205 protein-coding genes, 4 tRNA genes and 2 riboswitches (2 of these 211 cut by a window edge) are annotated in these 230,686 nt (G+C 66.5%); of the genes, 97 read left to right on the plus strand and 112 right to left on the minus strand.

Features of this window, described 5'->3' with window-relative positions; translation table 11 throughout:
• Positions 1–42, minus strand: partial view of a LytR/AlgR family response regulator transcription factor gene (locus AC59JP_RS07495; RefSeq protein ID WP_497325106.1) — the start only. The gene continues 744 nt to the left of window position 1, outside the view; only the first 42 of its 786 coding nucleotides appear in the window; the start codon lies at positions 40–42; its stop codon lies beyond the left edge, outside the window.
• Between the two features lie 61 nt (positions 43–103).
• Here AC59JP_RS07495 and AC59JP_RS07500 point away from each other — a divergent pair, with 61 nt between their 5' ends.
• Together AC59JP_RS07500 and map are read left to right on the plus strand one after the other, a co-directional pair.
• Positions 104–1,165 (plus strand): lipase family protein, encoded by a 1,062-nt coding sequence (locus tag AC59JP_RS07500; protein ID WP_497325107.1) that lies wholly within the window; start codon positions 104–106, stop codon positions 1,163–1,165.
• A 47-nt stretch (positions 1,166–1,212) separates the two neighbouring features.
• A complete protein-coding gene (map, locus tag AC59JP_RS07505; RefSeq protein ID WP_497325108.1) occupies positions 1,213–1,977 on the plus strand; it encodes a type I methionyl aminopeptidase in 765 nt (254 codons plus the stop codon).
• 36 nt (positions 1,978–2,013) lie between these two features.
• Here the strand turns inward: map and AC59JP_RS07510 are convergent, their stop codons facing one another.
• The 7 genes from AC59JP_RS07510 to AC59JP_RS07540 form a co-directional block, all read right to left on the minus strand.
• Entirely contained in the window at positions 2,014–3,186 is a 1,173-nt protein-coding gene (locus tag AC59JP_RS07510) for a sensor histidine kinase (protein ID WP_497325109.1), read from the minus strand.
• Complete coding sequence (locus tag AC59JP_RS07515) at positions 3,183–4,403, minus strand: lipase family protein (RefSeq protein ID WP_497325110.1); 1,221 nt, start codon at positions 4,401–4,403, stop codon at positions 3,183–3,185. The genes AC59JP_RS07510 and AC59JP_RS07515 overlap by 4 nt, the downstream gene beginning before the upstream one ends.
• A complete protein-coding gene (locus AC59JP_RS07520; RefSeq protein WP_497325111.1) occupies positions 4,403–6,025 on the minus strand; it encodes a Na+/H+ antiporter in 1,623 nt (540 codons plus the stop codon). The genes AC59JP_RS07515 and AC59JP_RS07520 overlap by 1 nt, the downstream gene beginning before the upstream one ends.
• A 40-nt stretch (positions 6,026–6,065) precedes the next feature.
• A complete protein-coding gene (locus tag AC59JP_RS07525; RefSeq protein WP_497325112.1) occupies positions 6,066–6,287 on the minus strand; it encodes an antitoxin in 222 nt (73 codons plus the stop codon).
• Positions 6,288–6,318: 31 nt separating this feature from the next.
• The gene (locus AC59JP_RS07530) at positions 6,319–8,706 is read right to left on the minus strand and encodes an HAD-IC family P-type ATPase (RefSeq protein ID WP_497325113.1); all 2,388 of its coding nucleotides are present in this window, start codon (positions 8,704–8,706) and stop codon (positions 6,319–6,321) included.
• Between the two features lie 27 nt (positions 8,707–8,733).
• Positions 8,734–9,840, minus strand: coding sequence for an MBL fold metallo-hydrolase (locus AC59JP_RS07535; protein ID WP_497325114.1), 1,107 nt, complete (start codon positions 9,838–9,840; stop codon positions 8,734–8,736).
• A 74-nt stretch (positions 9,841–9,914) separates the two neighbouring features.
• The gene (locus AC59JP_RS07540; RefSeq protein ID WP_497325115.1) at positions 9,915–11,594 is read right to left on the minus strand and encodes a purine-cytosine permease family protein; all 1,680 of its coding nucleotides are present in this window, start codon (positions 11,592–11,594) and stop codon (positions 9,915–9,917) included.
• 198 nt (positions 11,595–11,792) lie between these two features.
• Here AC59JP_RS07540 and AC59JP_RS07545 point away from each other — a divergent pair, with 198 nt between their 5' ends.
• Positions 11,793–12,773: an iron-siderophore ABC transporter substrate-binding protein gene (locus AC59JP_RS07545; RefSeq protein WP_497325116.1), complete on the plus strand. Its 981-nt coding sequence runs from the start codon at positions 11,793–11,795 to the stop codon at positions 12,771–12,773.
• On the opposite strand, the gene AC59JP_RS07550 is transcribed toward AC59JP_RS07545, so the two are convergent.
• Complete coding sequence (locus AC59JP_RS07550) at positions 12,770–13,504, minus strand: enoyl-CoA hydratase (protein ID WP_497325117.1); 735 nt, start codon at positions 13,502–13,504, stop codon at positions 12,770–12,772. The two genes, AC59JP_RS07545 and AC59JP_RS07550, sit on opposite strands and share 4 nt — an antisense overlap.
• 49 nt (positions 13,505–13,553) lie before the next feature.
• Between AC59JP_RS07550 and AC59JP_RS07555 the strand changes: the two genes are divergently transcribed.
• From AC59JP_RS07555 to AC59JP_RS07605, 11 genes are all read left to right on the plus strand, one after another.
• A complete protein-coding gene (locus AC59JP_RS07555; RefSeq protein ID WP_497325118.1) occupies positions 13,554–14,615 on the plus strand; it encodes a flavin-containing monooxygenase in 1,062 nt (353 codons plus the stop codon).
• A 16-nt stretch (positions 14,616–14,631) separates the two neighbouring features.
• The gene (locus AC59JP_RS07560; protein ID WP_497325119.1) at positions 14,632–16,269 is read left to right on the plus strand and encodes an ABC-F family ATP-binding cassette domain-containing protein; all 1,638 of its coding nucleotides are present in this window, start codon (positions 14,632–14,634) and stop codon (positions 16,267–16,269) included.
• Between the two features lie 340 nt (positions 16,270–16,609).
• On the plus strand, positions 16,610–16,891 hold the full coding sequence (locus AC59JP_RS07565; protein WP_497325120.1) for a helix-turn-helix transcriptional regulator: 282 nt from the start codon (positions 16,610–16,612) through the stop codon (positions 16,889–16,891).
• Positions 16,888–17,430 carry a hypothetical protein gene (locus tag AC59JP_RS07570; protein ID WP_497325122.1) on the plus strand — a complete coding sequence of 181 codons (543 nt, stop codon included), beginning with the start codon at positions 16,888–16,890 and terminating at the stop codon, positions 17,428–17,430. The genes AC59JP_RS07565 and AC59JP_RS07570 overlap by 4 nt, the downstream gene beginning before the upstream one ends.
• Positions 17,431–17,456: 26 nt before the next feature.
• Positions 17,457–18,347, plus strand: a complete 891-nt coding sequence (locus AC59JP_RS07575) for an ABC transporter ATP-binding protein (protein WP_497325123.1) — start codon at positions 17,457–17,459, stop codon at positions 18,345–18,347.
• On the plus strand, positions 18,344–19,528 hold the full coding sequence (locus AC59JP_RS07580) for an ABC transporter permease (protein ID WP_497325124.1): 1,185 nt from the start codon (positions 18,344–18,346) through the stop codon (positions 19,526–19,528). The genes AC59JP_RS07575 and AC59JP_RS07580 overlap by 4 nt, the downstream gene beginning before the upstream one ends.
• Positions 19,529–19,550: 22 nt before the next feature.
• Positions 19,551–21,053 (plus strand): carboxyl transferase domain-containing protein, encoded by a 1,503-nt coding sequence (locus AC59JP_RS07585; protein WP_497325125.1) that lies wholly within the window; start codon positions 19,551–19,553, stop codon positions 21,051–21,053.
• A 44-nt stretch (positions 21,054–21,097) separates the two neighbouring features.
• Positions 21,098–21,913: an ABC transporter ATP-binding protein gene (locus AC59JP_RS07590; RefSeq protein WP_497325126.1), complete on the plus strand. Its 816-nt coding sequence runs from the start codon at positions 21,098–21,100 to the stop codon at positions 21,911–21,913.
• The gene (locus tag AC59JP_RS07595; RefSeq protein ID WP_497325127.1) at positions 21,910–22,713 is read left to right on the plus strand and encodes an ABC transporter permease; all 804 of its coding nucleotides are present in this window, start codon (positions 21,910–21,912) and stop codon (positions 22,711–22,713) included. The genes AC59JP_RS07590 and AC59JP_RS07595 overlap by 4 nt, the downstream gene beginning before the upstream one ends.
• Positions 22,714–22,802: 89 nt before the next feature.
• Positions 22,803–23,543 (plus strand): ABC transporter permease, encoded by a 741-nt coding sequence (locus tag AC59JP_RS07600; protein WP_497325722.1) that lies wholly within the window; start codon positions 22,803–22,805, stop codon positions 23,541–23,543.
• A gap of 67 nt (positions 23,544–23,610) precedes the next feature.
• Positions 23,611–24,681 carry an ABC transporter substrate-binding protein gene (locus AC59JP_RS07605; RefSeq protein WP_497325128.1) on the plus strand — a complete coding sequence of 357 codons (1,071 nt, stop codon included), beginning with the start codon at positions 23,611–23,613 and terminating at the stop codon, positions 24,679–24,681.
• 3 nt (positions 24,682–24,684) lie between these two features.
• Here the strand turns inward: AC59JP_RS07605 and AC59JP_RS07610 are convergent, their stop codons facing one another.
• A complete protein-coding gene (locus tag AC59JP_RS07610; protein WP_497325129.1) occupies positions 24,685–25,362 on the minus strand; it encodes a GOLPH3/VPS74 family protein in 678 nt (225 codons plus the stop codon).
• On the opposite strand from AC59JP_RS07610, the gene AC59JP_RS07615 reads away from it, so the two are divergent.
• Positions 25,361–27,274, plus strand: coding sequence for a propionyl-CoA synthetase (locus tag AC59JP_RS07615; RefSeq protein ID WP_497325130.1), 1,914 nt, complete (start codon positions 25,361–25,363; stop codon positions 27,272–27,274). The two genes, AC59JP_RS07610 and AC59JP_RS07615, sit on opposite strands and share 2 nt — an antisense overlap.
• Before the next feature lie 5 nt (positions 27,275–27,279).
• On the opposite strand, the gene AC59JP_RS07620 is transcribed toward AC59JP_RS07615, so the two are convergent.
• Both AC59JP_RS07620 and AC59JP_RS07625 read right to left on the minus strand, forming a co-directional pair.
• Positions 27,280–28,623 carry a cryptochrome/photolyase family protein gene (locus tag AC59JP_RS07620; protein WP_497325131.1) on the minus strand — a complete coding sequence of 448 codons (1,344 nt, stop codon included), beginning with the start codon at positions 28,621–28,623 and terminating at the stop codon, positions 27,280–27,282.
• Positions 28,624–28,692: 69 nt separating this feature from the next.
• Complete coding sequence (locus AC59JP_RS07625) at positions 28,693–30,870, minus strand: glutamine synthetase III family protein (RefSeq protein WP_497325132.1); 2,178 nt, start codon at positions 30,868–30,870, stop codon at positions 28,693–28,695.
• Between the two features lie 115 nt (positions 30,871–30,985).
• Here AC59JP_RS07625 and AC59JP_RS07630 point away from each other — a divergent pair, with 115 nt between their 5' ends.
• From AC59JP_RS07630 to AC59JP_RS07640, 3 genes are read left to right on the plus strand one after another with little or no spacing between them, the layout of a single operon-like run.
• Entirely contained in the window at positions 30,986–31,702 is a 717-nt protein-coding gene (locus tag AC59JP_RS07630) for a response regulator transcription factor (RefSeq protein ID WP_497325723.1), read from the plus strand.
• Positions 31,699–33,039 carry a sensor histidine kinase gene (locus AC59JP_RS07635; protein ID WP_497325133.1) on the plus strand — a complete coding sequence of 447 codons (1,341 nt, stop codon included), beginning with the start codon at positions 31,699–31,701 and terminating at the stop codon, positions 33,037–33,039. The genes AC59JP_RS07630 and AC59JP_RS07635 overlap by 4 nt, the downstream gene beginning before the upstream one ends.
• Positions 33,040–33,062: 23 nt before the next feature.
• Positions 33,063–34,076, plus strand: a complete 1,014-nt coding sequence (locus AC59JP_RS07640; protein ID WP_497325134.1) for an isopenicillin N synthase family dioxygenase — start codon at positions 33,063–33,065, stop codon at positions 34,074–34,076.
• Between the two features lie 3 nt (positions 34,077–34,079).
• On the opposite strand, the gene AC59JP_RS07645 is transcribed toward AC59JP_RS07640, so the two are convergent.
• Positions 34,080–34,439 carry an FKBP-type peptidyl-prolyl cis-trans isomerase gene (locus tag AC59JP_RS07645; RefSeq protein WP_497325135.1) on the minus strand — a complete coding sequence of 120 codons (360 nt, stop codon included), beginning with the start codon at positions 34,437–34,439 and terminating at the stop codon, positions 34,080–34,082.
• 55 nt (positions 34,440–34,494) lie between these two features.
• Positions 34,495–35,178 carry a DUF2848 domain-containing protein gene (locus AC59JP_RS07650; RefSeq protein ID WP_497325136.1) on the minus strand — a complete coding sequence of 228 codons (684 nt, stop codon included), beginning with the start codon at positions 35,176–35,178 and terminating at the stop codon, positions 34,495–34,497.
• Positions 35,179–35,340: 162 nt separating this feature from the next.
• Between AC59JP_RS07650 and AC59JP_RS07655 the strand changes: the two genes are divergently transcribed.
• Positions 35,341–36,693: an MFS transporter gene (locus AC59JP_RS07655; RefSeq protein ID WP_497325137.1), complete on the plus strand. Its 1,353-nt coding sequence runs from the start codon at positions 35,341–35,343 to the stop codon at positions 36,691–36,693.
• Here AC59JP_RS07655 and AC59JP_RS07660 read toward each other — a convergent pair.
• Complete coding sequence (locus tag AC59JP_RS07660) at positions 36,665–37,300, minus strand: GntR family transcriptional regulator (protein ID WP_497325138.1); 636 nt, start codon at positions 37,298–37,300, stop codon at positions 36,665–36,667. The two genes, AC59JP_RS07655 and AC59JP_RS07660, sit on opposite strands and share 29 nt — an antisense overlap.
• Before the next feature lie 32 nt (positions 37,301–37,332).
• On the opposite strand from AC59JP_RS07660, the gene AC59JP_RS07665 reads away from it, so the two are divergent.
• Positions 37,333–38,124: a carbon-nitrogen hydrolase family protein gene (locus tag AC59JP_RS07665; RefSeq protein WP_497325139.1), complete on the plus strand. Its 792-nt coding sequence runs from the start codon at positions 37,333–37,335 to the stop codon at positions 38,122–38,124.
• A 96-nt stretch (positions 38,125–38,220) separates the two neighbouring features.
• Here AC59JP_RS07665 and AC59JP_RS07670 read toward each other — a convergent pair whose 3' ends face one another.
• The 3 genes from AC59JP_RS07670 to AC59JP_RS07680 all read right to left on the minus strand — a co-directional run bounded on the left by AC59JP_RS07670 (position 38,221) and on the right by AC59JP_RS07680 (position 41,479).
• On the minus strand, positions 38,221–39,528 hold the full coding sequence (locus AC59JP_RS07670) for a citrate synthase (RefSeq protein ID WP_497325140.1): 1,308 nt from the start codon (positions 39,526–39,528) through the stop codon (positions 38,221–38,223).
• Positions 39,529–39,596: 68 nt separating this feature from the next.
• Positions 39,597–40,517 carry a carbohydrate kinase family protein gene (locus AC59JP_RS07675; protein WP_497325141.1) on the minus strand — a complete coding sequence of 307 codons (921 nt, stop codon included), beginning with the start codon at positions 40,515–40,517 and terminating at the stop codon, positions 39,597–39,599.
• Positions 40,514–41,479, minus strand: a complete 966-nt coding sequence (locus AC59JP_RS07680) for an aldose 1-epimerase family protein (RefSeq protein WP_497325142.1) — start codon at positions 41,477–41,479, stop codon at positions 40,514–40,516. Before AC59JP_RS07680 ends, AC59JP_RS07675 begins: the two co-directional genes overlap by 4 nt.
• A 71-nt stretch (positions 41,480–41,550) precedes the next feature.
• On the opposite strand from AC59JP_RS07680, the gene AC59JP_RS07685 reads away from it, so the two are divergent.
• Positions 41,551–42,252: a CPBP family intramembrane glutamic endopeptidase gene (locus tag AC59JP_RS07685; RefSeq protein WP_497325143.1), complete on the plus strand. Its 702-nt coding sequence runs from the start codon at positions 41,551–41,553 to the stop codon at positions 42,250–42,252.
• Positions 42,253–42,256: 4 nt separating this feature from the next.
• On the opposite strand, the gene AC59JP_RS07690 is transcribed toward AC59JP_RS07685, so the two are convergent.
• Positions 42,257–42,946 carry a TetR/AcrR family transcriptional regulator gene (locus tag AC59JP_RS07690; protein ID WP_497325144.1) on the minus strand — a complete coding sequence of 230 codons (690 nt, stop codon included), beginning with the start codon at positions 42,944–42,946 and terminating at the stop codon, positions 42,257–42,259.
• A 109-nt stretch (positions 42,947–43,055) separates the two neighbouring features.
• Here AC59JP_RS07690 and AC59JP_RS07695 point away from each other — a divergent pair, with 109 nt between their 5' ends.
• Positions 43,056–43,973: an NAD-dependent epimerase/dehydratase family protein gene (locus tag AC59JP_RS07695; protein WP_497325145.1), complete on the plus strand. Its 918-nt coding sequence runs from the start codon at positions 43,056–43,058 to the stop codon at positions 43,971–43,973.
• A gap of 1 nt (position 43,974) precedes the next feature.
• On the opposite strand, the gene AC59JP_RS07700 is transcribed toward AC59JP_RS07695, so the two are convergent.
• Entirely contained in the window at positions 43,975–45,240 is a 1,266-nt protein-coding gene (locus AC59JP_RS07700; protein WP_497325146.1) for an MFS transporter, read from the minus strand.
• Positions 45,237–45,866: a pyridoxamine 5'-phosphate oxidase gene (gene pdxH / locus AC59JP_RS07705; RefSeq protein ID WP_497325724.1), complete on the minus strand. Its 630-nt coding sequence runs from the start codon at positions 45,864–45,866 to the stop codon at positions 45,237–45,239. The genes AC59JP_RS07700 and pdxH overlap by 4 nt, the downstream gene beginning before the upstream one ends.
• Before the next feature lie 161 nt (positions 45,867–46,027).
• Here pdxH and AC59JP_RS07710 point away from each other — a divergent pair, with 161 nt between their 5' ends.
• A complete protein-coding gene (locus AC59JP_RS07710; RefSeq protein ID WP_497325147.1) occupies positions 46,028–47,161 on the plus strand; it encodes a citrate synthase 2 in 1,134 nt (377 codons plus the stop codon).
• A gap of 213 nt (positions 47,162–47,374) precedes the next feature.
• On the opposite strand, the gene AC59JP_RS07715 is transcribed toward AC59JP_RS07710, so the two are convergent.
• A complete protein-coding gene (locus AC59JP_RS07715) occupies positions 47,375–47,614 on the minus strand; it encodes a hypothetical protein (protein ID WP_497325148.1) in 240 nt (79 codons plus the stop codon).
• A gap of 1,216 nt (positions 47,615–48,830) precedes the next feature.
• Here AC59JP_RS07715 and serC point away from each other — a divergent pair.
• The 3 genes from serC (at position 48,831) to AC59JP_RS07730 (ending at position 51,670) form a co-directional block, all read left to right on the plus strand.
• Positions 48,831–49,952, plus strand: coding sequence for a phosphoserine transaminase (gene serC / locus AC59JP_RS07720; protein ID WP_497325149.1), 1,122 nt, complete (start codon positions 48,831–48,833; stop codon positions 49,950–49,952).
• An 88-nt stretch (positions 49,953–50,040) separates the two neighbouring features.
• Positions 50,041–50,904 (plus strand): septation protein SepH, encoded by an 864-nt coding sequence (sepH, locus tag AC59JP_RS07725; protein WP_497325150.1) that lies wholly within the window; start codon positions 50,041–50,043, stop codon positions 50,902–50,904.
• A gap of 46 nt (positions 50,905–50,950) precedes the next feature.
• Complete coding sequence (locus tag AC59JP_RS07730) at positions 50,951–51,670, plus strand: DUF6928 family protein (protein ID WP_497325151.1); 720 nt, start codon at positions 50,951–50,953, stop codon at positions 51,668–51,670.
• Here the strand turns inward: AC59JP_RS07730 and AC59JP_RS07735 are convergent.
• Both AC59JP_RS07735 and AC59JP_RS07740 read right to left on the minus strand, forming a co-directional pair.
• Entirely contained in the window at positions 51,667–51,936 is a 270-nt protein-coding gene (locus AC59JP_RS07735; protein ID WP_497325152.1) for a DUF2537 domain-containing protein, read from the minus strand. The two genes, AC59JP_RS07730 and AC59JP_RS07735, sit on opposite strands and share 4 nt — an antisense overlap.
• Positions 51,937–52,737: a TrmH family RNA methyltransferase gene (locus tag AC59JP_RS07740; RefSeq protein WP_497325153.1), complete on the minus strand. Its 801-nt coding sequence runs from the start codon at positions 52,735–52,737 to the stop codon at positions 51,937–51,939. It abuts the gene before it with no gap.
• A 44-nt stretch (positions 52,738–52,781) separates the two neighbouring features.
• Here AC59JP_RS07740 and AC59JP_RS07745 point away from each other — a divergent pair, with 44 nt between their 5' ends.
• On the plus strand, positions 52,782–53,996 hold the full coding sequence (locus AC59JP_RS07745) for a GNAT family N-acetyltransferase (RefSeq protein WP_497325154.1): 1,215 nt from the start codon (positions 52,782–52,784) through the stop codon (positions 53,994–53,996).
• Here AC59JP_RS07745 and AC59JP_RS07750 read toward each other — a convergent pair.
• Together AC59JP_RS07750 and AC59JP_RS07755 are read right to left on the minus strand one after the other, a co-directional pair.
• Positions 53,993–55,234 (minus strand): MFS transporter, encoded by a 1,242-nt coding sequence (locus AC59JP_RS07750; protein ID WP_497325155.1) that lies wholly within the window; start codon positions 55,232–55,234, stop codon positions 53,993–53,995. The two genes, AC59JP_RS07745 and AC59JP_RS07750, sit on opposite strands and share 4 nt — an antisense overlap.
• Before the next feature lie 33 nt (positions 55,235–55,267).
• The gene (locus AC59JP_RS07755) at positions 55,268–55,699 is read right to left on the minus strand and encodes an Rv0880 family HTH-type transcriptional regulator (RefSeq protein ID WP_497325156.1); all 432 of its coding nucleotides are present in this window, start codon (positions 55,697–55,699) and stop codon (positions 55,268–55,270) included.
• 118 nt (positions 55,700–55,817) lie between these two features.
• Between AC59JP_RS07755 and AC59JP_RS07760 the strand changes: the two genes are divergently transcribed.
• Positions 55,818–56,075 carry a DUF2530 domain-containing protein gene (locus AC59JP_RS07760; RefSeq protein ID WP_497325157.1) on the plus strand — a complete coding sequence of 86 codons (258 nt, stop codon included), beginning with the start codon at positions 55,818–55,820 and terminating at the stop codon, positions 56,073–56,075.
• Positions 56,076–56,184: 109 nt separating this feature from the next.
• The gene (locus AC59JP_RS07765; protein ID WP_497325158.1) at positions 56,185–56,319 is read left to right on the plus strand and encodes a hypothetical protein; all 135 of its coding nucleotides are present in this window, start codon (positions 56,185–56,187) and stop codon (positions 56,317–56,319) included.
• Here AC59JP_RS07765 and AC59JP_RS07770 read toward each other — a convergent pair.
• From AC59JP_RS07770 to AC59JP_RS07780, 3 genes are all read right to left on the minus strand, one after another.
• On the minus strand, positions 56,297–56,863 hold the full coding sequence (locus AC59JP_RS07770) for a phosphatase PAP2 family protein (protein ID WP_497325159.1): 567 nt from the start codon (positions 56,861–56,863) through the stop codon (positions 56,297–56,299). The genes AC59JP_RS07765 and AC59JP_RS07770 overlap by 23 nt on opposite strands.
• A gap of 30 nt (positions 56,864–56,893) precedes the next feature.
• Positions 56,894–59,473: a sacsin N-terminal ATP-binding-like domain-containing protein gene (locus tag AC59JP_RS07775; protein WP_497325160.1), complete on the minus strand. Its 2,580-nt coding sequence runs from the start codon at positions 59,471–59,473 to the stop codon at positions 56,894–56,896.
• Between the two features lie 125 nt (positions 59,474–59,598).
• Positions 59,599–60,450 carry a DUF3027 domain-containing protein gene (locus tag AC59JP_RS07780; protein WP_497325161.1) on the minus strand — a complete coding sequence of 284 codons (852 nt, stop codon included), beginning with the start codon at positions 60,448–60,450 and terminating at the stop codon, positions 59,599–59,601.
• A gap of 61 nt (positions 60,451–60,511) precedes the next feature.
• Between AC59JP_RS07780 and AC59JP_RS07785 the strand changes: the two genes are divergently transcribed.
• From AC59JP_RS07785 to AC59JP_RS07795, 3 genes are all read left to right on the plus strand, one after another.
• Positions 60,512–61,312 carry a glutaminyl-peptide cyclotransferase gene (locus AC59JP_RS07785; RefSeq protein ID WP_497325162.1) on the plus strand — a complete coding sequence of 267 codons (801 nt, stop codon included), beginning with the start codon at positions 60,512–60,514 and terminating at the stop codon, positions 61,310–61,312.
• 70 nt (positions 61,313–61,382) lie between these two features.
• Positions 61,383–63,005 carry an MFS transporter gene (locus tag AC59JP_RS07790; RefSeq protein ID WP_497325163.1) on the plus strand — a complete coding sequence of 541 codons (1,623 nt, stop codon included), beginning with the start codon at positions 61,383–61,385 and terminating at the stop codon, positions 63,003–63,005.
• The gene (locus AC59JP_RS07795; protein WP_497325164.1) at positions 63,002–63,499 is read left to right on the plus strand and encodes a DUF2771 family protein; all 498 of its coding nucleotides are present in this window, start codon (positions 63,002–63,004) and stop codon (positions 63,497–63,499) included. The genes AC59JP_RS07790 and AC59JP_RS07795 overlap by 4 nt, the downstream gene beginning before the upstream one ends.
• Before the next feature lie 143 nt (positions 63,500–63,642).
• Here AC59JP_RS07795 and AC59JP_RS07800 read toward each other — a convergent pair whose 3' ends face one another.
• On the minus strand, positions 63,643–64,059 hold the full coding sequence (locus tag AC59JP_RS07800) for a cold-shock protein (protein WP_497325165.1): 417 nt from the start codon (positions 64,057–64,059) through the stop codon (positions 63,643–63,645).
• A gap of 184 nt (positions 64,060–64,243) precedes the next feature.
• Between AC59JP_RS07800 and AC59JP_RS07805 the strand changes: the two genes are divergently transcribed.
• The 3 genes from AC59JP_RS07805 (at position 64,244) to AC59JP_RS07815 (ending at position 66,865) form a co-directional block, all read left to right on the plus strand.
• A complete protein-coding gene (locus AC59JP_RS07805; RefSeq protein WP_497325166.1) occupies positions 64,244–64,459 on the plus strand; it encodes a hypothetical protein in 216 nt (71 codons plus the stop codon).
• Between the two features lie 105 nt (positions 64,460–64,564).
• Positions 64,565–65,980, plus strand: a complete 1,416-nt coding sequence (locus AC59JP_RS07810) for a glycosyltransferase 87 family protein (protein ID WP_497325167.1) — start codon at positions 64,565–64,567, stop codon at positions 65,978–65,980.
• 72 nt (positions 65,981–66,052) lie between these two features.
• Positions 66,053–66,239: riboswitch (cyclic di-AMP (ydaO/yuaA leader) on the plus strand.
• Between the two features lie 8 nt (positions 66,240–66,247).
• Positions 66,248–66,865 (plus strand): transglycosylase family protein, encoded by a 618-nt coding sequence (locus AC59JP_RS07815; RefSeq protein WP_497325168.1) that lies wholly within the window; start codon positions 66,248–66,250, stop codon positions 66,863–66,865.
• Positions 66,866–66,933: 68 nt separating this feature from the next.
• On the opposite strand, the gene AC59JP_RS07820 is transcribed toward AC59JP_RS07815, so the two are convergent.
• Positions 66,934–67,125, minus strand: coding sequence for a hypothetical protein (locus AC59JP_RS07820; protein WP_497325169.1), 192 nt, complete (start codon positions 67,123–67,125; stop codon positions 66,934–66,936).
• Positions 67,126–67,185: 60 nt separating this feature from the next.
• Here AC59JP_RS07820 and AC59JP_RS07825 point away from each other — a divergent pair, with 60 nt between their 5' ends.
• The 3 genes from AC59JP_RS07825 to AC59JP_RS07835 all read left to right on the plus strand — a co-directional run bounded on the left by AC59JP_RS07825 (position 67,186) and on the right by AC59JP_RS07835 (position 72,017).
• Positions 67,186–69,489, plus strand: a complete 2,304-nt coding sequence (locus AC59JP_RS07825) for a helicase-associated domain-containing protein (protein ID WP_497325170.1) — start codon at positions 67,186–67,188, stop codon at positions 69,487–69,489.
• A 171-nt stretch (positions 69,490–69,660) separates the two neighbouring features.
• Positions 69,661–71,316: a DNA repair helicase XPB gene (locus AC59JP_RS07830; protein WP_497325171.1), complete on the plus strand. Its 1,656-nt coding sequence runs from the start codon at positions 69,661–69,663 to the stop codon at positions 71,314–71,316.
• A gap of 2 nt (positions 71,317–71,318) precedes the next feature.
• Positions 71,319–72,017 carry a DUF3239 domain-containing protein gene (locus tag AC59JP_RS07835; protein WP_497325172.1) on the plus strand — a complete coding sequence of 233 codons (699 nt, stop codon included), beginning with the start codon at positions 71,319–71,321 and terminating at the stop codon, positions 72,015–72,017.
• On the opposite strand, the gene AC59JP_RS07840 is transcribed toward AC59JP_RS07835, so the two are convergent.
• Positions 72,014–73,000, minus strand: coding sequence for an LLM class F420-dependent oxidoreductase (locus AC59JP_RS07840; protein ID WP_497325173.1), 987 nt, complete (start codon positions 72,998–73,000; stop codon positions 72,014–72,016). The genes AC59JP_RS07835 and AC59JP_RS07840 overlap by 4 nt on opposite strands.
• 67 nt (positions 73,001–73,067) lie before the next feature.
• Between AC59JP_RS07840 and AC59JP_RS07845 the strand changes: the two genes are divergently transcribed.
• Together AC59JP_RS07845 and AC59JP_RS07850 are read left to right on the plus strand one after the other, a co-directional pair.
• On the plus strand, positions 73,068–74,252 hold the full coding sequence (locus AC59JP_RS07845; RefSeq protein ID WP_497325174.1) for a pyridoxal phosphate-dependent aminotransferase: 1,185 nt from the start codon (positions 73,068–73,070) through the stop codon (positions 74,250–74,252).
• A gap of 6 nt (positions 74,253–74,258) precedes the next feature.
• A complete protein-coding gene (locus AC59JP_RS07850) occupies positions 74,259–75,299 on the plus strand; it encodes an AraC family transcriptional regulator (RefSeq protein ID WP_497325175.1) in 1,041 nt (346 codons plus the stop codon).
• Between the two features lie 18 nt (positions 75,300–75,317).
• Here the strand turns inward: AC59JP_RS07850 and AC59JP_RS07855 are convergent, their stop codons facing one another.
• The 3 genes from AC59JP_RS07855 to AC59JP_RS07865 all read right to left on the minus strand — a co-directional run bounded on the left by AC59JP_RS07855 (position 75,318) and on the right by AC59JP_RS07865 (position 79,156).
• Positions 75,318–75,743, minus strand: coding sequence for a VOC family protein (locus AC59JP_RS07855; protein ID WP_497325176.1), 426 nt, complete (start codon positions 75,741–75,743; stop codon positions 75,318–75,320).
• Between the two features lie 76 nt (positions 75,744–75,819).
• Entirely contained in the window at positions 75,820–77,421 is a 1,602-nt protein-coding gene (locus AC59JP_RS07860; protein ID WP_497325177.1) for a GMC family oxidoreductase, read from the minus strand.
• A gap of 4 nt (positions 77,422–77,425) precedes the next feature.
• Complete coding sequence (locus AC59JP_RS07865; protein ID WP_497325178.1) at positions 77,426–79,156, minus strand: aldehyde dehydrogenase family protein; 1,731 nt, start codon at positions 79,154–79,156, stop codon at positions 77,426–77,428.
• Positions 79,157–79,286: 130 nt separating this feature from the next.
• On the opposite strand from AC59JP_RS07865, the gene AC59JP_RS07870 reads away from it, so the two are divergent.
• Both AC59JP_RS07870 and AC59JP_RS07875 read left to right on the plus strand, forming a co-directional pair.
• On the plus strand, positions 79,287–80,480 hold the full coding sequence (locus AC59JP_RS07870; RefSeq protein WP_497325180.1) for a PucR family transcriptional regulator: 1,194 nt from the start codon (positions 79,287–79,289) through the stop codon (positions 80,478–80,480).
• A gap of 36 nt (positions 80,481–80,516) precedes the next feature.
• Positions 80,517–81,182: an alpha-ketoglutarate-dependent dioxygenase AlkB gene (locus AC59JP_RS07875; protein WP_497325182.1), complete on the plus strand. Its 666-nt coding sequence runs from the start codon at positions 80,517–80,519 to the stop codon at positions 81,180–81,182.
• Here AC59JP_RS07875 and AC59JP_RS07880 read toward each other — a convergent pair.
• Positions 81,160–82,218, minus strand: coding sequence for a 3-deoxy-7-phosphoheptulonate synthase (locus tag AC59JP_RS07880; RefSeq protein WP_497325184.1), 1,059 nt, complete (start codon positions 82,216–82,218; stop codon positions 81,160–81,162). The genes AC59JP_RS07875 and AC59JP_RS07880 overlap by 23 nt on opposite strands.
• 203 nt (positions 82,219–82,421) lie before the next feature.
• Here AC59JP_RS07880 and AC59JP_RS07885 point away from each other — a divergent pair, with 203 nt between their 5' ends.
• From AC59JP_RS07885 to AC59JP_RS07910, 6 genes are all read left to right on the plus strand, one after another.
• The gene (locus tag AC59JP_RS07885; protein WP_497325186.1) at positions 82,422–83,216 is read left to right on the plus strand and encodes a DUF1206 domain-containing protein; all 795 of its coding nucleotides are present in this window, start codon (positions 82,422–82,424) and stop codon (positions 83,214–83,216) included.
• A gap of 37 nt (positions 83,217–83,253) precedes the next feature.
• On the plus strand, positions 83,254–83,712 hold the full coding sequence (locus AC59JP_RS07890; protein ID WP_497325187.1) for a MarR family winged helix-turn-helix transcriptional regulator: 459 nt from the start codon (positions 83,254–83,256) through the stop codon (positions 83,710–83,712).
• Positions 83,709–84,131, plus strand: a complete 423-nt coding sequence (locus AC59JP_RS07895) for an organic hydroperoxide resistance protein (protein ID WP_497325188.1) — start codon at positions 83,709–83,711, stop codon at positions 84,129–84,131. Before AC59JP_RS07890 ends, AC59JP_RS07895 begins: the two co-directional genes overlap by 4 nt.
• Positions 84,132–84,148: 17 nt before the next feature.
• Positions 84,149–85,045, plus strand: coding sequence for a pseudouridine synthase (locus tag AC59JP_RS07900; protein ID WP_497325189.1), 897 nt, complete (start codon positions 84,149–84,151; stop codon positions 85,043–85,045).
• 74 nt (positions 85,046–85,119) lie between these two features.
• Positions 85,120–85,581, plus strand: coding sequence for a hypothetical protein (locus AC59JP_RS07905; protein ID WP_497325191.1), 462 nt, complete (start codon positions 85,120–85,122; stop codon positions 85,579–85,581).
• Between the two features lie 134 nt (positions 85,582–85,715).
• Positions 85,716–87,428, plus strand: a complete 1,713-nt coding sequence (locus AC59JP_RS07910; protein ID WP_497325192.1) for a cutinase family protein — start codon at positions 85,716–85,718, stop codon at positions 87,426–87,428.
• Here the strand turns inward: AC59JP_RS07910 and AC59JP_RS07915 are convergent.
• Genes AC59JP_RS07915 through AC59JP_RS07925 form a run of 3 tightly spaced genes read right to left on the minus strand, consistent with a single transcriptional unit; the run spans position 87,425 to position 90,623 of the window.
• Positions 87,425–88,246, minus strand: coding sequence for an alpha/beta fold hydrolase (locus AC59JP_RS07915; RefSeq protein WP_497325193.1), 822 nt, complete (start codon positions 88,244–88,246; stop codon positions 87,425–87,427). The genes AC59JP_RS07910 and AC59JP_RS07915 overlap by 4 nt on opposite strands.
• The gene (locus AC59JP_RS07920) at positions 88,243–88,848 is read right to left on the minus strand and encodes a TetR/AcrR family transcriptional regulator (protein ID WP_497325195.1); all 606 of its coding nucleotides are present in this window, start codon (positions 88,846–88,848) and stop codon (positions 88,243–88,245) included. The genes AC59JP_RS07915 and AC59JP_RS07920 overlap by 4 nt, the downstream gene beginning before the upstream one ends.
• On the minus strand, positions 88,845–90,623 hold the full coding sequence (locus tag AC59JP_RS07925) for an N-acyl-D-amino-acid deacylase family protein (RefSeq protein WP_497325196.1): 1,779 nt from the start codon (positions 90,621–90,623) through the stop codon (positions 88,845–88,847). The genes AC59JP_RS07920 and AC59JP_RS07925 overlap by 4 nt, the downstream gene beginning before the upstream one ends.
• 97 nt (positions 90,624–90,720) lie before the next feature.
• Here AC59JP_RS07925 and AC59JP_RS07930 point away from each other — a divergent pair, with 97 nt between their 5' ends.
• Both AC59JP_RS07930 and AC59JP_RS07935 read left to right on the plus strand, forming a co-directional pair.
• Entirely contained in the window at positions 90,721–91,848 is a 1,128-nt protein-coding gene (locus AC59JP_RS07930; RefSeq protein WP_497325197.1) for a M4 family metallopeptidase, read from the plus strand.
• A gap of 5 nt (positions 91,849–91,853) precedes the next feature.
• Positions 91,854–92,135 (plus strand): protealysin inhibitor emfourin, encoded by a 282-nt coding sequence (locus AC59JP_RS07935; protein WP_497325198.1) that lies wholly within the window; start codon positions 91,854–91,856, stop codon positions 92,133–92,135.
• Here the strand turns inward: AC59JP_RS07935 and AC59JP_RS07940 are convergent.
• The 3 genes from AC59JP_RS07940 to AC59JP_RS07950 form a co-directional block, all read right to left on the minus strand.
• Positions 92,132–93,574: a DUF4153 domain-containing protein gene (locus AC59JP_RS07940; RefSeq protein WP_497325199.1), complete on the minus strand. Its 1,443-nt coding sequence runs from the start codon at positions 93,572–93,574 to the stop codon at positions 92,132–92,134. The genes AC59JP_RS07935 and AC59JP_RS07940 overlap by 4 nt on opposite strands.
• An 88-nt stretch (positions 93,575–93,662) precedes the next feature.
• A complete protein-coding gene (locus AC59JP_RS07945; protein WP_497325200.1) occupies positions 93,663–94,706 on the minus strand; it encodes a HAMP domain-containing sensor histidine kinase in 1,044 nt (347 codons plus the stop codon).
• Positions 94,703–95,404, minus strand: a complete 702-nt coding sequence (locus AC59JP_RS07950; RefSeq protein ID WP_497325201.1) for a response regulator transcription factor — start codon at positions 95,402–95,404, stop codon at positions 94,703–94,705. Before AC59JP_RS07950 ends, AC59JP_RS07945 begins: the two co-directional genes overlap by 4 nt.
• A gap of 183 nt (positions 95,405–95,587) precedes the next feature.
• On the opposite strand from AC59JP_RS07950, the gene AC59JP_RS07955 reads away from it, so the two are divergent.
• Both AC59JP_RS07955 and AC59JP_RS07960 read left to right on the plus strand, forming a co-directional pair.
• Positions 95,588–97,822 carry an NADP-dependent isocitrate dehydrogenase gene (locus tag AC59JP_RS07955; protein WP_497325202.1) on the plus strand — a complete coding sequence of 745 codons (2,235 nt, stop codon included), beginning with the start codon at positions 95,588–95,590 and terminating at the stop codon, positions 97,820–97,822.
• 55 nt (positions 97,823–97,877) lie between these two features.
• Entirely contained in the window at positions 97,878–99,383 is a 1,506-nt protein-coding gene (locus AC59JP_RS07960) for a phytoene desaturase family protein (RefSeq protein ID WP_497325203.1), read from the plus strand.
• Here AC59JP_RS07960 and AC59JP_RS07965 read toward each other — a convergent pair.
• From AC59JP_RS07965 to AC59JP_RS07975, 3 genes are all read right to left on the minus strand, one after another.
• Positions 99,368–99,736, minus strand: coding sequence for a VOC family protein (locus AC59JP_RS07965; RefSeq protein ID WP_497325204.1), 369 nt, complete (start codon positions 99,734–99,736; stop codon positions 99,368–99,370). The two genes, AC59JP_RS07960 and AC59JP_RS07965, sit on opposite strands and share 16 nt — an antisense overlap.
• Complete coding sequence (locus AC59JP_RS07970; protein ID WP_497325205.1) at positions 99,733–100,554, minus strand: alpha/beta fold hydrolase; 822 nt, start codon at positions 100,552–100,554, stop codon at positions 99,733–99,735. Before AC59JP_RS07970 ends, AC59JP_RS07965 begins: the two co-directional genes overlap by 4 nt.
• Before the next feature lie 86 nt (positions 100,555–100,640).
• Positions 100,641–102,374 (minus strand): ATP-binding protein, encoded by a 1,734-nt coding sequence (locus AC59JP_RS07975; RefSeq protein WP_497325206.1) that lies wholly within the window; start codon positions 102,372–102,374, stop codon positions 100,641–100,643.
• Between the two features lie 177 nt (positions 102,375–102,551).
• Between AC59JP_RS07975 and AC59JP_RS07980 the strand changes: the two genes are divergently transcribed.
• Positions 102,552–102,923, plus strand: a complete 372-nt coding sequence (locus AC59JP_RS07980; RefSeq protein ID WP_497325207.1) for a response regulator — start codon at positions 102,552–102,554, stop codon at positions 102,921–102,923.
• On the opposite strand, the gene AC59JP_RS07985 is transcribed toward AC59JP_RS07980, so the two are convergent.
• The 3 genes from AC59JP_RS07985 to AC59JP_RS07995 all read right to left on the minus strand — a co-directional run bounded on the left by AC59JP_RS07985 (position 102,924) and on the right by AC59JP_RS07995 (position 105,255).
• Complete coding sequence (locus AC59JP_RS07985; protein WP_497325725.1) at positions 102,924–103,580, minus strand: response regulator; 657 nt, start codon at positions 103,578–103,580, stop codon at positions 102,924–102,926.
• 90 nt (positions 103,581–103,670) lie between these two features.
• A complete protein-coding gene (locus AC59JP_RS07990; protein ID WP_497325726.1) occupies positions 103,671–104,528 on the minus strand; it encodes an SDR family oxidoreductase in 858 nt (285 codons plus the stop codon).
• A gap of 139 nt (positions 104,529–104,667) precedes the next feature.
• The gene (locus AC59JP_RS07995; protein ID WP_497325208.1) at positions 104,668–105,255 is read right to left on the minus strand and encodes a TetR/AcrR family transcriptional regulator; all 588 of its coding nucleotides are present in this window, start codon (positions 105,253–105,255) and stop codon (positions 104,668–104,670) included.
• 121 nt (positions 105,256–105,376) lie between these two features.
• Here AC59JP_RS07995 and AC59JP_RS08000 point away from each other — a divergent pair, with 121 nt between their 5' ends.
• Together AC59JP_RS08000 and AC59JP_RS08005 are read left to right on the plus strand one after the other, a co-directional pair.
• Entirely contained in the window at positions 105,377–106,027 is a 651-nt protein-coding gene (locus AC59JP_RS08000) for an SDR family oxidoreductase (protein WP_497325209.1), read from the plus strand.
• A 64-nt stretch (positions 106,028–106,091) separates the two neighbouring features.
• On the plus strand, positions 106,092–107,090 hold the full coding sequence (locus AC59JP_RS08005) for an NADP-dependent oxidoreductase (RefSeq protein WP_497325210.1): 999 nt from the start codon (positions 106,092–106,094) through the stop codon (positions 107,088–107,090).
• A gap of 19 nt (positions 107,091–107,109) precedes the next feature.
• Here AC59JP_RS08005 and AC59JP_RS08010 read toward each other — a convergent pair.
• The 4 genes from AC59JP_RS08010 to AC59JP_RS08025 all read right to left on the minus strand — a co-directional run bounded on the left by AC59JP_RS08010 (position 107,110) and on the right by AC59JP_RS08025 (position 108,193).
• A tRNA-Phe gene (locus tag AC59JP_RS08010) sits at positions 107,110–107,186 on the minus strand.
• 41 nt (positions 107,187–107,227) lie between these two features.
• Positions 107,228–107,301: transfer RNA gene (locus AC59JP_RS08015), tRNA-Asp, on the minus strand.
• A 72-nt stretch (positions 107,302–107,373) separates the two neighbouring features.
• A tRNA-Glu gene (locus AC59JP_RS08020) sits at positions 107,374–107,446 on the minus strand.
• Between the two features lie 99 nt (positions 107,447–107,545).
• A complete protein-coding gene (locus AC59JP_RS08025; RefSeq protein ID WP_497325211.1) occupies positions 107,546–108,193 on the minus strand; it encodes a TetR family transcriptional regulator in 648 nt (215 codons plus the stop codon).
• A gap of 563 nt (positions 108,194–108,756) precedes the next feature.
• Here AC59JP_RS08025 and AC59JP_RS08030 point away from each other — a divergent pair.
• Positions 108,757–108,832: transfer RNA gene (locus AC59JP_RS08030), tRNA-Lys, on the plus strand.
• Between the two features lie 20 nt (positions 108,833–108,852).
• Here AC59JP_RS08030 and AC59JP_RS08035 read toward each other — a convergent pair.
• From AC59JP_RS08035 to AC59JP_RS08050, 4 genes are read right to left on the minus strand one after another with little or no spacing between them, the layout of a single operon-like run.
• Entirely contained in the window at positions 108,853–109,605 is a 753-nt protein-coding gene (locus tag AC59JP_RS08035; RefSeq protein WP_497325212.1) for an AIM24 family protein, read from the minus strand.
• 12 nt (positions 109,606–109,617) lie between these two features.
• Positions 109,618–110,295: an AIM24 family protein gene (locus AC59JP_RS08040; protein WP_497325213.1), complete on the minus strand. Its 678-nt coding sequence runs from the start codon at positions 110,293–110,295 to the stop codon at positions 109,618–109,620.
• A gap of 1 nt (position 110,296) precedes the next feature.
• Positions 110,297–110,905 (minus strand): AIM24 family protein, encoded by a 609-nt coding sequence (locus AC59JP_RS08045; protein ID WP_497325727.1) that lies wholly within the window; start codon positions 110,903–110,905, stop codon positions 110,297–110,299.
• Between the two features lie 54 nt (positions 110,906–110,959).
• A complete protein-coding gene (locus AC59JP_RS08050; protein ID WP_497325214.1) occupies positions 110,960–112,201 on the minus strand; it encodes an MFS transporter in 1,242 nt (413 codons plus the stop codon).
• Positions 112,202–112,272: 71 nt separating this feature from the next.
• Between AC59JP_RS08050 and AC59JP_RS08055 the strand changes: the two genes are divergently transcribed.
• The 5 genes from AC59JP_RS08055 to phoU all read left to right on the plus strand — a co-directional run bounded on the left by AC59JP_RS08055 (position 112,273) and on the right by phoU (position 118,447).
• On the plus strand, positions 112,273–113,181 hold the full coding sequence (locus tag AC59JP_RS08055) for a LysR family transcriptional regulator (RefSeq protein ID WP_497325215.1): 909 nt from the start codon (positions 112,273–112,275) through the stop codon (positions 113,179–113,181).
• A gap of 156 nt (positions 113,182–113,337) precedes the next feature.
• Positions 113,338–114,303 (plus strand): acyl-ACP desaturase, encoded by a 966-nt coding sequence (locus AC59JP_RS08060; RefSeq protein ID WP_497325216.1) that lies wholly within the window; start codon positions 113,338–113,340, stop codon positions 114,301–114,303.
• Between the two features lie 54 nt (positions 114,304–114,357).
• Positions 114,358–115,497 (plus strand): tRNA dihydrouridine synthase DusB, encoded by a 1,140-nt coding sequence (dusB, locus tag AC59JP_RS08065; RefSeq protein ID WP_497325728.1) that lies wholly within the window; start codon positions 114,358–114,360, stop codon positions 115,495–115,497.
• Between the two features lie 147 nt (positions 115,498–115,644).
• The gene (locus tag AC59JP_RS08070; protein WP_497325729.1) at positions 115,645–117,636 is read left to right on the plus strand and encodes an LCP family protein; all 1,992 of its coding nucleotides are present in this window, start codon (positions 115,645–115,647) and stop codon (positions 117,634–117,636) included.
• 142 nt (positions 117,637–117,778) lie between these two features.
• Positions 117,779–118,447: a phosphate signaling complex protein PhoU gene (gene phoU / locus AC59JP_RS08075; RefSeq protein WP_497325217.1), complete on the plus strand. Its 669-nt coding sequence runs from the start codon at positions 117,779–117,781 to the stop codon at positions 118,445–118,447.
• A 151-nt stretch (positions 118,448–118,598) separates the two neighbouring features.
• On the opposite strand, the gene pstB is transcribed toward phoU, so the two are convergent.
• The 6 genes from pstB to AC59JP_RS08105 form a co-directional block, all read right to left on the minus strand.
• Complete coding sequence (pstB, locus tag AC59JP_RS08080; RefSeq protein ID WP_497325218.1) at positions 118,599–119,375, minus strand: phosphate ABC transporter ATP-binding protein PstB; 777 nt, start codon at positions 119,373–119,375, stop codon at positions 118,599–118,601.
• Positions 119,376–119,386: 11 nt separating this feature from the next.
• A complete protein-coding gene (pstA, locus tag AC59JP_RS08085) occupies positions 119,387–120,292 on the minus strand; it encodes a phosphate ABC transporter permease PstA (protein ID WP_497325219.1) in 906 nt (301 codons plus the stop codon).
• Between the two features lie 4 nt (positions 120,293–120,296).
• Positions 120,297–121,346 (minus strand): phosphate ABC transporter permease subunit PstC, encoded by a 1,050-nt coding sequence (pstC, locus tag AC59JP_RS08090; protein ID WP_497325220.1) that lies wholly within the window; start codon positions 121,344–121,346, stop codon positions 120,297–120,299.
• A 117-nt stretch (positions 121,347–121,463) separates the two neighbouring features.
• Positions 121,464–122,555 carry a phosphate ABC transporter substrate-binding protein PstS gene (gene pstS, locus AC59JP_RS08095; protein ID WP_497325221.1) on the minus strand — a complete coding sequence of 364 codons (1,092 nt, stop codon included), beginning with the start codon at positions 122,553–122,555 and terminating at the stop codon, positions 121,464–121,466.
• Between the two features lie 217 nt (positions 122,556–122,772).
• The gene (gene mshD, locus AC59JP_RS08100) at positions 122,773–123,663 is read right to left on the minus strand and encodes a mycothiol synthase (protein WP_497325222.1); all 891 of its coding nucleotides are present in this window, start codon (positions 123,661–123,663) and stop codon (positions 122,773–122,775) included.
• Positions 123,664–123,682: 19 nt separating this feature from the next.
• Positions 123,683–124,456: a winged helix-turn-helix transcriptional regulator gene (locus AC59JP_RS08105; RefSeq protein ID WP_497325223.1), complete on the minus strand. Its 774-nt coding sequence runs from the start codon at positions 124,454–124,456 to the stop codon at positions 123,683–123,685.
• A gap of 150 nt (positions 124,457–124,606) precedes the next feature.
• Here AC59JP_RS08105 and AC59JP_RS08110 point away from each other — a divergent pair, with 150 nt between their 5' ends.
• The 5 genes from AC59JP_RS08110 to AC59JP_RS08130 all read left to right on the plus strand — a co-directional run bounded on the left by AC59JP_RS08110 (position 124,607) and on the right by AC59JP_RS08130 (position 127,706).
• Positions 124,607–125,386, plus strand: coding sequence for an LmeA family phospholipid-binding protein (locus AC59JP_RS08110; protein WP_497325224.1), 780 nt, complete (start codon positions 124,607–124,609; stop codon positions 125,384–125,386).
• Complete coding sequence (locus AC59JP_RS08115; protein WP_497325225.1) at positions 125,383–125,817, plus strand: thioredoxin family protein; 435 nt, start codon at positions 125,383–125,385, stop codon at positions 125,815–125,817. Before AC59JP_RS08110 ends, AC59JP_RS08115 begins: the two co-directional genes overlap by 4 nt.
• Positions 125,818–126,049: 232 nt before the next feature.
• Positions 126,050–126,520 carry a DUF4395 domain-containing protein gene (locus AC59JP_RS08120; RefSeq protein ID WP_497325227.1) on the plus strand — a complete coding sequence of 157 codons (471 nt, stop codon included), beginning with the start codon at positions 126,050–126,052 and terminating at the stop codon, positions 126,518–126,520.
• 43 nt (positions 126,521–126,563) lie between these two features.
• The gene (locus AC59JP_RS08125; RefSeq protein WP_497325228.1) at positions 126,564–127,397 is read left to right on the plus strand and encodes a sulfurtransferase; all 834 of its coding nucleotides are present in this window, start codon (positions 126,564–126,566) and stop codon (positions 127,395–127,397) included.
• 3 nt (positions 127,398–127,400) lie between these two features.
• A complete protein-coding gene (locus AC59JP_RS08130) occupies positions 127,401–127,706 on the plus strand; it encodes a DUF1416 domain-containing protein (protein ID WP_497325229.1) in 306 nt (101 codons plus the stop codon).
• 85 nt (positions 127,707–127,791) lie between these two features.
• Here AC59JP_RS08130 and AC59JP_RS08135 read toward each other — a convergent pair whose 3' ends face one another.
• Positions 127,792–129,276, minus strand: a complete 1,485-nt coding sequence (locus AC59JP_RS08135) for a cutinase family protein (protein ID WP_497325230.1) — start codon at positions 129,274–129,276, stop codon at positions 127,792–127,794.
• A 304-nt stretch (positions 129,277–129,580) separates the two neighbouring features.
• On the opposite strand from AC59JP_RS08135, the gene AC59JP_RS08140 reads away from it, so the two are divergent.
• Positions 129,581–130,261, plus strand: coding sequence for a heme-binding beta-barrel domain-containing protein (locus AC59JP_RS08140; protein WP_497325231.1), 681 nt, complete (start codon positions 129,581–129,583; stop codon positions 130,259–130,261).
• Positions 130,262–130,579: 318 nt separating this feature from the next.
• Here the strand turns inward: AC59JP_RS08140 and AC59JP_RS08145 are convergent, their stop codons facing one another.
• Positions 130,580–131,428, minus strand: coding sequence for an aminodeoxychorismate lyase (locus AC59JP_RS08145; RefSeq protein ID WP_497325233.1), 849 nt, complete (start codon positions 131,426–131,428; stop codon positions 130,580–130,582).
• Positions 131,429–131,466: 38 nt separating this feature from the next.
• Between AC59JP_RS08145 and ygfZ the strand changes: the two genes are divergently transcribed.
• The 4 genes from ygfZ (at position 131,467) to AC59JP_RS08165 (ending at position 134,611) form a co-directional block, all read left to right on the plus strand.
• Positions 131,467–132,603: a CAF17-like 4Fe-4S cluster assembly/insertion protein YgfZ gene (ygfZ, locus tag AC59JP_RS08150; RefSeq protein ID WP_497325235.1), complete on the plus strand. Its 1,137-nt coding sequence runs from the start codon at positions 131,467–131,469 to the stop codon at positions 132,601–132,603.
• Between the two features lie 2 nt (positions 132,604–132,605).
• A complete protein-coding gene (locus tag AC59JP_RS08155; protein ID WP_497325236.1) occupies positions 132,606–133,244 on the plus strand; it encodes an MOSC domain-containing protein in 639 nt (212 codons plus the stop codon).
• On the plus strand, positions 133,241–134,203 hold the full coding sequence (locus AC59JP_RS08160) for an asparaginase (RefSeq protein ID WP_497325238.1): 963 nt from the start codon (positions 133,241–133,243) through the stop codon (positions 134,201–134,203). Before AC59JP_RS08155 ends, AC59JP_RS08160 begins: the two co-directional genes overlap by 4 nt.
• A 222-nt stretch (positions 134,204–134,425) precedes the next feature.
• Positions 134,426–134,611, plus strand: a complete 186-nt coding sequence (locus AC59JP_RS08165) for a DUF3073 domain-containing protein (RefSeq protein ID WP_497325239.1) — start codon at positions 134,426–134,428, stop codon at positions 134,609–134,611.
• A gap of 107 nt (positions 134,612–134,718) precedes the next feature.
• Here AC59JP_RS08165 and purM read toward each other — a convergent pair whose 3' ends face one another.
• The 6 genes from purM to purF form a co-directional block, all read right to left on the minus strand.
• On the minus strand, positions 134,719–135,789 hold the full coding sequence (purM, locus tag AC59JP_RS08170; protein ID WP_497325240.1) for a phosphoribosylformylglycinamidine cyclo-ligase: 1,071 nt from the start codon (positions 135,787–135,789) through the stop codon (positions 134,719–134,721).
• Positions 135,790–135,811: 22 nt separating this feature from the next.
• Positions 135,812–137,431 carry an ABC transporter ATP-binding protein gene (locus tag AC59JP_RS08175; protein ID WP_497325242.1) on the minus strand — a complete coding sequence of 540 codons (1,620 nt, stop codon included), beginning with the start codon at positions 137,429–137,431 and terminating at the stop codon, positions 135,812–135,814.
• Positions 137,428–138,393 carry an ABC transporter permease gene (locus tag AC59JP_RS08180; protein WP_497325243.1) on the minus strand — a complete coding sequence of 322 codons (966 nt, stop codon included), beginning with the start codon at positions 138,391–138,393 and terminating at the stop codon, positions 137,428–137,430. Before AC59JP_RS08180 ends, AC59JP_RS08175 begins: the two co-directional genes overlap by 4 nt.
• Positions 138,393–139,481: an ABC transporter permease gene (locus AC59JP_RS08185; protein WP_497325245.1), complete on the minus strand. Its 1,089-nt coding sequence runs from the start codon at positions 139,479–139,481 to the stop codon at positions 138,393–138,395. The genes AC59JP_RS08180 and AC59JP_RS08185 overlap by 1 nt, the downstream gene beginning before the upstream one ends.
• A gap of 2 nt (positions 139,482–139,483) precedes the next feature.
• Entirely contained in the window at positions 139,484–141,100 is a 1,617-nt protein-coding gene (locus tag AC59JP_RS08190) for an ABC transporter substrate-binding protein (protein ID WP_497325247.1), read from the minus strand.
• Between the two features lie 292 nt (positions 141,101–141,392).
• Positions 141,393–142,931: an amidophosphoribosyltransferase gene (gene purF, locus AC59JP_RS08195; RefSeq protein ID WP_497325248.1), complete on the minus strand. Its 1,539-nt coding sequence runs from the start codon at positions 142,929–142,931 to the stop codon at positions 141,393–141,395.
• Positions 142,932–143,100: 169 nt separating this feature from the next.
• On the opposite strand from purF, the gene AC59JP_RS08200 reads away from it, so the two are divergent.
• Positions 143,101–143,616 (plus strand): DUF427 domain-containing protein, encoded by a 516-nt coding sequence (locus AC59JP_RS08200; protein ID WP_497325249.1) that lies wholly within the window; start codon positions 143,101–143,103, stop codon positions 143,614–143,616.
• A gap of 20 nt (positions 143,617–143,636) precedes the next feature.
• On the opposite strand, the gene AC59JP_RS08205 is transcribed toward AC59JP_RS08200, so the two are convergent.
• The gene (locus tag AC59JP_RS08205; protein ID WP_497325250.1) at positions 143,637–147,698 is read right to left on the minus strand and encodes a bifunctional nitrate reductase/sulfite reductase flavoprotein subunit alpha; all 4,062 of its coding nucleotides are present in this window, start codon (positions 147,696–147,698) and stop codon (positions 143,637–143,639) included.
• A gap of 110 nt (positions 147,699–147,808) precedes the next feature.
• On the opposite strand from AC59JP_RS08205, the gene AC59JP_RS08210 reads away from it, so the two are divergent.
• Complete coding sequence (locus AC59JP_RS08210) at positions 147,809–148,132, plus strand: hypothetical protein (RefSeq protein ID WP_497325251.1); 324 nt, start codon at positions 147,809–147,811, stop codon at positions 148,130–148,132.
• On the opposite strand, the gene AC59JP_RS08215 is transcribed toward AC59JP_RS08210, so the two are convergent.
• The 5 genes from AC59JP_RS08215 to AC59JP_RS08235 all read right to left on the minus strand — a co-directional run bounded on the left by AC59JP_RS08215 (position 148,129) and on the right by AC59JP_RS08235 (position 154,512).
• Entirely contained in the window at positions 148,129–148,509 is a 381-nt protein-coding gene (locus AC59JP_RS08215) for a sterol carrier family protein (RefSeq protein ID WP_497325252.1), read from the minus strand. The genes AC59JP_RS08210 and AC59JP_RS08215 overlap by 4 nt on opposite strands.
• Positions 148,496–149,101, minus strand: coding sequence for a CPBP family intramembrane glutamic endopeptidase (locus AC59JP_RS08220; RefSeq protein ID WP_497325253.1), 606 nt, complete (start codon positions 149,099–149,101; stop codon positions 148,496–148,498). Before AC59JP_RS08220 ends, AC59JP_RS08215 begins: the two co-directional genes overlap by 14 nt.
• Positions 149,098–150,885 (minus strand): alpha/beta hydrolase, encoded by a 1,788-nt coding sequence (locus AC59JP_RS08225; protein ID WP_497325254.1) that lies wholly within the window; start codon positions 150,883–150,885, stop codon positions 149,098–149,100. Before AC59JP_RS08225 ends, AC59JP_RS08220 begins: the two co-directional genes overlap by 4 nt.
• Positions 150,886–150,889: 4 nt before the next feature.
• Positions 150,890–153,157, minus strand: a complete 2,268-nt coding sequence (gene purL, locus AC59JP_RS08230) for a phosphoribosylformylglycinamidine synthase subunit PurL (protein ID WP_497325255.1) — start codon at positions 153,155–153,157, stop codon at positions 150,890–150,892.
• An 80-nt stretch (positions 153,158–153,237) separates the two neighbouring features.
• A complete protein-coding gene (locus tag AC59JP_RS08235) occupies positions 153,238–154,512 on the minus strand; it encodes a M18 family aminopeptidase (protein ID WP_497325256.1) in 1,275 nt (424 codons plus the stop codon).
• A gap of 32 nt (positions 154,513–154,544) precedes the next feature.
• Between AC59JP_RS08235 and AC59JP_RS08240 the strand changes: the two genes are divergently transcribed.
• Positions 154,545–155,513, plus strand: coding sequence for an aldo/keto reductase (locus AC59JP_RS08240; RefSeq protein ID WP_497325257.1), 969 nt, complete (start codon positions 154,545–154,547; stop codon positions 155,511–155,513).
• Between the two features lie 48 nt (positions 155,514–155,561).
• Here AC59JP_RS08240 and AC59JP_RS08245 read toward each other — a convergent pair whose 3' ends face one another.
• Genes AC59JP_RS08245 through AC59JP_RS08260 form a run of 4 tightly spaced genes read right to left on the minus strand, consistent with a single transcriptional unit; the run spans position 155,562 to position 159,873 of the window.
• Positions 155,562–156,857, minus strand: coding sequence for an amidohydrolase family protein (locus tag AC59JP_RS08245; protein WP_497325258.1), 1,296 nt, complete (start codon positions 156,855–156,857; stop codon positions 155,562–155,564).
• Positions 156,850–157,830 carry an isopenicillin N synthase family dioxygenase gene (locus AC59JP_RS08250; protein WP_497325259.1) on the minus strand — a complete coding sequence of 327 codons (981 nt, stop codon included), beginning with the start codon at positions 157,828–157,830 and terminating at the stop codon, positions 156,850–156,852. Before AC59JP_RS08250 ends, AC59JP_RS08245 begins: the two co-directional genes overlap by 8 nt.
• Positions 157,827–159,182, minus strand: coding sequence for a nucleobase:cation symporter-2 family protein (locus AC59JP_RS08255; protein ID WP_497325260.1), 1,356 nt, complete (start codon positions 159,180–159,182; stop codon positions 157,827–157,829). The genes AC59JP_RS08250 and AC59JP_RS08255 overlap by 4 nt, the downstream gene beginning before the upstream one ends.
• A 34-nt stretch (positions 159,183–159,216) precedes the next feature.
• Positions 159,217–159,873, minus strand: coding sequence for a GntR family transcriptional regulator (locus tag AC59JP_RS08260; protein WP_497325261.1), 657 nt, complete (start codon positions 159,871–159,873; stop codon positions 159,217–159,219).
• Positions 159,874–160,123: 250 nt separating this feature from the next.
• Here AC59JP_RS08260 and AC59JP_RS08265 point away from each other — a divergent pair, with 250 nt between their 5' ends.
• Positions 160,124–161,353, plus strand: coding sequence for an alpha-amylase family glycosyl hydrolase (locus AC59JP_RS08265; protein ID WP_497325262.1), 1,230 nt, complete (start codon positions 160,124–160,126; stop codon positions 161,351–161,353).
• A 1-nt stretch (position 161,354) separates the two neighbouring features.
• On the opposite strand, the gene AC59JP_RS08270 is transcribed toward AC59JP_RS08265, so the two are convergent.
• Positions 161,355–162,221: a glycosyltransferase family 2 protein gene (locus AC59JP_RS08270; protein ID WP_497325263.1), complete on the minus strand. Its 867-nt coding sequence runs from the start codon at positions 162,219–162,221 to the stop codon at positions 161,355–161,357.
• Positions 162,218–179,308: an amino acid adenylation domain-containing protein gene (locus AC59JP_RS08275; RefSeq protein ID WP_497325264.1), complete on the minus strand. Its 17,091-nt coding sequence runs from the start codon at positions 179,306–179,308 to the stop codon at positions 162,218–162,220. The genes AC59JP_RS08270 and AC59JP_RS08275 overlap by 4 nt, the downstream gene beginning before the upstream one ends.
• Positions 179,309–179,518: 210 nt before the next feature.
• On the opposite strand from AC59JP_RS08275, the gene AC59JP_RS08280 reads away from it, so the two are divergent.
• Genes AC59JP_RS08280 through AC59JP_RS08290 form a run of 3 tightly spaced genes read left to right on the plus strand, consistent with a single transcriptional unit; the run spans position 179,519 to position 182,108 of the window.
• On the plus strand, positions 179,519–180,484 hold the full coding sequence (locus AC59JP_RS08280; RefSeq protein WP_497325265.1) for an ATP-binding cassette domain-containing protein: 966 nt from the start codon (positions 179,519–179,521) through the stop codon (positions 180,482–180,484).
• A complete protein-coding gene (locus AC59JP_RS08285; protein ID WP_497325266.1) occupies positions 180,481–181,299 on the plus strand; it encodes an ABC transporter permease in 819 nt (272 codons plus the stop codon). Before AC59JP_RS08280 ends, AC59JP_RS08285 begins: the two co-directional genes overlap by 4 nt.
• Complete coding sequence (locus tag AC59JP_RS08290; RefSeq protein WP_497325268.1) at positions 181,296–182,108, plus strand: ABC transporter permease; 813 nt, start codon at positions 181,296–181,298, stop codon at positions 182,106–182,108. Before AC59JP_RS08285 ends, AC59JP_RS08290 begins: the two co-directional genes overlap by 4 nt.
• A gap of 3 nt (positions 182,109–182,111) precedes the next feature.
• On the opposite strand, the gene AC59JP_RS08295 is transcribed toward AC59JP_RS08290, so the two are convergent.
• The 5 genes from AC59JP_RS08295 to purS all read right to left on the minus strand — a co-directional run bounded on the left by AC59JP_RS08295 (position 182,112) and on the right by purS (position 185,898).
• Positions 182,112–182,981, minus strand: a complete 870-nt coding sequence (locus AC59JP_RS08295; RefSeq protein ID WP_497325269.1) for a glycosyltransferase family 2 protein — start codon at positions 182,979–182,981, stop codon at positions 182,112–182,114.
• On the minus strand, positions 182,978–183,904 hold the full coding sequence (locus AC59JP_RS08300) for a glycosyltransferase (RefSeq protein ID WP_497325270.1): 927 nt from the start codon (positions 183,902–183,904) through the stop codon (positions 182,978–182,980). Before AC59JP_RS08300 ends, AC59JP_RS08295 begins: the two co-directional genes overlap by 4 nt.
• Entirely contained in the window at positions 183,901–184,893 is a 993-nt protein-coding gene (locus AC59JP_RS08305) for an alpha/beta hydrolase (protein ID WP_497325271.1), read from the minus strand. Before AC59JP_RS08305 ends, AC59JP_RS08300 begins: the two co-directional genes overlap by 4 nt.
• A 94-nt stretch (positions 184,894–184,987) precedes the next feature.
• Positions 184,988–185,668: a phosphoribosylformylglycinamidine synthase subunit PurQ gene (purQ, locus tag AC59JP_RS08310; RefSeq protein ID WP_497325272.1), complete on the minus strand. Its 681-nt coding sequence runs from the start codon at positions 185,666–185,668 to the stop codon at positions 184,988–184,990.
• Positions 185,665–185,898: a phosphoribosylformylglycinamidine synthase subunit PurS gene (gene purS / locus AC59JP_RS08315; protein WP_497325273.1), complete on the minus strand. Its 234-nt coding sequence runs from the start codon at positions 185,896–185,898 to the stop codon at positions 185,665–185,667. Before purS ends, purQ begins: the two co-directional genes overlap by 4 nt.
• A gap of 68 nt (positions 185,899–185,966) precedes the next feature.
• On the opposite strand from purS, the gene AC59JP_RS08320 reads away from it, so the two are divergent.
• Entirely contained in the window at positions 185,967–186,611 is a 645-nt protein-coding gene (locus AC59JP_RS08320) for an MBL fold metallo-hydrolase (protein WP_497325275.1), read from the plus strand.
• 64 nt (positions 186,612–186,675) lie between these two features.
• On the opposite strand, the gene AC59JP_RS08325 is transcribed toward AC59JP_RS08320, so the two are convergent.
• A complete protein-coding gene (locus AC59JP_RS08325) occupies positions 186,676–188,319 on the minus strand; it encodes an FAD-binding dehydrogenase (RefSeq protein ID WP_497325276.1) in 1,644 nt (547 codons plus the stop codon).
• A gap of 78 nt (positions 188,320–188,397) precedes the next feature.
• Here AC59JP_RS08325 and hglS point away from each other — a divergent pair, with 78 nt between their 5' ends.
• A complete protein-coding gene (gene hglS / locus AC59JP_RS08330; protein WP_497325277.1) occupies positions 188,398–189,690 on the plus strand; it encodes a 2-oxoadipate dioxygenase/decarboxylase in 1,293 nt (430 codons plus the stop codon).
• Here hglS and AC59JP_RS08335 read toward each other — a convergent pair.
• From AC59JP_RS08335 to AC59JP_RS08345, 3 genes are all read right to left on the minus strand, one after another.
• Positions 189,648–190,388, minus strand: a complete 741-nt coding sequence (locus AC59JP_RS08335) for a DUF2334 domain-containing protein (protein WP_497325278.1) — start codon at positions 190,386–190,388, stop codon at positions 189,648–189,650. The two genes, hglS and AC59JP_RS08335, sit on opposite strands and share 43 nt — an antisense overlap.
• Before the next feature lie 61 nt (positions 190,389–190,449).
• Positions 190,450–190,950 (minus strand): glutathione peroxidase, encoded by a 501-nt coding sequence (locus AC59JP_RS08340; protein ID WP_497325279.1) that lies wholly within the window; start codon positions 190,948–190,950, stop codon positions 190,450–190,452.
• 111 nt (positions 190,951–191,061) lie between these two features.
• Positions 191,062–192,441 carry a cation:dicarboxylate symporter family transporter gene (locus AC59JP_RS08345; RefSeq protein WP_497325280.1) on the minus strand — a complete coding sequence of 460 codons (1,380 nt, stop codon included), beginning with the start codon at positions 192,439–192,441 and terminating at the stop codon, positions 191,062–191,064.
• A 136-nt stretch (positions 192,442–192,577) separates the two neighbouring features.
• Here AC59JP_RS08345 and AC59JP_RS08350 point away from each other — a divergent pair, with 136 nt between their 5' ends.
• Positions 192,578–194,128: a sensor histidine kinase gene (locus AC59JP_RS08350; RefSeq protein WP_497325281.1), complete on the plus strand. Its 1,551-nt coding sequence runs from the start codon at positions 192,578–192,580 to the stop codon at positions 194,126–194,128.
• Positions 194,125–194,832, plus strand: coding sequence for a response regulator (locus AC59JP_RS08355; protein ID WP_497325282.1), 708 nt, complete (start codon positions 194,125–194,127; stop codon positions 194,830–194,832). Before AC59JP_RS08350 ends, AC59JP_RS08355 begins: the two co-directional genes overlap by 4 nt.
• Before the next feature lie 12 nt (positions 194,833–194,844).
• Here AC59JP_RS08355 and AC59JP_RS08360 read toward each other — a convergent pair whose 3' ends face one another.
• Both AC59JP_RS08360 and AC59JP_RS08365 read right to left on the minus strand, forming a co-directional pair.
• A complete protein-coding gene (locus tag AC59JP_RS08360; RefSeq protein WP_497325283.1) occupies positions 194,845–196,962 on the minus strand; it encodes a S9 family peptidase in 2,118 nt (705 codons plus the stop codon).
• Positions 196,959–197,843 (minus strand): phosphoribosylaminoimidazolesuccinocarboxamide synthase, encoded by an 885-nt coding sequence (locus AC59JP_RS08365; protein WP_497325285.1) that lies wholly within the window; start codon positions 197,841–197,843, stop codon positions 196,959–196,961. The genes AC59JP_RS08360 and AC59JP_RS08365 overlap by 4 nt, the downstream gene beginning before the upstream one ends.
• Positions 197,844–197,902: 59 nt before the next feature.
• Between AC59JP_RS08365 and AC59JP_RS08370 the strand changes: the two genes are divergently transcribed.
• A complete protein-coding gene (locus tag AC59JP_RS08370; RefSeq protein WP_497325286.1) occupies positions 197,903–199,315 on the plus strand; it encodes an MDR family MFS transporter in 1,413 nt (470 codons plus the stop codon).
• A gap of 22 nt (positions 199,316–199,337) precedes the next feature.
• Here the strand turns inward: AC59JP_RS08370 and AC59JP_RS08375 are convergent, their stop codons facing one another.
• The 3 genes from AC59JP_RS08375 to AC59JP_RS08385 are packed head-to-tail and all read right to left on the minus strand — an operon-like array spanning position 199,338 to position 202,295.
• Complete coding sequence (locus tag AC59JP_RS08375) at positions 199,338–200,189, minus strand: DUF559 domain-containing protein (protein WP_497325287.1); 852 nt, start codon at positions 200,187–200,189, stop codon at positions 199,338–199,340.
• A gap of 52 nt (positions 200,190–200,241) precedes the next feature.
• A complete protein-coding gene (purB, locus tag AC59JP_RS08380) occupies positions 200,242–201,663 on the minus strand; it encodes an adenylosuccinate lyase (RefSeq protein ID WP_497325288.1) in 1,422 nt (473 codons plus the stop codon).
• 11 nt (positions 201,664–201,674) lie between these two features.
• On the minus strand, positions 201,675–202,295 hold the full coding sequence (locus AC59JP_RS08385) for a TetR/AcrR family transcriptional regulator (protein WP_497325289.1): 621 nt from the start codon (positions 202,293–202,295) through the stop codon (positions 201,675–201,677).
• A 51-nt stretch (positions 202,296–202,346) separates the two neighbouring features.
• Between AC59JP_RS08385 and AC59JP_RS08390 the strand changes: the two genes are divergently transcribed.
• Positions 202,347–203,360 (plus strand): threonine aldolase family protein, encoded by a 1,014-nt coding sequence (locus AC59JP_RS08390; RefSeq protein ID WP_497325290.1) that lies wholly within the window; start codon positions 202,347–202,349, stop codon positions 203,358–203,360.
• Here the strand turns inward: AC59JP_RS08390 and AC59JP_RS08395 are convergent.
• Both AC59JP_RS08395 and purD read right to left on the minus strand, forming a co-directional pair.
• Positions 203,351–204,514 carry a pyridoxal phosphate-dependent aminotransferase gene (locus AC59JP_RS08395; protein WP_497325291.1) on the minus strand — a complete coding sequence of 388 codons (1,164 nt, stop codon included), beginning with the start codon at positions 204,512–204,514 and terminating at the stop codon, positions 203,351–203,353. The genes AC59JP_RS08390 and AC59JP_RS08395 overlap by 10 nt on opposite strands.
• On the minus strand, positions 204,511–205,770 hold the full coding sequence (purD, locus tag AC59JP_RS08400; RefSeq protein ID WP_497325292.1) for a phosphoribosylamine--glycine ligase: 1,260 nt from the start codon (positions 205,768–205,770) through the stop codon (positions 204,511–204,513). Before purD ends, AC59JP_RS08395 begins: the two co-directional genes overlap by 4 nt.
• Before the next feature lie 88 nt (positions 205,771–205,858).
• Here purD and AC59JP_RS08405 point away from each other — a divergent pair, with 88 nt between their 5' ends.
• From AC59JP_RS08405 to AC59JP_RS08415, 3 genes are read left to right on the plus strand one after another with little or no spacing between them, the layout of a single operon-like run.
• On the plus strand, positions 205,859–206,944 hold the full coding sequence (locus AC59JP_RS08405) for a serine hydrolase (RefSeq protein WP_497325293.1): 1,086 nt from the start codon (positions 205,859–205,861) through the stop codon (positions 206,942–206,944).
• On the plus strand, positions 206,941–207,411 hold the full coding sequence (locus AC59JP_RS08410) for an ArsR/SmtB family transcription factor (RefSeq protein WP_497325294.1): 471 nt from the start codon (positions 206,941–206,943) through the stop codon (positions 207,409–207,411). The genes AC59JP_RS08405 and AC59JP_RS08410 overlap by 4 nt, the downstream gene beginning before the upstream one ends.
• On the plus strand, positions 207,404–208,549 hold the full coding sequence (locus tag AC59JP_RS08415; RefSeq protein WP_497325295.1) for an MFS transporter: 1,146 nt from the start codon (positions 207,404–207,406) through the stop codon (positions 208,547–208,549). Before AC59JP_RS08410 ends, AC59JP_RS08415 begins: the two co-directional genes overlap by 8 nt.
• A gap of 12 nt (positions 208,550–208,561) precedes the next feature.
• On the opposite strand, the gene AC59JP_RS08420 is transcribed toward AC59JP_RS08415, so the two are convergent.
• Positions 208,562–210,550 carry a glycosyltransferase family 39 protein gene (locus tag AC59JP_RS08420; RefSeq protein WP_497325297.1) on the minus strand — a complete coding sequence of 663 codons (1,989 nt, stop codon included), beginning with the start codon at positions 210,548–210,550 and terminating at the stop codon, positions 208,562–208,564.
• Complete coding sequence (locus AC59JP_RS08425; RefSeq protein ID WP_497325299.1) at positions 210,547–211,788, minus strand: bifunctional glycosyltransferase family 2/GtrA family protein; 1,242 nt, start codon at positions 211,786–211,788, stop codon at positions 210,547–210,549. The genes AC59JP_RS08420 and AC59JP_RS08425 overlap by 4 nt, the downstream gene beginning before the upstream one ends.
• 174 nt (positions 211,789–211,962) lie before the next feature.
• Between AC59JP_RS08425 and AC59JP_RS08430 the strand changes: the two genes are divergently transcribed.
• Positions 211,963–212,388, plus strand: coding sequence for an HIT family protein (locus AC59JP_RS08430; RefSeq protein ID WP_497325301.1), 426 nt, complete (start codon positions 211,963–211,965; stop codon positions 212,386–212,388).
• Between the two features lies 1 nt (position 212,389).
• On the opposite strand, the gene AC59JP_RS08435 is transcribed toward AC59JP_RS08430, so the two are convergent.
• The gene (locus tag AC59JP_RS08435) at positions 212,390–213,040 is read right to left on the minus strand and encodes a hemerythrin domain-containing protein (protein ID WP_497325302.1); all 651 of its coding nucleotides are present in this window, start codon (positions 213,038–213,040) and stop codon (positions 212,390–212,392) included.
• Positions 213,041–213,164: 124 nt separating this feature from the next.
• Complete coding sequence (locus AC59JP_RS08440) at positions 213,165–214,034, minus strand: LysR family transcriptional regulator ArgP (protein ID WP_497325303.1); 870 nt, start codon at positions 214,032–214,034, stop codon at positions 213,165–213,167.
• Positions 214,035–214,110: 76 nt separating this feature from the next.
• Here AC59JP_RS08440 and AC59JP_RS08445 point away from each other — a divergent pair, with 76 nt between their 5' ends.
• Positions 214,111–214,731 (plus strand): LysE/ArgO family amino acid transporter, encoded by a 621-nt coding sequence (locus AC59JP_RS08445; RefSeq protein ID WP_497325304.1) that lies wholly within the window; start codon positions 214,111–214,113, stop codon positions 214,729–214,731.
• On the opposite strand, the gene AC59JP_RS08450 is transcribed toward AC59JP_RS08445, so the two are convergent.
• Positions 214,614–216,068, minus strand: a complete 1,455-nt coding sequence (locus AC59JP_RS08450) for a sensor histidine kinase (protein ID WP_497325730.1) — start codon at positions 216,066–216,068, stop codon at positions 214,614–214,616. The two genes, AC59JP_RS08445 and AC59JP_RS08450, sit on opposite strands and share 118 nt — an antisense overlap.
• 71 nt (positions 216,069–216,139) lie before the next feature.
• Positions 216,140–216,868 (minus strand): response regulator transcription factor, encoded by a 729-nt coding sequence (locus AC59JP_RS08455; RefSeq protein WP_497325305.1) that lies wholly within the window; start codon positions 216,866–216,868, stop codon positions 216,140–216,142.
• A gap of 102 nt (positions 216,869–216,970) precedes the next feature.
• Positions 216,971–217,037: riboswitch (guanidine-III (ykkC-III) riboswitch) on the plus strand.
• 14 nt (positions 217,038–217,051) lie between these two features.
• Here AC59JP_RS08455 and AC59JP_RS08460 point away from each other — a divergent pair.
• A complete protein-coding gene (locus AC59JP_RS08460) occupies positions 217,052–217,366 on the plus strand; it encodes a DMT family transporter (protein WP_497325306.1) in 315 nt (104 codons plus the stop codon).
• 49 nt (positions 217,367–217,415) lie between these two features.
• The gene (locus AC59JP_RS08465; protein WP_497325307.1) at positions 217,416–218,300 is read left to right on the plus strand and encodes an ABC transporter; all 885 of its coding nucleotides are present in this window, start codon (positions 217,416–217,418) and stop codon (positions 218,298–218,300) included.
• Positions 218,301–218,310: 10 nt separating this feature from the next.
• Here AC59JP_RS08465 and AC59JP_RS08470 read toward each other — a convergent pair whose 3' ends face one another.
• From AC59JP_RS08470 to ald, 3 genes are read right to left on the minus strand one after another with little or no spacing between them, the layout of a single operon-like run.
• Positions 218,311–219,012 carry a dienelactone hydrolase family protein gene (locus AC59JP_RS08470; protein ID WP_497325308.1) on the minus strand — a complete coding sequence of 234 codons (702 nt, stop codon included), beginning with the start codon at positions 219,010–219,012 and terminating at the stop codon, positions 218,311–218,313.
• 17 nt (positions 219,013–219,029) lie between these two features.
• Positions 219,030–219,686, minus strand: a complete 657-nt coding sequence (locus AC59JP_RS08475; RefSeq protein ID WP_497325309.1) for a nitroreductase — start codon at positions 219,684–219,686, stop codon at positions 219,030–219,032.
• 31 nt (positions 219,687–219,717) lie between these two features.
• Complete coding sequence (gene ald / locus AC59JP_RS08480; RefSeq protein WP_497325310.1) at positions 219,718–220,803, minus strand: alanine dehydrogenase; 1,086 nt, start codon at positions 220,801–220,803, stop codon at positions 219,718–219,720.
• 95 nt (positions 220,804–220,898) lie between these two features.
• On the opposite strand from ald, the gene AC59JP_RS08485 reads away from it, so the two are divergent.
• The 3 genes from AC59JP_RS08485 (at position 220,899) to AC59JP_RS08495 (ending at position 222,597) form a co-directional block, all read left to right on the plus strand.
• The gene (locus AC59JP_RS08485; protein ID WP_497325311.1) at positions 220,899–221,411 is read left to right on the plus strand and encodes an Lrp/AsnC family transcriptional regulator; all 513 of its coding nucleotides are present in this window, start codon (positions 220,899–220,901) and stop codon (positions 221,409–221,411) included.
• 142 nt (positions 221,412–221,553) lie between these two features.
• Positions 221,554–222,309 (plus strand): anti-sigma factor, encoded by a 756-nt coding sequence (locus tag AC59JP_RS08490; RefSeq protein WP_497325312.1) that lies wholly within the window; start codon positions 221,554–221,556, stop codon positions 222,307–222,309.
• A 45-nt stretch (positions 222,310–222,354) separates the two neighbouring features.
• Positions 222,355–222,597, plus strand: coding sequence for a hypothetical protein (locus AC59JP_RS08495; RefSeq protein WP_497325313.1), 243 nt, complete (start codon positions 222,355–222,357; stop codon positions 222,595–222,597).
• 10 nt (positions 222,598–222,607) lie between these two features.
• On the opposite strand, the gene AC59JP_RS08500 is transcribed toward AC59JP_RS08495, so the two are convergent.
• Both AC59JP_RS08500 and pruA read right to left on the minus strand, forming a co-directional pair.
• Positions 222,608–223,546 (minus strand): proline dehydrogenase family protein, encoded by a 939-nt coding sequence (locus tag AC59JP_RS08500; RefSeq protein ID WP_497325314.1) that lies wholly within the window; start codon positions 223,544–223,546, stop codon positions 222,608–222,610.
• 5 nt (positions 223,547–223,551) lie between these two features.
• On the minus strand, positions 223,552–225,180 hold the full coding sequence (gene pruA / locus AC59JP_RS08505) for an L-glutamate gamma-semialdehyde dehydrogenase (protein WP_497325315.1): 1,629 nt from the start codon (positions 225,178–225,180) through the stop codon (positions 223,552–223,554).
• Between the two features lie 128 nt (positions 225,181–225,308).
• Here pruA and AC59JP_RS08510 point away from each other — a divergent pair, with 128 nt between their 5' ends.
• Both AC59JP_RS08510 and AC59JP_RS08515 read left to right on the plus strand, forming a co-directional pair.
• Positions 225,309–226,835: a PucR family transcriptional regulator gene (locus AC59JP_RS08510; RefSeq protein ID WP_497325316.1), complete on the plus strand. Its 1,527-nt coding sequence runs from the start codon at positions 225,309–225,311 to the stop codon at positions 226,833–226,835.
• Between the two features lie 57 nt (positions 226,836–226,892).
• A complete protein-coding gene (locus tag AC59JP_RS08515; RefSeq protein ID WP_497325317.1) occupies positions 226,893–227,315 on the plus strand; it encodes a DUF6069 family protein in 423 nt (140 codons plus the stop codon).
• A gap of 15 nt (positions 227,316–227,330) precedes the next feature.
• Here AC59JP_RS08515 and AC59JP_RS08520 read toward each other — a convergent pair whose 3' ends face one another.
• Positions 227,331–228,152 (minus strand): alpha/beta fold hydrolase, encoded by an 822-nt coding sequence (locus tag AC59JP_RS08520; protein ID WP_497325318.1) that lies wholly within the window; start codon positions 228,150–228,152, stop codon positions 227,331–227,333.
• Between the two features lie 57 nt (positions 228,153–228,209).
• Here AC59JP_RS08520 and AC59JP_RS08525 point away from each other — a divergent pair, with 57 nt between their 5' ends.
• Positions 228,210–228,656 carry a MarR family winged helix-turn-helix transcriptional regulator gene (locus AC59JP_RS08525; RefSeq protein ID WP_497325319.1) on the plus strand — a complete coding sequence of 149 codons (447 nt, stop codon included), beginning with the start codon at positions 228,210–228,212 and terminating at the stop codon, positions 228,654–228,656.
• 28 nt (positions 228,657–228,684) lie between these two features.
• Here the strand turns inward: AC59JP_RS08525 and AC59JP_RS08530 are convergent, their stop codons facing one another.
• Positions 228,685–230,238, minus strand: a complete 1,554-nt coding sequence (locus AC59JP_RS08530; protein ID WP_497325320.1) for an HNH endonuclease signature motif containing protein — start codon at positions 230,236–230,238, stop codon at positions 228,685–228,687.
• 55 nt (positions 230,239–230,293) lie between these two features.
• A protein-coding gene (locus tag AC59JP_RS08535; protein ID WP_497325321.1) for a dienelactone hydrolase family protein crosses the window boundary here: on the minus strand, positions 230,294–230,686 show its 3' portion. Its footprint extends 507 nt past the window's final position; the window shows 393 of its 900 coding nt (coding positions 508–900); its start codon lies off the right edge, out of view; the stop codon is at positions 230,294–230,296.

Raw genomic sequence — 230,686 nt, forward strand, 5'->3', positions numbered from 1 at the left:
GTCGACAGCCAGCAGGCGCAATCCGGTGTGGTCGTTCGTCACAATGTATCGATCGTCCCACGCCCGCCTGCGATGCGGGCACGGACCGGCATAGTGTTCGCTCATGAGCCGCGCGGGAGACCTCCTGTCCGCCGCACCGCTTCCGATGAGATGGTGTGGCAGTCCCGGAGTGTCGACGCTCGCGTATCTGACGGAGGGCTCGGACGGAACACCCACCGCGGCAGCCGGTCTGATGTTCCTGCCGTCCGGTGCGCCGCCGGCGCAGGGATGGCCGGTCGTCTCCTGGGCACACGGGACGTCGGGAATCGGCCGATACTGCGGACTGACGGCGTCTCGCGGAGCACCGCACGACGCGCCGTTCCTGGCGGAGCTGGCCCGCGCCGGATACGCCGTGGTGGCCACGGATTACCTCGGTCTGACGCCCTCCGCGACCCAGTCTCATCCGTACCTCGACATCCGTACCGAGGCAACGTCGACCATCGACATCGTCCGCGCTGCCCGGCAGGCCGATTCGCGGTTGTCCGCACGTTGGGCGAGCTTCGGGGTGTCGCAGGGCGGTCACGCCGCACTGGGAGTCGGCAGCATCACCGCGACGTACGCCCCCGAACTCGACTATCGCGGCACGGCGGTCATCGCCCCGGCCTCCCATGTCGAGACGCTTCTGCCGATGGCGGGTCCGCACGCACCGAGAATCCCCGAACTGACCGGGCTGGTGGCCGTGGCCGGCGCAATCCTGTCGGGAATGTCGTTGCGTCCGAACGTCTTCGACATTCAGCCGTACCTGACCGACGAGGGCCGGCGCGTCGTCTCCGCGTTGGCCGACGTGTGCGTCGACAAGTGGGACGACGTCGTCGACGGGGTGACATTGAATTCCATGCTGACGACGCCGCTGTCGGAACCGGCGTTCGTTCGAGCGCTCGGCGAGTACATGCGCGTTCCCACCTACGGGTACACCCGACCGGTCTTCGTCGCTCAGGGCACCAGGGACACGATGGTCCCCCTCTCGCTCACGATGCGATTGCTGGCCGAGTTCGACGGCACGGGAACGGAATACGAGCTCGAGACCTTCGACTCGGATCACGATTCGATCGCCGAGGAGGGCGGCTTCGACGCCGGACTCGCCTTCGTCCGGCGCGTGCTCCCCGTGGCGAATCGGACCGGCTGACGGCCGACGCCTCGACCCGGCGGGCGGAGAGTGGAACACTCGACGACATGATCGAACTGAAGTCACCCGCCGAGATCGAGAAGATGCACGTCACAGGGCGGTTCGTCGCCGACACGCTGACAGAGCTTGGTGAGCTGGCCGGCGTCGGCGTCAACCTTCTCGACATCGAGAACCGCGCGCGCGAACTGGTCACCGAACGCGGCGCTACGTCCTGCTACTGGGACTACTCCCCCTCGTTCGGCGAGGGCCCGTTCCGGAACGTCATCTGCCTGTCGGTGAACGACGCTGTGCTGCACGGGTTACCGTTCGACTACACACTCGCCGACGGCGACGTGCTCTCCATGGATTTCGCCGTCGAGATCGACGGATGGGTGGCCGATTCCGCTCGCACCGTCATCGTCGGAACTCCCGCGCCCGAGGACGCACGCGTGGTCGAGGCCACGGAAGTGGCGCTGGCCGCCGCCATCGACGCCGCGCAGGCCGGCAACAAGCTCGGAGACATCTCCGCCGCCATCTTCGAGGTGGCCGACCGGTACGGATACCCGGTCAACACCGAGTTCGGCGGGCACGGCCTCGGGCGCACGATGCACGAGGACCCGCACGTCGCCAACAAGGGTCGGGCCGGACGCGGACTGACGCTGAAGCCCGGCCTGACCATCGCCCTCGAACCGTGGCTCGCCATCGGCACCGACCGCATCGTCTACGACCCCGACGGGTGGACCATCCGCTCCGCCGACGGGTCGCGGACGGCGCATTCCGAGCACACGATCGCGATCACGCAGGACGGCCCGCTGGTGCTGACTGCGCGGTAGCTCTGGGCCCGTGGTGACTCCAGGGCCCGCGTGACTCTAAGCCCTGATGCCATGGCGAAACTTCGGGATACGCATGCTCACCTTCGTACCCGCCTCCGGCGCCGTCTCGACCACCAGGCCGTAGTCGTTGCCGAACGTCGCGCGCAACCGGTCGTCGACGTTCGCGAGACCGACGTGCATTCCCTCGTCCGAATCGATCGACCCGGACCGGAGCAACTCGGGGTCCATGCCGACGCCGTCGTCCTCCACGCTGATCACGGCGTCGGTGCCTTCGTCGGCCGCGATGATGGTGATCCGGCCGCTTCCCCGCCCTGCGACCCCGTGCCGAACGGCGTTCTCCACCAACGGTTGCAGCGCCAGGAACGGCACCACCACGTTCAGCACCTCCGGCGCGATCTGCAGTGTGACGTCGAGTGCATCGCCGAACCGTGCACGTTCCAACGTCAGGTACCGATCGATGTTGCGCAGTTCGTCGGACAGGACAGTGTACTCGCCGGAGTTACGGAAGGAGTACCGGGTGAAGTCGGCGAACTCGAGCACCAGTTCGCGGGCGCGATCGGGGTCGGTTCGGACGAACGACGCCACGGTGGTCAGGGAGTTGTACACGAAGTGGGGGCTGATCTGTGCGCGGAGCGCCCGCACTTCGGCGCGGTCCAGACGTCCACGCGCAGCGTCGAGTTCGGCCAACTCGATCTGCTCGCCCACATAGCGGGCCACTTCGGTGCACGCGCCGATCATGCCCGGGCTCGGCTCCGCGTCGGTGACCGCGCCGAGCACGCAACTGACCCCGGCGCCGTCCGTGACCACCGGTTGCACGATCAGCGCACGAGCCGGAGTGTCACCGGATGCGGGCAGCCGCACCAGGACTCGACGCTCACCGTCGATCGCGCGGCGTGACGCCTCGCCGAATTCGGCTGCCAGATCGCCGTCGCCGGCGGTGTTCGCGAGAATGTGGCCCTCGGCGTCGGCGACGATCATCGCTTCGGCACCGATCAACGAGCGAAGGTGCGGCGCAGCTTCCGCAGCCGAGGTCTCGTCCAATCCTCGGCGCAGGGGTCGCGCGGCGCGCGACGCGGTGTGCAGCGTCGCGTGTACGGCACGCTCGGTCGGTGTGGTCAGGGGCTGACTGCTGCGCCGCGTGATCACGAAGAGCGCGGCCATCACCACCATCGCGATGGCGACGATCGCGACGGCAGCGGTCGCGGTCACGGCACCGACCCGCAGGTGTTCGCTGCGGGGACCCCGCCGAACCGGTCGAAGATCCATGCGATCGCTTCGCCGACCGCGGCCCCGTCGGCGTGTCCCTGGTCCGGTCGCAACCTGAAATCGATGGTGTCGCCGAGTGCGCACGCTCGCCTGGTCGCGTCCTCTGTCCAGGCGGGAAGCACAAGATTGTCGCGTCCGCCGACCAGAACCATCATGGGTGCTGCGGCAACGGATTTGGGGAGCGCGATGTCCACGAGCCATTGCCGGAGGCGTTCGAGAGCCTCCGGTGACGTCGGGGACACGTCGTCCGGTTCGATCTGCCCGGCCGCGAGAAACTTCTGCGAGGCCAGATCGCCCGTGCAGGAAAGCAATACGTCCTTGTTGGCGGCGAGCCCGCCGCGAATGTAGTCGCTGTCCTGCACGTCGGGGTACCGGGCCTCGAACCCCTCCAGCACGAACGGCATCAGAAACTGTTGCGGCACAGTCAGATCGAACGACCCGTTCACGACGACATTCGACAGATCGGCAGCCGGCGACAGGTTCGCGGATCCGAGGAACTCGAGCCCGTCACCGTACTGCGACGCCATCTCCGCCGCGGCCCAGGACGCCTGCCCACCCTGCGAGGTGCCGACGGCGGCCCAGCGGGTGCCCGCCGACGGTACGACGTTGCGCGCGGCCCGCACGGCGTCGATCATGTCGTACCCGGCGGACATCGGGTCGAGGTAGGGATGGGGGCCCTCGGTGCCGAGCCCCTGATAGTCGGTCGCCACCACGACCGCGCCACGAGCGAGAGCGGGCGCCACGGTGGTGATGTTGCCGAGCAGGTTCGGATACAACGAGGGAGCACATTCGTCGGTGACTCCGGTGGTGCCGTGACCGACGGTCACCACGGGCCATCCATCCGCGGGTGCTGCCCCCGCGGGGACGAACACCGTTCCCGAGACCACGACTCCCCCACCGTCCAATCCGGACGTCGACCGGTAGGTGATGCGGTATTCGCTCGCGCCGAGCGAGCTGATGCTCTGATCGACCTGACCGAGAAGGTCGCTGGTCACGATCTGCCCGCGCTCGTCCCCCGTGGGCGCCGGAGTCGCCGGTGCCGTACTCGTGGAGGCCGAGCTGGTGGACGGGGAGGCTGGGGGCCGCGGTGCCGGATCGGCGCTGCACCCGGCCAGCAGGGCCAGGATGGCGACACCGGCTGCTGTTCGCCGCACGTGCATCAGTCTCCGCTCAGCCTCTCGATGCGGCGCTCGGCCGCCGCTTGCTCGATATCGAGTCCCTCCAACACCGTACGCAACACTTCGTCGTCCAGGTCGCCCGAATCGCGCGCGGTCAGCAGTGCGTCACGCTGCGCTCGCAGAACGTTGCGGCGCACACGGTCGAACACCACACCCGTGCGTTTCGCAGCCGCCACCCGTTCCTGGTTCTCCTCGGTTTCGTCGGCCTGCATGCGGGCCAGAACGGACCGGCGCACACGCATCACCACTTCGTTCTTCTGCTCGACGGTCATGGTGTCGGGCATCCTGTCGGCCGCCTCGCGCAGGTACTTCTGCGCCGCCTGCCGTGAGATGGCGCGGGCCTTGCGGGTCTGTGCGTCCCACCACTCGGCTTCGTCCGGGTCTGCGACGTCGAGCCGCCGCACCAACAGCGGCAGCGTCAGTCCTTGCAGAAGCAACGTGCCCACCGCGACGGTGAAGGCGATCGCCTGGATCACTCCACGTCCGGGAAAGTTGTTGCCCGCCAACGTCGTCAAGGGAACACCGGTCGCCGCCGCCAGCGTCACCACACCGCGCATACCCGCCCACGAGAGCACCAGGTTCTGCCGCCAGCCGAGCCCCGAGTCCGCCTTCGCGGGCAGGAACCGCTCGACTCCCATGCCCGCGAATATCCAGAGCGGCCGCACCGCGATCACGAGGACCAGAATCAGCAGCGCATAGGCGACGATGTGGTGCACGGGAAGGCCTTCGGCCCGAACGTCGTCGACGACGAACTTGAGCTGTAGACCCATGTACGCGAATACGAACGTTTCGAGCAGCAGGTCGACTGTGGACCACACCTGCCGCTCCTGATTGCGGGTGCGAATGGTGTCGCGGGCGCTCGCGGCACCGAGCACGAAGCCGGCGGTCACCACGGCCAGGACCCCGGAGGCGTGGATCTTCTCGGCCGCGAGGTACGCCGTGAACGGAACGAGGATGCCCAGAACGGTCGCGAGCGCGGAGTCGGTGATTCGCGTCCGCACGAACCGGACCAGCCGAGAGAGCACGAGGCCGACACCGATTCCGCCGACCACCTCGTAGACGAAGTACAACACGGGCGAGTCGATACCCGTACGGCTCCCCGTCACCGCTGCCGTCGTCAGAGTGAACAACGTCAGCGCGGCTGCGTCGTTGACCAGAGATTCACCGGTCAGAATGGACATCACGCGATTGGACAGCCCCAGCTTGCGGCCGACCGCAACCGCCGCGACCGCGTCGGGTGGGGCCACGACGGCGCCGAGGACGAGTGCTGCGCCCAGGGTCAGTTCGGGAACCAACCAGAAGGCGAAGGCGCCGACCGCCGCGGTGGTCACCACGACCAGTCCGACACCGAGGCGCACGATGGTGCCGAAGCTGCGCCGGAAGCTGGCGAAGGAGAAGTCGAGAGCCGCCGAGTACAGCAGCGGCGGGAGCACCGCACCGAGGATCAGGTCGGGCTCGAGTTCGAGCCGCGGCAGGCCCGGGATGAAGGACGCGGCGGATCCGACGGCGACCAGCACCAGCGGAACCTGCAGGTCGAGCCGTTTCGCGAACCCGGCAATCGCCACCGCGCCGATCACCACCAACAGAAAAAGGGAACCGTCCACACCGAACAGTGTGGCGGTTCCCTCTGACTATCGCGGACGGTCAGGCGACGGGCGGGCGGCCTCCGGCCCCTCCGCTGTTGTTGCGGTTGGCCTTCTTGGCTGCGTCCTGCACCTTGTCGACCTTGTCGGCGTACTTGCCCTGCGTCTTCTTGTCGATCATGTCGCCGGCCTTGTCCACGGCCTTGTCGATCTTGTCCGAGTTCTGAGCGGCGGCGTTCTTGCCCTTGCCGATCAGTCCCTTGAGTGTGTCGGCAAAACCCATGACAGCTCCCTTGTCGATGTGGACAGGTCCCTCACGAGTGAACCAGGGACCCGCTGGGTGCAGATTCTACCTTCCTGCGGCTCGCCAGCCGATGGGCGATCTCCACCCCGACCGCTCCCGCGAGCCCGAGCAGCAGCGCCGTCGTGGTGGCCCCGACGTTCGACGGATCGAGCTCGAAGAAGCGACGCAACACGGGCACCGAGAACAGGATCAAGTATCCGGCGGCCGAGCCGACGAGAAGCACGATCTTCCACCACACGTACGGACGGGCCACGACGGCCAGAACCCACAGCGCGATCGTGATGAGAGTGATCAATGCGGTGGTGCCGGCCTGAGTCCGTTGCGCTGCCGTGGCGTCGGGGCCCGCGTACGCGATCAGGTAGGACACGAACGTCAACGTCCCGACGATCAGTCCCGACGGAACAGCGAGCCGTACGACACGTCCCACGAATCCCGAACGCGCGCACTCGTTGTTGGGCGCGAGCGAGAGCAGAAAGGCCGGAATGCCGATCGTGAACCACGCCGCGATCGTCACGTGTCGAGGAAGAAAGGGGTAGGGCAACGGGTCGAAGCCGAACAGCTGCGACAGTGGACCGGAGACGCCGACGAGGAATGCCAGCATCACCGAGTAGACCGTCTTGGTCAGGAACAGATTCGAGACGCGCTCGATGTTGCCGATCACGCGCCGCCCCTCCGCCACGACATGGGGAAGAGTGGCGAACTTGTTGTCCAGCAACACGATCTGCGCGACCGCGCGGGTGGCGGGGCTTCCCGATCCCATGGCGACACCGATGTCGGCATCCTTGAGCGCGAGCACGTCGTTGACGCCGTCACCGGTCATGGCCACCGTGTGCCCGCGTGACTGCAGTGCGGCCACCATGTCGCGCTTCTGGTCCGGGCGCACCCGTCCGAACGTCGTCGACTGCTCCAGAACACCGGCGAGTGCGTCGCGGTCGGCGGGCAGAGTGCGACCGTCCACCGCCTGCCCGCCGACGTCCAGGCCGAGCGAGCCGGCGACGGCGCCGACGGACGCCGCGTTGTCTCCCGAGATGACCTTGACCGCGACACCTTGAGACCCGAAGTACTCGAGTGTGTCTCGCGCATCGGGCCGCACCTTCTGCTCGAGCACGACGAGCGCCCGTGCGGTCACTCGGCCGGGCGCCGACGGAGCGTCGACCCGGTCGTCGGACGTGGCGAGAAGCAGAACACGCAGACCCGTCGACCCGAGTGTCTCTGCCGTGCGGGCGACCTCGTGGGCCGGATCGAGGAGGACATCCGGCGCTCCGAGAACCCAGTTTCCGTTCTCTCCGAACGAATATCCGCTCCACTTCTTGGCCGACGAAAAGGGCGCGACGGCCGTCTCGGTCCAGGCCGGGAGCTCGCCGAACGCCTCCGCGATCGCAGCGACGCTGGCGTTGGGCCGCGGATCCGCCGCGGCCGACGCAGCGAGTGCGAGAGGTACCTCGGACTCGTCGCCGGCCAGGACCCGAACGTCGGCGACCCGCATTCCGTTCGCGGTGAGGGTGCCGGTCTTGTCGGCACACACCGTGTCGACCCGTGCCAGACCTTCGATGGCCGGAAGTTCCTGCACCAGAGCATTTCTCTTGCCGAGCCGCACGACACCGACCGCGAAGGCAATGGACGTCAGCAGCACCAGTCCCTCGGGGACCATCGGAACCAGCGCCGCCACCATCCCGTTCAGCGCGGGCCGAATGCTCTCACCGCTGGCGAAGAGCTGGTTGTAGACGATGAGCAGGCCCGCCGGAACCATCAGGTAGGTGATGATCGTCAGAATGCGATCGATGCCGTTGCGCAGTTCGGACGCCACCAGGGTGAACTTGCTGGCCTCCTCGGCGAGTTTGGCCGCGTAGGCCTCGCCGCCGACTTTCGTCGCACGGTAGGCGCCGCCCCCGGACACGACGAAGCTGCCGGAAAGGAGTTGGTGCCCTTCCGTTTTGTGGACTGCGTCCGCTTCGCCCGTCAACAGGGATTCGTCGACCTCGAGGGCAGACGCCTCGATCACGTCACCGTCGACGACGATCTGATCGCCCGGCCCTAGCTCGATGACGTCGTCCTGAACCACCTCGTTCGGGGCGAGCTCGGACACCTGCCCGTCCCGTCGGACCGAGGGCTTGGCCGCGCTGACGATGGCCAGGGCGTCGAGCGTTCGTTTGGCGCGGATCTCCTGCACGATCCCGATGCCGCTGTTGGCGACGATCAGCAGCCCGAACATGCCGTCGACGATCGACCCGGTGGACAGGACGATCACGAGAAGGACGGTCAGGATCGCGTTGATGCGGGTGAAAACGTTGGCGCGCACGATGTCCGAGACACTGCGTCCGGCCCGATCAGGGACGTCGTTGGAGCGGCCGTCCCGTCGCCGCTCGGCCACTTCGGCGGACGTCAGGCCTCTCGACATACGGGACAGGCTCGCATATCGGACATGTCAGTTCAATTCCCACCACGGCTGCCGGTCGGAGCCGCGCGTGATGTCGACCCGCTGCCCCGGCATGGGGACGGTGACGTGGACCCCGCGAATCGTCGCCGCGTGGATCAACCGCTCGATGGGCTCCGCCCACGGGTGGAACGCGAGATTGAAGGTGGCCCAGTGCACCGGGATCACGATGCCTCGGCCGGCGTCGGTACCTTGCAGGTCCACGTGCGCCTGCACGGCCTCTTCGGGATTCATGTGGATGTCGCGCCACTGCTCGTTGTAGGCACCGACGGGAAGCAGCGTGACGTCGAACGGACCGTAGGACTCGCCGATCGTCGAAAATTGCGGCGTGTATCCCGTGTCGCCGCCGAAGAAGGCTCGGTGGTCGGGACCCGCGATGGACCACGACGCCCACTGCGTGGTGTCACGCACCAACCCGCGTCCGGAGAAGTGGCGCGCTTCCGTGCAGGTGAGGGTGAGGCCCGCGACGTCGGTGGCCTGATCCCAATCCAGTTCGACGATGCGGTTGTCGGGGACGTTCCACCGGCGCAGGTGCGAGCCGACCCCGAGCGGGACCACGAACGGCGCCGTCTGCGTGTCGAGAAGGATCTTGATGGTGTCACGGTCGAGATGGTCGTAATGGTCGTGCGAGATCAGAACGGCGTCGATCGGCGGGAGAGCTTCCGCCGCAACAGGAACCGGGTGCAGGCGCGCGGGACCCACCAGCGGCGACGGCGATACGCGGTTGCTCCACACCGGATCGGTGAGAACGCGTCGGCCGTCGATCTCGATCAGAACGGACGAGTGGCCGAACCAGGTGACGGCGATGTCGCCGGCCTCGGCGGGCGCGAGCGGGGTGGCGAGCGGGATCGGCCGCGGCGGACGGCCGTTGCGGCCCTGCGTGATCAGGTCCCGAAGAATCGTCGGGTCCGGTGTCGCCGCGGACGAGGGAAGCGAGTTCACGAACTTGCGGTTGCGATAGTGCGGCGACGCCGCGGCGTACGGCTGAATTCGGTTTCGCGAGGCACCGATCGCGGTCGGCAGGCCCCACGCGGCGCGCACCAGCCATGCGAGCCCGGCCGCGGCGAGAACAGTCGAGACGACGTTGCGTGGCTTCACACGGACCAGTTTAGAGGCGAACGCACCGAGTGCGCCCGGGCCACGTCAGGCCCGGGCGCACTCGACGGCGGAGACTACTGCTGAGCGGGCAGGATGTGCTCACCCGTCTTGTCTGTACTCAGCGACAGCGAACTGATGTACTGCTTCTCCCCGTTCGGTCCGGGGACGTTGGACAGCATCATGTCCGGGCGTTCGAACTCGACTCCGGACACCGCGCACATCAGCGTCGCGTCGGAGGGGTTTCCGTGCTCGTCGAACATCGGAAGGTCGATGCCGTCGTCGGTGCGCCGCAGGTAGTACTTGCCCTTGGTCGCCACGGCCAGGATCGGCGGCAGGACGATCGCCAGCACGAGGGCCACGATCGGCGAGTACGGCTTGATGGCCGAACCGAACACGCCGAAGAAGACGAGGATCGACAGGATTGCCGACGCGGCCATCGACCCGAAGCCCACCGGATTCACGTTGTAGAGCATGCCCCGACGGAACTCGGGAACCTTGGGCGAGAGCTTCAGGATGTACTTGTTGAACACGATGTCCGACGCCACCACGGCGATCCACGCGATACCGCAGTTGGCGTAGAACCCGAGGATGTTGTTCAGGAAGTCGAACATGTTGGCTTCCATCAGGATCAAGGCGATGGCCAGGTTGAACAGCACGAAGACCATCCGGCCCGGGTACGTCTTGGTGACGCGCGTGTAGGAGTTGGTCCACGCGAGCGACCCGGAGTAGGCGTTGGTCACGTTGATCTTGATCTGGCTGATCACTACGAGGATGACGGCGAGCGTCATGGCCAGCCATCCGGGCATGAAGTTCTCGTAGATCTCGAGGAACTGGTGCACCGGCTCGTTGGCGATGGAGGAGCCGTCGACCACGTTGGCGATCAGGTACACGGCGAGGAACAGGCCGACGACCTGCTTGAGAGCACCGAAGATGACCCACCCCGGTCCGGCGAGGAGCACTGCGGTCCACCATCGACGCTTGTTCTCGGGCGTCTTCGGGGGCATGAAGCGCAGGTAGTCGATCTGCTCGGCGATCTGCGCGATCAGCGAGAGGCACACGCCGGCGGCCAACATGACGGAGCCGAGGTTGACGCCCTTGCCCGCTTCTCCGTCCGCGCCGCCGTAGGCGAAGAACTGACCGACCGAATCCGGATTGCTGACGACCAGATAGACGAAGGGAAGCACCATCAGTATCAGCCACAGCGGCGTGGTCCAGACCTGCAGCTTGGCAAGAGCTTTCATGCCGTAGATGACCAGCGGGATGACCATCAGCGTCGATACCGCGTACCCGATGGGCAACGGAATGTTGAGGCCGAGTTCGAGACCCTGCGCCATGATCGAACCTTCGAGCGCGAAGAAGATGAAGGTGAACGTGGCGAAGATGACGTTGGTGACCACCGAGCCGTAGTACCCGAATCCGCTTCCGCGCGTGATCAAGTCGAGGTCGATGTTGTACCGGGCGGCGTAGTAGGCCAGCGGCAGACCGGTCAGGAAGATGACGACGGCGAAGACGAGAATTCCCCACAGCGCGTTGCCGGTGCCGTAGGAGATGCCGATGTTCGCACCGATAGCGAAGTCGGCGAGGTAGGCGATGCCACCGAGGGCCGACGTGGCGACGACACCGGTACCCCACTTGCGATAACTGCGGGGCGCGAAACGAAGCGTGTAATCTTCGAGGGTCTCCTTGAGTGCGGTGTGTTCACTCGCGGTCAACGGCTTTGCCGCACCGGAGGTCCCGTCGTCCACTGCTGTCATATGAGTGCGGTCCTTGTCTCTACGCGATGCGCTGTGCGCATGGGCGGTCCTGTGATGCACGACGACGCTAGAGACGGTGTGTTTCGACCTTGTGGTCCGTTTGTGTCGAGCGAGTAACGAACACCACAGGCGGAGCGCCGCGTTCGACCTTCTTCTATGTAGGTTAGGCTTGCCTCTCCACACGACGTAGAGGTGACAATGAAGAGACGTACGGCCGCCCTGTGCGCAGTCCTGACCACAGCGGCACTCCTGACCGCCTGTGGCTCCGGCGACGAGGCTTCCGCTCCCGGCGCGGACGCGTCGTCGGGCGCGTTCCCCGTGACCATCGAGAACACCTTCGGCTCGACGACCATCGAGACCAAGCCACAGCGGATCGTGACCCTCGGCGGCGAGGACGCGGTGTACGCGCTCGGCGAGAAGCCCGTCGGCCAACTGCGCATCACCTACGGCAACACCGAGGCTGGCGTATACCCCTGGAACGAAAGCTATTTCGACCCGTCGGTGACCACACTTCTCGACAACACGACCTCGCTCCCCTACGAGGCCATCGCCGCGCTCGATCCCGACGTGATTCTTGCTCCGTATCAGGGCTTCGACGAAACCGCGTACAACACACTCAGTGCCATCGCGCCGACCGTCGCCTACCCCGACAAGCCGTGGCAGACCACGTGGCAGGACCAGACGTTGATCGTCGGTCAGGCCCTCGGCAAGACCGACGAAGCGAAGGCGGCCGTGGCGCAGTCGCAGAAGGCCATAACCGACACGGCCGCAGCACATCCCGAATTCGCCGGCAAGAGCGCCAGCGTCGTCTCCTTCTACGGTGGAGCGCTCGCTGCATATCTACCGGGCGACCCGCGCGTGAAACTGATCGAGGAACTTGGTTTCACGACGCCGCCCGGGATCGACGAACTGGCGGCCACCAAGGACGACTTCTACATCGACGTGGCACCGGAACTCATCGGCAAGGTCGACGCCGACGTGATCCTGGCCTACGATGACGGCACCACCTACGCATCGACTCCGTCCGTCGCGGGACTCGGTGCGGTACAACGCGGCTCGGTGGCGAAGCTGGACGACACCCAGTTGATCGCCGGTCTCGGACTGCCGACGGTGCTGTCCATTCCGTGGGCTCTGGACCGGACCGTTCCGACACTCGCGACGGCGGCGGCCGCAGCCTAACTGCCGGTGAAGACGGCCGGCCGCTTCTCGAGTCGGGCGTTACGGGCCTCGACCGCGTCCTTGCTTCCCCACGCCGCCTCGTAGGCGGCGCGCTGAATGTCGTTGGGCGGGTCGAGGCTTCCGTCGTCGTTGAAGACCAACTTCAGGTGGCGCAGCGTCAGCGGGGCGAGGTCGCCGATCGACTTCGCCCACTCCAAAGCGACGTCGAGGCCGCCGATCTTGTTGGCCAGGCCACACGCGAAAGCCTGCTCGGCGCCCACTCTTTCGGCACCCATCAGGATGGTCCTCGCAACCCCGCCGCCGGCTACCTCGGTGAGGCGCCGGACGGTCCAGTTGTCCACGGCGATACCGAGTTTCGTCACCGGTATCGCGAGAAACGCATCGGGCGCAACCACTCTGAGGTCCGAAGCGATCGCGAGCTGAACTCCCGCACCGACGGCAGGTCCGTTCACGGCAGCGATGACCGGAATCGCCGCAGCACTCACCGCTCGCATCAGTCCGATCAACGCCGCGGGGAATTCGGACGGGATCTCGTCTCCGGAGAGGTCTGCTCCGGCGCAGAAGCTGGTGCCCTGTCCGGTCAGCACGATCACGCGCACGCCGTCGGCCTCTGCACCTTCGACCGCAGTCCGGATGTCGTTGCACAGACCGGTGTTCAGAGCGTTGCGGCGGTCCTCCCGCTGGAGCTCGATCGTCAGGACGTGGCCGTCTCGAGTGATTCCGATGTTCATCGGTAAGGCCCACTTTCGTCACAGGCAGGGTCTCTGCGAACCTACCTGCATGAAACGCGTCGTCGTCATCGGGGCAGGCCAGGCGGGCCTGTCGGCTGCCTATCACCTTCGGCGGGCCGGACTGACGCCGTTCGAGGAGTACGTCGTGCTCGACGGAGCACCGGGTCCAGGCGGTGCGTGGCAGTTTCGGTGGCCGTCGCTGACGTTGAAAACGGTCAACGGTGTGCACGATCTACCCGGCATGGAATTCGCCGAAACCCTCGAGCCGGGCACCAATCCGGACCGTGTTCCGGCTTCGGTGGCAGTTCCCGAGTATTTCGCCGAATACGAAAGGCGATTCGATCTTCCCGTGCAGCGACCGGCAAAGGTTTCCGTCGTGTGCGATCGGATCGAGCACTTCTCGATCGAGATCGGAACCGACGTCGTGCACACGCGCGGCATCATCAATGCGACCGGCACCTGGGAGCAACCGTTCGTTCCGCGCTATCCCGGTATGGAGACGTTCACGGGTCGGCAGATGCACACGAAGAACTACCGAACGGCCGAGGAGTTCCGCGGCAAGCACGTCGTCGTGGTCGGAGGCGGCATCTCTGCCGTCCAACTTCTCGACGAGATCTCGACCGTCACGACCACGACCTGGGTCACCCGGCGCGAGCCCGTGTGGCTGGACCGCGACTTCACGCCCGAGGTCGGACGCGAGGCGGTGGCAATGGTGGAGGACCGGGTGCGTCGCGGACTTCCGCCGGGCTCTGTGGTGTCGGTAACCGGCCTGATTCTGACGCCGAGCCTGGCCGCCGCCCGCGACCGCGGCGCTTTACGGCGGCTACCGATGTTCGACCGGGTGACACCGTCCGGCGTCGAATGGAACGACGGCTCAGCCGTTGGCGCCGACGTCATTCTGTGGGCCACCGGTTTCCGCAGCGCCCTCGACCACCTGGCCCCGCTACACCTGCGAGGACCCGGCGGCGGCATCACCATGACCGGCCGACTCGCCACACAGGTCGAGCGGAACCCCAAGATTCATCTGCTCGGCTACGGGCCGTCGGCCAGCACGATCGGCGCCAATCGCGCGGGGCGGGCGGCGGTGCAGGAATTACTTCCCCTGGTGTGAGGTCATACTTGCCTGCGTGAGTGCCGTTCTGCGTGTCGACGATCTTTCCGCCTACCGCGGTGACCGACCACTGTTCGAGGGCCTGGAGCTCACGGTGGGGCCGGGCGAGGTGTTCGGGCTGGTCGGGGCGAACGGCGCAGGCAAGTCGACGCTGTTGACCGAGCTCGCCGGCACGGGAACAGCGGAGACCACCGGCTCGGTATCACTCACCCCACCCGATGCCACCGTCGGGTACCTCGCACAGGAGGTCACCCGCGTCGACGGCGAGAGCGTGTTCCGGTTCCTCGAGCGACGAACCGGAGTGCACGACGCCGAGGTCGCCATGAACTCCGCCGCCGAATCGCTCGGCTCGTCCGACTCGGACGAAGATGCGTACACACCGGCACTCGAGCGGTGGCTGGCCCTCGGCGGCGCCGACCTGCCGGAGCGCGCGGGCAAAGTGTTGGCCGACCTGGGATTCGACGTCGGAGTCGATGTCGCGATGTCGTCGCTCTCCGGCGGTCAAGCCGCACGCGCCGGGCTGGCGGCCGTGCTCCTCGCCCGATACGACGTCCTGCTGCTCGACGAACCCACCAACGATCTGGACCTGGCCGGACTGGAGCGCCTCGAGCGGTTCGTGGTCGAGACGGACTGTGCGCTGGTGGTGGTCAGTCACGATCGTGAGTTTCTGGCACGGACGGTCACGGGGATCGTCGAACTCGATCTCGCACAGCAGCAGATCGCGGTGTACGACGGCGGATACGAGGCGTACCTGGTCGAGCGGGAAGTCGCCCGCCAGCACGCCCGCGAAGAATTCGAGGAGTTCGCCGACACCAAGGCAGGCCTCGAGGATCGCATTCGCATGCAACGCAATTGGCTCGAACACGGTGTCCGCAACGCTCGTCGAAAGTCCAAGGACAACGACAAGATCGGGCGTAAGTTCCGCGCCGAAGCCACCGAGAAGCAGGCCGCCAAAGCGCGGCAGACGCAGCGACGCATCGAACGACTCGACGTCGTGGAGGAGCCCCGCAAGGAATGGGAGCTGCGGATGGAGATCGCCGCCGCTCCCCGAAGCGGAACCGTCGTGAGTTCGCTGAACCATGTTGTGGTCGAACGTGATTCCTTCACGCTGGGACCGGTGACGACGCAGATCGACGCCGGCGATCGCGTACTCGTGACCGGCCCCAACGGATCCGGTAAATCGACACTGCTGTCGGTGATACTCGGCCGCCTCACCCCCGACTCCGGCTCGGCCACCCTGGGTTCCGGGGTGGCGGTCGGTGAAATCGATCAGGCGCGAGCCGCATTCGCAGGGTCCAGTTCGCTGGCCGACGCCTTCTCCGCCGCAGTGCCCGACTGGACCGAAGCCGACGTGCGCACACTGCTCGCCAAGTTCGGGTTGCGCGGCGACAACGCGCTGCGCCCCTCGCACTCGCTGTCCCCCGGTGAGCGGACCCGCGCAGGCCTGGCGTTGCTCCAGGCGCGCGGAGTGAACTTGCTGGTGCTCGACGAACCGACCAACCACCTCGACCTGCCCGCCATCGAGCAACTCGAATCGGCCCTCGACTCGTTCGACGGCACACTGCTCCTGGTGACGCACGATCGACGGATGCTGTCCTCGGTGCGCAGTACGCGGCACTGGGTTCTCGACAGCGGAAGGCTGGCCGAGGGGTAGGTGGGGCTCCGCCCCCTGTGCGCGAATTAGTGCCCTCCAGGGGCGGAATTCGCGCACGGCAAAGTGGGGGCGCCGCACGATTCGGGGTGCACCAGTTTCGGGCACTCCGGTTCGCTTCGCACACTCGCAATCGGCGGTGCCCGTGACGATCCGAGGTGCGCGGGCCTCGGGCACCCCGGTTCGCGTGATCGACGGACCCCCGCTGTGCGCGAATTACTGCCCTTCAGGGGCGGAATTCGCGCACCGGGGGTCGGGTCCACTGCGGAGCAAATCAGAAGATCTCACCAGCACATCGTCACCCCCATTGACACTTCGTTGGGTTTATACAACAATTTGATGCATGAGCCCCGTACGCAAAGGGGAAACGCTCCCCATCTACAACCGCATCGGAGTGCTGCGGGCAGAGCGGCGCATGACGCGAGCCCAGCTCGCGGAACTGGTGGAGGTGAACCCCCAGACGGTGGGCGCGCTCGAACGTGGCGACCACTACCCCAGCCTCGACCTCGCGATGCGCATCTGCGACGTGTTCGGTCTCCCGATCGAAGCAGTGTTCTCACGAACGGAACTCGGGCCCCTGTCGGCCGAGGTCTACGGACGACCCCATCAGGAAGGCGAACGATGAGCGATTCGATGAGCGTGTTCGACCGATACCAGGAACGGCGAACCCGGAGCTATCTGAAGCAACGGGCCACGACCGCGTCCTACTTCCCCCGCCTGCGGACCAAGCAGCGACGACGGCAACTCGTACTGGGTCTGGCCCTGGTTTTCGCGACGATGATGGTAACGGGCGTGGTCGCTGCCTTCGACCCGACCATCGGAATCGTCGTGTTCGCCGCCGCATGCCTGGCGACTCTGCCGCTCTGGACGACGCTTCAGATCGTCTCCGATCAGCGCGGCGATTCACCGACCGGCGCGCTGGACGAATGGGAGCTGGCCGAACGCAACAAGGCACGCTCCCTGGCGTTGTCGATCACGCAGGGAATCACCCTCGTTCCGGCCTTCTACCTCTACCTCGGATCGCAGTGGCTCGACGACCCCGGCCGCGCCCTGGCCGCATCCGGGGCGATCCTCGTCCTCGCCTGCCTCTTCGTCGGTGGCTGCAGTCCCACCATGATACTCGGCTGGACGCGGGACGACCCTGACCCCGAAGACACTGTCTGACAACCCTGCTCGACGAAAGGACCGCCATGACGACCCTGACCATCGACGATGTCCACAAACGATACGGCTCCACCGTCGCCCTGGACGGGGTGAGTTTTGAAGTCCGTCCCGGTGAACTGTTCGGCTTCGTCGGCAGCAACGGCGCCGGCAAGACCACCACCATGCGCATCGCCCTGGGCGTGCTGGCCGCGGACTCGGGTGAAGTTCGGATCGACGACAAGCCGGTCGATCTCGACGTCCGGCGCACCATCGGGTACATGCCCGAGGAGCGCGGCCTGTACCCGAAGATGAAGGTGGGCGCGCAGCTGACCTATCTGGCCGAGCTGCACGGACTTTCGCCGTCGGATGCGAAGGACGCAACCGCGACGTGGACGCAGCGGCTGGGCATTTCCGAGCGGGTGAACGATACCGTCGACTCGTTGTCCCTCGGAAACCAGCAGCGTGTGCAGCTGGCGGCTGCGCTCGTTCACGACCCCGCCGTGCTCGTGCTCGACGAGCCGTTCTCCGGCCTTGACCCCGTGGCCGTCGACGTGATGAGCGACGTTCTGCTGGAGAAGGCGAAAACCGGAGTGCCGGTGATCTTCTCCTCGCACCAGCTCGAGCTGGTTCAACGACTGTGCGACCGCGTCGGCATCATCGCCGCGGGCAAGATGCGCGCGGTCGGAACCGTCGACGAATTGCGCGGCCACGGTGGTCGACGCCTCGAAGTCGTTGCCCCCAAGGCGGAGCCGGGGTGGGCGTCGTCGATCACCGGCGTCTCGATGATCGGCCACGAAGGCGACCGCACGGTCCTGGATCTGGACGAAGGCGCCGACGATCAGGTCGTGCTGGCCGCCGCTCTGGCCACCGGACCGGTCCACGAGTTCTCGATCACCAAACCGTCCCTGACCGAACTCTTCCGAGAGGTAGTCGCATGAACAGCACCCGCACAGTCGCCCTGATTGCCAAGCGCGAGTTCGACGTTCAGGTTCGCAAGAAAAGTTTCATTGTCTCCAACATCATCATCGTCGCGGTCATCGTCATCGGAATCGTGGCGTACTCGATCTTCTCCGGCAGCGGCGACGACGATCGCCCCGTCGTGGGACTCGTGGGCGGAGGTGAACTGTCGCAGACGATTACTGCGGTCGGAGATCAGATCGGCACTCCGGTGGACGTCCGCGAGCTCCCCGACGCCGACTCCGCACGGGAGAGCGTCACGTCCGGCGACGTCGACGTGGCCCTCCTGCCGTCCGCGGACGGATCGGCCACGGCACTCACCGAGTCCGACATCGATCCGACGCTGAAAGCAATTCTCGACAGCGCCACGGCGTCGAGCGCGCAGTCGGCCGCTCTGACCCGTCTCGGGGTCGACCCGGCCGAACTCGCCTCGGTCACGGCCGGTTCCGTCGTCACCGTCGAAGCCATCGATCCACCGGACCCGGAGAAGGGGCAGCGCACCGCGCTGAGCCTCGTCGCGGTGTTCCTGCTCTACGGGCAGATCATCGGTTTCGGCACGTACGTGGCGATGGGCGTCGTGGAAGAGAAGTCGTCCCGCGTGGTCGAGTTGCTGCTCTCCACCGTTCGTCCGTTGCAACTGTTGTGGGGCAAGATCATCGGTATCGGAGCCGTCGGCCTGGTTCAGCTGCTCGCCTACGGCGTCGCCGGTATCGGCGCAGGACTGGGTACCGGAACTCTCACCGTCACCTCGACGGCCGTCTCCGTGTTCGCCGGAACACTCGGCTGGTTCATTCTGGGCTTCGCATTCTTCGCCGTGCTGTACGCCGCCGGCGGATCGCTGGTTTCGCGCCAGGAAGACGTGAATTCGACGACCATGCCGCTGCTGATTCTGATCATGTTGATGTTCTTCAGCGCCTTCTACTCGATCAACGACCCCGAGGGCACGTTGCCGACTGTCCTGAGTTGGATACCGCCGTTCTCCGCCATTCTCATGCCGCTGCGCATCGCGGCCGGAGTTGCGCCGATCTACCAGATCGTGGGAACGATCGTGTTGATGCTCGTCGCCACCGCGGCGCTGGCATGGGTGAGTGCGCGCGTCTACCAGCGCTCGATTCTGCGCATCGGTAAAACCGTGTCGTGGAAGGAGGCCCTGAAGGCATGACGGCACCCGTAGTCTCCTGATCGTGTCTTCTCGAACGTCGGCTGCCAGAACCTCCGCTGAAACCATTCGAACCGCCATTCTCGACCCGAGTTCCTACCGGTCCTGGGACACCGAACCGGTCGACGTGGCGCCGAACGCGAGTTATCGCGCCGACCTCGCGACAGCACGGGAGAGAAGCGGGGTGGACGAAGCCGTACTGACCGGCGAGGGAACCGTCCGCGGTCGTCGGGTCGCGTTGGTGGCGTGCGAATTCTCGTTTCTCGCAGGTTCCATCGGTGTGGCCGCCGCCGAACGCATCACCGCTGCCGTCGAGCGCGCGACCGCGGAACGGCTCCCGCTGCTGGCTTCTCCCACCTCGGGTGGAACCCGAATGCAGGAGGGCACACTGGCGTTCGTGCAGATGGTGAAGATCGCTGCCGCCGTCACCGCTCACAAGCAGCAGGGTCTCCCCTACCTGGTGTATCTCCGAAACCCCACGACCGGAGGCGTTTTCGCGTCGTGGGGATCGCTCGGTCACATCACGGTCGCCGAGCCGGGGGCGTTGATCGGGTTCCTCGGCCCCCGGGTCTACGAGGCGCTCTACGGCGAGAAGTTTCCCGACGGTGTCCAGACCGCCGAGAACCTCTATCGGTGCGGCGTCATCGACGGTGTGGTGCCACTGTCGCAACTGCGACGGCTTCTGCATCGCGCGCTCACGGTGCTGTGCAGCCCTCCGCAGCCCAGCCGAGTGCTGGAAGTGCCGGTCGATCAGTTCGTCGACGACGACGTCGATGCGTGGGAGTCGATAGGCATCAGCCGCCGCACGGACCGTCATGGAGTGCGAGAGTTGCTGCGCTACTGCGCCACCGAGCAGATTCCGCTGAGTGGCACCGGACGCGGCGACACCGACAGCACCGTGCTGCTGTCCATGGCGCGCTTTCGCGGCGAGCCCTGTGTGGTCTTCGGTCAGGACCGCAGCGGGCAGACTGCCACCCACACGATGGGTCCAGCTGCTCTTCGGGAGGCGCGCCGTGGGATGTACCTCGCCGAGGAGCTGGGACTGCCGCTCGTCCTCGTGATCGACACGCTCGGTGCGTCCCTGTCTCGCGAAGCCGAGGAAGACGGCCTCGCACCCGAGATAGCCCGGTGCATTTCGACTCTCGTCCTGCTGAAGACTCCGACAGTGTCCGTGATTCTAGGGCAGGGAACCGGCGGCGGTGCGCTCGCGCTGCTGCCGGCCGACCGCGTGATCGCGGCTCAGCACGGATGGTTGGCGCCACTTCCACCCGAGGGCGCCAGCGCCATCGTCCACCGCGACACCGACCACGCGGCCGACATGGCGAGAGCGCAAGGTGTGCGCGCGATCGACCTCCGTAGCAGCGGAATCGTCGACACGATCGTCGCCGAAGGCCCCGACTGGATCCGGGCGATGGGCGTCGCCGTCGCCCGTGAATTGACGTCCGTGCGAGCGGTTCCCGCGGCTGCGAGACAGGCCACCCGTCTCGGCCGGTTCCGGGCGCTCGGCACTGGTCCGTCGCCGGGCTGATCGCGTGTAACGCCACCGAAACGACGGCCTCCTATTCTGCGCCTATGACCAGCAGCTCCGTCGCCAGCACCGACAGGCCCCTCGGCACCGGCCTCGACATCTCCGGCCTGGGCAAGACCTTCACGATGGGGCGACGGTCGGTGACCGCGCTCGAGGACGTGAACCTCAGAACCAGCGAGGGCGCGTTCTTGTCCCTCCTCGGACCGTCGGGCTGCGGAAAGTCGACCGTCCTGCGCATCCTCGCGGGCCTGGACACCCCGACCACCGGTACGACACTGATCAACGGGCAGTCGCCGAGCGAGATCCGCAAGGACCACGAGCTCGGCATCGCGTTCCAGGACTCGGCGCTGCTGCCGTGGCGCACCGTGCTGGCCAACATCAAGCTTCCCTTGCAGGTCGCGGGCATCACCCCCGACAACGCGCAGATCGCGGACCTGGTCAAGCTCGTCGGCCTCGAGGGGTTCGAGAAGGCGAAGCCGGCGCAGCTGTCGGGCGGCATGCGTCAGCGCGTGTCGATCGCCCGCGCACTCGTCGTCAAGCCGACCGTTCTGCTGCTCGACGAGCCGTTCGGCGCGTTGGACGACATGACTCGTCAGCGTCTGAACTTGGAGTTGCTGCGCATCTGGACCGAGAAGCCCGCGACGACCCTGATGGTGACCCACGGTATCGCCGAGGCAGTGTTCCTCTCGGACGTCGTGGCCGTCATGAGTCCGCGGCCCGGCCGCATTCTCGAAGTGGTGAACATCGATCTGCCGCGACCCCGCACTCCGGACATGATGCGCTCACCCGAGTTTCACAAGATTCACGACTATCTGTCGGGGCTGCTGTTCGGCACCGGGCCGGGCGAGGGCGTCGCATGACCGCGGTGCTCGAGGCCCCTCCGACACCGTCGACCCGGCGATCGTTCGGCCGACCGACGTGGCTCGGCGGACTGATCGGCATCGTCGGCCTCGTCGCCGTGTGGTGGGTGATCGCCGCAGCGGGCGTGGGCGGCGGAACGATTCCGTCTCCCGCCACGGTCGTCAGCACGATGTTCGACGACGGATGGTCGCTCTACGGTCCGAACTTCTCTATCACCGCGCAGGGGGCGTTCAAGGGATTCGTATACGGGAACCTGCTCGCCATCGTCCTCGCCGTGCTCGTGATCTTGATTCCGCCGATCGAGTCTCTCGCAACGCAATTGGCGATCCTGAGCTACTGCACCCCACTCCTCGCGCTGGGTCCGATCATCCTCGTGGTGTTCGGTGGGCGGACACCGACGGTGTTCCTCGCCGGCATGTACTGCTTCTTCACCACCATGGTCGGCACGCTCTCCGGACTGCGTTCCGCGGACACGGCGAGCCTCGACCTCGTCGCCGCCTACGGCGGTGGCCGCTGGCAGAAGTTCCGGCGCGTTCAGCTGATCGCCGCACTTCCCGCCACGTTCGCCGCTCTCAAGATCGCTGCTCCCGCAGCGGTTCTCGGCGCCATTCTCGGTGAGTACCTCGGCGGCGTCGACAGCGGTATCGGCGTTGCGCTCACGGCGGCGCAGAACTCGTTCAACATCCCGCGGACGTGGGGGATGGCGCTGGCGGCAGCCCTTCTCGCCGGACTGGGATATCTGATCGTGTCGGTGATCGCACGCATCGTCACGCCGTGGACGTCGGGAGCGAAGCAGTGACCGACCTCCGCCCCTCGCGCACCGAATCGGCGTACGGCGCGGGCCGTTCCATCGTCGGGTTTCTCGTTCCGATCGTCATCGCATTCGTGATGCTCCTCGTCATCTGGGTCGTGTTCCTCAACGCTTTCCCCGAAGTCGGACCGCGCGTGGGCAAGACCCCGGCCGACGTGTGGGAGTACCTCTTCACCGGAAGCCGATCCGCCGAGGCGCGGTCGAGCCTGTTCGGCAATCTGCGGATCACGTTGCGCGACGCCGGAGTCGGCTTCGTCGTCGGCATGGGCGGCGCGCTCGTCATCGCCGCCGTGTTCGTGCTCTTCCGCAGCATCGAGCAGACGTTCATGCCCGTCGCGATGCTGCTCCGCTCCGTTCCCCTGGTCGCACTGACCCCGATCATCGTGCTGATCTTCGGCCGCGGCATCGTCGGCGTGACGGCCATGGTGGCGATCGTGGTGTTCTTTCCGGCCCTGGTGATGATCATGGTGGGCCTGCGTGAGGCACCGAAGCAGGCCCGCGACCTCATCGCCGCGTACGGCGGCAACTCCTGGACCGCCATGCGCATGGTGGCGGTGCCGTCCGCGCTGCCGTCGGTGTTCGCTGCCGCTCGAATCTCGGTGCCGGGCGCGCTGATCGGAGCGCTCATCGGCGAGTGGCTCGGCAGCGGGCAGGGGCTCGGGTCCTCGATGATCAAGGCGATTCCCAAGTACCAGTACAACGAGCTGTGGGCGTCGATCGTGGTCATCACCGTCGTCTCGATCGTGCTCTACGCCATCGTCGGTGTCTTCGAGAAGGTTGCGTTGGCGAAATACGGACCGAACGCCGGAAAGACGTAACACGCCCGACACTTTTGCCGGTTCGCGGGCAAACTGAACGAAACGGAACAGCCCTAGTGTTCCGCCCATGACACAGAATTTCGACCGCCGTTCGTTCTTCCGTTACTCCGCTCTGGCGGGTGTGGCCGTGGGCGGCACCGCAGTCCTGGCCGCGTGCAGCAGCGGCGGCGACTCGTCGTCCGCGGGCGGCACCTCGGACGACGGCAGCACGTACGGCACGGTCGCAGTTCAGCTGTCGTGGATCAAGAACATCGAGTTCGCCGGTGAGTACTTCGCCATCGAGAAGGGCTATTACAAGGACGCGGGCTTCGGCAACGTCGACCTGATCGCGGGCGGTGCCGCCGGCACCGGTGTCGAAGCGGGACTCGACACGGGCAAGGTCTGGATCGGCATGTCGGCGCCGCAGCTCACCGCGCCCGCCGTGCTCGACGGGCTGGAGGCGAAGATCGTCGGAGCCACGTTCCAGAAGAACCCGTTCGCCATCGTCAGCTCGGCCGCGAAGCCCATTCGCACACCACAGGACATGGTGGGCAAGAAGATCGGTGTGCAGGACTCGAATCAGCTGGTGTTCGGCGCGCTGCTCGCGGCGAACGGTCTCACCGAGAGTCAGATGACGATCGTGCCCGCACAGTTCGACCCGAGCCCACTCGCCAACGGCGAGGTGGACGGCTGGGTGTCGTACGTGACCAACGAACCGATCACGCTCGCGGCCAAAGGCTTCCAGAACACCAACTTCCTCTTTGCCGACTTCGGACTGCCGCTCGTGGCCGAGACGTTCACCGTCAAGCAGGAGACCATCGACAACGAGCGTGACAAGCTCAAGGCGTTCCTGAAGGCGGAGATCCTGGGCTGGAAGGATGCCGTCGCGAGCCCTGCGGAGTCCGCACGACTGGCCGTGGAGATCTACGGCAAGGACCAGAACCTCGATTTCGAGGAGCAGACCGCCGAGGCGACCGCGCAGAACACCCTCGTCGTCTCCCCCGACACCGAGGCCAACGGACTGTTCACCATCTCCCAGACGCTGATCGACGAGAACATCGCAGCGCTGGCGAAGGCCGGAATCGACATCTCCGCCGACGAACTGTTCGACATGTCGGTCCTCGCGGAGGTCTACGCGGAGAACCCCGACCTGAAGTAGGCGTTAACCCGAGCTGGACACGATGACCGGCGCCATCACCGCAACCATGACGGCGGCATTCACGTCCTGCACGGCCCGTCGCACCGCGGCTCCCGCGAAGTCGCCGTCGGCAATCTGCTTGGCGCGCTTGGTGATCACCCGGCGGTCCGCGTCGCGCATGACCTTGCCCACCGCGTCGATGGCGCACAGGAGCGAGACGACGGCGGCAACACGGGGCTGCGGAGTGGCGCCGTCGACGAGGACGGCGTGGAGGGCATTTCTGATGCCCGCTTCGTAGGCCGTGTCGCGCGCAGGCCACGCGGTCGTGGGGAACAGTCCGAGAATTTTCCCGCGCTTCTCGTCCACGAAACCTTGCGCAACCAGACGCGACGCCACCTCGTCACGCAACCCCTTCTGCAGCTTCTCGATGGCGCGCTTCGGCGTCATCGGACGTGAGCTGGTGGCCACCGCATCGGTGACACGCTGCAGCAGCGGGTCGGTGGGCGGTGGACCGCCGGCGACGACGAGCCGACCCTTCTTGACCTGTTCACCGTCTCCCGACACGCGCAGCACTCCGGTCATCGCCAACTCGAGCACGAGCGACCCGGCCAGCACGCGAGGAAGTTTGGTGCTGTCGACGACAGGCTTACCGGACCCGTCGTCGAGCAGGAGCAACAGCACGTCCTCCGCAATCAGAGTCATGACTCGACCATACTTGCGTCCGTGCCGGAATAGAGTGCGGTTCATGAGTACTCCGTACCGCGCAGCGTTCACCTCCGCCGCCGAGGACCCCGAGACGTTCTGGTTGGAGGCGGCGTCCGCGATCGACTGGGTCGTCCCGCCCACTCGCGCTCTGGACGACTCGGCCCCGCCCTTCTATCGGTGGTTTCCGGGCGCGGCACTCAACACCTGCTACAACGCACTGGATCGGCACATCGAGGCGGGCCACGGTGAACGCACCGCCCTGATCTACGACTCCGCGATGATCGGCGCCGCGCAGTCGTTCACCTATACCGAATTGCTGCGGCAGGTGGCGACGTTCGCCGGAGCGCTGACCGCGCACGGCGTCGGGGCCGGCGATCGGGTCATTCTCTACATGCCCATGATTCCCGAAGCCGTCGTCGCGATGCTCGCCTGCGCACGGATCGGAGCCGTGCACTCGGTGGTCTTCGGCGGGTTCGCCGCCAAGGAACTCGCCGCGCGCATCGACGACGCCGAGCCGGTCGCTCTCGTCACCGCGTCCGGCGGGCTCGAGCCGGGCCGAACCGTCGAATACCTGCCCTTGGTCGCGGCGGCACTCGAGATGTCGACGTCACCTCCGTCGGTGGTGATCGTGAAGAACCGGCCGCAGATCGGCGGTGACCTTCCGGCCGGCTGGCACGACTGGGACGAGGTGACCGCGCACGCCGAACCGGCTGCACCCGTGGCGGTTTCGGCAACCGACCCGCTCTACATCCTGTACACGTCGGGCACCACCGGCAAGCCCAAGGGCGTCGTCCGCGACAACGGCGGCCACGCCGTCGCGCTGACGTGGTCGATGAAGAACATCTACGACGTCGGCCCCGGTCAGGTCATGTGGACCGCATCCGACGTCGGATGGGTGGTGGGGCACTCCTACATCGTCTACGCGCCGCTGCTCGTCGGCGCCACAACCGTTCTGTACGAAGGCAAACCGGTCGGGACGCCCGACGCGGGAGCGTTCTGGCGCGTGATCGACGACCACAACGTGCGCGCGCTCTTCACCGCTCCGACCGCCCTGCGCGCCATCCGCAAGGTCGACCCCGACGCGGCGCTGCTTGCCGATCACGACGTGTCGTCGCTCGAAACGCTGTTCGTGGCCGGCGAGCGACTCGATCCCGACACCTACGAATGGGCGACGCGCATTCTCGGCAAGCCCGTCGTCGACCACTGGTGGCAGACCGAGACCGGGTGGGCGATCTGCGCCAATCTCCGCGGCCTGGAACCGATGCCGATCAAAGCCGGATCACCGACGGTGCCGGTTCCCGGGTTCCGGGTGGGCATCGTCGACGAGAACGGCGGCCCCGTCGAGGCGGGCGACGAGGGCAACATCGTGATCGCTCTTCCGCTGCCTCCCGGCACCCTCGCCGGACTGTGGAACGACGACGAACGGTACGTGAAGTCGTACCTCTCCGCGTTCGACGGGTACTACCTCACCGGCGACTCGGGATTCGTCGACGCCGACGGGTACGTCTCGGTCCTCGGACGCACCGACGACGTCATCAACGTTGCCGGACACAGGCTTTCGACCGGCAGCATCGAAGCCGTCGTCGCGTCGCACCCCGCCGTCGCGGAGTGCGCCGTCATCGGTATCCACGACGAGATCAAGGGCCAGCGGCCCAGCGGCTACGTCGTCCTCAAGGCCGGCACCGAGGTCGACGAGGAGACGCTGCGGTCCGAACTCGTCGCGATGGTCCGCGACCAGATCGGCGCCGTCGCGACGTTCCGCGACGTGACCGTCGTGCAAGGTCTGCCGAAGACCCGGTCGGGGAAGATCCTGCGAAAGACCATGCGGCAGATCGCCGACGGTGACGAGGTGGTCGTGCCCTCGACCATCGAGGATGTGTCGGTGCTCGATGCGTTGAGGGGGCTCTGACCCCCCTACTTGATCTTCCCGAACCTCTCCAACGACACCTGCCGCTCGTGGGAGTGATCGACGATCTGCTCTACGTACTCCTCCGGCCGGCCCTTCTTCAGCGCGTGCACGGCCTTGCCCTCGACGCCGCGCAGCTCGGGTACCCAGCGCCGCACGTAATCGCCTGTGGGGTCGAACTTCTCACCCTGAGTCGTGGGATTGAAGATGCGGAAGTACGGGGACGCGTCGGTGCCGGTTCCCGCCGTCCACTGCCACCCGTGCTGGTTGCTGGCCAGATCACCGTCACGCAGCTGCTGCATGAAGTAGCGCGCGCCGCGCCACCACGGCAGGTGCAGGTCCTTCACCAGGAACGACGCCACGATCATGCGCACCCGGTTGTGCATCCAGTGCTCGGAGTTCAACTGACGCATGCCGGCGTCGACGATCGGATATCCCGTCTTGCCCTCGCACCACGCGTCGAACAGCTCGTCGGCGTGCTTGCCCGAGTCCAGCTCGATGGCGTCGAACTTCTTGATGTAGTTCTCCCGCGCGCTGTCCGGGCGGCGGGCGAGGATCTCGGCGTAGAAATCACGGAAGCACAGTTCGCGGCGGTAGGACTCGGCACCGGCGTTGCGCAACTTCGCGATGTCGGCCAGCAGGGTTCGCGGGTGGACGGCCCCCCACTTCAGGTGCATCGACATTCGGCTCGTGGTGTCGAGATCAGGACGATCGCGCTCGTCGTCGTACTCGCGAATGCGATTGTCGTGGAACTCCTTCCACTGCTTCAGTGCAGCCTTCTCCCCGACCTCGATGTCGACGTCCGCACCCTTCTCGGTCGGGATGTCGACGCGCTTCGGGCCACCGGACAGATCGGACGGGTCGATCCACGTCGCCGTCTTGACAGACGTGTCCGCCGGGCCCCGCCAGCCGTGATCGAGCCAGCGGCGATAGAACGGGGTGAACACCTTGAAGCCGTCGCCGTCGTCCTTGGTGATCCGGCCGGGTGAGACGGCATACGCCGAACCGGTGGCCACCAGGTCCACCTTCTCCCCGACGGCCGCATCGCGTTCGCGGCCGTAGGGGCCGAAGTCCTCGGAGACGTGTACCTCGGACGCGTCGATCGCCTTCGCCACCTTGGGCACGACGGTGGTCGGGTCGCCGCGCACCACCAGGAGCTTGCCGCCGAGCTGCTCGTCGAGCGCGGTCAACGAGCGGTAGAGCACGTCCCGTCGCGCCGAGCCGGACGGCTTCAGCAGCCGATCGTCCAACACGAACAGCCCCAGCACCGAACCGTCGGTCTCGGCGGCGCGGGCCAGGGCTGGGTGGTCACCGAGACGGAGATCGCGGCGGAACCAGAGAACTGAAGGCATGAGGGGAGTATGCCCACATACCCTGTGCGCGAAAACCGGCCCTCCAGGGCCGGTTTTCGCGCACAGCGGCTACAGCACGTACAACATCTCCTGATACGTCGGCAGCGGCCACAGATCGTCGGCCACGATGCCCTCGAGCTCGTCCGCGGCGGCGCGGACGGCGTCCATCGCGGGCAGCAGCTCGTTCTGCGCGTGCTTGGCGTGCTCGAGTGCGTCGTCCCCGCCCTCGTGAGCCAGTGCGCTCTTCAATGTGGAGAGCGCGGTGCGCAGTGCCGTGATGGGCGCGGTCACCTCGGCGAGCGCGGTGGTGTCGGCCTCCACGCCGGCACTCTTCAGCGCCGCGACGTTCTGAGCGAGCTCGGTCTGGTAGCGGACGGCGGCCGGGAGTACGGCCGTCGTGCCCATCTCCAGCGTGAGCCTGGCCTCGACCCCGATCGTGAGGATGTACTGCTCGAGCCCGATCTCGTAGCGGCTGTGCATCTCTCGGTTGTTGAACACGTTGTACTTGTCGAAGAGGTCCATCGCGTCCTGCGAGATGAGCTCCGGCAACGCGTCGACGGTGGTCCGCAGGTTCGCAAGACCGCGCGATTCGGCTTCGATGGGCCACGTGTCGGAGTACCCGTCGCCGTTGAAGACGACGGCGCCGTGATCGGTGATGATCTGCGTGAGCAGGTTCTGCACGGCCTCGTCGAAGTCGGTGCCGTCGGCCACCGCGGTTTCGAGCGTGGTCGCGATGTAGTCCAGCGAGTCGGCCATGATCGTGTTGATCGTGACCATCGGTCCGTTGACCGTCTGCATCGAGCCCGGCGCGCGGAATTCGAAGCGGTTGCCGGTGAACGCGAACGGGCTCGTGCGGTTTCGGTCGCCCGGGTCGGTGGGCAGGATCGGCAGCGTGTCGACGCCGATCATCATGGTGCCCTTGCCCTTCGACGACGTCGCCGCGCCCTTGGCGATCTGGTCGAAGATGTCGGCGAGCTGGTCACCGAGGAAGATCGAGATGATCGCGGGCGGTGCCTCGTTGGCGCCGAGACGGTGATCGTTGGTCGCGGAGGCCACCGATGCGCGCAGCAGGCCGGAGTACTTGTGCACCGCGCGGATGACCGCCGCGCAGAAGACGAGGAACTGGGCGTTCTCGTGCGGGGTGTCGCCGGGCACGAGCAGGCTCCCCAGCTCGGCGTTGCCGAGGGAGAAGTTGACGTGCTTGCCGGATCCGTTGACGCCGTCGAACGGCTTCTCGTGGAAGAGGCATTCCATGCCGTGCTTCTTGGCGATGGTCTTGAAGGTCGTCATCAGCAGTTGCTGATGGTCGGCTGCGACGTTGCCACGCTCGAACATCGGGGCGATCTCGAACTGGCCGGGCGCGACCTCGTTGTGCCGGGTCTTGGCCGGGATACCGAGTTTGAAGAGCTCGTGCTCGGTGTCCATCATGAAGCCCAGTACGCGCTCGGGGATGGCGCCGAAGTAGTGGTCGTCGAACTCCTGACCCTTCGGCGGCTTGGCGCCGAAGAGGGTGCGGCCGGCGTTCATCAGGTCCGGGCGCGCGAGGAAGAAGTGACGGTCGACCAGGAAGTACTCCTGTTCCGGACCACAGAACGAGACGATGTTGCCGGGCTTGTCGTGTCCGAACAACTTCAGGATCCGCTCGGCGTGCCCGCCCATGGCCTGCTGGCTGCGCAGCAACGGCGTCTTGTGGTCGAGCGCCTCACCGGTCATGGAGACGAAGACGGTGGGGATGCAGAGGGTGTTGCCGTTCGGGTTCTCGAGCACGTAGGCCGGGCTGGTGACGTCCCACCCGGTGTAGCCACGGGCTTCGAAGGTGTTGCGCAGGCCGCCGTTGGGGAAGCTGGACGCGTCGGGCTCGCCCTGGATGAGCGTCTTGCCGGCGAACTCGGCGAGAGCGGTGCCGTCGCCCGTCGGGTCGAAGAAGCTGTCGTGCTTCTCGGCGGTGAGACCGGTGAGCGGGTAGAAGACGTGGGCGTAGTGCGTCGCGCCCTTTTCCAGCGCCCAGTCCTTCATGGCCGAGGCGACGGAGTCGGCGACGGCGGGGTCGAGTTTCTTGCCGCCCTCGATCGTGGCCATGACGGACTTGAACACGGACTTGGGCAGCCGCTTCTGCATGACGATCTTGCTGAAGACGTTCTCACCGAAGAATTCGCTCGGGGTCTGCGACACCGAGAAGTCGAACGCAGGCGGTACATAGGCCTCGACGTCCTGGATGGCCTGCAGGCGAACGGCGTTTCCACTCATTTTTCCAAACCCCTAAGGAAGAGCCACAGGGTTCCGCACCCGGTTGCGCGGACTCCGACCTCGGGACTGTACGAAGCGGTCGTGGCGGGAGTGTTTCGTAACTGTGACCACTGCAATGCACAATTGCCTGGTGACCGACACCGCCGCCACCGTCCTCGTCGTCGACGACGACGCGGACGTGCTCGCGTCCCTCGAACGCGGTCTGCGACTGTCGGGCTTCTCCGTCCTCACCGCCGTCGACGGCGCCCGCGCGCTCGACGCGGTGCGCGACGACGACCCCGACGTGGTGGTGCTCGACATGAACATGCCCGTGGTCGACGGCAACGGAGTGGTCACCGTGCTCCGCGCCAGCGGAAACGACATTCCCATCTGCGTGCTCAGCGCCCGCAGCTCCGTGAACGACCGCATCGCCGGCCTCGAATCCGGCGCCGACGACTACCTGACCAAGCCGTTCGTCCTCGCGGAACTGGTCGCACGCATCAACGCGATGCTTCGTCGCCGCGGCAACACGACAACGTCCGGACCGGCCACCACGACATCGGTCATCGGGCCGCTCGCCATCGACGAGCCGGGATACCAGGCGACGCTGTCCGGCCGACCCCTCGATCTGACGAAGCGCGAGTTCGAGTTGCTCGCCGTTCTCGCGCGCAACGCCGGCGTGGTGCTCTCCCGTGAACGACTCCTCGACCTGGTGTGGGGCTACGACTTCGTCGCCGACACCAACGTCGTCGACGTCTTCGTCGGCTACCTGCGCCGCAAGATGGAAGTGGACGGCCACGCGCGCATCCTGCACACCGTCCGCGGCGTGGGTTTCGTGCTGCGAGCCTCGTGAGAAGTCCGCGTCGATCGTTCTCGCTTCGGGCCCGCGTCGCGGCGGCCGCTGCCCTCGGAGCTTTGGTCATCGTGACGGCCATCGGCGTCTACGTCTCGTTCGCCATCTCCCGCAACAACGTCTACCAACTCGACCGACGCCTGGAAACCGCATCCGACGTGATCGTCACGCGCGCACAAACATTCGAGATGTTCCTCGGCAACCTCAGCGAGTCGCGTGCATTCGGGATCACGATTCGCGACGACGGCCGGATCCGGGCGACGACGCGACCCGAGCTCCCCGACCTTCCGGCGGGCAGCGCCACCGCCGACGTCGACGGCACCGAGTTTCGCGTGTTCACCGCGGTCGTCCCGGACCGGCCGACGACCACCATCTCGATCGCGGTCCCGCTCGCCGAGGCGCAGGACGTCACCACCTCGCAGCGACGGCAGGTTCTCGTCGCCGGTGTGCTCGCCGTCGGCGCCTCGACCGCGCTCGGCTGGATCTTCGGCGGCAGCGCTGTGCGCCCACTGCTGCGCCTCACCGCTCAGGTCCGCAAGCAACCGCCGACTCCGCCGCAGTCCAAGACGGGTGTGCGGGAGGCCGACGAGCTCGCGGCGGCGGTCGGCGACATGCTCGGCCGGGTCACGGACGCGCAGAACCGCACCGAAGCCGCCCTCGACACGGCTCGGGACTTCGCCGCCGTGTCGGCCCACGAACTGCGCACCCCACTGACCGCCATGCGTACGGACATCGAGGTGCTGCGAACCCTCGACCTCGACGCGACGCAGCGGGCCGAAATTCTCACCGACCTCCAGCGCACCCAGGGCCGTGTCGAGGCGACGCTCGCCGCCCTCGAACGACTGGCGTCGGGCGAGCTGTCGTCGGATTCCGATCGTGTGGCCGTCGACGTCGCCGACGTGGCGGACCTCGCGGCGCAGGACGCGATGCGCCACTTCCCGTCCTTGGAGGTGCGCGTCGACGCGGGGGGTCCGGTCGTGGTGCGCGGGTTCGCGACGGGTCTGCGGCTGGCCCTCGACAACGCGATCACCAATGCTGTGCGGCACGGCAGTGCCGGCCTGGTGGTGATCGGCCTGGACCGCACGGGCGACTCGGTCACCGTGACCGTCGACGACGACGGGAGCGGCCTTCCCCAATCCGAACGCGAGTCGGTGTTCGGCCGGTTCGAACGCGGCAGCGGTGCGGCGAAAGGCGGCTCCGGCCTGGGCCTCGCGCTGGTCGCCCAACAGGCCGACCTGCACGGCGGCACCACCCGCTTCGAGACGAGTCCGCTCGGCGGGGCCCGCCTGGTGCTCGAACTGCGCGACGGCGGCGGGCCGGACGTAGCGCAGCCGTAACGTCCGTGCGTGAGGATGGCGGGATGGACTTCGAAGTACCCACGGTCGATATCTCTCCGTACGTCGACGGCGGATCGGCGCAGGCACGCTCGGGTGTGGCGGCCGACATCGACTACGCTTGCAGCACAGTCGGATTCGTCCAGGTGGTCGGACACGGCGTTCCCGACGAGGTGATCGACGGTCTCGCACGCGCCATGGACTCCTTCTTCGGCATGCCGCCGGCGGACAAACGCGCCTTCGTCACGCCGCCGTCGATCAATCGCGGCTACACCGCGCCGAAGAGCGAGTCGTTGTCGCTGTCCCTCGGTGTGGAGTCGGCCGACCGGATGAACGACTTCTTCGAGGCCTTCAACGTGGGCGCGCAGGCGTCGGACCATCCTGATCAGGGTCTACCGGAGGCCGACTATCCGGCCAACCTGTGGCCGTCCGACGACTTCCGGGGCGGAGTCGAGGCGTACTACGCGCACGCAGCTCGGGTGGCCCGAACCCTGACCGACATCTTCTCCGATGCGCTCGGCACCTCGATCTCCGACCTGACCGACCATTCCGTCGACACCCTGCGGATGAACAACTACGCCCTTCCACCCGGTGACATCGAGCTCGACGGCGATCTCACCGGCATGGGAGCGCACACCGACTACGGCATCGTCACGGTGCTGTGGGCCGATCAGGTTGCGGGCCTGCAGGTTCTGGGGTCCGACCGGATCTGGCACGACGTGTCACCCGCCGACGGTGCGCTCCTGGTCAACCTCGGCGACCTCACGGCGCGGCTGACCAACGATCGCTGGATGTCGACCCTGCACAGGGTGAAGCCCCCGGTCGTCGACGGGACCATTCGCCGTCGACGGTCAGCGGCGTTCTTCCACGACGGCAACATCGACGCGGTGATCGCACCGCTTCCCTCGCACGGCCCGCCGCTCTACGAGCCGGTCACCGTCGCCCAGCACATTCGAGCCAAGCTGGCCGGGTCCCGCGAGGGCAAGTCGAACAGCTCTGCCGAGCGGGAAGCCGCGCGAGTGACTGCTGCCGAGCAGTAACTCCTAGCCGACGCCGAGAAGATCGATCACGAAGACCAACGTCTTGCCGGAGAGCCGATGTCCCCGGCCGGCCGGTCCGTAGGCCATCTCCGGCGGGACGGTGAGCTGACGGCGTCCGCCGACCTTCATTCCGGGAATGCCCTCCTGCCAGCCGGCGATGAGGCTCTGCAACGGGAAGTTGATCGACTCGCCGCGATTCCAGGACGAGTCGAATTCCTCGCCGGTGTCGAACTCGACGCCCACGTAGTGCACCTCGACCTTGCCGCCGGGTACGGCTTCGTCGCCGTCGCCGATGGTGATGTCTTCGATCACCAGGTCGGTGGGAGGGGGTCCTGCCTGGAACTCGATCTCGGGCTTCGTCACTGAAATCTCCTCGTCGGTTCGCGTCTCGTACGAACCGACTCTAACGCGAGGCAGGTCAGCCGATGGGTTGCGGCATCCGCTCGGCGCGGTAGGAGCAGTCGATCGTGTTGCCGGTCGCGGGGTCCTTCAGCTCGACGCGCCACGAATCGGCGAACTGGTCGACGCCGGGGATCATCGAGATCGTGCCGGAGATCAACACGGTGCCGCGGCGCAGCAGGCCACGCTCGTCGAGAACGTCGAGCCAGTAGCTCGGCGCCAGCAGGTCGGCGAGCGATCCCTGCTGGATGACGGTGTCGCCGTCGACCCACGCGGTCAGGGTGATCTCGTCGATGCGGTCCGCGACGTCGCTCAAGCGCCACGCCTTGCGGCCCAGCACGTCCGGGGCAGCGTTCTTGCTCCATGCGACGCTGTGAACCTCGAGGTCACGGTCGGTGTGATCGCACGCGACGGTGAGCAGAACGTCGTTCGCGGTGTCGCCGAGGACGATCAGGGCCCACTCCGCCTCACCCGACGTGCGGCCGTGCTGCACGGCGACCCGATCGGTCTGCTGGGCCAGGTAGGGCGAGATGGGGTACATGGCCGGAATGGTCTGCGGCGCAGGGATTCCGAGCTCGGCCAGTTCGTCGATGTGCGACTGCACCTCGGCCTGGTCGCGGCCTGCGTAGCCGGCGTTCAGGAGGGTGGTCACCGTGATGGTCTCGGTGGTGCCGTCGGGAAGTTCGAACGTCAGGTCGGTCATGTCGGAGCTCCTGCTCTGTTTGTCTCGACTTCGGTGCTGTCGTGACTTCGGTGTGGTCGTTACTTCTGTGTTTCGATGCGTCTCAGCCCTTGCGCATACGTCTTGTATACAGCAAGTATATGGAGGTACCAACCGATACGATCGACTTCGAAAGGAGGCGTCATGGAGGGCACACCCACCGCCACCTCGGCGCCCGACGACCGCAAAGGCCTGGCCAAGGCCTTCGCGGCGAGCCTCACCGGAACCGCACTCGAGTGGTACGACTTCGCCGTCTACTCCGCCGCGGCGGCCCTGGTCTTCCCGCAGGTCTTCTTTCCGGACAGCGATCCGCTCACCGGCACGCTTCTCGCCTTCTCCACCTACGCCGTCGGTTACGTCGCGCGCCCGATCGGCGGTTTCGTCTTCGGACGCCTCGGAGACGTCATCGGACGCAAGCAGCTCCTCGTCATCACGCTGCTCATGATCGGCGTGACCACCTTCTTGATCGGTCTGCTTCCCGGGTACGGAAGCATCGGCGTCGCGGCGCCGATCATCCTGGTCTTCCTCCGCTTCGCGCAGGGCGTCGCCGTCGGCGGCGAATGGGGTGGCGCAGTTCTTCTCTCCAGCGAGTACGGCAACCCACGCCAACGCGGATTCTGGGCGTCCGCTGCCCAGATCGGCCCGCCCGCAGGCAATCTGCTGGCCAACGGATCGCTGGCACTGCTGACGGTGACGCTGACCGAGGACCAGTTCGAATCGTGGGGATGGCGCATCGCGTTCCTCTTCTCCGCCGTTCTCGTCGCCTTCGGCCTGTGGATTCGCCTCAAGCTCGAGGACACCCCGGTGTTCAAGGCTATGCAGGAAAGCGGCGAGCGACCCGACGCGCCGATCTCCGAAGTCTTTCGCACACAGAGACGTTCGCTGCTCGCGGCCATCATGTCCCGTATCGCACCCGACGTGATCTACGCGCTGTTCACGGTCTTCTCCATCACCTACGGCGTGAACCGTCTCGGGTTCGTCCGCAGCGAGGTGCTGACCGCCATTCTGATCGGATCCGCGTGCCAACTCGCGCTCATCCCGTTGGCCGGCGCCCTGTCGGACCGCATGAACCGGCGCCTCCTCTACGGAATTGCTGCCGTCGGTGGTGCCGCGTGGGTTGCGATCTTCTTCCTCATGATCGGCGGCGGGTCGTTGGGCCTGCTGATCCTCGGAGTCGTTGTGGGACTGGCGTTCCACTCGTTCATGTACGGCCCGCAGGCAGCCTTCGTGACCGAACAGTTCGATCTTCGACTGCGCTCGACCGGTAGCTCGCTGGCGTACACCATCGCGGGCGTGTTCGGCGGAGCGTTGGCACCGATCATCTTCACGCTGCTGCTCGACAAGCTCGACAGCTGGGTCCCGATCTTCGTCTACATCGTGATCGTCGGCATCGTGACCGTTGTCGGGTTGCTGCTCGGCCGCGGCCCGGACGTCGCCGAGGAAGAGCGGTACGTCGCGTCGCGACTGCCTACGCCCGCAACAGAATCGATGTCGTGACGGCGAGATGATCGTCGATCGCCCGGAACGCCAGGTCCTCGTCGCCCGCAGCCAGCGCGTCGACGATGGCCTGGTGTTCTCCGCACACCTGATGCTGGCGGCCCTCCGCCTCGATGATGGCCGACAATCCGACGCGCAACTGACGCGCACGCAGTCCCGCGTAGGTGCGCGAGAGCAATTCGCTTCCGGCCGAGTCGATGAGCGCCTGATGAAACAGACCGTCCCAATGGATGAATTTCTTCGACGCGTCGTCGGACCGGTTGTCCGCCAACGTTTCCTGCTCTGCCAGCGCATGGGTCATCTCCGCGACCGGAGCGTTCCCCCGAGTGATCGATCGCGATGCGGCGTGCCGCTCGAGCACACCGCGGAGGCCCATCAGCTCTCCGATCTGACGGCCCGACACCGGCGGCACGTACGCGCCTCGTTTGGGCACCATCTCGATCAACCCCTCGGACACGAGGAGCAACAACGCTTCTCGGACGGGGGTGCGAGACACACCGATCGCCGTCGCCAGCTCGCCCTCGTTGAGAAACGTGCCGGTGGACGCGGGCGAGGTGAGAACCTGATCGCGGAGATAGGCGTACGCGCGATCGCGACCGGATTGCATACACTAGGTATACCCGATGAATGGAGTGATCGATGAGAATCAGCCTCGCCCAGGTGACCGCGTCACGGGACCCGCAGGAGAACCTCGTTCTCGTCGAGAAGCAGATCGACGCCGCCGTCGCCGCCGGATCGAGCCTCGTCGTCTTCCCCGAGGCGACGATGAAATCGTTCGACGGACCCATCGTCGACGCCGCCGAACCACTCGACGGGCCCTGGGCCGGCGCCGTGCGATCGCTGGCCGCGGCCGCCGGAGTCACGGTGATCGCCGGAATGTTCACACCCGCCGACAACGGTCGCGTCCACAACACCCTGCTCGTCACCGGAGGTGGCGTCGAGGACTCGTACCACAAGATCCACCTCTTCGACGCTTTCGGTTTCGCCGAATCCGACACCGTCGCACCGGGTTCCGAACCACTGGTCGTCACGGTCGACGGGGTGAGCGTCGGCGTCGCCACCTGCTACGACATCCGCTTCCCCGGCCTGTTCCAAACTCTCGCCGACCGGGGAGCGCGGCTGACCGTGGTCCCGGCCTCCTGGGGACGCGGGCCGGGCAAGGTCGATCAGTGGACGCTGCTGGCGCGGGCGCGTGCGCTGGATTCGACCATGTTCATCGCCGCGTGCGATCAGGCAGACCCGGAAGCGTCGGGCCACGAGGTCAAGGGCAGCGCACCCCTGGGCGTCGGCCACTCGCTGGTGGTGGGCCCGAACGGCGCAGTACTCGACTCGCTCGAGGGCGCACCCGGACTGCTGACCGTGGACATCGACGTGGACGAGGTCGATGCGGTGCGCAAGACGTTGCCGGTGCTGGCGAACCGGCGGTTCTGAGCACGGAACCAAACGGACCCAATGTGACGTTCGGTCCACTATTGCTACCGAACGTCACATTGGGTCCGAAAGAGGTTGGGCCCAGAGCCGAGCGAACTACCGCTCGCCCGCTCCCTTGTACTCACGCTCGGTGTAGCCGGTGTAGATCTGGCGCGGACGGCCGATCTTGCCGTTCGGATCCTGGTGCATTTCCTGCCAGTGCGCGATCCATCCCGGCAGACGACCCAGGGCGAAGAGCACCGTGAACATCCGCGTCGGGAAGCCCATGGCGCGGTAGATCAGGCCGGTGTAGAAGTCGACGTTCGGGTACAGCTTGCGCTCGACGAAGTAGTCGTCGGCCAATGCCGATTCCTCGAGCTTGAGCGCGATCTCGAGGAGCTCGTCGTTGCTGCCGAGCATTTCGAGGATGGTGTGCGCCGTCTCGCGGACGATGGCGGCGCGCGGGTCGTAGTTCTTGTAGACGCGGTGCCCGAAGCCCATGAGCTTCACGCCGTCTTCCTTGTTCTTCACCCTGCGCAGGAAGTCGGCGCTGTCGCCGCCCTCGTCCTTGATGCGGTCGAGCATCTCGAGCACGGCCTGGTTCGCGCCGCCGTGGAGCGGACCCCACAGTGCGTTGATGCCGCCGGAGATCGAGGTGAACAGGTTCGCATCGGAGGAGCCGACCAGGCGCACCGTCGACGTGGAGCAGTTCTGCTCGTGATCAGCGTGCAGGATCAGCAGCATGTCGAGGGCATTGATGACCTCGGGGTCGGCCTCGTACGGCTCGGCCGGCAGACCGAACGTCATCCGCAGGAAGTTCTCGACGTAGCTCTTGGAATTGTCCGGGTACAGGAACGGCTGACCGACGGACTTCTTGTACGCGTACGCCGCGATGGTCGGCAGCTTCGCGAGCAGGCGGATGGTCGAGAGCTCGACCTGCTCGGGATCGTCGGGATCCAACGAATCCTGGTAGTACGCCGACAAAGCGTTCACTGCGCTCGAGAGCACCGGCATCGGATGCGCGTTGCGCGGGAAGCCGTCGAAGAAGCGCTTGAGGTCTTCGTGCAGCAGGGTGTGCCGACGGATGCGGTCGGTGAAGTCGTCGAGCTGGCTTGCCGTCGGGAGCTCGCCGTAGATCAGGAGGTAGCTGACCTCGATGAACGTCGATCCCTTCGCGAGCTGCTCGATCGGGTATCCGCGGTACCGCAGGATCCCGGCGTCGCCGTCGATGTAGGTGATGGCCGACTTGGTCGACGCGGTGTTGACGAACCCGCCGTCGAGCGTGGTGAAGCCGGTGGTGGCAAGCAACTTGCCCAGTTCGATGCCGTCGTTGCCCTCGGTGGCCTTGGAGATGCCCATCTCGTATTCGCCACCGGGGTAGGTGAGCGTGGCTTTTGCGGCGTTGTCAGCGTTCTCAGCGGGCACGAATGGTCCCTCTCGAGCTCATGTGTACGGACACGGTGGTAACCAACTTCAGGTCTCGCAGATAGAAACTAGTCGCCCGTCAGCTCGTTCGCCCAGGGAGGGTCCGCACCGGGCCGCGAGACCGTGATCGCCGCAGCGCGCGCGGCGAATCCCAGCACCTCGCGCCACCGTTCCTCGGTGAAGGTCCGTAGCCGCTCGACGGACAATTCGCCCGCCCGATCGAGACAGTGCAGAAGCGCGCCGTGGACGGTGTCACCCGCACCGATCGTGTCCGCGACGCTCACTCTGACTCCGGGCACCGCGATCTCGCCGTCGACGGTGATGACGGACAGCCCCTCGTCGCCGCGCGTGACGACGATCGCGGTGATGCCGGCCGCCAGCCACTGCTCGGGCGTGGTGCCCTGCTCGCCCTCCGCCAGCCACCCCGCGTCCTCGACGGACACCTTCAGGATGTCGACGGACGGCAGCCAGGTGCGGAACCGCCGACGGTATTCGTCGCCGTCCGTCATGGCCGCCGGGCGGATGTTCGGGTCGAGCATGGTCAGCACGCCGTGCCCGTGGAGGCGGTGCAGCAACGCGCCGTAGACCGACGCACCGGGCTCGTACAGCAGCGACAACGTGCCGAACGACGCGGCTTCGATGTCGTCCGGAACGACGTCGGGGTCGCGCACCAGCCGGTCGGCGGTGCCGTCGGCGTAGAACGAGTACGCGGCGGCCCCGCTCGGATCGAGCGACGTCAGCGCCAGCGTGGTGGGCTCGTCGCCGCGCTGCAGAATCGAGGTACGCACGTCCGACGCGTGCAGCCAGTCGACGAGATCGCGGCCGAACGCGTCGTTCGAGATGCGGGAGAGAAATTCGGCGTTGCTGCCGAGCCTCCCCAGTGCGACGGCGACGTTGAACGGTCCCCCGCCCAGCCTCGGCGCGAGCAACGGCCCGCCGTCGTGTGGCACCAGATCCACCAACGCCTCACCGCACACCAAGATCGTCACAGCTGCCCCCCGACAGTCGATTCCTGCGTCTTCGGGTCGTTCCGCAGGCTCCACTCCTGCATCAACCCCCACGTCCCCGACCACGTCTCCCCCGGCTCCAGGACGATCAGATCGATACCCGAATTGAGCGCGTCGACGGGCGACGTCATGGGCTCGATCGCCAACGCTCGGCCGCGATCGGGATACGCCTGATCGTTCTTCGGGTCCGCCGTGAACACCTGGACCCATGGGAACTTCTCGTCGGTCCACAGCACCGTCGCGGGCGCGTCGGGCGCGGTCAGTCGGCACCGGGTAATGCCGTCGGCGTCGGGCACGAGGGCGCTGAACGGAGTGTCCAGCCACACCCCCTTCAACGGCCGGGGCGCCGAGAGATCGAACTCGGTGCCCGCAACCGGAACCGACTGTCCCTCCGGCAGGTTGCGTTCCGAGTCCACCGGCAGGCGCGTCCCCGCAGCGACGGACAGAATGCACTCGTCCAGCGGTGTGTCACCGGCTCGGACGAACGAGTGGACACCGAGGGCGAACGGCGCGTTCGTGTCCCCGATGTTGGTGGCGGTGTGGGTCACGGTGAGTCCGGTCTCGCCCACCTCGTGCACCACGCCGATGCGTAACGGGTACGGCCAGCCCGGTTCGTCGCCCACCTCGATCGTCTGCTCGACACGAGAATCGGTGTGCGCCACGAGCGTCCAGTCGCGCCGGCGCACCAACCCGTGACTGGCGTTGTTCTTGGCGGGCTCGGTGATCTCCAGCTGGTTCTCGCGACCTTCGAACGTGAAGCGGCCGTCGCGCGTGCGATTGGGCCACGGCGCCAGGACCAACCCGGCCGACAGCGGCGGCTTCTGGCCCGCGGGCCAGGTTTCGGTGAGCGCACGTCCGTCGCGCGTCAGCACGCGCAGACCCGCGCCGGTGGCCACGACCTCGGCTCGGTAGGGCCCGCTTGCAATGACGTAGGACTCGGTCATCCTCCGAACGCTACCGGCCTCGACAAAATTCTTTGTTAGCTTGGGGAGTGCCTTCGAGAGCCTTCACTCCCGTGATCAACCGCACCGCGGTCGACATCGTCGTGGTCGTCGCGGCGTTGGTCGGCTTCAATCTCACTGCGCACTACGCGCCGACGCCGATCGCCGTGGCTGCGGTTCCGGTGGGGGCAGTGGTGTTGCTCCTCTTCGCCCGAGCGCGCGGTCTGCACTGGAGCGACCTGGGTCTGAAGAACTGGGGCCGCGGGGCCAAGCACGGTGTGACCGCTGCCGCCGTGACCCTTCTCGTCGTCGCGGTGGCCGCCTCGATTCCGTTCACGCAGTCGGCGTTCCTGAACGAGCGATATGGAGTCAACGTCGGGGCCACGTTGTTCGCGGCTCTCGTCATCATCCCGCTGCAGACCGTCGTCCCCGAAGAACTGGCCTTCCGCGGAGTCCTGCACGCCAACCTCGCGCGCCGATTCGGAATCCGCGGAGTCGCCGTGATCGGTTCACTGTTGTTCGGGTTGTGGCACGTCGCGTCGTCGCTCGGCCTGACGTCGGGCAACGCCGGATTCTCGTCGGTGCTGGGCACCGGCATCTTCGGTCAGGTCGTCGGTGTGTGCGGCGCGGTCGCCGGCACCACGCTGGCCGGATTCGTGTTCACCTGGCTTCGGCACCGCGGCAAGTCGATTCTGGCGCCCATCGGTCTGCACTGGGCACTCAACGGCGCGGGAGCCCTTGCGGCACTGACCGTCTGGCAGCTGACGGTCCACTAGCCGGTCAGAGTCCCAGCCGCTCCGCCAGGTCGACGACGACCTCGTCGTAGTACCCGTCGTAATCGGTCACCGACCCCACGAGGTGCCCGAACCGTTCGAACGAAATCGTCCCGAAGATGGTGGTCCACGCCGTCAGGGTGCTGCGCACCAGCGCATCGTCGATGAAGTCGCCGTCCTCTCCGGTTCTGGTGCGGAACTCGTTCCGAAGAAACTCACGAGCGCCGACGTAAAGCTCCTTCTCTGCGCTCCCGCGCTCGGATGAGCCCTTGTGTGCGTCGAGCACGATCGACACGAGGACCATCGTCGTTCGCGTCGCCGGCGCGATGGTGTTCTCGGGCGCCACGTAGCCGGGCACCGGCGATCCGTACAGCAGGGCGTACTCGTGCGGATGGGCGTTCGCCCAGGACCGGATGGCGCGGCAGGTCGACATCCAGCGCCCCCGATGATCCTCGCGATCGTGCGGGGCGTCGGCCGTCTCCGCGGCGGCACCGAGCTCGTCGTAGCACTGGACGATCAGGGCCGTGAGCAGCTCGTCACGGCTCGACACGTATCGGTAGACCGCCGACGAGACCATTCCGATGTCGCGCGCCACTGCCCGCAGCGAAAGCGCCGCGGGTCCGATCTCGGCCAGCTGAACACGCGCCGACGCCAGGATCCGGTCGGTCACGTCGCTGCGGTTCTGCGCTCGCGTCATGGTTCGACAGTAACAAAACGAGAGCAGTGCTCTTGACAGATCGGCGAACGCAGCTCATGCTTCGTTGTGAGAGCAGTGCTCTCACTTCCTTCTTCGAAAGGCTTACGCCATGTCCGATCGTCATATCGTCGTCGGGGCCGGCCCCGTCGGTAGCGCCGTCGCCCACCTGCTGGCCGAGCGCGGATCCGAGGTGGTCGTGGTGACCAGACGCGGAACCGCAGTCGAGTCGGCGCACGCGGTCGCACTGGATGCCTCCGACGCAGACGCACTGACCGAGATCACCGAAGGTGCTGTGGCGCTGTACAACTGCGCCAATCCGAGCGACTACACGACGTGGCAGGACGTGTGGCCCCCGCTCGCGCGATCACTGCGCTTGGTTGCGGAACGCACCGGAGCGGTCCTTGCCGTCACCGGATGCCTCTACCCCTACGGCCCGGTCCCCGGTGGCCGCATGGTCGAAGGAATGCCCGACGCCGCCACCGACCACAAGGGCGTCCTGCGCGCACAGATGTGGGCCGAATTGAAGGATGCGCACGACGCGGGGCGGCTGCGCGCCGTCGAGGTTCGCGCGTCGGACTACATGGGCCTCGGCGTCGGACAGAACGGCCACGTCACCCGCGTCATGCCCACGGCGCTGAAGGGCAAGACCGCGTGGGTGATCGACGCGAAGGATCAGCCGCACTCCTTCACCGACGTGCTCGACGAAGCGCGAACCCTGATCGCCGTCGTCGATCGACCGGACACGTGGGGCCGCATCTGGCACGCACCCACCAACGCGCCCCGGACACTGGAGCAGGCGATCACGGATTCGCTGGCGGCGGTGGGGCGCCCGCCGGTACGCGTGGCCCGCATTCCGCGCCTGGCAACCCGCGGCATGGGACTGGTCGTCCCGATGATGCGCGAGCTCAACGAGCTGTCCTACCAACGCACGTCGCCGTACATCCTCGACTCGACGATGACCGAGAAGGAGCTGGGGCTGGCACCGTCGCCGTGGGAGGACATCTGCCGCCGCAGCGCCACGCTGTGAATCAGTCTCGGGCCACGCGGTACTTCACGAAGGCCGGAATCGCCAGCGCCGCAACGACGACGCCCACGACCACCAGGACGCCGCCGCCCGCAGCGGCGACCGCGGTTCCGACGTAGACGGCCGTGAACCCGTGCAGCACGTCACCGATGCGCGGGCCGCCTGCGACGACCACGACGAAGACTCCCTGCAGGCGTCCCCGCATCTCGTCGGTGGCGACCGACTGAAGCATCGAGCTGCGGAACGCCGCAGAGATCATGTCGGCGCCGCCGCCGAGCGCGAGGAACGCCAACGCCACGTAGAGAGCCCACGACACCTCGCCGACGACGGCCACGCCGACCGAGACGCCGAACCCGATCATCGCCACACCCCACACGACGATGCAGACGATCACCGCGACGCCCTGCCGCTGCACACGCGGAAGCCACCCCGAGAACACCCCGCCGAGAATGGCGCCGGCGGACAGAGCGGCGAACAACAGCCCGAGAACGAATCCGCCCTCGAGGGGGTCGCCGAAGGTCTCGTGCGCGATCTGCGGGAAAAGCGCACGCGGCATGCCGAACACCATCGCGATGATGTCGACGACGAACGACGCCAAGAGCACCTTCTGCGTGGTCAGGTACGCGAACCCGGCGAGCACTTCCCGAAGGCCCGCACGACGGGACTCCCCCGTCGGCGGAATCTTCGGCAGCCGGTACACCGCCCACAACGTCGCGGTCAGGAACACCGTGTCGATCAGATACAGCGTCGACAGTCCGAAGGGTTTGATCAGTACGCCTGCGAGGAGCGGTCCGGCGATGGCACCGAAGTTGAACACCGTCATGTTCAACGAGTTCGCCGCGGGAAGTTGCTGAGGCGGAAGCAGACGCGGAATGATCGCGTTGCGCGTCGGCTGGTTGATCGCGAAAAACGCCTGCTGAATTCCCAGTAGCACCAGCACGATCCACACGTTGTTCAGACCGAGGAACGCTTGAACGAACAGCAACGCCGAGGTCGACCCGATTCCGACCGAGCTGATCATCAGCAGCGTTCGCCGGTCCATGACATCGGCGAGTGCCCCACCCCACAGTCCGAAGACGATGAGGGGCACGAGCGCGAACACACCGGCCAATCCCACGTACGCCGAGCTTCCGGTGATGGCGAACAGCTGTTGCGGCACCGCGACGATGGACAACTGCGCGCCGATCACCGTCACGATTCCGGCGACCCACAGTCGGCGATAGTCTCTGTTCTGCAGCGGTGTGGTGTCCGCCAGGATGCGCGGACTCACGGTTGGAGGCGGCTCGATACTGCGGCGCCGGTCTCGTCGATGTCGACTCGTATCCTGTTGTGCAGTCTGTTGTTTCGACCCTGCCAGAACTCGACCGACGTCGGCCCGATGCGAAAACCGCCCCAGTCGTCGGGCACGGGTATCTCGTCCTGCCCCTCGAAACGAGCGGTCACCTCGGCCAACTTGGCCTCGAGTGCTTCCCGCGACGAGATCGGACTCGACTGCTCCGACGCCCACGCACCCAACCGGGATCCGCGAGGCCGGGTGTTCCAGTAGGCCTGCGTCGTCGCCGCGTCGACTCTGGTCACGGGGCCGCGGAAGGTCACCTGACGCTGGATCGCAATCCACGGAAAGGTCGCCGATGCGTACGGATGCGACTGCAACGCTATACCTTTGGCCGAACCGTAGTTCGTGTAGAACACCACGCCCTCCGCGGTGATCTCCTTGCACAGCACCGTGCGCGTCGCCGGATGACCGTCCGCGTCGACGGTGGCGAGCACCATCGCGTTCGGTTCCGCCACGTCGGCCGCGATCGCCTCGTTCAACCACGACGTCACCAGCGGGAACCAGCCGTCGTCGAGCCACGACTCGACGAGGTCGGCGTCACCGCCGTAGCTCACACGCATCGCGGCGAGATCCGCCTTCGCCGGTCGATCGGTGGGGTGAGAGGGATTTGTCACGATCGAGAACGCTACTCCCGGCCGCAGGAGGTTCTCGGGCGGACACTCGACCCGCTATGGTGCTCGGAGTCTTGCCCTTACCGGGGCACACGAGAACGAGGTCAGTCATGCCCGATCAGAGCTCCACGAAGAACGCCGTCCCCGAAGGATTCGTGGGCGGACTCGAAGGCGTGGTGGCGTTCACCACCGACATCGCCGAGCCCGACAAGGACGGCGGCGCACTGCGCTACCGCGGTGTCGACATCGAAGACCTCGTGAGCAAGGGCGTCACCTTCGGCAACGTGTGGGCGCTGCTCGTCGACGGCCGCTTCGGACCTGGCCTGCCCCCGGCCGAACCCTTCCCACTGCCCATCCACACCGGCGACGTGCGCGTCGACGTCCAGGCCGGACTCGCGATGCTCGCCCCCATCTGGGGATACGAACCACTGCTCGACATCGACGACGACACCGCCCGCGAGCACCTCGCACGTGCGTCCGTCATGGCACTGTCCTACGTCGCGCAGTCCGCACGCGGGATCTACCAGCCGGCGGTCCCGCAGTCGCGCATCGACGAATGCTCGACCGTCACCGAACGATTCATGACGCGCTGGAAGGGTGATCCGGACCCACAGCACACCGAAGCGATCGACGCGTATTGGGTCTCGGCCGCCGAGCACGGAATGAACGCCTCCACCTTCACCGCCCGCGTCATCGCCTCGACCGGTGCCGACGTGGCCGCCGCACTCTCCGGAGCCATCGGCGCCATGTCCGGCCCGCTGCACGGCGGCGCACCCGCCCGCGTCCTGCCGATGATCGAAGAAGTCGAGAAGAACGACGACGCCCGCGGCATGGTCAAGGGCATCCTCGACCGCAAAGAGAAGCTGATGGGCTTCGGGCACCGGGTGTACCGAGCCGAAGATCCCCGCGCACGCGTGCTCCGCGCCACCGCCAAGCGGCTCAACGCTCCCCGCTTCGAAGTTGCTGCGGCTCTGGAGCAGGCTGCGCTGGCCGAGCTGCGCGAACGCCGGCCCGACCGCGCGATCGAAACCAACGTCGAGTTCTGGGCCGCCGTGATCCTCGACTTCGCCGAGGTCCCCGCGCACATGATGCCCGCGATGTTCACCTGCGGCCGCACCGCCGGCTGGTGCGCGCACATCCTCGAGCAGAAGCGCCTGGGACGGCTCGTCCGTCCCGCCGCGATCTACACCGGCCCCGAGCCGCGGTCCCCCGAGTCCGTCGAGGGGTGGGGGAATATCGCCTGAGGGGCTCAGGCTCTTCGGGTTCGGGCACCGCGGATTGCGGGGGGGCACCGGGGATTGCGGGGGGATGGAGCGAACCGGGGTGCGCGGAGCTGGGGCACCGCAGATCGCGTCGGGCACTCGTGATAGCAAGGGCACGGGGCTTGGGCACCGCAGATCGCGTCGGGCACTCGTGATCGCAGATGCACGGAGCGAACCGGGGTGCACGGGGCTCGTCTAGGAACGCCGAACCGTTGTCGGCGTGGGCATCGTGGCGGCGATCGCGAACGCTCGGCGAATTCGTTGAGCAAGCTGCTGCGGCGCGGCCAGATCCGCCCAGACCCACCTCACCACTACCCAGCCATGCGAACGTAGCTCGTCTTCGCGCCTCTTCTCCTCGAACGCGACGTCGCCGGCGACCTGACCCGGCGGCACGTGCTTCGTGTACTTGACCTGACCGTCGAACTCGCTGATCACACCCTCCTCCTCGTTCAGGAAATCGCATCGGCCCAAGAATCGACCGTCCGGCGCACACAGCGCAATCTGAAGTTCAGGTGCGGGAAAAGCGAACGTACGTAGCATGACTCGGCTGCGCGATTCACCAACCGTTTCGCTCAGTCCGTCCATGAACTCGACCGCTTCGAGTGCGCGCTTCTGCCCTCGTTGCGGCCTCGACATCACCGAGTCGGCGATGCTTTCCCGAGTGACCGTTCCGGTTCGGAGAGCCGAATCGCCAACGCATACAGCCTGTTCGAATGTCAGCGTTCTGGCGAGATCTGCAACGGTTCGTGCGGGACTGGTCACCCTCATGCCGTCAACGTCAACAACATCCGCAGGCCCGAGTGGCGCGGCGTGCACGTGACGTCGAGTCGTGGTTCGGCCGCTCTTCGCGCGGTCGACGGTCATGTGTACGAGTCGAAGGTCAGGCTTCCACATGGAAAACCCGTGAACCACGGCAGCGGACTGGTGGCTTACCACGCCGTCCGTGGCAGATGCGGTAGCCCGAACGCGCACCATATGATGTTGCGCTGCAGTAAGATTCGTTAATTCGGTGGACGATGCATACACCCCGGGACGAATTGCAGTCAGTCGATCCTGCGCCAGTTCGCGTCGGATATCGCTGTCGGTGCGGCCCGATCCGTGCATCTGCTGCCGTGTCCACAAGTCCGGCCCGACGGAGTCCATGACGGAATAGTGGACGGGCTGGTGCGGCCGCGGTAGTGCTGAACTCGAACTGTGGATTGTTTAGTAGTTCGTCCACAGATCGCGGACAGGGTCTTGCCATCGGCCGCTCGCCGTGCGCTCGCCACTTTGGTGCACCCGCGATCGCAGGTGCCCTGACCCCGGGCATTCCCCTTCGCAACAGGCACCCGCCATCGGCAGTGCCGCGAGCGATCCGAGGTGCCCGAACTCGGGGCACCCCGGTACTCGCCGTGCGCTCGCCACTTTGGTGCACCCGCGATCGCAGGTGCCCTGACCCCGGGCACTCCCATTCGCAACAGGCATCCGCCATCGGCAGTGCCCCGAGCAATCCGAGGTGCCCGAACCACAAACCCCCGAACCACAAACCCCCGAACCACAAACCCGCCCGAACCACAAACCCCATGCCCCGCACGACCGGTTCACGCCCCCGCCCACCCGCCGACTAACCTGAGAACGCCCGGACTCCGCAACGTAAGGACGCAACGACGCCATGGCCGACACGCCGACGATCCCCGCCGACCTCAAGCCGAAGGACGGACGCTTCGGGTGCGGCCCGTCGAAGGTGCGGCCGGAGCAGTTGCAGTCCCTGGTCGACGTCGGCGCCTCCGTGTTCGGCACCAGCCACCGCCAGAAGCCGGTCAAGGATGTCGTCGGACGCATTCGATCCGGGCTTGCCGACCTGTTCGCGCTGCCCGACGGGTACGAGGTGGTCCTCGGGAACGGCGGAACGACGGCGTTCTGGGACGCCGCGGCGTTCGGCCTGATCCGCGAGAAGTCGCTGCACCTGACGAACGGCGAGTTCAGCTCGAAGTTCGCGTCGGTGGCGAAGGCCAACCCGTTCATCGGCGACCCGATCGTCGTGAAGGCGGAGCCGGGTAGCGCCCCCGAGCCGACGTCGGACCCGTCCGTCGACCTCATCGGCTGGGCCCACAACGAAACGTCGACCGGTGTCGCCATTCCTGTGCAACGGCCTGCAGGTTCGGAGAACGCGTTGATCGCAATCGACGCGACGTCGGGCGCCGGCGGTCTCCCGGTGAACGTCGCCGATTCGGATGTGTACTACTTCGCACCGCAGAAGAACTTCGCAGCCGACGGCGGACTCTGGATTGCGCTGATGAGCCCCGCCGCTTTGGCCCGCGTCGACGAAATCGCCACCTCGGGACGCTGGGTTCCGGATTTCCTGTCACTTCCGATCGCCATCGACAACAGCTCGAAGAATCAGACGTACAACACCCCGGCGGTGGCGACATTGCTGTTGTTCGCGGATCAGATCGAATGGCTCAATGGCAACGGCGGACTGGACTGGGCGACGTCCCGCACGGCGGATTCGTCGTCGCGCCTGTACGACTGGGCGGAGAAGTCCGCCTTCGCGACGCCGTTCGTGGCCGATCCCGCGCACCGTTCGCAGGTCGTCGGCACGATCGACTTCGACGACTCGGTGGACGCCGCCGCGGTCGCAAAGATTCTGCGGGCCAACGGGATCGTCGACACGGAGCCGTACCGCAAGCTGGGCCGCAACCAGCTGCGCGTCGGCATGTTCCCGGCAGTGGACCCGGACGACGTGAGCGCATTGACGGCCTGCATCGATCACGTGGTTGCCAACCTGACGTGAGCGTGTCCGGCCGTGATCGTCGCGGACGTGCATTAGAGTCGGACTCGGCACGAGGGCTACGCTTTCGACCGGACGCAAAGGAGTGACCGTGCGAGACATCCACGTGATCGGCCTGGCCTCCGACGGAAAGCACATCGTGTGCGCTGACGCCAAGGGTGACAAGTTCCGGCTTCCTGCCGACGAGAAATTACGTGCTGCCGCTCGCGGAGACGCCGCTCGGCTCGGACAGATCGAGATCGAAATGGACTCACTGATGCGGCCCCGCGAAATCCAGTCGCGAATCCGATCCGGCGCGTCCATCGCGCAGGTGGCGAAAGAATCGGGAATGGCGCCCAGCAAGGTCGAGCGCTACGCGCACCCGGTGTTGCTCGAACGCTCACGTGCCGCAGATCTCGCTCAGCTCGGCCACCCGGTCCGTGAAGACGGGCCCGCCGTGCTGACTCTCGCCGAGATCGTCACCCTGGCGTTCCGCGGACGAGGACATTCGATGGACGCGGCCGAGTGGGACGCCTGGCGCGACGAGGAAAATCACTGGGTCGTTCAGCTGCAGTGGCAGGCGGGCCGCACGACCATCGCAGCTCACTGGCGCTTCCAGCCCGACGCCCACGGGGGCAGCGTCGTTCCGCTCGACAGCGCTGCGTCCGAACTCATCGACCCCGATTTCGGTCGGCAGTTGCGCGGGCTCGCGCCCGTGCCGGCTGCCCCCGCGGCGGACGAGTCACAACAGACCCTCGACGAATATTACGGAACCGAATCCGAGAGCGATCGCACGGCGACGGTGCCCGAGCCGGTCGTCGACGAGACACCCGCTGCCCCCGAAGCACCCACACCTCCCGAGATACCCACACCCAAGCCCGCTCCGGGCCACGGCGGCTCCAAGGACAAGCGCGGCAAGCCTGCCATGCCGTCCTGGGAGGATGTCCTGCTCGGCGTGCGTAGTAACGGGCGATGACCGCACCCTGTCACCGGCTGTCCCGTCTGCGTGGAGGGACGTCGTAGTGGGCGTCCCGGCGTCGGCGATCTGGTACGTCGATGCGTCCGATCCGGCTGCCGTACTCCGGTCGAGCGGGCCGAGCGACCTCGACGCCGCCGCGGCTATCGCTCGCCGGCTCTACCCCGGGCTCGAACCGAAATCGGTCGGCACGGCGCCGATCAGTGCGTTCGGTGCGGTGGCCACGCCCCGGCGCGTGCTCGTCGGGTGCTTTCCCGGTGTCACCGTGGTGTGTTCGGCCGAATCGGCCGTTGCGACGCCGTCGACCTTGCCCGATGAGTGGATCCGACGCGTTCCGTCCGAACGTACGTATCTGGTTGCTGCCGAGGCCGAGTTCGCGTGGGGCGCTTTCGCCGAGTGGCGCGGCGGCACGCTGCGGAGATCGTTCAGCGCTGCACCGTCGTACATTCACGAGGACGAGGGGCTGCCTCAGCCCTGGGAGCGCCCCTTCTGGGCCGGTGAGCACCCGATGCAGTACCCCGCCGGAACCATGCCCGATCCGCAGGCCTTGCCCTTCCATCCGCAGGAGTTCGCGGACGCCGCGAGTGCGCACTGGCTGGGGGTGCGCATGATCGGCGCGGCTCACGACGGGGAGATCGATCCGCTCTCGGTGTTGTTGTGTGACTTCATGATGCGCGATCCCAGCGAATCGGCGCCGGAACCGTCGGCGCCCGCCCCGGAACCGAAGAAGGTCAAGCGGGGTCTGTTCCGCCGCAAGGTTTCCTAAACAAGGTCGAACAGCACGACGACGAATCCGACCGCGGCACCCACCGCCAGTCCCGGAACGACCCAGCGCCACACCGGTGCTCGCCGGTAGCGCATCAGTGTCGGTGCGGCACCGGCGATGACGACCACCAACACGATCACCGAGAACACCGCACTGATCGTGCCGAGTACCAGTCCCATCGACATGATCAGCGCACCGGAGAGCACGGCAGCCAGTGCCGCACAGAGCATGCCGGCGAACCACGGGGTGTTCTCGGTCTCTGTCATCTACACCCGCACCCGTTCGTAGAAGGCCATCGCCGCGGCGGTGGCCACGTTGAGCGAGTCCGTTCCCGGCGCCATCGGGATGCGCGCTCGAATGTCGGTGGCGCGCATCGCGTGCTCGGTGAGGCCGGGCCCCTCGGCGCCGAGCAGGACGGCGACCTTGTCACCCGTCATCGCGTCGGCAAGCGGAATCGCCGACGGGTTCGGCGTGAGCGAGATCAATTGAAATCCCCTGTCCCGCAACCGGCTCAGTCCGCGCGGCCAGTCGGGCACCGACGCGAACGGAACCCTGAGCACGTGCCCCATCGACACCCGCACGGCCCGTCGGTACAACGGGTCGGCGCATGCACCGCCGAACAGTACGGCGTCGACACCCAGCCCGGCCGCGTTGCGGAACATCGAGCCCAGATTCTCGTGATCGTTGACCCCTTCGAGCACCGCCACGGTTCGGGCGTCGGCGAGCACGTCGTCGAGGGCGAGAGCAGGGGGCCGAGCGGCCGCGGCGAGCACACCGCGATTCAGGTGGAATCCGACCACCTCGGCCATGACCTCGGCGGTGGTCCGGTAGAAGGGGACGTCGACGTCCACGAGGTCGTCGTGCAGCTCGGTCAACCGCCGGTCGACACCGAGCAGCGCCGATGCCGTGAAGCGGGAATGCAGCAGCCGCTGCGCCACCAGGACACCCTCGGCGATGACCAGGCCTTTGCCTTCCGGCAGATCCGGTCGCCGGTCCGACGAGTTGAGGTCGCGGAAGTCGTCGAGCCGGGGGTCGGATGGATCGGAGATGTCCAGAACGCTCACCACCGACTCATTCTCGCAGGGAGACCGGTGTGAAAAGCTGATGGGTGATGAGTACCGAGCAGAACATAACGATCCGACCCGCCACCGACGACGACTGGGATGCCATCGCGCTTCTCGACGCCCACGCCTTCGGTGAGCACCAGAACGCCGAGGACCTGGCCGAGACGAAGCTGCTCACCGAGTCCTCGGAAATCGTGCTCGCGTGCGCGGGCGACCTCGCGGTCGGGGTGACGATGCACTTCCCGATGCACGTGACGGTCCCGGGCGGCGCCTCACTGGCGGCGACGGGTGTGTCGTGGGTGTCGGTGGCTCCGACGCATCGCCGTCGCGGCATCCTCCGAAAGATGTTCACCGAGCAGCACACTCACTTCGAGGAGGCCGGGCGGCCGCTGTCGGTTCTGACGGCCAGCGAGGCCACCATCTACGAGCGGTTCGGATACGGCGCGGCCACCGCGGGCGTCGCCGTCGAGCTCGATCGCCGGTTCGCCACGTTCCACAGGGATGCACCGGCGGGCGAAGGAACGCGGCTGGTCGAAAGTGCGACGGCCCAGACGTTGCTGCCGGAGATCTACCGTCGCTGGCAGGCCGTCACCCCGGGTGCGCAGCCCATGCCCGCGGTGCGCTGGGAGCGGTTCTTCGCCGATCGCGAGAACAGTCGCGAGGGGTTCAGCCCCCTCTTCTTCGTCGTTCACGCCGACGGGTACGTCGCCTACCGCCGCGGTCGGCGGGTGGGTACCGCCGGGGCACAGGAGGCGCGCGTCGTCGATTTCGTCGCGGTCACCGACGAGGCACGCTCCGCGCTGTGGCAGGTTCTGTGCGGTATCGACCTCGTCGACACCATCGAGGTCACCCTCCCGCCCGGCGACCCACTGTTCACCCTGCTCACCGACCGGCGAGCGCCCGCCGTCACGGGCGTCAAGGACGGCCTCTGGGTGCGCATCATGGACGTTCCGGTCGCGCTCGAGGCCCGCACCTACGCCATCGAAACCGACCTGGTGATCGAGGTGGTCGATCCGTTCCTGAACGCAGGTGGCCGTTTCCGTCTCGTCGTCACCGGCGGACGGGCCGAGGTGACGCGAACCGACGCCGAACCGGACGTCACGACGTCGTTGTCCGTTCTGGGCAGCCTCTACCTGGGCGGACACCGGGCTCGCCAATTCGCGGCCGCCGGTCGGGTGGGCGCCGCGAGCGAGAAGGCACTGCACGAGTTCGATCTGGCGTTCTCCACCGATCGACAGCCCGAGATCGGCTGGTTCTTCTAGCGCGTCAGCGCTAGTTCGGCCTCGGCGCTGCGGTACCGCGACCGAGCGGCGAACGCGCACAGCGCAGCGATCAGTGACAGAACGCCGCCGATCACCAAGGGGGCGCGTGGGTCGAGCACGTCGGCCAGCTTGCCGAGGAGCGGACTGCCGATGGGGGTGCCGCCGAGGAAACACAGCATGTAGATGCCCATGACGCGTCCTCGCATCTCCGACGGCACCGACGCCTGAAGGATGTTCATGGCGGCCATCGTGAAGGTCAGCTGCACCGCGCCGGTCGGAATCAGAACCAGCGCAACCCCGACGAACGACGGCATCAGCCCGGCGACCGTTTCGAGAATGCCGAACGCGACCGCGGACCCGACGAACAGCTTCATTCCGGCGGCGCCGCGCCTGCGCGCCCCGAGGGTGGCACCGAGCAGTGTTCCCACCGCCAGCACCGTCGACAGCAGACCGTAGGCGTCGGCGCCCTTCTCGAATCCGTTGCGGGCCAGCACCGACAGGCTGAGCGGGAAGTTGATTCCAAAGGTCGAGACCACGAACACGGTGGCGAGAAGAACCCGTAGATCGCCGCGCCCCCACACATAGCGGAAGCCCTCGCGCACTTGACCTTTGGCGCGTTCGGCGCGTTCGACGGTGAACAGTTCGCTCTCTCGCATGGCCACGAGGGCGGTGAACACCGCAGCGAACGAGGCGGCGTTGATGAGGAAGACCCATCCGGTTCCGATCACGGTGATGAGCACGCCGGCGATGGCCGGGCCGATGATGCGGGCGGTGTTGAACGTCATCGAGTTCAGCCCGATGGCGTTGGCCAGCTTGTCCTTTCCGACCATCTCGATGGTGAAGGACTGGCGGATGGGAGCGTCGATCGCCGACGAGCACCCCAGCAGCAGCGCAAGGACGTAGACGTGCCAGAGCTGCACGACGTTGCCGACGTCGAGAAGCCCGAGGATCAGGCCGAACACCGCGGCCGCGGCTTGCGTACCCATCAGGAGCTTGCGCTTGTCGTAGCGGTCGGCCAGAACGCCGCCCCACACCGACAACAGCAGAGTCGGACCGAACTGCAGTGCCATGACGATGCCGACCGCGAGACCGTTACCGCCGGACAGAGTCAGAACCAACCAGTCCTGCGCGACGCGTTGCATCCACGTTCCGACCAGCGACACGATCTGACCGGACGCCCACAGCCGGTAGTTGTAGCTGTGGAGCGCGTCGAAGAGGGAGGGCCGCGTTGAACTCACAAGTACTAAGTTACGCTCACGACTTTTGTCGGGTCACTCGCTTTTGCCGACGATGGCGGTCATGATGTCGACGGCCTCGCGCAGCACCGCCAGCTGCTCCGGGTTCAGGACACGCAACTGCTCGGTCAACCACACTTCACGGGCGTGGGTCTCGTCGTCGATGATCGCCTTGCCGGACTCCGAGAGCGACACGATGATCTGTCGTCCGTCGGTGGGATGTGGGACACGCTTGACCAGTCCGAGATCGCCGAGCGAGGCGACCACGCGCGTCATCGACGGCGGTTGCACTCTCTCCCGAGCGGCCAGCGCGCCCGGCGTCATGGACCCTTCACGGGCGAGGGTGGCCAGGGCGGACAGCTGAGTCAGGCTCACCTGGCTCTCGGAGCGACGACCCCGCAGGTGCCGACCGAGGCGCACGGTTGCCAGTGCAAGGTCGCCGGCAAGGGTGCGCAATTCCTGAGTCACAGGCAGAGAATACGTCACAGTACGGTAAACGGCGCTCAGGTCGGTGATCGTGAGTTGTTTCGTGCCGCATCGCCATCAGCACCGGCTGACCGGCCACGATCGGAGTAGCGTTCCGGAAATGTCGGAACCTGATCCCGGGCAACAGCTCCCGTCGATTCCCGCCCGGTGGAGCGAACCGTCCACGGTGATCGCGGGCGGAATCGCGGTATGGGTGATCGCCACGATCGTCGTCCTTCTCGGCGGAGACCGATGGTCGTCCGCACTGCCGACGTGCTGGACCGGCATCGCCGTCGGATGCCTCGGGTTCGCCCTGTTCGCTGCTCAGCGGCGATCGGCGAGACGGGGAAACAAGGGCGCCCAGCGGGGGCTCGTCTAGCGCCTGACGTGCGCAAACTCACCCCGGCGCAGGTTGAGTAACACAGCCGTAACGTGGACACTTGGTTATGTAAGGCAAATCAACCACAACATGCTCTGAGGTAAAAGAAGTGAAGTTCGTCGAAAGTTTCATCGCTCGCCGTCGCAACAGCCGCTCGCTGCGTGATCTCTACGCACGCGCGAACTCGGTGAGCAGCCCCTCCATGCGTGACGAGCTGCTCGTCATCGCGCAGCGCGATCACTGAGCGGTAACCGCTCCGCGATCGACCGCCGCACGACGGTCATCGCCAGCACTGCCACCGCGACGCCGAGGGCCCAGCCTGCGATGACGTCCGAGAACCAGTGCGCCGCAAGATAGATTCGCGACACGCCGACCGCCACGGTCACCAGCCCGAGAACCAATCCGGCCACCACGACCGTGGCTCGGCGCGCCCCACTGTTCAGAACCAGAACGAACACCACCGTCACGAACGCCGCCGAGATCAAGGCGTGCCCCGACGGAAACGAGTACGTCGAGATGTCGACGATCCGCTCCGGCTCCGGCGGCCGCGTTCTCCGCGTCGCGTATTTGACCCCGTTCATCACGATCCACGCCAGTGCCATCGCACTCGCTGCGGCCAGCGCGTCCACTCGCCGATGTCGCACCCACAGCACCGCGACGAGAACCACGGCCAGAGACGTCATGACCGCCGTGTTGCCCGATGTCGTGATCAGCATGAACGCGTCCGTGAGCGCCGGAGATCGGTGAACCAGGACCCAGTCCAGAACACTCTGATCCACCTGCGTCATGGGCCAACCTCTGTCATCGACCAGCCTCTGTCATCGCCATTCCCACTTCCTGCTCACGTGCACCCGCCCCGAGTCCTCCACCCAGAATGGCACGCTGCGCGCCGACCCCCCGTCGAGCGACACCCTCAGATCGTCGTGCACGCAGACGGATTCGGACTCCGGCGGTATTCCGGACAGCACGCTCCACACCGTCAGGACGGGATCGTCGGCCACCACGGTGTCCATCCCGACACTCGTCACCGCCGCGGTGACGGCACTCGACGCGGTCCGGCAATCCACTAGATCCGCCAGCGCGTCCGCCGTCTCCACCGCGCCCAACGCCATCACCGCGGGATCGACCACCGCCGCGAGCCACGCGCGATCGAGCACCAGCGCGTCGTCCGGTGCGCACACCGCACCCGTCACGGACCGCACGCCACTCGGCGGCTCGATGTCCGTCACGTCCAGCAGATTCGACTCGACAGCAGCCGCCAGAGCGGAGTGCGTCGACACCACGACCGCCGGCGACACCGAACGCCTGTCGTCCGCCAGCCGGTCGAGCAACAGCTGCGCGAGATCGACGTCGTCGACGGTCTCCGGCGCGAGGAACGCCGCCATGCGATCGGCATCGGGGTGCTCCAGCGGATCGAGCACACCTTCGAACGCGGTATGGCCGGGTAACCGCAAGGCACCGAGCCGTTGCCCGCCGATGCGCGCGTGCCGGCGGAGCCACCATGCGGTGTACCCGAACCGGTCCGCGGCGGCCTCGGCCGTGTGCGCGTCGTTCAGCAGCACCGTCAGCGCGGCCGGCCACGCGTCGTCGTCGACGAGATCGAGATCGCGCACGGCGAGAAGAGAATCGGGCTCGTCGGGCAGCGAGTCCCACCACGCGTCCTCGTCGTCGAGGTCGTGGTCCGGGCCCGTCGGATCGTCGTCCCGCACCACCGCGAACGTCCACCCCACCCCGACCGAGCGCAGTGCGGCCGCGCCGTAACGGTCCACGAGCGACGCCGCCACGACCCCGAAGGGCGAATCGGACACCAGCACCGCGGCGAGCGGTGAGTCCGGCAGCAGCAGCTCGTCGGCCGCACGAATGTCACCTCCGGAGTCCTCGAGCGGAAGTCGACCGAGCGTCGACGCCAGTGCCGTGCTGCCGTCCAATCGCTGTGCGAGAGTGAGGACCTCGTCGACGAGCTCGTCGCTCACCTGATCGTCGTCCTCCAGCAGCGTCACCAGCGCCGGGTCCGACAGAACATCGGCGGCGCGCGCATCCTGCGCACCGAGCAGGCTCAACAGGGGATGCACCGCGGCAGGATGGACCACCCGCGCCCAGGACACCCTGCCGATCGGCTCGTCCCCCACGTCCCGCAACACGATCGCCGTCCGAGGACCGGTGACGGTGCGACCGTCGGTCAACGGAACCGGAAGCGCCGCAACCTCTTCCGCGTGAGCACCGTCGCGCACGAGAGGAGACAGCGCCTCGTAGAGCGAGCGCCACCACGCCGGATCGCGGGCAACACCCGACAGCATCTCGACCACCCGTGACAGACCCAGAACCTGCACGCCCACACCGGCGAGCAGCGACGTGTCGGACGGGTCCGCGAGATCGGCGATCACCAGCCCGGGCACCACGTCGGCCAGAATCTTGGAAAGCTCCGCGCTCGCACCGGGAAGAACGGCCGCCTCACCCGGCCGCACGTCGTCCCCGACGACGGTGGGAATCCACGGATGCGACATCAGATCCCGGGTAATGAGATCGCGAAGTTCGGCGTCGACGGGACTCGTCGCGAGACCCGCCCGGGGGACCATCGAAAGCCGCAGTTGCGCAGGAAAAGTGCGCACGACACCCGCGTACCCGGCCGCCGCGTCTCGCATCGACGAACCCGGGAGGATCCGTCGACGATCGGGTTGGAGGGGTACGTCGGTCACGAGAATCGCCGGGAGCGAGAGCGTTTCGTCGGAACGCGTCGGTGCACGCAACACGTCGCCGCGAACCGGCCGGGGCTCTCCGTCGACCACCGGGATCAGCCAGCGCGCGTGATCGGTCCGTCCCCGCCACCACACTCGATCGCCGATGCGCACCTCTTCGGGAACCCGATCGACACTCGTCATTCGGGCTATCTCGTTGCCGCTCAGCGTGATCGACTCGACGCCCTCGACTTCCAGCAGCAGATCCACTGCTTCGCTGTCGAAGTCGGCACCGAGCTGCGCCACATCCACGTCGGGGCGCACGAGCACCACGACCTCGGAATCCCATCCCTCGGCGGGCGACTCGGCCGCCGGCCAGGGCAAGCGCAGAACGGGGATCTCGGCGGGTTCGCCGACGCCGATCGTCGCCAGCTCGGCCCGCGTCCGATCTGCATCGAACATCACCGACCCTGTGCGACTGCGGAATTCGATCCGCTCACCCAGTGATCGGGTGGCGGTGAACCCCACCCCGTAGCGGCCGATGGCGCCCTCGGACTTGTCGGACGCGCGCAGAGCGGCCAGCGCGGTCAGACCGGAACGGGTGAGCGGCGCACCGACATTGGCGACATGGAGCGCCTGCCCCTCGAACCACACGGCGACCCGGCCGGGCACCCCGGCGCGAGCGGCGGCATCGGCGGCGTTCTGCACGAGTTCGGTGAGCACTCGATCGCGGTATCCCCCACGCACGAGGTCGGATTCGGTGGCCGCGTCCTCACGCAGGCGCGTCGGGGACGACTGCCACGAGGCGAGGACCGACGCTCGGAGCTCGGCGGTGCCGAACGGGTCCGCTAGGGGTTCGACGGCGTTTCCTGGTCGGAGGTGGTTTCAGCTGCTTCGATGGTCTCGACAGCTTCTGTGCTCTCCGTGTGCGCGACCGGCTGCCGTGCCACCGTCTCGAGTGCGCCGTCGTCGTACGCGTCGAAGGCCGGTGATCCGGCGCCGGTGGGTCCGACGGTGTCCGAGTGTGCGCCGCAGCCGTATTCGGCGTGCACCACGTGACCGTCGGCGGACATCTCGTTGCCGCACACGCCGAACGCTGCCTTGAGCGATCCCGCGATCGGCAGGTAGAACCCACAGCTCACGCACGTGGCCGGGGCGGTCTTCGCCATGGGGGCGTTGGGACCGAAATCGCCTTCGAACCACCGTTCGGCCGTGTCGAGTCTGCCTTCACGGCTCATGACGGAGGTGCGCCCGAAGCCCAGTTCGAGTGCGACGTCGTCGATCTCGGGGTCGCCGGTGGCGACGTACCCCGGAACGAGCCGAGGATCACCGACCGGCGGCGGGAGGAGATCACCGGGCGACAGGTCGCCCGGCTGAATGCGCTGGTCCCAGGGGATCCACGTCGGCGCGACGAGTGCGTCGGGGCCGGGCAGCAGAACGACTTCGCTGACCGTCACCGCATCTGCGCCGGGCGGAGCAGCGATCACGACCGCCCACTGCCAGCCGCCGTATCCGGGCAGGTCGGCATCGAAGCGGTGGATCGCGGCACTCTCGCCGGCCGGTTCGACACCGAGGTGCGCACCGACGGGACCTTCGCCGAGCTCGACCACGGCCTGACGGGCCGACTCGACGGCGTCGGCCAGGACGGCGTCGACCGTGCTCGGATCGGACGTCGGCTGATTCGGGGAGACAACACTCACGCCTCACAGTTTGCCGTACGGCGCGGAACGGTTTTCAGGCCGGTCGGGGCATGATTGCGTCGTGCTCGGCCGTCGCGTGTCCACGACTCTCGTGGTGCTGTGCTGCGTGTCGGCCTGCTCGCCCACACAATCGGCGCCCTCGGCGGACCCGCCCGCGTTCGACGTCCGGATCGAGCGGACGTTTCCGCACGACCCGACTGCGTTCACCCAGGGATTCGAGATCGACGACGGTCGACTTCTCGAAGGCACGGGACGATCCGGGCAGTCCCGCATCACCGCGACGGATCTCGCGTCGGGAACGGTGGTGGCGCGTGCCGACCTTCCCGCTCCCCTGTTCGGCGAGGGCATCACCCGCACCCGTGACAAGTCGACGGTGTGGCAGTTGACGTGGAAGGACGGAGTGGCCATCGCGCGCGATCCCGACACGCTGGCGGAACGATCGCGCGTGCAGTACTCCGGCGAGGGGTGGGGCATCTGCGCACTTGCGGACGGCAGGCTGGTCACCAGCGACGGATCCTCGACGCTGACCTTCCGCGACCCGGCCACGTTCGACGTGACGGGCACCGTTGCGGTCACACGGTCGGGGAAGCCTCGCGACCGCCTCAACGAACTCGAATGCACACCCGACGGTGTGCTTGCCAACGTGTGGCAGACGGACGACGTCGCACGGATCGACACCACGTCGGGCCAGGTCGTGGCTGATATCGATGCGTCCGCGTTGAGAGCAGCCCTCGGGTCGGACGCCGGCGACGTGGACGTGCTCAACGGCATTGCGGCCGTCCCCGGAACCGACCGGTTCCTCATGACCGGCAAGCTGTGGCCCACCACCTTCGAGGTGTCGATCGTTCCGCGTGGACCCTGACCGAGACGCCGGGCGTGGCGAATGCCATACGGGTGTCACGACCGCGGCCGACTAGGGAAGAATCACGGACGTGAACGACAACGGTGACACTCGCGACCATCGCGGGGACGACGGGCGCCGCGATCACGCCGAGCACCCCGGGTTCGCGAACTACTCGCCGTCCGAGCCGCTCCCCCCGCGGCGCGCCCCGCTGCCGCCCCTGCACCCCGTGACGCCCCCGGAACCCGAGGACAGCACCCGCAAGACCCGCGTCGATCCCAAGCCCACCGCGGCGCCGCGCAAGCTCACCGTCACTCGCGTCGCCGCCATGCGCGGACGACAGCTGACCAACCGCGGCGTCGCGTCGTTCCGTCGCGCGGCCACCGCCGACGGAGCCGACAAGTCGGGCCTGACCGCACTGACCTACGCGACGATGGCCAACTTCGCATCCGACGCCGCGATGGCCGTCGCGCTCGCGAACACGCTGTTCTTCTCCGCGGCGACCGGCGAGGACAAGACCAAGGTCGCCCTGTACCTCGTCATCACGATCGCGCCGTTCGCGTTGATCGCGCCGCTGATCGGCCCCCTGCTCGACCGGTTGCAGAACGGCCGACGGCTTGCTCTGGCCACGTCGTTCGGCCTGCGGGCGGTGTTGGCGGTCGTGCTCGTCTACAACTACGACACCTGGGGCCTGTATCCCGCGGCACTCGGGATGATGGTGCTCAGCAAGTCGTTCTCCGTGCTCAAATCCGCCGTGACCCCCCGTGTGCTGCCACCCGAGATCGACTTGGTCCGCGTCAACTCCCGGCTCACCGTCTTCGGCCTCATCGGCGGCACCATCGTCGCCGGCGGTCTGGCGGGAGCCATCGCCTTCGTGTCCAATTCGGCCGGGGCGCTGTGGTTCACGTGCGCCATCGCGGTGCTCGGGGCCTACCTCAGCATGCGGATCCCGGCCTGGGTCGAGGTCACCGAGGGTGAGGTGCCGGCCACGATCAGCTACCACGGGGACGCCGCGACGGAAGTGCTCACTCCCGACACCAAGCCGGAGAAGCGCCGCCAGCCGCTCGGCCGCGCCGTGCTGACCGGGCTGTGGGGCAACGGGACGATCCGCGTGCTCACCGGCTTCCTCACGCTCTACATCGCGTTCGTCGCGAAGTCCCGTACCGAGCACGAACCGCTGCAGCAGGCTCTGATGTTGGGCCTGGTGGGAGTCGCGGCCGGTATCGGCAACTTCGCGGGTAACGCCGCCGGGGCACGGATGAAGCTGGGGCGGCCATCGATGATGGTTCTTCGCTGCACCATCGCCGTCACGGTCATCGCGATCATCGCCGCGATCGCGGACAACCTGCTGCTCGCCGCAGCCGCCGCACTGGTGGCGTCGGGGGCCAGCGCGCTCGCCAAGGTCTCTCTCGACGCCTCGCTGCAGCACGATCTTCCGCCCGAATCGATCGCCTCCGGCTTCGGCCGAAGCGAAACCGTTCTTCAGCTCAGCTGGGTCGTCGGCGGCACGATGGGCGTGCTGCTGCCGACCGAGTACTGGCTGGGTTTCACCGTCGTGTCGGTGGTGCTTACCATCGGCCTGGTGCAAACGATCTTGACCTACCGCGGTTCGTCGCTGCTGCCCGGTTTCGGAGGAAATCGACCGGTGCAGGCGAAACAGGAGGCTGCCGACGCCACCAAGCGCGTGCGGACCACCGAGAAAGCCGTGCGGTGAACCGGACCATTGCTCTGGTGTCCGCGCTCCTCGCGGTGGTCGCCGTAGCGTTCGCCGCCGTCGTGTTCGTCCTGATCCGCAACGCCTCGGACACTCCCCCGAAGGTCTCCGCGTACGCCGACGGCCGAGCCGAGGAAGTGGCGCCGTTCCGGTACTGCCCCGTCACCGCACCCCTGTGCGATTACGACGGTGAGACGTCGACGCTTCCGGTCCGCCCCGGCCACCCGCTGCAGCTGTCGCTGCCGACCGCGATTTCCGAGGCGCCGTGGGGCCTGGCGACGGTGTACCAGGGCGACGACGGCGACGTCGTCGAGAACGACGCGTTCTTCCTGCCGGACCAGCGCAACAGCATGACCGTGCCCCCGGTCGACGCGGACGGCCGATCACTGATCGGCGTCGAGGTGCGACTTCCGTCGGGCGTGATCGACACCGACACCAATCAGGAAGAGATCGTCAGCCACGCAATCTGGTCGATCGCGACCGCACCGAACTGACAGATCCCGGCCTTCCCGCCCTCCCCCGACCGGCCTCCGGCCTTCCCGCCCTCCCCCGACCGGCCTCCGGCCTTCCCGCCCTCCCCCGACCGGCCTCCGGCCTTCCCGCCGCCCCGACCGGCCTCCGGCCTTCCCGCCCGCCGTCAGCTGTCGAGCTCGCGAGCGACGGCCCGCACGACCTCGGAGATCTTCTGCGACGTCTTGCGATCCGGGTACTTGCCCTTGCGCAGCTCGGGCTGAATGGTGGCCTCGAGCAGGGTGATCATGTCCTCGACCATGCCGTGCAGCTCGTCCGGCGTGTGCTTGCGCGCCGCCGGTTCCTTGCGCGCCGCGCCGGCGTTCTGGCGGATCGACGGGGCGGGTTCGAGGACCTTGAGGCTCAGCGCCTGCGGCCCGCGGCGGCCCGCGGCCATGCCGAACTCCACGCGCTGCCCCGCCTTGAGCCCCTCGACTCCTTCGGGGAGTGCGGACGAGCGCACGTAGACATCGTCACCCTCGTCCTGCGACAGGAAGCCGAAGCCCTTGTCGACGTCGTACCACTTCACCTTGCCGGTCGGCACCGTAGATCACCCGTTCACTCTGCTCGAAACGCACTTGGTCCAAAAGAAATTCGCGCCGCCTGCTGGTCGGTCACCGAATGCGACGGTGCACTGCCGAGCGGGGCGCGAAGTTCGTTTCATCCTACTCGCGCACGGCCCGGCTCGGCACCGGGGTTTTCCGCGGCGGGGTTTACGGTGGGTAGCTGTGAGCGAGACTCGGAAGAAGACACCCGTGCTGCTGGCCCTCGCGTCGGTGTGCTTCGCGATCGGCGTGGTGGCCATCGTCGCCATGTTCGCCGTTCTGCTGACCGGCGGGGCCCCGGGTTTGTGGCTCTACCTGACGGCCATGGTCTTTCTGCCGCTCGGTTTCGTCTTGATGCTCGCGTTCGCTCTTCGGTCCGGTCGACGCGCTCGGCATTAGCCGATTGATGGCGTGTCACAACCGAAAGCGGCTTTCGCCGGTGCGTCGATGGTAAACGTACCAATCGTGCTCTAAAGTCTCGAGCGTGGCGAAGGACTCGTGCTCATGACTGCGGGTGCGCCGGACCGCTCGTTCCGCGCGCATCGCGTCGTCGTCGCCCTCTCGGTTGTCGCCGCCGTCGTCGCTCTGATCGCGCACGACCGCCTCATTCCGCTCGACACTCCCCTGTTCGGCCTGTTCCAGAACGCGGTCGACGCCGGGGTCTATCGAGCCGGGGGCACGACCGTGCTGCACGGCACCCCGCTCTACGACGGCAACCTGATCGACGACCTCCCCTTCACCTATCCACCCTTTGCGGCGCTGATCTTCGCTCCGCTCGGGTTGATGTCGATGGTCACCACGAAACTGCTGTTCTGGGTCGGCAACCTGGTGCTCGTGTACATCGCGGTCCGCCTGTGCTGGCGACATCTCGGATACGCGAACGACGCGTGGCTCACGGTCGTCAGCGCGTCGCTCGCGGTGGTGTTCACCTGGCTCGAGCCCGTGCGGATGACCATCTGGTTCGGTCAGATCAACCTGCTGCTCATGGTGGCGGTGCTGTGGGATCTGACCCGCCCCGAAGGCAGCCGGCTACGCGGTGTCGCCACCGGTCTGGCCGCCGGCACGAAGCTGACTCCCGGTCTGTTCGTCGTCTACCTCGCCGCGACCCGGCAATGGCGTGCGGCGGTCACGGCGGCACTGGCGTCCCTCATGACCGTCGTGGCCGGTTTCGTCGTCATCCCCGGCGACGCGGCGCGGTACTGGTTCACGGCCGTGTCGGAATCGACCCGGATCGGCGCACCGTCGAGCGGGGCGAATCAATCCATCCGCGGGGCGCTGCCGAGATGGATGGAAACCGTCGACCCGCCCGTCCTGCTGTGGGCGGCGTGCGTCCTCGTGGTCGGCGCGACCGGCATCGCCGTGGCGGTCGTGGCTCATCGTCGCGGTCACGTACTTCTCGGACTCACGATCACCGGGCTGACAGCGCCGATGGTGTCGCCGTTCTCGTGGGGTCATCACTGGGTGTGGTTCGTGCCCCTGATCGTGATGACCATGGATCTCGCGATCCGTCGGTTGCCGGCGTTCTGGGTTCTTCCCGTCGCACTGAGCGCCCCGCTCGCGTGCTGGTACCACACCTATCCCGACGGAGTCCGCGCGATCGGGACGTTCATGCTCCCGCCGCCGTCGTTCGTCGTCGGAGTCGTGATTCAGAGCGCCTACCCGCTGACCTATCTCGCGGTGCTGATCGGTGCCGCCATCGCGTTGCGCTCGACCGGAGCCGTCGGGCCCTCGACATCGACACCATTTCGTGATGTGACTTCCGTCACATCACGGGTAGGTAACGGAACGACCCCCGACCCGGTCACAGCACCCGCCGAACCGTCTAGCAGGGAGAAGTCTCGGCGCGATGTCGAGCGACGAAACTCCCACCACGACACCCATAGTTATCGAATAGTGACATCCTCCCCGGAACACACGTAGATTCTCCCTCGGCCGGAAAGTTCGGCCGCCGTCCTTACCCGCCGCGCCAAACCTCGTCCCGCGGGCCAAGGGCTTCCGACTAAGCAGAATCAGGGACGAGGGCGGGGGACCCACCACGTCTCCCTAGTGCAACCGGGCAGCAGATTCGTCTGCAGTCCTCGGGGTGAAGCCGAACCGTCCCAGCCAGGGGCGCGAACGCCGGGCTACCTCTCAGCCCGAACCCGACAGCTGACCTCGCAGGCGCGTGTGGAGAGGATTTCTACCCTTATGAGCGGACGTCATCGCAAACCCAGCACCACGGGCAAGACCGTCGCGAAGGTCGCCGTCACCGGCGCCATCATGACCACCGCGGGTCTCGCCTTCTCCGGAACCGCCAACGCCGCACCCGACTCCGACTGGGACAAGCTGGCGCAGTGCGAAGCCGGCGGCAACTGGGGCATCAACACCGGCAACGGATTCCAGGGCGGACTGCAGTTCTCCCCGAGCACGTGGACCTCGCACGGCGGTGGCGAATACGCCGCGACCGCCAACCAGGCCTCGCGCGAAGAGCAGATCACCGTTGCCGAGCGCGTGCTCGGCAGCCAGGGATGGGGCGCATGGCCCTCCTGCTCCGCCAAGCTCGGACTGAGCAGCGCGCCGACCGAGCGCGACACCCCGGCGACACCGTCCGTCCCCGCCGCACCGGCACTGCCCGACCTGACCTCGCTGGGTCAGAACGCGCAGGACTCCAACCAGGCGGCCATCCAGGGAATCACCGACGCGGTCAAGGCCGTGACCAGCGATCCCAACGTCGTGAACTTCGTCCAGTCCGTGACGCAGAACCTTCAGCTCGACCCGCAGGTCGTCAGCTTCTACGAAGCCAACAAGAACCTGCTCCCCCGCTAGATCCGGGCATCGAGAAAAGCCCCCACCCGTCGACCGGGTGGGGGCTTTTTCTGCTCGCTACACGGCGGTCAGCGGTTGATGACCGTCTCGGGGTGCGCGTACGGAAGAGAATCCACGGGCAACGGAAACTCCGTGTCCTCGCCGAACGGAGAGAGCCCACCCGCGCGTGACGACGCCAGTTCTGTCACCGGATGGTCCTCGTCGTCGGTGCCCTTCGGCCAGCCCGGATCGACATATCGCTGTTTCGGTTTGTTAGCCACAGCTCATTTTGACATCCGCGCCGGGGCATCTGCCACCCCAGGTATCTACTCTGATGATCGATGACCGACACCGAGAGCCCGAAAGCGGGTTCGACACCACCCGGCAGCGTGGGAACGCTCACCGACTGGATGTCCTCCCGCACCGACGAGCAGCTCACCGAGATGCTTCGTCTGCGACCCGACCTCACCGTCCCGCCCCCCGCGACACTCGACGTGCTTGCCGGCCGCTCTTCGCAGCGCGCGTCGGTACTGCGCGCCGCGGAGGACCTGGACACCCTCGCGCTCACGGTTCTCGAATTCCTCGCCCTCGAACGCGCCGACGACAACCCCGTGCCGCGCAGCAGGCTCGACACCCTCGTCGGCAAACGCGCCACCAAGAAATCCGTCACGGCTGCGCTCGACGTGTTGCGAAGCCGGGCTCTCGTACGCGGCACCACGGACCTGACCATGGTCCCGTCGGCGCGCGACGCCGTGCCGTGGCGAGTGGGGCGAATCCTCGATGCGAAACCCGATCTGACCGCGGAGGCCGTCGACGCGGCGCTGGCGTCGGTCGAACCGCGCGAGCGCGAACTGCTGACCACGTTGGCGAAATCGTCGTCCATCGGGCGTACGAAGGACGCGGCGCCGGGAACGCCCCCCGACCGTCCCGTGCAGCGTCTGCTGGCGGCGGGCCTGCTCACCTGGCTCGACGAGAACACGGTCGAGCTCCCCCCGCAGGTCTCCCAGGCACTGCGCGGCGAGCCGGTCTCGGATCCGTCGTCGCTGGTGCCGCCGACCGTCACCGCGGTATCGCATCCGATGGCCGACATCGACGCGGCCGCAGCGGGTGAAGCTCTGGACCTACTCCGTCAGTGCGCCGGCGTCATCGACGCTCTGAGCTCCGCGCCGGCACCTACACTCAAAGCGGGCGGTCTCGGCGTACGTGAACTGCGGCGCATCGCGAAGTCCGCCGAGATCGACGAGAGTCGAGCGGCGCTCGTGGTCGAACTCCTTGCCGCAGCCGGCCTCATCGCGTCGGGCATACCCGATCCGCCCCCGCCCGGCGACAGCGGCGACGACATGTGGGCACCCACCCCCGCCGTCGAGGCCTGGACCGCCGCCTCGCCCGCGAAACGATGGAACGCGCTGGCCACCGGGTGGCTCGACACCGCACGACTACCGTGGCTCATCGGCATGCGCGACGCGAACGACAAGCCCGTGGCGGCGCTGTCCGACGAGGCCCGGTCGACGGCGGCACCGCGCGATCGCCGCGTGGTGCTGGGCGTGCTGGCCGACCTCCCTGCAGGCGACTCCATCGACGACGCGGATCTGGTCCGAACCGCGACCTGGCGGCGACCTCGCATCGCCCCACGTCTCGGCCTGACTCCCGTCACGAAGTTCGTTGCCGAGGCCACGACGCTCGGCATCGTGGCGCGCGGCGCACTCTCCACCCCCGGCCGCGCGCTGCTGCGCGGCGCCGACGCCGCCGCCGCGATGCACACCGCGATGCCCGAACCGATCGACTACGTGCTGGTCCAGGCCGACCTGACCGTGGTGGCTCCCGGGCCCCTGACACCCGAGCTCCATCAGACGATGGCCCTGATCGCCGACGTCGAATCGGCGGGCGCGGCCACGATGTACCGCCTCGGCGAGACGAGCCTGCGACGCGCGCTGGACGCAGGAATGTCCGCCGCCGAGTTGCATGCGCTCTTCGCGGGCGCCTCGCGCACGCCCGTTCCGCAGGCGCTGACGTATCTGATCGACGATGTCGCCCGTCGCCACGGGCGTCTGCGGGCAGGGGTGGCGTCGTCGTTCGTGCGATGCGAGGACCCGGCCCTCCTGGCCGAGGTGCTCGCCTCACCCGCGGCCGAGCCGCTGGCGCTGCGGGCGCTGGCGCCGACGGTGGCCATCTCGCAAGCACCGCTGGCGGACGTTCTCATGCAACTGCGTGCGGCCGGCTTCGCGCCGGCGGGCGAGGACTCGTCGGGAACCATCGTCGACGTGAGCACCCGCGGCGCACGCGTCGTCGGCCGTCGTGCCCGACCGCTCTACCGCACACCGGCGGTTCCCACCGACGAACAGCTCACCCGGCTGGTCGGTGAGATGCGGGCCGGCAGCAAGGCCTCCGAGGTGCGGCGATCGGAAGGAGTCCGCTCCGACGGCACCCGGGCGTCCGGCGCGGCGACCATCGCGCTGCTTCAGCGTGCGGCGGCCTCCCGCGCGCCGGTGAGCATCGGATACGTGGACGCAGCCGGGGTGTCGTCGAATCGCGTGGTCGAGCCGGTGTCCGTCGGCGGCGGTCAGCTCGACGCGTGGGACCCCACGTCGAGTGTGGTCCGACACTTCACCCTGCACCGAATCACGTCGGTCTCGCTGCTCGGCTGACGGACATCGGTGTGCCGACGCCGTCCCCGGGGTACCCAGTCGGGAATAGTCGCTGCTCGCGGACGGTTGTGCGGTAGCTGCCCGCACGCGCACTGTCGGTGTCGTGGCGGACAATGATTCGATTGCGCCGACTGCGGACACACCGCCGACGGCGCCACAAGAGAGGTGAACGTGACCGACGGACCGTTGATCGTCCAGTCCGACAAGACCTTGCTGCTCGAGGTCGACCACGAGCTGGCGGGAGAAGCGCGCGCTGCCATCGCCCCGTTCGCCGAACTCGAACGCGCACCCGAGCACGTACACACATACCGTGTCACCCCGCTGGCTCTGTGGAACGCGCGCGCCGCCGGTCACGACGCGGAGCAGGTCGTCGACGCGCTGGTGCGTTTCTCTCGGTACGCGGTGCCGCAACCTCTTCTGGTCGACGTGGTCGACACCATGGCCCGGTACGGCCGCCTGCAACTGGTGAAGAGCCCGGTGCACGGGCTCTCCCTCGTCAGTCTCGACCGCGCCGTCCTGACGGAAGTCATGCGAAACAAGAAGATCGCTCCGATGCTCGGCGCCATGGTCGACGAGGACACCGTCCTGGTCCACCCCAGCGAGCGTGGGCGACTCAAGCAAATGCTGCTCAAGGTGGGCTGGCCCGCCGAGGACCTCGCCGGATACGTCGACGGTGAGAAGCACCCCATCGATCTCGACTTCTCGGGCGGGCACTGGGAACTGCGCGACTACCAGCAGATGGCCACCGACTCGTTCTGGGCCGGGGGATCGGGCGTCGTCGTGCTCCCCTGCGGCGCGGGCAAAACCATGGTGGGTGCTGCGGCCATGGCCAAAGCCGGCGCTACCACCCTCATTCTGGTCACCAACACCGTCGCCGGCCGGCAGTGGAAGCGCGAGCTCATCGCCCGGACGTCGCTGACCGAGGACGAGATCGGCGAGTACTCCGGCGAGCGCAAGGAGATCCGTCCCGTCACGATCGCCACTTACCAGGTGATCACGCGGCGGACCAAGGGTGAGTACAAGCACCTCGAACTCTTCGATTCGCGCGATTGGGGTCTGGTGATCTACGACGAGGTGCACCTGCTGCCCGCACCCGTGTTCCGGATGACCGCCGATCTGCAGTCCCGTCGCCGTCTCGGACTGACCGCGACGCTCGTGCGCGAGGACGGCCGTGAGGGCGACGTGTTCTCGCTGATCGGGCCCAAGCGGTACGACGCACCCTGGAAGGACATCGAAGCGCAGGGCTGGATCGCTCCCGCCGACTGCATCGAGGTGCGCGTCACGCTCACCGACGCCGAGCGGATGGCCTACGCCGTGGCCGAGCCCGAGGAGCGCTACAAGCTGTGTTCGACGGCGCGCACCAAGATCCCGGTGGTGAAGTCGATTCTGGCCAAGCACACCGACGCGCCCACCCTGGTGATCGGTGCGTATCTGGACCAGCTCGACGAACTCGGCGAGGCGCTCGGCGCGCCCGTCATTCAGGGCTCCACCAAGAACAAGGAGCGCGAATTGCTGTTCGACGCGTTCCGCAAGGGTGAGATTCAGACACTGGTGGTCAGCAAGGTCGCCAACTTCTCCATCGACCTTCCCGAGGCATCCGTGGCGGTCCAGGTGTCGGGCACGTTCGGTTCTCGGCAGGAAGAGGCGCAACGCCTGGGCCGACTGCTTCGGCCCAAGGCGGACGGGGGCCAGGCGCACTTCTACTCCGTCGTCGCGCGCGACACTCTCGACGCCGAGTACGCAGCTCACCGCCAGCGCTTCCTCGCCGAGCAGGGGTACGCCTACCGGATCACCGACGCCGACGACCTACTGGGACCGGCGATCTGACGGTGGCCGAGTCAGCCCGTTTCGAATTCGCCGTCGACCGCGCGCACGCGAAGGCCGTCGACGAGACGGCTGCGCGGGCACGTCGACGGTGGCGGGTGTCCGCGATCGCGGCCGCGGCGGCAGCGGCGGCGGCAGTCGTCCTCTTCCGCCTCGACCACCCGTGGTCGTACATCCTGTTCGCCGTGCTGGCCCTGGCGACGATCGTGGCGCTCTGGGTCGCCGTCGCGGCGGCGCTGCGATCACGCACCGTCGGCGACCTGTACCAGCACGGAGTTCTGGTACCCGCCGTGGTGGCCGGGACGTGGCGACACGGCGTGGTGCTGTTGTCGCTGATCGACGTGTCGAAACCCGACGTGGAGATCGCCCACATGGCGTTGGTGACCCGTGCGGTGCGCAGACTCCCCGGTCACCGTGACACCGTCGGGGAGAACGTGCCGAGCATCGCCGTACTACGCGACCGCTCCAATCGCGCCGATCCGAACACCTGGAGCGGCGTGGTGCTGCTGCCGCTGGCGTGGGCGACCACCGACCGGTCCGTCATCGCGGAGGCCGATCGCAGCATCGAACAACTCGAATGGGATCTGTTGCACGAGAACCTGTCTCTCGTGGACACCATTCACGCCGCCGAGAACCACCGGCTTCTGATCGACCCGCACGACCTGCCCGCGGAGTTGCTGCACAAGGGACGCGAGGCGACCTAGGTCAGTGCGGGCATGACCTCGCGCTCGAACATCTCGATGCCGCTGCGGTCGTATGCCGCCTCCGGGAAATAGAAGATGCCGTAGGCGAGGCCCTCGTTCTTCAGAGCCGTGAGGTTCTCCACGATCTGCTCGGGTGTGCCGACGCCGGGAAGATCGCGGAACGCCGACAGGGCACCGGCCGCCTTCTCTGCCCCGACGTACTCCGTCATACGCGCTTCGAGCGCTCGAAGACGTTCTTCCACTTCGGCTTCCGTGGAACCGATCGCGACGTTGTAGTTGGCGGACCGGACGATGGCGTCGAAATCGGTTCCGACGGCCGCGCAGTGATCGCGCAGGATCGACGACTTGTGCGTGAACCCTTCGAGGGTTCCGTCGAAGTTGGTGTACTGGGCGAACTTGGCAGCGATCTTCAGCGTCACCTTCTCGCCTCCGCCCGCGATCCACAGCGGAATTCCGCCGGGCTGCAACGGAAGTGGACGCACCAGTGCACCGTCGACCTGATAGTGCTTGCCGTCGAGAGTGGCGGTGCCGGTGGTCCAGGCCTGCATCATGATCTGCACACCCTCGTCCAACCGGCCCAATCTCTCACCAGCAGTGGGGAATCCGTACCCGTACGCACGCCACTCGTGCTCGTACCATCCGCCGCCGATGCCCATCTCGACACGGCCACCGGAAATCAGATCCACGGTCGCGGCCACCTTCGCGAGATAAGCCGGGTTGCGGTACCCCATCGACGTGCACATCTGCCCCAAGCGAACTCGCGACGTCGACGCGGCGAACGCCGCCATCAACGACCACGCCTCGTGCGTCGCCTCGTCGGTCGGTTCCGGCACCGTGTGGAAGTGGTCGTAGACCCACAGCGATTCCCACGGACCCGCGTCGGCGTGCTGCGCGACACCGTTCATCACCGCCCACTGCTCTTCGGGCGCGATGCCCACCAGATCGAGACGCCAACCCTGGGGAACGAACAAGCCGAATCGCATGCACCGATCGTAACTCTGGACGCAACCGGCATCCGGCCTTACCGGGGACGCGACTAGTCTTTGGAGCATGTCGACGCCAGCACCCCGCACGGTGGAGCGTCTACGCCCGTTCGCTCACACCATCTTCGCCGAGATGACGGCTCTCGCGACCACCCACGACGCCGTCAACCTGGGGCAGGGCTTCCCGGACACCGACGGGCCGGCGGGAATGCTCGCGGCCGCTCGTGACGCCATCGCTTCCGGGCTGAATCAATATCCGCCCGGGCCCGGTATGCCGGTATTGCGCCGCGCGATAGCGCGTGACCGGGCCGCGAGATTCGGGATCGAGTACGACCCCGACACCGAGGTACTAGTGACCGTCGGCGCCACCGAGGCCGTCAGCGCCGCGATGCTCGGGCTGGTGGAACCGGGTTCGGAAGTGGTGTTGATCGAGCCGTACTACGACTCCTACGCCGCTGCGGTCGCGCTGGCCGGCGCCGTCCGCAAGACCGTCCCCCTCGTCGCCGACGGAGCGGGATTCGCTGTCGACCTGGATGCGCTGCGCGCTGCCGTCACTCCCGCCACCCGCATGATCGTGGTGAATTCGCCCCACAACCCCACCGGAACGGTGTTCACCGATGCCGAGATCGCGGCCGTCGCCGACGTCGCGCGCGAGCACGACCTCCTCGTGCTGACCGACGAGGTCTACGAGCACCTGGTGTTCGACGGCGGCCACCACACTCCCATCGCCACGCTTCCCGGCATGTTCGAGCGCACCGTGACCGTGTCGAGTGCGGCGAAGACCTTCAACGCGACGGGGTGGAAAACCGGGTGGGCGTGCGGTCCGGCGCACCTCGTCGACGCCGTCCGTACCGCCAAACAGTTCATGAGCTTCGTCGGCGCCGCGCCGTTCCAGCCTGCCGTCGCCTACGCTCTGGACAACGAGCAGCAGTGGGTCCTCGATCTTCGAGACTCGTTGCAGCGCAAGCGCGACATACTCGCGTCCGCCCTGTCCGGCGCCGGCTTCGGTGTCCGAAGCAGCCAGGGCACCTACTTCGTGTGCGCCGACATCGCGCCCCTCGGTTTCGACGACGCAGACACCTTCTGCCGTGCGCTCCCCGAACGCATCGGCGTCGCCGGGGTACCGGTCGACGCATTCGTCGACCATCGCGAACAGTGGAAGACGTTGGTGCGCTTTGCATTCTGCAAGCAGGACGACGTCTTGGCCGAGGCGGCGACGCGTCTCGAGGGCGTACGGTCCGAGGCAGGCTGACCGGGCGTGAGCCACGAAACGACCCGAACCGGCACCATCCCCGTCGAATTCGTCCGCGCGGCGGTGGTTCTGGCGACCGAGACGGGCGTCGACCTGTCCTCCTGCCTCCGGGCGGCGAACATCGACGAACACTTGTTGGTGCGTGACGACGTCCGGCTCACCACGGAACAGGTCACGGCCTTCACGCAGGCGACGTGGCAGCTCACCGGTGACGAACTCCTCGGGCTCGGCTCGGAACCGGTGCGGCGCGGCACGTTTCGGGTGATCTGCCTGACCTTGATCCACTGCCCCGATCTCGGAAGCGCGCTGACGCGGATGCACGAGGTGATCCGCGTCTTTCCCGGAGTGCCGCAATCGATGTTGATACAGGGCGAAACCACGACCCGACTCGAGATCGAACCGACCACGACGCTGCTCGCGGCGAAGGTCTCCCCCGCGTCGGCCGAGATCGCGAGTCGCCTGCAGACGGACTTCCTGCTCATACTCTGGCATCGATTCTCCGCGTGGCTCGTGGGGCGGCGCGTGAAGTTGACGTCCGTCGACATGCCGTACGCCATGCCGGGGACCGCAGCCGCGCGTACCTACGACGACATCTTCGGCACCCGCGTCTCGTTCGGCTCCGACGTCGCCGCACTCGAGTTCGACACGTCCATCCTGCGGTCACCGATCGTGCAGAACGAGGCCTCGCTCGACGACTACCTTCGTGAATCGCCGAATCTTCTGTTCTCCGAACGTGATTACGGTTCCAGCGCGGCGAGCCTGGTTCGCCGAGTTCTGGAAACCGGGGTGCGTGGCCGTACGGCGACGGCGACCGACATCGCCGACGTACTGTCGGTCAGCGCCCCCCACTTGCGCCGCCTCCTGCGTCAGGAAGGCACCTCCCTGGGCGAGCTCCGCGAAGAAGTGTTGCGAGACATGGCAGTTGCCGGACTGGGCCGCGGGGAATCGGTCGACGAACTGTCCGCCCGACTGGGTTTCTCCGAACCGAGCGCGTTCCGGCGGGCGTTCAAACGGTGGACCGGGTCGACGCCGGGGATGTATCGGTAGGGGCTCCGCGCGCACAGCTCAGGTCAGGCAGAACTCATTACCCTCCGGATCGGCCAGCGTGACCCACTCGAACGGGCCTTGCGACCCGTCGTGCAGGAACGTTGCCCCGCGGGCGACGAGACGGTCCGCGACGGCCCGGCGGTCGTCACCGACCCGCACGTCGAGATGCATGCGGTTCTTCGCGGTCTTGGTCTCGGGCACGAGCTGAAACAGCACGCGCGGCCGATCCGGCGTCGTGGGGTCCGTGATGGCCGCGCCGACCTTCCACACGAGCTCCCCTTCGAAGAGTCTGGTGTCGGACTCGTCCGCTCTCCCCCGCTCCACCATGTCTCGGACGAACTGCGAGTCGGTCCGCTCGACCTCCCAGCCCAACGTCTCCGCCCACCACCGCGCCAGCACGTGCGGGTCCAGCGAGTCCACGGTTACCTGGAAGGCGTAGCTCATGGCGGCATGGTAACCGGGGCTGTGCGCGATTTCCGCCCCTCCAGGGCACTAATTCGCACACAGGGGGTGGAGCCCCCTACCCCAGAATCAACTCCGACGCCTTCTCCCCGATCACCACGGACGGCGCGTGGGTGTGTCCGCGAATGATCGACGGCATGACCGACGCGTCCGCGACCCGAAGTCCTTGCACGCCGCGCACTTTCAGCTCGGGATCGACGACGCTGGCGTCGTCGGTTCCCATCCGGCAGGTGCCCACCGGGTGGTAGAGCGTGTGCGACGCACGTTCGAGGGCGGCTGCGAGCACCTCGTTCATGGGAGCGTCGAGAGGCAGGTCGGGGCGGACCCGGTCCCCCAACCGTTCTTTCAGCGCCGGCGCCGAAGCGATCGACTCGCAGATGCGCAGCCCTTCCAGCATGGCGGCGCGGTCGACTCCGTTCTCGTCGCTGAGATAGCGCGGATCGATGATCGGTTTCGCCGTCGGGTCCGCGGAGCGGAGCGTGACGGTTCCGCGGCTTTCCGGCTTGAGCAGGACGGTGCCGACGACTGCCGCGTGCGCGGTGGCCGGAACCAGTCCCTCGTCGAAGAAGGGTGCCGGGCCGAAGATCAGCTCGAGATCCGGGAGTTCCAGATCGGCTCGGCTGCGCGCGAACCCGTACGCCTCGGCGACGTTGGAGGTGAGCATTCCGCGTCGGCGGACGAGGTAGTTCACCAACTCGGGAAGCTTTTCCGCCGCGAAGAGCGAGTCGTCGTCGACGGCGTACCCGAGCAGAGACGCCAGATGGTCGATCAGGTTGGCGCCGACACCGGGTGCGTCGACGAGCACGTCGATTCCGTGCGCCTTCAACTGCTGGGCGTCTCCGATACCGGAGAGCATCAGCAGCTGCGGGGTGTTGATCGCACCACCGGAGAGCACGATCTCCTTGCGCGCGCGGATCGTGTGAGTCTGCCCGTCCTTGACGTATTCGACTGCGACAGCGCGGGTTCCCTCGAAGACCACCTTGGTGGCGAGCGCCTCGGTGACAACGGTGAGGTTGGTGCGCGTCATGGCCGGCTTGAGATAACCGTCCGCGGCGCTCCACCGTGAACCACGCTTCTGGTTCACCATCGTTCTCGACACACCGCGCGGCTCGTCGACGTTGGCCGGTTCGGTTCGGTACCCGACGTGGTCGGCGGCGTCGAGGAACGCGGTGGTGATCTTGCGTGGGCTGCGCTGGCTCGAGACCACCATCGGCCCGTCGGTGCCCCGGACGGGCGCACCGTTCTCGCCGAATCCCGCTGCGTCCTGGATCATTTCGATCTTCTGGAAGTAGCGAGCGACCTCGGAGAACGACCATCCCGACCCGGCGTGCTCGGCCCACTCGTCGTAGTCCGCGGCGAATCCTCGCACCCACATCATGGCGTTGATCGACGAGGAACCGCCCAGCATCTTGCCGCGCGGCCAGTAGATCTGCCGGTCGGCCAGACCCGGTTGCGGCTCCGTCAGGTAGTCCCAATCGACTTCGCTGCGAAACAGTTTGGAGAACCCGGCCGGGATCTTGACGAACTTGTTCTTGTCCTCGGGCCCCGCCTCCAGGACGACGACGTCGTTGCCCGAGGGCGCGCTGAGCCGGTTGGCCAGCACGGATCCGGAGGATCCGGATCCCACCACGACGTAGTCTGCGACCGCCGGTGACGACACGCGATCAGCCCCGCAACGCGGACGCGAAGAGCGCCGGAAGCTTCGTCCACGACGGCTTGCCGGCGAACGCTGTCATGAGCCGGCCCGTCGCAGCGGCCGTCTTGTTGGTGACGAACCACGGCGGCTTCGGAGTCAGTGCCATCTCGCGATTGAGCAGCGACCGCGGCGCGGGGCGGAACGGGCCGCGCGCGACCGTGCGCTCGGGGCGCTCGATCAGGTACGCGTTGTGCACCACACCGATCCCGCTCTGCACGTCGTCGAGAGTGTGGCCGGGGAACGCACCCCACGGGGCGCCGGCGGTCAGGAACCCGAGGGCGGTCCATGCGTTGACCGCGATGGTTCCGTACTTCAGCGACTCGATGAGCGTCTCGAGTTCCGAGCCCAGTTCGGCGAGCGTGTCGGGGTGGGCGACGATGTTCACCCCGAGGGTGCCGACGAAGTCCTCGTTCGCCGTGGCCACCGCGCGACGGGCGAATTCCTTACCGCTGTAGGGCAACTCGATCACTCCGATGACCGGCGAGAAGTACTCGGTCTGCAGCAGCGGGGCGTACGTTCCGGGATCGAGATCGGTCACCAGCACCCGGCCACCGTTCGGGCCGCGGCGCTCGGCGTTCGGGAACGACGCCGTGGCCGATGCGACGCGTGAGTCGGACCCCGGGTAGTAGGGCTCGCGGGCCGGTGCGTCGTCCAGGGCCTTGCGAAGCGCGCTCAGGAACTCGTCCTTCTGCGGCCAGTCGGCGGCCACGACCACCACCTGCGACGCGACGCAGTTGTAGCCGCCGTTGTGCAACCGCTGTGTCGCGACGTGCTCGGCCTGGAAGGCGATGTCGGCCGGAGTCCATTTGCCGGGAAGCACGATGGTCGGAGACACGCCGCCGAGCTCGCTCGAGATGGGCTTGTCGAGCACCGCCTCCCCGCTCGCCTTGCGCTTCGCACCGTCCGGTCCGGTGCCGAAGACGATCGCGTCGTGGGTGAGCGAGCTGCCGGTCATGTGCACGTGTGCGACCTGCGAGTGATGTACGAGGTAGGTGCCGACGTCGGCACCCCCGGTGAGGATGCGCACGGCCCCGATCTCGACGAGCGGTGCGAGCACCTTGCGCAGGACGGGCAGCATCGGATCCATGATCGGGTTGAGCTTCAGCGCGACCACGCGGTTGAACGCGAACAGCTCGTACAGCGCGTCGAGCGGCGCGATCGAGGTGATGTTGCCCGCGCCGAGAACGACGCCGATTCCGCCGGTGGCGGTCGGGTCCTTCTGGCCGAGACCTGCGGTCTCACGAGCCTCGGCCGCGGTGACGCCCGGTTCCAGCCACACCTCCGCGGTGTAGCCGCTGAGAAGCAGCGAATCCCAGGTGGTCATGGGAAGCACCTTGACCGTGGTGCGGCCACCGGGTGCGGTGCCGAACTTGGCGTCCGCGAGCGGACTCTGCCCGGATTCGAGCTTCGCGATGCTCTCGGCCAGGAGAGTCGACGCGGTGATCATCGAGTAGGGCCCCGACAGCCATTCCTCTCCGACGAGCGGAGACGACGGGTTCAGCTTCTTGACGCCCGTTGCGGCGTCGACCCACTCGGTGGCGTGCTGCGAGGAGAGTGCGCGGATCCGGTCGAGCAGAGCCCGACGGCGCGCCAGCGGGAGCGCCGCCCACGTCTTCTCACCCTCGGCGAGGTCGTCCAGTGCAGCGTCGACGTCCGGGAAGCGCTGCGGAGTCTCGGTGTCGGGGGTCTGAGTCGTCATGGGTCGATTGTGGTCTTTTTTCGTGATCTGTGCCATAGGCGGCCGCTGGCAAAGTGGCCCGGGCCGTCTGTGCCGCCGCACAATCACCCTCTGGCGCAGCCGGGGCGGGGGCGGTTTAGCGTTGCGGTCCATGACCGCTCTCGCCGCGCACAGCCCGGATGCACCCGACGGCCCCTCCCCGGCCGATCTCGCGGCCGGTCTGCTGAGCTCGGCGGACGCGCTCTGCGACGAGCTGGTCGACCGCATCCTGAGCGCAGAGCACTCCTATCAGGAGTCGACGCGGTTGACTCGCGAGCAGCTGCGCGGTGCGTGCATGGACAACATGGTGTCGATGCTGCGCACGTTGTCGGAATCGGCGCCGCTCGACCTCGACTCGGCTCGCGCGGCGGGTCGGCTGAAGGCCGAGCAAGATGTTCCCCTGGCTGCACTGTTGCATGCGTTCCGTCTGGGCGGCCGCATGATCTGGGAGTCGTTGATGGGGCTCGCCGACGGCCGAGCCGATTCGTCGTTGCTGGCAATGGCCGCCGAGGTGTGGGCCGTGGTCGACGTCTACTCCGACGCGGCGGCCGACGCCTACCGCGAGGCGGCCGACCTCAGAGCCCTCGAGCACGTCGATTCCCGACGGATGCTGATACGCACTCTGTTCGGTGATCGCGGATCCGATCCGTCCGCGGTGCAGGACGCCCTGCGGGCGTTCCTGATTCCCGAGACCGGCACGTTCGTCGTGGTGTCGGCGGAGGTGTCGGGCGCCCGCACCACCGCGACCGCGGAATCGGCCGTGAACGCCCTCGGCGTGGTGTCCGTGTGGGACACCGCCGTCGACGGTCACCTCGGACTGCTGTGCGCGGGATCGGCGTCCGAACTGAGCGCCGCCGTGGACGCGGTGGGTTCGTTGTACGGGTCACGGGTCGGAGTCAGCGGCGCGTTCGGCCGCGCCCACGCGACTGCGAACGCCGTCGAGGAAGCCCGCTTGGCACGGCGCTGCGCACCGGCCGGGTCGAGCCGAGTGGTGCGGTACGACTCGGAGCCGGTGTCGCTTCTCCTCGTTCGCAATCCCGACGCCGGATCCCTTGCCGCACAGCAGATCCTCGGACCCGTACTCGATCTGCCGGCCGAGGAGCGTGACAATCTCCTCGGTACGCTCGACGCGTGGTTCGAATCCCGCGGCTCCACCGCCGCGGCGGCGGAGAGGCTCCACTACCATCGCAACACGATCCTGTACCGGCTGAAGCGAATTCACGACCTGACCGGCCGCGATTTCTCGAACCCTGTGGACGCCGGCGAACTGCTCGTCGGGCTGCGATCGGCGCAATTGCTCGAATGATCGAACGCATGTTCGACGGTGCGCTATGCTGGACCCATGACAGGTGCACTTCAGGCATCGCTGTTCGATGTCGAGCCCGACGGTCCGAGCTTCTCCGATCTCGGCTCGACGGTGCGTCGCACACATCTGAGCGACGATGCGTGGATCGACGTCGCCCCGGGGTGGATCAGTGGGTCGGACTCGCTGTTCACGTCGCTGGTGGAGCGGGTGCCCTGGCGTGCCGAGCGGCGACAGATGTACGACCGGGTGGTCGACGTCCCCCGCCTCCAATGCTTCTACTCCGACACGGCCGATCTTCCCGAACCCTTTCTGCTACAAGTCAAGTCGGCTCTCGACGCGTACTACCGCATCGAGCTCGGCGAGGAGTTCACCACTGCGGGCCTGTGCTACTACCGTGACGGCGAGGACAGCGTGGCGTGGCACGCCGACGACGCCGGGCAATCCGGGCGCCGTTCTCGAACGAGCATGGGCCGGGGAGCAACCGAGGACACGATGGTGGCCATCGTCTCGCTCGGCGCTGCCCGTCCCCTGTTGCTCCGCCCACGCGGGGGCGGAGCGTCGATCCGGCACAGCGTCGGCCACGGGGACCTGCTGGTGATGGGCGGTTCGTGCCAACGCACATGGGAGCACTGCGTTCCCAAGAGCGTTCGGCCCACCGGTCCCCGCATCAGCGTTCAGTTCAGGCCGCGCGGCGTGCGCTGACCGCGGCCCCGAGCACCTCGAGCGCCTCCACCGTCGAGTCCCACCCGAGGCATGCATCGGTGATGGACTGCCCGTAGGTCAACCGGCCCGTGCCGAGGTCCTGGCGACCTTCGACGAGGAAGCTCTCCGCCATCACTCCGGCAATCGACTCGTCACCCAGCGCGACGCGACGTGCGATGTCCCCCAGCACCTCTCGCTGACGCAGATGATCCTTGCCGCTGTTGCCGTGGCTGGCGTCGATCACCACACGCTGTGACAATCCGGCACGTCCGAGACGGGCCGCGGCGTCCCCGACGGAGTGGGTGTCGTAGTTCGGGCCGTTCGATCCGCCGCGCAGGATGACGTGAGCATCCGGGTTGCCGACCGTTCCCATGGACGCGAGCCGTCCCGACAGGTCGGTTCCGAGGAAGCGGTGCGGGGACGATGCCGAGACCACGGCATCGACGGCCACCTGCACGTCACCGTCCGTCGCGTTCTTGATTCCCACCGGCATCGGCAGACCGCTGACCATCTGTCGATGCACCTGACTGGCCGCGGTGCGCGCGCCGATCGCTCCGTATCCGATCAAGTCGGAGAGGTAATCGGACGACGCCGGGTCGAGGAACTCGCCGGCCGTCGCCAGGTCCAGTTCCACGATGTCGCGCAACAGTGTTCGGCCCGAGCGCAATCCGGTCGCGATGTCGTGCGAGCCGTCGAGGTGCGGATCGTTCAGCAACCCCTTCCACCCGACCGTCGTGCGCGGCTTCTCGAAGTACACCCGCATGACCACCTGCAGTCGATCGCGTTGTCGCCGAGCCTGTTCGGCGAGACGGTGCGCGTAATCCAGTGCCGCCAGAGGGTCGTGCACCGAGCACGGACCGACGACCACCAGCAGGCGGTCGTCTCGACCGGCGAGGATGTCGGATGCCGCGGTGCGTGCGTCGCGAACCGCGTCGCGGGCGACGGCGGTCACCGGCACGTCACGGCGCAACTCGGCCGGCGTGGGAACGGGATCGCACGAGGCGATCCGGGAGTGATCGAGCAATGACGTTGTCATGAGTGGTCCTGTCGAATACGGACCGGCGCTGCAGCACTCTCCAGAGCCGGTCGTGCCGGCTCTTCGTGGTGGAGGTGGTCAGCGCATGGTTCCGCTGACCGGACCACCGAGGGCCGGCCTGCTGAACCAAAAATATGCTCGCTGCACGCCGACACAGTAGCAAAGCGCGTTTCGTCGCCGCCCCCGGTGGCTATCCTTCGCCGATGACCAAGGGCGAAAACATCGCAAATCGTGCCCAGAACACCGACACCTTCGAGAAGGCCGCTCGCGCCGGACACGCGGTGAGCGGATTCCTTCATCTCCTGATCGCGTACATCATTCTCCGGCTCGCATTCGGGCAGGGCGGTAACGCCGATCAGTCCGGCGCTCTCGGCGAATTGGCGGCCAAGCCGGGTGGTCGTGTCGCGCTGTGGATTGCGGTGGTCGCGTTCGTCGCCCTGGCCCTGTGGCGGGTGATGGAAGCGATCGTCGGAAAGAAGTCCGACGCCGATTCGGGAAGCGCTCTCGATCGCCTCAAAGCAGGGGCACTCGCAGTGGTCTACTTCGGTTTCGCGTTCTCCGCCTTCGGATTTGCTCGCGGAACGGGAAAGTCGAGTGGTGGACAGAACGCCGGGTTGTCGGCGCGTCTGATGCAGTCGGGCCCGGGCACCGTCGTGCTGGCCGGTGCGGGTGTCGTGGTGGCGGCGGTCGGCGGATACCACATCTACAAGGGACTCTCGCGCCGCTTCACCGACGATCTGACGACGAACCCGAGCTCGGGCGTGCAACTGCTGGGAGTGCTCGGGTACACGGCGAAGGGTCTTGCCCTCGTCGGTGCGGGCGTCCTGGTCATCGTTGCCGCCGCTACGTCCGATCCGAGCAAGGCGACGGGGATCGACGGGGCCGTGAAGGAGCTCGGCTCACAGCCTTTCGGACAGGTGCTGTTGATTCTGGCCGCAGTCGGCATCGCGCTGTACGGCCTCTACGCCTTCGTGCTCGCTCGGTACGCTCGGATGTAGGTTGTGCACAACTGAATTGTGCACTACAGTTTCAGGAGTGAGCGACTTCGTGGCCTTGGATCAGCAGGTGTGCTTCGCGCTCTACTCGGCCTCGAGGGCCACCACTGCGGTCTACCGACCGTTGCTGGACGAGTTGGGTATCACCTACCCGCAGTACCTCGTCCTGCTCGCACTCTGGGAGCAGGACTGCTCGACCGTCGGAGAGCTCGGGCAACAGCTCGCGCTCGACTCGGGCACGCTGTCTCCGCTTCTCAAGAGACTGGAACAGGCGGGTCATGTGACCCGTCGGCGCTCCACCCGCGACGAACGTCGCGTCGAGATCGTGCTGACCGACACCGGTTCCGCACTTCGGGAACGCGCGCGCGTGCTTCCGGAATGTCTCTTCGCTGCAGCGGGATTGACCGAAAACGAGATGACGGAGCTCGCTCACCTTCTCCGCAGAATGACGGGCTCGCTGCGCGATTCCGTCGCCCTCTCACCGAAAGGCACATCATGAAGACTCTCTACACCGCCGAGGCACTCGCGACCGGAGACGGCCGCAACGGCCACGGACGCACGTCCGACGGCAAGGTGGACGTGAACCTCGCCGCACCCAAGGAGATGGGCGGCAGCGGCGACGGCACCAACCCCGAGCAACTCTTCGCCGTCGGCTATGCGGCCTGCTACCACTCCGCGCTGCGCATGATCTCCAAGGGCGAGGGCGTGAACATCGACGACTCGTCCGTTGGCGCGCAGGTCAGCATCGGCCCGAACGACGCAGGTGGCTTCCAGCTCGCCGTCGTCCTCGAGGTCACCCTCCCGAACGTCGAGCACGACAAGGCGCAGGAACTTGCCGACAAGGCCCACCAGGTGTGCCCGTACTCGAACGCGACTCGGGGCAACATCGACGTGACGATCACCGTCGCCGACGACTGATCTGCTCGACCTTCGCCATGCCGACCCCTCCGCTCCCCATTCGCGACGGCCTCGGGCCGTCGCGAATTCGGCTGCCGGACCCGCCCGTCGAGTACCCGACCGTCGTCGACTATCTGACCGACCGCTTTCCCGCAGACGCTCGCCGGCTGCGCGAGAAGGTGGCCGCCGGTGAGGTGGTCGACGCGGCGGGGGTACCGATCGACGATCGAACGTCCATCGTTCCTCGCACGGACATCTACCTCTATCGCGATCCGCCGATCGAGCCCGTGGTTCCGTTCGCCATCGACGTACTGCACCGCGACGATGCGCTGGTGGTGGTGGACAAACCACACTTCCTGGCGACGACGCCTCGCGGGCGGTTCGTCGTGCAGACCGCGCTCGTACGGCTTCGGCGCGATCTCGGCATCGCGGAATTGAGTCCCGCTCATCGACTCGACCGCCTGACGGCAGGTGTCCTGCTGTTCACTGTGAGGCCCGACGTACGCCGGGCCTACCAGGAGATGTTTCGACACAGGTCCATGTCCAAGACCTACGAGGCCATCGCGCCGTATCGCGCGGACCTGAGCTTTCCCCGGACCGTATCGAGCCGAATCATCAAGGAGCGCAGCAATCATCAGGCTGTGGAGATCCCCGGTGAACCGAACGCGGTGACGACCGTCGACATCGTGCGCCGCGACGGAGACCGCGCGCTCTACCGACTGCATCCACACACGGGCAAGACGCACCAACTGCGCGTGCACATGAACTCGCTCGGTCTGCCGATCGAGGGTGACCCGCTGTACCCCACCGTCACCGACGTCGCGGTCGACGACTATCGATCGCCGCTTCAGTTGCTGGCGCGCACAATCGAATTCGTCGATCCGCTGAGCGGCGAACCCCGCCGGTTCTCGTCGACGCGGACGCTCGCCTGGTGACCTGCTGCGTACGGTGACATGTCACCACCGGTATTTCGGACTTCGCGCATCGACCCATCTCCTACGATGCAGTCATGAAACTTGCCACCGCCGTCATCTCCGCGTCCGCCGCTGCCGCGCTGCTCCTCACCGGGTGCAGCTCGGAGGATCAGCAGAACGCGTCCGACACCGCGAACAACCTGCTCACATCGGCCAACAATGCTGCCGGCGGAGTGGTCAGCTCGGTCGAGTCGGCCGCTCCCGGAGTCAAGTCCAGCGCTGCGTCCGTGGCCGAGAACGCGGGTGGCCTGTTCGACGACGCCAAGGGCGCCGCATTCGTTGCCGCCTACCGGGCCCAGTTCTCGTCGCTGGCGGACGGCAAGAGCGACGACGACATCAAGGGCTTGCTGACGAGCACTTGCCAGCAGATCTCCGACGGTGCCGACGAGTCGGCCGTGGTGACCAGCATCGAGCAGAACGCGACCAACAACGGCACCGCGCCGAGCGCCGACGACGCCAAGAAGATCTACGACCAGGCAAAGATCGCCTGCCCCTGAGCGGAGCCGCCACAGCTCGTACGTTGCTCTATCGGTACCTGCTGTAACGAACCGACCGCTCGTGCCGACATGCGGGTAACTCGCCACGCGGCGAGATTTAACCGACGGCGCAGCACGGTTTCGAGGTAGTTCACATGTCTTTGTCACATCCGTCTCGGCGAGTCGTCGCCGGTATCGCCGCTCTGGCTTCGCTCGGCATCGTCGCCGCCGGTGCGGTCGCTTTGTCCGGTGTCGAGACGAGTTCGACGCTTCCCGGCGTCGAACTCGTCTCGACATCCACGTGCTACGACATGGTCAGCATCGGCATCGGCGGCCGTAACGGCGCTCCCGGCGCCGGAGTCAAGCTGCTCACCGACGCCAACGGCAACCCGCTGCCCGCCGCGCTGTCCGACGACTTCGAGTCCGACTGGGTCGACGAGGTGATGCGCCCGGCCGACAACGCAGTGAGCCCCGACTCGTACGCCGCGATCTACCTCCAGTACCCCGCGAACATGTCGTCGTACGACAACGCCGTCGACGCCGGGGTGTCCAACGCGAAGTCCGTCATGTCGGCGATCTCGGCGTCATGCCCCAACACCCGCTTCGCCATCGTGGGCTACAGCGAAGGAGCGGACGTCGCGCGCCGCACCGCCATGGACGTCGGCAACCAGACCCCGACGAACGGCAAATACGCCATCGTCGATCCGGCCAACGTGGTCGGCGTGGTGATCCTGGCCGACGCAGGCCGGCAGGTCGGCGAGGGCCCGTTCCCCGGCGCCCAGAACCCGTACAACCGTCCCGACAACTTCGACACGAACTACCAGAAGAACGATGTCACCGCGACGGGCGCCGGCGCGCTCCCCGGCACGTCCGGCAGCTTCGGCGCGCTCGACGGCAAGGTCGCCTCGTTCTGCTCCGGCGGAGACCTGACCTGCTCGCTCCCCGAGAGCACCAGCATCATCCACCTGCTGGCCAACGTGGGTCGACAGGTGAACGTCGACGCCTTCGAACGTGAAGGACTGACACCGGCCACCGCAGCGGACGTCGCCACCGTCATCGGCCGGGTCGCGTTCTTCGCGCTCAACGACATTGCGCAGCAGCCGAACTGGCTCGCCGGCGACGAGACCTTCCTCGACGTTCTCATCAAGGTGTCCGAGCCGGGTTACGACCCGAGCCAGGCCGCGACGCCGGTGGCGAAGTCCGAGTCGACGACGCCGATCGACAGCGACCAGGCCGCCAACCTCGCCTACCTGCCGTCGAAGTTGTTCAAGGAGGTCGTCGGTCTCATCACCGACAACCAGAACACGATCCCGATCCTGATGAACGACCCCTACGGCCTCACCCTCGGCCCCGGTGTCGGACACCACTTCGACTACTGGCGCGACTCGGACCCCGTGAACGGCAAGCCCCTGACGTCGGCGCAGTACGCCGCAGCGTGGCTCACCCAGCTCGCGAAGGACGCACAGGCCAAGAAGCCGATCACCAGCCCGGAGGTCAAGCAAGCCGCCCTCCGCACGGTGCAGGCCGATCCGGTTGCTGCCGTCGCCGCAGTTGCGGCCGTGGTGTCGGACGAGACGACGGCCGACGAGAACACGACGAGCGCGGCCACGTCCACCACAGGCACGTCCACTGCGGCCACATCGACCTCGTCAACACAGTTGCCGTCGACGACCGAGCCGACAGCCACATCGTCCGAGGCCACTTCGTCGAACGATGTTGCACCGCTGACGGATCCGGCGACCACGACTCCCCTGTCCACGGAGGAGACTGCCGCACCGACCTCCACCACGGCAGTGTGCCAGACCGCTGCCGCCGAGGTCACTCCGACGGAAACCTGCCCCGCACCCACCGGCGTGCCGGCCTCCTAGAGCGAGGACATCACCACCGCAGCAGCATCTTTCGGATGGGTGAAGGGCCACCAGTGGCCCGCATCGACCTCGATCACTCGGAGCGTCGGTATCCAGTTCTCGAGGCCCTCCGCGAGATTCGGAGACAGAAAGCGGTCACGGGTGGGCGCGACAACCGTCGTCGGCACGTCGCACGCCGGCGCCGGTCCGGTCGCGAGGCGCCTGAACAGATTGCGCCGGTAGAGCGCGATGCCTCGCTGCTGATCCGAACGCGTCGGTGTCGGCTTGCCCTCGGAGCCGAGTGCCGCGAGCAGCGTCGGTGCCCGTCGACCGAGTCCGGGGACGTGAAAGGCGAACACGTACCAGGACCTGCACAGCTGCGCCGCAACCGATGCCCACCGATTGGGACGGGCCATGCGGGCACGCGAGAGCTGCCGAAGGTGGTCCAGACTCGGGCCGGACACCGAGGTGTACGACGCGAAGGTCGTCACCGCCCGCGGCGACGACATGGCCTCCCACATCTGCAGCGACCCCCAGTCGTGCGCGACGACGTGGACCGGTCCGGTGCGCTCGGGTATCGAGGCCACCACCGCATAGGCGTCCTCGGCGAGCCGCTCGATCGAGTTGTCACGCCCGTCGTCGGGAACGCTCTGACCGCTGCCCCTGGTGTCGTACGCGATCACCCGTACCGAGTCGCCCAGCTCGGCGATCATCGGGTCGAACATGTGGTGATCGTCGGGATACCCGTGCACGAGAAGGACTGTCGACGGGGCACGCGGGTTGCCGTACTCGAAGACGGCGAGGTGCGCGCCCGGTACACGAACCGTCCAGGCTGTCATCCGGTTTCCGTCAGGGACTGCACAGTTCCCCCGCGCAACAGGTGGGCGATCATCTCGAGCCGCATGTCCTCCTGCTCCGGCTGCGGGTGCACCACCGCTGCCAATGCCTCCCCGTCGAGAAGGTGGACCACGGTGAAGATCACCGTTTCCAGGTGGTCGGCGGCGACCATTCCCGCGATCGGCAGCGTTCGGGCGAGCTGCACGATCTCACCGTGGTAGCGGATCGTGAACGGTCGCAGTCGGTCTCGAAGCTCGGCGTCGGAGCGGGCTGCGGTGAGCAGTTCGTACCAGGCACCGTTGATCGGGGCACGGCACGCCGCTCTCAGCAAAGTGAGGCAGTGCTCGACGGATGCGCTGCCGAACGCGGCCAGGCCGCGGCGGAACTCGACAAATTGCCGTCGCCGAACCTCGTCGGCCGCGGCGACGACGAGATCGAGCCGAGTGTCGAAGTGCCGGAACAGCGCTCCCGACGAGACGCCGGCGAGGGTGACGATTTCGTTCACCGTCGTTGCGGCGTAGCCCTTCTCGTACAGCGCGGAGATGGTGGCGTCGAGAAGTTTCCCGATGGTTTCGGTGCGCCGCTCCTGTTGAGTGGGGCTCACACACGGTCCTTCGCGCGGGGCGCGGTCCGCACTCCGGCGCGCAGGAAGCTGCCCGCTCGCTCGGATACACCGAACCACGGCGCGAAAGTGCCGCCCGAGAACACGACTCGACCCGCGATCAGGGTGGCGGTGACGGCGCGGTCGTTGCGGTTGACCATTCGGCTCAGTCCACCGAATTCCGGCATGGTCTCCTCGCGGTAGGCGGTGACGTCGGCGTCGAGGCCGGCCGGGTCCACCACCACGATGTCGGCACGGTCGCCCACCCGCAGGTGGCCAGCGTCCACACCGTAGAAGTCGGCGAGTTCCGCGCTCAACTTGTGCACGGCCTTCTCCACGGACATGAAGGGTCGACGGTCTCCGCGCGCCTCGTTCACTCTGTGCAGCAGCCGGATTCCGAAGTTGTAGAACGCCATGTTGCGCAGATGCGCACCCGCGTCGGAGAATCCGACGGTCACGCCGGGCTGACTGATCAGCTTGTCCATCTGCTTCTTGCGATGGTTGGCGATGGTCGTGTGCCACCGCAACGCACGGCCGTGCTCGACCACCAGATCGAGGAACGCGTCCACCACGTGCACCCCTCGCTCGGCCGCCACCTCGGCGATGTTCTTGCCGATCACCGACGCGTCGGGGCACTCGGTGATCTGTGCGTCGGCGAAGTCGCGGTGCCACACGCGGGAGGAGAACTTCTTCTCGAAGTCCGCCCGGAACCAGCGCCGATAGGCTTCGTCGGCCAGCAACTCGTTGCGCCCCAACTCTTCTCGCAGGTGCAGCGCCGCCCGTCCGGAGCCGAACTCCTCGAAGACCACGAGGTCGATTCCGTCGGAATAGACGTCGAACGTCGTCGGCAGATGTTGCCAGCGGAACTGACCCTTGCCCGGACCGTTGACCACGCGGGCGAGAGGCCCGAAGATGCGGTGAATCCAGGGCGATGCCTTGGCGTCGGCCGCGGCGAGCAGCGACGTCTTGAGCGGCGTGCGGCCCAGCCCGGTGGCCGAGGCGAGGAAGAAGATCATGTCGTACTTGGTGTTCAGGTTCGGGATGCTCTGCAGCAGGCGGCCGCGGCGGCGCAGAATCTTGTGCAGCCCACGGAACTCGCTCCACCGGGCGTAGGACGACGGCAACGACCGCGACCGGTATCGGTCGCCGTCGAGCTTGTCCCACGGGTTCGTCATCGTCGACATGCCCAGCATCCCGGCGTCGAGGGCCTTCTCGAGCGCGTCCGTCATCGCCGCCCACTCCTGGCGCGTGGGCTTCTGCGTCCGATCGGTGGAGCGGTCGAGTCCCATGACTCGCGCTCGCAGATCCGAGTGCCCGACCAGAGCAGCGATGTTGGGGCCCAACGGAAGTCGTTCGAGCGCCTCGATGTACTCCTCGGGGGTCGCCCACGTCTTGTGGGTGTCGACGGCCTTCAACACGTGATCGCGCGGGAGTGCTTCGACGCGGCTGAACAGATCGGCGATGTCGACCGGAGTGGAGTAGAGCGTCGAGAGCGAGCAATTGCCGAGCAGCACGGTTGTGACGCCGTGCCGCACGGACTCCTCCAGACCGGGGCCGACGAGCACCTCTGCGTCGTAGTGGGTGTGGACGTCGACGAAGCCGGGCATCACCCATTTCCCGGACGCGTCGACGACCTCGGTCGACGCACCGATCTCCAGTCCGGTGGCCGACACCGCCCGCACGACGCCGTCGACGATCCCGACGTCGGCGCGAACACCGGGACCACCGCTCCCGTCGTAGACGGTTCCGCCGGTGACAACCACGTCGTATTCGCTCATGTGACCTCCATCACTCGATGAAGTCACCGTAACTTAGAGAGTGATCGCTCGCAATAGTCGGCTGCGACTGTCGGTGGCCGCGTCTACCGTTGATCGCATGACCGACACCGAGCGTCGTGCCGCCTGCCAGGGCGTGGTCCCTCCCTTCCTCCTCGAGCGCATTGCCGAACAATCGAGCCGGCCCAGCGCGCGGCTGAACACGGCCGCCGACGGTGCCCGCCGCACGCTCGCCATCGACTCGGAGATGCGTGACCGGCGAGTGTCCCCGTCCCCGCGTCGCACCGCCGTCGCGGCCGGCCCGGGCGGGCTCACGCGCACCATCGCCGACGCACAGGGCAAGCAGGAACTTCCCGGCGTGGCGGTGCGCAGCGAGGGCGATCCCGACACGGGCGATGCAGCGACCGACGAGAGCTACGTCGGACTGGGTGACACGTACACCTTCTTCCGCGATGTGTACGACTGGTCCAGCCTCGACAACAAGGGACTCCCGCTGGACGCCACCGTCCACTACGGGCAGGACTACGACAACGCGTTCTGGGACGGCGAGCGCATGGTGTTCGGCGACGGTGACGGCGAGGTCTTCACCCGGTTCACCGTGTCCGTCGGCGTCATCGCACACGAATTGACCCACGGATTCACGCAATTCACCTCGCGCCTGGAATACGTCGGGCAGTCCGGCGCGCTCAACGAGTCCGTCTCCGACGTCTTCGGCGCCATGGTCGAGCAGTACGCGAAGAAGCAGACCGCCGCCGACGCGTCGTGGCTCGTCGGTGAAGGCCTGTTCCTTCCGGCCGTCCAGGGCCGTGCGCTGCGGTCGATGCTCGAGCCCGGCACGGCCTACGACGACGACGTTCTCGGCAAGGATCCGCAGCCGGCCGACATGGCCGGATACGTCGAGACCACCGAGGACAACGGCGGCGTCCACATCAACTCCGGCATCCCGAACCGCGCCTTCGCGGTCGCGGCGCAGGCCCTCGGCGGATCGTCGTGGGAGCGGGCCGGACGAGTCTGGTTCGACACCCTCACCTCCGGCACCCTCTCGCCGACGGTGGACTTTGCCGGGTTCGCCGACGCCACCCTGACCACGGCCTCCACTCTGTTCGGAACCGAGTCCGATGTTCACCGCGCCATCTCCGGAGCATGGTCTACCGTGGGTGTCGATCCGGCTGACAGCGCGACCGGCCTCCGGCCTTCCCGCGGAGACGCGGCAACCAGAAAGACCTGATCGAGATGGACATCGTGGTGGTGCGCAGCGGCGGTGTCGCCGGCATGACCCGCCGCGGTTCCGTCAACCTGGACCAGCTCGGCGAGCGCGCTCCGGAATGGCAATCACTCGTCCAGGAGTCGCTACCCATCCTCGACCGGTTGGCCGATTCCCCTGCGGACCGTGTGCCCGACGGTTTCGTCTGGCAGATCGGCGTCGGTGACCGCAGCTGCGAGATGTCCGACTCCCATCTCACCGGTCCGCTCCGCGAACTCGCCGAGCGGACCCTGCGGGAAGGCCGGCGCTAGCGGCACGGTCCGGCGGGCCGGTCGTCGAGAATCGTTCGCGCCGTATGACGCGCGGCGTTGAATTCCCACCACGCGTCGTCGCGGATGTCGATTCCGCGGAGCGCGCACCCCCGGACGGAGCGGCCCAAACCGTCGAGGGCCGGAACCGCGTCGGCCGACAGGGTCGACAGGTACGCCGTGTCGATCCGACCGGTCGCCTCGTAGCGATCCACGCTGCGTTCGGCGATGTACGCATCGGGATCGATTGCCGCAACCACCAGCACCGCGACTGCCCCGCTCATCAGAACGGTGCGCGGCAACCACCGTGCGGACATCCGCACGCCCGCCAGGATCAGGATCACGAACACCACTCCGAGCCACAGCTCGACGGCCATCACTGCCAGCCGCAGACGGGTGTATCCGAACTCGTTCTCGTACAGCGCCATTCGATGTACGGCCGACGCCACCACGACCAGGGTCAGCAGGCACAATCCGCCCAGCGCCACCCGAGCCAGCCTTCGATCCCGCGGCGATGTCATATCGATGCGGCGGATCACGATCGCCACCACGCCGAGAACCAGGGCAGTCACGATCAGCAGCTGCCAGAACCCGGATCGTGCGTAGGTCGCGTAGGTCAGACCCGGCTCCGCCACCACGTGGTCGTCCCCACCGAAGAAGGTGTCGAGCTGAACTCCGACGAAGACTGCGAACACGGCGTCGACCGCGAGTACCGGAATCGCCCAGTCCCAGCGAGGTCGAGCGCGCGGCCGGGGTGGTGCGACGCGGTCGAGCTGCGGTCGATGATCGAGGACGTAGCGCGCCGTGAGCACCAGAGCGGTGACCGTCACGAGCATCACCGTCCGGGCCACTCCCACGTCGACCCGCCACGTCGGAACAGCCGCTTCGATCACATCGGCGAACTTGTCGTCCGCACTGGCGAACAGAACGCCGAACACCAGCACGAGCACGAGCGTCAAACCGCCCACGACGAGGATCCTGCGCACCGGATACTGCCGTCGCTCATCGGCTTTCGGTCGACCGCGATCGACCCAGAACGCCGTGCGCACGGCGCCTACGATCGGCATCACCGGTGCCAGGACCAGCGCGGTCCACGTTCGGCCGGGCACCAGCGCGGCGCCCGCCGCAGCGGCAGCAACAACTGCGGCAGTGGCCGTCAACCACCCCGAATCGCGGACGCCGGCGACACCGAGCAGTACGAGAGCCGTTGCGGCCCAGACTGCCCCGAGTGGATCGACTGCCCGACGTCCGGACGCGGCAACGGCGGCGACCACGGCCACGGCGGTCAGCACGAAGCCGATGGAGGGCACGCCCGGATCGAGAACGAGCATGGCGACTGCGCCGGCCGCCACCGCGGCAGCGATCACCCGAACCGACGCGCCGTCGGTCTCGTCGTCGGGCGCGGGCCACAGCAGGGGGTACTTGTCGACAGTGACGGTCATGGAGATCTCCTGTTTTCGAGCATGGCTGGTACACCCCCGAGCCGACTCGGGGGCACATTCGGTCGATCCAGTGCGGTGAGGGGTCCCCTCAGTCGGGAGAAGGAGCAGCGGGAGAAGGAACAGCGGGAGGCAGCGTCACCCGTATCCGGCACCCGGGCCCGATCGAGTCTGCGTTGACCACCTCGATACTCCCGCCGTGCAGGTCGACGGCCCACCGGGCGATCGCGAGGCCCAATCCTGTTCCGCCGTCGGTGGATCCACCGCGTGTGAAGCGTTCGAAGACGCGAGCCCGGTCGGCCCGGGCGATCCCCGGGCCGCGGTCGGCGACCTCCACGATGAGTCCACCGGTCGCGCGGTCGGTCCACGCCGTCACGGACACCGTTTGACCGGGCGGGCTGTGGCGGATGGCGTTGTCGAGGAGATTGACCACCACCTGGTGCACGCGGGCGGTGTCGGCCACGGCGGTCAGGTCCGGCGGGCTCACCTCGAGCAGAATCGTGGCCGACGGGTGGGCCAGCCGCGCGTTGTCGATGTCCTCAGCCAACACGTCCTGCACCCGAAACGTGCTCTTCGACAACGCAAGTGCGCCACCTTCGAGCCGTGAGAGGTCGAGCAGCTCGGTGACGAGGGATCCGAGGCGTTCGGTCTGCGCAAGGGCGCTGCGCAGCGTCGCTTCGGTCGGTTCCTGCACTCCGTCGACGACGTTCTCGAGAACGCCGCGCAGGGCGGTGATGGGTGTGCGGAGTTCGTGCGAGACGTTGCCGATCAGTTCCCGTCGGTATCGGTCGGCTTCTTCCAGGTCACTGCTCATCTGGTTGAAGGCCGCGGCGAGTTCGCCGATCTCGTCTCGCGACGTGGCGCGGACGCGGCGTGAGTAGTCGCCGCGCATCATCGCTCTCGCCGCCGCGGTCATCTCCCGGAGCGGCGAGGTCATGCCGTGGGCCACCACCTGGGTGGCGATCAGCGACACGATCAACGCCGCCGCCAGCGCGTATCGAAACGGCCACCGCGCGGTGAACCAGAAGGTCACCGACGCGAAGAAGAGGGCCGTCACCACCACCAGGCCGGTCTTCATCTTGAACGAGGTCAACGAGTCGAGCGGACGCGGCAACCGGTCGTAGAGGGCGGTCATCGGACACTGTCCGGACTGCGGAAGGCGTACCCGATCCCGTGGACGGTACGGACCAGGTCGCTGCCGAGTTTGCGTCGCAGAGCCTTGACGTGCGAGTCGACGGTTCGACTGGCGCCGGCGTCGGATCCGGAGCGGACCGGCCACCCCCATACCGCCTCGAGCAGCTGATCCCTCGCGAGCGCGGCTCCGGGCCGGGCGGCGAGGAACAGCAACAGGTCGAATTCGGTCCGCGTGAGATGCACTTCGGCGCCGCCGCGGTGGACGCGTCGTTCGCTCCGGTCGACCACCACGTCACCGAGGCGAAGGGTGTCGACCGCCGCCGCCGGTGCACGCTCGACGCGTCGAAGAAGCGCGTGAACTCGCGCCACCAGTGTGCGCATACCGAACGGCTTGGCAATGTAGTCGTCCGCGCCCACTCCGAGACCGACGAGCTGATCGTTCTCCTCGCCGCGCGCGGTGACCATCAGAACCGCCACGGGACGCTGCGCCTGAATCCGCCTGCACACTTCGAGTCCGTCGAAGCCGGGGAGCATGACGTCGAGAACCACGAGGTCGGGGTGCAACTCCTCGAACATCGTCACGGCAGTCGGGCCGTCACCGGCGATGTCGACGACGAACCCTTCCGCGCGCAACCGGGAGGCGATGGACTCGGCGATGGTGACCTCGTCGTCGACCACGAGTATTCGGCGATCAGTCATGAGAAGACTGTATTGCGCGAATGTGGGGAGATCGGGGGGACAATGTGAAGGTATCGAGGAGAAAACTGCGCCCGCCACCGCGGACGCAGCCACGTACACAGCCCGGTCCGACGTGATAGACGTTGGATTGGACACGCACAGACGAAGCCACGAGCACGAGAGAAAACGAGGCGAAAGCGAAACATGAACGCGAAGCAGCCGACCATCATCTACACCTTGACCGACGAAGCACCGATGCTTGCAACCCATGCATTCCTGCCGGTCATCCGCGCGTTCGCCGACGCGGCCGACATCAGCGTCGAATCCACCGACATCTCGGTTGCCGCCCGCATCCTCGCCGAGTTTCCCGACTACCTGAACGAGGACCAGCGTGTCGAGGACAACCTCGCCGAACTGGGCCGCCTGACGCAGGATCCCGACACCAACATCATCAAGCTTCCGAACATCAGCGCGTCCGTACCGCAGCTGCTCGCCGCGATCAAGGAACTTCAGGACAAGGGATACGCCATTCCGGATTTCCCCGGCAACCCGAAGACCGACGAGGAGCGCGAAATTCGCGACCGCTACACCAAGTGCCTCGGTAGCGCCGTCAATCCTGTTCTACGCGAGGGCAACTCGGACCGCCGCGCACCGAAGGCCGTCAAGGAATACGCGCGCAAGCATCCGCACAGCATGACCGAGTGGTCGCCCGCATCGCGCACCCACGTCGCGCACATGCGCGAAGGCGATTTCTACCACGGCGAGAAGTCGATGACCGTCGACGGTGACCGTGAAGTTCGCATGGAACTCAAGACCAAGAGCGGCGAGACGAAGGTGCTCAAGCCGAAGGTCTCGCTCACCGACGGTGACGTCATCGACTCGATGTTCATGAGCGCGAAGGCCCTCGACAAGTTCTACGAGGAGCAGATGCAGGACGCCTACGACACCGGCGTCATGTTCTCTCTTCACGTCAAGGCGACCATGATGCGCGTCTCGCACCCCATCGTCTTCGGACACGCGGTGCGCACCTTCTACAAGGAGGCGTTCGCCAAGCACGGCGAGCTGTTCGAGGAGCTCGGAGTCAACGTCAACAACGGACTCTCCGACCTCTACAGCAAGATCGAATCCCTCCCGGCGTCCAAGCACGACGAGATCGTCGAAGACCTGCACAAGTGCCACGAGCACCGCCCGGAGCTCGCGATGGTCGACTCCGCTCGCGGCATCTCGAACTTCCACTCCCCGTCCGACGTCATCGTCGACGCGTCCATGCCGGCCATGATTCGCGCGGGCGGCAAGATGTGGGGCGCCGACGGTCGGCCGAAGGACACCAAGGCCGTCAACCCCGAGTCCACCTTCTCGCGGATCTACCAGGAGATGGTGAACTTCTGCAAGACCAACGGGCAGTTCGACCCCACCACCATGGGCACCGTTCCCAACGTCGGCCTCATGGCGCAGAAGGCCGAGGAGTACGGCTCGCACGACAAGACGTTCGAGATGGAAGAGGACGCCGTCGCCGACATCGTCGACAACGCCACCGGCGAGGTGCTCCTCACCCAGAACGTGGAGAAGGGCGACATCTGGCGCCTGTGCATCGTCAAGGACGCACCCATCCAGGACTGGGTCAAGCTGGCCGTGACGCGCGCACGCGATTCGGGAATGCCGGTGCTGTTCTGGCTGGACCCGTACCGCCCGCACGAGAACGAGCTCATCAAGAAGGTCCGGAAGTACCTGCAGGATCACGACACCGAAGGCCTGGACATCCAGATCATGTCCCAGGTTCGCGCCATGCGGTACACCCTCGAGCGGGTCGTGCGCGGGCTCGACACCATCTCGGCGACGGGCAACATCCTCCGCGACTACCTCACCGACCTCTTCCCGATTCTCGAACTCGGCACGAGCGCGAAGATGCTCTCCATCGTCCCCCTGATGGCCGGTGGCGGGCTGTACGAGACGGGCGCCGGTGGGTCCGCACCCAAGCACGTCAACCAGCTGCTCGAAGAGAACCACCTGCGGTGGGATTCGCTCGGCGAATACCTGGCTCTCGCGGTGAGCCTCGAGGATCTCGGCAAGAAGACCGGCGGCAAGGCAACCGTCCTGGGCAAGGCCCTCGACGCGGCCACCGGCAAGCTGCTCGAGAACAGCAAGGGCCCGTCGCGCAAGACCGGCGAGCTGGACAACCGCGGAAGCCACTTCTACCTCGCGCTCTACTGGGCCGAGGAGCTGGCCAACCAGACCGACGATCCGGAACTGGCGAAGCATTTCGCCCCTCTGGCGGAGGCACTGGCGAAGAACGAAGAGGCCATCATCTCCGAACTCGCTGCCGTGCAGGGCGAGTCGGTCGACATCGGCGGGTACTACTTCCCCGACCCGGAGGCTGCCGCAGCCGTCATGCGGCCGAGCAAGACGTTCAACGAAACGCTCGAGTCGGTTCGCGCGTAGATCGGTTCCGTGTGCCCGGCGTCGGACTGTGTCCGTCGCCGGGCACACTGGTGTCATGACCCGACGAGTCGTGGTGATCGGCGCCGGTGTGGGCGGACTCGCTGCAGCAGCACGCTTGGCCGCACGCGGCCTGTCCGTCACCCTCGTCGAGCAGGCAGACCGTGTGGGCGGCAAGCTGGGAATCGAAACGGTCGACGGTTTTGCCTTCGACACCGGCCCATCGCTGGTGACGCTTCCGGACGAGCTTCGGGATCTGTTCGACGCCACGGGCATGTCCGCGGACGACGCGGGAGTATCGTTGACCCGCTTGCCGATCGCGTGTCGGTACACCTTTCCGGACGGCGTCACGCTGGATCTACCGGGAGAGCTCGGCGACATTCCCGCTGCCCTCGATGCCGCTCTGGGGGACGGCCGCGGTGCGCAGTGGACGCGGTTCCTGACCCGCGCCAGGCGAATCTGGGATCTCACCGAGACCCCGTTCCTGCGTTCCCCGATCACCGCGCGGACGATGCTTCGGTTGGCGCGCAAGCCCAGCGACGTCACTACCGTGGCCCCGTGGCAGTCGCTACGCGGCGTCGGCAGGAAGTATCTCGACGATCCTCGCCTGCGCATGTTGCTCGATCGCTACGCCACCTACACCGGTTCCGACCCCAGGAAAGCACCGGCCGCACTGGTCACCGTTCCGTATGCGGAGCAGGCGTTCGGCTCCTGGTACATCGACGGCGGGCTGTATCGGCTGGCGCAGGCGCTCGCCGAACGCTGCACGGCACTGGGCGTCGACGTGCGGCTCGGAACTCGCGTCGACGAAATACTCTGCAGCGCAGAGGGAGTCGGCGGCGTCAGACTGGCCGACGGGACGACGATCGAGGCGGACGCCGTCGTGGCCAACGCCGACGCTCACCAGGTGTACGGGCCGTTACTCGACGCTCGGCACCGCGGGGTGTCCTCGGCGCGGCGCGCGTTGCGGCGCACCACGCGATCGCTGTCGGGATTCGTTCTGCTTCTGGCCGTGGACGATCCGCCGGCAGACCAGGCGCACCACCACGTGATGTTCACCGACGATTACGACGCCGAGTTCGATGCAGTATTCGGTCGCCGCGGGCGCGCCCGGCCGGTCGAGCGCCCGACGATCTACATCAGCGCGCCGAACGACCCGGCCATCGTTCCCGAGCCCGACACCGGCGCGTGGTTCGTACTCGTCAATGCACCGCCGCACGATCCGGACAACGGAACCGACTGGGATGCAGCGGGTCTGAGCGAGCGGTACGCGGACTCCATCGTGGAACAGATGGCCGAACGAGGCGTCGACGTGCGAGCCCGCATCCGGCACCGGCGCATCATCTCCCCCGCCGATCTCGAGCGGAGGACGATGACGCCCGGCGGCTCGATCTACGGCACGTCGTCGAACTCCGCCACGGCGGCGTTCCTGCGACCGTCCAACCGGTCACCCGTTCCGGGACTGTTCCTGGTCGGCGGGTCGTCCCACCCGGGCGGCGGTCTGCCACTGGTGATCATGTCGGCGAAGATCGTGGCCGACATGATCGCTCACGCGGGAGCCTGACGAATCGAGAACAGATTGCCGAACGGGTCGAGCAGCTGACACAGACGCTCACCCGTGAACACCGTTTTCGGCCCGCGGTGAGCCATGGCACCGTGAGCGATCCAATCCGCTGCGATCGCGTCGACGTCGTCGACCGTCCAGTAGGCGGACACGCCGGCCGGCCCGGAGGAGTTCAGTTCGTCGTTTCGATGCACCGTGAGGCGCACACCATCGACGTCGAAGGCCACCAGCGCACCGCCGCGCTGGATCGGTGCACGACCCAGCCGCGCGGAGTACCAGTCGACAGCGGCCTCGAGGTCGTCGACGAAGTAGAAGACGTTGCCGACCGGCCCCAGAGCGAGCGGTGCGCTCACTTCGCGATGAAGTCGAGGATGTCCTGATCCAGTTCCTTCTGGTACGCGCCGTAGATTCCGTGCGGCGCACCGGGATACACCTTCAGCGTGCCGTCCTTCACGAGCTCGATGGATTTCTGCGCCGCGGCAGCGATGGGCACGATCTGATCGTCGTCGCCCTGAGCGATGAAAACCGGGACCGTCAGCGCTTTCAGATCCTCGGTGAAGTCGGTCTCCGAGAACGCCTTCACACAGTCGTAGGCCGCGGCGAGGTTCACGAGCATCCCCTGACGCCAGAAGTCGTCCTTGGCTCCCTGCGAAACCTGCGCACCGTCACGGTTCGCCCCGAAGAACGGTGTGGACAGGTCCTGGTAGAACTGCGACCGGTCGTTCAGCACACCGTCGCGAATGTCGTTCAGTGCCTCGATGGGAGTGCCCTCGGGATTGGTGCCCGACTTCAGCATCACCGGCGGAACCGCGCCGGCCGTGATCACCTTGACCACCCGATCCTGCCCATGCTGAGCGGCGTAACGGACCACCTCACCACCGCCGGTGGAGTGACCGACCACCACAAGATCGTGTAGGTCCAACGCCTCCACCAGTTCGGCGAGGTCTCGTGCGTAGGTGTCCATGTCGTTGCCCGTGTAGGTCTTTGACGATCGACCGTGTCCGCGGCGGTCGTGCGCGATCGCGCGGTAACCGGCGTCGGCGAGGAGCTTCATTTCGACCTGCCATGCATCGGACGAGAGGGGCCACCCGTGACTCAGCAGAACGGGCTGTCCCGTTCCCTGTTCGGTGTAGTAGATCTCGGTTCCGTCGGTAGTGGTGATGTACGGCATGGGATTCTCCTGGGGAGGTCGGTGGTCGATGCCTCAACCTTCCTCCGGCGGTGAATCGTTGTCGTCGCTGCTGCCGCCCAATGCCGTTACCGGCTAGCCGGTAACGGCACCTGTGCGGTGACGGACGTACCTCGTCCGAGTGGGCTCGCCACCGTCAACGTTCCGCCGACCGATTCGATCCGGTCGCGCAGTCCCAACAGTCCCGTTCCAGCGTCCGACGTGGCCCCGCCGACGCCGTCGTCCGTCACGGTCAAATCGAGCAGAGCGTCGAGAGCGCGCACCGTGACGACGATGTGCGTAGCCTCCGCGTATTTGGCGCTGTTCGTCAGCGCCTCTGCCACAACGTAATACGCCGCCACCTCGATGCGCTCGGGCAGCCTGGCATCGGCGTCGACCGTGAGCGCTACCGGTACCGGCGACCGTCTGGCCAACGTCTTGAGTGCGGGACCCAAACCGCCACGAGACAGAATGGCCGGATGAATACCACGCGAGAGTTGCTGCAGATCGACATGCAACTGCGCGAGATCGTCGACCGTGCGATCGAGCTGCGACCACAGGACGGGCTGGTCGGCAGGCACCGCTGCCTGCGCTGCCCGTAACTCCATACTCAGCGAGACGATCCGTTGCTGCGCACCGTCGTGAAGGTCCCGCTCGATCGTGCGCCGCGCGTGATCGGCGGCGGCGATGACACGCGCCCGGGACTGGGTGAGTTGTTCTCGCGTTTCGCTGTTGAAGACCGCAGTGCCCACCAGGTCGGCGAAATCGGTGACCCGAGCGGCGATATCGGGTATCGGCGTCTGGTCGACCGCACCGACCACCACCGCCCCCCAGGTCTTCCTATCCACCTTGACCGGAACCCCGACACCCTGCCGCAGACCTCGGAGACGTAAACGGCCGGCGATCGGTCCGGTGGCTGTCGTGTAGTCGACCCGGGCCGACGCGCCGGTCCTCAGTACGTCGGTGCATATGTTGTGTCCGCCGAGTTTCAGGCGTTCACCCACCTTGAGGTGATCGCGCTGCTTGTCGTCGTCGCACCCTGCGAGAACGGTACAGAATCCGTCGGAATCGAATCGGACCAACGAGACGTGCTGCACCGCGAGCGATTGCGAGAGTTCCTGCACGGCGGCCGGGAAAATGTCGGCCGGGTCGCCCCTGAGCGCCACCAGTGTTGCCACCCGCCTCAACGCGGCCTGCTGACGCGCGAGGTCGATGGTGCTGCGGTGCAACGCCTCTCGGTCGCGCGCTGCGGCCAGGAGCGCCTCGAGAGCAGGCACCACGCGATCCACTCGTCGCGACTCCGCCGTCGACAGCGAGTCGGGCAGGAACAAGGTCGCAATGTCGATCTCAGCGTCGCGCAACACGATTCGGACGTATCCCGGCTTGTCCGAGGCCGTGCCCGATTCCAACGAGGCGTACGGGGGTGGAAGATCGAGCACATCGGACAGACGTCGACTCACCGTGCGACCAATTTCGGACATGCTGGGCCTGCGCAGCAACGTCCGCGCGAGCTCGGCGAGAAGGTCTGCTTCGCAGCGGCGTTGGTAGGACTCGATGGCCCGAAGCCGCGCCTGACCGGCAAGCAGGTTACTCGCAAGCGCCAACACCGCGAATACCGCGATGGCCGGAAAGAGGCTGTTCGCATTTTCGCTCGCGTGAAGGAAGGCGTACGCGGCGCCGCTGGCCACGGACATCGTCAGGGCCGTCGCAATACCCCACCCCGCCGAGACGATCAGCACTCCCAGCAGGAACACAGCGCCGAACGGGTTCTCCGGTGAGAGGCGGCGCAACGCAACCACGACGACCACTTCGGCGGCAAGCACGCCGCACAATGCCACCACACCCCAAACGGCGGGTGGCGACGACGTGCGAAGAAGCATTGAGATGTACCGATCCCACCCGGTCCGACGCCGCCTGACCTCGCGCGGTCGGTCGGCAGTCACACGATGTTCCGGTTAGCGGTAATGCTCGAGCCGGGTGCATCTGACACTCTGGGTGAGGTGAACCCGCCAATCTCCCGCGTCGTGATCGTCGACGACAGCCTTGCGTTCTGCACGGCTGCGCGCTCGATGTTCCACGCGGCGGGAATCGAGGTGGTGGGAACTGCATCGACGTCGGACGACGCCCTCGCGGCGGCAACCGTCGGGAAGCCCGATGTGATTCTCGTCGACATCGACCTGGGTGGGGAGAGTGGATTCGAGGTCGTCGAAGCCTTGGCCGGTCTCGATCTCGATCCTCGACCGGCCGTCGTCCTGGTGTCCACGCACGACGAGGACGACTTCGCCGACATGGTCGAGGCGAGCGCCGCGGTGGGATTCGTGCCCAAATTCGCGATATCGGTGGAACTCATCGCGCGCACGGTGACCCGCTGATCACGTCGTCGCATCGAGATACACCATCACAGCCCGGACGCGGCGATGATCGTCGGCCGTCTCGGCGAGGTTCAGCTTGTTGAGAATACTTCGAACGTGCTTCTCGACGGTCCCCTCGGTGATCCACAGACGGCGGCCGATGCCGGAATTGGACAGCCCCTCGGCCATCAGCGTGAGCACCTCTCGCTCACGCACGCTCAGTACGGCCATGGGGTCGTCACGCCGACGTGCCGTCACGAGTTCCTGCACCAGAGCGGGGTCGATGACCGACGCGCCATGTGCCACACGGTCGAGACTGTCGACGAAATCCTCTATGTCCGTGACCCGCGTCTTCAGCAGGTATCCCAAACTGTAACCGCCGGCGAGCAATTCGAGGGCATGATCAACCTCGACGTGTGACGACAGAAGAACGATGGCGGTGTCAGGAAACTGTCGTCGAATCTCGACTGCAGCGTCGAGCCCCTCGGCCGTGTGCGTCGGCGGCATCCTGATGTCCACGATCGCGAGCTGCGGCCCCTGCGCACGAACCAACGCCATCAGTTCGTCGGCGTTTCCCGCCTGACCCACGACCTTCAGTCCAGCGCCGGTGAGCAGGCTCGACAGACCCGCTCGCAGGAGCACGTCGTCGTCGGCGATCACGACCCGAAGACCCGACAACGCCATGTCCCTCCCTCGTCCGAAGGCAGGTGGCGCGTTCGGGTGCACCCACTCTAGACAACGGATGCACCCGAAACGACTGGTACGACGTCAGGGAGTCGGGCTACCGCCGTTGACGTGCAGCGTCTCACCGATCACGAAGCTGGACTCGGCGGACGCGAGGTAGACGTACGCCGGTGCCAGTTCCGCGGGTTGCCCCCACCGACCGAGAGGAGTCCCCTCGCCGACCGTCGGCAACGCGTCGGTGGGCTGGCCTCCCGCGGTCTGCAGCGGCGTCCAGACGGGGCCCGGCGCAACGACGTTGACGCGAATGCCGCGGTCGGCGACCTGCTGGGCGAGGCCCTTGAAGAAGGTGTTGATCGACGCCTTCGTCATGGCGTAATGAATCAGGTGCGGTGACGGCTGGTACGCCTGGATGGACGACGATCCGATGATCGTCGAGCCCGGAGGCATATGGGGCACAGCAGCTTTGACCGTCCAGAACATCGCGTAGACGTTCGTCTTGACCGTGAGGTCGAACTCCTCGTCGGTCAGATCCTCGATCCGGTTCACGTACTGCTGCTTACCGGCGTTGATGACCAAGGCGTCGAGGCCACCGAGTTCGCGCACCGTCGTCTCGACGAGGGTTCGGCAATGCTCGGCATCGGTGATGTCGCCCGGAATCTTGACCGCCTTGCGGCCGGCGTCCGTGATCAGTTTCGCGATGGCGTCGGCGTCGGATTCCTCTTCCGGCAGGTACGAGATCGCGACGTCCGCGCCTTCGCGCGCATACGCGATGGCGGTGGCGGCGCCGATTCCGGAGTCGCCACCGGTGATCAACGCCTTGCGACCTTCGAGGCGTCCGCTGCCGCGGTACGTGTCCGCTCCGAGGTCGGCGAGGTTGTCCATCTTGGAATCGAGACCTGCCCCGGGCTGTGACACCTCCTTCGGCTGGAAGTCGGCGTACATCGTGCTCGGGTCTTGGAATGTGTATTGATCGGTCACAGGAGAGTCCTCGATATCGCGGGCGTGCAGGGTCGACGTGGGCCGGACTCTGGACCTCTTCCGTCGTGTCGGCCGGATAGCCGCTGCGGGGTCGGCCGAAACGTCAGCCCGAATGCGTAAGAGCCCGATCCATCAGGGTCTCGGCAGTCGCCCGTGCGCACGCCCACGGTTCGACGTCGTCGATCGACGTCGACAGCGCCGCAGCCCCCTCGTACAGCAGAGCGAGTTGGCGACCCAGCATCACGGGATCGCTCGCTCGCAGTTCGCGGCACATGTCGGTCATCGCGGCCAGAAATTCCGCCTTCTGGTGATGCACCAATTGTGCTGCGGCAGGCATACTTCCGGCGACTTCGACGGCAGCGTTGTGGAACGGGCATCCGCGCATACGGCCGTCGCCTCGGTGCGGGACGGTGAACAACGCCAACAGTCGATCACGCGGCCCGACGCGACGCGTGTCCGAAGGAGCGGCGACGCCGTCACGGATCCGCTCGAGGTATTTCTGCACCAGAACGGTCTTGCTCGGAAAGTATTTGTAGAGAGTTCTTTTCGACACATGGGCCTGTGCAGCAACCAGATCGACTCCGGTGACGTTGATTCCGTTGTCGTAGAACAGCGTCGTCGCGGCAGTGAGAATCCGCTCCCGGATCTCACGCCCACCGTCACCACGCGTACGCACCGCCGCGTCCGTCATCGTCGTCACCCACTTCGTGTCGGTAGTCAGCTTACACCGATCTGTTTACACAACGCGCCGACTGCGCTACGGTCGGTCGAGTAAACAGATTCGTTTACCTGATTCGGCCAAAGGACACCTCATGCCTTCACTTGCGAACTCCGTCGTTCTCGTCACCGGCGCCAACGGCGGCCTGGGTCACCAGTTCGTCCGACAGGCTCTGGACGCGGGCGCACGCAAGGTCTACGCGGCCGCGCGGTCACCACGGGACTGGAACGACGATCGGATCGTCCCCCTGCGCCTCGACGTCACGGACGGCCGGTCCATCGCCGACGCCGTGGCAGCCGCACCCGACGTCACCGTGCTGATCAACAATGCCGGAGCCACACCGCCCGTGGCCGGCCTCCTCGACCTGTCCGAGGACGATCTTCGAGCGAACTTCGAAACCAACTTCTTCGGCCCCGTCCTCCTCGCGCGCGCCTTCGCTCCGGCACTCGGCGCGGCCGACTCCGCAGTACTGATCGACGTCCACTCGATCGCGAGTTGGTACGCCTTCGGCGGCGCATACAGCGCATCCAAGGCGGCTCTGTGGTCGGCGACGAACTCGCTGCGCCTCGAGCTCGCTCCGCGCGGCGTCCACGTCGTCGGAGTCCACATGGGATACGTGGACACCCCATGGCTGCCGACGCCGACGGTCCCAAACTTCGACCGGAGGATTTGGTGGCGCAGGTCTACGAGACCGTCGCGGCCGGTGGGTTCGAAGTCATCGGCGACGACCTCACCGCGGGCGTGAAGGCCGCTCTCGGCGGACCGCTGGAGAACCTGTACCCCGCCCTGGCGACCGACGCGGCCGTCCGATGAAGGCGTACGTGATCGACGAGTACAAGGCCCCGGCGCACCTCGCCGACGTCCCGATGCCCACGGTTGGACCGCACGACGTCCTCGTCGAAGTGGTTGCGGCGAGCATCAATCCGTTGGACACGCTGGTCCGGAACGGAACGTTCAAGCAGCTGCTGAAGTACCGGATGCCGATCACGCTGGGCCACGACGTGGCCGGAGTGGTGACCGAAGTCGGAAGCGCGGTGGTCGATTTCGCCCCCGGCGACGAGATCTACTCGAGGCCGCGCGATCTGCGGATCGGAACGCTCGCCGAGTACATCGCGATCGATCAGCGCGACGTCGCACTCAAGCCGGTCACGTTGTCGTTCGAGGAAGCTGCGGCGGTTCCGCTGGTCGCCCTGGCGGCCTGGCAGATGCTCGTCGAGACCGCACACGTCGGCGCTGGATCGAAGGTGCTGGTCCACGCAGGCGCCGGCGGCTTGGGGTCGACCGTCGTGCAACTGGCGCACCACCTCGGCGCCCATGTGGCGACCACGGTCGGAACGCGATCGCGCGAGCTTGCTGCGAGCCTCGGGGCCGACGAGGTCATCGACTACCGAGAGAGCGACTTCACCGACGTCGTCTCGGACTACGACCTCGTCATCGATGCCGTCGGTGGAGAAAATCTGTCGAAGTCGCTGAGCGTCCTCGCACCGGGTGGTCTCGCACTCGGGGTGACCGGTCCGCCCGACGCCGGTTTCGCACGCCAACTCGGCGCACCCAAACCCTTCGAACTCCTACTGTGGGCGACGAGTCGTTCCGTCCGCCGGACCGCGCAGAAGAACCGTGTGAACTATCGATTCTTTTTCATGCATGCCGACGGCGAGCGACTTAGCGAATTGGCCGCCTTGTACGACAATGGGGCGCTGCGACCCGTCGTCGATTCGGTGTTCCCGTTCGAGCGAGCTCTCGACGCTCTCGACTACGTCGAGGCCGGAAAAACGAAGGCGGGAAAGGTGATCGTCAGCCACCGGTGAGCGCGTGGTGAACTGGGGATGGTGGCCAGGGCCGGGATCGAACCGGCGACCTTCCGCTTTTCAGGCGGACGCTCGTACCAACTGAGCTACCTGGCCGAGTGGCACCCGAAGCGAATGCCGAGAAAAAGTGAACCTTGCGACCCTGACGGGACTCGAACCCGCGACCTCCGCCGTGACAGGGCGGCGCGCTAACCAACTGCGCCACAGGGCCTTGCTGTTGTACTGCCTGTGTAAAGAACTGCGTCACATATTGAGTTGTCACACGACCCTCTCGGACCGTGCGTACCCCCTACGGGATTCGAACCCGCGCTACCGCCTTGAAAGGGCGGCGTCCTAGGCCGCTAGACGAAGGGGGCCCGCCGAATTGCTCCGGCCGTACCCCAACGGCGTTCCGTTGGGAGCTGGGATAGCTTATGACACGTCCGGATCAATTCCCAAATCTACTGGTCAGGGGCCTATTCGACGGTTGCAGCGTCGCGAATCGGCCACCCTCGCTCTTCCCAGCGCGCCAACCACTCCGGGGTGGCCATCGCCGACAGAACTACCTCCAGGGACTCCTCGAACAAGGCGGGGAGGTCCGTGTCGACGGCCATGAGGTCGGCCATGTAGCGCTGGCCGGCCAAGCAGGCAGCGAGCACGCGGGTGAACTTCTGGGGATCGACGCCGGACTTGAGGAGGCCGAGCCGTCCCGCTTCCTCCGCGAGCTCCAGTGCAGCGCGACCCCAGATCTGGCCCGCCCCGCTGCGCATGCCCGAGTAGAACTCGGGCTCGATGATCAGCCGGAACTCGGCCTGAACGACGACGTTGGCCTTGAACTCGGTGGCGAGGTCGACGACGACCTCGTGCAGCTTCTCGAACGGATCGAGGTCGTCGGACCTCTTCTTTCCGGTGATCGCCACGTATTGGTCGGTTGCGGTCTTCAGAACCGCTCGCGCCAACTCCTCCTTGGAGGCAAAGTGGAAATACATCGCGCCCTTCGTCGCGCGGGAGCCTTCGAGAATGGTGTTCACCGAGGCGGCGGCGTAGCCGCGCCGGCTGAACTCGAATGCCGCCGATTCGACGATTGCGGCGCGGGTGCGTCGAGCGCGTTCTTGCTGTGCCATTGCGCTGGTGCCTCCGAAGCCACGAACCCTCACGGGATTGTCAAATTCTCAAGCGAGACTAGCCGATAAACCTGGCAATGCCTTTTGTTGGTCACCGATTCGTACGTCGCGTCAGGACACCTCGGCACGAATCACGACAAGACGTTCGGACTCGCGCGGTAAACACACCAAATGGTACGGTACGGACCGCTCGGGTGCGCCGCAGGGGGTGCGCACCCGAGTTTCTTGCTGCTCAGGAGCTCGTCACGGACATCGCAGCCTCTCCGAAAGACGGGCAGATCGCTGGATCGCCTACTAAAATCAATTGTCGAACATTGTGAATGGACACAGCCAATTCTGGTCGGCCTGCTTCCCGATTCATTCGATCGACCGACATTGCCCCACCAATTGGACAAGCCGTTTCCGCTCGACGTCGATCGACCGGACAATGGTCACACCGGGGCGACGAACATTGCTTGGATCACACCCGTCCGGAGCACACGTACGGACGACACACGGGCGTGCGTGTGCCCGTGCAACCTGACTGCAGCAGCCTCGAACGGTCAACTATGCTTCCGGACTGCGCCCCTATAGCTCAGTTGGTAGAGCTACGGACTTTTAATCCGCAGGTCGTAGGTTCGAGTCCTACTGGGGGCACCACACTCGGTCTTCGAAGATGGTCACTGCTGCTGAGTGAGCCGCGCGCCGATGCTCTGATGCAGCGCCCGCAGACTGTTCTGCCCCAGCGACACCGTCTCCGATTCGATGTGCCTGAGCAGATGCCCGTCGTCGACGACCTTCTCGCTCGACTGCACGAGAACCGTTCCCGCTCCGGTGAAGTCGAACTGCCGCTCCTCGCCGGAGTTGGCGCCGAAGAACATTCCGCGAGCGGCACCGAGGAAGCTTTGCATCCAGTCCGCATCGAAGTGATGCGACGGGGACGGGCAGTCCGCCCAGCCGACGAGGGCCTGCGGGTCGATCCGCAGCGGCGGTTCCGCGAACATCACCTCGCCGTTCGACGACGCCAAGAACTTGCCCGTACCCAGCAGGGTGAGGAAGCCGGGGACGATCGACTGTTTCAGTTGCAGACCGGGTTCGAAGGCCAACAGGTTGGCCGCACGAATGGTCAGGTTTCCCTCGTCCAGATCGAACGAATTGATGTTGAACCCACGGTCGCCGAGGATCAACTTTCCTTGTCCGCGTGCGAGCACCCAGTCGTTCGCGTAGAGCGGCGACGAGAACCGTGCTGCGACGATGGCCGCCATCGACGTCTGACCCAGAGGCTCGAATCCGATGTTGCCGTAGTAGGCGATCATCGCGCCCTTCGCAGTGAACCACGGTTGGTCCACCAGCTCGACGCAGAACGCGTAGTCGTTACCGGGCACATTGTCGTTGGCGGGCAACGTCATCGGGTTGTGCACGTCGATACCCATGGCCGACCCCTCCTAGAACTTCTGCTCGGACGCTTGCACCCACACGGTCCCCATACCCGTCATCTTCAACTGGATGGCCTCACCGGATCCCCGGCCCACGGCGTCGCGCCACCCCACGCTCGCGGCGATCTCCACGTTGATCTGTCCCAGGTGACAGACGTACGCCTGCGGATCCACCACCACCTGAGGATGATTGGGCCCCACCTCGAGCGCCGTCGCTCCACCGTGCGAGAGCACGGCAACGCTTCCCTGCCCCATCAGCTGCGTCGTGAACAGGCCCTGACCGGTCATGGCACCACGAACCGCTCCGCGCACTCCGCCCTGAGAAGTCAGTGCCACAACGGAACTCGACAGGAATCCGTCATGCACCAACAGTCGATCGGCCTCCACGCTGAGAACCGACGACCCGTTTAGAGTGATGACGTCGGTATGCAGGCCGGCGTGGCCGTAGAACACTTCGCCGTGCCCTTCGGCGGCCATCATGGCGACATGCTCCCCGGACATCATTCGGCCGGCCATGCCCATCACGCCACCGACATTCGGCATCGCGCCCGGCCCGCCGCCCATCGTGTGTGGAACGAAGCGGACGTCGCCCGTGTAGTAGAGCATCGACCCACGCCGCGCGAGAACGTTCTGCCCCGGCGCGAGAATCGACTTCACGACCTTGCTGTTCACCGATTCCAGCGGCATGTCAACGCTCCTCGGGCTGAATGTAGACGACGCCCTGGCCGTCGAACCGGAGCGAGAACGCCTCGCCGCTTCCCCCGCCGAGGGCGGACCGCCACGTCACGTCGGTGACGAAACTCTGGTTCAGCTGCCCACGGTGAGCCACGAACGCGTCGGGGTCCACGACAAGTGCATACTGCGGACTCACCTCGAGCGCGATGGGCGGCCCGCCCTTGGACAGCAATGCGACGGTTCCGGTTCCACTGACGACCGTGGTGAACAGTCCCTGGCCCGAGGACGCACCGCGCAGTCCCGCGAACTTCACATCGGTCGCGAGCTGCCCCGCGACCGCCAACAGTTGGGACGCTTCGACATGCAGTGCGTCCCCGGCCAGTTCGACGATGGTGATGTCCTGGGCGTCGACAGCGAAGTAGACGGTGCCCTGCCCACTGACTTCCATGAGAGACAACGACTCTCCGGTCACCCGCTGTTTCAGTGCGGCTCGAAGACCACCGCCGCCGCCCATGCCGGCGTTCTTGAAGGTCACGTTGCCTTCGTACGCGACCATCGACCCGGTGACAGCCCTGATGGTGTCTCCGGCCATGTCCGCCACCAACACCCGGTGTCCGTTCATCCTCAGCTGCGCCACGGGGGAACTATGGCAGAGCGGGCCCGGCAACGGAAGGGATCAGACGGTCGGTTTCCGCGCCCCGCCTGCGTCGACTCGAAACATCCTCGATGCCAACAGCATTGCGATCACGAGCAGACCCGCCACGAAGGTGGCCGTTCCGGCCCACTCGGCGATCCCCCACGCCACACCGGCGAGGGCTCCGGCGATCGACGATCCGAGGTAGTACGCACAGAGGTAGAGCGAGGACGCTTCCGCCCGGTGACTCGTCGCCACCCGGCCGACCCACCCGCTCGCCACGGAATGGGCGGCGAAGAAACCGCCCGTGAAGAGGAAGACACCGGTCAGAACCAGCGGAAGTCGATCGGGCACCGTCAGCGCCAGGCCGACACCGGTCACGGCTACCGATGCCGTCAGCACCGCAGCCCGACCCAGCCGGTCGGCCAGGCGACCGGCCGCCGTCGAGGACCACGTGCCGGCGAGGTACATGACGAAGACGAGACCCACCAGCCCTTGCGGCAGATCGAAAGGCGTTGCCGTCAAGCGAAATCCGAGGAAGTTGTAGACCGACACGAATCCGCCCATCAGGAGGAATCCGAGCGCGAACAGAGTACGCAGAGTGGGGTCCGCGAGATGCCCACGAAGGTTGCCCAGCACGGTGCGCACGTCGATGCGCTGTTCGCGGAAGAATCGCGATCGAGGAAGCCCGCGCATCAGAACGAGCGAACACACCAACGCGACGACGGCTGCCGATTCCATCGCCCATCGCCAGGAACCGAGATCGAGCACCCCCGCCGGAACGACACGTCCGAGCAGACCGCCGATGGTGGTGCCGGCGACGTAGCGACCCATCGCCGCCCCCAGATCGTTGCCGTGGACCTCCTCGGCGAGGTATGCCATCGCCACCGCTGGAATTCCGGCGAGGGTTGCGCCCTGCAACGCACGTCCGACGAGAAGAACCTCGATCGTGGGACTCAGCGGAAGAAGTATCCCGATCACGCTCGACGCGAGTGCCGAGGACACCATCACTCGGGTGCGCCCGTACCGCTCGGACAGCACACTCGCCGGAACGATGGCGAGTGCCAGTACGCCCGTGGTCATCGACACCGCGAGCGCCGACACCGCGGGACTGACTCCGAAGGTGTCCGTCAGCGCGGGCAGAAGCGCCTGCACGCAGTACATGGCGACGAAGGTCGCGAGTCCCGCTGCGAAGAGAGCAAGGGTGATCCGGCGGTATCCCGCGGACCCGCGGCGGTGTGGGGTGCCCGGGTCGACTCGCACGGTGGTGGTGACGTCGGCCATGACAAAACTCTTACGCACAGGAAATGATTTGTAAAATGCATGACTCGGCCGTGTTCATGCACAATATGCATATGGCCTGGACCGACGACCTGCGATGGTTCGTCACGCTCGCCGACCTCGAACAGGTCACCTCGGCGGCCGGCGCGCTCGGAATGTCCCAACCGGCCCTGTCCCGAAAGCTCGCTCGCCTCGAAGCCGAGTTCGGCACGCCGTTGTTCGTACGGGACGGACGGCGGTTGACACTCGCGGACGCCGGCGCGGTGCTGCGCGATCACTGCATTCGCGCGCTGGCCGAGCTCGAGGACGCCGAACGGAGAATCGCCGACATGGCCGCCGGGGGCGAGTCGACGATTCGCCTGGACTTCCTGCACTCCTTCGGCACCTGGTTGGTCCCGAACCTCATCCGCGAGTTCCGCCGCCGATCCTCCGAAGCCCGCTTCCAGCTGTTCCAGGGAGCCGCGGACCTGTTGGCCGATCGAGTGGCAGACGGGTCGAGCGACATCGCACTCGTGTCACCGCGCCCTCGTCGATCGGATGTGCGCTGGACCGTGATCCAGCAGCAACGCCTGGCACTCGCGGTCTCCGACACCGAGACACTGTCTCGACGCGAATCGGTGCGCTTCGCAGAGCTGGCGGACGAGTCGTTCATCACCATGCACCGCGATTTCGGCATGCGTCGCATCTTCGACGAGCAATGCGCGGCGGCCGGTGTGAGTCCTCGGATCGTCTTCGAGGCGAGCGAGCTCACGACCATCGGCGGGCTGGTCTCGGCCGGTCTGGGAGTGGCGATCGTCCCGGTCAACGACGCCGAACCGCCGCCGGCCGGTGTCGTGCTGGTGCCCTTCGAAAACGGCGTGACGACGCGCGATATCGGAATCGTGACGCCGATTCACCGAAATTCAACGTCGTCCACAATGCATTTCGCCGCATACGCAGAGTTGTCACAAAGGGAGGGGTCCACGAGGTCGGATCTATACTAGGGAAATAGACCGTTTCAGCCGTCCGGGGCCTCGAGCTGGTGATCAGCTCCAACTACTCGCCGGTAACCATGTTCGGGCACGCGGATCGAAGCAATTCACATCGTGGTTACGGTGCCGTAGGCTCTCGTCAGTAGTTAACCGACTTGGAGGAATCGCATGGCAAGGGATCTGACACAACTCGAGCTGCTCACGGAGCTGCAGCCGGTTGCGGAAGAGAACGTCAACAGGCACCTCTCCATGGCGAAGGAATGGCATCCCCACGATTACGTGCCGTGGGACGAGGGTCGGAACTTCGCAGCGCTGGGCGGCGAGGACTGGACCCCCGAGCAGTCGCGTCTGGACGAGGTCGCCAAGGCCGCCATGATCACCAACCTCCTCACCGAGGACAACCTCCCGTCGTACCACCGCGAGATCGCGGAGAACTTCTCGCAGGACGGTGCCTGGGGCACCTGGGTCGGCCGCTGGACAGCCGAGGAGAACCGCCACGGCATCGTCATGCGTGACTACCTCGTGGTCACCCGCGGCGTGGACCCGGTTGCCCTGGAGCAGGCTCGCATGGAGCACATGACCAACGGCTTCGCGTCGGCCGTCGCCACCGACACCGATGCCATCGGCTTCCTGCACTCGGTCGCGTACGTCACCTTCCAGGAGTTGGCCACCCGCGTCAGCCACCGGAACACCGGCAAGGTGTGCAACGACCCGATCGCCGACCGCATGCTCCAGCGCATCGCAGCCGACGAGAACCTGCACATGATCTTCTACCGCAACCTGTGCGGCGCCGGTCTCGAGATCGCGCCCGACCAGACGCTCAAGGCGATCAGCGACATCGTCCAGAACTTCCAGATGCCCGGCGCAGGAATGCCGAACTTCCGCCGCAACGGCGCGATGATGGCCAAGCACGGCATCTACGACCTCCGCCAGCACCTCGAAGACGTGGTCATGCCGGTTCTGCGCAAATGGAACATCTTCGACCGCACGGACTTCACGTCCGAGGGCGAGCAGACCCGCGAGTCGCTCGCCGCGTTCATCGAGAAGCTCGAAGGACAGGTCGTCAAGTTCGAGGAGCAGCGTGACCGCATGCTCGCTCGCGAAGCTGCGAAGCGGGAGCAGCAGGCGTCCTGACGTATTCTCGGGGACGTCCCCCTTGTTCCCGAGCGCTATTGGTGTGTGAGTTTCTTGACGCTGCAGATCGGATCCCTCGAGCTCCGCAGCCCCGTGGTTCTGGCCCCCATGGCGGGCGTGACCAACGTTGCGTTCCGCACGCTGTGCCGTGAACTCGAAATCGAGCGGGCGGGCAGCACGGCAGGGCTGTACGTCTGCGAGATGGTCACCGCTCGTGCGCTGGTCGAACGGCAGCCCGCAACGTTGCACATGACCACGTTCGCTCCCGAGGAATCTCCGCGGTCGCTGCAGCTCTACACCGTGGATCCGGACACGACGTACGACGCCGCCAAGATGATCGTCGACGAGAACATGGCCGACCACATCGACATGAACTTCGGGTGCCCCGTCCCCAAGGTCACGCGCAAGGGCGGTGGGGCGGCGCTCCCGTACAAGCGTTCCCTGTTCGGTCGCATCGTGGCCGCAGCGGTGAAGGCCACCGAGGGCACCTCGGTGCCGGTGACGGTCAAATTCCGCATCGGCATCGACGCCGAGCATCACACTCATCTCGACGCGGGCCGTATCGCCGCCGGTGAGGGCGCAGCCGCGGTGGCGCTCCACGCGCGAACGGCTGCTCAGCGATACTCCGGTACCGCCGACTGGTCCGAGATCGCTCGCCTCAAGGAGCACGTGACCGATGTCCCGGTGCTGGGCAACGGCGACATCTTCGGCGCGGACGATGCCGCGCGCATGATGCGAGAGACGGGATGCGACGGCGTCGTCGTCGGTCGTGGATGCCTCGGGCGGCCGTGGCTGTTCGCCGAGCTGAGCGCAGCACTGAACGGTCGCCCCGAGCCGACCCCACCGAACCTGGGTGAGGTCGCGAAAATCATGCGCCGTCACGCCGAGCTGCTGGCCGATCATCACGGGGAAGACCGCGGTCTGCGCGAGCTCCGTAAGCACGTCGCCTGGTACATGCGCGGGTTCCCCGCCGGATCCGACCTCCGAGTCAAGATGGCCACCGTGTCGAGCCTTGCTGAGCTGGATTCCCTTCTGGCGCAACTGGATCCGACGGTTCCGTTTCCCAAGGACGCCGAGGGTCCGCGCGGTCGGCAGGGCTCGCCCGGCGCGGTCTCGCTGCCCGAAGGCTGGCTCGACGACCCCGACGATGCACGCGTGCCCGAAGGCGCCGAGCTGATGCACTCGGGCGGATGACCGGTATCATGGGCGGAACCATCGCACGGGCGATCGGGGTGCAGCGGAAGGCCAGGACGCCAGGTGGGTGACGACAACGACTCGGGTGTGCCCGCACCCCGTCGCCCCGCTCCGTGGGAACGCCGAATCTCGCGTGTGGCACACGCTGTGCCGGAGACACGAAGCCCGGAGCCACGAAACCCGGACCCCCGACCCCCTCGGCCTTCCGCAGCAGCTCCCCCGGCCCCGCCGTCGACCGAGATCGACCAGCCGGCGCAGCAGGACCAACCAGCACAGACCCCGCCTCGCAAGTTCGGCATTCGCGGACGACGTCAGGCCCCCGAGACCACCGGTCGGGTGTCCGTCGCAGAACTCGTCGATCAGATCGGCCAGCTTTCTCGTTCCAACGACGATGCGGACCAAGATTCCGCGGCGAACCAAGAACCCACAGCCGACGGAGAACCCACAGCGAACCAAGAACCCACAGCGGACCCGGACGCAGACGCCCCCACCACTCGCCTTCCCGCCGTCGACGATGCGCCGGCCGCGCCAGCGCCGCTCCTCCCGCCACCCACTCCGGAAGTGGACCGCCCCCACGCCGAGCCCGAAGCGGTCGGCCCCATCGCACCTCCCACGCTCACCCGCCTTGCTCTCAACCGCGCCCGCAAACGCAAACGCGCCCGGATGGCCGGACGGGTGCTGGTCTCGTTCGTCGCTGTCACTGCGCTGGTTCTCACGGGTGTGGTCTGGGCGTACCTTCGCTCCACCGATCAAGGTTTCTCGCAGGTGGCGGCGCTGGATCCGGATTCGACCGACGTCGTCGACGCGCCCGGCCAGTACGGCGACGAGACGTATCTGATCGTCGGTACCGACACACGTGCGGGAGCCAGCGGTGAGGTGGGCGCGGGCAGCGTCGCCGACGCGGAAGGCGCCCGATCCGACACCGTGATGCTCGTCAACATCCCCGCCGACCGATCTCGTGTGGTGGCGGTGTCGTTCCCCCGCGACCTCGACGTGGAGCGACCGGAGTGCGAAGGCTGGGACAGCAACACCGGTGACTACACCGGCGAGATGTACCAGGCCGCCGACGGCGACAAGCTCAACGCCACCTACGCGCTCGGTGGGCCGAAGTGCCTCGTCAAGGTCATCCAGAAAATGTCCGGACTGAAGATCAGCCACTTCGTCGGCATGGACTTCGCCGGTTTCGAGTCGATGGTCAACGAGGTGGGCGGCGTCGACGTCTGCACCACCACACCTCTGATCGACGACGAACTCGGCACCGTCCTCGCCAACCCCGGCACACAGCTGATCAACGGAGCCACGGCTCTGAACTACGTCCGCGCCCGCAAGGTCGAAGCGGAAGGGACCGGCGACTACGGCCGCATCAAACGCCAGCAACTCTTCCTGTCGTCGCTGCTGCGGTCCGTCCTGTCCAACAAGGTTCTGTTCGATCCCGGCAAGCTCAACGGCTTCGTCACCGCGTTCACGCGCGACACGTTCGTCGAGAACGTGAAGACCGCCGATCTGCTCACCCTGGGCAAGTCCCTGCGCGATGTCGACGCCGGCGCCGTCACCTTCCTCACCGTTCCCACGGCCGGCACCACCGACTACGGCAACGAGATCCCCCGCATGTCCGACATCACGGCCATCTTCACCGCGATCATCAACGACCAACCGCTACCGGGTGAGGCACGTTCGAGCACCGGGCCGACCACGCCGACCGCCCCGCCTCCGGCACCCGCCCTGGCCCTCGCCGTCGACCCGTCGACGGTGTCGGTACAGGTGTCCAACGGATCGGAGATGAGCGGCCTGGCCGCCTCGACCGCCGACGGTCTCGCCGCGTTCGGCTTCCAGATCGTCGGCACCGGAAACGCGGACACGACCAGCCAACAAACCGTCGTTCGCTACGCCGCAGGCCAGGAGAACGAGGCCGCGACGGTGGCAAGCGGGATCCCCGGGTCACTGCTCGAGGAGACGACGAGCCTCGGAGGCATCATCGAGGTCGTCGTCGGCTCCAATTTCGCCGGTTCGATCGTCGCTCCCACCCCCGTCGGCACTCAACTCCCCGCCATCGGGTCCACCTCCTCTGTTCCCGTGACGGACGTGGCACTTCCGTCCGACCTGACCGTCACCAACGCGGCCGACGACACCTGCGCCTGAGACTCACCCACTTCCCGCCACATCCGACCGGCCTCCGGCCTTCCCGCCACACCCGACCGGCCTCCGGCCTTCCCGCCACATTCATCCGCCGTTCATCGCCCGCACGCACTGTATGTACGGTTCTGCACGTAAAATCGGCGCCATGCGCGTGGCTTACAACGAACAGATGACAGAGCTCGCCGACATCCTCGGAGAGATGGCCGGTTTGGCCGGTAAAGCGATGGAGCGGGCGACCCAGTCGCTGCTGCAAGCGGACCTGAGGATCGCGGAGCAGGTGATCGGCGACCACGACCGGATGACCGAGCTCAGCGCCACCGCCGAGGAGCGCGCCTTCGCCCTCCTCGCCCTCCAGGCGCCCGTGGCCGGCGACCTCCGCTCCGTGGTGTCGGGCATCCAGATCGTCGCCGACATCGACCGAATGGGAGCCCTCGCGCTCCACGTCGCGAAGATTGCGCGACGCCGCCACCCGCAGCACGCCCTCCCGGAAGAAGTGAACGGGTACTTCGCCGAAATGGGCCGCATCGCCGTGGCACTCGGAGCGTCGGCTCGTGAGGTACTCGAGACCCGCGACCCCGAGCGCGCAGCGAAGCTCCGCGAGGAGGACGAGGCGATGGACGATCTGCACAAGCACCTGTTCAGCGTCCTGATGGACCGCGAGTGGAGCCACGGGGTTGCCGCCGCCGTCGACGTCACTCTGCTGGGCCGTTTCTACGAACGCTTCGCCGATCACGCCGTCGAGGTCGGACGTCGCGTCATCTTCCTCGTCACCGGATCGCTTCCGTCGGAACTGGATTCGATTCCCGTGAAGTAGCCCACCGCAGCACCGCGCTCGACCCGATGTGACCCCGTCACATCGGGTCGTTCTGCTTTCGGCACCTGAGGCGACCCCGAACACGACTGAGGGGCACACCCGGTCGAGTGGATCGACCGAATGTGCCCCTGAGTCGGAAGCTAGTGAGGCTCTATCCGAACCGGCCCGAAATGTAATCCTCGGTCGCCTTCTGCGACGGGTTCGAGAAGATCTTCTCGGTGTCGTCGATCTCGATGAGACGTCCCGGCTTGCCGGTCGCTTCGAGGTTGAAGAACGCCGTCTGGTCGCTCACTCGGGCAGCCTGCTGCATGTTGTGCGTGACGATGACGATGGTGAAGTCCTTCTTCAGCTCGGTGATCAGATCCTCGATCGCGAGCGTGGAGATGGGGTCGAGGGCCGAGCACGGCTCGTCCATGAGCAGCACGTCGGGCTGCACGGCGATGGCGCGGGCGATGCACAGACGCTGCTGCTGACCGCCCGAGAGGCCGCCACCGGGCTTGTCGAGCCGGTCCTTGACCTCGTTCCAGAGGTTGGCGCCCTTGAGCGAACGCTCGGCGGTCTCGTCGAGCTCCTTCTTGGAGCGCCCACCCTGCAACTTCAGGCCGGCGACGACGTTGTCCTTGATCGACATCGTCGGGAACGGGTTGGGGCGCTGGAACACCATGCCGATGGTGCGGCGCACGCCCACCGGGTCGACGTTGCTGCCGTAGATGTCGTCGCCGTCGAGCATGATCGAACCCTCGACGCGCGCGCCGGGGGTGACCTCGTGCATGCGGTTCATGGTCCGCAGCACCGTCGACTTGCCGCAGCCGGACGGACCGATGAAGGCCGTGACGTTGCGCGGCGGAACCGCGAGGCCCACGTCGGCGACGGCGTGGAACTTGCCGTAGTAGATGTTGACGTCTTTGAGGTCGAGTCGCTTTGCCATGGTCGGTTCCTCTACTTGGTCTTGACGGCGGAGAACCGTCCGATGGTCTTGGCGATGATGTTGAGAACGGCGATCAGCAGGATCAGTGTCAGGGCGGCGCCCCAGATGCGGTCGTTGCCGGCGTCGGTGGGGTTGTTGGTCTCGGAGACCATCATCGACGGCAGCGATCCCATCTCTCCGCTGAAGAGGTCGAAGTTGATGAAGGGCGCGTACCCGACCAGGATCAGCAGCGGCGCCGTCTCACCGAGTACGCGCGCCAGCGCGAGCATGATGCCGGTGATGACGCCCGGCAGCGCCGTCGGAAGGACGATCGAGGCGATGGTCTTCCACTTCGGCACACCGAGTGCGTAGGACGCCTCGCGAAGGTCCTGCGGGACGATGCGCAACATTTCCTCGGTGCTGCGTACGACGACGGGGACCATGAGCAGCACCAGCGCCAGCGACACCGCGAACGCCGACTTCGGAAGTCCGAATGTCGCGATCCACAGCGCGTAGATGAACAGTGCCGCGACGATCGACGGGACACCACTGAGGATGTCGACCATGAACGTGGTCACGCGCCCGAGCTTCGACTTGCCGGCGTACTCGACGAGGTAGATCGCGACGAACAGGCCCAGCGGAATCGAGATGAGTGCGCAGACGAGGCCTTGGAGCAGCGTGCCGATGATGGCGTGATACGCGCCGCCACCCGACGACGACGCGGTGAGACCGCTGAGCGAGTTGGTGAACCAGGTGTCGCTGGAGATGGCGCTCAGTCCGCGCGAGATCACGGTGTACAGAACCCAGATCAGCGGGACGAGCGCGATGAGCACCGACAGGGTGACCAGCACGGTCGCCGTGAGGTCGGTGAACCGGCGTCGCCCGCTGACGCCCTGGAAGGTGGGCTTCTTGACTGGGGACTCGAGAGTCTGAGTCATGGGGTCAGGCCTTCTTTCCGGCGACAGCCGCCCGCGCGCCGGCGTTCACGACGAACGTCAGGATGAACAGGACGAGGCCGGCGGCGATGTACGCGCCCGCCTGGATGTTGTTGTTGAACTCGGCGTACCCCAGCGCAATCTTGGACGCGATCGTCGAACCGCTGTCGAACAGCGAGAAGCCGAACGACTGCGACGTGGTACGCAGGATCAGGTACAGAGCGATGGTCTCGCCGAGTGCACGGCCGAGACCGAGCATCGAGCCGCTGATGTAGCCAGACTTGCCGAACGGGATGACGGTGGTGCGAACCACCTCCCAGCGCGTGGCGCCGAGGGCGAGAGCAGCCTCGATGTGCGTCTGCGGGGTCTGGATGAACACCTCGCGGGTGACCGCGGTGATGATCGGCAGGATCATCACGGCGAGAACGATGCCGGCCGTGAAGATGGTGCCGCCGCCCGCGACCGATCCGGTGCCGTCGGCGAAGAGGAAGATCCAGCTCAGGTTGCCGTTCAGCCACTCCGCGATCGGGCGGACCGCCGGGGCGAGGACCAGCAGGCCCCACAGGCCGTAGACGATCGACGGAACCGCCGCGAGCAGGTCGATGACGTAGGCCAGCGGGCCGCGCAGGCGCTTCGGTGAGTACTCGGTGAGGAAGATGGCGATCCCGAGTGCGATCGGCATGGCGATGACCAGCGCGACCAGCGACACCATGACGGTGACCTGCAGCAGATCGAGAACACCGAACGCCATGGCGTCGATGTTCTGGGTGACCCACTCGCGGGAGGTGAGGAAGTTCGTCTGGTTGCGGCTGAGCGCCGGGATGGCGCGCCACACCAGGAACGCCGCGATGGCGGCGATCAGAACGGTGATGAGCATCGCCGAACCGGAGGCCAGCGACGAGAAGATTCGATCGCCCGGTCTCACGAGCGTCTTGCTCGAACCTGACTTGGGGGTACTTATCGGTGCCTCCGGTTGTGCAAGCGGTCCGCCGGATCCGTCACCGCTCGTGGCAGTGGCGGAGGTGCGGTGTGCCGACTGGGTTGGCGCGTCACTCATGGGCGGTCGCATCTCTTCTCGGTCGAACGGTAAACCCTGGATGGACATCGGGCCATACTTCGAGGTGGAGCAGGCCGGGGGCCGACTGGTGAGCCGACCCCCGACCGACGAGCCGAATCAGGCAATCGCGTCGATGGACGCGGTCACCTTCTCCTTGAACGAATCCGGCAGCGGCACGTAGCCGGCCTCGGCGAGAGTGCCCTGACCCTCGTTGGCCGCGCTGGTCAGGAAGGACTTGACGGCCGCGGTGGTGTCGGCGTCGTACCCCTTGGAGCAGACGATCTCGTAGGTCGCGAGAACGAGCGGGTATGCACCCTCCGCCTTCGTGCCGTAGATCGATGTCAGGTCGAGCGTGAGGTCACCCGTTCCGGAGCCGGTGAAGGATGCACCTTCGATCGCCTTCGTGGCGCTCTCCTGGCTGAGCTCGACCGCTCCGCTGCCCGTGTCGATGCTCGCTGCCTTCAGCTTGTTCTGGTCCGCGAAGGACTTCTCGACGTAGGTGATGGATCCGGGTGCACCGGCCACGGCCTGCGCGACACCGGCGGAGCCCTTGGCACCTTCACCGACGCCGCCGGTGAAGTCGGATCCGGCGCCCTGGGTCCACGCACCGTTACCGGCGGCGGTCAGGTACTGCTGGAAGTTGTCCGTGGTGCCCGACGAGTCCGAGCGCACGATCGGCGTGATGGCCGTGTCGGGCAGGGTGACTCCGCTGTTCAGGGCGGCGATGGCCGGGTCGTTCCAGGTCTTGATGCCGCCGTTGAAGATCTTGGCGATGGTCTCGCCGTTCAGCGTCAGCGAGTCGACACCGTCGAGGTTGTAGGCCACCGCGACGGGTCCGAACACGAGCGGGAGGTTCCACGCTTCGCCGCCGACGCAGCGAGTAGCGGCCTGCGTGAGCTGGTCACCCTTGATGGCGGAGTCGGATCCGGCGAAGTCGATCTGGCCGGCGATGAACTGCGTGCGTCCGTCACCCGAGCCGCTGGGGTTGTAGGCGACGTTGACCGTCTTGCCCTTGGCCTGGCACACGCCGATGTAGGTGGAGACGAACGAATCCATGGCGTTCTTCTGCGCCGACGAGCCGGCGGCCGAAAGGTTGGACTTGCCCTCGCACGTGGCGGTGGAAGACGACGTGTCGACACCCGTCGACGCGGCGTTGTTGTCACTGCCGCATGCGACGAGAGACATTGCACCGATGGCCACTGCTGCCATGACGACAGCGTTGCGCTGGAATTTCACCTGTTTCCTCCGGAGGTCGCGCGGCACACCGGCCGAGCGGAAGTCATCGATGCGCACCGTGACGGCCGCATCGAGCAGCAAGATGCTGCTCGGAGATGAAGTTAGGTGCCACTTATGGACGGAACACCCCGCGTAGGTGAACGGAGAGTGAACAGACGGGTCGATTGTCCGTTTTTTTGCGGCGCGGTGATCAAGCTCTCGCGTAAGCCACGTCGACATGAAAACGGGTGAAACCGAGCCTGTCGTAGGTGTGAACCGCAGCAGTGTTGTCCGACTCCACGTACAGCAGAACCGCGGGGCCCTTGTCCTCGAGGTACATCAGCCCCGCCAGGGTGAGGACCCGTCCGAGGCCCCTGCCCTGCGCCGACGGATCGATCCCCACGACATAGACCTCACCGAGCTGCGGGTCCGCGCCTTCGGGAGCGTGGACCTTGGTCCAGTGGAAGCCGAGAATGCGGTCCGGCTCGTCCGAGGGCGTCGCGACGAAGAGGCCCTCCGGGTCGAACCACGCTTCCTCGCGGCGCTGGTCGATCTCGTTCTGCGTCCACCCACCCTGCTCCGGATGCCAGGCGAACGCCGCGTTGTTCACGCGCAGAATCTCGGCGTCGTCCGACTCCCGGTAGGTACGCAGTGTGATCCCGTCGGGGACGACGAGGTCGGGAAGCGGGTCCGACGTGGGACGGCGCATCTGCAGCAGTTCGCGGACGGACTTCAGGTTCAGCTTCTCAGCCACACGCACGGCCGCCGGGAGTTGGCCGTGCGCCCAGATTCTGCCGCTTCCGGTGACCGCGGCGTCGACGAGAGCGGTGCCGACACCTCGGCCGCGGCGATCCGGATCGACGACGCCCTCCGCCATGTCGGTGGCATCGGCACTGCCGGCCTGCGCGGGCAAGACGTTGGCGTATCCGACGACCTCGTCCCCATCGAGCGCGAGCAGGTGACGACTGCCGTCTCCGACGGAGATCGCCCTGACGGCTTGCTCCGAAATGGGCGCCGTTCCGTCGAGATCGACTGCGCGAGAGATGATTTCGGTGATACGTCGAACCTGTTCGGGCGTGGGAGGAACCTCTACGATCTGCACGAGGTCGATCCTGGCACGCCTAGTAGGCCGTGGTGTTGACGGGTGCGAACTCGACTCCGCCGGAGTCGTCGGGATCGAATTCGTCGTCGTTGCCTGCATGCGACTGGCCGGCTTTCCCGGCGCCTCGCGCCGGTCGCACGGCCTTGTACCCGACGTTGCGAACAGTGCCGATCAAGGACTCGTACTCGCTGCCGAGCTTTGCGCGCAGCCGCCGCACGTGCACGTCGACGGTGCGGGTTCCGCCGAAGAAGTCGTACCCCCACACCTCCTGCAGGAGTTGCGCTCGCGTGAAGACCCGACCGGCGTGCTGCGCCAGGTACTTCAGGAGTTCGAACTCCTTGTAGGTCAGGTCGAGGGGGCGTCCGCGCAGACGAGCGGTGTAGGTGCCCTCGTCGATGACCAGCTCGCCGAGCGTGATCTTGCCCGACGTCTCGGGGCTGGACACGCCGCCGTGTCGACCGACCAGCAGTCGCAGACGCGCATCGAGTTCGGCGGGACCCGTGGTGGGCAGCAGCACATCGTCGACGCCCCACTCGGAGTTGACGGCCACGAGACCACCCTCGGTGAGGACGGCGACGACCGGCACTGCCGAGCCGGCGCTGCCGAGCAGTCGGCACAGTCCGCGGGCCGCGGCGAGGTCGGTACGGGCGTCGACCAGTGCGACATCGGCCGTCCCGGCCTCGAGAAGAGACGACACCTCGGTGGGCGCCGGGCGGACGGTGTGCGCGAGAAGCGACAGCGACGGCAACACGGCCTCCGGGTCGGGATCGGAAGTCAAGAGCAGCAGCTCCACGATGTCTCCCGTTCTCGTCCGACTACGCAAGCATGGCAAGGTCGTTGCCCGGCGGCGAAGGCTCCAGCAGTTGATGTTCGGGTGACAGACTAGCGTGTTCTCGCCAGGTACCGTCGGACGCGGCCCATCGATCAAGCTCGTGAGGAACTCGTGCGAAAACTGATTGTCGGTGTGGTGACGTTGCTCGCCATCGCGCTGGTGGCCGATTTCGGAACCGCTGCGTACTCGGAGTATCGCGTCTCGCGCGCCCTGCGGGACGGCGGCGGACTGACCGCGGATCCGGAAGTGACCATTCACGGTTTCCCGTTTCTGACGCAGGCCGCTCGCGGCGACTACAGCCGTGTCGAGATTCGGGCTCAGGACGTACCCACCGAGTACGTGAACAAGACCACCATCGAGGCGACGCTGCGCGGGGTCCACATACCCGCCTCGGACCTCGTCGACGGGTCGGTCCGCACGGTCCCCGTCGACCGACTCGACGGTCGGGTGCGCATCGAAGCGACCGATCTCGGCCGGTTCCTCGACATTCCCGACCTCCAGGTTTCTGCGCCGCCTGCGGACAAATCGGACGGAACGGGCGGGTCGGGTGGATCCGGTAAAACCACCACCGGCGCCGTCGTACTGTCGGGAACGGTGTCGGTCGGACCGCTCAACACGGCCGTCAGTGTGACGGCGGAGTTGCAGCTCGACGGCGACAAGGTGAACGTCGTCGCCAGCGACTTCTATTTCGGGCCGGAGGGCGAGGCCGACTTCACCATTCCGGACGTGTTGAAACCCACCGTTCTCGGTCTGTTCACCAAGACGATCGATCGCCAGCAGCTTCCGTTCGGAATCACTCCCACATCGGTGTACGCCGAGGGCGGCGAGATCGTCATCGAAGGAACCGGAACCGACCTCACTGTCGACCTCGAATCGATCCGCACCCAGTGACCGGAATCACAGTTCTCCTGGTCGTCGTCGCCCTCGCCGTGGCGGTCGGATTCGTCGTCACCCGGCGCGAGGGAAGAGTGCGTGCGGTCCAGCCCGCCCCGGCGGTGGACACGCGCGTCGAGCACCTTCTGGCGGCAGGCGTCCAGCGGGGGGCGCCGACCGTTCTGCACTTCTCGGCCTCGTGGTGCGGGCCGTGCGCAGCAGTGCGTCGGGTGGTCGCCGCGGTGGTGTCGGACATGGCCTCCGCCGACGGCCCCACCCCGATCGAGGTGGAGGTCGACATGGACGAGAACCCGACGTTGGCGCGCGAGATGGGCGTGATGTCGCTCCCGACGACCTTCGTGCTCGACGCCGACATGGTGGAGCGTGCACGGGTATCGGGAGTTCCGTCCGCACGCGACCTGACTGCTGCCATCGAGTCGGTGCGGTGACCCGACGGTCGGACCTGGGCGAAACGGAGGGTAGAATTTCCTCCGTGACCGACCGCCACGAGCTTTTGCTCACCCGACGCCGCACAGTGGATCTGTGCCGCCTCGGTGGCTGTTGCTGTTGTCGTAGCTGACGTTCACCGTCCACGACAGGTGATTCGAGCGCCCGATCGGCGACTCGACACCGGCCTTTCTTCTGCCACACGACACGCGTCATCTCTCCCAGGAGTTCCCGATGTCCTCTTTCAGTGACACGTTTGTGTCCTCCGCCGCCTCCGATCAGGTCGACGTCCGGGGCCCACGCTTCAACGCATGGGTCACCACGGGCGTGCTCGTCGTCGTTCTCCTCGTGTCGACGGTCTCGACCGTCGCCGCGGGCGTGATCCTGCTGCTGCAGGCCGTGTCGTTCGCCGTCGGCGCCGCCGCAGGCCCGCGGCGCAGCCCCTACGGCCGGCTGTTCGCCACCGTGGCGGCGCCGCGCCTAGGACCGGTCTCCGAACGCGAGCCGGTCGCACCGCTGCGATTCGCGCAACTCGTCGGATTCGTCTTCGCAGCTGTGGGCGTGATCGGCTTCGCCACCGGCCTCGCCACCGTCGGCGTTATAGCCACGGCGTTCGCACTGTTCGCCGCGATTCTCAACGCCGCGTTCGGAATTTGCCTGGGCTGCAAGATCTATCCCCTCGTCACGCGTTTCCGTTCCGCCTGATACCACCCCATTCCTCCTTCTCACGAACCGAAAGGAACCATCCATGGCTCGCTCCGACGTCCTGGTCTCCGCCGACTGGGCCGAGCAGAACCTCGCAACCGACAACGTCGTCCTCGTCGAGGTCGACGAAGACACCAGTGCCTACGACACCGGTCACATCGAGGGTGCGGTCAAGCTCGACTGGAAGGCCGACCTGCAGGACCCGGTTCGTCGTGACTTCATCAACGCAGAGCAGTTCTCCGACCTGCTCTCCGCACGCGGAATCTCCAACGAGGACACCGTGGTTCTCTACGGCGGCAACAACAACTGGTTCGCGGCCTACGCCTACTGGTACTTCAAGCTGTACGGACACCAGGACGTCAAGCTCCTCGACGGTGGCCGCAAGATCTGGGAACTCGAGGGTCGTCCGCTGAGCACCGACACGGTGACCCGCGAGCGCACCAGCTACAAGGCATCCGAGCCCGACCTCAGCATCCGCGCATTCCGCGACGAGGCCATCGACGCCATCGGCACCAAGAACCTCGTCGACGTGCGCTCCCCCGACGAGTTCAGCGGCAAGATCCTTGCGCCGGCACATCTTCCGCAGGAACAGTCGCAGCGTCCGGGTCACATCCCGACCGCCATCAACGTTCCGTGGAGCAAGGCCGCCAACGAGAACGGCACCTTCAAGAGCGACGAGGAACTCGCCGCGATCTACAAGGAAGCCGGGCTCGACGGAACCAAGGACACCATCGCGTACTGCCGCATCGGCGAGCGTTCCTCGCACACCTGGTTCGTGCTCAAAGAGCTTCTGGGACACGAGAACGTGAAGAACTACGACGGCAGCTGGACCGAATACGGCTCCCTCATCGGAGCACCGATCGAATTGGGAGCATAAATCATGTGTGGAGCACCGACTCAGAGTCAGACCATGCCGGCCGGAGTGGACGTCGAGAAGGAAACCGTCATCACCGGACGCGTTCTCGCAACCGACGGCCAGCCCATCGGCGGCGCCTACGTCCGCCTGCTCGACAACACCGGTGAGTTCACCGCCGAGGTCGTCGCGTCGGGCACGGGCGACTTCCGCTTCTTCGCCGCACCCGGAACGTGGACGCTGCGCGCGCTCTCGTCGGTCGGGAACGGCGGCGCGACCGTCTCTCCCGAGGGCGCGGGTATTCACGAGCAGAACGTGACCGTCGACGCCTGACGCTCGCTACAGCCGACGAAGGCCCCGACTCCGTACTGGAGTCGGGGCCTTTCTCGTGCCGCGGGCCTTCCTCCGCGGCAGCCGGTCAGGGCACCGATCGGATGGGCGCGGGCTGCGGCCCGATGCCGAACGACTGCAGCAGGGAGTTGACCGAGTCGGGAATGGTCACCGGTGCCGGCACCGGCGCGGGCGGAGCAGCGGGGCCTGGATTGACCGGCGGAATCACCTGTGGCGCAGCCGGTTCGGCCGCAGGCGCCGGCGGCTTCTCGGCATCACGGCCGTCGGCGGATTGCTGCGCGAGGGTCGTGATCCAGCGGATCATCTTGTCGCTCTCCCACTCTCGCCCGGGCAGGGCGTTCCAGTAGGTCAGATGCTGAAGGAAGCCGAACGCGATGTAGGGCTCCGTGATCAGCTTGGCGATGTCCGCGTTGTCCTCCGCGAACCCCACCCGCTCGGCATTCAGCTTGGCGTTCACCACGTCTCGGCCGGGACCGGCGGCCCACTGCAGAGCGGAGAGAACCTGAGCCTGCGTCGGCGGCGGATCGGGCACACCGCGGGGCTCGGTCTGATCCGACTCGCGCAGGACGACGTCGAGAACGGATTCCTCGGACGTGGCGAAGTCCGGGTGGGCGAAGATGTACGCGATGGACCGGGCGGCCGTCGACGCCACCACCTGCGAGAGCTCCGACACCGTCGACACGGGATCTAGTGGGGTCCAGTGGACTTGACCGAACACGCCGAGCAACAGCGGCAGAATCGAGATGTTCACCGGGGCATCGCACGAAAGGTCGTAGGGGCGGCAGGCCCACAACATCTTGTCTGCGAGCTTGCCGTAATCCTTGGGCTCGCTGGACATGAAACCGCCGCCGGGAGGGCCGGGAATGTCGATCGACGGGGTCCCCGCCGGCCGGTATGGATCGCCCACGAGGCCGACACCGAGGATGTCGCTCGCGTTGACGTGTGCGCTGTCGGGTCGGCTGCCGATGTCCACGCTGACGCGCTCGGCCACTTCCGCGCCGATGCTGTAGCCCACGATGACGAACTTGGTCGCGGAACCGCACTTGGTCTTGTTCTCGTCGAGGATCCGGTTGGTGCTCGCCACGCCCTCGGCCGCCGAGTCCTGGTAAGTGGGAGTTCGTTCGCCGATGCCGATACCGTCGGTTGCCGGATAGGGAACGTAGAGCCAGCCCACGCGGTTCGGGGTCGCCGCGTTGGCCTCACCGGTGGGGACGGTGAGGTTGGCAATCCAGTTCTGCAGCGGGAGCCGCGCCTCCTCGTCCAGAGGATTTCGGTCGACGGAGGTGTCCGACCCACCGGACAACGCCACGATCAACACGTCGGGGCACGTCTGCGCGTAGTTGTTCGGATCGAGGTTGAGCTCGTTCGACTTGGGAGCGATCCCCAGAATCGTCGGTAGGTCGACCCTCGGGGGCCCATCGGATACCTGGAGTGGCGCCTCACCGGCCGGTGCGGTGCCCGGTGCGGCCGACGCGATGCCGGCCGTCACTCCGGACGCGCACAGCACCACAGCAGCCAGCACGGCCGCGGCACCGCGGACGGAATCTGTCAAGGAAAAACGCATACTCCACACCGAAACTTTCCGCGAGCGCACTCACGCCTCGCACCACGATCAGCCGCCGCCACGTACGCGGCGCCCGACCACCCTACGAGACGGGGGTCACCATGGACAGGCGATCTCATCCGCATACACCGGCCCCGTGACAAGTCACAGCCACCAGCCCCAGAGTTGTACGAGACCCCCTGCGTTAGGATGCAATCGTGGTCATCTTCTTCGAGGTCCTCCTGGTCCTGGCAACCATCCTCATCGGATGGTTCTCGCTGTACGTCGTCTACCGCTTGGTCACCGACGAGTCGTGAGCGACCCGGACGATCTCGGGTCCGCATCAGACCTTCCGCCCGTCACGAGCGGTGATCAGGCAGTAGCCGACGCAGAGGCACGCGCCCGCGTCACTGCCGGTCGCAACCTGCCCGTGCTCGACGACCTTCAGGCGCCGGACGACACGGCGAATCTGCGGCAGGGTCCGGATCTGAATCACGACATGTTGGCCCTGATTCCTCTGGTCGGAGTGTGGCGTGGCGACGGTGAGGGGCACGACCCCGAGACCGGCGACTATCCCTTCGGCCAGCAAATCGTCGTCAAACACGACGGTGGCCCCTACCTGAGCTGGGAAGCGCGATCCTGGAAGCTCGACTCCGACGGCAGCTACCTGTCACCGGACCTGCGCGAGAGCGGCTTCTGGCGAGTCAGCGGTTCCGGCGCGCCGGGCGACGAGAACGCGGAAGTGATCGAGCTGCTGCTCACCCACAGCTCCGGCTTGCTCGAACTGTTCTACGGCCATGCACTCAACCAGTCGTCGTGGGAGCTCGTCACCGACGTCGTGGCACGCAGCACCTCGGGAGCATTGGTCGGCGGCGCGAAACGTCTCTACGGCATCGTCGAGGGCGGCGATCTCGCGTACGTCGAGGAGCGCATCGGGGCGGACGGATCGCTCGAGCCGCGCCTCTCGGCCAGGCTTCAGCGCTACGTGGGGTAACCGCTACGTGCGGTAACAGGGGCCCTTCAGATCGGCGGCATGAAACGCAGCAACCCCCGAGCCCTACCGCTGCTGACGGTGATGTTCACCGTCGAACAAGGGTCCCGGTCTGGACGGACCGGGGGCTCGGGGGTCGGGTAGCTGCCTGGAATTCGCTCGCCGCTCGCGCGGAAAAGCATTCCGTCAGCGGTTGCGGCTAGCTGACAGCCACCTCACGCGTCCTAGAAGAATTCAACTTCAGACCACCTCCTCTCTCGTGTACATCCGAAGTTACGCGGACATTCGAGACTCGGCAACGGCATTTTTTCGGACGCTGTCTCAGACGCTGCCGACAGCTTGATCGACCAGCCGACGGATCTGTTCGTCGCCGGCTCGTTCCGGGCGCGCGAGCCCGTCCAGCGAGCGAACGCGCGCTGCGAGGGTGACCGACGACATCAGCCAAACACTGTCGGCTGCAACGAGATCCGCAGATCGTACGGGCGCGTACGAGCAGTCGAAACCGGATCCGGCGGCCACCTCGAACAGCGCCGACACCGTGGTTCCCCGAAGCACGCCGAACTCCACGGGCGGCGTCACCATCGACGTACCGGTGACGGCCACGACCGTGGACCGCGGGCCCTCCAGAACCATTCCTTCGCTGCTGACGAAGACCACGTCGTCGGCGCCCATCGCTGCTGCGTGCCGCAGTGCCGCCATGTTGATCGCGTAGGACAGCGTTTTCGCGCCGAGCAGTTGCCACGGTGACGACGCCGCCTCGATCGAGAGTCCGCGCGGGAGGGTCAGCACGGACACGCCGTCGCGGCGGGCGGTCAGGACCCGGTCGGCGATCGGGCCCACCGTCACGTACGCGGTCGGTGGCCCGCCGCTCTCGCGGCCCCGACTCAGAACCAGGCGCATGACACCGTCGTCCTCGCTGTCCCACTCCTGCACCGCCCTCGCGACGGCCGCACGCCACCGAGCAAGGTCGGGCGCCGGAAGATCCATGGTCTCGGCCGACGTCGTCAGCCGGGCGAGATGCAGGTCCAGGGTGCACACACGCCGCCCACGCACCAGCAAGGTTTCGAAGATCCCGTCGCCGCGGACCGCAGCGAGGTCGTCCGCGAACAGCATGGGCGCATCCGGATCCAGCACCGCCCCGTCCAGCCCGACCAGTACACGCAAAGACATGCGCCGAGGGTAGTGCCGAAAGCTCCTAGACTGTTGGTGTGTCACATACTTCGCTGGTCGGATCAAGTCCTCTTCGTCGGCTGCCCGGCGCGGTTCCGTCCCCCGAGGGCGGTCCGGACGAGGGGACGGCCTGGCACTACGGCGATCCGCTGCGTGAGCAACGCGCCGCCGTGACCACAGCTGCGGTCGTGGATCGCTCCACGCGCGCCGTGATCGCGATCGGCGGGGACGAGCGGCTGACGTGGCTGCACACCATCTCGAGCCAGAACCTTCTCGACCTGGCGAACGGTCAGTCCGCGGAGAACCTGAGCCTGGACGCCAACGGGCGCGTCGAGCATCACTTCGTACAAACAGACATCGCCCTGACTTCGGCTCCCCCGACCACCTGGATCGACACCGACCCCGCCCACGGTCCGGCCCTGCTGACCTTCCTGACCAAGATGGTGTTCTGGGCCAAGGCCGAGCCCCGTGACGGCAGCGAACTGGCAGTGCTCTCGCTGCTCGGTCCCGAGTCGCCGGCAATTCTCCGATCGCTGGACATCGCCGTTCCCGCGCTTCCCTACGCCGCCGAGCCGATCGACGGCGGTTTCGTCCGCAGGATGCCCTGGCCGACGCGGACCGACTCGTTCGACCTTCTCGTCCCGCGTGCCGACCTCATGGGCTGGTGGACTCGTCTGCTCGACGCCGGCGCGTCTCAGGCCGGCAGCTGGGCGTACGAGGCCCTGCGGGTGGAGTCGGTACGGCCTCGCATCGACGTCGACACCGACGAGCGCACCATTCCCCACGAGGTCGGGTGGATCGGCGGGGTCGCCGAATTCGGTGCCGTCCACCTCGACAAGGGCTGCTACCGCGGCCAGGAAACCGTCGCGCGCGTGCACAATCTGGGCAAGCCGCCGCGCCGGCTCGTCATGCTCCACCTCGACGGCTCCGCCGACGGACGACCGGAGACCGGGGACGACGTGACCGCGCAGGGGCGCTCCGTCGGACGCGTCGGCACCGTGGTCGATCACTTCGAACTCGGCCCGATTGCACTTGCCCTGATCAAGCGCACCGTGCCGGTGGACACCCAGCTCGAGGTCGGCCCGTGCGCGGCGTCGATCGACCCCGACTCCGTGCGGGAGGAGACGGCGATACAAGCAGGTCGGGCCGCCGTCGACCGGCTGCGAGGCCGCTGATCGTGACGGGCATCGTGCAGGCGGTGTGTGTGGTCGGACAGATTCGTCCGCTGAGCCGTAAGGGCGTGGTGGACTCGGCCATCGACAAGCGTCCTGTCGACGGTCCGGTGCGGATCGGCGAGCTCGGCGTCGAGGGAGATCGCAGCTGCGACACGAAGTTTCACGGAGGGCACGATCAGGCGGTCTACGCCTACTCCGCACAGGAGGCCGAGCGGTGGGCACGCGAACTCGGGCGCGACCTGCCCGCGGGATGGTTCGGTGAGAACCTGAGGGTCGACGCCGTGGCCGTCACGGACGCCGTCGTCGGCTCGCGGTGGAGCGTCGGCACCGCGGAGCTCGAGGTGACGATCGCGCGCACACCGTGCGGCACCTTCGCCAAGTGGAGCGGTGAGCCGCAGTGGGTCAAGCGGTTCGCCGAGCGAGGCGACTGCGGAGCGTATCTCCGTGTCCTGCAACCGGGCACGGTTCGCGCCGGCGACACCATCACCGTCACTGCAGTTCCCGAGCACGGCGTGACCGTTCGTGACCTGTTCCTCGGCGCGGACGCCGACAAGATGCGTCGGCTCATGGACGAGGAGAACCTTGCCCCGAAGGTCTACCGCGATGCCGGGACAGCGCTGAAAAGGGCAACCCGTTCGTGAGCGAGGCGCTCGTCGAGGTCGTCCGCTCCGGATTCCGCGAGTGCACCCACCGCGGATCTCTCGTGGTCGTCGCACCGGACGGGTCGCCCACCCTCGAGGTCGGTAACACCCGCAGTCCGATGTTTCCCCGCTCGTCGAACAAGCCTTTGCAGGCCGTCGCGATGCTGCGCGCGGGCTTCGTGCCGCTCACCACGAGCGAGCTGGCCATAGCCGCCGCTTCCCACGAGGGGCAACGCGAGCACGTTCGACTCGTGCAGTCTCTGCTCGACCGCTTCGGACTGAGTGCGCAGCACCTGCGGTGCCCTCCGGCACTGCCCTCGAACGACCGGGCCCGAGCCGACGCGATGGCGGCGGGGATCGACCCGACGCCGCTGTTCATGAACTGCTCGGGAAAGCACTCGGCGATGCTGGCTACGTGCGTTGTCAACCAGTGGCCACTCGCCGGCTACCTCGACCCCACGCACCCGCTCCAAGTCGCGATCGCCGACACCATCGCCGACCTGACGTCCGAACGCACGGCCCCACTCGGTGTCGACGGATGCGGGTTGCCGATCGTTCCGGTGTCGCTGGCCGATCTGGCGCGTTCCTTCGGTTCTCTCGTGACAGCGCCGCCCGGAACCGACGAACGCTCCGTCGCCGACGCCGTCCGCGAGCACCCGTTCCTGATCTCCGGAACCGGCAAGGAGGACGAGATACTGATGACCGCCGTGCCGGGTCTGCTGTGCAAGTCCGGTGCCGACGGTGTGTTCGCCGCCTCACTGCCCGACGGCACGGCGTTCGCGTTCAAGATCGACGACGGTCACGACCGGGCGCGGCTGCCTCTCGCCGCCGCGGCGCTTCGACACTGCGGCGCCGCGTGGTCCGACGCGCTGGAGGCGCTCGCGGAAACTCCGGTCATGGGTGGCGCGGCGAGGGTCGGCACAGTGCGAGCCGTGGTCCATTTCGACCCGGCGACCTGACCGAGCGGTCTGGTTCGGGTATCGAATCGGTGATGCTCGCCTCATCCAACGGGCCGATCGGAGTGTTTCGGTAGGACGCGCCGTGCCGACGCGCGACCGGCGGCGATTCCCTGGAAGCGCGTAGCCGTTTCGCACGCTAGAGTGTCTTTCAGGAAGACTAAACAATCTGACGGGGCCGCCAAAAAATCCCAGGCCGCCCCGCTACTCGCGAGGGGGTTAGCCATGGGCCGTGGCCGGGCTAAGGCAAAACAGACCAAAGTTGCGCGTGAGCTCAAGTACAGCTCACCGTCCACGGATTTCGAGAGCCTCCAGAAGGAGCTCACGGGTTCGCCAGACTCGCACCGTAGCAGCGTTGTCGATCGGGAGCCGTCCCGTTACGACGACGAGTACGAGGATTGGCGACGCTGACGTTCGTCGCGTCACCGGTTTTTCCATAACCTTCACAGCGGACTGCGGGGACATCCATTCGGATGTCCCCGCATTCTGCGTCGGCTTCTAGAACCCTGCGTTCGCTTCTAGAACCTGGGGTGGGTTCCCACCAGCACGGCACGCTCGTCGGTGGCCTTCTCGGCGCTTCTGCGCACCGTTCCCAGCGTCCAGCAGTCGATGTGGCGTGCCGTCAGGACGGCCAGGGCCCGGTCGACGTCCTCGGGCGCCACGATGGCCACCATGCCGACGCCCATGTTGAAGGTGCGTTCCATCTCCGCGCGCTCGACCCGGCCGCGCTGGGCGATCAGAGCGAACACCGGCGCCGGGCTCCAGGTGCCGCGGTCGAGTTCGGCGACCAGACCGGCGGGCATGACGCGGGCCAGGTTGTTCGCCAACCCGCCTCCGGTCACGTGGCAGAAGGTGCGCACGTCCGTTTCGGCGGCGAGCGCCAGGCAATCCTTGGCGTAGATCCGGGTGGGTTCGAGCAGCTCTTCCCCGAGCGAGCGTCCGAACTCCTCGATGTGTCCGGTGAGGGACATACGGTCGATGTCGAGGAGCACCTTGCGAGCCAGCGAGTACCCGTTCGAGTGCAGTCCCGACGAGCCCATGCCGATCACGACGTCGCCGGGACGCACGCGGTCGGGGCCGAGAACGGCGTCGGCTTCCACGACACCGATGCCGGTGGCGGAGAGGTCGTAGTCGCCGTCGGCCATCACGCCGGGGTGCTCGGCGGTCTCGCCGCCGAGGAGTGCACAGCCGGCCGCGATGCAGCCGTCGGCGATGCCCTTGACGATCTCGGCCACCCGCTCGGGCACGACGCGGCCCACGGCGATGTAGTCCTGCAGGAACAGCGGTTCGGCTCCGCACACGACGAGGTCGTCGACCACCATGGCCACGAGGTCGAGGCCCACGGTGTCGTGCTTGTCCAGAGCCTGCGCGACCGCGAGCTTGGTGCCGACGCCGTCGGTCGAGGCGGCCAGGAGCGGCTCGCGGTAACTGCTCTTGAGCGCGAAGAGCCCGGCGAACCCTCCGAGACCTCCCATGACCTCCGGCCGGCTGGCTTTCTTGGCGAGTGGCGCGAACAGTTCGACGGCGCGGTCTCCCGCTTCGATGTCGACCCCGGCTGCGGCGTACGAGGCGCCTTTTTCGTCGGTCATGGGTCAGTACGCTACCGGCCGGTCACCGCACCTCGGGCTTGGGGATGGCCGCGATGAGGCGTTTCGTGTACTCCTGCTCCGGCTCGCGGAGGATCTTCCAGGGTGTCCCGATCTCCACCACACCGCCGTCCTTGAGTACCGCGACGCGATGGGCCAACCGGTCCACCACGGCCAGGTCGTGGCTGATGAACAGGCACGCGAAGTTCAGCTCGCGCTGCAGCTCCTCGAACAGGTCCAGCACCGCTGCCTGCACCGAGACGTCGAGCGCACTGGTCGGTTCGTCGGCGACCAGAAGATCCGGCCGCAGCACCAGCGCACGCGCCAGTGAGGCACGTTGACGCTGCCCGCCCGAGAGTTCGTGGGGGTACCGCTTCTCGGTGCCCGCGGGCAGCTGTACCGAGTCCAGCCAGTCGGTGACGGTCTTGGCGATCTCGGCCTTGGAACCGGTCCTGTGCACCAGCATCGGCTCGGCAACGCATTGCCCGACGGTCAGGCGCGGGTTGAGGGACGTCGATGGATCCTGGAAGACGAATCCGAACCGCTTCCGCAGGGACTTGAGCCCCTTGCCTCGCAGCGCGCGGATGTCCTGTCCGAGCACCTCGATCGAGCCGGACGTCGGTTTCTGCAGCGCTGCGACGCATCGCCCGATCGTCGACTTGCCCGACCCGGATTCGCCGACGAGTCCGAGCGTCTCGCCCGCGTGGAGGTCGAAGCTCACGTCGTCGACGGCCCGGAACATCGGCTGTCCGACGCCGCCGGAGAATTCCACGACCAGGTCTCGCACGCCGAGGACCGGAGCGCCCGACCTGTCGATCTGCCGGTCGGTCTGCTCCGGATCCAGCGTCGGAACCGCCGCGAGCAGCCTCTTCGTGTAGTCGGCCTTCGGCGCGTTGAAGAGGTCACCGACCGAGGCTTCCTCGACCACCTCGCCGTCCTTCATCACCACGACACGGTCCGCGATGTCGGCCACCACGCCCATGCTGTGCGTGATGAGCACGATCGCGCAGCCGAGGCGGTCCTTCAGATCGCGCAGCAAAGACAGGATCTCGGCCTGCACGGTGACGTCCAGCGCGGTCGTCGGCTCGTCGGCGATGATCACCTTGGCTTCGCAGGAAATGGCGATGGCGATCATGACGCGCTGCTTCTGCCCGCCGGAGAGCTCGTGCGGGAAGTACCCGAATCGACGCTCCGGATCAGGCAGTCCGACCATCGCGAGCAATTCGACGGCGCGCGCCTTCGCGGCCTTCTTGTCCATCACCTTGCCGTCGGCGCCGGGGTGTGCGCGCAGTGCTTCCACGATCTGGTAGCCGACGGTGTAGAGCGGGTCGAGCGCGCTGCCCGGCTCCTGGAAGATCATGGCGATGGCATCACCGCGCAACGAGACCCACTGTTTGTCGGTCAGGTGCGTGACGTCGGAGGTGGCGAGCGTGACGTGACCGTCCACATGCGCGGTGGTGGGCAGCAAGCCGATCGCCGACCGCACGCTCACGGACTTGCCCGAACCCGACTCCCCCACCACGGCAAGCACTTCGCCGGGAAACACCTCGAAGGAGACACCCTTGACGGCCTTCACCGTGCCGCCGTCGGTGTCGAATGCGACGTTCAGAGAATCGAGCTTCAGAGCCGGTTCCGCTGTGGTCATGCGCTCACCTTCTTGGAAAACTTGCGACGGGTGCGCAGAACGGGATTGAGTGTCTCGCTGATGCTTTCGCCGACCATGGTCATGCCCAACACCACCAGCACGATTCCGAGACCGGGGAAGATCGACGTCCACCAGATGCCGTTGGAGATGTCCGGCAGCGCCTTGTTGAGGTCGTAGCCCCACTCCGATGCCGCGGTCGGCTCGATACCGAATCCGAGGAAGCCGAGCCCCGCCAGGGTGAGGATGGCCTCCGCACCGTTCAGGGTGATGATGACCGGCAGCGTCTGCGTGACGTTGGCGAGGATGTGGCGGAACAGGATTCGTACCGTGCTCGCACCGGTGACCCGAGCCGCGTCGACGTACGGCTCGGTCTTGACCGAGACCGTCGCATTGCGCACCACGCGGAAGTACTGCGGGACGAACACCGCCGTGATGGCGATGGACGCCGACAGCACGCCGCCGAAACTCGAGGACTGGCCACCGGCCACGACGATCGAGACCACCACGGCGAGAAGCAGACTCGGGAACGCGTACATCGCGTCCATGAACAGCACCAGGATGCGGTCGATCCAGCGGCCGATGTATCCGGACGCCAACCCCAGTGGCACACCGATGACGATCGAGAGCACCAGGGACGTCACGATCACCAGAAGCGCGGTCCGCGCTCCGTAGACGACGCGGGAGAACACGTCCTCACCGCGCACCGACGTTCCGAAGATGTGATCGGCACTCGGCGCTGCCTGCCTGGCGAAATCGACTCCGCCGGAACTGGTCTGCGCAAAATCGTACGGCGCGATCAGCGGTGCGAACACCGCAGCGATCACGAACACCGCCACCAGAACGAGGCCGACGATGATGGTCCACTTCTGCAGACCGGCACTCGACTTGATCAGCGCGACACCAGGTATCCCCCGTCGAGGGGCGGGCGCTTCGAGCTCTCCGACACTGACTTCGACGCTCATCAGAACCTCACTCGGGGATCGATCAGAGCGACGATCGCATCGGTGAGGAAGCTGATCACCGCCACCACGATGGCCAGGAACGTCACGATGCCTTGCACGGCGATGAAGTCACGGGCCTGCAGGTAGCGCGCGAGCTGGAATCCGAGGCCCTGCCACTCGAACGTCGTCTCCGTCAGCACTGCGCCGCCGAGCAGGGTGGCGATCTGGAGCCCCATCACGGTGACCACCGGGATGAGAGCGTTGCGGAAGGCGTGACGGCGCGTGACCGTCCTTGCCCCGACGCCGCGTGCTCGCGCGGCCTCGACGTATCCGGACTGCAGCGTCTGCAGCAGGTTCACACGCACGAGCCGCAGAAACACTCCGGCGGTGAGCAATCCGAGCGCGACCGCCGGCAGAACAGCGTGCTTCAACACGTCGAGCGTGTAGCCGGTGTCGCCGTAGAGGATCGAGTCGATCAGGAGGATGTTCGTCTTCGGCGAGACGTTCTGCAGCGCCAGTTCGACATTCGTGCTGGCGCGGCCGGCGACCGGGAGCCACCCGAGCTTCACGGCGAAGACCAGCTTCAGCAGCATGCCGACGAAGAACACGGGCGCGGCGTAGAACAGGATCGCAAGAATGCGCAGCGTTCCGTCCGACACCTTGTCGCGGTGAGTTGCGGCGAAGAAGCCGAGAGGGACTCCGACCAGAAACGCGACCAGCAGCGCCCAAAACGCCAGTTCCAGGGTGGCAGCGCCGTTGGTGACGAGTACGTCGCTGATAGGGATGTTGTTCGTCGAAGCCCTACCGAAGTCGCCGCGTAGCAACCCGGTCAGATACTCCCAGTACTGGGTGAGAATCGGCCGGTCGTATCCGGCGGCGGCGCGCCGCTCGGCGATCTGGTCGGCGGGCAGTCGACCGCCGAGCGCTGCGCTGATCGGATCTCCGAGCACGCGCATGAGGAAGAAGACGACGGTCACCAGGATCCACGCTGTCGGAATGATCAGCAGGAACCGGATTCCGAGGTAACGGGCGAGCGCGCCGTACCGTGACGACGCGCTCGCCCGAGAGTCCTTCCCCACCTCCGCCGGTGCCGGCGTGGTGGTGGCCATGATCAGCCCTTCGAGATGGGGGTGAAGCGGAACTTGAACGACGCGTCGAGCGTCGAATCGACGCCGGACACCTGATCCGTGCTCACCGCGATCTGCTTGCCTTCCAGCAGCGGCAGGGTCGAGACGAAGTCGGTCGCCATGCGCGTCTGAATCTGCCCGATGATCGCTTCACGGGCGGTCTTGTCCTGCGTCGTGCGCTCCTGGTCGATGAGCGCCGTGATCTCCGGGTTCTCGAAGTGGTTCTGCAGGAAGTTGTCCGGCGCGAAGAACGGCGTCAGGTAGTTGTCGGCGTCCGGGAAGTCCGGGAACCACCCGAGCTGGTACACGGGGTAGGTGTCCGCCACGCGTGCCTTGTTGTAGGTGTTCCATTCCGTCGACTGCAGATTGACGGTGAACAGGCCCGTCGACTCGAGCTGGGACTTGACTGCCGCGTACTCCTCGGACGAGCTCGAACCGTAGTGATCCGGGTTGTACTGCAGGTTGATCGCCACCGGGGTGGTGATGCCTGCGGCACTGAGGAATCCGGCTGCCTCGTCCTTGTTCGGAGTGTCGCCGTAGACGTCCTTGAACGCGGTGTTGGAACCGGCGAGGCCACTGGGGACGACCGACCATGCGGGGGTGTAGGTGCCCTTGTAGACGTTGTCCGACAACGCCTGTCGATCCACCGAGGCCGCCATGGCCTTGCGGACGGCGAGCTTCTGCTCGGGCGTGCCGCCGGGCATCGTGTTCAGGTTGAACACGATGTAGCGCAGCTCGCCGCCGGGACCGTTGTGCACGGTCAGTCCGTCGACGGAGCTGAGCGAGTCGATGTCGGTGGGGGTGAGCGAGCGCCACGCCACGTCGATCGACTTGTTCTGCATGTCCAGCTTGAGGTTGTCCGAGCTGGTGTAGGTGCGCAGGGTGACGTTGTCGGTCTTGGGTGCGCCCAGCGCGCCCTTGTATCCGTCGAACTTCGAGAAGCTGACGAGCGAGTTCTTCTCGTAGCTGTCGATGGAGTACGGGCCGGCGAACGGCTTCGCGGCGACGATGGCGTTGTCGTCCATGATCGAGTCGGCCGGGAACACCTTCTCGTCGACGATCGGGCCCGTGTTGGTCGCGAGCGTCTGCGGGAACGTCTGGTCGTTGGCCGACTTCAGCGTGAAGTCGACGGTGGTCGGCGTCGGCGCGGCGACGGACGCGAGGTTCGCGAGCAGCGACGCGGGACCGTTGGGATCGTTGATCGACATGATGCGGTCGAAGGAGAACTTGACGCTCGCCGACGTGAGCGGGTTGCCGTTGGCGAAGGTCAGTCCGTCCTTCAACGTGCAGGTGTAGACGGTGGGGGCGCTGAAGTCGCAGCTCTGCGCGGCGTCGGGGACGAGTTCGTCGCTTCCGGGCGCGTAATTCATCAGGAACGGATAGACCTGGTTCATGATGGTGAACGAGCCGTTGTCGTAGGACGCGGCAGGGTCGAGTGCGTACACCTGGTCGGTCGTACCGACGAGGAGCGCGGCGCCGGCATCGCCGGAGCCACCCGACCCTGAGTCGGTGCGCCCCGAGCCACAGGCCGCAGCGGCGAGCGCGGCGACGGACAGGATCGAGATCAAAGCGGTGGTGCGTCCTCTGGAGGGCACGCTCATGGTGGGACGTCCTTCGTGGGTGCTCTGGGTTTCGGTGAACGGCACGTTACCGAGTTCCGGTGTCGTTCATGTGACGAACACTACGAATTTTTTAACATGACCGGTACTTACCTGTCCGACGGCCCGACTGGTTGTGGGTTTTCCCTGGTCTTGGCTCTACCAATACCGAGGCGGTACACCGACTACGGGCACCGCGGATCGTCAGCGGCACCCGCGATTGCGAGCGCGCGGCGCGAATCGGGATGCACGGGGCCGGGGCACTGCCGATTGCAGGTGCCCGGAGCGAATCGGCTCAGGGCCTGGACAGTGCGCTGACGTTGTCGTCGTCGGGCACGAGCGGCTCGCCCGTGGTGCGATTCAAGATGCCTTCGAGCACGTTCTTCCCCATCGACGCCTCGCTGGGCAGTGCGATCGGGTAGTTGCCGTCGAAGCATGCGGCACACAGGCGCGACTTGGGCTGCTCCGACGCGGCGATCATGCCTTCGATGGAGATGTATCCGAGCGAGTCGGCGCCGATCGCGTGGCGCACACCCTCGAGCATGCCGTCCTCGGAATCCATACCGTTCGCGATGAGCTCGGCGGGCGAGGCGAAGTCGATGCCGTAGAAGCAGGGCCACCGCACCGGCGGCGACGCGATGCGCACGTGAATTTCCAGTGCGCCGGCTTCCCGCAACATGCGGATGAGTGCGCGCTGGGTGTTGCCGCGAACGATCGAGTCGTCGACCACGATGAGGCGTTTGCCCCGGATGACCTCGCGAAGCGGGTTGAGCTTCAACCGAATACCGAGCTGACGAATGGTCTGCGACGGCTGGATGAACGTCCGGCCGACGTAGGCGTTCTTCATCAGGCCCTGGCCGTACGGAATGCCCGATCCCTGCGCGTACCCGACGGCGGCCGGGGTGCCCGACTCGGGAACCGGGATGACGAGGTCGCCGTCGGCCGGGTGCTCCTCGGCGAGGCGACGACCGATCTCGACGCGCGTCGAATGCACCGAACGTCCGCCGATGACACTGTCGGGACGTGCGAGGTAGACGTATTCGAAGACGCAGCCCTTGGGCTCCGGTGTTGCGAAGCGCGACGACCGCACGCCGTCGGCGTCGATGGCCAGGAGTTCACCGGGCTCGATGTCGCGAACGAAGGACGCGCCGACGATGTCCAGGGCCGCAGTTTCGGACGCGACCACCCAGCCGCGGTCAAGGCGTCCGAGCGACAGCGGGCGAACCCCGTGCTTGTCACGCGCGGCGTACAGGGTGTGCTCGTCCATGAAGGTCAGGCAGAACGCGCCTTCGAGTGTCGGCAGCAGCTCCATCGCCGACTGCTCCAACGTGCTGTCGGCCGCACCGTGCGCGAGGAGTGCTCCGACGACGTCCGAGTCGGACGTTCCGCTGCCGCGTCGATTACCGACCAGGCCGGCGTCGCGGGCACGGGATGCCAATTCGGTCGTGTTGACGAGGTTGCCGTTGTGACCCAACGCGACGCCGCTGCCGGCGGCGGTGGTGCGGAAGATGGGCTGCGCGTTCTCCCACGTCGTGGATCCGGTGGTGGAGTAGCGGCAGTGCCCGATGGCGACGTGACCCGGCATGGCGCCGAGCGTCTGCTCGTCGAACACCTGGCTGACCAGGCCGAGATCCTTGAAGACCAACACCTGGGATCCGTCGGCGACAGCAATTCCCGCCGCTTCCTGGCCGCGGTGCTGCAGGGCGTACAGGCCGTAGTACGACATCTTCGCGACGTCTTCACCGGGCGCCCAGACCCCGAACACTCCGCATTCCTCGCGCGGTTCGTTCTCGGGTTCGTCGAGCGAGGAAGGTGTCGAGTGGGGTGATGTCACGGGTAGCGCTCCCTGGGGGCTCGGCGAGGGGTGCAGGCCAAAGTCTACGGCCTCCGCGGCGATCAACACGCCCCTCGAGGCCCACCATTCCTTCGCGCAGTGTGATCCCCGACTCTTTTCAATTATCCGACCGGCCTCCGGCCTGCCCGCCCGCGTGCATGATCGAGTGATGAAGCGAAACTTGCCTCCCGGCGTCGTGCCCGAGACACCAGGCCCCGGCCAGGAATCGGTCTGGGACTACCCCCGCCCGCCATTGCTGGAATCGTCGACGAAAAGGGCCGTCGTCCGTTTCGGGACATCGGTGGTCGTTGACAGTTCTCGCGCCTGGCGGGTCCTCGAAACGTCGCACCCACCGACCTGGTACATCCCGCGAGACGACGTCGACTCGAGCCGCATTCGGCGATCGTCGGCACGCTCGACCATGTGCGAGTGGAAAGGCGCAGCCACTTACTGGGACATCGTCGGCGAGGACGGATCCGTGCTCGAAGCCGGCGGGTGGAGTTACGAGACGCCGACGGCACCGTTCCGAGAGATCGCGGGCTTCCTGTCCTTCTCCCCCGCACAGCTAACCTGCGAACTGGCCGGAGAAACCGCGCGCGCCCAGGAGGGCGGCTTCTACGCGGGGTGGATCACCTCGGACGTGGTCGGCCCGTTCAAGGGCATCCCCGGTTCCTGGGGCTGGTAGGCGGAGACACTGGGCAGCCGTCAGTACACGTCCCGCACGTACCGCTTCTCGGCCACCAACTTCTTCTTGAACGCCAACGCGTCGTCGTCGCTCATCTTTCCGTGCACCGACGCGATGGTGAGGAGCGTGTCGTCGACGTCCTTCGCCATGCGCGACGCGTCCCCGCACACGTACACGTTGGCACCGTCCCGAAGCCATCGCCACAGTTCCGCGCCGTGTTCGATCATTCTGTCCTGCACGTAGATTCGTTCGCGCTGATCTCGCGAGAACGCCAGATCCAGCCGGTGAAGGAACCCGTCGCGAAACATGTCTTCGAGCTCGGTCCGGTAGTAGAAGTTGTGGTCGGCGTGCTGGTCGCCGAAGAACAACCAGTTCCGTCCCGGATGCCCCAGCGCGCGGCGGTGATGGAGGAAGCCGCGGAACGGCGCTATTCCTGTCCCGGGGCCGATCATGATCATCGGAGTGGAGGAATCCGAGGGCGGGCGGAAATGCGGTGACTTCTGTAAGTACACCGGAACGGTCCCCGCTCGGTCGGCCAGGTACGTCGAGCACACGCCGCCCAGTTCGGTGTCGTTCTCCCCGCGATAGCGAACCACCGAGACGGTCAGTTGCACTTCGGTCGGGCTGACGAGTGGACTGGAGGAGATCGAATACTGCCGCGGGGCAAGCCGTTTGAGAACACTGCTCCACTCGACCATGTCCGCGTGCACGGGAAATGCCCTCAGCAGATCGGGTGCCTGACGACCGTAGAGCCAGTTGTCGAGCTCGGTTCGGTTGTCCCGCCGCAGCAACTTGGCCAGTTTCGGGTCGGAGTTGCGCTGGGCGACGAACTCCAGCAGAGCTGGTGACACTTTCGCGATGTCGTACCGCGTTGCCAACACCTCGGTCAGCGGCAGGTCCGTGCCGTCGATCTCGATGGTGCGGGAACCGTCCAACCCGGTGGCGGCCAGCCAGTTGCGCACGGTGGCAGGCGAATTGCGCGGGATCACGCCCAAAGAGTCTCCGGGTTCGTAGCTCACCCCGGAGTCGCCGAGGTCGAAGCCGAACTGGCGCACCTCTTTCGCCGAGTTGGGACTCGACAGCACCACATTGGTGCTCAACGTGGCCATGACCGGGTTCGCCTTGGTGAACGTCGGCGCGGGTGCGGCGACGGTTCTCTCCTTGACTGCGACGCCGCCGACCGGTCTCGGTTCGGGTGCCGGAGAACCGGTCTCGACGAGTTCGTTCAGGACGGTCGTCAGCCACCGGTCGGCGGTTTCGTCGTCGCCCGGCTCGCACCGCACCAGATCGGCCAGCCGTCGCCCACCGAGTGCCTGAATCCTCGCGTCGAGTGCCCGTGCGTGTCCGCAGAACTCGTCGTAGGACGAGTCGCCCATTCCGAGCACCATGAACCGAACCCCGTCGAGCGAGGGCGCGTCGTCGGACGACAGGCGGGTCCAGAAGTCGGCGCCGTTGTCCGGCGGCCCACCGTCACCGAAGGTACTGCTGACGATCACCACATCCCGCGCGTCGGCCAGGGCGGCCAGTTCACAGTCGTCCATGTTCTTCAGTTCCGGTTGCGCCCCCGCCTCGGCGAGGCGTGCGACCACGGTCTCGGCGAATTCCTCGGCGTTGCCGGTCTGAGACGCCCACAGCACCAGCGCCCCGGGCCGAGCGTCCTGCTTGCCCTCCACCGGAACATCTGCGCGCGAATACATTCCGGCGAGCATCCCGTCCACCCACAGACGGGACGCCGGGGACAGCGGAGCGCCCGCGGGGAGGCTCGGCACACCGTGCACGTCCCCGACCAGCGCGGAGAGGAAACCGCCGACGTACACCTTCTCGAGATCCGACAAGGTCGGCGCGGCCACGCTCTCGAGTCCCAGTGCGCTCGCCAGCGGATGCGCCACGGCACGAGGAACGGTGGCCACGGGTCGCAGCGTCACGGCGCACACCTTGAACTCCGGCTGCAGCGACATCGGATCGACCGCGTCGTTGGTCACCGCATTGATGGTCAGGTATTCGCCCTGCTCGTCGTTCCAGTGGAACGGCGCAAAACAGTTGCCGCGCAACACCCCGTCGGTGACCACCGCGGGCAGGACGGCCCGGCCTCGACGAGACGCGATCTCGACCCGGGCTCCGTCGACGACGCCGAGCCGCTCGGCGTCCTCGGAATGGATCTCGACGAACGGATCGGGATTGAGCTTGTTGAGTTTGGCCACCTTGCCGGTTTTGGTCAGCGTGTGCCATTGGTGTTGCAGGCGACCGGTGTTCAGGACGAACGGGTAGTCGTCGTCGGGCATTTCTGCGGCGTCCATGTGCGGTCGGCCGTAGAAGACGGCCCGCCTGTTCGGAGTCGGAAAGGCCAGCCGGGGCACCGTCCCGTCCTCGTCGACGTGCAGGTCCTGGCTGACGCCGTCGTTGAGGTAGCGGATCGGATGGCGATCTGCGTCGTCGTCGGGCGGCGCGGGCCACTGCAGCGGCGTCTCGCGCAGCCGCTCGTACGTTGCACCGCGCAGGTCGTATCCGGTCTTGGGATTGGAGAATTTGGTGATCTCGGCGAAGACGTCCTCGCTGGTCTTGTAATCGAAGTCGGCCTCGAAACCCAAGGCGCACGCGACGTCCGCGATGAGCCGCCAATCGGGACGTGCATCGCCGGCAGGTTCGATCGACTGTTGGAGCAGCGTCATGTTGCGCTCGGAGTTGATCATCACAGCGTCGGACTCCGCCCACAGCGTCGCCGGCAGAAGGATGTCCGCGTAGGAGTTGGTGGCCGTCTCGGTGAAGGTGTCCTGCGCGATCACGAGCTCGGCGGCTTCGAGACCGGCCACGACGGTCTTGCGGTTGGCCACGGAGGCAACGGGATTGGTGCAGATGATCCAGCACGCTTTGATCTCACCCGTGGCCAGTCGGGAGAACATCTCGATCGTTCCGGGGCCCACGTCGGATCGGATGGTGCCGGGGTCCAACCCCCACTGCGTCTCGACGAAGGCGCGGTCGTCCGCGGACACCACCGCACGCTGGCCGGGAAGTCCGGGTCCCATGTACCCCATCTCGCGGCCACCCATCGCGTTGGGCTGACCGGTGAGCGACATCGGTCCACTGCCGGGCTTGCAGATCGCACCGGTGGCGAGGTGAAGGTTGCAGATGGCGTTGGTGTTCCACGTGCCGTGTGTGCTCTGGTTCAAACCCATTGTCCAGCAGGACATCCATTCACCGGCCTCACCGATCCACCGCGCCGCGGTGCGAATGTCCGCCTCGTCGAGCCCGGTGATCGAGGCGACGCGGTCCGGGGTGTAATCGGCGAGGAACGCGGGCATGGCGTCCCACCCGTCGGTGTGCTCGGCGATGAACTCCTCGTCGATGTCACCGTTCTCCACGAGCAGGTGGAGAAGCCCGTTCAGGAGCGCGAGGTCGGTGCCGGGCGCGATCGGCAGATACAGATCCGCCTTCTCCGCGGTCGTGGTGCGGCGCGGATCGACGACGATCAGTTTCGCTCCGGCCTTGAGTCGATCGGCCATGCGCAGGAACAGGATCGGGTGGCAGTCGGCCATGTTGGAGCCGATGACGAAGAACAGGTCGGCCCGGTCGAAGTCGGTGTAGGAGCCGGGCGGGCCGTCGGCGCCGAGCGACTGCTTGTATCCGGTGCCGGCGCTCGCCATGCACAGTCGTGAATTGGATTCGATGTGGATGGTGCGCAGAAACCCCTTGGCAAGCTTCGTGGCCAGGTACTGCGCTTCGAACGACATCTGGCCGGAGACGTACAGCGCCACCGAATCCGGTCCGTGCTCGTCGACGATGGTGCGCAGGCGGTCGGCCGCGTCGCGGACGGCGGCGTCGACGGACACGGCGCCCAGTTCCTGCCCTCGCTCCCGGCGCAGGTACGCCGACGTCATCCGTCCGTCGCCGAGCATCATCTCCGCGTGGGTAGCGCCCTTCGTGCAGAGGCGTCCGAAGTTCGTCGGGTGCAGCTTGTCGCCGCTGACCTTCGCGATCACGGGTGACCCGCTGTCCGCGGACGTGTCGACGACGATGCCGCATCCGACGCCGCAGTAGGAACAGGCAGTCCTCGTCGAGACACGAGTTGTTGCGGCCTGGCCCATGGCCCCATGGTGCGTGACGTGCAGTTCCAGGAGATTGCCCGCGGGTTATCTCCAGATCACACCGACCTCACCGCCCTACCCCGCATATGTGAGGTGGTAAGACAGGGGCCATGACCCCGCAGGACTACGCGCACTCCGATCACGCCCAGCGCGCCCGCGAAGCGAAGGCGACGGCCCTGGCCACGTACCTGTGGGACCGCTCGATCGACAGCGCCGAAACGCTGGCCATGCCCGCCGACCAGCGACGCAAGCTTGCCAGGGCAGCCGGCGTGAGTCCGCCCAGTACGGACGAGACGTGGAAGTCCGTCGGACGGATGCTCGACGACAAGGCCTCCTGGGCGGCGGCCAATCCCGACCACCCGTCCGCGGTCCGCAAGCACACCGACGAGAAGATCATGTGGGTGAAACCGCCGATCACACCGTGGACGAGCTAGGTCCGCAGCAGCGGCAGCCAGTGTGCGATCTCGCCGGCGCGACCGCCGGACACCGTCAGCGTCGACGCGCCCGCGTCGAACTCGAGCCGACCGGTGGCGAGCAGCAGCCACGTCCGAGGGTCGGTCTCCACGACGTTCGGTGGCGTCCCCCGAGTGTGCCGAGGGCCGACGATGCACTGCACGGCCACGAACGGCGGCACCCTGACCTCGACGCTCGAACCCGGTGCGATCTGCTCCAGCGTCCGCGCGCTCAGGCGCACCGCTGCAGCCAGATCGGCGCGCGGGGGCTTCGGTTGCGTGTCGTCGTCCAACCACGCCGACACCGCGAGCAAGGCCGCGCGTAGGGCGGCCGGATCGACCTTCTTACTCGGCGCCACGGGCACCGAATTCCCTGAGCACAGCCCCGCCGCCGTTGACCGCGTAATGGAACATCGCGGGCGCGACGACTCCGCCGCCCCGACTACGCAATTCGTCGAACACGACCGCAGAGATCCCAGTGAACGCGATGGTCGGGAGCGAGCCGGCGGCCACCCGCCAGTGCCACAACCCGAAGACCACGCAGTCGAACGCACGCGACCAGAGTGGCCCGAAGGCGCTGCGCGACAGCGAATAGAGGATCGAGCGGAAGATCAGCTCTTCGGTCAGGACGGTCCCGACGGGGATGCGGAAAAGCACCCACTCCACCGGTGACACTTCCGGACGGCCGGCCGCTCGCGTGCGCAGGGCGGGAACCGCGGCGATCAAGGCGTAGGCAGTCGACGGAAGCGCAGCCGCAGCCGCGCCTACGCGAAAACCGGTCGCGCTCAGCCCGAGATCACGTACTCCTGCTCGTCGCGCGACGACCGTCGAGCTCACTGCGACAACGGCATTCGCGGCGGCGCGACTACGTGGCGACGACGTGACCGCGGGTGCGACCACGTTGTTCCACGCCAACGCGGCAACCGCCGCCGCCACGGCACTCGATCTCATTCAGGCGCATCCAGATTGGGGAACTTCGCGTCGACCTCGTCCATGTCCGCCTGCACCCTGTCGGTGTCGGCCGCCGTCCAGCCTTCGGGGGCTGCCACCGCCGCCCAGGAGTCGACGGCGGATGCGCCGTAGCTGTGTCCGTGACCCGACGGGACGCCGAGCGAATTGGTCATGTCGGCCGTGACCTGCCAGAAGGTGACGATGGGGAACCATCGCATGCTGGCCAGCCGATCCGATCCCGGCGGCTCGGCCAGCCAGTCGGGTCGCTCGAACAGAAGGCTGGGCGACCACCAGACGATCGGATCCGACGCGTGCTGCATGTAGAGCACCCGCGGGTTGGGCCACGGACCGGTCTGGGCGTCCAAACGGGCTGCGCTGTCGGCGAATCGGACGAGGAGACCGCCGGCGTACTCGGGCTCGACCTCGGTGGTCCCGGGGTCGCGGCGGGTGACGTACGTCTGCCAGATGCGGTTGGAGTTCGGCGGGCCGACCCACAGGACACCGTCGACCTTCTCCCGGATGTCGCTGATGTCGGTGAAGGCCGCCTCCCCCGCCTGCGACCCGAGGCTCTCGCCGTAGACGTACAACTTGGGCCGCGTTTCCTCCGGCTCGGCCGACCATCGCTTCTGCACGGTCTCGATCAGAGTGCGTCCGGCCGCGGCCGAGGCCTCGCGGTCGGCGATGAACGAGATCCAGCTCGGCAGGTAGGAGTACTGCGTCGCGATGATCGCGGTGTCGCCGTCGTACATCATTTCGAACGCGCGGGCGGACACCGGATCGACCCATCCGGTGCCCGTGGTCGGCATCACCACGATTGCCTTGCGCGAGAACGCCCCGGTGCGCTCGAGTTCATCGATCACCATCGACATGCGCTCGTCCGAAGTGGGCGCCGACGCCAGTCCCACGTAGGCCCGTATGGGTTCTTCGGCGGGTCTACCGGTGACGTCCGTCATCTGATCCGCGGTCAGCCCACCGGCGACGAAGTTGCGGCCCTCGTATCCGAGCGAGTCCCACGACACCGTCGACTGCGGGCTGCCCGATCGCTCCGCCTCGGTGGGTTGTTCGACCCCACTGCGCGTTTCGTCGTTCTTCACGCTGGAGATGGAGTTGGCGACGCTGATGAAGCCGCGCAGGAGCACACCCTGAATCAGGGTGAAGCCGACGACGAGAATGAGGGCGACGCCGATCGCGTTGGCCAACCCGCGTGGAATCTTGGTCCACCTCAGGATCTTGCGCGCGATGAACCGTCGAATGTCGCGCAGGACGCGCCACAACGAAATGAGCAGCGCGGCAATGACGATCATGATGGCGCCGGTGCGGAAGTAACCGGTGGTCGTCGTTCCCTCGGCGCTCATGAGAGCGGAGAGTTCGCGCTGCCACTGCGCCGAGACCGCGAGCATGATCGCGACAGCGAGTGTCGAGAGCACGGGAACGGCGATCTTCAGCGCACGTTCGACGCGATAGGGCAGCGGCCACCACGGTTGGTTGTGCAGGAACCAGCGCTTGACCGCCCACTGCACCGCGACGCCCACGCCGTAGCCGATGGCGGCGTTGATACCGCTGACGATTCCCTGGAACAGCCACCCACGGGGCAGCAGCGACGGCGTCAGGGACCAGCAGACGAAGAACGCTCCGAACGCGATTCCGGTGAAGTCCAGTCGCAGCAGGCTCCATGCCCACCCGACGAACGGGTGCTTGCGCACCGTGCGTATCGCCGAGTGGAGGACGAAGTCGGGAAGTTGCTCGAGCCGTTCGAGTGTGGGTTCGTGAACGGTCTCGGTCACTCGCTCACCCGAAGAGAGCGGGCAGCGTCTTCTCGTACGCCTCCCGGAGTTCTGCCACCGGCACCGTGAACAGTCCCTGGAACTCGATCGAATCCGACCCCTCGTCGGCCACGCCGATCCGCTCCCACGGCAACCCCCTCGCACTGCACATTCCGGTGAAGCGGGTCTCCTCGGTGCGCGGAACCGCCACGAGCACCCGACCCGCCGATTCGGAGAACAGCGTCACGAAGGGATCTGTTCCCTCGGGAAGCAGAATCCGGCATCCGGCCTCACCGGCGAGCGCCGCCTCGACGATGGTCTGCGCCAATCCGCCTTCCGACAGGTCGTGCGCCGCGGACACCAGTCCGTCGCGGCTGGCGGCGGTGAGAATGTCGGCGAGAAGCTGCTCACGTGCGAGGTCCACCTTCGGCGGCACTCCGCCGAGATGGTCGTGGACGACCTGCGACCAGATGGATCCGTCGAACTCGTCGTGCGTCTCGCCGAGCAGGATCAGCGTCTCGCCCGGCTCGAGGCCGATGCCGGTCGGGATGCGGCGGTGGACGTCGTCGATGACGCCGAGCACGCCGACCACGGGGGTCGGCAGGATGGGCGTCGCGCCGGTCTGGTTGTAGAAGCTGACGTTGCCGCCGGTCACCGGAATGCCGAGGGTTGCGCAGCCGTCGGCGAGTCCGCGGACGGCCTGCTGGAACTGCCACATGACGCCCGGGTCCTCGGGAGATCCGAAGTTCAGGCAGTTCGTCACGGCCTTCGGGGTGGCCCCGGTCGTGGCCACGTTGCGGAAGGCCTCGGCGAGCGCGAGTTGCGCGCCGCGGTACGGGTCGAGGGCGGTGTAGCGACCGGATGCGTCGGTCGCCAACGCGATTCCGCGACCGGTCTTCTCGTCGATCCGGACGACACCGGCGTCGGCGTGCTCGGCAAGAACGGTGTTGCCGCGGACGTAGCGGTCGTACTGCTCGGTGATGAGTCGGCGGCTGCACAGCTGCGGAGAGCTGATCATCGTGAAGAGCGTCTCGCGCAGCGCCTCGGCTCCGACCGGGCGTTCGAGGTGCGCGGTGGTGTTCGCGATCAGCGCATCCTGCGACGCGGGACGCTCCACGGGACGGTTGTACACCGGCCCTTCGTGCGCGACGGTCAGCGGCGGGACGTCGACGACGGTCTCGCCGCCCCAGGTGATCACCAGGTTCGTGCCGTCGGTGACCTCACCGATGTCGGTCGCGAGCACGTCCCACTTCTTGCAGACGGCCATGAACTTCTCGACGTTCTCCGGGGTCACGACGGCGCACATGCGCTCCTGCGACTCGCTCGACAGCACCTCTGCGGGGGTCATGCCCTCCGCGCGCAGCGGCACTCGGTCGAGTGCGATGTGCATGCCGCCGTCACCCGCCGCAGCGAGTTCCGATGTGGCGCAGGACAGTCCGGCTCCGCCGAGATCCTGGATGCCGACCACGAGGTGCTGGGCGTACAGCTCGAGGCAGCACTCGATGAGCACCTTCTCGGTGAAGGGGTCGCCCACCTGCACCGCCGGAAGCTTCTTGCGGCCGCCGCCCGTCTCGAAGGTTTCCGACGCAAGCACCGACACCCCGCCGATACCGTCGAGGCCGGTTCGTGCGCCGAACAGAATGATCTTGTTGCCCGCGCCCGACGCGAAGGCCAGGTGCATGTCCTCCACGCGCATCACCCCGGCGCACAGGGCGTTGAGCAGAGGGTTGCCGGCGTACGACGCGTCGAACACGGTCTCGCCGCCCACATTCGGCAGTCCCAGCGAGTTTCCGTATCCGCCGACGCCGCGAACGATGCCTTCGAGCACGCGGCGCGTGTCGGGTGCGTCCGCCGCACCGAAGCGCAGCTGATCCATCACGGCGATCGGGCGTGCGCCCATGGCCATGATGTCGCGCACGATGCCGCCGACGCCGGTGGCGGCGCCCTGATACGGCTCGACGTACGACGGGTGGTTGTGGCTCTCGACCTTGAAGGTCACGGCCCAGCCGTCGCCGACGTCGACCACACCGGCGTTCTCGCCGATGCCGGCGAGCATGCCCGCCTTCATCTCGTCGGTGGTGGTCTCACCGAAGTACTTCAGATGCACCTTGGACGACTTGTATGAGCAGTGCTCGCTCCACATGACCGAGTACATCGCCAGTTCGGCGTCCGTGGGCCGGCGCCCGAGGATCTCCTTGATGCGTGCGTACTCGTCGTCTTTGAGACCGAGCTCCCGGTACGGCTGCGCAGTGTCGGGGGTGGAGGCTGCGTCGGAGACCGAGTCGACAGACACGTGGGGTGGATCCTTCCCTGAAGTGGACTGGCCCAGTTTAGGGCACCGACGTCGGGGCACCGACGCGCAGGACTCGGCGGTCAGCCGACCAGAAACGCTGCCAGGGCATCCGCGTACATCGTGACGTCGTCGGCGCCCATCAGCTCGCGTGAGGAGTGCATGGCGAGCTGCGGGGCTCCGATGTCGACAGTGGTCAATCCGGTCCGAGCCGCCAAGATGGGACCGATCGTCGAGCCGCACGGCAGGTCCGCGCGGTGCACGTACCGCTGCAGCGGCACCCCGGCACGCTCGCAGGCGAGCGCGAACGCGGCGGATCCGACGGCATCGCTCGCGTAGCGGAGGTTCTGGTTCACCTTGAGAACGGGGCCACCGTTCACCGAGATCCGGTGCGCCGGTTCGTGTCGCTCCGGGTAGTTCGGATGCGTCGCGTGAGCCATGTCACCGGATGCGTGGATGGATCCCGCCATTGCGCGCAGGAAGTCCTCACGTCCGCCGCCGCGGGCGAGCACGATGCGCTCGAGGACGGTGTTCATCAGATCGGACCCCGCGCCTCGATCGGACTGGCTGCCCACCTCCTCATGATCGAAGAGAGCGAGAACGGGGATGGAGGACGGTCCCTCGTCCACGGCGGCGAGTAACGCGCGGGTGCCGCTGTAGCAGGTTCCCTGATTGTCGAGTCGCGGAGCGCTGACCATGTCGTCGCCGACGCCGAACACGACAGCCGGGGCGACGACGTGCGTCATCAACTCCCAGCCCAGGACGGTGTTCGGGTCGATGCCGAAGTGTTCGGCCAGGTGCGACACGAACGACGCGGGCGCGTTCCCGGTCCCCCACACCGCGTTGACGTGCCGCTGCGGATCCAGCGTCACGCCCTTGCGGTCTTCGGACAGGTGGATGGCCAACTGCGGGACGCGCAGGATCGGCTCGTCGATGCGCACGAGCACGTCCGACACCTCTGAGCCGGAGCCGACGGCCAGGCGCCCCGAGATACCGAGGTCGCGGTCCAGCCAAGAATTTAGCCAGGCGCCGCCGTACGGCTCGAGGCCGACGAGATTCCAGTCGCCGGACCGCAGATCGGGGTGCTGTTTGACCCTCAGGTTCGGGCTGTCGGTGTGGCCGCCGACGATCCGGAACGCGCCGCCCGGTGCCGACTCGGTGGACCACGCCACGATCGACCCGCCGCGGACGACGAAGTATCGGCCCGGCTCGGCAGGCCAGGACTGCGTCTCGGCGACCTCGACGAAACCCGCCGCCCGAAGCTCGACCGCGACCGTCGCCACCACGTGGAACGGGGAAGGCGATGCGTCGATGAAGGTGCATAGTCCGAGCGCGGTGGCCGAGGTGAGTGACGCCATGGCTACGAAGTATGCCGCGTAGGGTCGCGAACATGCAGTACGTACGCCTCGGCGCCACCGGTCTGGAAGTGTCCCGCATCTCGCTCGGATGCATGAGCTACGGAATTCCCGATCGCGGGAACCACGAATGGACGTTGGACGAGGACACGTCGCGGCCGTTCATCGCGCACGCGTTGGAGAACGGCATCAACTTCTTCGACACCGCCAACGTCTACTCCGACGGAACGAGCGAAGAGATTGTCGGACGGGCACTTCGGGACTTCACGAAGCGCGAGAACATCGTCCTGGCGACCAAGGTGAACGGACGCATGCGACCGGGACCCAACGGCGCCGGGCTGTCCCGCAAGCACATCATGTGGCAGATCGACGAGAGCTTGCGTCGCCTCGGCACCGACTACGTCGACCTCTATCAGATACATCGTTGGGATCCGCACACTCCGATCGAGGAGACGCTCGAAGCGCTGCACGACATCGTGAAAGCCGGTAAGGCTCGCTACATCGGAGCGTCCTCGATGTTTGCGTGGCAATTCGCGCAGGCGCTCTACACAGCGGACCTCAACGGGTGGACACGGTTCGTTTCGATGCAGAACCACTACAACCTCCTCTATCGCGAGGAGGAGCGAGAGATGTTGCCGCTCTGCGACGATCAGGGAATCACGGTGATCCCGTGGAGCCCGCTCGCTCGCGGACGCCTCACCCGCGAGTGGGACTCCACCAGCGCGCGCAGCGAGACCGACGGCTTCGGCAAGTCCCTCTACAAGGAGGGTGACAAGGTGATCGTCGACGAGGTCGCTGCCATCGCCGACGCGCGCGGGCTTCCCCGCGCGCAGGTGGCGCTGGCGTGGGTCGCGAAGCACCCGACCGTCGCTGCTCCGATCGTGGGCGCCACCAAGATCTCTCACCTCGACGACGCGATCGCCGCCCTGGACGTGAAACTGACCGAGGACGAGATCTCCCGGCTGGAAGCGCCGTACGAGCCGCGGTCGGTGGCGGGCTTCTGACCCACCCCCGCTGTGAGCGATTTCCGCCCCTGCAGGGGCGGAAATCGCTCACAGGGCGCGGAGCGCCCCCACCAACTCCCCCTCGTCCACTCGGGTGCTGCGACCGTCTTTGATCACGACCTCACCGTCGACGAAGACGGTATCGACGATGCGCGACGATCCCGTGGTCAGAATCGACGCCCCCGGGTCGTGCACCGGCAGGCAGGCGAAGTCGCGATCGAAGCGAATCATGGTCAGATCCGCTGGATCGCCGACCTGCACTCCCCCAGCCCGCGCTGGCAGACCGATCTGCCTGTTGGCACCTCCCGCGGCGATGTCGAGCATGGCGCCGAACCCGAAGAGATCGGCCCTCTTGTGCACTGCCCGCTGCACGTAGGCGCCGATGCGCAGCGTCTCGAGCATGTCCTGCGTGTCGTTGCTCGCCGCACCGTCCACCCCGAGCCCCACGGACAGACCGGCTTCGAGCATCGCCGGAACCGGAGCCACACCGCTGCCGAGCCGCATGTTGCTCAGCGGGTTGTAGGAGACGCCGACGCCCCGTTCGGCGAGGCGCCTGCGCCCGTCGTCGTCGAGTTCCACACAGTGCACCGCGAGAACGCGATCCCAGAGGAACCCGTGCCGGTCGAGGTAGTCGACGGCGCCCATGTCGGCATGTTCGCGGCACATCGTCTCGTCGGTCGGAGTTTCGAGCAGATGGATCGAGACCGTCATCTCCCGCGCCTGCGCGAACTCGCGGACCGCAGCCATACCGTCGGGGGTCAACGATCGCGGATTCGGCACGGCCAGGGCCATGTTCACGCGCCCGCTCGACGCCGCACTCATCTCGTCGACGTGCGCGAGGATGTCGTCCAGCGGTTGCAGCAACCGCGGATCGAAACCCCACTTCCGCGTCGCGTCTCCCCGATCGGCGACGCCCCGGCCGAGTACCGCGCGGATCCCGCTGTCGCGCAGACCCTTCAGCACTGCGTCGTGCACGGCGGTCGACGGGTGCGGCCACATGTGCTCCACGAGCGTGGTCGTTCCGCTTCGCAACGCTTCGAGGCTCGCCGCCAACGTCGCCCAGTACGCCCGCTCCGGGGTGATGGCGACGGACTTCTCGGCAACGGCAAGTAGCCACTCCAGCAGCGGGATTCCTTCTGCAATACCGCGCATCAACGATTGCTGCAGATGCGTGTGTGTGTTGACGAACCCCGGTATCAGGTAGGCGCCTGAGCCGTCGACACTCGCGCGTCGGGATGCCCTACCGACTGCCGTGACGATTCCACCCTCGATGGTGACGTCCTGCCCCGAGAGCCAGATGCCGTCCGAGTAGACAGTCACGTCACCGATCAGGTTGTCATGCATTGAAGTTCGCGCTGATCCGTTGCAGCAGATAGTCGGCGGCCGTGATGGGCGGGTACTTGCCGGTCGGACTGTCGATGATCACGTCCCGGTTCGCCTGCGCGAAATACGCCATCGTGTAGCGCGGACCCTGGTACTCCCCCGCTCGGGGTGAGCGAACGCGGTGAAAGTTGGACGGCAGGACATCGTCCGACCACCGCATCAGCATGTCGCCGATGTTGCACGTGATGGCCTCGTCGGACGGTTCGACCGACGTCCATGCCTCGCTGTCGGCTTCGGCTCCCGGAAGGACTTGAAGCCCGCCCTGTCCTGCGCGCTGGAAGAGCAATGTGAGGGCGTCGAAGTCGGTGTGCGCACCGGCTCGCCAGACGCTCGGGTCTCCTACGAGCTCGTCGGGGAAGGCGTAATAGTGCAGCAGTCGCAGAGTGCTCTGATAGTCGGGCGACTCCGGATCGTGTGCACGGGTGAAGAACTCGCGATCTCGGCCGAGTTTGGTTGCAAAGCAGCTCAGCAGGTCCATCGCGATGCGCCAACACTCGAGCTCGAATGCTTCGATGGTGCTGCGGAATCCGTCGAGTTCGTCGTCGGTGGGCCAGAGCCCGTCCATGCGGGGGCGAGTCATCTGGAACGACTCCTTCTGATCGGGTGTGCCGACCGAGGGGCGAACCTGGCTCTTGAACTCCCATCCGGCGTTCTGGCCCTTCTTGAGCGGATACTTGCCTTTGACGTCGGCGTCCAGGGCGAAGAACTTCGCAGCCATCTCGAAAGCGTGGTTCACCTCTGTGATGTCGATTCCGTGGTCGACCACCTGGAAGAAGCCGATGTCGGTCGCTGCGGCCCACAGCTGGTCGGCGATCTCGTCGCGGCGAGTATCGAAGTCGGCCAGACTGATTCGGCGCACTTCGCGGTCGGTGGTCTCGGTTCCGAGACCACCCATCCGGGATTCACGGTCGAGTTCGGTGAGTGAGAAGGTCATGACTTGTCTCCAGAGTTGCGGGTGGGAAGGTGATGGAAAAGCAGGTTGAGCAGAACGGCGACCAGAATTCCAACGGCGACTCCGCTGCCGAGTATCTGTTGCACCGCAGTGGGTACGGCGCTGTAGAAGCCGGGGATCGTGGCGGGAAGCAACGCGACGCCCAGAGACGACGCGGTGATCACTAGGTTCGATGTGACGGTGAAGTCGACGGCGGCGAGGATTCGGATGCCGACCACGGCGATCGTCCCGAACATGATCACGGCCGCGGCGCCCAGCACTGGCCTGGGGATCGAGGACACGATCTGACCCATGAACGGAAACAGGCTCAGCACCAACAGCATCAGGCCGGTTGTCGCCGTGACCCATCGACTGACCACCTTGGTGATGGACAGGATGCCGACGTTCTGCGCGAACGTCACGTACATGAAGGACTGGAACACGCCGCCGCCAAGGGCGGTCACCACGCCGTCGGCTCGAACGGCCGAGGCCAGCGCCGATTCCGGCACGTCCTTGCCCACCACCGCACCGACCGCCTTGACCTGACCGACGAGTTCCACGACGAGCACCATCTGGATGACGGCGAGCGAGAGGCATGCGACGAGATCGAAGCGCGGTGCTCCGAAATGCAGAAGGTCGGGCAGCGACATCCACGAACCGGATCCCACGGCGGACAGATCGATCGAACCCGTTGCCGCCGCGGCGATCACGCCGACGATCATTCCGATCAGTACCGACACCGGACGGAGTCCCGCCGGCAACAACCGATAACACAGCGCTATTGCGGCGGCGGTCCCCAGAGCCAGCAGCAGGTGGGCGGGATTGCCGAAATCGGGATTGCGTGGGTCGGTGCCCACGATCATCTTCCCGCCGGCGGGGATCAATTGAATGCCGATGAGCAGGATTCCGGTGCCGATCACGACGGGCGGAAAGAGCCTCATGGTTCGCGAGACCAGAGGCGCCATGACAATGGTTGCGAGCCCGACGACGAGCACCGCGCCGTACATCGTCTGTATGTCGCTGCCCTGTCCGATGACGAGCATCGGCGCGATGCCGGTGTAGGAGGCACCGATCACCATCGGCATTCGGACACCGATCTTCCAGACGCCGACCGATTGCAGAAGTGTGCCGACTCCGCAGAGGAGGAGGTCGACGGTCACCAGATAGATCAGGTCCGACTGGGAGAGGCCCAGACCCGCGGCTACGACGACCGGCACGGTGACGGTGCTGGCGTACATGACGAGCAGGTGTTGTAGCCCGTACACCGCCAGGCGGTGCACAGGAAGTCGTGCGTCGACGGGATGCACTGCGCTGGAGCCGGTTTCGGGTACAGCTGTCGCAGGAGAAGTGGTCATGATGATTCCTCGAAAAGCAGTCGGTGGAGCCGGGTCAGTACAGGGGGACGCCGTGTAGTCGCGCCAGGCGAACTCGTACGCACTGTGCGTGACGCACCGCAGACCGGTCGGCCGCGTCCGGGTCACCGGACTCGAGAGCGGCGAGCATCGTGTGGTGTTCGTCCACCGACAACCCGGCGGCAGCAGGATCGCTCCACAGATTCGGGAAGGCGAGGTGAGTTCTGCTGTCGAACTGGCCGATCGTGACGGCCAAGGTGGTGTTGCCGGCGATGTTGCGGATGCGTCGGTGAAACTCCATGTCGGAGCGGACGAACGACGATTCGTCGGCACCGCCGGTCAACAACGCGTTCTGCTCGTCGAGCAGAGCATGCAGTGCCCGCGCATCGTCCGACGACATTCGGGTCGTGGCCAAACGCGCGGCCAGACCTTCCAATGGCGCCTTCACCTGGTACATCTCGACCAGTTCGGCAGGGTCGAGCCGCACGACCTCCGCGCCGCGGTGCATGACGTGGGTGGCCAACCCGTCGTGAATGAGACGCTGCACCGCTTCTCGAACGGGACTGCGACTCAACTGCATTCGCGACGCCAGCGCGGGGACACTCAGGGCGGTGCCGCTCGGAAGCCGCCCACCCAGAATGTCTGACCGCAACGTGTCGTACGCACGGTCGGCGAGAGAGATGTTCGATGTCATGAGAGCTCGCTGGTATCTCACGAGATCGCCTGCACTTTTCGACGCGCTTCTCGATGAGAATCGCGGACGCAACACGCGGGACCGAGGCCCGGTAATTACATGCAATCTGCTGTGCTGCCAACTATGCACGTCAGAGCATTACGGTAGGAGTCGGAACCGTGACGGTTGTGTAAAACAGATCTCACGAGAGGCAAACTGCATGCAGTCGTCCTTCCCGTAGAGTCGTCTCCACGCTACGAAAGGGTTCACAGTGCCGAACTGGGTCGAACACGCCGTGTGGTGGCAGGTGTACCCGCTGGGGTTCGTCGGCGCCGAAGCATCCGCGATCGAGGCCACCGAGCACCGGATCGGACGCATCGCCGACTGGCTGGACTACCTCGTCGAACTGGGATGCAACGGACTCTCGCTCGGTCCCGTCTTCGCATCCGAGACCCACGGTTACGACACCGTCGACCACTTCCGCATCGACAACCGCCTCGGAGACGACGCCGACATCGACGCATTGATCGCTGCCGCTCACGACAAAGGCATCAAGGTTCTCTTCGACGGGGTCTTCAATCACGTCGGACGCGGGCACGCGAAGTTCCAGCAGGCAGTGGCCGACGGCCCGGATTCCGATTCCGGACGTTGGTTCCGTTGGCGCGGAAGCGAACCCGTCGCATTCGAGGGACACGACCTGCTCGTCACCTTGAACCACGACAACCCCGCCGTCGCGGAATACGTGGCGTCCGTGATGAATCACTGGCTGGGCCGCGGCATCGACGGATGGCGCCTGGACGCGGCTTACGCTGTGCCGCCGAAGTTTTGGGCCTCCGTCCTGCCGACGGTTCGCGCCGAGCATCCCGACGCCTGGTTCGTGGGCGAGATGATCCACGGAGACTACGTCGAATACGTGAAGGTGTCGGGCCTGGACTCGATCACCCAGTACGAGTTGTGGAAAGCCACCTGGAGCGCAATCCAGGACGCCAACTTCTTCGAGCTGGCCCACGCGATCGAGCGGGGCAACGACCTGCTGAGCACGTTCGTGCCTGCCACCTTCGTGGGCAATCACGACGTCACTCGCATCTCCAGCACCATCACGGACGAACGCCACGTTCCGCACGCGATCGCCCTGCTCTTCTTCCTGGCCGGAGTCCCCACGATCTACTACGGCGACGAGCAGGGTTTCCGCGGCGTGAAGGAGGAACGAGTGGGCGGGGACGACGCTGTGCGCCCCGAATTCCCCTCCGGCCCCGACGATCTCGCTCCATACGGGTGGCCGACCTATCGGCTGCATCAGGAACTGATCGGGCTCCGCCGACGGCATTCCTGGCTGCATCGCGCCGAGACGACCGTGAGCGCACTGTCCAATACCGCGGTCACGCTGACCGCCTCTCACGGCGATGACACGCTGACGTTGACGTTGAACCTGGGCGACACTCCGGTGCCGTCGCCGGGTGGGGACGTCGACGGACACAGCTGGGGCATCCACGAAGGGTGAGCTAGAGGTACAGGTATCGGTACTTCGCACTCCCCCGCACTCGTCCGATCAGGTTCCCGGTGACCCACATCCACTCACCTCTGCGTCGGCGCGACCAGGCCCACGGCCAGATCGGGGCAATCGCCACCACCACGGCGGCGTGCACCGGAAACCACCACCACTGCCGACCCGGCGCCCCGAACAGCGCAGCCACCCGGGCCTCGGCGCATCCGTACTCCGCTGCCTGGGCGAAAGTCGGCCCGAGTTCGGTTCGGTAGCGGTACGCCACCATCGCGCCAGGTGCGTACCCGAAGCTGAAACCCGATTCCTGCACCCTCCAGCAGAATTCGACGTCACCACCGGCGGTCGGGAAGTCTTCGTTCCACCCTCCCACCGCATCGAACGCCCTGCGCGAAATACCGAGATTGCACCCGAACGTCATCGGTAGGTACCGGCCGAGAACCACAGGTTCGGCGGGATCGGGCAACGCTCTCCACGATGCCACGACTGGGTCGTTGAGGGTGTCTCGCTCGAGCGGTCCGCCGACGAGATCCGCCGACTCGGATGCGGCGACCAGCGCGCCGAGCCACCCGGGATGCACCGCGTCGTCCTGATCGCAGTAGGCGACGAACTCCGCAAACGACGCTCTGGTTCCGACGTTGCGCGCGTGCGACGTTCCGGCCCGGTCCGAAGAATCGACCACGCGTAGTGACAGTTGTTCCTCGAGGGGATGATTCGCCAGGTGTTGCCGAAGCAGCTCGCTGCCCTCGTTGTCGCTGACGATCACCTCCCACGAGCCCCGGTAATCCTGCTTCGCGAGTGCGTCCAGCTGGACGTCGATCACATCTGTCGCGCGGAACGCCGCGATGACCACGGACACCTCTGTCACAGAACACCTCTCAGGTCCTCGACGGTGGGGTCACCGTGATCGGTCACGGCGCGCAGGACGGCCAGATACCCGTCGGCGATCGACTGCGCGGTCGACTCGTCGAAGAGGGCACGGGGGTAGAGCAGAGTGCCGGTGAGTCCGCCGTGACCGCGGTGCTCGGTGATCGTGATCTCCAGTTCGTGTTTGGCCACGACATCGTCGATCGGCACGCGATCGATGTCGACGCCTCCGAGCGTGATGGAGTCGGCGATGTCCGCGGCCGGCTGCACGATCAGCATGGCCGGGAAGATGGGATGCTCCGCGGCCGACACCGGTAGACCGAGAGCCTCGACAAGTCGGGGGGCGGAGACATCGGGATGCGCGAGCGCATCGGCGAGGGACGTACGTACGGCCGCGACGATATCGGAGAAGGACCGGCGGTCGTCGACGTCGATGCGCATCGGCAGGTCCTCGGCGAAGTTGCCGACGATGTCCGACAGATCGGGGTGCGGACGATTGGCGTTGGATGTCGCCACCGTCACGTCGGCATCGTCTGCGCGATCGGCCAGGAGGACGACGAAGGCAGCCTGCAGGACGACGAACAAACCGGCGCCGGCCGATCTCGCCCGTTGCTCGAGCACGGCGTGCAGGCTCGGTTCCACCCGGAATTCGACAGCACCGCCGTCGGATTCCCAGACGTCCGGCCTCGGGCGGTCGGTGCGGAGCCTCGGCCGCTGGGCTTCTCTGGCCAGAACCCTTGTCCAGTGCCGGATCTGCCGAGCGAACTCGCTCGCGGGGTCCGCTGGATCACCGAGGACGTGGTGGCGCCACGCCGCGTAGTCGACGTACTCCAACGGCCCGGTCGCCAGTGTGGGCGGCGTACCCGATGCCCGACTGGCGAAGGCCGTCAACATGTCCCGCATCAACACGGCCATCGCCCGACCGTCGGCAACGATGTGGTGGACAACCACCGTCAGGACGTGCGTGGACGCGCCACAGTCGAACAGACGCACTCGGACAGGCGTCCGGATGAGCAGATCGATCGGCTCCCGAGCGGCACGCGCCAGCTCGGACGGCAGGTCTCTCTCCACGACGTGGACCACGTCGATCTCCGGGATCGCACGCTGGGCGTCCAGCACTTCGAGCACGGCCCCGGTGTCGGTGCGGGCGTGCACCGTTCGGAGTGCGTCGTGCGCCGACACCAGGTCACCGATCGCCTCGCGCACTGCATCGACGTCGAGGTCGCCGACCAGGCGCAGCGCCAGCGGAACGTTCCAGTCCTGGGTCCGGCGGGAGGTCGACCAGTCCCAGATTCGTTCCTGGGCAGGCGCCAGTGGGACATTCGTAGCGTCGTTCGAGCGGCGCATCGGCACTGCACGGGCACCACCGTCGGTATCGACCATCGCGTCCACGGCGCGTGCCAGTTCACCCAAAGTGTCCGTATCGAAGATGATGCGGACCGGAACGTGGATGGACACAACCTGTTCGATCCTGGAGGCCACCGATGTGGCGGCCAAGGAGTTGCCACCCAGTTCGAAGAACCCGTCCTCGATTCCTGCCCGGTCGGTTCCGGTCACCTCCGCGACGATGCGGCACACCGCCGTCTCGGTGGACGTACGCGGAGCGACGTACTGTCGACGCACAGGCTCGGGCCGGGGCAATCGCGCCCGATCGACCTTGCCCGTCACACCCCGTGGGAGTACCGACAACTCGGTGAACGTCGACGGAACCATGTAGGCCGGCAATCGATCCCGCACCGTTTCGCGAACGACTCTCTCCCCCGGACTCGTCCCGGCAGCAACATAGTAGGCAGCCAGTCGAGCTCGGTCGGTCCCGAGGTCGGCGGCCACGACGGCAGCATCGGCGATGCCGCGAACGCTGCGCATCGCGGATTCGACTTCTCCGATCTCGATACGGAACCCTCGAATCTTGATCTGACTGTCCGAACGTCCGACGTAGTCGAGTGCGCCGTCGGTACGGCGACGAACGAGGTCTCCTGTGCGGTACATCCGGGCCCCGGTGTGCGGGTCGGCCACGAACGACGTTGCCGTTCGTCCTGGATCACCGTGATACCCCCGCGCGAGTTGTGGCCCGCTGATGTACATTTCGCCGACTGCCGAACCGACGACGGGCGACAGAGCGGCGTCGAGAACGGCAACGCCGACGGCGGGCTGCTGCCGTCCGATCGGAACCCTGGATTGGATAGATTGGACAGATTGGACAGATTGGACAGATTGGACGAGGTCGCGGACGTCGTGGCCGGTGACGCTGACAGTCGCCTCGGTGGGGCCGTACAGGTTGTGCATCTCGGCGGACGAGAGTGCGAGGACCGTCGCGCACAGTTCGGGTGACAGTTCCTCACCGATGCAGAGGATTCGGCGGATCGACCCCGGGAAGGAACCCTGTCGAGTCAGCATCGCCAAGGACGACGGAACGGTGCACAGCACGGTGATCGACTCGTCCTGGATCACCGACGCCACAGCGTCGGTGTCGTACTCGGCGCCCACCGGCGCCAGTGCGATGCGAGCACCGACCTGCGGGGCCCACCAGTACTCCCACACCGAGAGGTCGAACCCGGCAGACGTCTTCACCAGAACGCCGTCGTCCTCCCCGAGCGGGTAGCGCGTCTGCATCCACGCCAACTGCTCGCAGACAGCGCCGTGAGAGACGCTGACCCCCTTGGGAACTCCGGTCGAACCGGAGGTGAACAGCACATAGGCCGGGTGCTGCGGCCGCAGAGGCGCCGAGCGTTCGGCATCGGTGACCGGTTCACAGCCATCGCCTACGACGGTCGCGACGTCGAGAACCGGAGCGTCGTAGGCCGGCACCACGCCACTGCCGGCGCTCAGGACGACCACGGGACGGGCGGCCTCGAGAATCGTCCGCACTCTGTCGGTGGCGCCGTCCACCGGAACGTAGGCGCCACCTGCCATCACGACGGCGTACATGGCGACGACCTGATCGAGGCCACGGGGAATGGCCAGGGCCACAGTGGTTTCCGGTCCCACCCCGAGGTCGATCAGCCGCCGCGCCGTCGCGAACACCCGAGAAGCGAACGTCCGGTAGGTGATCGACTTGCCGTCGGTTCGGAGCACCACGGCGTCGGGATACCTGTCTACGGCGGCCACGAACGCATCGGCCAAGGTCGTCCTGGACGCGGGACCGACCACGGCCTCGGTGCGAACGACGTCCGACGAGACGGTCGGATCGTAGGACCCGATGGAGTGGTCCGGTTCGGAGACGAGAGCGTCGACGATGCGGCGGAATCGTTCCGCGATGATCTCGACCGTGTGTTCGTCGAAAAGGTCCGTGGAGTACGAGATCGACGCATCGACCGGTCCCTCGCGCCCGTGCTCGTCGCGAGTGTCGACCAGAGTCAGGTGGAGATCGAACTCTGCGATCTCGGTGTCGGCGTCCACGATGTCCACTTGCAGGCCGTCCAGTTCGACGGCGGCGAGACCGATGTTCTGGAACGACAACGCAACCTGGAAGATCGGGTGGTGCGCCCGCGAACGAGGCGGGTCGAGATACTCGACCACGCGGTCGAAGGGCGTCTGCGAACGCTCGAACGAATCGAGGTCGACCTCGCGCACGTGCTGCACGGCCTCGGCACCGGTGAGTGAAGGCGGGAGGATCGAGCGTAAGGCCAGCATGTTGACGAACATTCCGACGACGCCGTCGAGATCCTCGTGGCCCCGTCCTGCCACCGGGGTGCCGATCACCACATCCGAAGTACCACCGAGTCGACCGAGCAGAATTGCGAACGCAGCGTGGGCCACCATGAACACGCTGGCGTCCTGCGCCGCGGCCAGTTCGGCCATCGCGCGGTGGGTGGCGGCATCGAGCGCGAACGACACTCGTCGACCGTGGCCCGACCGCCGCGCGGGACGCATCCGGTCCGTCGGCAGCTCGAGCACCGACGGCGCACCGCCGAGTCGTGCCGTCCAGTAGTCCTTCTCGACGGCCGCACGCGTTCCGTCGGCGTCGAGCAGACGGCGCTGCCACAGTGCGAAGTCCGCATACTGCACCCGCAACGGCTCCCATGCGGGCGCGATCCCCGCGCGCCGTGCGCCGTAGGCCTCGGCGAGCTCCGCCGCGAGCCGGACGACGGACACGCCGTCGGCACTGATGTGGTGAATCACCAATGCACACAGGTGAACCGACACCTCGTCCGCGTCGTCGACCGCGAACAACTCCACTCGAAGTGGCGGTGCGGCTGTGACGTCGAAAACTGTGTGGACGACGGCTTCCACCGACCGTGACAATGCCGCCGTCGACACCAGTTGCGGAAAGACTTTGACGGCCGCATCGCGCGGATCGAGCACCACCTGGTGCGGACCGTTCACCGAGTCCGGGTACACGGTACGCAACGCTTCGTGGCGTTCGACGAGGTCGGTCAGCGCCGCCTGGAATGCAGCGAGATCGAGGTTTCCGGTCAGCTTCACCACCACCGGCACGTTCTCCGTCGTGGACGACGGATCGAGTCGATTCAGAAACCACATGCGTTGCTGTGCAGGGGACAACGGGAGAACCGCCGGACGCTCCAGTGAGCCCACCTCGGCCTCCGACACCATCCCGGCCGCACCGACGCGGACTGCCAGAGCGCGCACGGTCGGAGCATCGAACAGGTCGCGTACCGCGATGTCACGTCCCGTCGCGCGCCGAACCCTCGAGACGACTCGGGTCGCGGACAGCGAGTTTCCCCCGACCTCGAAGAAGTTGTCGGTCGCGCCCACCCGATCGAGGCCGAGCACCTCTCCGACGATGTCCGCCAGCGCAATTTCGTTGTCCCCCCGGGGCGAAACGAACTGCCGTGTACGCCGTGTCGGTTCGGGCAACGAGCGGTGATCGACCTTGCCGGAGGTGGTGAGGGGAATACGATCGATCGGTGTGACCGACTGCGGAATCATGTACGAAGGCAACCGCTCTCGAAGGTGGTCGATCACGTGGTCCGGATCGCCGGCCGCCCCCTGGACGTAGGCGACCAACAGGTCACCCCGGACGGTAACGACGCATCCAGTCACGCCCGCCAGAGTGCGCACAGCGGTTTCGATCTCACCGATCTCCACCCGATGACCGCGGATCTTGACCTGGAAATCCGCCCGGCCGCAATGTTCGAGGGCCGGCTCGGCGTCTCGTCCGGACCATCGGGCGAGGTCACCGGTCCGGTAGCGGCGCGAACCGGGCGCTCCATCGGGATCGGCGACGAAACTCGCTGCCGTCAGAGAAGGCCGGTTCAGATATCCGCGTGCGAGCGCACCTCCGCTGATGTACATCTCGCCCGGCACGCCGGTCGGAGTTCGACCGAGCGAGGCGTCGAGTATCCGGACCGTCGTGTCGACGATCGGTCGGCCGATAGGAACCCAGGACCGGACGTCCGACGCCGACAGCGGACCCGCCACGGTCGCCATGATCGTCGCCTCGGTCGGCCCGTAGGCGTTGAAGACCGCTGTTCCACGTCGGATCCACCTCTGCGCCAGCGCGGGTGGGCATGCGTCTCCGCCCACGACGACTGTGTGCAGGTCGGGCAGCGCGTGCTCGTCCGAGATCGTCTCCAGCGCACCCGGAGTGAGGAATGCATGGGTGATGCGGAAACGAGCGAGGAGACCAGCGAGTTCGTCACCGCCGAACACACCTCCCGGCGCCACCACCATCGTGGCACCGCTTCGGGCCGCCATCAGAAGCTCGAGAATCGACGCGTCGAAACTGGGGGATGCGAACTGCAGCGTGCGATGGTGAGATCGCGCGCCGTAGCGTCGGAATTGCTCGTCGGCGAATGCTGCGAGACCGCGATGGGTCGTCGTCACCGCCTTGGGCATTCCCGTCGACCCCGAGGTGTAGATCAGGTAGGCGCACTGATCTACGTGAACAGCGCAACGCAGCTCGTCGGCGTCGATCGGCGTAGTGGGCTGTCGTCGAAGCAATTCCGCCGTTCGGTCGTCGTCGAGAATCAGAGTGGGTAGCCCTTCGTGACCGTCCCCGAGCAGTGCTCGTGTCGTGACCACCAGGCGTGCACCCGAATCGGTGAGCATGTAGGTGACACGGTCGGCGGGCAGGGCCGGGTCGACGGGAAGGAACGCGGCCCCCGTCATCGCCACGGCATGGACGGCGACCACCGTCGAGACCGATCGCGGGAGCGCCAGTGCCACGACGTCTTCGGGTCCAACCCCCCGGTCGAGCAACAAACGAGCCAAGCGCCTGGCCGAGGTCGCGATGCCGACCACGGAGTGCACCGTCCCGTCATCGCCGTCGACGACGTCTCCGGCCGTGCACAGGATGTCGCTCAGAACGAGCGGTGGCAGCTGCGCGGTCGACGGAGCCGGCTCCACCGTGTCGTCGAGGTCGACGGTGCGTAGTGGCTGGTTCGGAGAACGCCCCATCGCCCTCAGCACCGCCGTGTACCGGTCGAGCACTCGCCTCGCCGTCGATGTGTCGTACAGGTCGCTCGCGAACACCAGGCGGATCTCGAGTCCGTCCCCGGCGCGGGAGACAGTGAACTCCATGTCGAAACGCGCTGTGGCGACGTCCATGTCGTCGACCGAGATCGTGGCGGATGCGGGACGAGGCGACTCGTCGAAGTCGAGAGTCACCGAGAACACGGGGTGCACGGCGGTGTCGCGTTCGATGCCGAGCTCGTCGATCACACGGTCGAGTTCGACGTCTCGGTGGGTGAGGGCCGCCAGCAGGGTGGTCGACGACTGCCGCGCCGCAGCCGCGCCCGACAGCAACGGCTCGTAGCGACTGCGCATCGGAACCATACCGACGAACATCCCCACGGCAGTGTCGGTCTCGGCGTCGTCACGACCGGCGGTCGGAACACCCACCACCACATCCATGCCTGCGCCGGAGCGAGCCAGCACGGTCACCAGAGCGCTGTGCAGCATCGCGAAGAGGCCGGTTCCAGCGTCACCGGCGAGAGTCGTCAACCGAGCCAGGTCGGCTCGGCTCACGCTGGCGCCCACGGCCCCGCCGCGATGGGTGGGCACCGGGGGCCGCGGACGGTCTCCGGGGATTGCGCTCACCGTGGGAGCCTCGTGGAGAGTCTGCAACCAGTACCGGTGGTTCTGCGCAGACCGTGACTCCGGGTCCTCGGGTGATCCCAGACGCGCGGAGCGGACCAGCATCGCGTCGACGAAACTGCGAGCAGACGCATCCCATCGAGCTGTCCTGCCGGCCCGGTGCTCGGTGTACGCGTGCAGAAGATCGGACGACAGCACACCCATCGACCACCCGTCGGCGGCAATGTGGTGGACCACGAGTACGATTCGAGTCTCGTCGTCGGAGAGGGGTTGCAGCACAACCCGAATCGGCAGTGAACGGCCCAGATCGAAGGCACGTGTCGCGGCGGGGATCGGATCGTCGGTCGGCGCGAGCTCGACGACGACCTCGGCCAGTGACGAGGCGGCCTCGACTGCGGGCAGCACGAACTGGAACGGTCCCTCCGCATCGTCCGGATACAGCGTGCGCAGCGCCTCGTGTCGTTCGACGACGTCGGCGAGAGCGCGGCGCATCGCCGCCGCGTCCACGCGCTGCGGAACGGTCGACGGTGCAACGATGTTGTAGGCACCCGACTCGGGATCGAGTCGACTGTGCACCCACATTCGGCTTTGAGCCGACGTCAGCGGAATTCGAGTCGGCCGCGGTGGCACGGTCACCGGGACTGCGGCAGCGGGCTGTGCCGCATCAGGTTTCGCTGCGTCGACGAGGGCCGCCAGGGACGCGATCGTGCGCCCGGTGAACACGTCCGACAACGCCAACGTGACGCCGAGCTCGTCTCGAATGCCCGACACCACCCGAGATGCGGTCAGCGAATTACCACCGACGTCGAAGAAGTCCGAGTCGGCGCCGAAGGTACCGCCGCCGAGCACAGTCTCGAAGATGGTCGTGACCTCGCGCTCCGTATCGGTCTCCAGCGGCGTCGACTCCCGCACGCGACGGCCTGGATCGGGCAGTGCGCCGCGGTCCACCTTGCCTGCGGAGCTGAGCGGGAATTCGTCGAGCACGACGACTCGTGCCGGAACCATGTGGTCCGGCAGTCGCCGTCGAACATGCACCTGCAGTTCGCCTTCCGATATCGACTCGCGATCGGTCACGACGTACGCCACCAGTTGCGGCGGATGACCAACGACTCGGACCGTCGCGCCGCGCACGATCGGGTGAGTCAGCAACGCGGTCTCGATCTCCCCCAGCTCGACACGCTGCCCACGAATTTTTACCTGAAAATCGTTGCGTCCGAGATACTCCAGGGCCGGTGACTCACCGGCCACGGGTCGACGCCACCGCGTCGAGTCTCCGGTGCGATACAACCTGCCACCGGTGCCGTACGGATCCGCCACGAACCGGGTTGCGGTCAACGCGGGCTTTCCGACGTACCCGCGGGCAACCTGGACCCCTCCCAGGTAGAGCTCACCCTGTATCCCCGCGTCGACGACCCGAAGGCGGTGATCGAGAACGGTCGCAACGACTCCCGCGACCGGGCGGCCGATCGGTACCGGAGCCGCGATCGGCCGTGCGGCGACCGCGTATGCCGTCACGTCGATGGACGCCTCCGTGGGTCCGTAGAGATTATGGACGCATGCCCGGGTGCGAGATGCCACCGCGGCAGCTGTCGCTCCCGACAGTGCCTCGCCGCTCGTGAAGAGCAGCCGCAGCGTGGAATGGAACGACTCCGAGCCGGCGAGGAAGACGTCGAGCATGGACGGAACGAAATGAACGACGGTCACCGATTCTGCGTCGACGAGTTCGGCGATACGAACCGGGTCGCGGTGTGCGCCCGGTTCCGCGATCACGGTGCGAGCTCCGAAGGCGAAGCCCCAGAACAGCTCCCACACCGATACGTCGAACGTGACGGGCGTCTTGTGCAGAATCACATCACCCGTACCGATCGGATAGTCGCGCTGCATCCAGGCCAGTCGGTTCACGATCCCGGCCTGCGACACCCCGACACCCTTCGGTTCACCGGTCGATCCGGATGTGAAGAGCACGTACGCAAGGTGTTCCGGGAGAAGGGGAGCCGAACGGTCGGCGTCGGTGACCGGTTCGTCCGAGATCGCCGGATCTGCGAGGTCGCCCGCGGTCAGCACTCGTCGATCGAAGGCGTTCGGATCGTCGGTGACGACCACGATCGGATTCGCGACCGAGATCATCGCGTCGGTCCGGGCATGGGGTTGGGCGGAGTCCAGCGGGAGAAAGGCCCCGCCGGCGACCACGACGGCGTGCACAGCGACGAACAGGTCGATCGAACGGTCCAGTGCGACCGCGACAACCGTGTCCGGCCCGACGCCGTGAGCCAACAGAACGCGGGCTGCGCGGGTGACCCGTAGGGAGAACTCTCCACGGGTCACCGAGGTCGAACCGAAGGTCAGCGCCACCTCGTCGACGTGCGCATCCGACTGCGTCAGAAGATCGGGAAGTACTCCCACGCAGGGCTCGTCGGCGGGTCCGCGGCTCCACCGATCGATCTCGGACAGGCGCCCCGGACCGATGATGTCGAGCGTGTCGACCCGCGTCGACGAGTCGTGCACGAACTGGCCGAGCGCACGATGGACCATCGCGGCAATGTCTCGGACGGTCGAGGCATCGAAGAGGTCGGTTGCGAACGTCCACCTCACCGACGCGTCCGCATCCCCCACCGGGACATCGACTGTGACGTGGAGATCGAACCTCGACACCGGCAGGTCGACGGCCGCAACGGTAGCGCGCACTCCTGCGATCTCGACAGGTCCGACGGGCGCGTCCTGGAAGGCCAGCATGACCTGAAAGATCGGGTGGTGCGCCTCCGACCGCCCCACGGCGAACCTGTCGACCAGTTCGTCGAAGGGAATGTCCGGCGCCGCGAACGCCGCGACGTCGGCGGCCGCAACCCGGGCCAGATGCTCGCTCAGACTCGCCGATCGATCGACGGCGGTTCGCAGCACGATGGTGGACGCGAACATGCCGACGAGATCGTCGAGCTCGGCTCGTCCCCGCCCGGACACGGGAGTGCCGACGACGATGTCGTCCGTTCCGGTCAACCGCGCGAGTACGAGGGTGAGAGCCGCGTGCACGACCATGAAGACCGTCGTGTGGCGATCTCCGCCGACCGATCGCAGCGCACCGAGCAGTTCGGCTGGAACGACGGTGGTCACGGTCTCACCGCGGTGGGACGGGTGCGGAGGTCGCGGACGGTCCGTCGGCAAGGCCAGCGGACCGGGGAGGTCCGAGAGCACACTCTCCCAGTAAGTCGTCTGTCGCTGCAGCACAGCATGTCTCGGGCGGTGCGCGTCACCGAGCAACGCCCGCTGCCACTCCGACACGTCGGCGTACTGCAGGACCGGGTCGGGTAGGCCTGGAAGGACGCCGGTCGCGTGGTGAGCGTAAGCAGCCATGAAGTCTGTCATGAGCGGCCCGAACGACGACCCGTCTGCCGCGATGTGGTGGACGACGAGTGTGACGACGGTGATCGAGTCCGACACGGTGAGGGCCCACCGGATCGGCAGATCCACGGTCAGATCGAACCCACGCGAGATCAGCAACTGCCCATCCGATTCGGCTGTCGGCGCGGCATTCTCGAGAACGACCTGATGCGGTACACCGCCGTCGGCCGGATAGATCGTGCGAAGTACGTCGTGACGCGCGAGAACGTCGTTCACCGCCGCGGCGATGGCCGAGTGGTTCACGGCGCCGGACAATTCGACCGACAGGGGCAGGTTGTACAGGGGTGAGCCGACGTCGAGTTGGTTCAGAACCCACATTCGCATCTGGCTGTTCGACAACGCGGCCGGTGCACGTTCGTCCCTGCGCACGATTGCCGGCAACACCTCGGTCGCCGCCGACCGGTCCACCCACTCCGCGAGTCCACTCACGGTCGGGGCTTCGAACACGGCGGTGACGGGGACGTGCACCCCGAGCTCGGCACCGAGGCGAGCACTCAGACGCGTTGCGGTCAGGGAGTTTCCGCCGAGATCGAAGAAATCGTCACGAATACCGACACGATCGGTGACGCCGAGCAGATCGGCGACGATCGCGGCCACCGCCCTCTCCGTCTCGGTGGCGGGAGGTTCGAACCGCCTGGACGTCGCGCCCGGGTCGGGTAGCCGGCGACGGTCCAGTTTTCCGGTTCCGCCGAGCGGCAGCGAATCCAGGACGGTCAGAGTCGCCGGCACCATGTAGGCGGGCAACCGATCTCGCAGCGACGCCAGCACTTCGTCCGGATCGATTCGGGACGCGACGACGTACCCCGCGAGTCGTTCGCCCCCGTGTACCGTGACGGCCGCCGACGCGATCCGACGATCTCGCAGCAGCGCCCCCTCGATCTCACCCAGCTCGATGCGCTGGCCCCGGATCTTGACCTGAAGATCGTTGCGTCCCAAATACTCCAGGACGCCGTCGGTGTGGGCGCGGGCCATGTCGCCGGTCCGATACATCCGACCGCCGCCGAAGGGATCGGCGACGAAGCGCTCGCTCGTGAGGTCCGGGCGCGCCTCGTAGTACGACGCCAACTGCTCCCCCGCGAGGTAGAGCTCGCCGCGGACACCGGGAGGGACGGGGTGCAGACGGCCGTCGAGAACGTATGCCCTGGTGCCCGGGATCGGTGCTCCGATCGGCACCGTCCCGGTGACCCCGGCACGCTCGTCCGGTCCGAACTCGTGCGCCGTCACCCCGACAGCAGCCTCGGTCGGACCGTACAGATTGACGATCGTCGAACCTGTAGTCCGCGAGGCACGCCCGGCGGTCACGGTGTTCAACGCCTCACCGATGCACAGAATGCGCGACGGGACCGGCCGGTCGGGACGCTCGCCCACCACGTCCAGATGGGCATCGAGCAGCGACGGAACGAAGTGCACCGAATCGACGCCGTACCGGTCGATCAGGTCGGCGACATAGGTCGGGTCGCGATGCCCGTTCGGCTCCGCGACGACCATTCGTGCGCCGGAGAGCAACGGCCAGAACAGCTCCCACACGGACAGGTCGAAGGTGGTCGGCGTCTTGAGGAGTGTGGTGTCCGCAGTCGTCAGCGGATACCGCTCGCGCTTCCACAACAGTTGCGTGAGAACGGCGCGGTGCGAGACGGCGACCCCTTTCGGCGTCCCCGTCGATCCCGACGTGTAGATCACGTACGCGGTGTTCTCCGGCCGTAGCGGCGACCGGCGCTCGTCGTCGCTCAGGAACACCGACCGGCCTGCGATCTCTTCGCCCGATCCCGCGGGAGCACCTGCGCTGTCTCGACGGACGCTCGCGCCGAAGACCGGGATCGACCGGGCAGCTGCAGCATCCGCCACGAGGCTGTGGTCGTCGGCCATCACGACGATCGGCGCGCAGGACTTCAGCACGGAAGTGATGCGTTCCGCGGGCGCGTTCGGGTCGATCGGCACATACGCACCGCCGGCCACGAGGACGGCCAGGATCACCTCCACCGCCGCAGTCGACCGCGGCAAAGCCACCGCGACACGATCTTCCGGTCCGACACCCGCCGCGATCAGCGCCCGCGCCACACCGTTGACGCGGACGACCATCTCGGCATAGGTCGTCGCGAGCTCGTCGGCGCCCGCGTCGACCAGCGCGACCGCCCTGTCGGCGCGCGCGGCCGTGTCGGAGAGTTCCTCGACGAGCGTGCGCTCGACACGAACGACCGCCCTGCCGGTGCCGATCGAATCGCGATCGGCGCCGATCAACGGCAGGTCACCGACTGCGATGTTCGGATGGTCCAACACCGCCGCGAGTAGACCGGCGTACATGTCGGCGATCCGTTCGACCGATGCATGGTCGAGCAGATCGCGCGCGTATTCCCACTGCACGTCGAACACGCCGTCGGCCTCGACGACGGTCATGTGCAGGTCGAACTTCGCCACGTCGACCTCGGCGTGCACGACGTCGACGCCCACCGAGTCCAGGTCGAATCGGCTGGGCGCCATGTTCTGGTACGAGAAGCCCACCTGCACCAACGGGTGGTGCCCGGCCGACCGAGTGGGATTGAGAAGCTCGACCAACCTCTCGAACGGTACGTCTGCGTTCTCGAGCGCGGCGAGGTCGTCGTCGCGCACCTCGAGGACGACGTCGCCGAACGGTCGATGCAGACCTATCCGATTGCGCAGAACAACTGTGCCCACGAACATTCCGACCAGATCCGCCAGCTCGGGCTCCCCGCGGCCGGCGACCGGGGTACCGACGGCCACATCGTCGGAACCGGTCAGCCGAGCGAGCAGAACGGCCAGAACCGCGTGCACGACCATGAACGGGGTGACGCCCTTGCCGGCCCCGAAAGATCCGATCCGGCCGACCGTGTCGGTGTCGATCACTCGGTGCACCCGACCGCCGCGCAACGACGCGACCGTCGGCCGGGGCCTGTCCAACGGAAGCTCGATTCGGTCCGGAAGGCCGGCCAGACGATCCATCCAGAATCGCAACTGACGCGAGACGACCGACTCGGGATCGCCCTCGCTGCCCATCATTTCGTGGTGCCACAGGGTGTAGTCGCGGTATCGCACCGGCAATGGTGGCCACTGCGGCGCCCTCCCCGCGACGCGCGCTCGGTACGCGTCGGCCAGGTCTCGGGCAAGGGGAGCAGTAGACGAACCGTCGGCGCCGATGTGGTGCACCACGCATACCAACAGGTGATCGTCGTGGCCTTGGTACAACAGCTCGATGTGCAGAGGCACTGCCTCGGTGACGTCGAATCCGAGAGACGCTGCGTCCGAATACCGTTGCAGGGCCTTCGTTTCGGTCACCGGTATCGGATTCAGATCGAGACGGGTCATCAGATCGGCCACCGGGTGAACTCGCTGCGTCGGGCCGTCGGGAGTGTCCGGGTAACTCGTCCGGAGACTCTCGTGACGGTCGATCACGTCGGAGACGGCAGCGACCAGAGCGTCGCTGTCCAGCGGGCCGCGCAACCGAAGGGCCATCGGGACGTTGTAGGTCGCGCGGCCGGTGTCGAACTGGTTGAGCACCCACATCCGATGCTGCGCAGGCGATACCGGCACCGACGGCCCGAGATTGTCGTACCGTCGCAGTGGCGTCCTACCGCGAGACGGCTCGAGATTTCCCGCATAGGACGCCAATCCCGACACGGTGGGGTGCTCGAACACCGCCCGCACGGGGACGGTGACACCGAGCTCGTTGCCGAGGATCGATGCCAGTCGTGTCGCGGACAACGAATTTCCGCCGACTGCGAAGAAGTCGTCGGTCGCGCCGAACGTGTCGGTATCGCGCACGTCGGGCCGCAGGATGGAAACGAAGATCCGCGCGACACGTGCCTCGAGATCGGTTCTGGGCGCCACGTATTCGTGCGGCGCCCACTCGGGAGTCGGCAGTGCGCCGCGATCGACCTTGCCCGAGACGGTCAGAGCGATCGCCGGAACGGGCACGACGATCGAGGGAACGCTGTACGCGGGCAGCACTGTTCGCAGATGGTCCAGCACATCGACGGTCAGCGCGTCGCCGACCACGTCGGGTTCGGGCTGAACGTAAGCGACGAGCGTCGGCCGACCCGAGACGTCTCGTACGTCGGCGACCGCGAAGGCCACGCCGTCGACGGCGCGCAGAGCGGTGTCGACTTCACCGAGTTCGATGCGGTATCCGCGCACCTTGATCTGGTCGTCGGACCGTCCCAGGTAGATCAGGCTGCCGTCGGTACCGAAACGCACCACGTCTCCGGTGCGGTACATCCTCGATCCTGGCTCGCCCCAGGGGTTCGCGAGGTAGCGGCCGGCGGTGAGCGCCGACCGCCGGTGGTATCCGGTCCCCACGCCCGCGCCGAAGACGTACAGCTCACCTGTTCCACCGGGCGGTACGAGACGAAGTCGATGGTCGAGCACCAAGACCCTCGTTCCGGTGATGGGACCACCGATGTCGACGGGCTCGCCGGCGGACAACGGACCGGCCACCGTAGCCATGATCGTGCACTCGGTCGGGCCGTACGCGTTGAACATCCGCCTGCCCGGCGCCCACCGCGCAACCAGGTCGGCAGAGCATGCTTCACCGCCGACGACAACGACGCGAAGATCGAAGAGGTCGGCGTGGTCGACCGACGCGAGTGCCGCCGGAGTCACGAACGCGTGGGTGACGCGTTCGAACGCAAGAAGATTCGCGAGGTCCGCTCCGCCGTACACGTCGGTGGACGCGATCACCATCGTTGCACCGTTCGTGAAAGCCAGGAGCAGTTCGAGTATCGACGCGTCGAAGCTGGGCGATGCAAAATGCAGTGCGCGAGAACCTGGTTCGACTCCGTACCGCCGACGTTGCTCGTCGGCGAACGAGGAGATCCCGCGGTGCGGAACCACGACCCCTTTGGGTGTACCCGTGGAACCGGAGGTGTAGATCATGTACGCCGGATGCTCGAAACGCAACGGTGCGCGTCGGTCGACGTCGGTGACCGGCGCGGCCGAGGCCGTCAGATACTCCTCGTCCAGATCCGCGGACCCCATCCGCAGCCATGTCCCGGCGCCGGCGGCGCGACCGCGCCCCTCATCGGTGATGCCGACCTCGGCGCCGCTGTCCTCGAGAAGGAACTGAACTCGCTCCGCGGGCAGCGTCGGGTCGACCGGCACGAACGCGCCGCCGGCCTTGCCAACCGCCAGTTCCGCGACCACCGCATGTACACCACGCCTGAGGAGGACCACCACGAAACTACCCGGGCCGATGCCACGTGCGATCAACAGCCTGGCCAGCCGATTCGCCCGCGCGTCGACCTCGGAGTACGTCAGACGCTGCGAACCGGCGACGATGGCGATCGCGTCGCCGTAAAGCTCGACGCTCCGCGAGAAGATGTCCGGCAGCAGGAGCGGAGCACACGCGTCGGGACCGAATCGCACTGCGTGTACGTCGTTCTCGGTCGCCATCGGCACGTCCGCGGCAAGCATTTCGGGATCGGCATTCGCAACGCTGCGAAGCAGAGCCAGGAATCGGCGGTGATGACCGTCGAGTTCGTCGTCCGTGTACATCGAGGGGTTGGCCTCGAGATCGATCCTGATGTCGCCGCCCCCGGACCCCGAGTACACGTCGAACGCAAGGTCGTCCACCGGACCGGTGGTGAGAATCGTTGCGCTGCCGACACACTCGCCCAATACCACGTCACCGCGGAAGGTCATGACGTTGACCGCGGGTCCGAAGAAGGCGCGACTACGGTGGTCGACGCCCTCACCGAACGCGCGCATGTCCTCGAATCGAAAACGTTGGTGGCGCAGTCCCCCGAGGATCTGGGAACCGGCTCGAGAGACCAGGTCGCGCACGGTCGTCGACGCGGTGACCGACGCTCTGACCGGGAGCACGTTGGACACCATCCCGCCCGAACGGCGCAGCAGCGCAGTGGTTCTCGCGGACACGGGAAGACTCAGGGTCACATCGTTCGTGTCGGTCATCCGAGCGAGATACAGCGCCGCCGTCGCTGTCACGAGCGCCGGTACCGTGGTACTCAGGGTTTCGCACGCACGTTCCAGAGCCGAGCGGTCGTGCGCATCCACCACGCCGCCGCTCACTCGCGGCCGTACACTCGGCGCGCCGACGCCGCCGGCAAGCCTGATCGGGTCCGGAAGGCCCTCGAGGCGCTGCGCCCAGTAGAGTCGGTCGCGCTCGAAGCGCGGAGACTGTCGGTACGCCGAATCGTCCTGTAGCAACTGTTCCAGCGTGCCCGCCCGGTTGGGCGGTACCTGTGTTCCGCGCACACGGGCGGTGTACATCTCCGCGGCCCGCTCCGCGAACACGGCAGCTCCGTAGCCGTCGAGCAGCACATGATGAATTCGGGTGTACCAGAACCACCGTCGCTCCTCGACGCGCACCGTCGCGACCTCGATGAGGCGGTCCGTGTACATGTCGATGGGACGCGTGAACTCCGCGTGCATCCAGTCGAGCGCATCGGAGTGGGGGTCGTCGTGATCGGTGAAGTCGAGGTGCACCATCTCGTCGCGCAGAGTGCGGTCCACCACCTGCACCGGTCCGCCGCCGGTCCGACGTAATCGCACCATGACCGTGTCGTACTCACGCGCGACATCACGACCGACGGCGCTGAGCAGACGTGTGTCCAGCGGCCCGCGGACATCGATGTACTGCGCAATGGCCAGGGGTGTATTCGTGTCCAATTCCTGCGCGAACCAAATGCTGCGTTGCGCCGCCGAGAGTGGAAATTCGTTCACTGGGCACCGCATTTCAACACGATTTTCACCATAACACCGCTCGCCTTTCACCGCGGAAAGCGGCAGCCGCAATGGCATGATGGAATCGCAAACCTGATTTATGGGTAATTTACTTGGAAAATACGCCCGAACAAACTGACGGACAGCACTTCTCGGTCACCCGGCCGAAGGGTCGAGATCGAGCGAACAGGACGAGGAACGGTAATCGATATGACGCCGGAGACGAGCGACAATGCGGTACGCGTCGACGGTGTACGGAAATCTTTCGGACCTGTCGATGCACTTCGGGGTGTGTCGTTCTCGGCAGACAGCGGGTCGGTTCTCGGCATTCTCGGCCCGAACGGTGCCGGCAAAACGACGCTCATCGATATTCTGTGCACGTTGTCGACCATGGATTCGGGGACCGCGACTGTTTGCGGATTCGACGTCGCCACCGAACCGGCGGCGGTGCGCGAACGGATTTCGATGACCGGGCAATATGCCGCACTGGACGAAACGCTGACCGGCCGGGAAAATTTGATCTTCTTCGGATCGATGATGGGGCTGCGCGTCCGAACCGCGCGTAGCCGCGCGGACTACCTGCTCGAGCGGTTCGATCTGACCGACGCGGCGAAAAGGCCGGTGTCCACGTTCTCGGGCGGGATGCGACGCCGTCTCGACATCGCGTGCGGGCTCGTCGTGCGGCCGTCCGTGGTGTTTCTGGACGAACCCACGACCGGTTTGGATCCACGCAGTCGAGGTCGGGTGTGGGACCTCGTGGAATCACTGTCGAAGGACGGCATCACCACGCTGCTGACGACTCAGTATCTGGACGAAGCCGACAGACTGAGCGACCGAATCGTCGTCGTCGACCACGGCAGAGTCGTTGCCGACGGCGCCGCGGCGGACCTCAAGGCCGCCGTCGGTGACACGCGGTGCGAAGCCGTTCTCGACGACCCGGACGACACCGAACGCCTCGCGCGACTGCTGCACGACACCTACGGCGAGAACCTCCGAGTCGGGTCCGTTCCCGGCATCGTCCGTTTACTGGCACCGGAAGGCGTGGACACGATGTCCGATGTGATCGCCTGCGCGTCGGCAGCATCGATCAGACTGCGCGACATCGGCCTTCGCACCCCGTCTCTCGACGACGTGTTCCTGACCCTGACCGCGCCCACCGCGCGTTCTCTACCGTGACGGCGGCGCACGAGCCGCAGATGGCGTGGCCGGACATCGGGATTCGTCCGGAGAGGGGTGTCCCCACAGCACTCCGACAGACCCGCGCCATGGCGTCGCGTGCACTGCGATCGGCGTGGTCCCAGAACGAGTTCGTCGTAGCGCTGGTCATGCCTGCCGTGTTCGCGTTGGGGCTGTACCTGCCGCTGCGCACCCTCATGGAACAGCGCGGGCTCGACTACGCGCAGTTCCTCGTGCCGATCATCGTCCTGCAGAGCGCCGCGTTCACGGCTGTCAGCGCCGCGCAGAGATCCGCACTGGACGCGATGCGCGGAATGAATCGTCGCCTGTCGACGATGCCGATGCACCCACTGATCCCGCTGCTTTCTCGTACCGTCACCAACACGGTGCGCTCGCTGGTCTCCATCCTCGCCGCGATCACGTACGGGTACCTTCTCGGATTCCGCTTCTCCGGTGACGCAGGCGGCGCCACCGCGTTCGTGTTCTTCGCGCTGGGTGTGTCGGCCGTTCTGTCCCTCGGCGCCGACGCGCTCGGCCTGATCGCTCGCAGCCCCGAAGCGACATCACAGCTGCTCGTGCTCCCCCAACTCGTCCTGGGCCTGCTCTCCACCGGCTTCTCACCGGAGTCGGCTTTTCCCGCGTGGGCCAGGCCTTTTGCGCGCAATCAACCGATCTCGCACTTCTCCGCCGTGATGCGCGAACTCGCCGACGGCACCCTCGGCGCGGCAACGGTCGTCCCCGCTGCGTGGTGGATTGTCGGACTCCTGGCCGCGTTCGCTCCGCTCGCCCTGTACGCACAGAGGAATCGCCGATGAGCCGTGACATCGTGTTCGACGCTCGTGATGGGTTCTCCCCCGAGACGTCGCTGGTGTCGCTCCGACGCGCAGCAGGTGTGCAGTGCCGCCGAATCGTGGTCGGCTGGCTCCGTGATCCGGTCACGTTGCTTCAAGCACTGGTCTATCCGGCCTTGATGGTACTGCTCTTCTGGCTCGTCCTGGGCCGCACGGAGAATGCCGGGACGCCGAGCGCGTACGGACTGGTCCCGATGGTTGCACTCGTCGGCGCCATGTCGGGCGCCTCGATCAGTGGACTCGGCCTGCAACGCGAACGGGACAACGGGCAACTCGCCAAGATGTGGGCGCTCCCCGTTCACCGGGCGTCGGCACTGGTCGGTCGGCTCTGCGCCGAGACGGTGCGCGTCGTGGTGACGGTGGCCTTCGTGCTGCTGGTCGGCACGGTCGTCGGCTTCCGGATCGAGACGGGACTGGCCGGAGCTCTGCTCGTTCTCGTCGTCGCTCTTGCGTTCGGGTTGTCGTTCTCGGTGATGATCACCTCGTTCGCGCTGCTGGCGGGTGACACCCGCATCGTCGAGTGGACGGCGGTCGGCACCAACGTCGCCTTGTTCTTCAACTCCGGTTTCGTGCCGGTGGCCTCGTATCCTCGCCTGCTGCAACCGATCATCGAATATCAACCGCTCAGCTGCGCAATCGACGCGATCCGTGGCGTGGCAGCAGGACTCGATGCGACGAAGCAACTGCTCCTCACCGCCGCCTGGACCGTCGGCGCTGCGGTGCTCTTCACGCCCGCGGCGATCAGGGGGTATCGGGCGGCCGTGGTGCGGTGATTGTCAGACCCAGAGCACTCGGTGCCGGACGCTTCCTTTGATGCGACCCACCAGGTTTCCTGCGAAGAACACCCAGCGACCTCGCGGCAACCGGGTGATCGCCCCGGGCAGCAACGGGTTTCGCAACAGCACGAGAAGGATCACGTCGATCGTCATGATCGGGTGCCTGCGGGGCATACCGTAGTGGCGATACTCGCTGTAGAGGCGTGCATCTCCTTCGCCACAATCCACGGACTGGCGCCACAGCCCTCGAAGTGTGCTGCGCGTGCGATAGGCGATCACAGCGCGCGGGGCATGGGACAACGTCCATCCGGCGAGCTGAAGGCGAAGACTCAGATCGGTGTCCTCGGACGTTCGATAGGACTCGTCGCATCCGCCGACCGACTCGTACGCGTCGCGCCACACCCCGAAGTTGGCCCCGCACAGCACCGGAAGGTATTTCCACAACTCGTACGGCTGGTCCGGATCGTTCATTTCTCGCCACCGTCGCACTCTCGGCGAGTTCAGCGACACGGTCTCCAGTGCGCCGGAGACCACGTCACTTCTCTCTGCCGCGGCCGTCAACTCCTCGAGCCAGCGAGGGTGCACCTGATCGTCCGCGTCGCAGAAAGCGACGAATTCACCGGACGACGCCTGCACACCCACGTTGCGCGCGAACGACGCTCCGCGTCGAGCACTCGCGTCGACACACGTCACGCCACGCGACTCGACCACCTCTCGCAGACCGTCCGTGGAACCGTTGTCGCAGACCAGCACCTCCACCGTGCCCTCGTACGTCTGTCCGGCGAGAGCGTCGAGCTGAACTCCGATCGTGTGCGCCGCATTACGCGCCGGAACGATCACCGATACGGACCCGGCTCGCCCCCGAGTCATCGCATCAACCGCGCTCGCCGCATCACACGATCGGGGATCTTCCCTGTCTCCCCGCGGACCGAGGCTCGAAATCCACTGGCCGTGAGATACATGCGCGTGAGTCGACGGGAACCGAACATGAAGACCCCGGCCCGCGCGAGGGAATCCTTGAACACCGACACCGCGCACCACAACGGTTCCGAGCGCGCGTAGCGCCGGTACACCGTCCACCGGTTCCGCATGATGTAGTAGTGCCGAAATGCCGCGTCTTCCCGAAACTCGAACGAGCCCAACGATCCTCGAAGAACCCAACGCAACGGTCTCGGCGCCACCCACCGTCGCGGCTGCCCCATCAGGTGTTCGATTCCTGCTCCGGGTATGACCAGTGCGTGACCGCCGTGAGCGCGCGCTCGCAGATAGAACTCGGTCTCGACGCAATCGATGAACAAGTCCTCCTCGAACAGGCCGACCTTCTCGAAGAGGGACCGCGTGATCAGCAGTCCGGACTGAATGGGTTCGAAAGCCAGCGTCAAACCCTTGTGCGCGAACCAGAACGGTGCAACGAGATCGTTGATGGTGGACGTGGACAGCATGACGTCGGGAAGGTCCAGAGACTCGGCCAGATCGAGGTGGGCGAGCGCCCGCTGGACGTAGTCGTCGTCGATGATCGTGTCCTGATCGAGCGTCAACACTGCATCGGCGCCGCGAGAGAGTGCGTGCGTCACGCCGAGGTTCAGAGCTCGTGCGATCCCACCGTTGTCCGCCGATTCGATCACGGTCCAGCCACGAGATCGGCACTCGCCGAGCATGTCCGAGACGTCTCGGGGTGACCCGTCGTCGACCACCACGACCTGTTCCACCTGCTTGTCCGCCGCAGCGCACGTGGCGATCAGGCTCTCGCCGGGGTTGAAGGCTGTGACCACCGCGACGACCGATCGAGTCATCGGTCGACCGCCTCCGCCAGCACGGGCCACGCCTTGTGCAACTGTTCCTGCCAATACAGCCAGGAATGAGTGCCGTCCGCGGGCAGGTCGATCGTGGCAGGAATACCGAGTTGCGCCAATCGATCCACCATCGAGGTGGTGCAGAATCTCGTCACTGCTTCGATGGCACCCCCGACCAGGATCTGATCCAGAAGCGGCGGCGAGCCCGGGCGCCGCGGCGCCTCCGGCGTGTCGAATCGGCCGGGAAGTCCACTGCCGCTGGAGATGTAGAGCGCGGTCCCACGCAGTTCTTCCGCTCGGAGATAAGGATCGTGCTCGAACCACGCCGGTGCATTCGGGGGTCCCCACATGTTGTCGGCGTTGCCTCCGTTCGCCACCTGCACGACGCCACGAATGGCGGCCTGTGCCTCCACCGTGGCGGTGCGCGCACAACCGCTGAGCGAGGCGACGCCCTCGTAGAGGCCGGGGCGCTCGATGGCGAGGTCGAGGACCGATGTCGCTGACATCGACACTCCGGCCACCGCGTTACGGCCGTTCGTGCCCAGCACTCGGTCGATCACCGGCGGCAGCTCCTCGGTGAGAAAGGTCGACCACATCGGTTGTCCCACAACAGGGTCCGGTGCTATCCAATCGGTGTAGTACGAGCCGATCCCCTGCGCCGGCGTGACGACGTTGACGGCCTTGTCGGCGAAGAAGTCGACCACGTCCGTCTGCGACTGCCAGTTGGCGCCGTCCTCCCCACCGCCCGCGCCGTTCAGTAGATACAGGGTCGGCGCAGCGACTCCGCTCGACGGCCGGATCACGTCGAGGGGTATGTCGCGACGCATGGACGGGGAGTACACGGTCATCGCCCATCGCGAGCCTTCGATCCGATCGAACGAGGTGACGTGAGCAGAGCGGTCGTCGGCGAGGGCGAACGGTGTCGCGAGCACCGACATCGTGGAGACCACGACCGCGACGGTGAACATTCGGACGCCGAATGAGCTCATGGGAGAACAGGTTACGCATACAGCGATGCGCGGGAACAGTTTCGGGGACCGTCCCCGATTCCGGCTCCCGAGTGGGTGATGAGCCTGCTTCGAGTCAGGCCTTCACGATCGCATCGAGCGCAGAGTAGAAGATGCCCAGTCCGTCGTCGCTCGGCCCCGTGAGCGCTTCGGTGGCGTGCTCGGGGTGCGGCATCAGTCCGACGACGCGTCCGTTCGCGGACGAGATGCCCGCGATCGAGCGCTGCGATCCGTTGGGGTTGTCTCCGGCGTAGCGGAACACCACTCGGCCGTCACCCTCGAGCTCGTCGAGCACCGCCTCCGACGCCTGGAACCGACCTTCACCGGACTTCAGTGGCACCAGGATCTCGGCGCCCGCTTCGTACCGCGACGACCACGCCGAGGCATTGCTCTCGACCTTCAACCACTGATCGCGACAGATGAAGTGCAGATTCTGATTCCGCGTCAGCGCGCCCGGCAACAACCCTGCCTCGCACAGAACCTGAAAGCCGTTGCAGATCCCGAGAACCGGCATACCGGACTGCGCCGCACGAATCACCTCGCCCATCACCGGCGCAAATCGGGCAATGGCGCCGGCGCGCAGGTAGTCGCCGTAGGAGAACCCACCGGGGACGACGACCGCATCGACCTTCTTCAGATCGGCATCACCGTGCCACAGCGACACCGCCTCGGCGCCCGCCATCGTCACGGCGCGCGAGGCGTCGATGTCGTCGAGCGTGCCGGGAAAGGTGATGACGCCGATACGAGGTCCGGTCACAGCCGCGTCACTTTCCACTCCTCGATGACCGTGTTGGCCAGGAACGACTCGGCGATGGTCTCGAGCTCCTCGTCACCGACACTGTCGTCGACTTCGAGTTCGAAACGCTTGCCCTGTCGGACATCCGAGACGCCGGCGAAGCCGAGACGCGGCAGCGCACCGACGATGGCCTGCCCCTGCGGGTCCAGAATTTCGGCTTTGGGCATGACGTCGACTACGACACGGGCCACGTGAGCGCTCCTGACGGATCGGGGGGGATTACCGGGCGAGTTTACCGTCCCGGCGCATACTCGTTGACATGGAGCTGACTCACTTCGGACATTCCTGCTTGCTCGCCACCATCGAAGGGGCGACGGTGCTCTTCGACCCCGGCTCGTTCAGCCACGGATTCGAAGGAATCACGGGGCTCGACGCCATCTTCGTCACCCACCAGCACGCCGACCACGTCGATGTCGATCGACTTCCGGCGCTGATCGACGCCAATCCGACGGCGAAGCTGTTCAGCGATCCACAGACCGCATCGCAGCTCGGCGACGCGTGGACCGCTGTGAACGCCGGGGACGTCGTCACCGTCGGCGCCCTGCAGGCCACCGGTGTCGGCGGCACGCACGCCACGATTCATCCCGACATTCCGTTGATCGACAACGTCGGCTTCCTTCTCGGGTCAGCGGACGCCCCGGGCCAGCTGCTGCATCCGGGCGATTCGCTGTTCGTACCGGAGCAGACCGTGGACGTGCTGGCCATGCCCGCCGGCGCCCCCTGGATGAAGGTGTCCGAAGGCGTGGACTTCTTGCGCGCAGTGAAGCCGCGGCTGGCCTTTCCGATCCACGAGGCCGTCGTGGCCGAGGGTGCGCGCCCCATCTACTTCGGGATGTACGACAACCTGTCCGACGAGGCGACGGAGTTCCGGCAATTCTCGCAGGAGAACAGCCTCACCTTGTAGGCACCCGCTGTGCGCGATTTCCGCCCCTCCGAGGGCGGAAATCGCGCACAGGGGGCGGAGCCCCCTACCGCAACGCCCTGCCTGCGGCCCTTCCGGAAAAGATGCATCCGCCCAGGAACGTGCCCTCCAGCGAGCGGTAGCCGTGGACTCCGCCACCCCCGAAGCCCGCCACCTCACCGGCGGCGTACAGACCGTCGAACACCGTCCCGTCGGCTTTGAGCACCTGCGAGTTCAGGTTGGTTTCGAGTCCGCCGAGGGTCTTGCGGGTCAGCATATGCAGCTTGACCGCGATCAGCGGTCCCGACGCCGGGTCGAGCATCTTGTGCGGCGCCGCGATGCGAGCAGCCTTGTCGCCCTTGTAGTTCCGGGCAGCGTGGATGGCCGAGACGGACAGGTCCTTGCTGAAGTCGTTGTCCATTTCACGATCACGGGCGACGATCAGCCGCTCGATGTCCTCGACCTCGAGGTCGACCTCACCGATCTTGTTCATTCCGGCGACCAGGTCCGTGAGGGTGTCCGCGACGACGAAATCTTCGCCGCGCTGTTTGAACTTCTCGATCGGCTCCGGTGCGCCGGGCCGTACCCGTTCGAGCAGCTTGCGCACGTCCCGACCGGTCAGGTCGGGGTTCTGCTCCTGGCCGGAAAGTCCGAATTCCTTCTCGATGATCTTCTGGTCGAGGACGAACCAGGTGTAGTCGTAGCCCGTGGTGACGATGTGCTCGAGCGTGCCGAGGGTGTCGAACCCCGGAAACAGCGGGGCCGGGAGCTGCTTGCCGGTGGCGTCCAGCCAGATCGACGACGGGCCGGGCAGGATGCGAATGCCGTGGTTGGGCCAGATGGAGTCGTAGTTGGTGATGCCCTCCGTGTAGTGCCACATGCGGTCCGGGTTGATGATGTTGGCGCCCGCCGCCTCGGTGATGCCGAGCATCCGCCCGTCCACGTGCGCGGGCACACCGGTGAGCATGTGCTTCGGCGGCTTTCCCATCCGCTTGGGCCAATTCTTCTGCACCAGTTCCCAGTTGGCGCCGATGCCGCCCGACGTCACGATCACCGCGCCCGCCGAGAACTCGAACTCGCCGACGCCGACCCGCGACGACGGGACGCCGTTCGCAACGGACGACGGTTCGAGCACCGTTCCGCGAACCCCGGTGGCGACACCGTTCGTCAGCACGATCTCGTCGACCTGATGACGGTGAGCAAGAGTGACGAGTCCGGTGGCCACTCCCTCACGCACGATGCGCGAGAAGACCTCCACCAGCGCGGGTCCCGTGCCCCAGGTCAGGTGGAATCGCGGTACCGAGTTGCCCGGGCCCGTGGCGCCGTAGCCTCCGCGCTCGGCCCAGCCGACCAGCGGGAACACCTTCCATCCGCGTTCGCGAAGCCAGCTTCGCTTCTCCCCCGCCGCGAACGACACGTAGGCCTGCGCCCACTGCCGTGGCCAGTAGTCCTCCTCACGGTCGAACCCGGCGGTGCCCATCCAGTCCTGGAGCGCGAGGTCGTAGGAGTCCTTGATGCCCAGCCGGCGCTGCTCCGAGGTGTCGACGAGGAACAACCCGCCGAACGACCAGAAGGCCTGGCCACCGAGGTTGTTCGCGTTCTCCTGATCGACCAGGATCACGCGCTTCTTGGCTTCGACGAGTTCCGCGGTGGCCACCAGCCCCGCCAGTCCCGCTCCGACGACCACGACGTCCGCTGCACGAGTGCTCATATGACCACGGTAACCGCGCCGACGGATGAGCAGAAGGAAACCCGGTCGACTCGGCCGGCGCACGGATACCATCGCCGAATGGTGCCGACGTCGACCCTCCGCGCCCGCTTCGCCGCATCGCTCTCGTCGATGTACGGCCGCGAGGTCCCCGCCTACACGACGCTCGTGGAGGTCACCGAGGAGGTCAATCGCGATGTGATGCTCCGCGACGGCGCCGACGCGGAACGGCTCGGCACCATCTCGCGAGTCTCTGCCGAGCGGCACGGCGCGATCCGAGTCGGCACCGAAGACGAAATGCGCTCGGTCGCAACCATCTTCGCCGCGTTCGGTATGCATCCCGTCGGGTTCTACGACCTGCGCGACGCCGCCACGCCCATCCCCGTGGTGTCCACCGCCTTCCGACCCACCGATCCGGACGAGTTGGCGCTCAACCCGTTTCGGGTGTTCACCTCACTCCTGGTCACCGACGACCGCCGATTCTTCGGTCCCGGACTGCAGGAGCGCCTCGATCGCTTCCTGGGCGCCCGCACACTCTTCTCGCCCGAACTGCTCGAACTCGCTGCGGCAAAGGACCTCGACGACACCGACGCCGACCGATTCGTCGAACTCGCCACCGCCGCTTTCGAGATCGGGTCGGAGCCGGTGGACCGCGAGTGGTACGACACACTGGAGGCCGTGTCGTCGGTCGCGGCCGACATCGGCGGTGTGAGCACCACGCACATCAACCACCTGACTCCCCGCGTCCTCGACATCGACGACCTGTACACCCGGATGCAGGATCGCGGTATCGAGATGATCGACCGCATTCAGGGACCTCCGCGTACCGACGGTCCTGCAGTCCTGCTGCGCCAGACGTCGTTTCGCGCGCTCGCCGAGCCGCGGTCCTTTCGCGCACCCGACGGACGGGTCTACACCGACTCCTTGCGCGTGCGTTTCGGCGAGGTCGAAGCACGCGGGATCGCTCTGACCGAGAAGGGCCGGGAGATCTACGATGCGGACGGCGTCTATCCCGACACGGAAGTCGAGTTAGCGGCTCAGGGGATCGGGTACTTCACCTATTCGCCGAATCTCGAACGCCCACAGGAGGATTACCTCGACGACCTGCCGCGATCGATCAGGAACGGCGCGGTGATCGCGGAGCCCATCGTCTACGAGGACTTCCTCCCCGCGTCGGCGGCCGGCATCTTCCGGTCCAATCTTACCGGAGACGGAGCCAAGGACGAATCGGCTCGAGGATCAACATGGTCGATCGACAGGATGTCCGAGGTGATCGGCCGCGCGGTGGCAGACCCACACGACCTCTATCGTGCGCAGTCGGAGAAATCGATTCAGGCGATGCGGCGCGACGACTCGCGCGGAAGCCACTCGTAGCCAGCCGATTCCGCGCCGTGATACTGGGCGAGGTCGATCGCGTCGATCATCGCCTGCCGCGGACCGGGTCGACCGACCTGCTTCGCGCTGATCGCCAGCCGCACCACTCCGCCACGACGCGCCACCCGCCCGGCGCCCATCACCAGCGCGCGGCACCACCACGGTTCCGTCGTGCCCGGTTCCCAAACCCAGCCACCCGAACCGGCGCCGAAGCCTTCGCCGATTCCGAAGACTCGCGATCGCACCGATGTTCCGCGCTCGAGGTCGTGCACCGCGGTTGCGCCCGCGAGAACACGGAAACCCGCTGCGGGAAGGGCGGACACGGCTCCTGGCGACGCGATCCACCGCGGCGCCGCGAACACCCGGGTGCGTAGCCCGATCTCTTCCATCACGCGGTCGGCAGCGGTGAGCCGCAACCGCGCCTCATGAGCGGGAAGGGTGGCGAATTCGGCGCGGCGACGCTTGGTGGCCGCCTGGTCGTAGCCGTGCAACACGATGGCGTCGCCGGCCTGCTTGCGCTCGCGCAGCCAGTCCTGCGTCGGCGCGTCGCGGGTGAGTCGGTACTTGTCCTTCAGCCTCGGTGCGACGAGCAACGATAACCGCACACCCTTGCGGTCCAGTTCGGCTGCGAAGTCGGCCGCGGCGTCGCGGGTCTCGTCGCGGATGCCCGACACCGAGACGATCAAGCTGGCGTTCATACAAAAACCGTCGCACACCCGGGTGTACGACGGTTTCTGCCGATATTGATTCGAGCTGAACTCAGAGAGTACGAACGGGGAGGACCTTGTCGATCGCCTCGATGATCTCGGGAGCATCCGGCTCGGTGCGGGGACGGAAGCGGCCCGCGACGGTGCCGTCGGGTGCGATGAGGAACTTCTCGAAGTTCCACTGCACTGCGCCGGCTTCACCGGCTGCGTCGGCAGTCTGCGTCAGCTCGGCGTACAGCGGGTGCTGGTTGGGCCCGTTGACGTCGACCTTCTCCATCAGCGGGAACGTCACGCCGTAGGTGGTGGAGCAGAATGTTTCGATCTCTTCCGCCGAGCCCGGTTCCTGTCCACCGAACTGGTTGCACGGCACTCCGATGACGGTGAGACCGCGGTCGGAGTAGTCCTTGGCCAGCTGCTCGAGCTTGGTGTACTGCGGGGTCAACCCGCACTTGGAGGCGACGTTGACCAGCAACACGGCGCGGCCGTTGTACTCCTCCAGGCTGGTCGGCGCACCGCCGAGGGTGTTCAAGCCGATGTTCTGCAGTTCAGTCATGCGGCAACGGTACCGGTCGGTAACACGGCCCGCGAAAAGGTGGTCTCCGCGCATGGAAAACGGGCGCATCCTCGGGTGAGGAGGATGCGCCCGTCGTCTGGGGAGGATCGGTCAGCTCTTGACCAGATCCGGCTTGGTCTCCGGCTCCACGGCCGGGCCGTGTCCGTCGTCGACCATGGTGGTCTCGTCGAAGGGCAGCTTGCCGTCGAGCACGTCCTTGACTCGCTCGTTGTCGATGGTCTTGGTCCACGTTCCGACGAGCAGGGTGGCCACGGCGTTTCCGGAGAAGTTTGTGACGGCGCGCGCCTCGGACATGAAGCGGTCGATTCCGACGATCAGGCCGATGCCGTCGAGCAACTCGGGGCGGTGGCTCTGCAGGCCGCCGGCCAGCGTGGCCAGGCCGGCGCCGGACACGCCCGCCGCACCCTTGGAGGCGACGATCATGAACAGCAGGAGCGAGAGCTGCTCGGGGATCGAGAGCGGCAGGTTCATGGCGTCGGCGATGAAGATCGAGGCCATGGTCAGGTAGATCGCGGTGCCGTCGAGGTTGAAGGAGTAGCCGGTCGGGACGACGATGCCGACGGTGGTGCGCTCGACACCGACGTGCTCCATCTTGGCGATCAGGCGCGGGAGCGCCGACTCGGACGACGAGGTGGCGACGATGAGCAGGTACTCACGAGCCAAGTACTTGACCAGCTTGAAGATCGAGGTTCCGGCGACGAAGCGCAGGATCAGGCCGAGGAAGCCGAAGACGAAGATGGCGCAGGTGATGTAGAAGGCCAGCATCAGAGTGCCGAGCTGGATGACCGCGTCGAAGCCGGTTGCGCCGACGACACCGGCGATGGCGCCGAAAGCACCGATCGGGGCGAGCCAGAGAATTCCGGCGAGGATGCGGAATACGAGCTTCTGGATCAGGCCGATGCCCTTGAGGATCGGCTCACCCTGCTTGCCCATGGCCTGGATTCCGAAGCCGACGAGGAGCGCGACGAACAGCGTCTGCAGAACGCTTCCCTCGGTGAGCGACGAGAGCAGCGACGTCGGGATGATGTTCTGGATGAAGTCGAGTGTTCCGCCGGCGCCCTCGGCCTGTGCGACGAGCTTGTCGACGGACGCGCTGCTGTTCGGAACGTTCAGGCCGGTGCCGGGCTGAATCAGGTTGCCGACGACCATGCCGATGCCGAGCGCGATGGTGGACATCGTCAGGAAGTAGGCGAGAGCCATGCCGCCGACCTTGCCGACGCTGGCTGCGGCTCGAACGGAGCCGATGCCGAGAACGATGGTGCAGAAGATGACCGGGCTGATCATCATCTTGATGAGACTGACGAAGATCGTTCCGAGAACGGCGAGTTCGACGCCCACGCCCTTCGCGACCAGACCGACGATCACGCCGGCCACCACCGCGATGATCACGGCGATGTAGAGCCAGTGAGTCTTGTCGCGCTTCTTCTTCACCGGCGGGTCGATGGACCGGTCGTCGACGCTCGAGGTCATGTGTGTTCCTTTGGGTTCGAAGTGGAGCGGAGGAGCGTGAGGCGGGTCACGCTCGGTGTACTCGAATACTCACCCATCCACGTGATTCGAGTCACGCATATGTAAATTTGTTTCATAGCCATCGGATCGGAGAACAGTGGCACGAGCACCGAAAAGCGTCGCCCGCCAGCTGTTCGTGTGGCAGCTCGCCGTGATCGTCCTGCTCGTCGCGATCGGCGGCACCCTCGCAGTGATCAACGAGCGTCACGACAGTGACGACGCCACCCGCCGGCAAGTGATCGCGATCGCGGTGGCGCTGGCCACGTCTCCGTCGACGCGGGAGGCCATCGAATCGCCCGACCCCACAGCGCTGCTTCAGCCGGTGACGGAAAAGATCCGCACGGAGACCGACGTGGACTTCATCGTCGTGATGGCGCCGGACCGCACGCGATTCACGCACACCACCGTCGACCTGATCGGAAAACCGTTCACGGGCAACATCGACCGAGCGTTGGCCGGCCAAACGTTCACCGAGACCTACGTCGGGTCGCTCGGGCCCTCCATCCGGTCCGTCACGCCGGTGTACGACGGCGACCGCGTGATCGGGCTCGTCTCGGCCGGACTGACCCGCGAGAAGATCACCGACCGCTTCGTCGCCGGACTTCCCGTGTTCGTCTCCGCCCTCGTCGGTGCGTTCGCGGTGGCCGTGATCGCGTCCGGCGTGCTCAGCCGCCGGCTGCGGCGGCAGACTCTCGGGCTGGCACCCGACGAGCTGCGCCGTATGTACGAGCACAACGACGCCGTCCTGCACTCCATCGGCGAAGGCCTGGTGGTGTGGGACTCCAACGATCGCTCCGACGTCGTCAACGACGAGGCGCGGCGGCTGCTGAACCTCGGCGACGGGCCATTGCTCCGATCCGACCTTCCGGAATCGATGCGGGAGAGAAAGCCCGGCGGCATGCGCGACGAGATGCATCTGACGGACACCCGAATCCTGATCGTGAACGAGTCACCGGTGCTGTGGCAGGGACGGCAGCTGGGCACGGTCATGACGATCCGCGACCACACCGAATTGCAGCGTGTGACGGGAGAACTCGACTCGATGACGACATTCGCGGAGTCGTTGCGCTCGCAGGCGCACGAATCGGCCAACCGACTGCACACGGTGATCACGATGGTCGAACTCGGCCGGGCCGAAGAGGCAGTGGAGTTCGCGACCGCCGAACTCGAACTCTCCCAACACCTCATCGATCGCCTGATGAACACCGTGCACGAACCCGCGGTCGCCGCACTGCTGCTCGGAAAGATCAGTCAGGCCGCCGAGCAGGGGGTCGAGCTGACGGTCACCGAAGACACGGCACTCGGCGAGACCGGATCGGATCCGCGTGAATTGGTCACTCTGGCAGGCAATCTGATAGACAATGCGATCGACGCGTCCAAGTCGTCGGATCAACCCTGGGTGGAGGTGACGGTGCGCGAGCGTGACGGTCAGCTCGTCGTACAGGTCGCGGACAGTGGGCCCGGCATGGATCCCGATGCACTCGGAGCAGCTCGCGCACGAGGCTTCTCGACCAAGTCCGGTTCTCGCGGACTGGGGTTGGCGTTGGTCAGTCAGGTCGTCGCGCGCCACGACGGAACCCTGACCGCGGAGAATTCGTACGGAAGCGTGGTCACCGCGTCGATCCCCTTGACCGGAGCACCGCGGTGACGGCGGGGACCGCACCGATCAGAGTCCTGATCGTCGAGGACGAACCCCTCATCGCCGAAGCGCACGCGACGTACGTCGGCCGTGTGAGCGGTTTCGAGGTCGCCGGGATGGTCCACAGCGCAGCGGCCGCCATGCGCGCCGCCGCGAATGCCGTTGCGGCAGGCACACCCATCGATCTGGTGCTGCTCGACATCGGGTTGCCGGATGCGAACGGTGTCGACGTCGCGGCCGCGTTAGGCGGGCTGCGCCCCGGGCCCGACGTCATTGCGATCACGTCCGAGCGCGACCTCGCCGTGGTTCGGTCGGCCGTCGCTCACGGTGTGGTCCTGTACCTGCTCAAGCCCTTCACCTTCGCGGCGTTTCGCGACAAGCTCGAGCGCTACCAGGAGTTCCGCACGGCGCTGGCGGACGGCGACACCGCGGTCAGCCAGCGCGACATCGACCGCGCGATGGCCTCGCTCCGCACCGCCGACGAACGTGCGGCCGCACCCAAAGGCATTGCACCGCAAACGCTCTCCGAGATATCGAACGCCGTCAAGGCGTCCCCCGACGGCATGGGAGCGTCCGAGGCAGCCAAAGCGGTAGGGGTGTCGCGGGTGACCGCATGGCGCTACCTCGAGCGACTGGCCGACGACGGTGTCGTCGAGCGGCACACCGAGTACGGGCGCGCCGGGAGACCGCAGATTCGTTACACCTGGCGCTGAGCTGTGCAGGGGTCAGGCGGCCCCGGTCCGCTCGATGACCCACGCGTATTCGAACGCCACCTCACGCCACTTCTCGTACCGCCCGCTGACGCCGCCGTGGCCCGCACTCATCTCGGTCTTGAGCAGCACCTCCGAGTCGCCCGTCTTGGTAGCCCTCAGTGCAGCAACCCATTTGGCCGGCTCGACGTAGAGCACCCGGGTGTCGTTGATGCTGGTGATGGCCAGGATCGCCGGGTAGTCCTTGGCCTCCACGTTCTCGTACGGGCTGTAGGACTTCATGTAGTCGTAGACCTCTTTGGACTCCAACGGGTTTCCCCACTCGTCCCACTCGATGACCGTCAGCGGCAACGACGGATCGAGGATGGAGGTGAGCGGATCGACGAACGGAACGTTCGCCAGGATGCCCGAGAACAGTTCCGGCGCGAGGTTCGCCATCGCACCCATCAGCAGACCGCCGGCGCTGCCACCGTCCGCCACCAGATGCTTGTTGTCCGCGCGACCGGTTTCGGTGAGATGACGTGCGGCAGCGACGAAGTCGGTGAACGTGTTCTTCTTCGTCGTCATCTTGCCGTTCTCGTACCACTGGCGACCCATCTCGCCGCCGCCGCGCACGTGCGCGATGACGAACACGATGCCGCGGTCGAGCAGAGACAACCGCGCGACGGAGAACGACGGGTCCATGCTCGCCTCGTACGAGCCGTATCCGTACAGAAGGGTCGGGACGACACCGGTCGACGGAACGTCCTTGCGGCTCACCACGGACAGCGGGATCTTCGTTCCGTCCTCCGCCGTGGCCCATTCGCGGCGTTGCTCGTACCTCGACGGATCGAAGTCGCCGAGCACGGGCTGCGACTTGCGCAGGATGCGTTCACCGGACGCGAGGTCGACGTCGTATACCTGCGACGGGGTGATGAACGAGGTGTAGCCGAAACGCAGAAGCGGCGCCGCCCACTCCGGGTTCGCGCCCAGCCCGACGGAGAACAGCTCCTCGCCGAATTCGAGTTCGGACACCTCACCGTATCCGTCCGGACCCAAGGGCCACAACGCGATTCGGGTGAGCGCCTCACGCCGGTAGGACACCACCAGGTGATTCGCGAACGCGTCGACCTCTTCGAGCCGGACGGTGTCTCGGTGCGGGATCAGCAGAGTCATGTTCGTCGGATCCGAGACCGGAGCGTCGGCCAGCACGAAGTTCTCGGCCTTGACTCCGTCGACCACGTCGTTGTGCAGGATGACGAAGCGATCCTCACCGCCCACCACCGCATGCTCAGCGCTGTACTCGACACCCTCGCGCCGCGGAAGGATGACCTTGAACTCGCCGGTCGGGTTGTCCGCTTCGAGGTACCAGCCCTCGGTGGTGACCTTGGATCCGACCCAGATCATGAGGTACTTGTCGCTGCGGGTGCCGCCGAAGCCCACCCAGTAGGCCTCGTCCGGCTCCTCGAACACCATGACGTCCTCCGACGACGAGGTGCCGAGGCGGTGCCGCCACACCTTGTCGGGACGCCACGAGTCGTCGACGGTCTGATAGAAGAGGTACTGCTGATCGGTCGACCACGTGGCGCCCGGAGCCGTGTTCGCGATCTCGTCGGACAGGAGCTCGTAGGTCCGAAGGTCCTTGACCCGCAACGTGTACCGCTCGTCGCCCGCGGTGTCCACGGAGTACGCGAGCAGGTTGCCGTCGTCGCTCACGGAGAACGCGCCGAGCGAGAAGAAGTCGTGACCCTCGGCTTCGACGTTCGCGTCCAGGACGATTTCTTCCCCGAGGACGTCGACTCCGACCGCCAGTTCCGGCGGCGTCCAGTCGTCCGGCGAGTCGACGGGGCAGCGGCACTGCATCCCGTAACTCTTGCCTTCGGTGGTGCGGCCGTAGTACCACCACAGCCCGCGCCGCGTGGGAACCGACAGATCGGTTTCCTGCGTACGTGATTTGATCTCGTCGAAGATCTTGGTGCGCAACGGTTCCAGGTGCGCGGTCTGCTGCTCGGTGTAGGCGTTCTCGGCCTCGAGGTACGCCACCACCTCGGGATCTTCCTTGGCCCGCAACCATTCGTAGTTGTCGACGAACGTGTCGCCGTGGTGCGTGCGCTCGTGCGGCACCTTCTTGGCCACGGGAGGAGTAATCGTCACGGAGTAACCCAATCGTCGAAGTTCAGACCCGAAATACGTTCGTAGGCCTCGATATAGCGGGCGCGGGTCGCATCGACGACATCGGCCGGCAGTGGCGGGGGCGCAGCGTCACCGGCTCGGTCCCATCCCGACTCCCCCGTCAGCCAGTCGCGGACGAACTGCTTGTCGAAGCTCGGCTGCACCCTGCCCGCCTCGTACCCGTCCGCGGGCCAGTACCGCGACGAGTCGGGGGTGAGCACCTCGTCGGCGAGAACGAGTGCGCCGTCGTCGTCGACACCGAACTCGAACTTCGTGTCCGCCAATATGATCCCGCGCGTCGCGGCGTATCGAGCGGCACGCTCGTAGATGTCCACGGTGGTGGAGCGAAGATTCTCGGCCAGTTCGGGACCCAGTGCGTCGACCACGGCTGCGAAGTCGACATTCTCGTCGTGGTCTCCGAGCTCGGCCTTCGATGCGGGAGTGAAGATGGGCTCGGGCAACTTGCTCGCCTCGACGAGCCCGTCGGGGAGCGAAACCCCGCACACCGAACCTGTGGCGCGGTAGTCGGCGAGCCCGGACCCCGTGAGGTATCCGCGAGCGACGCACTCTATGGGCACCATCTTCAGCGTGCGGACCACCAGCGCCCGGCCGAGCAGGTCCTGCGGAATCCGTTCGTCCTCGGCGTCTCCCGCAAGGTGATTGACGCCGCCGAGGAGGTCGAAGAAGAACACGCTCATCGCCGTCAGAACGCGACCCTTGTCGGGAATCGGCGTCGACAGGATGTGGTCGTACGCGGAGATGCGATCGCTGGCGACCAGGAGCAGATGGTCGTCGTCGACGCGATACAGGTCGCGGACCTTGCCGCCGGCCACATGCTGGTACTGCGAAAGTGAGGGACGCACGAGAGTCCACCCTAATCGGGTTGGTCACGCGACCAGCAGGCCCGTCATACTGGATAGCAATGGCAACGAACACCGATTCCGCGGTAGACGTGGGTTTCCGCTCCGAGCGCGGTCCCATCTTGATCTCGTTGATGCTCGGCACGTCGCTGGTCGCGCTGGACTCGACGATCATCGCGACGGCCGTCCTGAGCATCGTCGACGATCTGGGCGGTTTCTCGCAGTTCCCGTGGCTCTTCTCGATCTACCTTCTGGCCCAAGCGGTATCGGTGCCGCTCTACGGCAAGTTCGCCGACATCTTCGGCCGCAAGCCCGTCATGTTGTTCGGCATCGGACTGTTCGCCGTCGGCTCGATCCTGTGTGGAATCGCGTGGAGCATGCCCGCCCTGATCGCCTTCCGCGCCATCCAGGGGCTCGGGGCGGGGGCGGTTCAGCCGATGTCGATCACCATCGCCGGTGACATCTACACGGTGAAGGAACGAGCGAAGGCGCAGGGATATCTGGCGAGCGTGTGGGCCATGTCGTCCGTGCTCGGGCCGACGCTCGGAGGGGTGTTCTCCGAGTTCCTGACCTGGCGGTGGATCTTCTTCGTCAACATTCCGCTCTGCGCGGTGGCGGCGTGGATGCTCATCCGCAACTTCCACGAATCGGCCGTGCGCAACCGCCCGAAGATCGACTACCCCGGCGCCGCGACGCTCACGATCGGGGCTGCGGCCATCATCCTGGGCCTGCTCGAAGGCGGTCACTCGTGGCAGTGGTGGTCACCGATCGGGGTGGGCATCTTCGGTCTCGGAGCGGTGTCGTTGGCGTTGTTCACGTGGATCGAATCGCACACCGAGCACCCCATACTTCCGCTCTGGGTGCTCACTCGTCGGCTCTTGATCGTCAGCAGCGCGCTGTCGCTTCTCATCGGCGCTCTCGTGCTGGGGCTGACGACGTACGTGCCCACCTATGTGCAGGGCGTCCTCGGGACCGGAGCCATCGTGGCCGGATTCGCGCTCGCCACACTCACATTGGGATGGCCCATCGCGGCGTCGCAATCCGGGAAGATCTATCTCCGCTTCGGTTTCCGCACCACCGCCCTCGTCGGCGGCATCCTCACCATGATCGGCGCCGGCTCCGCGGTTCTCGTCACCCAGAACGCGCAGGTGTGGCAGGTCGGGGTGGTGTGCTTCATCACCGGACTCGGGTTGGGTCTGGTCGCCAGCCCCACCCTCATCGCCGCCCAGTCGAGCGTCGACTGGGCCGAACGAGGCGTGGTGACCTCGACCAACCTGTTCGCGCGCTCCATCGGCAGCGCCGTGGGCGTCGCGATCTTCGGCGCCGTGGTGAACTCGCGCGTCGACACCACGGGCAATCCCCCACCCGACCAGCTGGCCGACGCGATCCACCTGGTGTTCCTGGGCGTCGCCGGCACGGCGGTGTTGATGTTGGTGCTGGCCTTCGTGCTCCCCAGACGTACATCTTCGGTGTAGAACCGTGCGCTGAGCGCACGATTCAGCACCCAAGCATGGTCCGAATGTCGGCGATCACATGTTCCGGTCGGCAGTTGAGGTCTTCCCACGTGAACCGCAGTACCCGCCAGTCACGGCTGAGCGCGTTCTGTCGTTCACGATCACGCTGGAACCGAGTCGCGTCGGTGTGAAAGGCCCACCCATCGACCTCGATGGCCAACCGGTGCTTCGGGAACGCAACATCGATGACGTAGCGCCCGTACTGGTAGTTGGCCGTCCACCCGGTGATCTTGTGTGACCGCAGAAGACCGATCAGAACGCGTTCGAGCTCCGAGCGCGCACCGGATTCCGCTGACAGGAGCAACCGCTCGGCGATCCGCGACCCGTGCCGGCCCGGGTTCCGTCGGTGTGCGGCCTTCAATGCGCCGATACTCGTGTGGCGTTGCAGCGCACGGTCCATCACCCGCACACCACCCGTGGTCGTCGCAGCCTCGATCACCGTCAGCGGCACCGAAGTCACTCGAATCCCCCTGCGCGTGATCACGTCACGCGCATCGAGGTCACGACGCCGCAACACCGTCCCGTCGAGCGGGCGGCTCCGCCCCGAGCGTGGGACGGTGACCTCCACCCGCGACGGCACGTCGACATCGAGGCCCAGCCAGTGCGCGGCGGACAGTCCGGTCAGTGTTGCTCCGCGGCCCGATCCCCACACCGCCGCTCGGATCCGCGCGTCGTCGGTGAACTCCCGGTCCGCGACGAAGTAGACCCGCGCCGACAAGCGTCGCCATTGCCCGGACCTGACCAGGCGGCCGACCGCGTCGCGGCTCAGACCCGCTTCGCGCGCCTGATCGGTGGTGATGATGCCGTCCTGAACCGCCAGAATGTCGCTGATCATGCTGGATTGGACGCAGCTGATCAGCTTCCGGTGCCGCAGCACCCGAACTTCACTACAGAATCGGCGACGGCGTGTACTTCGCGGCCTCGGGGTACTGCGCGACAAGTTCGTCGACCGCGGCGACCACCGCGGCCACCTGGGACGCGGCGGCTCCGACGAACGCGGACTTGTCCTCCAGCGCGGCGTCCAGCGCGGCACGATCGAGCGGCAACCGATCGTCCGCGGCGAGGCGGTCGAGGAGGTCCGGTTCCTTGCCCTGCTCGCGCATCGCCAGCGCCACCGCGACCGCGTGCTCCTTGATGACTTCGTGCGCACTCTCGCGCCCGACTCCGGCACGAACCGCCGCCATCAGCACACGGGTCGTCGCCAGGAACGGCAGGTAGCGATCGAGCTCGCGCTCGATGACGGCCGGGTACGCGCCCATCTCCGCGAGCACGGTCAGGAACGTTTCCATCATTCCGTCGAGTGCGAAGAACGCGTCCGGCAGCGCTACGCGGCGGACGACGGAACAGAACACGTCGCCTTCGTTCCATTGCGCGCCGGCCAACTCGGCGGCCATCGATCCGTAGCCACGCAGGATCACCTGCAGGCCGTTCACTCGTTCACACGAGCGCGTGTTCATCTTGTGCGGCATCGCCGACGACCCGACCTGGCCCGGCTGGAAGCCTTCCGTCACCAGTTCGTGGCCGGCCATCAAGCGCACCGTGTGGGCGAACGACGACGGCCCGGCCCCGACCTGCACGAGGGCGGACACCACGTCGTGATCGAGCGACCGCGGGTACACCTGACCGACGCTGGTCAGCACGTTCGCGAAACCGAGATGGGTCGCCACCTTGCCCTCGAGCTCGGCCAGCTTGGAAGCGTCGCCGCCGAGCAGGTCCAACATGTCTTGCGCCGTACCCATCGGCCCTTTGATGCCGCGCAACGGGTAGCGGGCGATCAGCTCGCACACCCGGGCGAGAGCGACGAGCAGCTCGTCGGCCGCCGATGCGAACCGCTTGCCGAGCGTGGTGGCCTGCGCCGCGACGTTGTGACTGCGACCCGCCATGACGATGTCGCTGTACTCGGCGGCACGCTCGGCCAATCGAGCTGCGACCGCGACGCCGTGAGAATGCACGTGCTCGAGCGATCGAAGAATCTGTAGCTGCTCGACGTTCTCGGTGAGGTCGCGGCTGGTCAGACCCTTGTGCACCTGCTCGTGCCCGGCCAGAGCGTTGAACTCCTCGATCCGCGCCTTGACGTCGTGGCGGGTCACCCGTTCCCGAGCTGCGATGGATTCGAGGTCCACATCGCCCAATACCCGCTCGTAGTCGGCGATGGCGTCGGCGGGAACGTCGACACCGAGTTCCGCCTGCGCTCGCAGCACCGCGATCCACAGTTGGCGTTCGAGAACGATCTTGTGTTCGGGCGACCACAGTTCCACCAACTCGGCGCTGGCGTAGCGGGTGGCGAGGACATTCGGAATACGGCTCACGAGCGTGCAGTTTACGGCTGCGGCAACGGCGCCTCGATGTCGACCAAACCGAGCAACACTTCGCGGACGCGTTCGCGTGGGTCGGAGTCCACGTCGCCGAGCGCACCCAGGATGACGCCGTCGACCATGGCCAGCATCCGGCGCGCGCCGCCTCGACTGATGCAGCGGCCCGCGCGGTCGAGTGCGTCGACGACGAGCGTCTCCATGTCGATCCGCAGCTGTCGCTGAATGGTGCGCAACTCGGGGTGACGTGCGGAGGCGATGAACCGTTCGTATCGCGCGATCAGGAGGTCTCGACGGCGGTCGTCGCTGTCGGGTCCCACCACCAGGTCGACCATCAATTCGACGGTCGCCTCGGCGCCGCGCGGGCGTGGGGTGATCGTGCAGAGACGGTTCCGCACGATCTCCAGCTCTCGTGCTCCGTTGAGCTCCACCGCGCGCGCGACGAGGTCGTCGAGCGAATCGAAGTAGTACGTCGTCGATGCGAGCGGGAGGCTCGCGCGGGCGGCGACGCTCCGGTGCCGGACGGCGTCGTAGCCACCGGAGAGCAGCAGGTCCGCAGCAGCCGCGATCAGCGCTTGCCGACGCCGTTTACCCTTCGGCGTCGCCCTCGTCGCAGTACCTGCTGGCATGGGAACACATGCTGCCACTTTCGATGCAGCGAGCCGGGCAAAATGAACTGCATGGCCCTTCCAGAAATCGATCTCCGTTCCGACACCGTCACCACGCCCGACGACGACATGAGGAAGGCGATGCACGACGCCCCCCTCGGTGACGACGTGTTGGATCGCGATCCGACGATGGCGGAGCTCGAGGACACCGTCGCCGGCGTTCTGGGTTTCGAGGCCGCGCTGTGGGTTCCCAGCGGATCGATGGGCAACGTGATCGCCCTGATGCTCCATCTGCAGCGGGGTGATCAGTTCCTCGCACCGGACTTCGCGCACGTTCTCGGATCGGAGCTCGGCACCGCCGCATGGCTCGCTCAGGGAATGCCGCGAGCGCTGCCGCACGACGGCGGGCCGGGCCGACCGTCGACCGACGCCGTTCGTCGCGAGGGCGCTGCCGGCGGGCCGTACTTCGCTCTCCGCACCACGTTGCTGTGCCTCGAGAACACGCACAATTTCGCCGGCGGAACGGTGACGGCGCCGGGTGACTGGGCCGATCTCGTGGCCGCCGCGAAGGAGAACGACCTACTCGTCCACCTCGACGGCGCCCGCTTGTGGAACGCGGCGGTGGCCCTGACTGTCGCGCCGTCCGAGCTGACGCGCGGCGCCGACACGGTCACGGTGTGCATGAGCAAGGGGCTGGGAGCGCCGGTGGGGTCGGTTCTCGCGTCGGATTCAGCACGGATCGACGACGCCCGTCGCATCCGAAAGATGCTGGGCGGCGGCGTGCGGCAGGGCGGGATGCTCGCCGCTGCGGGCTTGGTCGGCCTCCGATCGATGGACCGATTGGCCGAGGACCACAGCAACGCTCGACTGCTTGCGGACGGCCTCCGCGACCAGGGGTGGACGGTAAGCGACCCGGACACCAACATCGTGCTGGCCGAGTCGGCGGACCCGGCGCGGACGGTGACCGAATTGGCCGCGCAGGGTGTCGGTGCGGTGACCGTGGCCGGCAAGGTGCGCTTCGTGACCCACCGCGACGTGAGCCGGGCGGACATCGAACGGGCTGTGCGAGCCTGCGGTCAGCCGTGAAGGAACGGGCGCAGCCGCTCGATCGCTTCCTCCACGTCCGCCGTCGCGCCCGCGAACGAGAACCGCACGGTGTGCGTGCCGTGCACGGTGTCGAAGTCGATGCCCGGCGCGAATGCGACTCCGGTTCGATCCAAGATGTCCGCGCACCAGCGCAGCGAATCGTCGGTGAGGTGCGCGACGTCCGCGTACGCGTAGAACGCCCCGTCGGCGGGCGCCAGATCCGTGATGCCCGCGCCGCGTAGTCCGCTCAGCAGGATGTCCCGGTTGACGGCGTACCGACGAACGTGGGCGTCGATCTCGACCCGAGACTCGTCGGTGAACGCCGCGATCGCAGCAACCTGCGATGTGGTGGGCGGGCACACCGTCATGTTGGACGCCAACCGTTGCACGGCACGAGTGAGCCTGCGGGGCAACAGCATCCACCCGAGCCGCCACCCCGTCATCGAGAAGTACTTCGAGACCGAGCCGACGACGACGGATTCGCGCGACGTTTCCCACGCGCTGGTCGTTGCAACGTCTCCGTAGGAGATGCCGTGATAGATCTCGTCGGAGATCAGCAGCGTGCCGTGGTCCTCGCACCAGTGCGCCAGCTTAGCGAGCTCCGCCGGATCGATGACGGTTCCCGTGGGGTTGGCCGGGCTGGCGACAATCAGCCCTGCGGGCGGCGCGGGCAGGGCGTCCAGCATCTCCACTGTCGGCTGGTACCGGACGTCGCTGCCGCAGTCGAGCTCGACGACTCGGCACCCCAACGCGGCCAACGTGTTTCGATAGGCCGGGTACCCGGGGCGGGCCATGACAACGGTGTCCCCCGCGTCGAACGCGGCGAGGAACAGCAACGTGAACGCGCCCGAGGAGCCGGTCGTGATCACGACGTCGTCGGCGTCGACCTCGATGTTCGACCGCTCGGAGTGATAGCGGGCGACGGCCTCGCGAAGGGGGCGGATACCGAGGGTCTCCGAGTAGCCGAGCAGATGCGAGTCGAGGGCGGCGTGCATGGCGTCGAGCACCGGCTTCGGCGCGCGGGTGGACGGTTGTCCCGCAGCGAGACTCAGCACGTCGCCGTGTGTCACCTGCCGCACGGCAGCTGCGGCGAACACGTCCATGACGTGGAACGGTTCGACTCTCGAACGGCGACTGTCCGTTCCGGGCGTCATGTGGGGACGGCGATGCGGCCTTCGACCGCGGCGAGTCCGATGTCCGTCCGGAAGTGACTGCCGGCCAACCGGACACGAGAGATCTCGTCGTAGGCGGACGTGCGGGCTTGGTCGAGGTCGGCCCCGACTCCGACGACGCTCAGGACGCGGCCACCCGCCGACACCACCGCGCCGTCGGCGTTCAGCGCGGTGCCGGCGTGCAACACGGCGGGCGATTCCACACCGGTGATCTGATCACCGGTGCGCGGCCGCCCGGGATAGTTCTCGGCTGCGACCACGACGGTGATCGCCGAACCGTCCTTCCACCGCAGCGGCGGGAGGTCCTTCAGGGTTCCGGTGGCCACGGCGTTCAGAGCAGCCCCGAGCGGCGATTCGAGCAGGGCAAGCACCGCCTGTGTCTCGGGATCACCGAAGCGACAGTTGAATTCGATGACCGCGGGCCCCTCGGCGTCGACGGCCAGTCCCGCGTACAGCAAACCGCTGAACGGGCATCCGCGCCGAACCATCTCGGCCGCAACCGGTTCGACGACTTCGGCGACGATTCTGCGGACACCGTCCTCGGGCAGCCACGGAAGCGGTGTGTACGCACCCATGCCACCGGTGTTCGGTCCGGTGTCCCCGTCGCCCACCCGCTTGTGGTCCTGCGCCGGGAGGAGAGGAACGACGTCGGTGCCGTCGACGAGGCAGAAGAGCGAGACCTCGGGACCGGACAGAAAGGTCTCGAGGAGTACCGGGTGACCATGTTCGAGAAGGTCGGCGGCGTGTGCCCGAGCGGTGAGTCGGTCCGTGGTGACGACGACACCCTTGCCGGCGGCGAGACCGTCGTCCTTGACCACCCAGGTGGGACCGAAACGATCCAGTGCGGAATCGAGTCGTGCTGGGCTGTCGATGATTTCGCTGTGCGCAGTCCGTACGCCCGCAGCGGTCATGACGTCCTTGGCGAACGCCTTCGACCCTTCGATTCTCGCCGCGTCGGCGGACGGCCCGAAGCAGGCGATTCCTGCGGCCCGCACGGCATCCGCCACACCGAGCACGAGGGGAACCTCCGGTCCGATCACCACCAGGTCGGCGTCGACGGCGGAGGCAAGTTCGGCCACTGCCGGCCCGGACGCCACGTCGACGGGGCGGATCTCGGCCACTTTCGCGATTCCGGCGTTGCCGGGGGCGCAGAGGACTGCGCTGACGTCGGGGTCCTTGGACAGGGACAGGACCAGGGCATGTTCACGGGCTCCGGAGCCGATGACGAGTACGCGCACGCAAGCAGCCTACTTCGCTGGACTCGAGCGTCGCGGCACGCTAACTTGTATTCCGTAATTACGGATTATCGGAATAACGGAGGTCCGAATGAAGAGGCTCGTAGCCCCACTGGCCGCTGTGCTGGTTCTCGCCGGGTGCACCAGCACCGACGACGCTCCGACCGCCGCCGAGCCCGCGTGCGGACCGACGCCCGCCGTCGACCTCACTCAGCCCGACGGGTGGATCGGACAGATCCCCGCGCTCTCCGACAGCACCGGACTGGTCATCGACAACGGCACTGGAACAGTCCTTGAACACCGGCCCGACGCCGAACAACCCCTGGCCTCGGCGGTGAAGGTGGTGCACCTCGCCGCGTACGCGCAGGCCGTGGCGGCCGGAAAACTAGACCCGAACGAGCAGGTCCCGATTCTGGACTGGGAGCGCTGGCACGCACCGGGTACCGACGGCGACGCGCACCCCGCGGCGCTCACCCGGCTCGGCATCGCCAACAACGGAGTGATCCCGAACGACCTGAACCAGACGGTGAAGCTGGACGACATGGTGTCGGCCATGATTCAGGAGAGCGACAACGCGACCGCCGATTACCTGCGCTACCGCCTGAGCGATCAGGCCCTCATCGATGCCGCCGCGACCGGGGGTTGGACCGACTTCGCACCTCCGACGCTGGTCGGAACGACGTTGGCGGCGTTCGACCCGACGCATCCGACCGGGGACCTGTGGCCGCTCACGCAGCGCTTCGCCTTCGACGACGCCTTCCGCGCGTCGTACAGCAGCACGTTGGTGGGCACGACACCGTTCGCCGAACAGGCCGCCTATCTGGCCCAGAACGGACCCAAGGGAAGCGCGGAGGACTTGACGTCGATGTACCGGTCCATCCTGAGCGGACAGTTCGGGCCGGCAACGGACACCATTCGTCGTCAGCTCGAGTGGCGGCCCGCACCCGACGGTTTCACCGCCATGGGCTTCAAGGGAGGCAGTGTTCCCGGAGTCCTGACGCAGGCCTTCGAGTTCACCCGCGCGGACGGGACCTCGGCGACCGCCGTGTGGTTGATCTCGAACATGGACGAGCGGACGACGGGCGAGGTCATGAAGACCTTCGCGAATCAGCAGCTGCTGATGATCGACGCGGTCGCGAACCAGCAGACGTTGGACCGGATAGCCTGCGTGGCGTGAGCGACGAACCCTGCCTGGACGAGCGGATCGCCGCGCTCGAAGCGCGAGTCGCAGCACTCGAGGCGCCGGCTGCGGCGGCACCCGCGCCGAGCACCGGCGGTGTGATCGGTTACCAGGGTGAGTCGAATCTCCACGGCCGCGTCACGTGGGAGATCGAGTACACGCCCGATGCCGTTCTTCGCCTCCCGATGCAGAACTCCGTCGAAGTCCTTGCCGCACTGGGCCACCCGGTGCGGCAAGGCATCGTTCGGCACCTGCTCAGAGGCCCCGTCGATGCGGCCGATCTGCAGGCGGCGGTGGGCCTGTCGTCACCGGGGCAGCTCTATCACCATCTGAAGTCGCTCACCGCGGCGAGGCTGGTGGAGCAACGAGGCCGCGGCGACTACCGAATCTCGGCACCCCACGTCGTGCCGATTCTCACGATCCTGCTCGCGTCGTCCGACGTGGCGGGCGATCTGGGTGTCTGACAGACAAGCACGCGTCGGCGTGTCGCTCCTCTTCTTCACCAACGGCGCGCTGTTCGCCAATCTCGTCCCGCGGTATCCCGCAATCAAAGCCGAACTCGGCCTGACCAATACGGTCTACGGCGTCGCGTTGGCAATGTTCCCTCTCGGAGCATTGGTGTCGGGGCTCGCGGCCGGGCTGCTGGTGCGACGCTTTCGCTCGTCCCGCGTCGCGGTGGCGGGCACGATCGTGACCGGGATCGGCGTCGTGGCGGCGGGCGTGTCACCCACGGCGGTCGCTCTGGCCGCGGCACTGTTTCTGGCCGGCGCAGCAGATTCGATCACCGATGTCGCCCAGAACGCTCACGGATTGCGCGTGCAACGAGCATACGGCCGTTCGATCCTCAACTCCTTTCACGCCGTCTGGAGTATCGGCGCGGTCACCGGCGGCGTGATGGGCGGCGCGGCAGCAGGATTGGACATTCCTCTCGGTGTGCATCTGGGAACGTCCACGGTCCTGATGTCACTGATCGCGGTCGGGTGCTATTTCCTGATGCTTCCGGGGCCCGAGCCGCTGTCCAAGAACGACGACGCTCCGGGAGCCTCCGTCAGCCCGAGGGTGGCCGTTCTCATGGCCCTCGTCGCGATCGCCGTGTGCGGTGCGCTGGTCGAGGACGCGGGAAATTCCTGGGCCGCGGTGTATCTGAACGGCGACCTCGGCGCCGTACCCGCCGTCGCGGCACTCGGATTCGTCGCCTTGGTCGGCGCACAGACCGTGGGCCGACTCCTCGGCGACCGGTTGGTGGACCGCTTCGGCCAACGCAGCGTGGCCAGGGCCGGCGGGACCATCGTCGCGATCGGAATGGGTGCGGCTCTGGCGTTCCCGTCGGTCCCCGGCACGATCATCGGTTTCGCCGCAGCAGGATTCGGCGTGGCCACTCTCGTGCCGGCTGCGATGTCCGGCGCCGACGACCTCCCGGGCCTTCGGCACGGCACCGGACTCGCGATCGTCAGTTGGCTCATGCGGATCGGCTTCCTCGTGTCCCCACCCGTGGTCGGGCTCGTCGCGGATTCGGCGGGCCTGCGGGTGGGGCTGATCGTGGTGCCGGCCGCCGGAGCGGTGGTGATTCTGCTGGCGGGAGTGCTGGCCCGGCGCGCTTAGCTGTCATCACACCTAGCTCAGGTCGTACAGCGTCACGCCGTCCACCACCTGCGAGGTGTAGTTCGCCTCGACCCAACTGGAGATCTCCGCCGACGTGCCGGTCCTCGCCCCGCCCATTGCGGCGCCGCCGATGAACCAATGGATCTGCCCGTCGGCGACATACTGCTGGAACTGCGCCAGCGTCGGTGACGGGTCCGTTCCGTTGAATCCGCCGATCGGCATGACCGGATCCTGCGTGGCCAGTTGGAATCCCGACGCCGAGTTCGATCCGATTGCGGCCGCCACCCACGTGTAGTCGTCCGCGTTCTGCTCGAGGAGCGCCGTGACCGCCGCACTCGGGGTGCTGCCCATCAGCAGATTGCCGGCGCCACCGGCTCGCCCGGCGGGCATCTGAGACATTCCGGCAGGCATCCCGGGCGGCATTGCGGCAGGCATTCCGGGCGGCATTCCCGCCGCCGGCATCCCGGGCCTCCCGCCTCTGTTTCCGCCGAATCCACCGCGGCCGCCGCCCATTCCACCGAAGCCGAACCCGCTGCTCGGACCAGCGGACACGATGGATCCCTGGTGCGGTGTGGCGATGGTGTCGACGGCGTAGGCCGTGGGCCCTGCAAGACCGGCGAACATCGCGGTCAGAACGGCGACCACCGCGAGACGGCCGCGCGTCATACGCGGAACGAGCAGCGAGAGTGCCGCAATCACCGCGAACGCGACGACCGCATAGCGCAGCCACGGAACGAACGTCGCGCTACGGGAGAGCAGAATCCACGTCATCGCGGCGGACGCAGCGACTGCCACCGCCATCACGATACGCACCCAGTACCGAGACCTGTTGCGCCACAACGTCACGCTGCCGATACCGATCAGCGCGGCCACGGCCGGCGCGAGCGCCACGGTGTAGTACGGGTGGAAGATGCCCGCCATGAAGCTGAAGGTCAGCCCCGTCACCACGAGCCAGAGACCCCACACCACGAACGCAGCACGACGGACGTCGACGCGGGGCGCTCTCCCCCGCAGCACGATGCCCGCGACCAGCAGTATCAGTGCGGCCGGGATGAGCCAGGCGATGTTTCCGCCCTGCTGGGAGTCGAACATGCGAAAGATGCCGGTTTCACCCCACATGCTTCCGCCGCCCGGCCTGGCCCCTCCCCCGACCGACCCGGTTTCTTCACCGCTCAGACGTCCGAAACCGTTGTAGCCCAATGTGAGTTCGAGAATGGAATTGTTCTGAGAGCCACCGATCCAGGGACGCGACGACGCAGGCCACAACTCGACGATTGCAATCCACCAGCCTGCGGACACGACGAGGGCGCCGAGCGAGACGAACAGCTGCCCGATTCGCTTACCCAGTCGGACCGGCCCGGCCAGCAGGTACGTCAGCGCCAGCGGGGGCACGACGAGCATCACCTGCAACTGCTTGGTGAGAAACCCGAAACCGCAAAGCACTCCGACGAGCACCAGCCACCGCGTGCGCCCGTCCTCCACCGCGCGCAGCAAGGCCCACACCGCGGCGATCATGAGCAGCACGAGCAGCGCGTCGGGGTTGTCGAACCGGAACATCAGCGCGGCAACAGGAGTCACGGCCAACGTGAGCCCGGCAAGCAGGCCCGCGGCCGCGCCGAAGTGACGCCGGCACACACTCCAGACCAGAGCGACGGACGCGACGCCCATCACCACCTGCGGCAGCAGGATCGCCCACGAGTGGAGGCCGAAGATGCGAACCGACAGTTCCATCGGCCACAGCGACATGGGCGGCTTGTCGACGGTGATGGAGTTCGCGGCGTCGGACGAGCCGAAGAAGAACGCCTTCCACGACACCGAACCGGCCTGCACCGCAGCGGAATAGAAGGAGTTCGCCCACCCGTTCGCACTCAGGTTGATCACGTAGGCGATCGCCGTGCCGACCAGAAGGCCGGTCACGGCGACCGTTTCCCAGCGGCCGCGTCCGGAAGGATGGACAGGCGCGGCCGAGGCATCGGAGGGCGCGTCCACCGTGGTGGTCATGCGGTGACCTCGGAAGCGGAGTGGCGGAACACCCAGCGCAGAGCGACGAAGCGGGTCAGTGTCGCAACGAGATTCGCGACGATCAGGACGGCCAACTCGACGTGCTTGGACGCGTCGGGAACCCATTGGTGCAGGGCTAGCAGCGAACCGGCGGTGATCATCCAGCCGAACAGGAACACCAGCAATCCTTGAAGCTGGTGTCCGACCGCGCCGGTGGAACCACTGATACCGAAGGTGAAGCGTCGATTGGCGGCGGTGTTGAGAACTGCCGTGATCAGGAGGGCGACGAAGTTCGCGCCCTGCGCGCCGAGCACCTCCTGCAGCACGAGGTAGAGCACCCCGTACGCGACGGTGCTCGCGACGCCGACGATGCCGAATCGCACCAGTTGTCCGATCATCCCGACCGGCACTCCGCTCACGAGTGGTTCCCGCCCGAGGCTGCGACGCAGGTCGGCCACCGGCAGAGCGCCGGACGCAAGTGCGCGCCCCACCCGCCAGCATCCCTGCAGATCCTTCACCGCCGTGTCGACGATGTGGACGCTGCTGTTCGGGTCGTCGACCCAGTCGACCGGGACCTCGTGGATCCGGAGTCCGACCTTCTCGGCGAGAACCAGCAGTTCGGTGTCGAAGAACCACCCGTTGTCCTGCACCAGGGGCAACAGCTCCCGCGCCACGTCCGTCCTGATGGCCTTGAATCCGCACTGGGCGTCGGAGAATTTGGCGCGCAGCGACGTTCGAAGGATGAGGTTGTAGCTACGAGAGATGAACTCGCGCTTGGCGCCTCGCACGACGCGGGACTGTTTCGCGAGACGGGACCCGATGGCGAGATCGGAATGACCGGAGACGAGAGGGGCGACCAGCGGCATCAGGCCGTTCAGGTCCGTGGACAGGTCGACGTCCATGTAGGCCACGACATCTGCGTTGGATTCGAGCCACACTGCCTTCAGAGCGCGCCCGCGCCCCTTCTCGTCGAGATGACGAACGTGAACCCCGTCGATCTCGGCCTCGAGACGTCGCGCAACCGCGAGCGTGGAGTCGGTGCTCGCGTTGTCGGCGATGGTGATGCTCGCGGTGTAGGGCACCGCAGTGGTCAAGAATCCGTGCAAACGACGTATACAGGTCTCGAGGTCGCGCTCCTCGTTGTAGACGGGAATGACCACTTCGAGGGTGGCGACGGCACCGTCCGGGGCGGCCACCCGACGCTGCTCACCTGCGCCGATGGATACGTTCGTTGTCATACGTCGAACTCTGGTGGTCGGCTCTGGGACAACCCTGCGCCCGACCTGGCAATCACCTGTGAGCGGGCCCTGTCACCTCCGACCGGCCTCCGGCCTGCCCGCGCATCTCCGACCGGCCTCCGGCCTGCCCGCGCATCTCCGACCGGCCTCCGGCCTGCCCGCTAGGCTAAAAACATGGCATCCGTGTTCAGCGCAATCATCAAGGGCGATCTACCGGGACGCTTCGTGTGGGAGGACGACGACCTCGTCGCATTCCTCACGATCAATCCTGTCACGCAGGGCCACACGCTGGTCGTTCCGCGAGCGGAGATCGATCAGTGGCAGGACCTCGATCCCGCGACGTTCGCTCGCCTGACGACTGTCGCGCAGCAGGTGGGCAAGGCGGTGCGGGCCGCGTTCGACGCACCCCGCGCGGGTCTTCTGATCGCCGGCCTCGAGGTGCCCCATCTCCATCTGCACGTGTTCCCTGCGTTCGACATGGGCGACTTCGACATTTCCGGCGCCGACCCGTCCCCCACGGCCGAATCGCTCGACGAAGCTCAGGAAAAGATCAAACGGGAATTACGAAATCTGGGACACGGCGCTCACGTCCCCGCGTGAACTACGTATTTCTGACCTGACGGACATAGTCGGCGTAGACGTTCACTCCCACATTCCAGTACGCCTGCTGCACGGGTTCCGGTAGGTGCGAGAGAAACTCGGTCCACACCTCGTCCGGCGTGTCCTCCGCCATCTGGCCGAGGACGATCAGAGCCTTGTCGGGAGCCAGCGCTCCGAACCCTCGTTCGCCCAACCGGCCCCACTCCTCCGGCGACAGGTGCGAATCGACAAGAGGCAGAATTCGCGCTTCCTCGCGGTCCAGGTGATCGAACAGCGGCGGCGTCAATTCCCTCAACTGACGCGAAACATCGTGCCCCGCAGTCTTGTCGGCCGTCTTTCCCCACGCCTCGACGGCTGTGCGTACCGCAGTGAGCGGCCCGTCGATCGAATGATGGTCGGCACTCATCTCGTTGAACAGGCCGTCGCTCGAGGGCGCCCTCTCGCGCAGGATCGGCCAGAGCAATTCGTCTTCGCCTTCGTGGTGATGATGCAGCAGATCCAACAGATCGAGCAGGTGCTTGGACACGACCGCCGATCGATCGGTGTCGCCGTCCGCCACAGCGTCGATCAAATCGGGCGCCAACGACAGCTCCCGGCGGAACACGCTGTGAATGATGATCATGTCGCGCGAATCCGTGGCGGCAGATGTCATGAAACCAGCCTTCCCTAGACCAGATGATGACGAGACTGTAACCGCGGTTATCCACCGAATCAACGAATTCTTTCGGTATTCGATTACATTCGGTTTTTAGCCGAGCAAAGTAACGACAATCGATTCAACCTTCGACAACAAGATTCCGCTGGGCCGCGACGGCCAGAGCATCTGCCACGCGATCTACCGTCGTCGACGACAGCGACCACTGCTGCCAGTAGAGAGTCACATCGTCGACCGCGCCCGCGTCGAACGCCACCAGTCCGTCGCCGTCGCTCCGCTGGAGGTCGGGAATCATTCCCCACCCGAACCCCAGCCGAACGGCGCCGACGTAGTCCGCCGACGACGGAATCACATGCCGAGGAGGGGTCGACGGATCCACACCGCGAGATGCGAGGTGACGATCCTGAAGCAGGTCGTTGCGATCGAAAACCACGATCGGAGCGGACGCCAGCGACGTCGCGTCGACTCCGTCTGCGAACCACCGAGCACAGAAGGCCTTGCCTGCCGTGGGCCGGTACCGCATCGCGCCGAGCCTGCGCACCGAGCAACCGCGCACTGCCCTGCCGTCCGATGTGATTGCAGCGGTGACAGTTCCGGCTCGGAGCAACGCCGCCGTGTGATCCTGGTCCTCGCGATGAATCTCGAACGCGACGGTCGGCGCGAGGTGGGCCAGAGCCGGAAGTACCCACGTGGCCAGCGAGTCGGCATTGACGGCGAGGGAGATGGACGCGCGGTCGTCCGCGGCTCGCAACTCGCGCACCGTCTCCTCGGTGAGGGAGTCGATCTGTCGCGCGAGGCGCAGCAGGGCGGCACCGGACTCGGTGACTGTCGCCGGCTTGGTGCGCCGGACGAGCACCCGCCCGACTGTCGTCTCCAACGACTTGATGCGCTGACTGATCGCGGACGGGGTGACGTGCAGCGTTCGAGCCGCCGCGTCGAACGTGCCTTCGTCGACCACCGCGCGCAGCGCCCGCAACTGCTCCTGGTCCATTCTCTTAAGCTACATTCATGGTACGTAAAAATCATTAGCTGGACTGGTGAGGAACCGCAGCCCTAACGTTCGAGTCATGAACACCGTCGCGGTCGCCCAATCCATGCTCGTCGGATTCGGGATCGGCCTGTCCCTCATCGTGGCCATCGGCGCCCAGAACGCGTTCGTGCTGCGTCAGGGCCTGCAGCGCGCGCACGTTCTGCCCGTCGTCGCGGTCTGCGCGCTGTCCGACGCCGCTCTGATCGTCGCCGGAGTCGCCGGAGTCGGGGCCGTCGTCGACCGCTTTCCGACGGCGCTGACCGTCGTCCGAATCGGTGGTGCCGTGTTCCTCGTCTGCTATGGGTTGATGGCGCTGAACCGCGCACGCAAGCCCGCCGGCCTGGCCGTCGCCGGCGAGAGCACGGGGTCGGTCGCGGCCGCGGTCGCCACTTGCCTTGCCTTGACTTGGTTGAACCCCCACGTCTACCTCGACACGGTGGTCTTCCTGGGATCCATCGGCAACCAGCAGGGCACGGACCTGCGATGGTGGTTCGCCGTCGGCGCGGCCCTCGGCAGCGTCGTCTGGTTCGCCGGTCTCGGCTACGGTTCGAGGCTGCTCGCACCACTGTTCGCGCGGCCGTCCGCCTGGCGGGTACTCGACGTACTGATCGGGGCGGTCATGCTCGCGTTGGCACTCTCGCTCGTGTCCGATCTCTGAGCCGCCGACCTCGGAAGTTCGATCCGGAACGCGGCGCCGTTACCCGGTGAGCTGTCCACACTCACCCGGCCTCGGTGAGCGGACACCAACGCGGCGACGATCGACAAACCCAGTCCGCTGCCGCCACTTTCGCGCGTACGCGAGTCGTCCGTGCGATAGAACCGCTCGAACACACGCTCCGCGTCGGCGGCGCTCAACCCCGGCCCGGTGTCACGCACCTCCAGTACCGCTCGATCGCCGACGGTTCCCACCGACACCGTGATCGACGCCGACTCGGGCGTGTGGCGCAGCGCGTTGTTCACCAGGTTGCCGACCACCTGACGTAGGCGAGCATCGTCGCCGGTCACCTCGGGCACGTTGGACCCGTCGAGGACGACCAGATCGATCGACCGTTCGGGCGCAACGGCTTTCGCATCGTGGACCGCGTCCGCCGCGATACGCAACAGATCGACGTCCTGCTCCTCGAGTGGCCTCTGCGCGTCGAGGCGGGCCAGCATCAACAGGTCTTCCACGAGCAGTCCCATGCGCGAGGCTTCGCTTTCGATGCGGGACATGAGGAATCCGACGTCGGCCATGGCTCCCTGCCGGTACAACTCGGACATTCCCCGGATTGTCGTCAGCGGCGTTCTGAGCTCGTGGGACGCGTCCGCCACGAACCGGCGCATCCGGTCCTCGGACTCGCGCGCCGCCGTCTCCGAGGCCTCCGTCGCAGCGAACGCTCGCTGGATCTGGGCCAGCATTCCGTTGAGTGCCAACGACAATCGACCCACCTCGGTCTTGTCGTTCCACTCGGGCACCCGCCGATGCAGGTCTCCCGCCGCGATGGCGGCTGCCGTCACCTCGACTTCACGAAGCGGCCGCAGACTTCGACGGACGACGAAATAGGCGAGGACACCGAGAGCGAGCAGCACCGCTGAGCCGATGAAGGTCTGCAGCAGAACGAGCCGATCGACGATCTCCTTCGACTGCGTCAATTGAATTGCGACGGTGGTGGATCCCTGGCTGTTGGTGACCGTGACCGCACGCCACTTCACGTCGGATCCGTTCATCGACCCCACGGTCTTCGGAACGGACGACAGCCCCGCCGACAGATCGGGTTCGGCTTTGCCGGCGTCGTTGATCGGCGTGCGAACGATTCCGTCGGTGGAGACGGACCGGACGAAGAAGTTCGACGGTGGCCGCTGCGGGCTCGGCGCATCGACCGGAGCCGGACGCGACAAGTTGTCCTGCGGTTGGGCCCACCCCATCGACGCACCCCGCAACTGCTCGTCCACCTTGCTCATCAGGGTGCGTTCGAGCGCGGAGGTCACGGCTACTCCGGATGCCAGCAGGCCCATGGCCACCAGGAGAAGCAACGCGCCGACCAGGGTGATCCGGAGCGGAACGTTGCGAACTCGGTGGCGCAGGGTCACCGCCGCGGCTCCCTCATCACGTATCCGACTCCGCGCAGGGTGTGGATCAGGCGGACGTCACCGGTGTCGACCTTGCGACGCAGGTACGACACGTACGACTCGACCACGCCCACCTCGCCGCCGAAGTCGTAGTGCCACACGTGATCGAGAATGCGCGGTTTGCTCAGCACGGTGCCGGCGTTGACCATGAAGTAGCGGAGCAGCGTGAATTCCGTCGGCGAGAGCGCAACCGGCTCGCCCGCCTTCCACACCTCGTGGGTGTCGTCGTCGAGTTCGATGTCCGCGAACTTCATTCGCGACGGCGGCGTCTCGGTTCCGCGACCCGATCGGCGAAGGATGACGCGCAGCCGGGCGACCACCTCCTCGAGACTGAACGGCTTGGTGACGTAGTCGTCGGCTCCCAGAGTCAGCCCGGTAACCTTGTCCTCCACCGAGTCTCGCGCGGTCAGGAACAACGCGGGCGCATCGATTCCGTCCGCACGCAACCGACGCAGCAGTCCGAATCCGTCCATCCCCGGCATCATCACGTCGAGAATGAGCGCGTCGGGTTTGAAGGTGCGTGACGCGTCCAGCGCAGCCGGACCGTTCGCCGCGGTGCGCACCTCGAACCCTTGGAACCGCAAGCTGACCGACAGCAGTTCCAGGATCGTGGGCTCGTCGTCGACGACGAGGATGCGCGCCTCGGCCGCTGAGTCGGTCGCCGAGTGCTGGTGGTTTGGCGTCACGGTTCGGGAAGTCACCTCATCATGGTCTGCTCTGCGCCCGGGTCGAATCTGAAGTGTGGCTGTGAAGTAGCTGTGAGTCGAGAGCCAGAGTATTTGCTACCGTGAGAGACGTCGACGATGACATCCCGGACGAGCGCACCGTACCCGGCCAGCGACAAGACGGTGCCAGGAGAAGCGCTCGTCATGGCATGGATTGTTCTCGTACTTTCAGGTGTACTCGAAGCGGTGTGGGCCACCGCGTTGGGTCGAACCGAGGCGTTCACGAAACCGGTTCCCACCATCGTCTTCGCTGTCGCACTCGTCGCCAGCATGGGCGGCCTGGCCTTCGCGATGCGCACCCTGCCGACCGGCACCGCCTACGCGGTCTGGGTCGGCATCGGCGCTGCACTCACCGTCGCCTACGCCATGGCGACGGGCACCGAATCCGCCTCCGTCGCCAAGGTTCTGCTGCTGGTCGGGATCGTCGGCTGCGTGGTGGGGCTGAAGGTGTTGCACTAGTGGAGGTTGCACTGGTTGAGCGGTGGGACAGCGCGTTACAGTTACGTCCATGAACTGGGTGTCCGCGGTCACAATGCCTGTGCGCGCCGGCCTGGCCGTCGCCGAATCCGCCGTCGGTATCGCCGAGGTCGCGGTCTCCACCACCAGGATGGCGTTGGCCGCCGGAGCGACGGGATCTATGAACGCCGCAGCACTGGCTGGTCCTCGCGGGCCGTTGGGCCTGCTCAGTCAACTGTCGGAGCTCACCTCGGACGACCGCGCCTTCGGTCACGCACTGCGCGCAGGTGGACCGCTGGACCGACTGCTCGAACCGGGCGGCGCGGTGGATCGGCTCACCACCCAGGGCGGCACCCTGGACCGACTGCTCGAGGACGGCGGCCCGCTCGAGCGCATCCTGGCCCCCGGCGGTCCTCTCGACCGTGTCACGGCGGAGAACGGACCGCTCGAACGCCTGTTGGCCGAGGGCGGACTGCTCGACCGCATGATTGCCGACGACGGACCGCTCGAACGCCTCACCGCCCCGGGCGGCCTGCTCGACCGCATGATCGCCATGGACGGGCCCGTCGAACGACTTACTGCCGACGGCGGTCTGTTCGACCGCATGACTGCCGACGACGGGCTGCTCGAACGCCTGACCGCCGACGACGGACCGATCGAACTCATGACGCGCCAGGGCGGTCTGCTGGAGACGCTTCTCGCCGAGGGCGGCGCCATCGAGCGACTCGTCGCGAAGGACGGTCCGCTCGATCAGTTGTCCAATCTCGCGACGACGCTGAGTTCGCTGGCGCCGAACCTGCAGAAGATGAGCGTGAGCATCGACATCCTGCAGGACACGGCGGAAATGCTTGCCGCAGCTGTCAATCCGCTGGGGGAGCTCGTCGGACGGCTCCCGAACCGCTGGGTCAAGAGCCGCCCGCCCGCGCCCCTGCGGTAGAAGTAGGCGCCTACTTCGTCAGGTGCTGATCGAAGAACGCGAACACCCGCGCGAACGCGTCCTCGGCCTGCTCGTGCTTGTAGCCGAACCCGGCGACGCGCAACAGGGTTGCGCCGATACCCGGCTTGAACTGGTTCGCGAAGCCGTGGCCCGCTCCCTCGTAAGTCTTGACGTCGTGCTCGATTCCCTTGTCCCGTAGGACTTTCTCCAGCTTCGGGCCGGCGCCCTTCAGAGTCGGGTCCTTCTTGCCGAAGCTCGCCACCACCGGGCACGACGCGGTGAGCGACTCTTCGATGTCCTCGGGCAGCTGGCCGTAGAACGGTGCGCTGACCCCGAATCCCTTGGGCGCCAGCGCGAGTGCGAAACCGCCGCCCATGCAGAAACCCACGATCCCGACGGTTCCGGTGGTATCGGCGCGTGCGGCCAGCGCATCACGAGCGGCGAGCAAGTCGTCCACCGAGCGTCCCTGTCGGCCGAGCATCTCCCGGAAGACTCGCGTGACACAGCGGGCGAATCCCCCACGCGCATAGAGGTTCGGCAGCATCGTGACGTAGCCCTGATCGGCGAATCGCCGGGCGATGTTCTTGTCGTCCTCGCTCAGACCGAAGGCGTCGTGCACGATGACCACCCCCGGCCACGGACCCTCCCCCTCGGGAATCTCCAGCACGGCGTCGATGGTGTCGTGCGGGGTCTCGAGCGCAATGGTGGCCATCACTCGACCCTAGTCGGTCACGCGAACGTGACGGCCTCGTCCAGCGATGCTCGATCCGTTCGGAACGAGTTGATCGGTGCGTCGTCGTCGGCGTAGCCGAAGGACACCGCGCAGACCACCAGTCGATCGTCGGGCAACTCGAAGAACTCACGGACCGCCTTGGAGAACATGGCGATGGCGGCCTGCGGGATGGTCGCGATGCCCAGTTCCTGCGCGGCCATCACGAACGTGGAGACGTACGCTCCGCAGTCGACGGCGCCGTACGTGCCGAGGTACTTGTCGGACGTGATGATCGCGGTGTGCGGCGCCCCGAAGAACTCGAAGTTCTTCGCCATCTGAGCTGCGCGGGCCGGGTGGTCCTTGCGGTCGATTCCGACGCTCTCGTACAGGGCGTATCCGGCGCCGCGGCGGCGCTCCTGATACACGCCGCGGTACTCCTCGGGCGTCGGGATGTCGGTGCCGGTGCGTCCCTGCGCCGCCGCCTCGGCCAACGCCTTGGCCAGCGCCGTGGTGGTCTCACCGCTGGTCACGACGACCTGCCACGGCTGCGAGTTGCACCACGACGGTGTGCGCTGGGCGATCCGGAGGATCTTCTCGATGTCCGCGCGGTCCACCTGTCGGTCCTGGTAGGCCCGGCAGCTGTAGCGCGCGTTCACGATGTCTTCGAGCGTCATACCTGCACCGTATAACCAGACGCCCGGATGACTAGTACCCCAGGGCCGAGGCCACCGTCTCGGACAGCAGTTGTCCGTCGTGCACGCTCAGGCCGGCTCGGAGACCCGGCACGGTGTCGCATGCCGCCTCCCAGCCGCGGTCGGCGAGAGCGACGACGTAGGGAAGCGTCGCGTTGGTCAGCCCGTACGTGGAGGTGCGCGGAACGGCGCCCGGCATGTTGGCGACGCAGTAGAACACCGAGTCGTGGACGGTGTAGGTGGGATCGGCGTGGGTGGTGGGCCGGGAATCCTCGAAACATCCGCCCTGATCGATGGCGATGTCGACGAGGACCGACCCGGGCTTCATCCGCGCGACGAGGGCGTTGGAGACCAGCGTGGGAGCTTTCGCGCCGGGCACGAGCACCGCGCCGATCACCAGATCGGCACCCAGGACAGCCTGCTCGAGTTCGAAGGCGTTGGACACCAACGTCTTCACCTGGCCGTGGTAGCGATCGTCGATCTCGCGCAGTCGTGCGACGTCGAGGTCGAGCACCGTGACGTCGGCATGTAGTCCGTGCGCCATGGCGACTGCGTTCGCGCCCGAGACGCCTGCGCCGATCACGACGACCTTCGCCGGAGCGACGCCGGGAATTCCGCCCATGAGTACTCCGCGCCCGCCTCCCTGGCGCATCAGGTGATACGCGCCAGCCTGTGTGGCGAGTCGTCCGGCGACCTCGCTCATCGGGGCCAGCAGCGGCAGTCCACCGTCCTTGCCGACCACAGTCTCGTACGCGATCGCGGTGGTTCCGGAGGCCAGCAACGCGTCGGTCGTCGCGCGTGATGCGGCCAGATGCAGATAGGTGAAGAGGACCTGGTCTCGTCCGAGTCTCGAGAATTCCTCGGCCACCGGCTCTTTGACTTTGAGCAGCAGGTCCGCCGCCTGCCAGACCTCGTCCGCGGTGACGACGATCTGAGCGCCGGCCGCCTTGTAGTCGGCGTCGTCGAAGGACGATCCGGCTCCTGCGTCGGCTTCGACGATCACCTCGTGCCCGCGGCTCGTCAGTTCGTGGACGCCGGCCGGGGTCATGGCGACCCGGTACTCGTGGTTCTTGATCTCGCGGGGAACACCGATCTTCATGTCGTCTCCTCGGACTTGTGGTTTGTTGCCACTAATTCTGAAGTTTCGACCGATATTGCGAAACACCTGGGAATATAATTCTGTAGTTTGGCGATATGGAACGCGAATCTTCGATCACGCCCATGCCGAGGGATGCTACTTCGAAGTATGTTCGACTCGACGACGTCGACCGACTACTGCTCGAACAGCTCGCGCGGGACGCCCGCACGCCCAACAACGCGCTGGCGGCGTACGCCGGCATCGCTCCGTCCACGTGCCTCGGCCGGGTCCGGTCGTTGGTGGAACGAGGGGTCATCCGCGGGTTTCACGCGGACATCGACCCCGCAGCACTCGGCCACGACCTTCAGGCCATGATCGCGGTGCGCCTTCACGCCAACGCACGCCAGCATCTGACCGACTTCGCGCAGAGCTTCGCGGAGTTGCCGGAGGTGCTGAACATCTACTTCATCGCCGGCGCCGACGACTACCTCATCCACGTCGCAATGCTCGACTCCGCGCACCTGCGCGACTTCGTCGTCAGAAACCTGAGCGCCCATCCATCCGTCTCCGCGACGGAGACGATTCTGATCTTCGAGCACGTCCGACCGCGTACCGGGTCCCGCGCCTAGCCCCCACTCCCATCCGATGCATCACCCGATCCGAATACCGCTTGTACGCAAACATCAACGGCCACCGACGATGCGGGGCTCGCCTGTGACGTGAGCTGAAAGTGACCGATGAACTTACGAGACGGATGGAGGCGAGACGTCGATGAGTGACAACGGTCCGAACTCAGGCGGAACAGTCCATCCATTGCCCGACCGCGATCTCGTCGAGCTTGCATACATCTGCGCTCTCGACGCCATGTCCGCTTCCGAGCTGTACGAGACGATGACCCGTGTCGACAACGCCGGAGCTCCCACTAGGCGCAGCTTCGACGCGATCATGCGCGACGTGCACGAGACCATGGCTGTCGCGTCGTCCGGGACCGGCACCGCGGCACCCGTCGAACTTCGGTCTCGAATCCTCGACGCCGTGGACGCCACTCACCAGGAGTGGGCGCCCCCGGCCGTGCCGTCACTCGACGCACACCGCGAGAAGCGCAACCGCTGGCGCATCGTCGCCGCGGCGGCTGCAGCGGTTGTCGTCGTGGGCGTCGGAGGCGTCGTCGTGACCACCCAGCTCGGTGACAGCGCAGGTCCCACGCAGGTGCAGGCCGCGGACATGCGGACCGTGTCGGTCGACATGACCGTCGGCGGCACCGCCACCGTGTCCTACTCGCGCTCGCAGAACACGGGCTCGGTCACGTTCGAGGACATGGCCCCTCCGCCTGCGGGCTCGGTGTACGAGTTGTGGCTGGTAGACGGCGTCTCACGGTCCGTCGGAATCATCGGACCCGGCGATCCACTCACTCACACTCTCGACGGCATCGCATCGGCGACGACGTTCGCCGTGACGGTGGAGCCGGCCGGAGGCTCGCCGCTGCCCACCACCGCCGCCATCGCTCAGGTGTCGTTGCAAGCCTGATCCGGTTCGTCGAACATACGTTCGAACACGCGCTACGATGAGTCGGTGATCCGGCCGCGACGACTCCATCTCATGGCCAACGGCCTGTGGGCAGAAGAAGCGCCGACCACCTGCAGCAACGGTCACCGGCTCGGCGCCAACACGGTGTTGGTGGGAGCGCGAGCCTGCTCGTGCGGCATCGGCCATCACCGGACGCACCGGTGCCGCACGTGCGGAGACACCCGCTTCACCCCCGAACTCGGCGACGAATGCCGGGACGCCAGCTTCGACGGTCGACGCGACCGATGACGATCCTCGGTCAGCTCCGCGAGAGCAGCGACCGGACGAAGAAGGTCAGGTTCGTCGGCCGCTCCGCCAGGCGGCGCATGAAGTAGCCGTACCACTGGTCGCCGTACGGGGTGTAGACGCGCACCCGATGACCCTCCGAGGCGAGGCGGACCTGTTCTCCGTCTCGGATCCCGTACAACATCTGGAACTCGAACGGCGCAGTGCGACGAGCACCGAGAGTCGTTGCGGCAGCAATCATTCGCGGGTCGTGCGACGCCACCATCGGGTACCCGGAACCCTCCATCAAGACGGTCAGGCATCGGAGGTAGGACGCATCCACGTCTGCCTTCGATTGGAACGCAACGGTGGCCGGCTCCTGATAGGCACCCTTGCACAGCCGGATCCGCGAACCGGGGCCCGCGAACTCACGACAATCGTCCTCGGTCCTTTTCAGGTACGCCTGCAGCACCGTCCCGACGGTCGGGAAGTCCTTGCGCAACTCCCTCACGACGGCCAGCGTCCGGTCCGTGGTCGTGTGGTCCTCCGCGTCGATCGTCACCCACACCCCCGCCGCGTCCGCGGCCGAGCAGATCTTGTGGGCGTTCTGCAGCGCGACGGTGTTGCCGTCTCCCGGCAACGACTGACCCAGGGCGGACAGCTTGAGCGAGACCTCCAGCGACTCGGGCCCCGACACAGTCAGTCCGGTGTACGCCCGAATGAGCGACAGGTACGCGTCGACGGTGGCCGTGGCCTTCGCTTCGTCGGTCGTGTCCTCACCCAGATAATCGATACTCACGCAGCGGCCGGAGTCGAGAAGGGCGCGAGCAGCATCGACCACGGCAGATTCACTGCTCCCCGGCACGAACCGGTCCACCAGCTTCTTGGTGACACGCGATTTCCCGACGATCCCCTCGAGCCTCCGCGACCTGGCCGCAGCCAGCAGCGCGGGCCGAACGATGTTGACGGTCATGGTGATCAGCCCTCCTGGTGGGGGTAGCGGTGGTTCGTCGGGGCGACGAACGTTTCCTTGACGGTGCGCGCGGACGCCCAGCGCAGAAGGTTCTGCGGCGACCCGGCCTTGTCGTTGGTCCCCGACGCGCGTGCACCGCCGAACGGCTGCTGGCCGACGACGGCACCGGTCGGCTTGTCGTTGACGTAGAAGTTGCCGGCTGCGAAGCGCAGCGCCTTGTTCGCCTGCTCGATCGCGCCGCGGTCGGTGGCGATCACCGCGCCGGTGAGGGCGTACTTGGACCCGGAGTCGATGCGCGCCAACGTTTCTGCGTACTGGGAGTCGTCGTAGACGTGCACGGCGAGGATGGGTCCGAAGTACTCGGTGTGGAAGGCGTCGTCGGTCGGATCGTCGCCGAGAAGGACCGTCGGATCGACGAAGTACCCCTCGGTGTCGTCGCACGTTCCGCCCGCGGCAATGGTGAGGCTCGCCGTGTTCTTGGCCCGGTCCAGCGCAGCGGCGTTGCGGTCGAACGCCTTTCGGTCGATGACGGCGCCGCCGAAGTTGGTGAAGTCGGTGACGTCGCCGTACTGGAGCGACGACACGGTGTCCAGGAAGGTGTCCCCCATCTTCGCCCACACCGATTTCGGAACGAACGCCCGCGACGCCGCGGAGCACTTCTGGCCCTGGTAGTCGAACGCTCCGCGAACCAGGGCGGTGGTCAACACGTCGGGATCGGCGGAACTGTGCGCGACGACGAAGTCCTTGCCACCCGTCTCGCCGACGAGTCTCGGGTAGGAGTGGTAGTTGGAGATGTTCTCGCCGACCTCGCGCCACAAGCGCTGGAACGTGGCGGTGGAGCCGGTGAAGTGGATACCCGCCAGACGCGGATCCTTCAGCGCCACTTCGGAGACCGTCGGACCGTCCCCGAGCACGAGGTTGATCACCCCGGCGGGCAGTCCGGCCGCTTCGAGGAGTTGGAGCGTCAGATACGCGGCCACCGCCTGGGTGGGCGACGGCTTCCACAGGACGGTGTTGCCCATCAACGCGGGCGCAGTCGGGAGGTTGCCGGCGATGGCGGTGAAGTTGAACGGCGTGATCGCGTAGACGAATCCTTCGAGCGGCCTGTACTCGACGCGGTTCCACACTCCCGGCGACGACACGGGCTGGTCGCTGAGGATCCGACGTGCGAACGCGACGTTGAAGCGCCAGAAGTCGATCAGTTCACACGGCGAGTCGATCTCCGCCTGGTACGCGGTCTTCGATTGCCCCAACATCGTTGCTGCGGCGATGGTTTCGCGCCACGGACCGGACAGGAGGTCTGCGGCGCGCAGGAACACGGTAGCGCGGTCGTCGAAGGACAGCTCGCGCCAGGCGGGAGCAGCTTTCGCCGCGGCGTCGATGGCGTCCTGCACGTCCCGGTGGTTCGCGTTGGTGAACGTCCCGATCACGGACGAGTGGCGGTGCGGCTGCACGACGTTCTCCGGCGCACCCGTAGCCACGCGATGCGCTCCCCCGATGACCTGCTTGATCTCGGTCGGATTCGCGGCGAGGCGATCGAGCTGCGTCACCAGACGGGCTCGCTCGGGACTGTTGGGGGCGTAGTCGCGGACCGGCTCGTTGGTCGGGGTGGGAACTTCGGTGACGGCGTCCATGGTGAAACCTCCGGGTCTGGGTGCGATTGATTTCAGCTTGGACCTCGGGGATAGCGATGTATTCTTCCGATCGGACGAAGAATCGTCTGGGTTGTTGGCGAGTTGGCCAAGGTGTGAGAGGAGGCGACGTGAGCGGAGCATCGCTGGACGTGCTGCTGGCGGCACTGACCAACACCTTCGTCGAGCTGGTCGTCCCGCCCGCCGACTCGTCGACGCGGATCGAGTCGGTGACCCTCGTCGACTCCGATAATCTGAAGGCCGGGGCCGCCACCGCCCACCTGTGCCTGCTGGTCGGCGTTCGCGCCGACGACGCCGCAGCATGGCTGTCGAGCGACGTCGACCGACTCCCTCGAGTGGTCATGAGCAAAGCCGTGTCGGATCCGCTTCGCCAGGCCGCACACGCCGCGGGCGTGGCGGTCGTCTGCGTCCACCACCACGCTCGATGGGACCGCCTGCTACCGATGATTCGGCGCGTACTCGACCACTCGGATACTCCCGAACCCGACACCGATCTTTTCGGCCTCGCGCACACCGTCGCCACGCTGACCAAGGGCATGGTCAGCATCGAGGACGAACACTCGCACGTGCTCGCCTACTCGGCGTCCGACGCCGACACCGCCGACGAACTACGCACTCTCTCCATCCTCGGAAGAGAAGGGCCCGCAGCCTATTTGAGGCAACTCGGTGAATGGGGAATCTTCGACAGACTCCGGCGAACCGACGACGTGATCGACGTGCCCGCCCACGACGATCTCGGCATTCGCCGACGCCTGGTCGCCGGGATACGCAGCAACTCCGAGGATTCGACAACGCTGGGATCGATCTGGATTCAGGAAGGAAAGTCCCCTATCGCGGACGACGCCGATGCGGTCCTACGGGGCGCCACCGCGGTAGCCGCCCGATTGATCACTCGCATCCGCGACGCTCCGACCAACGAAGCCCTGCAGATTCAGCGCCTCCTGGGAGCCGAGGGAGGAAGCGTCGACGTCCCGTCACTGGCCGCGTCGCTGTCGCTCCCGATGTCGGGCCCGGCTGCCGTCGTCGGTTTCGACCACGCGGACGCATCGCTGTCCGCGTCGATCCGATTGCGGGCGAGCGCCTTTCAACGTGAATCCCTGGTCACCACCATCGGTCGACGAATTTATCTCCTCATTCCGACCATCCACTCGCCCGACGCGGTGTCGTCGTGGGTCCGTGCTCTGGTCGGCGGCATCGAGAGTAGATCCGGGCTCGTGCTCCGCGCCGCAGTCGCGTCACCGATCGCCGATCTGACCGCGGTTGCGGCCGCCCGCGCCGAAGTGGACCGGGTGCTCGACGGTACGACGACCGAGCGGGTGACGACGCTCGCCGATTCCCGAACGTCGGTGCTGCTCGGTGAAATTCTCGACCTCGTCGCCTCCCGAGACGACCTGCACGATCCGCGCCTGGACGCTCTCGTCGCCTACGACGAGAAGAATTCGGCCGACATGCGCCGAAGCGTCCAGGCGTATCTGGACGCGCTCGGCGACGTGCGCGCCGCCGCAGACATGGTGCAGGTACATCCGAACACCCTGCGTTATCGCATTCGCCGCGTCGAGAAGATCACGGGCATCGACCTGTCGGATCCGGCGGCACGGTTGCTGACCGCTGTGCAGTTGGCTGTGCTGTCGCGATGAGTTTGTGCGGGCGGTGATGTCTGTACTGGCACCAACCCCTACGGACCAGGAGTCACCGTGACCACAACAGCATCTCGTTCGCGTTCCTTCGTTCTCACACGTCCTCGCGCAGTTGCCGCGATGGTCGTCGCCGCACTGGTGATCAATCTGATCCTGTGGCTCGTCGGCCTCGCCCTCGGCGGGTCGTTCGAGTTCACCGACAACGGTGAGGTCTTCCCCGCGGCACCGGGCGGCGTCATCATGCTCACCGTCCTGCCGCTGCTCGTGGGCACCGCGCTGGCGGCGCTGATCTCGCTGAAATGGGCCGGCGTCATCCGCATCGCCCAGGTTGTCGGGGCCGTCGTCGCGGTGGGAACAATTGTGCTGACCGTGCAGGCCGACTTCGACGGTGTCAGCACCGTCGCGTTGTCGCTGATGCACGTGGTGATTGCTGTCGTGCTCGTGGCGGGCCTGGAGGCCATGCGGTCCTCTGCGCGGTGAGTTGCGCGTAGGTCGTCACACCAGAGCATCCAGGATGATCTTGTCGATCTCGTCGGACGGGTCGAAGGGCATGGTGTGATGACTGCAGCCGGGAACCACGACGGTCCGAATCTTGTCAGGAACCTTGCCGCGTACGCGGGTTGCGTTGTGCACCTTGCTGTTCGCAGCGAGGATGACGGTGGCGTTCGCCACGGACCGTAACGATTGACCGCTCGGCCTTCGCGGGACCACCGTCTTGGCCGACGGGAAGTCCGCGGCCCCGAGTCCGAGCAGGTGAACCCAATCCTCGTCGAGTGCCGCGCCACCGGTCTCCCACTCGATCAGCGCGAGTTGGCGACGGTAGGTCGGGCGCAGCAGCAGTGGGATTGCTCGGGCCACGTACATCGGGTTCATTCCGGCGAAGCACGAATTGGGATCGAGCAGAACGAGATTGCGGACCCTGCTCGGGGCACTCAGCGAGTAGGCCAACGCGATCATCGCGCCGTAGGAATGGCCCACCATGTCGGCCCTGTCGATGTCGAGACCGTCGAGCACCGAACTCAGCCAGGACATCAGATCGTCCGGGTGTCGAATCGGTTCGGATCCGGCGGTGCTGCGCCCCGGTTGACCGATCGGGTCGACGGCGAACACCCGACGAGTCCGACTCAACGCAGCGACGTTCGCCCACCACACCGTTGACGTCGCACCGCCTCCGGGCAGCAGAACCAACGGTGAACCCGAGCCGCAGACGTTGACTCGCGTTGTGCCGTAACGAGACACGACATCCACCTGCTCCACCTGCACCGGCCATGTGGCCAGCACGCGGTCGTATGCGCGGAAGAACTCAGCAGTCGACACAGTCACCTCCAATTATCTCGATAATCGAGATACTAGATCAAGGTGATAGTTTTGGGTATGGCAGAGAACACCGACGCGCTCGTGCACAAGCTTCGCGCTCTCACTGTCGATCTGAACCTCCTCGCGGCAGAGTTCGCGCGCACCAACGGTCTGCACCCCACCGACGTCCGCGCGTTGATCTGCCTCCTCGACGCACAACGGGCCGGCGTTCCCGCATCGCCGGGGTATCTGGGTAAGCAGTTGGGACTGGAATCCGCCTCCGTTACTGCACTGGTCGACAGACTCGTCGCGGCGGGACACGCACGACGAGAACGGGATTCCGCCGATCGCCGACGGGTATCGGTCGGCGTTACGCCCGAGGCGGTCGAATTGGGTTCGCACTTCTTCGGCCCCGTCCTCGATGCCGCGTCGACCGAAATCGAACGACTGACGCCACATGAACGACAGGTCGTCGATCGTTTTCTCGACAGCATGCGGAGCGCGGTCCGCCGACCAGGCGACTGAGCACAGACTTGTGCCACGACGTATGTCGTCACCGTTGACCATCCGGGTCCCGTAGCAATTCTTCCGAATGATGGAAGTGGTTTACCCGTCCCGTTCGAGACCTGTCCCATGCTGTCGGTGGGTGCCACAACGTTCTCCCCGGATAGGGATGATCGTCGCCGGCAATCGTTGTGGCCCAGTCGTTGTCGCCCGGCCCCACGATGCGGTGATGCTCCTCGCACGCCAACGTCAACGTGTCGATGTCGGTCATCCCGTCGTCGACCACCCATTCGTCGGTGTGGTGCACCTGGCACCACACCCCCGGTTTCGAACACCCGGGAAACGTGCACCCGCGTTCGGTGGCGTAGAGGACCATCCGCTGATCCTCGGATCCCAATCGCTTGGTCCGCCCGAAGTAGAGCGGCCGCTCGTGCTCATCGAGAAGCAGAAGGAACGCGTGCTGGCCCGATGCCATCCGCAGCGCATCACGCACCGGAATAGTCGACCCGGTTGCCGTGAGCGCCACCCCGGATGCCTTTTCGAGCTGATCGAGAGTCATCGTCACGATCGGCACGCAACGCACACCACGGTGCGTACCGGCCTGCCCCGAAGCGAGGTACGACCGCAAAATCACCTTCAGCGCGTCGTGGCGACGCTCACCGGCGGACCGCAGATCCCAGTGCGGTGGTGTGGCATTGGTGCGGGAGGCGTCCGCGGGATCTGCACCGGTCACGTCAGCCTCGGTGTCGTCAGCCTCGGTGTCGTCGAGGCCAGAATCACCCAGGTCCAAGTCCAATCGGTCGTCCGCGTCCGGCCGAGGCTCCTCGTCAACGCCAGCCTCCGTCCCCGTCCCCGCCCCCGGCTTCCCGAGCTTCGCGCCCACCGCCTCCGCGATCGCGAGCGCCTCCGCGTCGAGCAGAAACTTCCCCGGCGTCAAACCGTCTTTACCCTGCTTGCCGTAGAACACGAACGGCGTCCGCTTCTTCTCCGGGCGGTCCTGTGGCTCCGATCCGTCCTCATCGATCAACCGCGCCAACCGCGTTGCCGCCACCGCGAACTCGCGAGGCCGGACCTCTCGCGCCAGCATCCCCAACTGCCGCTCGGCGCGCTCCCGCGTCTCCACGTCCACCTCGTCGGACAGCTCCGCGAAGAACGTCTCCACCACCGACACGTGCTTATCGGTGACCACCCCGTCCGACACCCCCGCCGCTGTCGTAGGGAACACCGGCTCGAGCTTCTCGCCCGACGGCAGCGTCCGCGGCGCAAGCAAACCCGCACGCTTGATCCGAGCCGACCCTTCAGGCGTGGCGCAGTTCAGAAAAGCCCCGATCGTGTGCGCGGTCGACCCTGACACACCGACGAACCCACCAGTGTCGAGGATCTGCGCCAACCAGGTGGTCGAGGCCGCATCCAGTACTCGTCCCAGCCGCACTGCCGCCGACCACACCTGCTGCAGATCCTCGGTCGCCACACACGCGGCGTCTTCGGACACCAACACCTCTACCGAACTCTCCACAGCCGAAAGCAAGCCGGCGAACACATCGTCACCGATGTGATGTGATGCCGCACCGACCTCCCCGTGCGAACTTCCCCCCGAAAGCATGCCCAAACTGTAGCGAGACCCACCGACAATTTTCGAACATGCGTGCGAACCAGGCTCAGGCCAAGTACGTCCCGTACCAGTCGAGCACCTGCTGATACACCTGCGCCGCCGCGGCCGGCTGGTAGCGCGCACCGGTGTCGTTGAAGAAGGCGTGATCGACGTCCGGGACCGTCACGATCTCGTTTTTCAGTCCCGCTGCCTGGAGCGCTGCTGCGGCCGCGGGCTGCGACGCGTTGACTCGCGAATCGAGACCGGCGTAGATCGCCAGCACCGCAGCGGTGTCGCCTGCGAAGCTCGGGTTGTCGGGTAGCGGGCCGTAGAACGGCACTGCCGCAGCCAGTCTCGGCTCGTTCGAGGCCAGGAGAGTCCAGACCAGACCGCCGCCGAAACAGAAGCCGACCGCGCCGAGCTTGGCACCCGACGCACGCTTCTTCAGCTCGTCGAGCCC

The sequence above is a fragment of the Rhodococcus sp. 320_ES genome (assembly GCF_059691855.1).

Bases quoted from the DNA above. Each gene is read 5' to 3' on its own strand.
- AC59JP_RS07500 (WP_497325107.1), top strand. From the start codon at position 104: ATGAGCCGCGCGGGAGACCTCCTGTCCGCCGCACCGCTTCCGATGAGA.
- map (WP_497325108.1), top strand. From the start codon at position 1,213: ATGATCGAACTGAAGTCACCCGCCGAGATCGAGAAGATGCACGTCACA.
- AC59JP_RS07515 (WP_497325110.1), bottom strand. From the start codon at position 4,403: ATGCACGTGCGGCGAACAGCAGCCGGTGTCGCCATCCTGGCCCTGCTG.
- AC59JP_RS07525 (WP_497325112.1), bottom strand. From the start codon at position 6,287: ATGGGTTTTGCCGACACACTCAAGGGACTGATCGGCAAGGGCAAGAAC.
- AC59JP_RS07530 (WP_497325113.1), bottom strand. From the start codon at position 8,706: ATGTCGAGAGGCCTGACGTCCGCCGAAGTGGCCGAGCGGCGACGGGAC.
- AC59JP_RS07540 (WP_497325115.1), bottom strand. From the start codon at position 11,594: ATGACAGCAGTGGACGACGGGACCTCCGGTGCGGCAAAGCCGTTGACC.
- AC59JP_RS07545 (WP_497325116.1), top strand. From the start codon at position 11,793: ATGAAGAGACGTACGGCCGCCCTGTGCGCAGTCCTGACCACAGCGGCA.
- AC59JP_RS07550 (WP_497325117.1), bottom strand. From the start codon at position 13,504: ATGAACATCGGAATCACTCGAGACGGCCACGTCCTGACGATCGAGCTC.
- AC59JP_RS07555 (WP_497325118.1), top strand. From the start codon at position 13,554: ATGAAACGCGTCGTCGTCATCGGGGCAGGCCAGGCGGGCCTGTCGGCT.
- AC59JP_RS07565 (WP_497325120.1), top strand. From the start codon at position 16,610: ATGAGCCCCGTACGCAAAGGGGAAACGCTCCCCATCTACAACCGCATC.
- AC59JP_RS07570 (WP_497325122.1), top strand. From the start codon at position 16,888: ATGAGCGATTCGATGAGCGTGTTCGACCGATACCAGGAACGGCGAACC.
- AC59JP_RS07575 (WP_497325123.1), top strand. From the start codon at position 17,457: ATGACGACCCTGACCATCGACGATGTCCACAAACGATACGGCTCCACC.
- AC59JP_RS07580 (WP_497325124.1), top strand. From the start codon at position 18,344: ATGAACAGCACCCGCACAGTCGCCCTGATTGCCAAGCGCGAGTTCGAC.
- AC59JP_RS07590 (WP_497325126.1), top strand. From the start codon at position 21,098: ATGACCAGCAGCTCCGTCGCCAGCACCGACAGGCCCCTCGGCACCGGC.
- AC59JP_RS07595 (WP_497325127.1), top strand. From the start codon at position 21,910: ATGACCGCGGTGCTCGAGGCCCCTCCGACACCGTCGACCCGGCGATCG.
- AC59JP_RS07600 (WP_497325722.1), top strand. From the start codon at position 22,803: ATGCTCCTCGTCATCTGGGTCGTGTTCCTCAACGCTTTCCCCGAAGTC.
- AC59JP_RS07605 (WP_497325128.1), top strand. From the start codon at position 23,611: ATGACACAGAATTTCGACCGCCGTTCGTTCTTCCGTTACTCCGCTCTG.
- AC59JP_RS07615 (WP_497325130.1), top strand. From the start codon at position 25,361: ATGACTCGACCATACTTGCGTCCGTGCCGGAATAGAGTGCGGTTCATG.
- AC59JP_RS07610 (WP_497325129.1), bottom strand. From the start codon at position 25,362: ATGACTCTGATTGCGGAGGACGTGCTGTTGCTCCTGCTCGACGACGGG.
- AC59JP_RS07620 (WP_497325131.1), bottom strand. From the start codon at position 28,623: ATGCCTTCAGTTCTCTGGTTCCGCCGCGATCTCCGTCTCGGTGACCAC.
- AC59JP_RS07625 (WP_497325132.1), bottom strand. From the start codon at position 30,870: ATGAGTGGAAACGCCGTTCGCCTGCAGGCCATCCAGGACGTCGAGGCC.
- AC59JP_RS07630 (WP_497325723.1), top strand. From the start codon at position 30,986: ATGCACAATTGCCTGGTGACCGACACCGCCGCCACCGTCCTCGTCGTC.
- AC59JP_RS07640 (WP_497325134.1), top strand. From the start codon at position 33,063: ATGGACTTCGAAGTACCCACGGTCGATATCTCTCCGTACGTCGACGGC.
- AC59JP_RS07650 (WP_497325136.1), bottom strand. From the start codon at position 35,178: ATGACCGACCTGACGTTCGAACTTCCCGACGGCACCACCGAGACCATC.
- AC59JP_RS07655 (WP_497325137.1), top strand. From the start codon at position 35,341: ATGGAGGGCACACCCACCGCCACCTCGGCGCCCGACGACCGCAAAGGC.
- AC59JP_RS07660 (WP_497325138.1), bottom strand. From the start codon at position 37,300: ATGCAATCCGGTCGCGATCGCGCGTACGCCTATCTCCGCGATCAGGTT.
- AC59JP_RS07665 (WP_497325139.1), top strand. From the start codon at position 37,333: ATGAGAATCAGCCTCGCCCAGGTGACCGCGTCACGGGACCCGCAGGAG.
- AC59JP_RS07680 (WP_497325142.1), bottom strand. From the start codon at position 41,479: ATGACCGAGTCCTACGTCATTGCAAGCGGGCCCTACCGAGCCGAGGTC.
- AC59JP_RS07690 (WP_497325144.1), bottom strand. From the start codon at position 42,946: ATGACGCGAGCGCAGAACCGCAGCGACGTGACCGACCGGATCCTGGCG.
- AC59JP_RS07695 (WP_497325145.1), top strand. From the start codon at position 43,056: ATGTCCGATCGTCATATCGTCGTCGGGGCCGGCCCCGTCGGTAGCGCC.
- pdxH (WP_497325724.1), bottom strand. From the start codon at position 45,866: ATGCGTGTGAGCTACGGCGGTGACGCCGACCTCGTCGAGTCGTGGCTC.
- AC59JP_RS07710 (WP_497325147.1), top strand. From the start codon at position 46,028: ATGCCCGATCAGAGCTCCACGAAGAACGCCGTCCCCGAAGGATTCGTG.
- serC (WP_497325149.1), top strand. From the start codon at position 48,831: ATGGCCGACACGCCGACGATCCCCGCCGACCTCAAGCCGAAGGACGGA.
- AC59JP_RS07735 (WP_497325152.1), bottom strand. From the start codon at position 51,936: ATGACAGAGACCGAGAACACCCCGTGGTTCGCCGGCATGCTCTGTGCG.
- AC59JP_RS07745 (WP_497325154.1), top strand. From the start codon at position 52,782: ATGAGTACCGAGCAGAACATAACGATCCGACCCGCCACCGACGACGAC.
- AC59JP_RS07760 (WP_497325157.1), top strand. From the start codon at position 55,818: ATGTCGGAACCTGATCCCGGGCAACAGCTCCCGTCGATTCCCGCCCGG.
- AC59JP_RS07770 (WP_497325159.1), bottom strand. From the start codon at position 56,863: ATGACGCAGGTGGATCAGAGTGTTCTGGACTGGGTCCTGGTTCACCGA.
- AC59JP_RS07810 (WP_497325167.1), top strand. From the start codon at position 64,565: ATGACTGCGGGTGCGCCGGACCGCTCGTTCCGCGCGCATCGCGTCGTC.
- AC59JP_RS07815 (WP_497325168.1), top strand. From the start codon at position 66,248: ATGAGCGGACGTCATCGCAAACCCAGCACCACGGGCAAGACCGTCGCG.
- AC59JP_RS07825 (WP_497325170.1), top strand. From the start codon at position 67,186: ATGACCGACACCGAGAGCCCGAAAGCGGGTTCGACACCACCCGGCAGC.
- AC59JP_RS07840 (WP_497325173.1), bottom strand. From the start codon at position 73,000: ATGCGATTCGGCTTGTTCGTTCCCCAGGGTTGGCGTCTCGATCTGGTG.
- AC59JP_RS07845 (WP_497325174.1), top strand. From the start codon at position 73,068: ATGTCGACGCCAGCACCCCGCACGGTGGAGCGTCTACGCCCGTTCGCT.
- AC59JP_RS07855 (WP_497325176.1), bottom strand. From the start codon at position 75,743: ATGAGCTACGCCTTCCAGGTAACCGTGGACTCGCTGGACCCGCACGTG.
- AC59JP_RS07865 (WP_497325178.1), bottom strand. From the start codon at position 79,156: ATGACGACTCAGACCCCCGACACCGAGACTCCGCAGCGCTTCCCGGAC.
- AC59JP_RS07870 (WP_497325180.1), top strand. From the start codon at position 79,287: ATGACCGCTCTCGCCGCGCACAGCCCGGATGCACCCGACGGCCCCTCC.
- AC59JP_RS07875 (WP_497325182.1), top strand. From the start codon at position 80,517: ATGACAGGTGCACTTCAGGCATCGCTGTTCGATGTCGAGCCCGACGGT.
- AC59JP_RS07880 (WP_497325184.1), bottom strand. From the start codon at position 82,218: ATGACAACGTCATTGCTCGATCACTCCCGGATCGCCTCGTGCGATCCC.
- AC59JP_RS07885 (WP_497325186.1), top strand. From the start codon at position 82,422: ATGACCAAGGGCGAAAACATCGCAAATCGTGCCCAGAACACCGACACC.
- AC59JP_RS07895 (WP_497325188.1), top strand. From the start codon at position 83,709: ATGAAGACTCTCTACACCGCCGAGGCACTCGCGACCGGAGACGGCCGC.
- AC59JP_RS07900 (WP_497325189.1), top strand. From the start codon at position 84,149: ATGCCGACCCCTCCGCTCCCCATTCGCGACGGCCTCGGGCCGTCGCGA.
- AC59JP_RS07905 (WP_497325191.1), top strand. From the start codon at position 85,120: ATGAAACTTGCCACCGCCGTCATCTCCGCGTCCGCCGCTGCCGCGCTG.
- AC59JP_RS07910 (WP_497325192.1), top strand. From the start codon at position 85,716: ATGTCTTTGTCACATCCGTCTCGGCGAGTCGTCGCCGGTATCGCCGCT.
- AC59JP_RS07915 (WP_497325193.1), bottom strand. From the start codon at position 88,246: ATGACAGCCTGGACGGTTCGTGTACCGGGCGCGCACCTCGCCGTCTTC.
- AC59JP_RS07925 (WP_497325196.1), bottom strand. From the start codon at position 90,623: ATGAGCGAATACGACGTGGTTGTCACCGGCGGAACCGTCTACGACGGG.
- AC59JP_RS07930 (WP_497325197.1), top strand. From the start codon at position 90,721: ATGACCGACACCGAGCGTCGTGCCGCCTGCCAGGGCGTGGTCCCTCCC.
- AC59JP_RS07935 (WP_497325198.1), top strand. From the start codon at position 91,854: ATGGACATCGTGGTGGTGCGCAGCGGCGGTGTCGCCGGCATGACCCGC.
- AC59JP_RS07940 (WP_497325199.1), bottom strand. From the start codon at position 93,574: ATGACCGTCACTGTCGACAAGTACCCCCTGCTGTGGCCCGCGCCCGAC.
- AC59JP_RS07945 (WP_497325200.1), bottom strand. From the start codon at position 94,706: ATGACCGCCCTCTACGACCGGTTGCCGCGTCCGCTCGACTCGTTGACC.
- AC59JP_RS07950 (WP_497325201.1), bottom strand. From the start codon at position 95,404: ATGACTGATCGCCGAATACTCGTGGTCGACGACGAGGTCACCATCGCC.
- AC59JP_RS07955 (WP_497325202.1), top strand. From the start codon at position 95,588: ATGAACGCGAAGCAGCCGACCATCATCTACACCTTGACCGACGAAGCA.
- AC59JP_RS07960 (WP_497325203.1), top strand. From the start codon at position 97,878: ATGACCCGACGAGTCGTGGTGATCGGCGCCGGTGTGGGCGGACTCGCT.
- AC59JP_RS07970 (WP_497325205.1), bottom strand. From the start codon at position 100,554: ATGCCGTACATCACCACTACCGACGGAACCGAGATCTACTACACCGAA.
- AC59JP_RS07990 (WP_497325726.1), bottom strand. From the start codon at position 104,528: ATGTACGCCGACTTCCAGCCGAAGGAGGTGTCACAGCCCGGGGCAGGT.
- AC59JP_RS07995 (WP_497325208.1), bottom strand. From the start codon at position 105,255: ATGACGGACGCGGCGGTGCGTACGCGTGGTGACGGTGGGCGTGAGATC.
- AC59JP_RS08000 (WP_497325209.1), top strand. From the start codon at position 105,377: ATGCCTTCACTTGCGAACTCCGTCGTTCTCGTCACCGGCGCCAACGGC.
- AC59JP_RS08005 (WP_497325210.1), top strand. From the start codon at position 106,092: ATGAAGGCGTACGTGATCGACGAGTACAAGGCCCCGGCGCACCTCGCC.
- AC59JP_RS08025 (WP_497325211.1), bottom strand. From the start codon at position 108,193: ATGGCACAGCAAGAACGCGCTCGACGCACCCGCGCCGCAATCGTCGAA.
- AC59JP_RS08035 (WP_497325212.1), bottom strand. From the start codon at position 109,605: ATGGGTATCGACGTGCACAACCCGATGACGTTGCCCGCCAACGACAAT.
- AC59JP_RS08040 (WP_497325213.1), bottom strand. From the start codon at position 110,295: ATGCCGCTGGAATCGGTGAACAGCAAGGTCGTGAAGTCGATTCTCGCG.
- AC59JP_RS08045 (WP_497325727.1), bottom strand. From the start codon at position 110,905: ATGAACGGACACCGGGTGTTGGTGGCGGACATGGCCGGAGACACCATC.
- AC59JP_RS08050 (WP_497325214.1), bottom strand. From the start codon at position 112,201: ATGGCCGACGTCACCACCACCGTGCGAGTCGACCCGGGCACCCCACAC.
- AC59JP_RS08055 (WP_497325215.1), top strand. From the start codon at position 112,273: ATGGCCTGGACCGACGACCTGCGATGGTTCGTCACGCTCGCCGACCTC.
- AC59JP_RS08060 (WP_497325216.1), top strand. From the start codon at position 113,338: ATGGCAAGGGATCTGACACAACTCGAGCTGCTCACGGAGCTGCAGCCG.
- phoU (WP_497325217.1), top strand. From the start codon at position 117,779: ATGCGCGTGGCTTACAACGAACAGATGACAGAGCTCGCCGACATCCTC.
- pstB (WP_497325218.1), bottom strand. From the start codon at position 119,375: ATGGCAAAGCGACTCGACCTCAAAGACGTCAACATCTACTACGGCAAG.
- pstA (WP_497325219.1), bottom strand. From the start codon at position 120,292: ATGACTCAGACTCTCGAGTCCCCAGTCAAGAAGCCCACCTTCCAGGGC.
- pstC (WP_497325220.1), bottom strand. From the start codon at position 121,346: ATGAGTGACGCGCCAACCCAGTCGGCACACCGCACCTCCGCCACTGCC.
- pstS (WP_497325221.1), bottom strand. From the start codon at position 122,555: ATGGCAGCAGTGGCCATCGGTGCAATGTCTCTCGTCGCATGCGGCAGT.
- AC59JP_RS08120 (WP_497325227.1), top strand. From the start codon at position 126,050: ATGTCCTCTTTCAGTGACACGTTTGTGTCCTCCGCCGCCTCCGATCAG.
- AC59JP_RS08125 (WP_497325228.1), top strand. From the start codon at position 126,564: ATGGCTCGCTCCGACGTCCTGGTCTCCGCCGACTGGGCCGAGCAGAAC.
- AC59JP_RS08130 (WP_497325229.1), top strand. From the start codon at position 127,401: ATGTGTGGAGCACCGACTCAGAGTCAGACCATGCCGGCCGGAGTGGAC.
- AC59JP_RS08145 (WP_497325233.1), bottom strand. From the start codon at position 131,428: ATGTCTTTGCGTGTACTGGTCGGGCTGGACGGGGCGGTGCTGGATCCG.
- AC59JP_RS08165 (WP_497325239.1), top strand. From the start codon at position 134,426: ATGGGCCGTGGCCGGGCTAAGGCAAAACAGACCAAAGTTGCGCGTGAG.
- purM (WP_497325240.1), bottom strand. From the start codon at position 135,789: ATGACCGACGAAAAAGGCGCCTCGTACGCCGCAGCCGGGGTCGACATC.
- AC59JP_RS08175 (WP_497325242.1), bottom strand. From the start codon at position 137,431: ATGACCACAGCGGAACCGGCTCTGAAGCTCGATTCTCTGAACGTCGCA.
- AC59JP_RS08180 (WP_497325243.1), bottom strand. From the start codon at position 138,393: ATGAGCGTCGAAGTCAGTGTCGGAGAGCTCGAAGCGCCCGCCCCTCGA.
- AC59JP_RS08185 (WP_497325245.1), bottom strand. From the start codon at position 139,481: ATGGCCACCACCACGCCGGCACCGGCGGAGGTGGGGAAGGACTCTCGG.
- AC59JP_RS08190 (WP_497325247.1), bottom strand. From the start codon at position 141,100: ATGAGCGTGCCCTCCAGAGGACGCACCACCGCTTTGATCTCGATCCTG.
- AC59JP_RS08200 (WP_497325249.1), top strand. From the start codon at position 143,101: ATGAAGCGAAACTTGCCTCCCGGCGTCGTGCCCGAGACACCAGGCCCC.
- AC59JP_RS08205 (WP_497325250.1), bottom strand. From the start codon at position 147,698: ATGGGCCAGGCCGCAACAACTCGTGTCTCGACGAGGACTGCCTGTTCC.
- AC59JP_RS08210 (WP_497325251.1), top strand. From the start codon at position 147,809: ATGACCCCGCAGGACTACGCGCACTCCGATCACGCCCAGCGCGCCCGC.
- AC59JP_RS08220 (WP_497325253.1), bottom strand. From the start codon at position 149,101: ATGAGATCGAGTGCCGTGGCGGCGGCGGTTGCCGCGTTGGCGTGGAAC.
- AC59JP_RS08235 (WP_497325256.1), bottom strand. From the start codon at position 154,512: ATGGCGTCACTCACCTCGGCCACCGCGCTCGGACTATGCACCTTCATC.
- AC59JP_RS08240 (WP_497325257.1), top strand. From the start codon at position 154,545: ATGCAGTACGTACGCCTCGGCGCCACCGGTCTGGAAGTGTCCCGCATC.
- AC59JP_RS08245 (WP_497325258.1), bottom strand. From the start codon at position 156,857: ATGCATGACAACCTGATCGGTGACGTGACTGTCTACTCGGACGGCATC.
- AC59JP_RS08250 (WP_497325259.1), bottom strand. From the start codon at position 157,830: ATGACCTTCTCACTCACCGAACTCGACCGTGAATCCCGGATGGGTGGT.
- AC59JP_RS08255 (WP_497325260.1), bottom strand. From the start codon at position 159,182: ATGACCACTTCTCCTGCGACAGCTGTACCCGAAACCGGCTCCAGCGCA.
- AC59JP_RS08260 (WP_497325261.1), bottom strand. From the start codon at position 159,873: ATGACATCGAACATCTCTCTCGCCGACCGTGCGTACGACACGTTGCGG.
- AC59JP_RS08280 (WP_497325265.1), top strand. From the start codon at position 179,519: ATGACGCCGGAGACGAGCGACAATGCGGTACGCGTCGACGGTGTACGG.
- AC59JP_RS08290 (WP_497325268.1), top strand. From the start codon at position 181,296: ATGAGCCGTGACATCGTGTTCGACGCTCGTGATGGGTTCTCCCCCGAG.
- AC59JP_RS08295 (WP_497325269.1), bottom strand. From the start codon at position 182,981: ATGACTCGGGGGCGAGCCGGGTCCGTATCGGTGATCGTTCCGGCGCGT.
- AC59JP_RS08300 (WP_497325270.1), bottom strand. From the start codon at position 183,904: ATGACTCGATCGGTCGTCGCGGTGGTCACAGCCTTCAACCCCGGCGAG.
- AC59JP_RS08305 (WP_497325271.1), bottom strand. From the start codon at position 184,893: ATGAGCTCATTCGGCGTCCGAATGTTCACCGTCGCGGTCGTGGTCTCC.
- AC59JP_RS08320 (WP_497325275.1), top strand. From the start codon at position 185,967: ATGGAGCTGACTCACTTCGGACATTCCTGCTTGCTCGCCACCATCGAA.
- AC59JP_RS08325 (WP_497325276.1), bottom strand. From the start codon at position 188,319: ATGAGCACTCGTGCAGCGGACGTCGTGGTCGTCGGAGCGGGACTGGCG.
- hglS (WP_497325277.1), top strand. From the start codon at position 188,398: ATGGTGCCGACGTCGACCCTCCGCGCCCGCTTCGCCGCATCGCTCTCG.
- AC59JP_RS08335 (WP_497325278.1), bottom strand. From the start codon at position 190,388: ATGAACGCCAGCTTGATCGTCTCGGTGTCGGGCATCCGCGACGAGACC.
- AC59JP_RS08340 (WP_497325279.1), bottom strand. From the start codon at position 190,950: ATGACTGAACTGCAGAACATCGGCTTGAACACCCTCGGCGGTGCGCCG.
- AC59JP_RS08345 (WP_497325280.1), bottom strand. From the start codon at position 192,441: ATGACCTCGAGCGTCGACGACCGGTCCATCGACCCGCCGGTGAAGAAG.
- AC59JP_RS08370 (WP_497325286.1), top strand. From the start codon at position 197,903: ATGGCAACGAACACCGATTCCGCGGTAGACGTGGGTTTCCGCTCCGAG.
- AC59JP_RS08375 (WP_497325287.1), bottom strand. From the start codon at position 200,189: ATGATCAGCGACATTCTGGCGGTTCAGGACGGCATCATCACCACCGAT.
- AC59JP_RS08385 (WP_497325289.1), bottom strand. From the start codon at position 202,295: ATGCCAGCAGGTACTGCGACGAGGGCGACGCCGAAGGGTAAACGGCGT.
- AC59JP_RS08390 (WP_497325290.1), top strand. From the start codon at position 202,347: ATGGCCCTTCCAGAAATCGATCTCCGTTCCGACACCGTCACCACGCCC.
- AC59JP_RS08395 (WP_497325291.1), bottom strand. From the start codon at position 204,514: ATGACGCCCGGAACGGACAGTCGCCGTTCGAGAGTCGAACCGTTCCAC.
- AC59JP_RS08405 (WP_497325293.1), top strand. From the start codon at position 205,859: ATGAAGAGGCTCGTAGCCCCACTGGCCGCTGTGCTGGTTCTCGCCGGG.
- AC59JP_RS08420 (WP_497325297.1), bottom strand. From the start codon at position 210,550: ATGACCACCACGGTGGACGCGCCCTCCGATGCCTCGGCCGCGCCTGTC.
- AC59JP_RS08425 (WP_497325299.1), bottom strand. From the start codon at position 211,788: ATGACAACGAACGTATCCATCGGCGCAGGTGAGCAGCGTCGGGTGGCC.
- AC59JP_RS08430 (WP_497325301.1), top strand. From the start codon at position 211,963: ATGGCATCCGTGTTCAGCGCAATCATCAAGGGCGATCTACCGGGACGC.
- AC59JP_RS08435 (WP_497325302.1), bottom strand. From the start codon at position 213,040: ATGACATCTGCCGCCACGGATTCGCGCGACATGATCATCATTCACAGC.
- AC59JP_RS08440 (WP_497325303.1), bottom strand. From the start codon at position 214,034: ATGGACCAGGAGCAGTTGCGGGCGCTGCGCGCGGTGGTCGACGAAGGC.
- AC59JP_RS08445 (WP_497325304.1), top strand. From the start codon at position 214,111: ATGAACACCGTCGCGGTCGCCCAATCCATGCTCGTCGGATTCGGGATC.
- AC59JP_RS08450 (WP_497325730.1), bottom strand. From the start codon at position 216,068: ATGGGCCTGCTGGCATCCGGAGTAGCCGTGACCTCCGCGCTCGAACGC.
- AC59JP_RS08460 (WP_497325306.1), top strand. From the start codon at position 217,052: ATGGCATGGATTGTTCTCGTACTTTCAGGTGTACTCGAAGCGGTGTGG.
- AC59JP_RS08465 (WP_497325307.1), top strand. From the start codon at position 217,416: ATGAACTGGGTGTCCGCGGTCACAATGCCTGTGCGCGCCGGCCTGGCC.
- AC59JP_RS08470 (WP_497325308.1), bottom strand. From the start codon at position 219,012: ATGGCCACCATTGCGCTCGAGACCCCGCACGACACCATCGACGCCGTG.
- AC59JP_RS08475 (WP_497325309.1), bottom strand. From the start codon at position 219,686: ATGACGCTCGAAGACATCGTGAACGCGCGCTACAGCTGCCGGGCCTAC.
- ald (WP_497325310.1), bottom strand. From the start codon at position 220,803: ATGAAGATCGGTGTTCCCCGCGAGATCAAGAACCACGAGTACCGGGTC.
- AC59JP_RS08485 (WP_497325311.1), top strand. From the start codon at position 220,899: ATGGAACGCGAATCTTCGATCACGCCCATGCCGAGGGATGCTACTTCG.
- AC59JP_RS08490 (WP_497325312.1), top strand. From the start codon at position 221,554: ATGAGTGACAACGGTCCGAACTCAGGCGGAACAGTCCATCCATTGCCC.
- AC59JP_RS08500 (WP_497325314.1), bottom strand. From the start codon at position 223,546: ATGACCGTCAACATCGTTCGGCCCGCGCTGCTGGCTGCGGCCAGGTCG.
- pruA (WP_497325315.1), bottom strand. From the start codon at position 225,180: ATGGACGCCGTCACCGAAGTTCCCACCCCGACCAACGAGCCGGTCCGC.
- AC59JP_RS08525 (WP_497325319.1), top strand. From the start codon at position 228,210: ATGGCAGAGAACACCGACGCGCTCGTGCACAAGCTTCGCGCTCTCACT.
- AC59JP_RS08530 (WP_497325320.1), bottom strand. From the start codon at position 230,238: ATGCTTTCGGGGGGAAGTTCGCACGGGGAGGTCGGTGCGGCATCACAT.